At 53.4% G+C, this 230,686-nt stretch carries 178 protein-coding genes, 4 tRNA genes and 2 pseudogenes (2 of these 184 only partly in view); 82 read left to right on the top strand and 102 right to left on the bottom strand.

Annotation, left to right across the window (positions count from 1 at the left end):
• The 10 genes from ADH68_RS01995 to ADH68_RS01950 all read right to left on the bottom strand — a co-directional run.
• On the bottom strand, positions 1 to 1,184 hold the beginning of the coding sequence (locus ADH68_RS01995; protein WP_068960009.1) for a S41 family peptidase. 2,098 nt of this gene lie to the left of the window's left edge; 1,184 of the gene's 3,282 nt are visible here — the first part of the coding sequence; it begins with the start codon at positions 1,182 to 1,184; its stop codon lies beyond the left edge, outside the window.
• Between the two features lie 130 nt (positions 1,185 to 1,314).
• Positions 1,315 to 2,958, bottom strand: coding sequence for a LysM peptidoglycan-binding domain-containing protein (locus ADH68_RS01990; protein WP_068960010.1), 1,644 nt, complete (start codon positions 2,956 to 2,958; stop codon positions 1,315 to 1,317).
• A gap of 101 nt (positions 2,959 to 3,059) precedes the next feature.
• A complete protein-coding gene (locus tag ADH68_RS01985; protein WP_084273928.1) occupies positions 3,060 to 3,848 on the bottom strand; it encodes a DUF5683 domain-containing protein in 789 nt (262 codons plus the stop codon).
• A 192-nt stretch (positions 3,849 to 4,040) separates the two neighbouring features.
• Positions 4,041 to 4,937: a ParB/RepB/Spo0J family partition protein gene (locus ADH68_RS01980; RefSeq protein WP_068960011.1), complete on the bottom strand. Its 897-nt coding sequence runs from the start codon at positions 4,935 to 4,937 to the stop codon at positions 4,041 to 4,043.
• A 100-nt stretch (positions 4,938 to 5,037) separates the two neighbouring features.
• Positions 5,038 to 5,841, bottom strand: a complete 804-nt coding sequence (locus ADH68_RS01975) for a ParA family protein (RefSeq protein WP_068960012.1) — start codon at positions 5,839 to 5,841, stop codon at positions 5,038 to 5,040.
• Positions 5,842 to 5,974: 133 nt separating this feature from the next.
• Positions 5,975 to 6,463 (bottom strand): hypothetical protein, encoded by a 489-nt coding sequence (locus ADH68_RS01970; RefSeq protein ID WP_068960013.1) that lies wholly within the window; start codon positions 6,461 to 6,463, stop codon positions 5,975 to 5,977.
• A 20-nt stretch (positions 6,464 to 6,483) separates the two neighbouring features.
• The gene (locus ADH68_RS01965; RefSeq protein WP_068960014.1) at positions 6,484 to 7,101 is read right to left on the bottom strand and encodes a hypothetical protein; all 618 of its coding nucleotides are present in this window, start codon (positions 7,099 to 7,101) and stop codon (positions 6,484 to 6,486) included.
• A gap of 16 nt (positions 7,102 to 7,117) precedes the next feature.
• Positions 7,118 to 8,551: a DUF3078 domain-containing protein gene (locus tag ADH68_RS01960; RefSeq protein WP_157755857.1), complete on the bottom strand. Its 1,434-nt coding sequence runs from the start codon at positions 8,549 to 8,551 to the stop codon at positions 7,118 to 7,120.
• A 126-nt stretch (positions 8,552 to 8,677) separates the two neighbouring features.
• On the bottom strand, positions 8,678 to 9,886 hold the full coding sequence (locus ADH68_RS01955) for a glycosyltransferase family 2 protein (protein ID WP_133165679.1): 1,209 nt from the start codon (positions 9,884 to 9,886) through the stop codon (positions 8,678 to 8,680).
• A 159-nt stretch (positions 9,887 to 10,045) separates the two neighbouring features.
• Entirely contained in the window at positions 10,046 to 12,016 is a 1,971-nt protein-coding gene (locus tag ADH68_RS01950) for a hypothetical protein (RefSeq protein WP_068960017.1), read from the bottom strand.
• 302 nt (positions 12,017 to 12,318) lie between these two features.
• On the opposite strand from ADH68_RS01950, the gene ADH68_RS14045 reads away from it, so the two are divergent.
• Both ADH68_RS14045 and gltA read left to right on the top strand, forming a co-directional pair.
• Positions 12,319 to 13,101, top strand: coding sequence for a sulfide/dihydroorotate dehydrogenase-like FAD/NAD-binding protein (locus ADH68_RS14045; RefSeq protein WP_068960018.1), 783 nt, complete (start codon positions 12,319 to 12,321; stop codon positions 13,099 to 13,101).
• A 12-nt stretch (positions 13,102 to 13,113) separates the two neighbouring features.
• The gene (gene gltA / locus ADH68_RS14040) at positions 13,114 to 14,571 is read left to right on the top strand and encodes an NADPH-dependent glutamate synthase (RefSeq protein WP_068960019.1); all 1,458 of its coding nucleotides are present in this window, start codon (positions 13,114 to 13,116) and stop codon (positions 14,569 to 14,571) included.
• Between the two features lie 93 nt (positions 14,572 to 14,664).
• Here gltA and ADH68_RS14195 read toward each other — a convergent pair whose 3' ends face one another.
• The 9 genes from ADH68_RS14195 to pdxA all read right to left on the bottom strand — a co-directional run bounded on the left by ADH68_RS14195 (position 14,665) and on the right by pdxA (position 25,441).
• Positions 14,665 to 15,531, bottom strand: coding sequence for a M23 family metallopeptidase (locus ADH68_RS14195; protein WP_084273930.1), 867 nt, complete (start codon positions 15,529 to 15,531; stop codon positions 14,665 to 14,667).
• A 65-nt stretch (positions 15,532 to 15,596) separates the two neighbouring features.
• The gene (locus ADH68_RS01935) at positions 15,597 to 16,739 is read right to left on the bottom strand and encodes a Wzz/FepE/Etk N-terminal domain-containing protein (RefSeq protein ID WP_068960021.1); all 1,143 of its coding nucleotides are present in this window, start codon (positions 16,737 to 16,739) and stop codon (positions 15,597 to 15,599) included.
• A 6-nt stretch (positions 16,740 to 16,745) separates the two neighbouring features.
• A complete protein-coding gene (locus tag ADH68_RS01930; protein ID WP_232321438.1) occupies positions 16,746 to 19,157 on the bottom strand; it encodes an SLBB domain-containing protein in 2,412 nt (803 codons plus the stop codon).
• 291 nt (positions 19,158 to 19,448) lie between these two features.
• Positions 19,449 to 20,756 carry an inositol-3-phosphate synthase gene (locus ADH68_RS01925; protein ID WP_068960022.1) on the bottom strand — a complete coding sequence of 436 codons (1,308 nt, stop codon included), beginning with the start codon at positions 20,754 to 20,756 and terminating at the stop codon, positions 19,449 to 19,451.
• A gap of 233 nt (positions 20,757 to 20,989) precedes the next feature.
• Positions 20,990 to 21,700 carry an HAD family hydrolase gene (locus ADH68_RS01920; protein ID WP_068960023.1) on the bottom strand — a complete coding sequence of 237 codons (711 nt, stop codon included), beginning with the start codon at positions 21,698 to 21,700 and terminating at the stop codon, positions 20,990 to 20,992.
• On the bottom strand, positions 21,687 to 22,646 hold the full coding sequence (locus ADH68_RS01915; RefSeq protein WP_068961983.1) for a CDP-alcohol phosphatidyltransferase family protein: 960 nt from the start codon (positions 22,644 to 22,646) through the stop codon (positions 21,687 to 21,689). Before ADH68_RS01915 ends, ADH68_RS01920 begins: the two co-directional genes overlap by 14 nt.
• A 5-nt stretch (positions 22,647 to 22,651) precedes the next feature.
• On the bottom strand, positions 22,652 to 23,521 hold the full coding sequence (locus ADH68_RS01910; protein ID WP_068960024.1) for an ATP-grasp domain-containing protein: 870 nt from the start codon (positions 23,519 to 23,521) through the stop codon (positions 22,652 to 22,654).
• A gap of 57 nt (positions 23,522 to 23,578) precedes the next feature.
• Positions 23,579 to 24,289, bottom strand: coding sequence for an NTP transferase domain-containing protein (locus ADH68_RS01905; protein ID WP_068960025.1), 711 nt, complete (start codon positions 24,287 to 24,289; stop codon positions 23,579 to 23,581).
• A 48-nt stretch (positions 24,290 to 24,337) separates the two neighbouring features.
• Complete coding sequence (pdxA, locus tag ADH68_RS01900; RefSeq protein ID WP_068960026.1) at positions 24,338 to 25,441, bottom strand: 4-hydroxythreonine-4-phosphate dehydrogenase PdxA; 1,104 nt, start codon at positions 25,439 to 25,441, stop codon at positions 24,338 to 24,340.
• Positions 25,442 to 25,904: 463 nt separating this feature from the next.
• On the opposite strand from pdxA, the gene ADH68_RS01895 reads away from it, so the two are divergent.
• Together ADH68_RS01895 and ADH68_RS01890 are read left to right on the top strand one after the other, a co-directional pair.
• On the top strand, positions 25,905 to 26,996 hold the full coding sequence (locus tag ADH68_RS01895; protein ID WP_068960027.1) for a phosphotransferase enzyme family protein: 1,092 nt from the start codon (positions 25,905 to 25,907) through the stop codon (positions 26,994 to 26,996).
• Between the two features lie 14 nt (positions 26,997 to 27,010).
• Complete coding sequence (locus ADH68_RS01890) at positions 27,011 to 28,444, top strand: ATP-binding cassette domain-containing protein (RefSeq protein WP_068960028.1); 1,434 nt, start codon at positions 27,011 to 27,013, stop codon at positions 28,442 to 28,444.
• A 45-nt stretch (positions 28,445 to 28,489) separates the two neighbouring features.
• Here ADH68_RS01890 and ADH68_RS01885 read toward each other — a convergent pair whose 3' ends face one another.
• The 7 genes from ADH68_RS01885 to ADH68_RS01855 all read right to left on the bottom strand — a co-directional run bounded on the left by ADH68_RS01885 (position 28,490) and on the right by ADH68_RS01855 (position 39,621).
• Positions 28,490 to 30,352 carry a peptidase U32 family protein gene (locus ADH68_RS01885; protein WP_068960029.1) on the bottom strand — a complete coding sequence of 621 codons (1,863 nt, stop codon included), beginning with the start codon at positions 30,350 to 30,352 and terminating at the stop codon, positions 28,490 to 28,492.
• A gap of 324 nt (positions 30,353 to 30,676) precedes the next feature.
• Positions 30,677 to 32,179 (bottom strand): polysaccharide deacetylase family protein, encoded by a 1,503-nt coding sequence (locus tag ADH68_RS01880; RefSeq protein ID WP_068960030.1) that lies wholly within the window; start codon positions 32,177 to 32,179, stop codon positions 30,677 to 30,679.
• Between the two features lie 53 nt (positions 32,180 to 32,232).
• Entirely contained in the window at positions 32,233 to 33,492 is a 1,260-nt protein-coding gene (locus tag ADH68_RS01875; RefSeq protein ID WP_068960031.1) for a glycosyltransferase, read from the bottom strand.
• 12 nt (positions 33,493 to 33,504) lie between these two features.
• Positions 33,505 to 35,448 (bottom strand): glycogen debranching enzyme N-terminal domain-containing protein, encoded by a 1,944-nt coding sequence (locus tag ADH68_RS01870; protein ID WP_068960032.1) that lies wholly within the window; start codon positions 35,446 to 35,448, stop codon positions 33,505 to 33,507.
• Between the two features lie 265 nt (positions 35,449 to 35,713).
• Entirely contained in the window at positions 35,714 to 36,691 is a 978-nt protein-coding gene (locus ADH68_RS01865) for a diacylglycerol/lipid kinase family protein (RefSeq protein ID WP_068960033.1), read from the bottom strand.
• A 112-nt stretch (positions 36,692 to 36,803) separates the two neighbouring features.
• Positions 36,804 to 37,751 (bottom strand): DMT family transporter, encoded by a 948-nt coding sequence (locus ADH68_RS01860; RefSeq protein ID WP_068960034.1) that lies wholly within the window; start codon positions 37,749 to 37,751, stop codon positions 36,804 to 36,806.
• 37 nt (positions 37,752 to 37,788) lie between these two features.
• Positions 37,789 to 39,621, bottom strand: a complete 1,833-nt coding sequence (locus ADH68_RS01855; protein WP_068960035.1) for a family 20 glycosylhydrolase — start codon at positions 39,619 to 39,621, stop codon at positions 37,789 to 37,791.
• 217 nt (positions 39,622 to 39,838) lie between these two features.
• On the opposite strand from ADH68_RS01855, the gene ADH68_RS01850 reads away from it, so the two are divergent.
• Positions 39,839 to 42,517 (top strand): 4-alpha-glucanotransferase, encoded by a 2,679-nt coding sequence (locus ADH68_RS01850; protein ID WP_068960036.1) that lies wholly within the window; start codon positions 39,839 to 39,841, stop codon positions 42,515 to 42,517.
• A gap of 77 nt (positions 42,518 to 42,594) precedes the next feature.
• Here ADH68_RS01850 and priA read toward each other — a convergent pair whose 3' ends face one another.
• On the bottom strand, positions 42,595 to 45,123 hold the full coding sequence (gene priA, locus ADH68_RS01845) for a replication restart helicase PriA (RefSeq protein ID WP_232321440.1): 2,529 nt from the start codon (positions 45,121 to 45,123) through the stop codon (positions 42,595 to 42,597).
• 210 nt (positions 45,124 to 45,333) lie between these two features.
• Here priA and ADH68_RS01840 point away from each other — a divergent pair, with 210 nt between their 5' ends.
• Positions 45,334 to 46,773 carry an ammonium transporter gene (locus tag ADH68_RS01840; RefSeq protein WP_068960037.1) on the top strand — a complete coding sequence of 480 codons (1,440 nt, stop codon included), beginning with the start codon at positions 45,334 to 45,336 and terminating at the stop codon, positions 46,771 to 46,773.
• A gap of 11 nt (positions 46,774 to 46,784) precedes the next feature.
• Here the strand turns inward: ADH68_RS01840 and ADH68_RS01835 are convergent, their stop codons facing one another.
• Genes ADH68_RS01835 through ADH68_RS01825 form a run of 3 tightly spaced genes read right to left on the bottom strand, consistent with a single transcriptional unit; the run spans position 46,785 to position 50,368 of the window.
• Entirely contained in the window at positions 46,785 to 48,776 is a 1,992-nt protein-coding gene (locus tag ADH68_RS01835) for an SUMF1/EgtB/PvdO family nonheme iron enzyme (protein WP_068960038.1), read from the bottom strand.
• 21 nt (positions 48,777 to 48,797) lie between these two features.
• Positions 48,798 to 49,670 carry an NAD kinase gene (locus tag ADH68_RS01830; RefSeq protein ID WP_068960039.1) on the bottom strand — a complete coding sequence of 291 codons (873 nt, stop codon included), beginning with the start codon at positions 49,668 to 49,670 and terminating at the stop codon, positions 48,798 to 48,800.
• A 29-nt stretch (positions 49,671 to 49,699) separates the two neighbouring features.
• Positions 49,700 to 50,368 carry a hypothetical protein gene (locus tag ADH68_RS01825; RefSeq protein ID WP_068960040.1) on the bottom strand — a complete coding sequence of 223 codons (669 nt, stop codon included), beginning with the start codon at positions 50,366 to 50,368 and terminating at the stop codon, positions 49,700 to 49,702.
• A gap of 166 nt (positions 50,369 to 50,534) precedes the next feature.
• Between ADH68_RS01825 and ADH68_RS01820 the strand changes: the two genes are divergently transcribed.
• From ADH68_RS01820 to ADH68_RS01785, 8 genes are all read left to right on the top strand, one after another.
• Positions 50,535 to 51,248, top strand: coding sequence for a pyridoxine 5'-phosphate synthase (locus ADH68_RS01820; protein WP_068960041.1), 714 nt, complete (start codon positions 50,535 to 50,537; stop codon positions 51,246 to 51,248).
• A gap of 191 nt (positions 51,249 to 51,439) precedes the next feature.
• On the top strand, positions 51,440 to 52,159 hold the full coding sequence (locus tag ADH68_RS01815; protein ID WP_370015433.1) for a MotA/TolQ/ExbB proton channel family protein: 720 nt from the start codon (positions 51,440 to 51,442) through the stop codon (positions 52,157 to 52,159).
• Between the two features lie 57 nt (positions 52,160 to 52,216).
• The gene (locus tag ADH68_RS01810) at positions 52,217 to 52,678 is read left to right on the top strand and encodes an ExbD/TolR family protein (RefSeq protein ID WP_068960042.1); all 462 of its coding nucleotides are present in this window, start codon (positions 52,217 to 52,219) and stop codon (positions 52,676 to 52,678) included.
• Positions 52,679 to 52,685: 7 nt separating this feature from the next.
• On the top strand, positions 52,686 to 53,501 hold the full coding sequence (locus ADH68_RS01805) for a hypothetical protein (protein ID WP_068960043.1): 816 nt from the start codon (positions 52,686 to 52,688) through the stop codon (positions 53,499 to 53,501).
• A gap of 108 nt (positions 53,502 to 53,609) precedes the next feature.
• Complete coding sequence (locus ADH68_RS01800) at positions 53,610 to 54,299, top strand: queuosine precursor transporter (protein WP_068960044.1); 690 nt, start codon at positions 53,610 to 53,612, stop codon at positions 54,297 to 54,299.
• A gap of 192 nt (positions 54,300 to 54,491) precedes the next feature.
• On the top strand, positions 54,492 to 54,752 hold the full coding sequence (rpmB, locus tag ADH68_RS01795) for a 50S ribosomal protein L28 (protein ID WP_068960045.1): 261 nt from the start codon (positions 54,492 to 54,494) through the stop codon (positions 54,750 to 54,752).
• Between the two features lie 3 nt (positions 54,753 to 54,755).
• Positions 54,756 to 54,944, top strand: coding sequence for a 50S ribosomal protein L33 (rpmG, locus tag ADH68_RS01790; protein WP_068960046.1), 189 nt, complete (start codon positions 54,756 to 54,758; stop codon positions 54,942 to 54,944).
• A 21-nt stretch (positions 54,945 to 54,965) separates the two neighbouring features.
• Positions 54,966 to 55,115 (top strand): DUF4295 domain-containing protein, encoded by a 150-nt coding sequence (locus ADH68_RS01785; RefSeq protein ID WP_084273931.1) that lies wholly within the window; start codon positions 54,966 to 54,968, stop codon positions 55,113 to 55,115.
• 96 nt (positions 55,116 to 55,211) lie between these two features.
• Here the strand turns inward: ADH68_RS01785 and ADH68_RS01780 are convergent, their stop codons facing one another.
• The 3 genes from ADH68_RS01780 to ADH68_RS01770 are packed head-to-tail and all read right to left on the bottom strand — an operon-like array spanning position 55,212 to position 58,037.
• The gene (locus ADH68_RS01780; RefSeq protein ID WP_068960047.1) at positions 55,212 to 55,874 is read right to left on the bottom strand and encodes a LutC/YkgG family protein; all 663 of its coding nucleotides are present in this window, start codon (positions 55,872 to 55,874) and stop codon (positions 55,212 to 55,214) included.
• A 22-nt stretch (positions 55,875 to 55,896) separates the two neighbouring features.
• Entirely contained in the window at positions 55,897 to 57,285 is a 1,389-nt protein-coding gene (locus tag ADH68_RS01775) for a lactate utilization protein B (RefSeq protein WP_068960048.1), read from the bottom strand.
• Positions 57,282 to 58,037, bottom strand: coding sequence for a (Fe-S)-binding protein (locus ADH68_RS01770; protein WP_068960049.1), 756 nt, complete (start codon positions 58,035 to 58,037; stop codon positions 57,282 to 57,284). Before ADH68_RS01770 ends, ADH68_RS01775 begins: the two co-directional genes overlap by 4 nt.
• A 136-nt stretch (positions 58,038 to 58,173) precedes the next feature.
• Here ADH68_RS01770 and ADH68_RS01765 point away from each other — a divergent pair, with 136 nt between their 5' ends.
• Complete coding sequence (locus ADH68_RS01765; RefSeq protein ID WP_068960050.1) at positions 58,174 to 60,432, top strand: nitric-oxide reductase large subunit; 2,259 nt, start codon at positions 58,174 to 58,176, stop codon at positions 60,430 to 60,432.
• A 94-nt stretch (positions 60,433 to 60,526) separates the two neighbouring features.
• Here ADH68_RS01765 and ADH68_RS01760 read toward each other — a convergent pair whose 3' ends face one another.
• Positions 60,527 to 62,110 carry a sulfatase family protein gene (locus ADH68_RS01760; RefSeq protein ID WP_068960051.1) on the bottom strand — a complete coding sequence of 528 codons (1,584 nt, stop codon included), beginning with the start codon at positions 62,108 to 62,110 and terminating at the stop codon, positions 60,527 to 60,529.
• A 227-nt stretch (positions 62,111 to 62,337) separates the two neighbouring features.
• Between ADH68_RS01760 and ADH68_RS01755 the strand changes: the two genes are divergently transcribed.
• The gene (locus ADH68_RS01755; protein WP_084273933.1) at positions 62,338 to 65,745 is read left to right on the top strand and encodes a PA14 domain-containing protein; all 3,408 of its coding nucleotides are present in this window, start codon (positions 62,338 to 62,340) and stop codon (positions 65,743 to 65,745) included.
• A gap of 159 nt (positions 65,746 to 65,904) precedes the next feature.
• Here the strand turns inward: ADH68_RS01755 and ADH68_RS01750 are convergent, their stop codons facing one another.
• Entirely contained in the window at positions 65,905 to 67,722 is a 1,818-nt protein-coding gene (locus ADH68_RS01750) for a metallophosphoesterase (protein ID WP_088294841.1), read from the bottom strand.
• Between the two features lie 258 nt (positions 67,723 to 67,980).
• Between ADH68_RS01750 and ADH68_RS01745 the strand changes: the two genes are divergently transcribed.
• Genes ADH68_RS01745 through ADH68_RS01735 form a run of 3 tightly spaced genes read left to right on the top strand, consistent with a single transcriptional unit; the run spans position 67,981 to position 71,665 of the window.
• Positions 67,981 to 69,636, top strand: coding sequence for a hypothetical protein (locus tag ADH68_RS01745; protein WP_068960052.1), 1,656 nt, complete (start codon positions 67,981 to 67,983; stop codon positions 69,634 to 69,636).
• Between the two features lie 41 nt (positions 69,637 to 69,677).
• Positions 69,678 to 70,862: a DUF2027 domain-containing protein gene (locus ADH68_RS01740; RefSeq protein ID WP_068960053.1), complete on the top strand. Its 1,185-nt coding sequence runs from the start codon at positions 69,678 to 69,680 to the stop codon at positions 70,860 to 70,862.
• An 11-nt stretch (positions 70,863 to 70,873) separates the two neighbouring features.
• On the top strand, positions 70,874 to 71,665 hold the full coding sequence (locus ADH68_RS01735) for an EFR1 family ferrodoxin (protein ID WP_068960054.1): 792 nt from the start codon (positions 70,874 to 70,876) through the stop codon (positions 71,663 to 71,665).
• Positions 71,666 to 71,798: 133 nt separating this feature from the next.
• Here ADH68_RS01735 and ADH68_RS01730 read toward each other — a convergent pair whose 3' ends face one another.
• The 3 genes from ADH68_RS01730 to pepT form a co-directional block, all read right to left on the bottom strand.
• The gene (locus ADH68_RS01730; RefSeq protein WP_068960055.1) at positions 71,799 to 72,350 is read right to left on the bottom strand and encodes an NADH peroxidase; all 552 of its coding nucleotides are present in this window, start codon (positions 72,348 to 72,350) and stop codon (positions 71,799 to 71,801) included.
• A gap of 218 nt (positions 72,351 to 72,568) precedes the next feature.
• Entirely contained in the window at positions 72,569 to 73,504 is a 936-nt protein-coding gene (gene miaA, locus ADH68_RS01725) for a tRNA (adenosine(37)-N6)-dimethylallyltransferase MiaA (protein ID WP_068960056.1), read from the bottom strand.
• 184 nt (positions 73,505 to 73,688) lie between these two features.
• Positions 73,689 to 74,909, bottom strand: a complete 1,221-nt coding sequence (pepT, locus tag ADH68_RS01720; RefSeq protein ID WP_068960057.1) for a peptidase T — start codon at positions 74,907 to 74,909, stop codon at positions 73,689 to 73,691.
• Positions 74,910 to 75,158: 249 nt separating this feature from the next.
• Between pepT and ADH68_RS01715 the strand changes: the two genes are divergently transcribed.
• The gene (locus ADH68_RS01715; RefSeq protein ID WP_068960058.1) at positions 75,159 to 75,395 is read left to right on the top strand and encodes a hypothetical protein; all 237 of its coding nucleotides are present in this window, start codon (positions 75,159 to 75,161) and stop codon (positions 75,393 to 75,395) included.
• 111 nt (positions 75,396 to 75,506) lie between these two features.
• A complete protein-coding gene (locus ADH68_RS01710) occupies positions 75,507 to 76,730 on the top strand; it encodes an SU10 major capsid protein (protein ID WP_068960059.1) in 1,224 nt (407 codons plus the stop codon).
• A gap of 137 nt (positions 76,731 to 76,867) precedes the next feature.
• Here the strand turns inward: ADH68_RS01710 and istB are convergent, their stop codons facing one another.
• Both istB and istA read right to left on the bottom strand, forming a co-directional pair.
• Complete coding sequence (istB, locus tag ADH68_RS01705) at positions 76,868 to 77,650, bottom strand: IS21-like element helper ATPase IstB (RefSeq protein ID WP_068961956.1); 783 nt, start codon at positions 77,648 to 77,650, stop codon at positions 76,868 to 76,870.
• Between the two features lie 37 nt (positions 77,651 to 77,687).
• Positions 77,688 to 79,289: an IS21 family transposase gene (gene istA / locus ADH68_RS01700; RefSeq protein ID WP_068959738.1), complete on the bottom strand. Its 1,602-nt coding sequence runs from the start codon at positions 79,287 to 79,289 to the stop codon at positions 77,688 to 77,690.
• A 167-nt stretch (positions 79,290 to 79,456) separates the two neighbouring features.
• Here istA and ADH68_RS01695 point away from each other — a divergent pair, with 167 nt between their 5' ends.
• The 4 genes from ADH68_RS01695 (at position 79,457) to ADH68_RS01680 (ending at position 84,080) form a co-directional block, all read left to right on the top strand.
• On the top strand, positions 79,457 to 80,008 hold the full coding sequence (locus ADH68_RS01695) for a hypothetical protein (RefSeq protein WP_133165742.1): 552 nt from the start codon (positions 79,457 to 79,459) through the stop codon (positions 80,006 to 80,008).
• A 20-nt stretch (positions 80,009 to 80,028) separates the two neighbouring features.
• Complete coding sequence (locus tag ADH68_RS01690; RefSeq protein WP_068960061.1) at positions 80,029 to 81,372, top strand: portal protein; 1,344 nt, start codon at positions 80,029 to 80,031, stop codon at positions 81,370 to 81,372.
• 189 nt (positions 81,373 to 81,561) lie between these two features.
• Positions 81,562 to 83,448, top strand: a complete 1,887-nt coding sequence (locus ADH68_RS01685) for a biotin/lipoyl-containing protein (RefSeq protein ID WP_068960062.1) — start codon at positions 81,562 to 81,564, stop codon at positions 83,446 to 83,448.
• A gap of 377 nt (positions 83,449 to 83,825) precedes the next feature.
• Positions 83,826 to 84,080: a type B 50S ribosomal protein L31 gene (locus ADH68_RS01680; protein WP_068960063.1), complete on the top strand. Its 255-nt coding sequence runs from the start codon at positions 83,826 to 83,828 to the stop codon at positions 84,078 to 84,080.
• 121 nt (positions 84,081 to 84,201) lie between these two features.
• Here the strand turns inward: ADH68_RS01680 and ADH68_RS01675 are convergent, their stop codons facing one another.
• From ADH68_RS01675 to pyrE, 4 genes are all read right to left on the bottom strand, one after another.
• Positions 84,202 to 84,711 carry a hypothetical protein gene (locus ADH68_RS01675; protein ID WP_068960064.1) on the bottom strand — a complete coding sequence of 170 codons (510 nt, stop codon included), beginning with the start codon at positions 84,709 to 84,711 and terminating at the stop codon, positions 84,202 to 84,204.
• A gap of 27 nt (positions 84,712 to 84,738) precedes the next feature.
• Positions 84,739 to 86,079 (bottom strand): argininosuccinate lyase, encoded by a 1,341-nt coding sequence (gene argH, locus ADH68_RS01670; RefSeq protein WP_068960065.1) that lies wholly within the window; start codon positions 86,077 to 86,079, stop codon positions 84,739 to 84,741.
• Positions 86,080 to 86,221: 142 nt separating this feature from the next.
• A complete protein-coding gene (locus tag ADH68_RS01665; protein WP_068960066.1) occupies positions 86,222 to 86,656 on the bottom strand; it encodes an SRPBCC family protein in 435 nt (144 codons plus the stop codon).
• Positions 86,657 to 86,772: 116 nt separating this feature from the next.
• The gene (pyrE, locus tag ADH68_RS01660) at positions 86,773 to 87,423 is read right to left on the bottom strand and encodes an orotate phosphoribosyltransferase (protein ID WP_068960067.1); all 651 of its coding nucleotides are present in this window, start codon (positions 87,421 to 87,423) and stop codon (positions 86,773 to 86,775) included.
• A gap of 165 nt (positions 87,424 to 87,588) precedes the next feature.
• Here pyrE and ilvA point away from each other — a divergent pair, with 165 nt between their 5' ends.
• From ilvA to ADH68_RS01620, 8 genes and pseudogenes are all read left to right on the top strand, one after another.
• Positions 87,589 to 88,794, top strand: coding sequence for a threonine ammonia-lyase (gene ilvA, locus ADH68_RS01655; protein ID WP_068961988.1), 1,206 nt, complete (start codon positions 87,589 to 87,591; stop codon positions 88,792 to 88,794).
• A gap of 6 nt (positions 88,795 to 88,800) precedes the next feature.
• Positions 88,801 to 89,706, top strand: a complete 906-nt coding sequence (locus tag ADH68_RS01650; RefSeq protein WP_084273934.1) for a DUF5106 domain-containing protein — start codon at positions 88,801 to 88,803, stop codon at positions 89,704 to 89,706.
• Positions 89,707 to 89,746: 40 nt separating this feature from the next.
• Entirely contained in the window at positions 89,747 to 92,002 is a 2,256-nt protein-coding gene (locus ADH68_RS01645) for an alpha-N-acetylglucosaminidase (protein ID WP_084273935.1), read from the top strand.
• A 146-nt stretch (positions 92,003 to 92,148) separates the two neighbouring features.
• Positions 92,149 to 94,737, top strand: coding sequence for a glycoside hydrolase family 95 protein (locus tag ADH68_RS01640; RefSeq protein ID WP_068960069.1), 2,589 nt, complete (start codon positions 92,149 to 92,151; stop codon positions 94,735 to 94,737).
• A 213-nt stretch (positions 94,738 to 94,950) separates the two neighbouring features.
• Positions 94,951 to 95,187, top strand: a pseudogene (locus tag ADH68_RS14110) (helix-turn-helix domain-containing protein); the annotation flags it as partial.
• Positions 95,109 to 95,873, top strand: a pseudogene (locus tag ADH68_RS01630) (IS630 family transposase); the annotation flags it as partial. The pseudogenes ADH68_RS14110 and ADH68_RS01630, both read left to right, overlap by 79 nt.
• Positions 95,874 to 96,526: 653 nt before the next feature.
• Complete coding sequence (lon, locus tag ADH68_RS01625) at positions 96,527 to 98,992, top strand: endopeptidase La (protein WP_068960070.1); 2,466 nt, start codon at positions 96,527 to 96,529, stop codon at positions 98,990 to 98,992.
• A gap of 96 nt (positions 98,993 to 99,088) precedes the next feature.
• Complete coding sequence (locus ADH68_RS01620) at positions 99,089 to 99,676, top strand: Spy/CpxP family protein refolding chaperone (RefSeq protein ID WP_133165736.1); 588 nt, start codon at positions 99,089 to 99,091, stop codon at positions 99,674 to 99,676.
• Positions 99,677 to 99,795: 119 nt separating this feature from the next.
• Here the strand turns inward: ADH68_RS01620 and ADH68_RS01615 are convergent, their stop codons facing one another.
• The 3 genes from ADH68_RS01615 to ADH68_RS01605 form a co-directional block, all read right to left on the bottom strand.
• Positions 99,796 to 101,124 (bottom strand): T9SS type A sorting domain-containing protein, encoded by a 1,329-nt coding sequence (locus ADH68_RS01615; RefSeq protein ID WP_068960072.1) that lies wholly within the window; start codon positions 101,122 to 101,124, stop codon positions 99,796 to 99,798.
• Between the two features lie 153 nt (positions 101,125 to 101,277).
• Positions 101,278 to 102,573, bottom strand: coding sequence for a tyrosine--tRNA ligase (gene tyrS, locus ADH68_RS01610; RefSeq protein WP_068960073.1), 1,296 nt, complete (start codon positions 102,571 to 102,573; stop codon positions 101,278 to 101,280).
• Between the two features lie 185 nt (positions 102,574 to 102,758).
• Positions 102,759 to 103,346 (bottom strand): nitroreductase family protein, encoded by a 588-nt coding sequence (locus ADH68_RS01605; RefSeq protein ID WP_088294760.1) that lies wholly within the window; start codon positions 103,344 to 103,346, stop codon positions 102,759 to 102,761.
• A 249-nt stretch (positions 103,347 to 103,595) separates the two neighbouring features.
• Between ADH68_RS01605 and ADH68_RS01600 the strand changes: the two genes are divergently transcribed.
• The gene (locus tag ADH68_RS01600) at positions 103,596 to 105,959 is read left to right on the top strand and encodes a transglycosylase domain-containing protein (protein WP_068960074.1); all 2,364 of its coding nucleotides are present in this window, start codon (positions 103,596 to 103,598) and stop codon (positions 105,957 to 105,959) included.
• Positions 105,960 to 105,970: 11 nt separating this feature from the next.
• Positions 105,971 to 106,540 (top strand): acyltransferase, encoded by a 570-nt coding sequence (locus ADH68_RS01595; protein ID WP_068960075.1) that lies wholly within the window; start codon positions 105,971 to 105,973, stop codon positions 106,538 to 106,540.
• Between the two features lie 43 nt (positions 106,541 to 106,583).
• Here ADH68_RS01595 and ADH68_RS01590 read toward each other — a convergent pair whose 3' ends face one another.
• Positions 106,584 to 107,954: a YihY/virulence factor BrkB family protein gene (locus ADH68_RS01590; protein WP_157755856.1), complete on the bottom strand. Its 1,371-nt coding sequence runs from the start codon at positions 107,952 to 107,954 to the stop codon at positions 106,584 to 106,586.
• A 187-nt stretch (positions 107,955 to 108,141) separates the two neighbouring features.
• Between ADH68_RS01590 and ADH68_RS01585 the strand changes: the two genes are divergently transcribed.
• On the top strand, positions 108,142 to 109,662 hold the full coding sequence (locus tag ADH68_RS01585) for a DUF4301 family protein (protein WP_068961992.1): 1,521 nt from the start codon (positions 108,142 to 108,144) through the stop codon (positions 109,660 to 109,662).
• A 186-nt stretch (positions 109,663 to 109,848) separates the two neighbouring features.
• Here the strand turns inward: ADH68_RS01585 and ADH68_RS01580 are convergent.
• From ADH68_RS01580 to ADH68_RS01505, 16 genes are all read right to left on the bottom strand, one after another.
• A tRNA-His gene (locus ADH68_RS01580) sits at positions 109,849 to 109,924 on the bottom strand.
• Between the two features lie 181 nt (positions 109,925 to 110,105).
• Positions 110,106 to 110,660: a four helix bundle suffix domain-containing protein gene (locus ADH68_RS01575; protein ID WP_068960076.1), complete on the bottom strand. Its 555-nt coding sequence runs from the start codon at positions 110,658 to 110,660 to the stop codon at positions 110,106 to 110,108.
• Positions 110,661 to 110,994: 334 nt separating this feature from the next.
• Positions 110,995 to 111,765: an outer membrane beta-barrel protein gene (locus ADH68_RS01570; protein ID WP_068960077.1), complete on the bottom strand. Its 771-nt coding sequence runs from the start codon at positions 111,763 to 111,765 to the stop codon at positions 110,995 to 110,997.
• Positions 111,766 to 111,846: 81 nt separating this feature from the next.
• The gene (locus ADH68_RS01565) at positions 111,847 to 112,848 is read right to left on the bottom strand and encodes a TolB family protein (protein ID WP_232321442.1); all 1,002 of its coding nucleotides are present in this window, start codon (positions 112,846 to 112,848) and stop codon (positions 111,847 to 111,849) included.
• Between the two features lie 264 nt (positions 112,849 to 113,112).
• Positions 113,113 to 115,179 carry a hypothetical protein gene (locus ADH68_RS01560; protein WP_068960079.1) on the bottom strand — a complete coding sequence of 689 codons (2,067 nt, stop codon included), beginning with the start codon at positions 115,177 to 115,179 and terminating at the stop codon, positions 113,113 to 113,115.
• A gap of 203 nt (positions 115,180 to 115,382) precedes the next feature.
• Entirely contained in the window at positions 115,383 to 116,726 is a 1,344-nt protein-coding gene (gene purB / locus ADH68_RS01555; protein ID WP_068960080.1) for an adenylosuccinate lyase, read from the bottom strand.
• 72 nt (positions 116,727 to 116,798) lie between these two features.
• Positions 116,799 to 117,551, bottom strand: coding sequence for a bifunctional demethylmenaquinone methyltransferase/2-methoxy-6-polyprenyl-1,4-benzoquinol methylase UbiE (ubiE, locus tag ADH68_RS01550; RefSeq protein WP_068960081.1), 753 nt, complete (start codon positions 117,549 to 117,551; stop codon positions 116,799 to 116,801).
• A gap of 9 nt (positions 117,552 to 117,560) precedes the next feature.
• The gene (locus ADH68_RS01545; protein WP_068960082.1) at positions 117,561 to 118,514 is read right to left on the bottom strand and encodes a phosphoribosylaminoimidazolesuccinocarboxamide synthase; all 954 of its coding nucleotides are present in this window, start codon (positions 118,512 to 118,514) and stop codon (positions 117,561 to 117,563) included.
• A 47-nt stretch (positions 118,515 to 118,561) separates the two neighbouring features.
• Positions 118,562 to 119,545: a PhoH family protein gene (locus tag ADH68_RS01540; RefSeq protein WP_068960083.1), complete on the bottom strand. Its 984-nt coding sequence runs from the start codon at positions 119,543 to 119,545 to the stop codon at positions 118,562 to 118,564.
• Positions 119,546 to 120,041: 496 nt separating this feature from the next.
• On the bottom strand, positions 120,042 to 120,581 hold the full coding sequence (locus ADH68_RS01535) for a 2-oxoacid:acceptor oxidoreductase family protein (protein WP_068960084.1): 540 nt from the start codon (positions 120,579 to 120,581) through the stop codon (positions 120,042 to 120,044).
• Between the two features lie 26 nt (positions 120,582 to 120,607).
• A complete protein-coding gene (locus ADH68_RS01530) occupies positions 120,608 to 121,378 on the bottom strand; it encodes a thiamine pyrophosphate-dependent enzyme (protein WP_068960085.1) in 771 nt (256 codons plus the stop codon).
• Between the two features lie 3 nt (positions 121,379 to 121,381).
• Positions 121,382 to 122,467 carry a 3-methyl-2-oxobutanoate dehydrogenase subunit VorB gene (locus tag ADH68_RS01525; protein WP_068960086.1) on the bottom strand — a complete coding sequence of 362 codons (1,086 nt, stop codon included), beginning with the start codon at positions 122,465 to 122,467 and terminating at the stop codon, positions 121,382 to 121,384.
• A 37-nt stretch (positions 122,468 to 122,504) separates the two neighbouring features.
• A complete protein-coding gene (locus ADH68_RS01520) occupies positions 122,505 to 122,735 on the bottom strand; it encodes a 4Fe-4S dicluster domain-containing protein (RefSeq protein ID WP_068960087.1) in 231 nt (76 codons plus the stop codon).
• A gap of 263 nt (positions 122,736 to 122,998) precedes the next feature.
• The gene (locus ADH68_RS01515) at positions 122,999 to 124,882 is read right to left on the bottom strand and encodes a hypothetical protein (protein WP_068960088.1); all 1,884 of its coding nucleotides are present in this window, start codon (positions 124,880 to 124,882) and stop codon (positions 122,999 to 123,001) included.
• Between the two features lie 27 nt (positions 124,883 to 124,909).
• Positions 124,910 to 125,824: an IS982 family transposase gene (locus ADH68_RS01510; protein WP_084273912.1), complete on the bottom strand. Its 915-nt coding sequence runs from the start codon at positions 125,822 to 125,824 to the stop codon at positions 124,910 to 124,912.
• 123 nt (positions 125,825 to 125,947) lie between these two features.
• On the bottom strand, positions 125,948 to 128,416 hold the full coding sequence (locus ADH68_RS01505) for a hypothetical protein (protein ID WP_068960089.1): 2,469 nt from the start codon (positions 128,414 to 128,416) through the stop codon (positions 125,948 to 125,950).
• A 265-nt stretch (positions 128,417 to 128,681) separates the two neighbouring features.
• Here ADH68_RS01505 and ADH68_RS01500 point away from each other — a divergent pair.
• A tRNA-Glu gene (locus tag ADH68_RS01500) sits at positions 128,682 to 128,754 on the top strand.
• Positions 128,755 to 129,183: 429 nt separating this feature from the next.
• Here the strand turns inward: ADH68_RS01500 and ADH68_RS01495 are convergent.
• Together ADH68_RS01495 and ADH68_RS01490 are read right to left on the bottom strand one after the other, a co-directional pair.
• On the bottom strand, positions 129,184 to 130,602 hold the full coding sequence (locus ADH68_RS01495) for a DUF4270 family protein (protein ID WP_068960090.1): 1,419 nt from the start codon (positions 130,600 to 130,602) through the stop codon (positions 129,184 to 129,186).
• A gap of 27 nt (positions 130,603 to 130,629) precedes the next feature.
• A complete protein-coding gene (locus ADH68_RS01490) occupies positions 130,630 to 131,448 on the bottom strand; it encodes a glycogen/starch synthase (protein ID WP_068960091.1) in 819 nt (272 codons plus the stop codon).
• 286 nt (positions 131,449 to 131,734) lie between these two features.
• On the opposite strand from ADH68_RS01490, the gene ADH68_RS01485 reads away from it, so the two are divergent.
• Entirely contained in the window at positions 131,735 to 133,552 is a 1,818-nt protein-coding gene (locus ADH68_RS01485) for an alpha-L-fucosidase (protein ID WP_088294759.1), read from the top strand.
• A gap of 82 nt (positions 133,553 to 133,634) precedes the next feature.
• Here the strand turns inward: ADH68_RS01485 and ADH68_RS01480 are convergent, their stop codons facing one another.
• Together ADH68_RS01480 and ADH68_RS01475 are read right to left on the bottom strand one after the other, a co-directional pair.
• A complete protein-coding gene (locus ADH68_RS01480) occupies positions 133,635 to 134,771 on the bottom strand; it encodes an AI-2E family transporter (RefSeq protein ID WP_068960093.1) in 1,137 nt (378 codons plus the stop codon).
• 40 nt (positions 134,772 to 134,811) lie between these two features.
• Entirely contained in the window at positions 134,812 to 135,846 is a 1,035-nt protein-coding gene (locus tag ADH68_RS01475) for a calcium/sodium antiporter (protein ID WP_068960094.1), read from the bottom strand.
• 139 nt (positions 135,847 to 135,985) lie between these two features.
• Between ADH68_RS01475 and ADH68_RS01470 the strand changes: the two genes are divergently transcribed.
• From ADH68_RS01470 to ADH68_RS01455, 4 genes are all read left to right on the top strand, one after another.
• The gene (locus tag ADH68_RS01470; protein WP_068960095.1) at positions 135,986 to 138,088 is read left to right on the top strand and encodes an AAA family ATPase; all 2,103 of its coding nucleotides are present in this window, start codon (positions 135,986 to 135,988) and stop codon (positions 138,086 to 138,088) included.
• 727 nt (positions 138,089 to 138,815) lie between these two features.
• Entirely contained in the window at positions 138,816 to 139,949 is a 1,134-nt protein-coding gene (gene galK / locus ADH68_RS01465; protein ID WP_068961993.1) for a galactokinase, read from the top strand.
• 96 nt (positions 139,950 to 140,045) lie between these two features.
• Positions 140,046 to 141,089, top strand: coding sequence for an aldose epimerase family protein (locus tag ADH68_RS01460; protein ID WP_068960096.1), 1,044 nt, complete (start codon positions 140,046 to 140,048; stop codon positions 141,087 to 141,089).
• Between the two features lie 88 nt (positions 141,090 to 141,177).
• Positions 141,178 to 142,080, top strand: coding sequence for a glycosyltransferase family protein (locus tag ADH68_RS01455; protein WP_068960097.1), 903 nt, complete (start codon positions 141,178 to 141,180; stop codon positions 142,078 to 142,080).
• Positions 142,081 to 142,323: 243 nt separating this feature from the next.
• Here the strand turns inward: ADH68_RS01455 and ADH68_RS01450 are convergent, their stop codons facing one another.
• A complete protein-coding gene (locus ADH68_RS01450; RefSeq protein ID WP_084273938.1) occupies positions 142,324 to 144,528 on the bottom strand; it encodes a T9SS-dependent choice-of-anchor J family protein in 2,205 nt (734 codons plus the stop codon).
• Positions 144,529 to 144,718: 190 nt separating this feature from the next.
• Here ADH68_RS01450 and ADH68_RS01445 point away from each other — a divergent pair, with 190 nt between their 5' ends.
• The 4 genes from ADH68_RS01445 (at position 144,719) to ADH68_RS01435 (ending at position 148,776) form a co-directional block, all read left to right on the top strand.
• Positions 144,719 to 147,145, top strand: a complete 2,427-nt coding sequence (locus ADH68_RS01445) for a TonB-dependent receptor (RefSeq protein WP_084273939.1) — start codon at positions 144,719 to 144,721, stop codon at positions 147,143 to 147,145.
• A 158-nt stretch (positions 147,146 to 147,303) separates the two neighbouring features.
• A complete protein-coding gene (locus ADH68_RS13855) occupies positions 147,304 to 147,474 on the top strand; it encodes a hypothetical protein (protein ID WP_157517394.1) in 171 nt (56 codons plus the stop codon).
• Positions 147,475 to 147,477: 3 nt separating this feature from the next.
• Positions 147,478 to 147,990 carry a GNAT family N-acetyltransferase gene (locus ADH68_RS01440; RefSeq protein WP_068960100.1) on the top strand — a complete coding sequence of 171 codons (513 nt, stop codon included), beginning with the start codon at positions 147,478 to 147,480 and terminating at the stop codon, positions 147,988 to 147,990.
• A gap of 30 nt (positions 147,991 to 148,020) precedes the next feature.
• Positions 148,021 to 148,776, top strand: coding sequence for a response regulator transcription factor (locus ADH68_RS01435; RefSeq protein ID WP_068960101.1), 756 nt, complete (start codon positions 148,021 to 148,023; stop codon positions 148,774 to 148,776).
• A 172-nt stretch (positions 148,777 to 148,948) separates the two neighbouring features.
• On the opposite strand, the gene ADH68_RS01430 is transcribed toward ADH68_RS01435, so the two are convergent.
• Positions 148,949 to 149,722, bottom strand: a complete 774-nt coding sequence (locus ADH68_RS01430; RefSeq protein WP_068959933.1) for an IS5 family transposase — start codon at positions 149,720 to 149,722, stop codon at positions 148,949 to 148,951.
• Positions 149,723 to 149,992: 270 nt separating this feature from the next.
• Between ADH68_RS01430 and ADH68_RS01425 the strand changes: the two genes are divergently transcribed.
• From ADH68_RS01425 to ADH68_RS01410, 4 genes are all read left to right on the top strand, one after another.
• A complete protein-coding gene (locus ADH68_RS01425; protein WP_068960102.1) occupies positions 149,993 to 150,319 on the top strand; it encodes a hypothetical protein in 327 nt (108 codons plus the stop codon).
• A gap of 317 nt (positions 150,320 to 150,636) precedes the next feature.
• Positions 150,637 to 151,737, top strand: coding sequence for an ISAs1 family transposase (locus ADH68_RS01420; protein WP_068960103.1), 1,101 nt, complete (start codon positions 150,637 to 150,639; stop codon positions 151,735 to 151,737).
• Positions 151,738 to 151,882: 145 nt separating this feature from the next.
• Positions 151,883 to 153,091, top strand: a complete 1,209-nt coding sequence (locus ADH68_RS01415; protein WP_068960104.1) for a DUF418 domain-containing protein — start codon at positions 151,883 to 151,885, stop codon at positions 153,089 to 153,091.
• A 168-nt stretch (positions 153,092 to 153,259) separates the two neighbouring features.
• A complete protein-coding gene (locus tag ADH68_RS01410) occupies positions 153,260 to 157,891 on the top strand; it encodes a translocation/assembly module TamB domain-containing protein (RefSeq protein ID WP_068960105.1) in 4,632 nt (1,543 codons plus the stop codon).
• A gap of 112 nt (positions 157,892 to 158,003) precedes the next feature.
• On the opposite strand, the gene ADH68_RS01405 is transcribed toward ADH68_RS01410, so the two are convergent.
• From ADH68_RS01405 to ADH68_RS01385, 5 genes are all read right to left on the bottom strand, one after another.
• Positions 158,004 to 159,140, bottom strand: coding sequence for a cytochrome d ubiquinol oxidase subunit II (locus tag ADH68_RS01405; RefSeq protein WP_068961994.1), 1,137 nt, complete (start codon positions 159,138 to 159,140; stop codon positions 158,004 to 158,006).
• A 20-nt stretch (positions 159,141 to 159,160) separates the two neighbouring features.
• On the bottom strand, positions 159,161 to 160,735 hold the full coding sequence (locus ADH68_RS01400) for a cytochrome ubiquinol oxidase subunit I (protein WP_068960106.1): 1,575 nt from the start codon (positions 160,733 to 160,735) through the stop codon (positions 159,161 to 159,163).
• A gap of 112 nt (positions 160,736 to 160,847) precedes the next feature.
• Positions 160,848 to 161,081 (bottom strand): DUF4492 domain-containing protein, encoded by a 234-nt coding sequence (locus ADH68_RS01395; RefSeq protein ID WP_068960107.1) that lies wholly within the window; start codon positions 161,079 to 161,081, stop codon positions 160,848 to 160,850.
• Between the two features lie 61 nt (positions 161,082 to 161,142).
• Complete coding sequence (locus ADH68_RS01390; RefSeq protein WP_068960108.1) at positions 161,143 to 161,688, bottom strand: hypothetical protein; 546 nt, start codon at positions 161,686 to 161,688, stop codon at positions 161,143 to 161,145.
• Between the two features lie 87 nt (positions 161,689 to 161,775).
• Positions 161,776 to 162,744, bottom strand: a complete 969-nt coding sequence (locus tag ADH68_RS01385) for an ROK family protein (protein ID WP_068960109.1) — start codon at positions 162,742 to 162,744, stop codon at positions 161,776 to 161,778.
• A 280-nt stretch (positions 162,745 to 163,024) separates the two neighbouring features.
• On the opposite strand from ADH68_RS01385, the gene ADH68_RS01380 reads away from it, so the two are divergent.
• Both ADH68_RS01380 and glgP read left to right on the top strand, forming a co-directional pair.
• Positions 163,025 to 164,680 carry a glycosyltransferase gene (locus ADH68_RS01380; RefSeq protein ID WP_068960110.1) on the top strand — a complete coding sequence of 552 codons (1,656 nt, stop codon included), beginning with the start codon at positions 163,025 to 163,027 and terminating at the stop codon, positions 164,678 to 164,680.
• A 111-nt stretch (positions 164,681 to 164,791) separates the two neighbouring features.
• On the top strand, positions 164,792 to 167,353 hold the full coding sequence (glgP, locus tag ADH68_RS01375) for an alpha-glucan family phosphorylase (protein WP_068960111.1): 2,562 nt from the start codon (positions 164,792 to 164,794) through the stop codon (positions 167,351 to 167,353).
• Between the two features lie 144 nt (positions 167,354 to 167,497).
• Here the strand turns inward: glgP and crcB are convergent, their stop codons facing one another.
• From crcB to ADH68_RS01320, 11 genes are all read right to left on the bottom strand, one after another.
• Positions 167,498 to 167,869 carry a fluoride efflux transporter CrcB gene (crcB, locus tag ADH68_RS01370; protein WP_068960112.1) on the bottom strand — a complete coding sequence of 124 codons (372 nt, stop codon included), beginning with the start codon at positions 167,867 to 167,869 and terminating at the stop codon, positions 167,498 to 167,500.
• A 44-nt stretch (positions 167,870 to 167,913) separates the two neighbouring features.
• On the bottom strand, positions 167,914 to 168,600 hold the full coding sequence (gpmA, locus tag ADH68_RS01365) for a 2,3-diphosphoglycerate-dependent phosphoglycerate mutase (RefSeq protein WP_068960113.1): 687 nt from the start codon (positions 168,598 to 168,600) through the stop codon (positions 167,914 to 167,916).
• A 120-nt stretch (positions 168,601 to 168,720) separates the two neighbouring features.
• Positions 168,721 to 169,704 (bottom strand): urea transporter, encoded by a 984-nt coding sequence (locus tag ADH68_RS01360; RefSeq protein WP_068960114.1) that lies wholly within the window; start codon positions 169,702 to 169,704, stop codon positions 168,721 to 168,723.
• 55 nt (positions 169,705 to 169,759) lie between these two features.
• Positions 169,760 to 170,704 carry an urease accessory protein UreD gene (locus tag ADH68_RS01355; RefSeq protein WP_232321444.1) on the bottom strand — a complete coding sequence of 315 codons (945 nt, stop codon included), beginning with the start codon at positions 170,702 to 170,704 and terminating at the stop codon, positions 169,760 to 169,762.
• A 32-nt stretch (positions 170,705 to 170,736) separates the two neighbouring features.
• Positions 170,737 to 171,366: an urease accessory protein UreG gene (gene ureG / locus ADH68_RS01350; protein ID WP_068960115.1), complete on the bottom strand. Its 630-nt coding sequence runs from the start codon at positions 171,364 to 171,366 to the stop codon at positions 170,737 to 170,739.
• A 55-nt stretch (positions 171,367 to 171,421) separates the two neighbouring features.
• Positions 171,422 to 172,105, bottom strand: a complete 684-nt coding sequence (locus ADH68_RS01345) for an urease accessory protein UreF (RefSeq protein ID WP_068961996.1) — start codon at positions 172,103 to 172,105, stop codon at positions 171,422 to 171,424.
• Between the two features lie 27 nt (positions 172,106 to 172,132).
• Complete coding sequence (locus tag ADH68_RS01340; protein WP_068960116.1) at positions 172,133 to 172,789, bottom strand: urease accessory protein UreE; 657 nt, start codon at positions 172,787 to 172,789, stop codon at positions 172,133 to 172,135.
• A 115-nt stretch (positions 172,790 to 172,904) separates the two neighbouring features.
• Positions 172,905 to 174,623 carry an urease subunit alpha gene (locus ADH68_RS01335; protein WP_068960117.1) on the bottom strand — a complete coding sequence of 573 codons (1,719 nt, stop codon included), beginning with the start codon at positions 174,621 to 174,623 and terminating at the stop codon, positions 172,905 to 172,907.
• A gap of 5 nt (positions 174,624 to 174,628) precedes the next feature.
• On the bottom strand, positions 174,629 to 175,240 hold the full coding sequence (locus ADH68_RS14190; protein WP_084273940.1) for an urease subunit beta: 612 nt from the start codon (positions 175,238 to 175,240) through the stop codon (positions 174,629 to 174,631).
• A 24-nt stretch (positions 175,241 to 175,264) separates the two neighbouring features.
• Complete coding sequence (locus tag ADH68_RS01325) at positions 175,265 to 175,567, bottom strand: urease subunit gamma (RefSeq protein ID WP_068960118.1); 303 nt, start codon at positions 175,565 to 175,567, stop codon at positions 175,265 to 175,267.
• Positions 175,568 to 175,671: 104 nt separating this feature from the next.
• On the bottom strand, positions 175,672 to 176,361 hold the full coding sequence (locus ADH68_RS01320; RefSeq protein WP_068960119.1) for a DUF4136 domain-containing protein: 690 nt from the start codon (positions 176,359 to 176,361) through the stop codon (positions 175,672 to 175,674).
• A 226-nt stretch (positions 176,362 to 176,587) separates the two neighbouring features.
• Here ADH68_RS01320 and ADH68_RS01315 point away from each other — a divergent pair, with 226 nt between their 5' ends.
• The 3 genes from ADH68_RS01315 to ADH68_RS01305 are packed head-to-tail and all read left to right on the top strand — an operon-like array spanning position 176,588 to position 178,822.
• On the top strand, positions 176,588 to 176,827 hold the full coding sequence (locus ADH68_RS01315) for a hypothetical protein (protein WP_068960120.1): 240 nt from the start codon (positions 176,588 to 176,590) through the stop codon (positions 176,825 to 176,827).
• Positions 176,793 to 177,869, top strand: coding sequence for an agmatine deiminase family protein (locus ADH68_RS01310; RefSeq protein ID WP_088294757.1), 1,077 nt, complete (start codon positions 176,793 to 176,795; stop codon positions 177,867 to 177,869). The genes ADH68_RS01315 and ADH68_RS01310 overlap by 35 nt, the downstream gene beginning before the upstream one ends.
• Before the next feature lie 59 nt (positions 177,870 to 177,928).
• Positions 177,929 to 178,822: a carbon-nitrogen hydrolase gene (locus ADH68_RS01305; protein WP_068960122.1), complete on the top strand. Its 894-nt coding sequence runs from the start codon at positions 177,929 to 177,931 to the stop codon at positions 178,820 to 178,822.
• Between the two features lie 67 nt (positions 178,823 to 178,889).
• Here the strand turns inward: ADH68_RS01305 and porU are convergent, their stop codons facing one another.
• The 3 genes from porU to ADH68_RS01290 form a co-directional block, all read right to left on the bottom strand.
• Positions 178,890 to 182,189, bottom strand: a complete 3,300-nt coding sequence (gene porU / locus ADH68_RS01300) for a type IX secretion system sortase PorU (RefSeq protein WP_068960123.1) — start codon at positions 182,187 to 182,189, stop codon at positions 178,890 to 178,892.
• A gap of 128 nt (positions 182,190 to 182,317) precedes the next feature.
• Entirely contained in the window at positions 182,318 to 182,863 is a 546-nt protein-coding gene (locus ADH68_RS01295) for a hypothetical protein (protein WP_068960124.1), read from the bottom strand.
• Entirely contained in the window at positions 182,860 to 183,531 is a 672-nt protein-coding gene (locus ADH68_RS01290) for a redox-sensing transcriptional repressor Rex (RefSeq protein ID WP_068960125.1), read from the bottom strand. Before ADH68_RS01290 ends, ADH68_RS01295 begins: the two co-directional genes overlap by 4 nt.
• A 120-nt stretch (positions 183,532 to 183,651) precedes the next feature.
• Here ADH68_RS01290 and ADH68_RS01285 point away from each other — a divergent pair, with 120 nt between their 5' ends.
• The 3 genes from ADH68_RS01285 (at position 183,652) to ADH68_RS01275 (ending at position 188,632) form a co-directional block, all read left to right on the top strand.
• A complete protein-coding gene (locus ADH68_RS01285) occupies positions 183,652 to 184,821 on the top strand; it encodes an MFS transporter (protein ID WP_068960126.1) in 1,170 nt (389 codons plus the stop codon).
• A gap of 185 nt (positions 184,822 to 185,006) precedes the next feature.
• Positions 185,007 to 187,349 carry a type I DNA topoisomerase gene (gene topA, locus ADH68_RS01280; RefSeq protein WP_068960127.1) on the top strand — a complete coding sequence of 781 codons (2,343 nt, stop codon included), beginning with the start codon at positions 185,007 to 185,009 and terminating at the stop codon, positions 187,347 to 187,349.
• 347 nt (positions 187,350 to 187,696) lie between these two features.
• Positions 187,697 to 188,632, top strand: a complete 936-nt coding sequence (locus ADH68_RS01275; RefSeq protein ID WP_068960128.1) for an RluA family pseudouridine synthase — start codon at positions 187,697 to 187,699, stop codon at positions 188,630 to 188,632.
• A 131-nt stretch (positions 188,633 to 188,763) separates the two neighbouring features.
• Here the strand turns inward: ADH68_RS01275 and ADH68_RS01270 are convergent, their stop codons facing one another.
• Positions 188,764 to 190,743, bottom strand: coding sequence for a protein-disulfide reductase DsbD family protein (locus tag ADH68_RS01270; RefSeq protein ID WP_068960129.1), 1,980 nt, complete (start codon positions 190,741 to 190,743; stop codon positions 188,764 to 188,766).
• Between the two features lie 100 nt (positions 190,744 to 190,843).
• Here ADH68_RS01270 and ADH68_RS01265 point away from each other — a divergent pair, with 100 nt between their 5' ends.
• From ADH68_RS01265 to fmt, 8 genes are all read left to right on the top strand, one after another.
• Positions 190,844 to 191,611, top strand: coding sequence for a glycosyltransferase family 2 protein (locus ADH68_RS01265; protein WP_068960130.1), 768 nt, complete (start codon positions 190,844 to 190,846; stop codon positions 191,609 to 191,611).
• A gap of 45 nt (positions 191,612 to 191,656) precedes the next feature.
• Positions 191,657 to 192,247, top strand: a complete 591-nt coding sequence (locus ADH68_RS01260) for a CD225/dispanin family protein (RefSeq protein ID WP_068960131.1) — start codon at positions 191,657 to 191,659, stop codon at positions 192,245 to 192,247.
• The gene (locus tag ADH68_RS01255) at positions 192,248 to 192,556 is read left to right on the top strand and encodes a DUF4286 family protein (RefSeq protein WP_068960132.1); all 309 of its coding nucleotides are present in this window, start codon (positions 192,248 to 192,250) and stop codon (positions 192,554 to 192,556) included.
• Positions 192,557 to 192,605: 49 nt separating this feature from the next.
• Entirely contained in the window at positions 192,606 to 193,166 is a 561-nt protein-coding gene (gene ruvC / locus ADH68_RS01250) for a crossover junction endodeoxyribonuclease RuvC (RefSeq protein WP_255201335.1), read from the top strand.
• A gap of 51 nt (positions 193,167 to 193,217) precedes the next feature.
• Positions 193,218 to 194,210 (top strand): DUF362 domain-containing protein, encoded by a 993-nt coding sequence (locus tag ADH68_RS01245; RefSeq protein ID WP_068960133.1) that lies wholly within the window; start codon positions 193,218 to 193,220, stop codon positions 194,208 to 194,210.
• A 176-nt stretch (positions 194,211 to 194,386) separates the two neighbouring features.
• Positions 194,387 to 194,704 (top strand): 50S ribosomal protein L21, encoded by a 318-nt coding sequence (gene rplU / locus ADH68_RS01240; protein ID WP_068960134.1) that lies wholly within the window; start codon positions 194,387 to 194,389, stop codon positions 194,702 to 194,704.
• A gap of 20 nt (positions 194,705 to 194,724) precedes the next feature.
• Complete coding sequence (rpmA, locus tag ADH68_RS01235; protein ID WP_068960135.1) at positions 194,725 to 194,988, top strand: 50S ribosomal protein L27; 264 nt, start codon at positions 194,725 to 194,727, stop codon at positions 194,986 to 194,988.
• Positions 194,989 to 195,127: 139 nt separating this feature from the next.
• Positions 195,128 to 196,099, top strand: a complete 972-nt coding sequence (gene fmt, locus ADH68_RS01230; protein ID WP_068960136.1) for a methionyl-tRNA formyltransferase — start codon at positions 195,128 to 195,130, stop codon at positions 196,097 to 196,099.
• A gap of 89 nt (positions 196,100 to 196,188) precedes the next feature.
• Here fmt and ADH68_RS01225 read toward each other — a convergent pair whose 3' ends face one another.
• The 8 genes from ADH68_RS01225 to ADH68_RS01195 form a co-directional block, all read right to left on the bottom strand.
• Complete coding sequence (locus ADH68_RS01225) at positions 196,189 to 198,000, bottom strand: DNA polymerase III subunit gamma/tau (protein ID WP_068960137.1); 1,812 nt, start codon at positions 197,998 to 198,000, stop codon at positions 196,189 to 196,191.
• A 17-nt stretch (positions 198,001 to 198,017) separates the two neighbouring features.
• Entirely contained in the window at positions 198,018 to 198,566 is a 549-nt protein-coding gene (locus tag ADH68_RS01220) for an FKBP-type peptidyl-prolyl cis-trans isomerase (protein ID WP_157755855.1), read from the bottom strand.
• A 62-nt stretch (positions 198,567 to 198,628) separates the two neighbouring features.
• Positions 198,629 to 199,216: a LemA family protein gene (locus ADH68_RS01215; protein ID WP_068960139.1), complete on the bottom strand. Its 588-nt coding sequence runs from the start codon at positions 199,214 to 199,216 to the stop codon at positions 198,629 to 198,631.
• A gap of 53 nt (positions 199,217 to 199,269) precedes the next feature.
• Complete coding sequence (locus tag ADH68_RS01210) at positions 199,270 to 200,814, bottom strand: glycine--tRNA ligase (RefSeq protein ID WP_068960140.1); 1,545 nt, start codon at positions 200,812 to 200,814, stop codon at positions 199,270 to 199,272.
• A 108-nt stretch (positions 200,815 to 200,922) separates the two neighbouring features.
• On the bottom strand, positions 200,923 to 201,099 hold the full coding sequence (locus ADH68_RS13850; RefSeq protein ID WP_157517395.1) for a hypothetical protein: 177 nt from the start codon (positions 201,097 to 201,099) through the stop codon (positions 200,923 to 200,925).
• A gap of 193 nt (positions 201,100 to 201,292) precedes the next feature.
• Positions 201,293 to 201,364: transfer RNA gene (locus ADH68_RS01205), tRNA-Glu, on the bottom strand.
• A gap of 50 nt (positions 201,365 to 201,414) precedes the next feature.
• Positions 201,415 to 201,678, bottom strand: a complete 264-nt coding sequence (gene rpsT / locus ADH68_RS01200; protein ID WP_068960141.1) for a 30S ribosomal protein S20 — start codon at positions 201,676 to 201,678, stop codon at positions 201,415 to 201,417.
• A 42-nt stretch (positions 201,679 to 201,720) separates the two neighbouring features.
• A tRNA-Glu gene (locus ADH68_RS01195) sits at positions 201,721 to 201,792 on the bottom strand.
• Positions 201,793 to 202,227: 435 nt separating this feature from the next.
• Between ADH68_RS01195 and ADH68_RS01190 the strand changes: the two genes are divergently transcribed.
• The 4 genes from ADH68_RS01190 (at position 202,228) to ADH68_RS01175 (ending at position 206,065) form a co-directional block, all read left to right on the top strand.
• Complete coding sequence (locus tag ADH68_RS01190) at positions 202,228 to 203,433, top strand: hypothetical protein (protein WP_068960142.1); 1,206 nt, start codon at positions 202,228 to 202,230, stop codon at positions 203,431 to 203,433.
• Between the two features lie 182 nt (positions 203,434 to 203,615).
• On the top strand, positions 203,616 to 204,347 hold the full coding sequence (locus ADH68_RS01185) for a potassium channel family protein (protein WP_068960143.1): 732 nt from the start codon (positions 203,616 to 203,618) through the stop codon (positions 204,345 to 204,347).
• Positions 204,348 to 204,368: 21 nt separating this feature from the next.
• Positions 204,369 to 205,466, top strand: a complete 1,098-nt coding sequence (locus ADH68_RS01180; protein ID WP_068960144.1) for a lysylphosphatidylglycerol synthase transmembrane domain-containing protein — start codon at positions 204,369 to 204,371, stop codon at positions 205,464 to 205,466.
• A 32-nt stretch (positions 205,467 to 205,498) separates the two neighbouring features.
• Positions 205,499 to 206,065 carry a sugar O-acetyltransferase gene (locus ADH68_RS01175; protein ID WP_068960145.1) on the top strand — a complete coding sequence of 189 codons (567 nt, stop codon included), beginning with the start codon at positions 205,499 to 205,501 and terminating at the stop codon, positions 206,063 to 206,065.
• 6 nt (positions 206,066 to 206,071) lie between these two features.
• Here the strand turns inward: ADH68_RS01175 and metA are convergent, their stop codons facing one another.
• The 3 genes from metA to ADH68_RS01160 are packed head-to-tail and all read right to left on the bottom strand — an operon-like array spanning position 206,072 to position 209,248.
• Positions 206,072 to 206,992, bottom strand: a complete 921-nt coding sequence (metA, locus tag ADH68_RS01170) for a homoserine O-acetyltransferase MetA (RefSeq protein ID WP_068960146.1) — start codon at positions 206,990 to 206,992, stop codon at positions 206,072 to 206,074.
• Entirely contained in the window at positions 206,983 to 207,831 is an 849-nt protein-coding gene (locus ADH68_RS01165; protein ID WP_068960147.1) for a histidinol-phosphatase, read from the bottom strand. Before ADH68_RS01165 ends, metA begins: the two co-directional genes overlap by 10 nt.
• Positions 207,815 to 209,248 (bottom strand): tetratricopeptide repeat protein, encoded by a 1,434-nt coding sequence (locus tag ADH68_RS01160; RefSeq protein WP_068960148.1) that lies wholly within the window; start codon positions 209,246 to 209,248, stop codon positions 207,815 to 207,817. The genes ADH68_RS01165 and ADH68_RS01160 overlap by 17 nt, the downstream gene beginning before the upstream one ends.
• 10 nt (positions 209,249 to 209,258) lie before the next feature.
• Here ADH68_RS01160 and ADH68_RS14250 point away from each other — a divergent pair, with 10 nt between their 5' ends.
• On the top strand, positions 209,259 to 209,399 hold the full coding sequence (locus ADH68_RS14250; protein WP_353477759.1) for a DUF2933 domain-containing protein: 141 nt from the start codon (positions 209,259 to 209,261) through the stop codon (positions 209,397 to 209,399).
• A 15-nt stretch (positions 209,400 to 209,414) separates the two neighbouring features.
• A complete protein-coding gene (locus ADH68_RS01155; RefSeq protein ID WP_068960149.1) occupies positions 209,415 to 211,496 on the top strand; it encodes a beta-N-acetylhexosaminidase in 2,082 nt (693 codons plus the stop codon).
• 159 nt (positions 211,497 to 211,655) lie between these two features.
• Here ADH68_RS01155 and ADH68_RS01150 read toward each other — a convergent pair whose 3' ends face one another.
• Positions 211,656 to 213,170 carry a right-handed parallel beta-helix repeat-containing protein gene (locus ADH68_RS01150; protein ID WP_133165667.1) on the bottom strand — a complete coding sequence of 505 codons (1,515 nt, stop codon included), beginning with the start codon at positions 213,168 to 213,170 and terminating at the stop codon, positions 211,656 to 211,658.
• A gap of 363 nt (positions 213,171 to 213,533) precedes the next feature.
• Here ADH68_RS01150 and ADH68_RS01145 point away from each other — a divergent pair, with 363 nt between their 5' ends.
• The 10 genes from ADH68_RS01145 to ADH68_RS01100 all read left to right on the top strand — a co-directional run.
• Positions 213,534 to 215,240: a S41 family peptidase gene (locus ADH68_RS01145; protein ID WP_068960151.1), complete on the top strand. Its 1,707-nt coding sequence runs from the start codon at positions 213,534 to 213,536 to the stop codon at positions 215,238 to 215,240.
• On the top strand, positions 215,241 to 218,633 hold the full coding sequence (gene mfd, locus ADH68_RS01140; protein WP_068960152.1) for a transcription-repair coupling factor: 3,393 nt from the start codon (positions 215,241 to 215,243) through the stop codon (positions 218,631 to 218,633).
• A gap of 23 nt (positions 218,634 to 218,656) precedes the next feature.
• Positions 218,657 to 219,853 carry a lipoprotein N-acyltransferase Lnb domain-containing protein gene (locus ADH68_RS01135; RefSeq protein WP_084273942.1) on the top strand — a complete coding sequence of 399 codons (1,197 nt, stop codon included), beginning with the start codon at positions 218,657 to 218,659 and terminating at the stop codon, positions 219,851 to 219,853.
• A complete protein-coding gene (locus tag ADH68_RS01130; RefSeq protein WP_068960154.1) occupies positions 219,826 to 221,442 on the top strand; it encodes an alkaline phosphatase family protein in 1,617 nt (538 codons plus the stop codon). Before ADH68_RS01135 ends, ADH68_RS01130 begins: the two co-directional genes overlap by 28 nt.
• A 100-nt stretch (positions 221,443 to 221,542) precedes the next feature.
• Positions 221,543 to 225,049 carry a preprotein translocase subunit SecA gene (secA, locus tag ADH68_RS01125; protein ID WP_068960155.1) on the top strand — a complete coding sequence of 1,169 codons (3,507 nt, stop codon included), beginning with the start codon at positions 221,543 to 221,545 and terminating at the stop codon, positions 225,047 to 225,049.
• An 88-nt stretch (positions 225,050 to 225,137) separates the two neighbouring features.
• Positions 225,138 to 227,261 carry a prolyl oligopeptidase family serine peptidase gene (locus ADH68_RS01120; protein ID WP_068960156.1) on the top strand — a complete coding sequence of 708 codons (2,124 nt, stop codon included), beginning with the start codon at positions 225,138 to 225,140 and terminating at the stop codon, positions 227,259 to 227,261.
• Positions 227,258 to 228,199, top strand: coding sequence for a hypothetical protein (locus ADH68_RS01115; RefSeq protein ID WP_068960157.1), 942 nt, complete (start codon positions 227,258 to 227,260; stop codon positions 228,197 to 228,199). The genes ADH68_RS01120 and ADH68_RS01115 overlap by 4 nt, the downstream gene beginning before the upstream one ends.
• Positions 228,200 to 228,220: 21 nt before the next feature.
• Complete coding sequence (gene murB / locus ADH68_RS01110; RefSeq protein ID WP_068960158.1) at positions 228,221 to 229,243, top strand: UDP-N-acetylmuramate dehydrogenase; 1,023 nt, start codon at positions 228,221 to 228,223, stop codon at positions 229,241 to 229,243.
• 67 nt (positions 229,244 to 229,310) lie between these two features.
• A complete protein-coding gene (locus ADH68_RS01105) occupies positions 229,311 to 230,084 on the top strand; it encodes an MBL fold metallo-hydrolase (RefSeq protein WP_068961999.1) in 774 nt (257 codons plus the stop codon).
• 74 nt (positions 230,085 to 230,158) lie between these two features.
• A protein-coding gene (locus ADH68_RS01100; RefSeq protein WP_084273943.1) for an META domain-containing protein crosses the window boundary here: on the top strand, positions 230,159 to 230,686 show its 5' portion. 303 nt of this gene lie beyond the right edge of the window; the window shows 528 of its 831 coding nt (coding positions 1-528); its start codon is at positions 230,159 to 230,161; its stop codon lies beyond the right edge, outside the window.

The following is a 230,686-nucleotide window of genomic DNA, read 5'->3' as shown; positions in this document are numbered from 1 at the left end:
GGAAAGTTGAGATCATCCTTACGACCTACGGAGGCTTCGTAGAGAGCATAGTGTCCGTCGCGCTCGCTTACATAGACCATCGAGCGGTTGTCGGTGTTCCATGTTATCAGCCCCTCTCCCTGTGGTGTGTGTGTAATCTGTCGGGTAGTGGGATATTCGACAGATGTCACAAATACTTCTCCGCGGTCGACGAATGCCACCTGCTTGCCGTCGGGCGACACCTTTGCTCCTGCCGACGAGCGTACCGAGGTCTTGTAGTCGGGTATCTCTTCGTCAATCACCACATCGACGGCCACCTTTGTCGCAGATGCGCCGGGACGCATCGTATAGAGCTCACCGTCGTATGTAAAGGCAAGCGTGCCGTTGCCGGCGATGGAAAGAAATCTTACCGGATGGGTGGTAAAGTCTGTGATTCTGCTTACTTTCGACGGATTGCCTACGGGAAATGACCATACGTTGAGCGACTTGTCGCCATTGCGTTCGCTTATGAAGTATGCGGTTGTGCCGTCGGGCGATACTACAGGATTCAAGTCCTCTCCTCCGCGTGATGTAAGGTTGGTATGCTTTCCTGTAGCCACATCGTAGCGCCATACGTCGCGTGTCACCGATGACGTATGATGCTTGCGCCAGATGTCCTCCATCCCTTTGCGGTCCTGATACAGCAACCACTTTCCGTCGGGCGACCAGCTCATTGTCTCGGCGGGGGTGGCGAGCATGCGTGTGGTGCGGCCGCCGTCTACCGCCACTTTGTATACCTCGCCAAGACGGGCTGTCGGAAATAGCGCGCTTTCGGCGGGATCCTGGATAGCGGCCGAGAAAATCACATATTTCCCGTCGGGGGTGAAGGCTACTGGCACTTCCTTGGCCGAATTGCGTGTGAGGCGCAATGGAGTGCCCCCGGTACTGTCCATTACAAATATATCGAAGCTACCCTCGCGGTCGCTGGCAAAGGCTATCTTGCTTCCGTCGGGCGACCATATAGGTGATGCCTCATGTGAGTCGAGAGTTGTGAGTCGTGTGGCATTGCCGCCTCCGGTCGGTACTGTAAATATATCGCCTTTGTATGTAAAGGCGATACGGGAGCCGTCGGGAGATATCGCGGCATCGCGAAGCCACAACGGAGTCACGGCCGATGCGGTAAGTGCCACAGCCGACAGTGACAGTGTTAACAGAAATCGTGACATTGGTCTATTGTTTATATATTGATTATTCGTATTTCTATGTTGGCGGGTGATACGCACATGGCGCCATATTCCCGGATAAGGGGGAACAGGCGCCATGAGATATGCAGCAGCAGGTATGGCCTGACGGCAATCAGCGCGGAATCTTCAGGGTCTGTCCCTCGCGGATGGCCGAGCCCGACATGCCGTTGGCTTTCTGGATTGCCTCGACAGTGGTGCCCTTCGCCTTGGCTATGCGGTAAAGGCTTTCGCCCTTTTTCACCTTGTGGTTGGTAAACCCTCCTTTGCTTTTTGTCGATGACGTTGAGGTCGACTTTTTCTGTTTGGTCTGAGTGGCTGGAGCGGCAGTCTTCTTGGCTTTTTTTGCCGTGTCGGAAGCCACTGCGGCTACAGTCTCAGTTACAGCCTTTTCAGCGTCGGACGATGCTTCTGCGAGGCTTTCGGAGGTGTTTGCCTCGGATGTGGTGTCAGAGGCCGGCTTCTCTATGCGTACCCGCTCATATGTGTTTATCTTCAGATTGCGTCCGCGTGGCACGCTGTTTTTGCGCATACCGTTCCACTTCTTTATGTCGGATACCGACACACCATACTTCTTTGCAATACCGGAGAGGGTTTCGCCGCGTTTTACCTTGTGGGTCTTTACTACGAGTTTGGTGGTAAACTCGCCGTTGTTCTCGAGTTCTTCCAGTGAAGTCGGCTCTACTACCGAGCGCCGGGCGTAGAGGGTGGCGTCGCGTCCGGCTATGCTGTCCTCGCTCATTATGTAGCTGTATACCTGCATTGAGGGGAGCACCAGCGAGTATGGCCTGATGTCGCCGGGTATTATGTCGTGGCGGTATTGGGGGTTGAGCACTCGTATCTCCTCCACCGGGATATTAAGCACCTGTGATATCTGGTTGAAGTTCACGCGCTTGCTTACATGAACCGAATCGGTTATTATAGGCCGTTTTGCCAGGGCCGGAGATATTCCGTGGAGGTTGTAGTATGTCATCACGTAGTTGGCCGCAATGAATGCCGGCACATATCCGCGTGTTTCCTGTGGCAGAAAGTAATATATGCTCCAGAAATCCTTATCCTTTTTATCTTCTATTCCGGCACGGCGCAGGGCTTTGTTGACATTGCCGGGTCCGCAGTTGTAGGCCGCTATGGCGAGCGACCAGTCGCCGTACATATTGTATAGCTGCTTTAGATATACGGCGGCAGCCTCCGACGACACGTGTGGGTCGCGGCGCTCGTCGACGAGTGTTGAGATTTCCATGCCGAGTCCGCGTGCTGTCGGAAGCATGAATTGCCACAGGCCCGTGGCTCCTGCCTTGGATACGGCGTCGGGGTTGAGGGCCGACTCGATAACAGGCAGATAGCGTAGCTCCAGAGGAACACCGTGGCGCTCCAGTGCCTGCTCGAATATGGGCATATAGTACAGGCTCATGCCGAGCATGGCCTCGACCAACTCGCGTTTGCGCTGTGTATACATATTTATATATGAGCGCACAATCTGGTTGTAGGGCATTTCGATTGTGGTCGGGAGTGCCGACAGACGCTTTATGTACACCTCGTCGGTGGCGTTGAGAGGCTGCGATTTGTCGAAGTTAGTGTTAAGTACGGTATAGTTCTGAAGATACCAGTTCTGTAGCATCTTGTGAGTGTCGGTCTCGAAGCTCTCGGGATATGTGATTGAGTTGTCGGAAATGGAGTGCTTCAGCGACAATATCGACGGCGCGGCCGATGCGGTGATGGCTGCGCAAGCGATGATTAGGGATGAAATGACTTTTTTCATTGTCCGTGGTAGTGATTGAGGTGGTTGTTGAGAGGGGGAGAGAGGATGGGGTGGATATTGTCCGGGAAAATCGTAATACATATTCGTGGGTGGATATATGTTTAGAAATTCACGGCCCAGAGAAGTCCGATGCCGGGGCGTGAGCCTCGTGCGTCGGGAATTACGGCGGGAGAGAAGTCGACCGAGAGGTCGGGCGATATATCGAAGTGGGTGAGCGACGCATCTACATATGCGTCGACCATAGCCACGAGATAGAGTCCGATCATTGATATGATGCAGAGGTCGCGGTTGCGCCGGAAGTAATCCTTTCGCGCCTTGAATGTCTTTTCAAGCCAGCTTTTGTTTAGTTGCGACTCGTCGGTGTTGGGTGGATAGAAATCCATGTACGACCGAGTATTGGGGTCGCTGTCCATGAGATCGCGGTATGCCTGGGTGTAGTCGGTAAGCATGCGGTTGTTCCATGTCAGACCGTAGGTAAGGCCCATGAAGCCGCCGACTACGAGCGGCAGTTTCCAGTATCTGCGGTTGTAGAGCTGCCCAAGGCCGGGAAACAGTGCCGACAGCCATACCGCGCGTTTTGGGTCGGGATTGAACTCGCGCACGATATAATCGGGGTCGAATCCGGGGGATATGCTGTCGGTGGCACAGTTTGTGCAGTTGTCTACCGGAATCATACCTTCCGGAATGATTGCTGTCGAATCGCCTTCTTCCACGATTGAGTCGCCTTCTACAAGGGTGCGCATGTTGCGGTCAAGCTCGAGGTGTATGCTGTCGGGAAATGCCTTGTAGTCGACCGCGACAGAGTCGGCCGGTAGGGGAATTTCGTGTTCGGCAACGTCGGATATCGGCAGAATCGGACTTGAGATAACTGAAGTGCTGTCATCTGCCATACCGGGATGAAATAAAGAAGCTGAAAAAATGTTAAAGGGAGTCAACAGCGCCAGAATCACGATAAAAATCGTGAATGGCGTTGTCGTTTCCTTGAAAATGCCATGCTGTGCTGTCTTCTTTCTTTTCATCACATAATTATAGCATACACAGGTAGTTAGGCGCTAATTTCCGGCAAGAAGCGCAACCGTCTGTCAGCCTTCGGAATGCTTTATAGTGTCAAAGATAGCAATTAATTGCTCAAGTTCATCCTCATTTTTAAACGGGAATGTGATTTTTCCCTTTCCTTTGGCGTTGCAGGTGAACTGCACGGGACGTCGGAACGAGGCACTGAGGTGCTTCTTGAGTATGTCGTAGTCGTTTGTCCGGTTGTCGGCCTTTTTGGCTGCCGGGGCTTCTTCTCCGGCCTCGTCGGCTTCGCGATAGGCCTTGGCGAGTTCTTCCACTTTGCGTACCGACAGGCCTTGGCGCAGGATTTCGTTGTATAGTTTCAGCTGCAGCGCCGGTTTCTCTATCGAAAGCAACGCGCGCGCGTGTCCCATGTCGACACGCTTGTCGCGCAGGCCGAGCTGCACCTCAGCCGGAAGTTTCAGCAGTCGCAGGAAGTTGGCTATCGTGGCACGTTTTTTCCCGATGCGTTCGCTGAGTCGTTCCTGGGTCAGTCGGTACTGGTCGATGAGCTTCTTGAATGTGAGTGCGATTTCAATGGCGTTGAGGTCTTCGCGCTGGATATTCTCAATGAGCGCCATCTCGGTGAGCTCGCTGTCGTTGGCCGTGCGTATATATGCGGGCACTGATGTCAGCCCTGCCTTGATTGCAGCTCGGTAGCGGCGCTCTCCGGCAATAATCTGATATGCGTCGGGGCCGGTCTTTCGTAGTGAAAGCGGCTGTATAATGCCCAGTTCGCGTATGGATACAGCAAGTTCGTCAAGGGCTGCTTCGTCGAATGTTGTACGCGGCTGGTCGGGATTAGGGGAGATGAGGGTTACGTCTATATCGTTGATGGCCGATGAGCCGCGTGCGGGCACATCGTCCATCGAAATCAGTGAGTCGAGCCCTCGGCCGAGGGCATTGCGGCGTATCGGTGGCATCCGTTTGGGTTTTATCTACGCTTGGTAGGCAGTAAGGATTATTCTATGTTGCAGGAGAGTGTCAATGCGGGAGAGTACAGAGATGAGGCGGATTTGCCCGTTATTGGGCGAGAGCTTCGGCGGTGTTGCGTTGCGGTGTCTTGCGGTGTTTGGCGATGAGCTCTTTTGCAAGCATTGTGTGGCTTGTGGCTCCGCGGCTTTCAGGGTCGTAGAGCAGAGCCGGCAGGCCATGGGATGGCGCTTCGCTCAGGCGTATGTTGCGCGGGATTACTGTAGAAAATACCATGTCGCCGAAATGTCCCTTGAGTTCCTCATAAATCTGGTTGGCAAGGCGCAGGCGGGCGTCGTACATGGTAAGCAGGAAGCCTTCGATTTCCAGCTGCGGGTTGAGCTTCGACTTTATTATGCGTATTGTGTTGAGCAGTTTGCTGATACCCTCGAGGGCGAAGTATTCGGCCTGTACGGGTATGATTACCGAGTCGGCTGCCGTAAGGGCGTTGACAGTGATGAGGCCGAGAGACGGCGAGCAGTCGATGAGAATATAATCGTAGCGTTCGGTCACAGGGCGCAGCACGTTGAGGAGTATTTTTTCGCGGTGGGGTTTACCTACCAGTTCGAGCTCGGCTCCTGCAAGGTCTATGCGAGATCCGACCAAATCGAGCCCTTCGACACATGTGGGTGTCTGTGAGCCGTCGAGAGGATAATCGTCGACCAGGCATTCATAGATTGAGGATGACATTGACTTCGGATCTATGCCGTAGCCTGAAGTTGCGTTGGCCTGGGGGTCGGCGTCGATAATGAGCACCTTTTTGCCTTGGTTGGCAAGCGATGCGGCAAGATTGATGGTAGTCGTGGTCTTTCCCACGCCCCCCTTCTGGTTAGCAATAGCAATGATTTTACCCATAGTATAGCATTGAAGTGCCGGAAGCGTTCCCGGTTACTGCAAAGGTACTATTTTTCTATCGATTACTTAGGAAATGCTATGGTATAAAATGCGTTAAATGTTGATAAGTGGGTATTTGTGTTGATAACTGTAATTATCGGAGGCCGAACGCCGCAGAGATGGCTGAAATGTCGGTATCGTATGCCACAGCCTTGGGTGAGCGTGGCCGGATGCGTGTGGCGTGATGATAATAGCTGTATTGACGGTCCCAGGATGTGACATATAGCTGGCGTGTCTCGCCCGGAGGTATATTTGCGGCTATGGTGGCCGTGCGCGAATGCAGCATGGCTCCGTTGTCGTGGCGTCGGTATGTGAACTGCAATGTTATCGACAGCATTGTCATGCTGCGATGGTTGTTGGTCACGAAAAATGTCTCGCGCATGGAGCGTAGCGGCTTGTCGTATGATGTTATCGTGAGGCTGTCGGGCGATATGCGGTTGCCTTCGATTATGATGGTGTCGGTCGATGCCGTCTGATGTGCCGCGATACGTGGTTGCAGTGGTCCTTTGCGTGTTGTGTCGTCGCTGTGTCCATTGAGGAAGAGCAGCGTGAGCATGCATGTGAGGATGACGGTCTTTTTCATGGCTCTGACGGGATTGTGGATTACAGATAGCGCGGCTCCACGGGTCCGGAGAGCGGCCGGGGAAACATGCGGATACATCCGTCGATATCTTTGGGCGCATCGGAGTCGGTCAGGCGCACGCTTATTCGCGACATGTATGGGATGAGCCTCCAGAGGTTGACTTTAATGCGGCGGCTGTGCTGGCGGAAGGTCAGGTGGGCGTCGTCGATGAGGGTCAGTGTAAACCGTTTTGGGTTTCTCAGTGTCGCACCGCCATTGCCCGAGGTATATATTTCGGCGGCATATATTCCCGGGCGTGCGGTAGCCGAGATATATCCCATGAGGGTGCCCGGGCGCAGCGACCGGCATGGCGAACGCATTACCACCATGCGGTATCGTATTGCATCGTCCTCTCCGCGTAGGGTATTGTCGGTATGACGCTCGATTGCTATGCTGCCTCCGTCGGACGGGAATGTCCATATGCCCTCTATCTTGTGGAGAGGACGCATCTGCATGGCCTTACGCACGCTGTCGGGATTGTCATATCCGGAAATCACGTGTGAATGTACCGGGAGTTTGCTCACCGGTTCGCGCGCATAGGAATATGAAGGCAGCAGTGACGCTGCTAATATTATTATAGAGCGGAGGAGAGGTGACATGCTGTGGGGTTATGTGTCAGATGGTTTTGAACTGATACTGGAATCCGAAGCTGAGAATCTCTTTCAGCTGCCAGTGGTGCCAGTTGGTGTCCTCAAGAGGCAGTTGATGGGAGTCGTAGCGCACATGGATGAAAAGCTGTGTGGAGAAATACCGGTTGATGGAGAAGTTGAAGGTATTCTCCCAGTCACCTTGTGTATAGTCGTAGTCGGTAAAGAGGAACAGACGCGAACTGTATGTGACATTCCAGGCGAGAGTCCATGTTAGTTTTACCTCGGCGTTGCTACCGAATTCGCTTACAGTATGGTGGCCGGGGTCAATGCCGAAATTGGATTTCGGGATTCCCGGATTTGTGGCAATCTTCAGATTGTAGGAGAAGGGCGATATGGAGGCGTCGAGAGTAAGTCTCTTCTGAGGATTTTTGTAGTTGTAGGTCATACCGACACCAATGTTGAGCTCTCCGGGGGTCATGAATGCCGCTTTCAGCTCGCGGGTGTTTGGCTTGTAGTTGTTGAGTAGCTGGGTCTTGAACTGGGCATTGACCGAGTAGTACCATTTGTCGAAGGCCTTGAGGCCGAGTGTGCCGTTGAACTGGAATTGGTCCTGGGTTATATTGTAGGCATGTATCGTGTCCTGTGGCGCACTCGCTATGCCTACCTTGTATTCGGTGGTTGCCTCCACGATGAATTCAGGATGGAATTTCTGGTTGAGTTTTACATTCCATTTGAATGAGCCTATGCCGTTGACGTTGTTGTTGCCGCCCTGATACCAGTTGGGGCTTATATATGCCTGAGAGAACTGGAGTCGTCCGTCGATATTGTGAAGCCAGTTCTTTCGGGTGACATCTGTAAATCCGGCATCTGCCACGATTTGTTTCTTGTCGGTTATAATTTCCTTTACAGTAATTGATTCGGTTGAGGGATCTACAGTGGCCGTGTATTTCTTTGGCGGTTTCGGCATGGTATAGATGTTATACCTTACATCCTCAATGTTGTCAAGCATGTATCGTTGCTTTAACTCGCGGTAGGCTCTCGCTCTGTTGGCTTCGATTTTAATCCAGTCGAGATCGGCATACTGGGCTTCGACGAATGGCTCTGGATCAAACGGAGCAATCGAGTCCAGATGCATGAACTCGTCGTATACCATGGGCATGAACAATATCGACGGCAGTGGTGCTACCGGAAGAAATCTGAGTGGTTCGGGTTCTGATTCGGTCGACAGCGTATCGGCCCACATGTCATCGAATGCGGAGATGAGTGTGCCGTTCTCGTCAAGATCCTCTTCGGTGAATGTCGATTCCTCGTCTTCAAGAAGTTCGAGTAATTTTCTGTCGGGATATCTGCCGGTATTCGGATTTTCATCCGATGTTTCATACGCTGTTTGTGCCGATGCAATGGCGGCTGTAGCCACAATCACTGCCAAAATCATAAGCCGATGTATTCCGGTAGTCATATCATTAAAATACATTATTTTGCAAAGATAATAAATTTGTAGCTGTTTGGGCCGATGACCGATAAGAAATGTTAAGATTGGTGTACGGGGATGCGGCTTGATGCCGGCAGTCACCATGGGATGGTGTCAGCATGGTTGCTGCCATGAGCGTGGCGCTTTGCGCTTGTGCCAGCTCCAGCGTCTGATTGGGCGCGATAGCAATGCGTATGGCAGACTCCATCGGAGATGGCGTTGCTCAAGAGCCATCTCCACTCGGTTGAATGCGATGCCCAGTATTGACCACAATGCTATGCCTGCAATCGCTATGCCGCCGAGTACAGCGCATGAAAATGCGGTGTTTGTTCCGGAGAAAGCTCCTCCGCTCATGCCAAGAATGCACACCGATGCTGCGATAGTGGACAGAAACCATATCCAGGGGAGCACGTATGTGGCGGCGATGCGTGTATTCGGCCTTTTGGAGCAGAAGCCTTCCATGAGGCGATGGCGTTCGCGCTTTATCCGGTAATATCCGGGAGTATCGTCGGGGGCTTCGGTCGAGACGCGACTGTCGGGGGAAAGTACAACTGCCGTATTGCTTCCGGTGGCTACTTCCGACACGAATACGTCGTCATCGCCGTATTGGAGATTCAGCGAGTTGCCGAATCCCATGTTGTTGAAAAACATGCTGCGACGTATCCCTATGTTGTCGCCGTCGCCGCGCCATGGTTTGCCGTCGATGGCATCGGAGAGCCATTCCATGTCGCCGACGAGTATGTCGTGGCGCATTCCGCGGCTGAGCCTGTGGCTCTCTGTGTCAGATGCGCCTGGGCCTGCATATCCCAGCACCAGGTCTATCTCCCTGTTGTGGAAGGGGGCAGTCATGGACGACAGCCAGCATGGGCCGGGTAGACGGCTCTCGGAGGTCAGGAAGAGCACTATGGGATTGTGTGCCGCTTTTATGCCGAGGGTGAGGGCGAGTTTCTTTCGCGAGATATTGCGTGTGTCGTAGGGGGTGAATGTGCGTCGCAGCCCCGGGTAGGTGTTTTCTACTGTGGTGAGGAAATCCTCTACGCCGTTGTCTTTGCCGTCGTTTACCACGATTATTTCCGTCGAGCCGTCGTAATGCTGCTCGTGGAGTGCTTTTATCACTTCCTCCAGCCCCTTTGAGTTGGCATATGTGTAGACGATGACCGATACCGGAAGAGTACCGCTTTCGGGTGCGGGACTGTCGGATAAGGCATGATACAGACGCCTCAGCATCGGTATGTATATGACAATGAGTGCCACAGCCGCAATGCACGCTATGGCCGCAAACGCTACAGAAAGCTCTTGACTGGCATCAAATGAGAGAATCACCGGTTATGTCGACTTGGTTGGATTTGTGCGGTTGGGGGTATTCCGCGCTGTATGTCTGCAAATTTACAAACTATCGGTCAATTTCCCAAAAACGCGAGTACACATATATGAAAAAGTCCTCCGGACCGATAGCCGGAGGACTTTTTCATATATGTGCTGTCATTTTCTGACTTTTGTAGTTTCGGTAGAGCCGTCGGTGTAGATTACGGTTTTTATGAATATCCCTGACTGTGGATTGTCAATCCGGTATCCTGAGAGATTGTGGTATATCGTATTCGCTATATTTTTGAGCAATGTTATCATCTCGGACGATGACGTGGCATCGGTGATGATATCCGATTGGGCGAGTATGTTGCCTTCCGTCGGGTCTCCTTCGATATAATATAACTGTACTCCGGTGGTGGCGGATGTCATACCGTCGGCATATATGTTGGCTGTGCGTTTTGTCCCGTCGACGATAAAGGCGATACCATACTGGTCGGAGTAATCGACAGGCACAAAGGACATTTCGGGGTTGATGCCGGGTTGTGCGGCAAATGTGTATGGCTCTCCGTCGAAGAATATGCGGTAGTAGAGTTTTGTCGGGTCGATGTTTTCTCCGTCGGTATTTGAGGCAGAGAGGTTGAATGACACACTTTCTGACGGGTCCCATGGTTTCGATGGTACATAATGCGATATATTCCATGGATTCATGGGTGTGACATTACGGGCGGAGGCTGGATACGTCGCAAGCGATGAGCTGGCGATGATGTTGCTCTCTGACGGTTCGCCCTCGATATAGTATAGCTGTATCTCCATGGTCTCGATGTCGGTGTCATACATGTAGATGATGCGCAGGGCATCGTAGGATGTGAATGAGCCGCCATTATCAAAGTTGAATGGAATGAATTCTGTGGGGCGTTCGATTCCGGGATAGGTATATGCGCCCGGGGTGAATGTATATGGATTGCCGTTGATGAATACTCTGTAATATAGGTTGTCGGCGTCGAGGAGCTGGCCGTCGTGATTCAGTGCGGATATACAGAAGTAGATGTACTCCAGGTCGTCGGGGCCCGAGGGTGTATGATGGCCTAAGTCCCAGGGAGCGGTAGGTGTTTTGGATATGTTGTCGGGCGTGGCTTCGATTACGGGCGACTCGACATATTCCATATAGTTGATATGGTCGGGGTTCTTGTTGTATACAAGCAGCCACCCTTCGGGGGCGGTCAGTTTTTGTGTCGATTCATCATAATCGAATGTTATGCTGTCTTTGAATTTCAGAATTCTGACATCCTCTTTTTCCTCGTCGTCATATACTGTTTCGTATTGGGCGGCTGTGAAAAATGCGAAGAATGTGCCCGAGGGTGAAAAACCGAGATACTGTCCGGAATCAAATGTGACATGTTTTCCGTCGCGCTTACCTTTTATCCATGCCTCCGGAGCCATGTCGAATATACCTCGCAGATATATGTTGTCGTGGTCGGCGCCCATTTCTATGAACCTGCCCATGCCGTAGGGGTCGAGCATCGACATGCGGGTGATATCCATATCCTGAGGGATATCGGCTATGGTATGAGTCATGGGCGTCCATGTGGAGAACACCTCACCTTCGTAGACCCATTCGTTGTCATGGTCGATTTTACCGGGGAATATCATCCCGTTTTCCTGAATATCCGCTGTGATAGTGCCGTCATCGTTTATACTGATGGTGTATCTGTTTTTGTCGGCCGAGACGGGGATGAAGGTTTTAGCGCTACTGGAGTATTCGACCATTGATACATAGAAGTAGCTTGTATCCTTACCGTAGTTGCGCACAGCCATTAGCTGTGGGAATTCAAATGTGATGTTTTGACCATCTCTATGTCCTTTTATATAAGGATGTCCGCCGTAGTAGGTATAATCGTATTGCGAAAAGAAGTCCTTTATGTACACGTCGCCATTGTCGTACTCTACGATTTCGGAAGGGAGATAGTTGTATTCAATAGTGGCATATTTATTGCCGAGAATAGCATAATAGGCACCTCCGCTTCGGTGGTACATGGTGGTAGTGCCACCTTCCGGGAGCGTGGTCAGCGGCTGGTTCTGTGCCGTTGCATAGGACGATGACAGGAGTATTGCGACAGATGCAAGTGCAGGGTAGAAATCTTTCATATAGGTTGGGCGTATTTATGTGATTGGCAATTGACTTAAAGTGGTTGAATTGTGGCGGCAGTTATGCGGCAAATTTAAACATATTGATTCATATATTCAAAAATATATTGATAAAAGTGTGTTTTTGTTAATTTATATGCATGTTTAGCTGCTTTGTTTTATTAGGAAGCGGGCTGTGAGTTAATTTGGCCTGGAAAACAGTTTGGATTACGTAATATTTATTTTAATTTTGCATTATTAAACAATCTCTACGCAATCTGTTGATTTCAGAATGCCATTCTAAATTCCAACATAATAACCCTATGAATAAAATTCTTGAGAAGGAGCACTTCTCCGAGAAAGTGGTCAGACTTGTGGTCGAGGCTCCATCAATAGCTCGGTCGCGGCGTGCGGGTCACTTTGTGATAGTGCGTAGCGGAGACCATGGCGAACGCATCCCGCTTACGATTGCCGATGCTGATACTGACAGAGGCACAATAACTCTGGTGGTGCAGGCAATCGGTGAGTCGACTTCCAAAATATGTGCCCTGGAGCCCGGTGAATATCTGACCGATGTTGTGGGGCCCCTTGGTCAGGCTACCCATATCAGTAAGGTAGGAACTGTGGTATGTTGTGGAGGTGGAGTCGGCGTGGCTCCATTGCTCCCTATCATAAAGGCAATGAAAGCCGCCGGCAATCGTGTGGTAACGGTGCTTGCCGCCCGCACGCGTGAACTTGTCATTCTTGAGGAGCAGGTAGCTGAATATTCCGACGAAATCATCATAATGACCGACGACGGCAGTTATGGAAAGCAGGGGCTTGTGACCGATGGTGTCGAGGAGGTAATCAATCGTGAGAAGGTTGATATGGTAGTCACTATCGGCCCTGCGGTGATGATGAAGTTTGTGGCTCTGCTTACCAAGAAGTATGACGTGCCGACGATGTGCTCGCTGAATACCATTATGGTCGATGGAACGGGCATGTGCGGCGCATGCCGTGTGACAGTCGATGGAAAGACCCGCTTTGTATGCATCGATGGGCCTGAATTTGACGCACATAAGGTTGATTTTGATGAAATGATGATGCGCTTGCGCTCATATAACTAACAGAAAAATAATATGTCGACAACCATATCGCCTCGTGACGCCCTGTGGCGCGAGGATTTGCGCAAGGCCCGCTCTGCCAAGGAGCGCACGTCGATTGCGCGTGTGAAGATGCCGGAACTTGATCCGGCTTACCGTGTTACATGCAATGAGGAAGTCAACTGTGGACTTTCCTCGGAAGCCGCCGTAATCGAGGCTACCAGATGCATGGACTGTCCCGACCCGCAGTGTGTCACCGGTTGCCCTGTGGGAATCAACATCCCCGGATTCATAAAGAATATAGAGCGTGGCGAATTCGGTCAGGCGGCCAGGGTGCTTAAAGAGACATCGGCGCTCCCGTCGGTATGCGGCCGTGTGTGTCCGCAGGAAAAACAGTGTGAGAGCCGATGTATATATCATAAGATGAAGAAGGAGCCTGTTGCGATAGGATATCTGGAGCGTTTTGCCGCCGACTTCGACCGTGCGTCGGGAGGAGAAGCAGCAGTTATACGTCCGGAGAGCAACGGCATCATGATAGCTGTTGTAGGCTCGGGGCCGGCCGGACTTTCGTTTGCCGGCGACATGGCCAAGCGTGGCTATGACGTTACCGTGTTTGAGGCTCTGCATGAAATCGGCGGTGTGCTGAAGTATGGTATTCCTGAATTCCGTCTTCCTAATTCTGTGGTCGATGTCGAGATACGCGGCCTTGAGGAGCTTGGTGTGCGTTTTGTTAAGGATACTGTCGTAGGCAAGACTTTAAGCTATGACGACCTTCATGAAATGGGATTCCGAGGGATATTTGTGGCTTCCGGAGCAGGTCTGCCTCGATTTATGGGCATTCCGGGTGAGAACTATATCGGCGTGATGTCGTGCAATGAGTATCTGACCCGTATCAATCTGATGGGAGCCGGACACGCCGGATACGACACTCCTGTAATGCGCGGAACGCGCGTGGCTGTTATTGGTGGCGGTAATACGGCGATGGATGCAGTGCGCACAGCCCGCCGTATGGGCGCTGAGACTGCCATGATTGTGTATCGCCGTAGCGAGGAGGAGATGCCTGCTCGTGTGGAAGAGGTGAAGCATGCAAAGGAAGAAGGCGTGGAGTTTCTGACATTGCACAATCCTGTGGAATATCTTGCCGACGAGAAAGGTCGTGTCAATATGATGCGTGTGCAGCGTATGGAGCTTGGCGAGCCGGATGCTTCGGGACGCCGTTTGCCTGTGCCTGTAGAGGGCGCTGTGGAGGATATTCCTGTAGATATGGTGGTGGTAAGCGTAGGTGTGTCTCCTAATCCGCTTATACCGAATGCGATAAGCGAACTTGAGGTGTCGCGCCGCGGCACAATTGTAGTAAACGAGGGCACTATGCAGTCGTCGATTTCCGACATTTATGCCGGCGGCGATATTGTGCGAGGAGGGGCGACTGTGATTCTCGCCATGGGCGACGGACGCCGTGCTGCTCTACATATGCATGAGGCTTTGAGCCGGTGACAGTCGGCTAAAGAATATCAATCCCCGGCAGTGCCATTGTGACACGATGGTCTGCCGGGGATTGATTGTGTGGGGGTAGGATTATTGCTCGTGCTACAGGCGCCGACGTTTTCTTGTCAATGCCGGGTCGTAGAAATTGAATACCGTAATGGGATTTATGGCAGTGCCGTTGTAGCGAGTCTCAAAGTGGAGATGTGGTCCGGTCGAATTGCCTGTGTTGCCGCTCAGCGCAATGGGCTGGCTGGCATCTACCTTGTCGCCTGCTTTTACAAGCGAAGAGCTTAGATGGGCGTAGCATGTGACAATACCATTGTCATGGACGACCTCAACATAGTGGCCGTAGCCATGTGCCTCGTAACTTACTTTGTCGACGATTCCGGGGAGTGCCACTCTCACTGTATCGCCTATCTCCATCGCTATGTCGATACCTTTGTGCACTCGGTTGAATTTCTCTCTGTAGCCGAAGCCCGAGGTTATGCGGCCCCATTCAGGACTGTAATATGACACTCCGCTTATAGGCGGCACCAGGGAGTATGTGTCGGTATATGGCTTTGTCTTTACGCAGCTTCCCGACTGATAGAATCCATATGAGGAATATGCTCCGGATATGAAGTCGAGACTTCCATAGCCTCCGGTGCCCTGTCTTGAATTGTCTGATTCTGCGCATGCCGATGACAGGTCGGAGAGGGCTGCATATAAATCGTCGTGTTCCGGAAAGTAAACGATTGTATCGGACAGGGCTGCAGGCGTCGATGTCGGTATGGAGTCGTTGCCGATATAGCCCGCCAGAATTTCAAGAGGAGACTGCGACACCGGTGTGTTGTCGGCAAATGACGCGGAATCGATATTTTCCGATGAGGCTCCTATCAATACAGAAAGGATGTCTGTATGTCTGCCCTGTGACAGGGCAGACAATACAGACATCACTATAAGAGATGCGAAATGTATTTTTCGTAACATATACGTCTATACACACATGGTTGGGGAGAGAGTGGAGTAGGGAGGAGTGCGGTTGCAGAGCAAAATCAGTCTCTTGCTGTGGAATTGCCATCCTGACGGATTTCGGCAGTTTTGGCAAGCTGTTTCTCCTTGTACTGTGTCAGGAAAGGAGATACCGACAGAATCCATGCGGCGCAGGCTGCGAATCCAAGGAATGTAAATCCGATGAGAATCAACAGTTTCTTGGGACTTGCGGGTTTTATGGGCACTGTGGGCGGAGTGATTATGGCGTATACCGGTGTTGTTTCCTGCACCTTTGCCTGAGCGCTCTGTACGTGCTGGGCTGTCTGGTTATACAGGTTGAATGCCAGAGTCGCTTCGTTTGCAAGGCGTTCCTTGACTGTCTGGGCCGAGTGGAAGGCTATGCCCTGGTTGCGGTCGAGATAGTCGGCATACTTCTGCTGCATTTTGTAGTAGTTGTCCTTGGCCTCTTTGTTAAGCTTTTCGGCGTATTCGAGGTCCTCGCGGGCTTTATTGGTACGGTAGGCTGTGATGTACTCCTTGAGTCGTGATACTACTGTGTCGGCGAGGACTGCCGATACGAGCGGGTCCTGCATTTTGACGTCAATCGACACAACAGATGTCTTGGCATCTACAGCCGCGGATATTCTTTGGTTGAGAGCATCGACAAGGAGACTTTCGTCCTGTGTGAGCTGGAAACTGTCGAGCTTATGGTTTTCGTCAGCTTCATCAACCGATTTGAGAAGACCGATAAGTTTTCCGGGGAGTCCGAGAATCACGCTCCACCAGGGTGCGCTTGTTTCGTCTTCCATAAACTGCTGGACGGTCATTTTCTTGCCATCTTCCTTAGTCGTTATCTCGACGTCGAAGAGGCTTGTTATGAACGGAACCGAGCTTACCACGTCGGGATACAGCATAGGGTATACTGCGTCCATGCCGGCTTCTGCTCCGGTATTGATTCCGGCCATCGATGCGAGAGCGCCCAGGCCTCCGCCGGGCAATTTCGCACCGTTGCTTTCGGGGGCAAGTGTTACTGATGTAACATATTCGCGAGGGATGCTGAATGCGACTACAAGTCCAATCACGGCCCCGCAGATGCTCCACTTTATGAGCTTTCTGCGCTGATCCCACAGTCTGGAGGCAAGATCAAGAAGGTCTATTTCCTTCTCTTCCACCTCATTATCGTTGTTTATCTTATCCTCTGTCATGTCGGTTTATTTGAAGATGTTGGTGATGGTCGCTCCCAATGCGGCTACAGAAGAGAATGAGGTAGCGAGTGTGAGAATCTTTGTCCAGTCGGTATTTGAGGTGTCGGGCTTCGAGGGCACGATAATCTGACATCCGGGTTCGATAGGGGTGCCGCGTTTTGCTTTAGCCACAGTACCGTTGAGATATACGATAAACGCTTTGTTTTTGCGGGCGCGCTGTCCGTAGCCGCCGGCCTGGTCGATGTAGTAGCTGAGTTTTTTACCAGGCTCGTATACTACGGTGTTGGGGAACATCACGTCGCCGGCTATCTTGACTGTACTCTGCTGTTCGGGGATGAATAGCGCGTCGCCGGGCTGAAGCACGACGTCGTAGTGCGAGCCTGGATTCTGGATAGCCTTCTCAAGGTTGATCCCTACATTGTAGGTGGGAGATACGTTGATTTTGCTTAGTGCGATAGAGTCGCCCATGCCGGGACCGCTGTTTGCCATGGCAAGGCGGAGTACTTCTCTACGTGATGCAAGTTCGTCCTCGGATAGACGTCGTGTGAGGTATGCACCCTTGATGTATGCCTCGTCAAGTATACCTCCGGCGCGCTTGATTATGTCGGTCAGACGCTCGTTGCGCTTCTGGAGCACATAGCTGCCGTCGAAAAGCACCTCGCCTCTTACTGAGACTGATTCCTGAGCGTTGTATCCGGGGCTCTTTCTTACCTCGACATGGTCATAAGGCATAAGTTTGAATCCTTTGCCGCTGTTCAGAGCCAGACCGTTTTCGATTGATACGGTATAGATTTCCGAAATCTGCTGGGTCTGCTGTGTCGAAGTGGGGTCGACGATTCTTCGTGAGATATCTACGCGGGCTGTGGACGCGCCTTCGAGAAGGCCGCCGGCCTGAAAAATGAGGTCTTCGAGGGTAGTGTTGGCTGCAAAAGGATATGAGCCTGGACGTGCCACCTGGCCGCCTATTGAGAGTGCGCCACGCTCTTCAAGTTCGTGAATGCTTGAGATTACAAGCACGTCGTTGCGCTTTAGGGTTACATCCTTGGCTCTGCCTTCAAGTATGTCCTTGAGGTCGAGGGCCATTATCTGTAGTTCCAGATCCGGACCTTCGCGATAGAGGAGCACACGGTCGGTGTATGCGTCGTCGGTCACACCGTCGGCTTTTTTTACGAGGTCGCTTACTGTGTTGATATCCTTGCCGATGGCAAACATGCCGGGGCGGTATACTGCACCTTTCAGTTCCACACGGTTGGCGTAGCGGTCAAGAATCGTGCCTACGGTGATGATGTCGCCGTCCTGAAGACGGTATGATGCGAATTCACCGCGTTCGATGTTGTATAGTTCGTTTTCAGTGCCTGACTGACGTGCCAGTCTTACCATGCCTTCATATGCGTCGCCTGTGAATCCGCCGGAATATTCAAGCAGAGATTTTATGGTTTCGTCAGGCTTGATTTCGTAATACATCGGGCGCTTTACATTGCCGTCGATGCTTACAAGCTGGTCGTAGGGAGGTACGATGATTACGTCGCCTTCCTGAAGACGTATATTGCCGTTGGTCTTGCCGTCGAAGAGATATTCGTAGATGTCGACTCCGGCTACTTTCTTGCCGTTGCGGAGTACCTGGATGTTACGCAGTGAGCCGATGTCGTTGATGCCTCCTGCACGGTAGAGCGCATGGAACACCGATGCGAACGGCGACATGCGGAATGTACCGGGGGTGGCTACTTCGCCAAGAATGTCGACCTGTATGGTGCGTACCTGACCGAGTGTTACCTGAATGTCGGTCTCGGCATCTTCCATTCCGGCATATTTTTTTGAGAATGCGTTCTTGATGTGTTTGTTCGCATCGTTGATAGTCATTCCGTTGAGGTAGACCGGGCCAATCTGGGAAATCATGATGCTGCCTTCCGGCGAGATTGTCTGGCGCAGGTGGTCCTCCGAGGTGCCCCATATGTCGATAATCACTTCATCGCCCGGGCCGAGACGGTAATTCTGGGGTGTGGCGATATTCTCGCTGGGCTCGAATGTGAGCGCGCGCGAGTTAAATACCTTATGTCCGTAAATCTGGCGTGCCGATACCTGTCCGTCCTGGCCTTCGTCTACTTCACGGCCTATGTCAATCATTGACTCCGAAGCAATGTCATTGTTGACATTGTGGCGACGTTCGGCTTTTGCTTGAGAGATGCTCTGTGTGGTAGGTGAGGTCTCGCTGTTCTGCTGCGACTCAAATTTTTCTTTGATTCTTTGAGCCTGTTCGCGAGTCACACCTTTAGCCATCAGTTCTTTTCCGATCTGTTGGTTGCTTTTTCCGGCAGCAGTCTGCTGCTTGATGTAGTCTATCACCTGTTGGTCGGTCATTGCGGCAGCCATCAGTGTGCATGCCATAAAGAGCGATAGAATAACACGCCTTATTTTCATCTGATTAATGTAATTTATATGAGTTTCACACGCTTAAAGAGAAAAGAGATCTGTAAAAGTTAGATAAGTAATTATCGTAACTGTAAAGCCTCCCCCATTGTAGAATTGCATAAACTGGTTGAGAAACAATGTTTTCCAATTCGGCTGCAAAGTTAATAAGAATATCGGGTATACGCAAATTTTTGGCTATGATATGCTATAATGTAAATATGTGTATAAATAGTTACGGCAAGCATGCCGTGGGGCATGCTTGCCGTAATCATAAGGTTTGTGTGTATGACGTGCTCTTGTTTAGTCTATGAGTTCGTCGGCCTTGTAGCCGCCCATTTCACGGATGGCGTTCTTGAGCATTGTGTACTGCTGGAAGAGGTTGTTTACGGGCACTTCGTCTACAGTGTAGTCGTGCATCGGGCTCTTGAGGAAGAAACTCAGGAAGCGCTGTGTGCCGTAGCGACCGTTGCGTGCTGCGAGGTCGATAAGGAGGCAGAGGTCGAGGCAGAGGGGTGCTGCGAGGATAGAGTCGCGGCAGAGGAAGTTAATCTTAATCTGCATAGGATAGCCCATCCAGCCGAAGATATCGATGTTGTCCCAGCCTTCCTTGTTGTCGTTGCGCGGGGGATAGTAGTTGATACGTACCTTGTGGTAGTAGTCGGTGTAGAGGTCGGGCTGGTTTTCCGGCACGAGAATCGACTCGAGGGTAGAGAGCTTGCTGACCTCTTTTGTGCGGAAGTTGGCGGGTTCGTCAAGCACGAGACCGTCGCGGTTTCCGAGGATGTTGGTTGAGAACCAGCCTGCGAGGCCGAGGCAGCGTACACCGATAATAGGTGCGAATCCCGACTTTACAAGGGTCTGGCCTGTCTTGAAGTCCTTGCCGGCGATAGGCATTTTGGTCTTTTCGGCGAGTTCCCACATTGCAGGGATATCGACGGTAGTGTTGGGGGCACCCATTACGAAGGGAGCGCCTTCGGTGAGGGCTGCGTAGGCATAGCACATAGAGGGTGCTACATGCTCCTTGTCGTCAGCCTTCATGGCCTTTTCGAGGTCGGCGAGAGTGTAGTGTACGTTTTTATCGGGAGCTACATATACTTCAGTAGAAGCAGCCCAGAGCACTACAACACGGTTGCAGCCATGCTCTTTCTTGAAGTTGCGGATATCTTCGCGGAGAACTTCTACCATTTCCCAGCGGGTCTTGCCCTGCATAATGTTATCACCGTCAAGACGCTTTGCGTAGTTGTGGTCGAAAGCTGCCTTCATGGGGACAATCTTTTCAAGCTCGTCCTTTACGGGAAGGATATCTTTTTCCTTGAGAACCTCGGCGTTCATGGCCGATTCGAAAGCGTTGGCGGGATATACGTCCCAAGAACCGAATTCGATGTCGTTGAGATCGGCGATGGGCACAATCTGGTTGTAATGGAGATATTTCTTGTCGGCACCTTCGCCTACGCGCATGATGTCGTATTGAGTCATTGATCCTACAGGCTTGGCAAGGCCTTTGCGGGCCATGAGTACGCCGGTGATGAATGTTGAGCTTACTGCTCCGAGTCCTACTACGAGAATACCGAGTTTGCCCTCGGCTTTCTTAACGTCAGTCTGGTTCATGATGATGGTTAATTTGTCTATTTGTTATTGTTGTTTTCGTTGTTGAAGCGGTGTGGGCAGAGCATAACACTGCGCCACGCTTAAATTAGCCCGTAAAAGTAGTCAGTATTTTTGAGTTGCAAAAAGATTTTTCGGCTAACTTTATTGAATTTTTGTGAAAAAACACTAAATATAAGCCGTATTGGTTAAAATGGCCTAATTGTTGGCTTTTTAGCCATTGTTATGTTAATAAATCAAAATGCTGCTTGGAGTACTTCGCCGATGTTTTTGATAATAGAGGGGTGGGTCACGACGTCTTCTTCGGCGGTCCACCCTTTGCCCTTTATCCAGGCCACACGGCAGCCTATTGTTTCGGCAGGCACGATGTCTTTTTTATAGGAGTCGCCTACGACAAGCACTTCTTCGGGTTTCATTCCGAGCGCATCTACTCCGAGGCGGAATATCTGCGGGTCGGGTTTGCGCACGCCTACAACTGCGCTTTCGATTATGCTTTCGAAGTACTGCAGCAGGTTGAAATCGGCAAGCACGGCCTGTACATTGCCATAGAAGTTGCTTACGAGCACCATAGGGATGTGGCGCTCGCGAATAGCCTCAAGCACCGGACGGGCTTCCTCTACGCACTCGCGCGCGCGTTCATAACAATAGCGTGCGATTTCAGGTGCCATGCGGCGAGCGTCATCGGCACTTATGTAGCCGTGGTCGGCAAGCCATCCCAGCTCTATCTGCATTTTCTTAAGCAGCAGGGTGTGGAAGTTGTCGTCGGGCATGATGTGGCGTACCTTTGCGAGTTCGCGTTCGGCATATACGTATGCTTCGCGGAATGTTTCTTTATCGACCGTAGTGCCGCTTGCGCGGTAGCCGTCCCAGATTATCTCGCTCCAGTGTACGCCGCGGCTGTCGATAGTGCCGCCGTAGTCAAATATTATACCTTTAATATTTCCCATCTTTAAGTTCTTTGGTGAAGTCGCGGCATATGTGTTCATGTCGTACAATCATATATACGAGCAATGCGTTGAGCACGATAAGCTCGAATGCGAAATATAGCCATGGCATCTGAAGGAAAAGTGCGGTGAACAAAGCTATCACACGCCAGTTGAAGGAGAGGATGTTGGTATACTTCATCAGCGGGAGGCTCTTCGCACGGAAAGCCTCCCGGAAATCCATAGGTATGACTCCTGATGCAAATCGCTTGCGTAGCTCGCGGCGCAGTGTCTGCATGGACGGGGTAAGGGCTTCCTGATTGGCTGTATATTGGGTATAGAATGTCAAAGTCAGTTTTTTCCAGAAGTTTTTGCTCCAGGAAAGGGTGGCCAGACGGCTGCGCAGCTCGTCGCATGACTCCAGCTCACTTCCTTCTTCTCCCTTAAGGAAGTAGAGGTGGAACTGACGGTAATAGTCGGCGGCGGCGGCCTGCTTAGCATGGCACAGACCGGTCACTACGGCTACTACCCATATCACCCATGGGTGGGCGCTGAAGAATTCGGATGTGATATTCTCGCGCAGGCATATGGCGATATATATCGATGCAAACCAAAGGTCGCCCGACAGGCCGTCGAGTATTCGGCCAAGGCGCGAGTATTGCTTTGTCATGCGGGCGAGCTGTCCGTCGGCTGAATCAAACGAATTGGCCCATATAAGCAGAAGCATGCCTATGACGTTGAGCCACATGTCGGGGAAATAAAACATTATTCCCGCGCCTATTCCGAGGAATATGGATGCTATGGTGATGGCGTTGGGAGTAACGCCGAGACGTTTTGCCAGACAAGCCCACATGTAGCCTATCGGGCGGTAAAATGCGAGGTCGATATGCTCTTCGGTGTCCATCGACTTGAGGGTATCTCGGTAGCTTACCTTCGCGGTCGGCCGGGCGGCGGTGTTGTTGTTGGCCATGGCGTTCATTTGCTTGTATGGTCTTTGATGGTGGTGAGTATGCACTTGGCGATATATGGGGCTGCCTCCTGACGGCATGGAGCGAAACTGGGCCAGTCGTTGAAGTCGATTATGCGTATGTCTCCGTCGGGACTTACTATGCAGTCACCACCATATATCTTTACATCAAGTACTTCTGATGCGCGCTGGCATATGTCGCGCATATGCTGCCGGTCAAATTCTATCCCTTTGCTCTTTCCGTTGATGGCTTCGTGGCCATATTTGGAGTGGCCTTCGTCGAACGGATAGAACCAGAAGAAGAACGGTGTGCCCTGCACGCCATAGAATTTAATCAGGTCGCCTACGAGATGTCGGTTGATGACGGCACGCTTTATACCGCGGAGAAAGTACTCCTGAAGTACTTCCTGTGCTTCCTCGGGATGGCGCACATAGCTTACATCCTCTTTGTGCATGGCATGGAAGTCGCCGCGTTTTATCCAGCACTGGCTGAACGCGGCATCCTTCAGTGCACCCTTCACACTCTCGTCGGTGTTTACGATAAGACTCTCGGGGTATGGGATATTGCTCCCTACGAGTATGCGGGTCATGCGTTCGCGTGTGCAGTTCTCGATGCCGTAGCCTGAATTGATTACAAGCACACCTTCATCCTCGAGTTGCTGCAGGCGCTGTATCGATTTCATTTCACGGCACATGTTGATGATTACCGGTTCGTTTACCTGGCCGTTGTTGAACTGTTCCTCGCTGTAGATATTGACTATGCATCCGCGTTTGCGCAGTTGGTCAGCCACAGCGTTGAATATCGCGGCGTCGTTGCCGATATGGTTTGGCGAATATGCTCCGGCACGCATTATGCCGGCAATATTGATTTCAGCCATTGCTTTTATTGTTGTTAGAAAGAGGTGTTGACAATTGGTGTGATTGTGATGAGCCGTTTATTCACCCTGCGATATGAACCGTCGGGCTGTCTCTATATCGCCGGCATGGTCAACGTCGACAATCTTGCTGAAAGGGAAGGCCTTAAGGGTGAGGCCTCCGTCGACGAGAGCTCGCTGGTAGTTGCGCATGCGGCTTGTGCCCTGTGCCAGACAGCGGTCGAGTATGCCGAGGGCGGGTGGGGTAAGCCCGTATATGCCTCCTGAGATGTAGCGTACGCCCACCCAGGGCTTGTCGCGGAAGGCTGTGATTGTCATAGATGGCTCGTCGACATCTATATACAATGGTTTTTCGTCGTCGATGAAAGTGGTTACCCCCATGTAGCCGTCGGCATCGTCGCTATCGGCAAATGCCTTTACGTAGCGGCGGAAGTCGGTCTCGTGGAATATCGTGTCGACAGTGGTGAGCACAAACTTTCCGCTTGAAGGGAATGTCCGGCTTACCTCATAAAACGAATGCATAGAGCTGGGAGTAGTCTTCACGACCAGATTGAATGGCACGGGGAGTGTCAGGCTCTCGAGATAATCGCGTACGTCGGTCATCTGCTCGTTGACGATTACCGACAGCGACTCGGCGTCGCAGTCGAGCATGATGTCGATGAGACGCTTTATCATAGGACGCCCGTCGAGGTCGACGAGCGGTTTGGGCAGTTGTATGCCCTCTTGTACAAGCCGCGAACCTTCTCCGGCGGCTATTATGGCGTAATGCACTGTAGTTGTGGTGATATGATGGATTCTAATATGCTCGTGTATGCTCTATTACTCCTGGGGATTGCTGTCATCCTTGCTCAGATCGAGCACTACGTTGTCTTTTCCTTTGTCGAAGTACTGGCGTCGCAGGGGATTGGCGTATGCCTCATCGAAATGCCGGCGTGAGCGGAATGTATCGATGGCCATATAGATTGCCTGTCGGAAAGATTCGTCGGAGGCTTTGCCTTGTCCGGCGATGTCGAATCCCGTGCCGTGGTCGGGCGATGTGCGCACGTAGGGAAGTCCGGCAGTAAAGTTGACGCCGGAGTCCATTGCGATAGTCTTGAATGGGGCGAGTCCCTGGTCGTGGTACATTGCAAGCACTCCGTCAAACTTGCGGTAGGCCTCGGTGCCGAAGAATCCGTCGGCGGCATACGGACCGAATGCGAGTATCTTTTCATTGCGGGCTTCTTCAAGGGCCGGAGCGATTATTTCGTTCTCCTCGTTGCCGAGCAGGCCGCCCTCACCAGCATGGGGGTTGAGCGACAGTACAGCTATACGCGGAGTGTCGATGTTGAAGTCGCGGCGTAGCGAGCGATTGAATATGCGCAGTTTGTCGAGTACGGCATCGCGTGTAATCGCGTCGGCTATTTTTGCAATGGGCAGATGAGTGGTCACGAGCGCTATGCGCAGACGGTCGTTGGCCAGTATCATCAGGGCCTTGTCGCCGTCGCCAAGCGACGATTCGAGATATTCGGTATGTCCCGGGAAGTGGAATGTCTCGCTCTGGATTGTATCCTTGCTTATGGGAGCTGTGACGATTACATCAATCTCGCCGGCACGCAAATCGGCTACAGCGCGCTCAAGGGCTATGAATGCAGCTTCGCCGGCGCTCTTTGAGGCTACACCCGGCTCGATTTTGAAATCCTCGCCTATTACATTTATTATGTTTACAGCATCATCCTTGGCCTGCCCTGCGGCAGTGATTGTGTTCATGGCCACCTGGGGAAGTTCCATCCCTTTTCTGTAGTAGGCGGCTATTTTGGCCGATCCGTATACTATCGGAGTACACAGCTCGGGAATCCGAGTGTCGCTTAATGTCTTTAATATCACCTCATAGCCGATGCCGTTGGGGTCGCCGTGGGTGATACCTACTTTTATTTTTTTGCTCATTGTAGGGTGTCGTTGTGAAAATGAGATGACGGAGCATTGTCCGGCACAAATATATGATATAAAATTGGGTGATGCATGAGACACGTAATTCAATACTCCCGATTCGGATTATTTGGTGTCTTGGCGGCCATCTGAGATGCCTGTGTACGGAGTATGCGAATGGCGATACTCCGGCTCCGGCATTCTTCAATGACCTATTGCCCCAATTTGCCCGTAAAATTACTCATTTTTTCAATTCCCTCCAACCCCGCAACCATTTTCCACCGTATAACCATTGTTGTTGGGCGTGCGGTAGTGTGCATAATATGCTGTTACGACTATTATGTATAGGAGTTTACATCAAGTGTTAACAATTTGGCAAGGTTGTGCAGTGGGGTTGTTGCAAATATAATGCCAATAAAAGAAAAGTGTGGTGGAATTTATATGTAAAAATGATTAAATTTGTGGATATAACTTTTCAACTATGACTGACTTCCATAAAATAGTGGCTCAATTTGCCACCCTTGGTACCGTTGAGAGTGTGAAGGCGCTCGGTAACGGTCTGATCAACGATACTTATGTGGTGCGTACCTCGGAGACCGATGCGCCCGATTATGTGCTGCAGCGTATCAATCATCATATATTCACGGATGTCGATGTATTGCAGGGAAACATCGAGGCTGTTACCGCACATATACGTCGTAAACTCCAGGAGGCCGGTACCGACGATATCGACCGCAAGGTGCTCCGCTTTATTCCTGTAAAAGAGGGTGGAAAGACTTATTATCATGACGGTGAAAACTATTGGCGCATGATGGTATTCATTCCCGGCGCACATACTCTTGAGGCTGTCACTCCCGAATCGTCGCGTTGTGCCGGAAAAGCGTTCGGCGAATTCCAGTCGATGCTTGTCGATATCAATGCCGACCTGAAGGAAAGTATCCCTGATTTCCATAACATGGAGTTGCGTCTGCGCCAGTTGCGCGAGGCTGTGGCGAGCGACCCCAAGGGGCGTGTTGCAGGTGTGCGCGACCTTATTGACGAAATCGAGAGCCGTGCCGACGAGATGTGCCTTGCCGAACGGCTTCATCGCGAGGGGCGTCTGCCAAAACGTATATGCCACTGCGACACAAAGGTCAATAACATGATGTTTGACGAGCAGGGGCGTATGCTGTGTGTGATTGATCTCGACACCGTGATGCCCAGCTACGTGTTCAGCGACTATGGCGACTTCCTGCGTACGGGAGCCAACAAGGGCGATGAGGATGACCGCGACCTCGACCATGTAGAGTTCGATATGGATATATTCCGGGCGTTTACCAAGGGTTATCTTGCCGGAGCCGGCGCGTTTCTCACTCCGGTTGAAATAGAGAATCTGCCCTATGCGGCGGCCATGTTCCCCTACATGCAGGCCGTAAGATTCCTGGCCGACTATATCAACGGCGATACATATTACAAAATACAGTATCCCGAGCATAATCTTGTGCGCACCCGCGCCCAGCTCAAGCTGCTTCACAGTGTCGACTCCCATACCCGTGAGATGCACGAGTATATCAAGTCGGTCGCTGCCGGGTGATATCCAGCCTGATTATGAAAGAACTTTTCACTCTGTGCAGCCCCATGCTTACATGGCGGATGCAGAAGATAGCGGTACCCGCCGGAGTAGTAATCCCCGAGGGTGTGACCGTTGTGTTCGGTCCTAACGGCGCAGGCAAGTCTACCCTCGGAAATATTATCGCAAAGGGATGGAACATCACCACCAACCGCATCACCACCTCGCGTGAGCAGAAGCCGTCGGTAAAGATGATTGAATTCGGCGACATACATTCGCTTGCCGGATTCCATACAGAATATTACCAGCAGCGTCTGGAGGCGACGATGAACGATGATGTCCCTTCTGTCGGCGACTTGCTGGGAACGCGCATGGCAATGCCACGATGGGGTGAGCTTGCATCGCGTTTCTCACTTGAGCATACGGTAGAAAAGAAAGTCAACTACCTGTCGAGCGGAGAGCTGCGCAAGCTGTTGCTCGTCAATGCCTTGCTCGATGCTCCCGAATTGCTTGTACTCGACAATCCGTATATAGGGCTCGACGCAGTGTCGCGCGATGTGTTTAATGACACCCTCCGCGAGGTAGCCCGTGAGGGTACATCCGTGATGCTGCTTTTGTGTAATCCGGCCGAGATACCCGACTTCACGGACATGTTTCTTCCGATTGACGGTATGGAGCTCGGCAATCCAATATATGCTCAGAATGGCTGTGATGATGTAACGGCCATGAGAGAGACGGCATGGTCGATGATGGACTATGCGGTGGATTTGTCGGCAATACCTTTGCGCCGCATGGAGGTGACTCCCCATGACATTACATTCGCTTTGCGCGACTGTAGGGTGGCATATGGCTCTACGGTTGTGCTCGACCATGTCGACTGGACTGTAAGGAAGGGTGAGTGCTGGTCATTGTCCGGGCCAAACGGCTCGGGCAAGTCATTGTTGCTTAGCCTGATATTTGCCGACAATCCACAGGCCTATTCCAATGATATCACAATATTCGACAAGCGTAGAGGTTCGGGTGAAAGCATCTGGGACATTAAGAGGCGTATAGGATATGTGTCGCCCGAGATGCATCTGTATTTCCGCTCGGGAGGCACTGTGGCTGAAGTTGTGGCACAGGGTCTGCGCGACACAATAGGCAATTTCGGCTCAGTCTCAGCCGAGGCCCGCGAGGAGGCCATGCGCTGGTTGCGACTGTTTCATCTCGAGGGAGTGGCCGATATGCCTTACCGCAATCTTTCGGCCGGCATGCAGCGTCTTGTTCTGATAGCAAGGACATTCATCAAGCATCCCGACCTGCTTATCTTCGACGAGCCGCTTCATGGCCTTGACGCCGCGCGCAAGCGTGCTGTGCGTGCCGTGGTCAACGAGATAGCGCGACGCGACTCTCCGACTTTGGTCTACGTCACCCACTATCTGCCTGAAGTGCCTGAGTCGGTTACACGCCGCTTTGCTCTCCAAGGGCGCTGAATGAAGGCCGTCGGAAAAACTCTCCGGCGCCCTTTGTTTTTCTTCTCAGAGTTTGACAACCTTCATGCGACATGCCGTACAATCGAAGTCGAGCCGTAGAGTAAGCCTGCGTCCGCCGGCGATATCAGCCGTGAGTGTGAGCGGTCCTTTCAATGATGTGCCCGACGGTGTGCGCAGACATGCTCCGAGCTCGCGCCTTACACAGTAGCGTGTGGTCATTACAGTCGGATTCTCTTCTATCCGGGGCGCTGTCTCTGTGGCCGGAGAGATTTTTCCGCTTACACCATGGTCGCGGTATACCTGGCAGGCAAGGGTGTTTGCCACGTTGTCGTGGCGCGACAGAGATGTGCCTGCGGGCCACATTGTGTCAGGATTCTCTTTGCGGCGCATGTCGCGGCGGTATGTGATTGCCGCCGTGCGGTCGAGCAGGGCGAAAGCGTTTCTCCTAAGTGAGGTCAGTGCCGATGCCGGTATGAATATATCTGCGGTAGAGGAATTGTCGATTTCCCCGGTTTGGTATATGGTGCCGCCGAGCTTTGCCAGAACGCGTTGCTGGGAGTCGGTCTGCGGTGTGCGGGCCATGTCGTGGCCTACACCGTAAATGGCTGTTGATATGTTGATACCGCGTGCGTCGGTCAGATTGAGCGCTATTCCATCGCTACCGACTGCTCGCAGAGCCATGTCGACCAGTAGTGTCCTTGTGGCCGCGCGTGAACTCTCGCGCTCAAACTCCATGTCGCTGTTGCGGTAAAGCACTGTGCCGGAGCGCGGTGATACTCTCGTTGCCGGAAATATGCGTGAACCCTCCACGCGGTTTACTCTGAAGCCGGTAAACCGGCCTGTAGGGTCGAAATATCCGAGTCCGTCGCCATTGGCGAGCGGTGTGTCGAGTGCCGCGATTATCGAGCCGTCGGGTTTAACGCTTTTTACCTTGCCCACCTTTTCACCTTGGGATTTCGGGGTGAGCATGGAAGCCATTTTCATATCCGGACGACCATTGGTGAGAAAATAGGGCGTAAATCCGCGGTTAAAGCTCTTTTCGAGCGACGGAGTAAACGGTATGGCGCTTTCCCCTGCCGAACTGCGTAGGTATATATCGGGATTCTTGTCAATGATTTTGTCAATTGCCTGGCGGTAGTAGGCAGTGACATTTTTCACATACGACTCGTCCTTCAGTCGCCCCTCGATTTTAAACGATGACACGCCAGCCTCAATCATCGGTAGCAGAGCCTCGGCCCGTCGCAGGTCGCGCAGCGACAGGTAGTGGCGAGGCATATCGCCAAAAGCCTTTCCGTTGCCATCGGTAAGGGTGAACGGCAGACGGCATATCTGTGCGCACTCTCCGCGGTTGGCGCTTCGTCCGCCCGCGACATAGCTTGCCTGGCAGTCGCCGCTGTAGCTTACGCATAGCGCACCGTGTACAAACGCCTCAAGCGGAGTGTCCGGCGCCGCATCGTGTATCTCTTTTATCTCGTCGAGGGTCAACTCGCGCGGGAGTACCAGCTGGCTGAATCCGAGTGCGGCCAGAAAACGTGCCTTCTCCGCAGTGCGTATGTCGCATTGTGTAGATGCATGTAGGGCTATCGGTGGCAGGTCGAGCCGGAGCATGGCCATGTCCTGTACGATAAGCGCATCGACTCCCGCTTTCCACAATCTCTTGGCAAGCAGTTCGGCCTGACGCAGCTCGTCTTCATATATTATTGTGTTGAGGGTGGCGTAGATGCGTACGCGAAACCGGTGGGCATAGTCGCACAGACTGGCGATTTCGTCGACTGTATTGGCGGCTGCCGCGCGTGCGCCGAAGCGGTCGGCTCCGATATATACAGCGTCGGCTCCGCAGTCAATGGCGGCGCGGGCAATGTCGGCTGTACGTGCCGGAGCGAGCAGTTCGATATGGCGGGGTGTCATAGGCTTAGAATGCAAAATATTGAGTGTCAGGATTTAAAAGTCTTGACTTTACTGGAGGTATCTGTATAAAATAAAAAAATTACTCGTCATCACGACGAATAATCTTTTTACCTTAAATCTAATACCATGAAAAACTGAGACAAAGTTAAGGATAGTTTTGTTAATACCAAAAAAAATCGTGCTCCAAATAGTGTATTTAACAAATTTTTGCCAAATTATTGAATTTATTCCACTAAAACCATTCGCTTTTAAGCAAAAAACAGGTGTGTCGCCAATCGTAGCGACACACCTGTATGTGATTATGAATATCAGTAATATTCCGGTTTAGGCTTTGGGCTCGTCGGCTGCGTCGTTTTTAGCCTTTTTGGAAGCGCGGGGTTTCTTTTCGGCTTTCGGTGCTTTTTCGACGTTTTTTTTGCATCCTTTCTTGACGGTTGCTTTCTTGGCGGGAGCTTCCTCTACCTGGAGATTTTCGTCAAGTTTCTTACCCTGGGCTACAGCAGCACGTGTGGCGTGCTCCTCGTTGAGGTGCTCGAGGTTGTTGCGCATCGACTGGAGCTCTTTGTTGAGCATCTCGATTTCCGAGTTCTGGTTGTTGATGGTTGAGAGCAGGGCGTTGAGCTCTTCATTGTCGATCGACTTGGGATATTGCTCGTCGACGCGCACGAGGAAGTCGGCCAGTACATTCATATAATTGGTGAATGCCTGATAGGGTGTCTCGTAGGGCGAGAACATCGCATGGGCGGCTCCGTCGTTGAAGTGCTTGGTCGACATGTAGAAGAAGTGGTCGGACGACTGCAGATGGTTCCAGTCCTGCTTGAGTCGGCGGTCGGTACAGAGGCGTACGCGTTCGGCCACTGAGTAGAGCTTGTTGAATGCCTCATTCTGGAGCTTGTTGCCGAGCCATGCCGAGGTGTCGTGTGCTTCGTCGGCCCATGAGATGGGGTGGAGTACGCTCAGTTCGGCTACCGGTTTGAGCTTGCTGATAGCGTCTGATGGAGTGATGAATTCCACGCCGCGTTCGGCAGCAAATCGGGGCAGAGCTTCAAGGAACTGGAATATGCCGGTTTCGCGCGGTTGGAAGTCGCCGAATGTCTCCAGATTCATGAAGAGGTTTACTACCTGCTCGTCGGCGGGGGTCGATGCAATCCAGTCGATATATTTGTCGGCTGTAAGCGGGTATGCCTCCCATGATGTGTTGGAGAAGTTGCGGGCGATGTCATCCGACAGTTTGTCGTTCTTAAGCAGCAGCTTGAGCTTCGGGCATGATGCGGCCTGATATACGTAGTTGGGCGATTTCCATCCGAGGATATGCTTTGCGCCTTCGGTGATTACGCCTTTGTATCCCATCGAGTGAATCATCGGGGCCATCTCGTCGCAGTAGATAAGCTCGGTATTGCGCAGGACCTTTGGGTGCTGTCCAAATTTCTCGTATATGAGCTGGTCATGGGCTTTTACCTGTGCCTCAAACTCTTCAGGGTCGATGAGCGAAGCCAGAGAGTGGGAATATGTTTCGGCAAGGAATTCGACACATCCGGTGTCGGCCAGTTTCTTAAGCAGGTCGAGGAACTCGGGCACGTAGATTTCGAGTTGCTCGATTACCACGCCTGTGAGTGATATGGCGCAGCGGAATTTGCCCTTGCTCTCCTCAATCATGCGCAGCAACGATTCGGCGGCGGGGATGTAGCTGCGGTGGGCTATACGCGAGAGGATATCCTCGTTGGTAAACTCGTCGTCGTAGTAGTGGTCGTTGCCGATATCGAAGAAGCGGTAGCGTTTTAGACGGAAGGGCTGATGGATCTGGAAATAGAAGCAGATAGCTTTCATAAGCCTATATGGTATTTTAATTTATTCGGTATTTGTTGTTATTGATTCTCTGTTTAGCGGTGGAGCACCTGATTGTAGATATTGATGACTTTCTGTCCTGCCTTGTCCCATGTAATCTGGTTTACCTCGGCGAGGCCGTCCTCTTTGAGCTGGTCGTGCATGGCCGGATAGCTTACGATAGCGTTAATCGCGTCGGCCATGGCATCGATGTCCCAGTAGTCGGTCTTTATCACATTGGTCAGGATTTCGGCGCATCCGCTCTGTTTCGATATAATCGACGGCACGCCCATCTGCATGGCCTCGAGAGGCGATATTCCAAACGGCTCGGACACCGAAGGCATAATGTAGACATCGCTGGCTTTCAGCATCTCGTATACCTGCTTTCCTTTCTGAAATCCGGGGAAGTGGAACCGGTCGGCGATACCTCGTGCGGCGGCGAGGTCAATCATCTTGTCCATCATGTCGCCGCTGCCGGCCATCACAAAGCGCACCTGCGGATTGTTGCGCAGCACTTTTGCGGCGGCCTCTACGAAATATTCCGGACCTTTCTGCATGGTGATACGTCCCAGGAATGTCACTACCTTCTCCTTGCAGCGCGGCGGATTCACATTGAGCAGCTCCTCGCTCAGTGGAGTCACGGCATTGTGTACGGTAGTCACCTTGGCCGGGTCGATGCCGTATTTGTCGATTACCGTGGCGCGGGTGAGATTACTTACCGTGATTATGTGGTCGGCGTGGAGCATACCATCACGCTCGATGTTGAACACGGTCGGGTTCACATTGCCGCGCGAGCGGTCGAAGTCGGTGGCGTGTACGTGGATTACCATCGGCTTGCCGGTCACCTGCTTGGCATGTATGCCTGCGGGATATGTGAGCCAGTCGTGGGAGTGGATTACGTCAAACTCCTCGGTACGGGCGATGACACCGGCGCATATCGAGTAGTTGTTGATTTCCTCCAGAAGGTTATCGGGATAGCGTCCGGAAAATTCTATACAGCCCAGGTCGTTGAGGCGCATATAGTTGAAGTCGGCATAGATATGGTCGCGCAGACGGAAGTATTCGTCGGGGTCCATTACATTGCCGATGCGGCTTTCTACATATTCGCGGCTTACGTCGCGCCATCCTACAGGCACCTGCGACGCTCCGATTATCTTGGCGAATGAGCGGTCTTCGTCGCCCCAGGGTTTGGGGATGACGAAGGTGATATCCATGTCACCGCACTCCCACATGCCTTTGGTGAGACCATAGCTGGCAGTGCCCAGACCGCCGAGGATATGAGGTGGGAATTCCCACCCGAACATTAATGCTTTCATTGGCAGAGGGGATTACATGTTTAACTTTTTGAGAGTGCGGAGAGTGCGGAGCACTTCGGCTACGTTGGATACCTGTGATATCGCTCCGTGGCCGCTGTATGGCGGGTTGCCGTCGTACATCTGCGATACGGAGCCGATGCAGTTCTGGCTCATCTCGTCCTCGAAGCCAATGAGCATGCGGTCGATATATCCTACACCCGAGTGGCCGTAGACCTTCAGATAGGCGTCGGCATAGGCTCCTATGAGCCATGGGCGGGCTGGGCCGTTGTGGTAGGCCTGTTCGCGCTCCTGAGGCGAGCCTACATAGAACGGACGGTAACCGTAGCTCTTGGGCGACAGTGTGCGCAGACCCTTTGGCGTCAGCAGCTCGCGGGTCACGACGTCGAGCACACCCTTGCGCTGGCGACGGTCGAGCGGGGAGTAGTCGAGTCCGATGGCCACAGCCATATTCGGGCGTACCGACGGGTCGGCGTATGTGCCGTTGACATAATCATAGAGGTAGCCGTGCTCGTTGAGGAATGTGTCGATGAATGCGGGCTTTGCCTCGTCGGCGAGGGTAGTCCATTCGTCGCGGCGTTTTTCGTAGCCGGGCACATCGGCGGCAAGCGCCGAGGCAAACATCAGAGCGTTGTACCATAATGCGTTGAACTCGACAAGCAGTCCGGTGCGCGGTATCAGCGGCCAGCCATTTGAGGTGGCGTTCATCCACGATACCGGAGTGTTGGTGCCGGTAGTGCCAACCAGTCCGTTGGTCTCCACGGCGAGGTTGGGATGTCCGCCGGCTATAATCCAGTCGAGTATGCGCGCCACTTCGGGCAGATACTCTTTTCTGGCGGCCTCGATACCCTGGTAGCGGGCATACTGCTGTATGGCCCATATGCACCACAGGGGTATGTCGGGAAGGTCGATGCCATGGATACGCTCGTCGAGCATCTCGTTGTCGATATAGTTGTTGAGCGCCTTGAGGATAGTGCCCATGATAGCATGGTAATCGTCGAGATGGTCAATGGCAAGCGTGCAGCCCGGTAGCGCCATGAATGTGTCGCGTGCGCGTATTGAGCCCCACGGATATCCCGAGGTGAGGTACATCTCTTTGCCTTCCTTTATATAGAACTGCTTGGCCGCGTTCTTCAGGCAGTTATAGAACGATGTGCGGCGTGTGCGGCCTGCTATTTCTGTTTCGTACAGTTTGCTGAGCGAACGGTGTTTTACCTCGCTTGTTCCGGCCGAGAAGATAATCGACTCGCCCTTCTTTATGGGTATCTCGAAGTATCCGGGCACCCAGAGATCTTCGGTGTAGGGGATACCTCTTTCAAGGTCCTTGATGTATTCGATGCCGTTGTACCAGTTGGGGTTGCTGACCCATTTGGCTTTCTGGCTGAACTGCATGTACAGCGTCGGAAATCCGGGATACAGACAGAAGCCTACGCCGTTGTCCACTTCGGTGAAGTCCTGGTTGAGGCGGTTGTTCTGTACCACCAGGTCGTTGGCTTCGCGGAATGCAAGGAACGGGCGGAACTGGAGCGTGGTGTCGGAGTGGGCGTCGACAAGAGTGTATCGGATGAGTATACGGTTTTCCTGCGAGATAAATACGGCTTCTTTGGTAAGAATCACACCACCTACGCGGTATGTGGTGCGGGGCACTGTCTCACAGTCGTATTCGCGGATATACTTGTGTCCGTTTGGACTGTATACACCTCCCTGATAGCGGTGGAGTCCGAGATTGAATGGTGCGCCGTGCTGGATTACCGTTTCATCGAGCGACGACAGCATCACAAAGTTTTTGTTGCCGAGCTCGGGAATCGGAATCACCAGAAGTCCATGCTGCTTGCGGGTGTTGCACCCTACAATCGATGAGCAGTGATAAGCGCCGGCCTGATTCGTACGGAGCATCTCTTTATTGAGCGACTGCTCCAAGTTAATCATGAGGTTTTTATCAAATTTAAGATAACTCATTTGGTGATATGGTTAGAATTTTAGTTTTAGATTTCTAAAGTCAGGGAGTACAGAGAATAAATACAATCGGTATTGGTATGGTTATAGATTTTCAGCGTACTCTGTTTTGATGGAGAGCTTCGAGGGGACGAGAGATTATACCCTGTTGCGGTGTATACTATATTTTGATTTCACAATGTTACAATTTTTTCGCCGCATATGCAAAAAATCCGGCAAAAAAAATTAAAAAGCGCATTTTCCGGAGGAATTTGCGCTTTTCAGATGCTTATTTTCTGTTAAAAAGCCGTGTTACAGAACATGCAATGTCTCTTGCGGCATTTTCTATCGGTGTAATCAGCGGACGGAACACTACCTCCTGTTCGGGTGTGAAAATCCGCAATCCGGCGGGATGACATTTTATTTCCATCGTGTCGTCGATTGTCAGCGGTTCGCCGTCGAGATGAGCCGGACCCGTCTGCTGACGGTAGATTACGGCTGCCGGTGCGCGGAACGAATGTATCAGGGTGTTCTGGTTGATGTAGCCGGTAAACAAATCCATGCCCACCATCGCCGTATCGAGCGGATTGCCGGCGTGTATGATGGTTATGTCGAGTTCGCCGTCGGTAATCGACGCGCGCGGGGCTATATAGGCGTTGTTGCCATACTGGGAGGCGTTGCACACGGCTATCAGGAATGCCTTCTCGGTGAGTACATGTCCGTTGGCGCTTACGGTATACACCTGTGGATGAAACTTTATGTATTCCGCTATCGTGCTCCTTATATATGTCAAGGGGCCGCGGCGGTGCTGGCGTGCGAAGTTGGAGCTTACTGCGGCATCGAAGCCTACACCGAAGGTGCAGAAGAACGGGCGCCCGTTGACAGCGCCGAAGTCGCTCTCCGTCACATGGCCCTCGGCGATTATGCGCACGGCAGAGGCCGGGTCGATAGGTATGCCAAGATGGCGAGCCAGACCGTTGCCCGAGCCGCAGGGTATTATGCCGAGTATCGTGTCGGTATGGCAGAGGGCGCGTGCGGTTTCGTTTACCGTACCGTCGCCGCCGGCGGCCAGTACTCCATAATATCCTTCTTTTACAGCCTGACGGGCGAGCCGTGTGGCGTCGCCCCGCGCACATGTGTATACTGTCTTTACTTCATAGCCGATTGGCTCGAGAGTCTTACGCACGAGAGGCTCGAAAGTCTCTTTGCTTCCGAGTCCGGATATCGGGTTGATTATGAGCAGGAGGCGGCGATTGGTTGCTTCCATCGTTTCTGTAGGGTGGAGTTTGGAGTGTGTTACTTTGCAAATTTAGCGAATTCCCTCCAAATTTTACTACAATCGGGTAGGTTTTCCGCAGACATATTTGCGGTCAGCGCTATTATCCGGCGGTATGGTTGTGGTGGAGAAGATGGAAATGGTGGGAGTGGATAAACTGTTTTACCAGGCGTGCGGCGGGGCGGGCTGCTATAAGCATGGTGACAGACCCTACCACAAGCACTATTCCGACACAGGCTCCGAAGCTCAGGCGTTCGCCGAACACGCATACTCCTATTACGAGGGCCGTCACTGGCTCGAGTGCGCCAAGTATAGCTGTCGGAGTCGAGCCTATATTGTGGATGGCGATTACCATTGTAACAAGCGATATTATGGTGGGGAACAGTGCCAGCGACAGCACACATGTCCAACCCAGCGCACCGGTCACTGGAGTGAATCCGTTCCATGCCATGCCGGCAATGAATACCACTATGCCTATCCCTACGGAATAGAACGTAAGCGCCATCGACTCTACTTTGCATAGGCTTGTGCGGTTGACGGCCACCATATATATGGAATACGACAGGGCGGCAAGCAACACAAGAGCGGTACCGGTGATATTAAGCGTGGCAGTGCCGTCGCCCTCGTACAGCAGCATGATGCCGGCGGTAGCCATCGCTATAGCCGATATGGTGACAGCCGATAGTCGCTCGCGGTAGAATATCGTATTGATTATGGCCACCATCACAGGATATACAAACAGCAGTGTGGAGGCTATCCCCACATCCATATAATTGTAGGCCTCGAATAGCAGCAGTGATGACAACGCCATCAGTATTGCCGCCACTATCATCATCGGAATCTGCCGGCGGGGCAATCGTAGAGGCTTGTGCATCACCAGCATCAGGCCCAAGAGCATCAGGCCTGCAAATCCGTAGCGGAAGAATAGCACACTGTCGGCATTCATGCCGCGCGCATAGAGCGGCAGGGTCAGCAACGGGTTGATGCCATAGGTGCAGGCCGCGACTGCGGCGCAAATGTATCCTTTTGTCTTGTTTGAAATCTGTATCATAGACGGCACGCTGGTTTCTTTTCGATTGTCATTGACGTTACATCGGCGCTTCGATAAAAGCGGCCTGAAAATGTTGTCCTTTGAAATGTCGGCGCAGAGTAAGCGTTACTGTATTTTTACCTTTGTTAAGGGTGACGGGAACAGGGTCGCGCATCCAGTATAATTGTTCATCTGTATATGGGAGTTCCTCTTCGAGTCTCGCCCAGGTATTATAATGGTAACGGTATGCACCGGGCTCTTTCCAGTGAGGAGGAGCGACGGGAACTCCGTTTACAGTCACCTCGCCGAAGTTCGGCCATTTTCCAATGGCTGCAACACCATCGGAGTTGCGGTTGGATCGGGCCGGGGCCTCGAATCCTATCTTGAAATAACGTACCGTATCAGTGTCGCTTACGATGTCTCGGCTTATGCGGCATGTGACAGGCGCCGCTGCTGATATGCCATGAGACGCACACAGCGCATCGAGATCGAGCACATCGCCGTATGCCGTGAATTTCCGGCTGATTGAATCACCGGTTATCTCCACATGCCATTCCGACGCATGTAAAGGTGTCCAGTATGACATTTCTTTTTTCAGAAAGCGTTCTTTGTGGTTGGCCATCCGCTTCTGGAACTCTTCGAACCCTTTCATGCCGGCCTCGTCATGCCGGGGTATGACTGTGCCGTAAGGGCCGTGGTCGCATGTGGCGATGTCGCCGCCACGCCATGCTCTTTCGCTGAATGCCATAATGCCTCCGGGCATACCGTTGTGTATTGCGGTAAGGTTTTTGTCGGCCACACGCACATCATTCCAGAGGCATATGATACCTCCAAGTCTGTGCCGGTCGGAGCTTCCGGTTCCACACAATGGGTGGAAATATATCTTGAACGGTGAGAGCAGCGGGTCATAGTTGTTAAGGTATCCCATCCCGGAATCGACAAACGGCACACCTTTTGGGTATTCCAGATCGTTCGGCCGCCCTTCTCTCCAGAACTGGCGTATGGTCAGGCTGTCGGCTGGTAGTCCCGGATCCCAAACAAGCGCACGGCGTCCATGCCGGCCGATGACATCCTGCGCCCATCTCATGAACCCCCCGGCATCATTGATATGTACTTCATCTGACCCGATATGTATATACGGGCATGATTCAGCCGGAATCTCACGACAGAATTCGTCAATACAGTCCTCAAGTATATTCATGCCTTCCCCGCTGTCCATCGGTATTCCGAATGTTGTCTGGAAGTAGTCGCTGTGGCCGGGCATGTCGATTTCGGGTATGACCGTTATGCCTCGCTGGCGTGCATATTCAATCACATCGCGTATTTCATCGTATGTGTAGAACTTGCCCTGGTCCCGGCCCGGCCGCTGGAATCTGCCATCGTTGAGCCGTGGGTATGCTCTGCATTCTATACGCCAGGCAGGTTTGTCGGTCAGGTGCCACTGGAATACGTTGAGCTTATAGGCCGACATAAGGTCAATATAAATTTTGATACGTCCGATACCGGCAAAGTTGCGTCCGTCGTCATACATAAATCCACGTATCGGAAATTCGGGAGCATCGACTATCTGTACCCGGGGATATGTGCCGTCCGGATATCTGAGCTGTCTCAATGTCTGTCGGGCCCAGACAGCGCCTTGTCCGCTGTTGGCATCTATTGATATGTTGTCCGGAGTTATTGTGATTCTATATGCTTCCGGCGAATCGTATCCCGCGATTGTTCCGGCTGCGATTCTGATTTCAGGCACGGTATCTTCCGGGAGTGTGGCTGTTTGGCCAATCCACTTTATCTCCCGTGGCTGTGGAATCAGAGAAAGACTCTGCTCGACTGAAGCGGCGATTCTTACGGACATGGCCATGACAGCCAGAATTAGTGTGATAATGTGTTTCATCGGGTCAGAAATTGATTCAGGGGCAAAGATACGAATATTTGACGGTTAATCACTGGAAATCGGTTGGTAATATTTTTTCCTTAAAACACGTTAATTCCCGATTTTTCATTAACTTTACCCGAGATTTCTTACTTATTAAGTAGGGGAGGATACGTCGGTATTCCTCCGCATCATACCTGATTCTGAAGATAGAACGAAACCGAATAACCAAGATAGCATGAAATTAAACTTCAACATCGACTACCGCACCAGCTGGGGCGAGTGGCTCTACATAGTAGGGACATGCCCGGCTCTCGGAGGCGGAAATGAAGAGGCTGCCCGAAAACTTGAAATGGACGGCGTAGGGCGCTGGACATTTGAAATAGACCTTCCTGATGATACCGGGGAGTTTGAATACCGCTACATCGTGCGCCACGACAACGGCTACGTGCGCCGCGAATGGGGCGCACCTCACCGCTTTGTGCCCGGGATTGATATACCGGGATATGAGATTTACGACCACTGGAGCGATCAGCCAGTCGAAAAATCATATTATTCCTCGGTATTTACCGAGTGCATGAACCGCCGCGACAACCGCGACCTGCTGTTGCCCGTCACCGGCGGGACTGTCACTATCGATGTCGAGGCCCCTATGGTGGCTTCCGATGAAGTAGTGGCCATATGCGGCGATGACGAGACGCTTGGCGCCTGGAATCCGGACGGTGCCCTTGTAATGAATGACCATGATTTCCCCCGCTGGACGGCAAGCATCGACCTGCGTGAGGTGTCGTTGCCCTTCAGATACAAGTTTGTGATTCTCGACCGCGCCACTCATGAACTGAAGGCCTGGGAGGGTGGCGACAACAGAGTGATGAACATTGTGCCCGCCCACAAGCATGATGCCCTGATGGTGCTCGGACAGCGTATGGTCAACCCCCGTCCGGCATGGCGTTGCGCCGGTGTGGCCATACCTACATTCTCCGTGCGCACAGAGGAGGATTTCGGTGTGGGCGATTTCTTCGACCTTATGAAGATGGTCGACTGGGCAGTGGCTACAGGGCAGAAGTTCCTTCAGATACTCCCTATCAACGATACCACAATGACCCATACGTGGACCGACTCTTATCCCTACAACGCCTGCTCTACTTTTGCGCTTCATCCCATGTATATGCGTCTGGAGCAGCTCGGACGTCTTAGCGACAAAGGACGTATGCAATACTACGAAGACCTTCGCCGCGAGCTCAACGCAAGTCCCACGGTGGAGTACGAGCGTGTCAACAACGCCAAAAACGAATACATGCGCGAAATTTTTGCCGAACAGGGCCGTGACACACTCGACAGCGAATCGTTCCGGGAATTCTGCCGTATCAACGGCGACTGGCTGCGTCCGTATGCCGCGTTCTGTGTGCTGCGCGACATCAACGGCACTCCCGATTTCAGCAAGTGGGGCAACTATGCCGTATACGATGCCGCTATGGTCGAGGAGTTTATGGCCGCGCATAAGGAGGATGTCGACTTTGTGTGCTACGTGCAGTATCATCTTGACCGGCAGATGCGTGCCGTCCACGATTATGCCCGTTCGAAGGGTGTGGCCTTCAAGGGCGACATACCTATCGGCATATCGCGCGACAGCGCCGATGCATGGATAAATCCGCGTCTCTATAATATGGACTGCCAGGCCGGCGCGCCGCCGGATGATTTCTCGGTGCTTGGCCAAAACTGGGGATTCCCTACCTACAACTGGGAGGAGATGGCCCGCGACGGATTTGCATGGTGGAAGGCGCGTTTCCGCAAGATGGCCGATTATTTCGACGCTTACCGCATCGACCATGTGCTTGGATTCTTCCGTATATGGCAGATACCGATGGATGCCGTCCACGGGCTGCTCGGCATATTTAATCCGGCGATGCCTTTCACGCCCGACGAGCTGCGCCACAACTACGACTTCTGGATTAATGTGGATATGCAGACCAGACCGTTTATCTGCGACTACTTCCTCTACGATTTCTTCGGAGAATACACTGACGAAGCCCGCAAGCGATTCCTGCTCGACTCCGGCTATGAACGCTACAGTCTGCGTCCGGAGTTTGACACCCAGCGCAAGGTGGCCGACTACTTTGCCGCAGAGGAGAAGAATGACAAGAACAACCGTCTGTGCAATGCTCTGCTTGGCCTGATTGACGAGGTATTGTTTATCGAAGACCCGTATGAGAAGGGCAAGTACCACCCGCGTATTGCCGCGCAGAACACATATGCCTACCGCTCGCTTACCGACTATGAGAAGTGGTGCTTCAACCGTCTGTACAATGATTTCTACTACAGGCGCCACAACGATTTCTGGTACGGCAAGGCCATGTGGAAGCTCCCTCCGCTGCTCGACGCCACATCGATGCTTACCTGCGCCGAGGATCTCGGCATGATTCCCGACTGTGTGCCCGCCGTTATGGACCGACTGCAGATGCTGTCGCTTGAGATACAGCGTATGCCTAAGGATCCGCAAGCCAGATTCGGCAACACATGGGGATATCCGTATCTGTCGGTATGCACTACATCTACCCACGATATGGGCGGCATACGACAGTGGTGGGAAGAAGACCGGGAAGTGACACAGTGCTATTTCAACGATGTGCTCGGAGAGCAGGGGGCGGCTCCGATGTACGCCGAGCCGTGGATATGCGAGAAGATACTGGCGCTCAATCTCAAGTCGCCGTCGATGCTTGCCATATTCCCCCTTCAGGACTGGCTGTCGATGTCGGGCGAGCTTCGCCGTCAGGACCCGCGCGAGGAACTGATAAATATTCCGGCCAATCCGCGCCACTATTGGCGTTATCGTATGCACCTCACTGCGGAAGCCCTGATTGAGGCCGGCGACTTCAACCGCCTTGTCAGCGACAAAATAAAGGAATCGGCCCGATAGCCGGAAACATACATTATTATATATTATCGCCTCTGCCACGGTTTATCGCAAATCCGTGACAGAGGCGATTGTTTTTGTCAGTTGGGATCGACGTCGTAGTATACTATCATCGAACGCAGGGACTTCTCGACCATGAACTCCTCGTAGACGTTGCGGAGTATGGCCTTCACCTTACGCATGGATGCCTCGGTCTCTATCTTGAGCATTATCTTGCGTATGTAGAGCGACTGTATGCGGCTCACATGCGGCTCTTCGGGCCCGAACACCCTGTTGCCAAACAATTCCTGCAGGCGCCTGGTATAGCGCACCGACGCGTCGGCCACCACGCTGAGGTCGCGGTGCTTGAGGTAGATGTTGATTACACGCGTGAACGGAGGGTAACTGTAGAGTCGACGCTCTTCAATCTCATGGGCATAGAAGCCCTTGTAGTCGTGCTCGCGCAGGAAGTTGATTACGGGATGGTCGGGGCGTGTGGTCTGCACGACAACACGTCCCGGGATGTCGTCGCGACGTCCGGCACGTCCGGCTACCTGCTCAAGCATGTTGAACGCCCGTTCGGCCGAGCGGAAGTCGGGGAAGTTGATGAGAGTGTCGGCGTTGAGCACGCCTACGAGGCTCACTCCGGCAAAGTCGAGCCCCTTTGTCACCATCTGTGTCCCGACAAGTATCTGTGCCTTTCCGGCCGAAAAGTCGGTTATTATTTTGTCGTATCCGTCTTTGTTGCGCGTGGTGTCGAGGTCCATGCGCAGCACCTTGGCGTCGCCGAATGCTCCGTCGGCGATATCCTCAAGGCGTTCGGTTCCGTAGCCGAACACATCTATGGCGGGTTCTTTGCACGACGGACATATGGTAGGCAGCTTGTATGTGGCCCCGCAGTAGTGGCACACCATCTCGTCCTGACGCCTGTGGTAGGTGAGCGATACATCGCAGTACTGGCATTTGGGCACGTAGGCACACTGCTTGCACATCACTACCGGAGCAAATCCGCGTCGGTTGTGGAATAGTATCGCCTGGCGTCCGTGGTCTACCGTCTCGCGTGTAAGCCCGAGCAGACGCATCGAGAGCGGTGAGCCGGAGGAACGTCCGCGCTTTTTCTCGTCGAGCATGTCGATAATCTCGATATCGGGCAGACGGGCGCCTTCGTAGCGCTCGGTAAGCTCGACAAGTCCGTAGCGTCCCGACAGGGCCTTGTAGTAGGTCTCGACTGCAGGGGTAGCGCTCCCGAGCAGTGTCTTGGCGCCATGCATCGACGCGAGCACGATGGCGGTGTCGCGGGCATTGTAGCGGGGTGCCGGGTCGTATTGCTTGTAGCTCGACTCATGCTCTTCGTCTACGATTACTATGCCGAGGCGTGAGTAGGGGAGGAAGAGCGACGAGCGTGCGCCGATTACCACACATGGCGAATTGTCGTGGAGCAGTTTCTTCCATATGTCGACGCGCTCGTTGTCGGAAAATTTCGAGTGGTATATCACCACTTTGTCGCCGAACACTTTCTGAAGTCTGCGGGTAAGCTGGGTGGTGAGCGCTATTTCCGGCACAAGATACAATGCCTGTTCCCCCTTGCGGAGCACGAAATCGATGAGGTGGATATAGAGTTCGGTCTTCCCGCTCGATGTGACTCCGTGGAGCAGCACTACGTCACGTTTCAGAAATCCGAGGTGTATGCGGTCAAGAGCCTCGGCCTGGTGGTCGGTGAGTGAGGGCAATGTGCCGGTAGCCACTCCGGTAAACCCGAACCGGTTGACTTCGCGTGTCGTGATGCGGATTATACCTTTGGCCGACAGTGCCGATACGATTGCGGTGCTCAGTCCGGTGGAGGTCAGCAGATCGGACCTCAGTACCTCGGGGTCGCGTCCCTCGTGGCGCTTCTTGTTGAGCATGTCGATGAGGGCGATGAGCAGCTGTTCCTGCTTGGGCGCGCCACGTACCGAGTCGAATGCGCGGTGCATGGAGTCGGTGTCGTCATGAGGGAATGCAAGACTTACGATTGTCTCGCGTTTGGCCCGGTACCGTTCCACAAGTTTCTCCGATATCATCAGTGCGCAGCGCTCTACAAGGCGTGCCACCGTCTGTGTGGTTCGCGTGATGCCTGTGCGGTGTTCGAGGTCGGCCACGGATATACGCCCGTGGTGGTCGACAGTCTGGAGCAGCACAGCCTCGGTCTCGGTAAGCCGCGCCGAGGTGTCCTCCTCGTAGTCGGGATTGACTTCTACAAAGGTCTCGCTCTCAACTTTCAGTCCCGCCGGGAGGGCCGCTTTCATTACATCGCCTATGCTGCACAGATAGTATTCGCCAATCCATTCCCACAGACGCAGTTGCGGATGCCGCACTATCGGCCAGGGGTCGAGTACAGTCATTACGTCCTTTATCTGCATATCTTCCGGCGCGATGGGCGAAAGACCGCATACGATGGCTGTATACAGCTTTTTGCGTCCGAACGGCACGATAATCCGGCTGCCGATGCTTACCTTTCCGTCAAGCTCCTGCGGTATGCGGTAGGTAAACGTGGCCCCAAGCGGCAGAGGCAATATCACTTCCGCATACATTAAGCCTGCGCCGGCGTAAGGGCGTACGGTGGCATCGCTTTTCTCTTTGGCATCATGCATAGTCCTACAAAGTTACGAAAATCCTGCACTTGCCCGTTTATATGATTTTAAAAAAATCTAAGCAATATTTGGTGGATATATTTTTGCTAAAATATTTGGCGAATTGGTCTCTATTTGCTTATTTTGCGGCGTTGTTTATGGAATAATGCTACCGCATTCTTATGAGCGGTGGTATTGTGCTATGATTCTCTAAAATAAATTTGTTGCATTATGACTGTTAAAGGACGTAAAATCAGCTATGGATGGCTGTCAGTGTTCGTTTTGTTGCTTGTAATCGGTATAGTAGGGGTGGTTGATACTTCGGGTGCCGGTTCGTTCAACATGCCCAACAATCATCTTTTTGCGAATGTGGCATGGATGATAACGGCTACTATCTTTGTACTTATGATGACTCCCGGGCTATCGTTTTTCTATGGAGGCATGGTACGGGTGAAGAATGTAATCTCCACGATGCTTCAGAGTTTCATCGTGATGGGATTTGTGAGTGTGATATGGGTTGTGTTTGGCTTTGGTCTCGCATTCGGCAACGATATAGACCATGTTATCGGCAATCCTTGCGACTTCTTTATGTTTAATAATGTTGGTGTCAGCAACGTGACGGAGCCTGACTCCCCGCTATTGTCGCAGATTGGCATGGCCACGACCACCATACCTTTGGCCCTTTTCGCTCTGTTTCAGATGAAGTTCGCCATTATCACACCGTCTCTTATCACGGGATCGTTTGCTGAGCGTGTGCACTTTTCCGGCTATCTGCTCTTCATGGTATTGTGGATAGTCGTTGTATATTGTCCGCTTGCTCATTGTACATGGCATCCCGACGGATTGTTTGCCATGATGCATGTCCACGATTTTGCCGGAGGCATAGTGGTGCATGCCGCCTCGGGCATCGCCGCTCTTGCCGGAGCTATATTCCTGGGTCGCCGCACACCATCACAGGATGCGGCCAAGCCGGCCAATGTGCCGTTTGTGCTTCTCGGCGCGGCTTTACTGTGGCTCGGGTGGTTCGGATTCAACGGCGGCAGTTCGCTTGCCGCCGACGGGGTAGCCATCTCGGCGTTCCTGAATACAAACACCGCCGCTGCGACGGCTATGGTCACATGGGTGGCATTTGACGCTCTACGCGGACGCAAACCTTCTGCCATGGGTGCTGCAATAGGCGCTGTCGTGGGGCTGGTGGCCATTACACCTTGTGCCGGATGGGTTACCGTCGGACAGAGTGTATTCATATCTCTCCTGATTACCATATGCTGCAATCTTGCGGTGTCGTGGAAGGGGTACAGCCATATGCTCGACGATGCTCTTGACGTATTCCCTACACATGGTCTGGGTGGAATACTCGGCACAGTGCTTACCGGTTATTTCGCCTATGATTTCTTTGCTTCCCAGGAACCTGACATGATATCGCGTATGGAATTTTTCTGGAATCATATCATAGTGCTGATTATGGTGTTTGTCTACACGTTTGCCGCCAGTTACCTTCTTTATTGGATTACCAACAAGGTGGTTCCGTTGCGAGTGTCACGCCATAGCGAGGAGGTCGGTCTCGACATATCGCAGCATGGTGAGGAATACGGAGCGGAAGGAGGTACAGGTCTGGTAGAAGATGCCATTAGCGACAATGACTGGATGCGCAGTGTTGAAGAGAGCTGATGTATGCTCTGTCATTGCATTGCCTCGAGGAGCCATGCCAGATTGAACCGGTAGTGGAGCCTTGAGCTGAGCAGATGGATTATGCCGTCGGGCGTCTGTGTGGCGCACAGGTATCCGCGCGGTTCGGCATGGGTGGAGTCTGACTCGAAAAATCCTGTCCAGGCTCCACCGTCGAGAAATCGCGGCACGGAGTCGGTGACAAGCCTGCGTACGGGCCATGTGCGTCCGTCGTCGAACGATACTGCGGCATACATTCCGTAACCTTTAGCCTTGGTTCCGTCGGGAGCTGTGAATTCCATCCCTCGGTCGGTCTCGGGGGTGCGCTGCGGATGGCCGGTGAATGATACGAGCAGCAGCGGTCCCTCGTTGAGCCTGCGCAGTACAAGACGTTGGCCGCCGTCGATTGGCGGGAGAGGGGAGGCGCTGTAGGTCCATGTGCGTCCCATGTCGCGGGAGATACTCATCGGCATATGCAGCTTCCCGTCACTTCCGGCGATACTGTTGCCCCGGCCGAGAGCCATGAGCGACCCGTCGGCGAGTTGTACCACTCCGGCATGAATACCGGCGATGGTGCTTCCGACGCCACCGTCGCTGAAGTCGGGAAGTGGAGCGCCGTCCCAAGGGTCTTCCCATGTGTGGCCGCCGTCGCGGCTTATGTGTAGTGCTGTACCGTCGTTGCCTCCCGGGCCGGCGTCGCACGCCTGGATTATCCACCCCTCGGCGGTTATCGACGGGCCGGCTATTACCTGGTGGCGGCGTGTATGTTCGGGAGCGATGATTTCCGGCGCCGACCATGTGGCTCCGTTGTCATGGCTGCGGCGTGCGATCATGGCGAGGTTCTGCCAGTCACCCGACGCTTCCATGCCATTGATGTGGAGCAGTGTGCCGTTGCCGTCGTTGAGCAGCGAACTGCCGGTAAGGTTGCGGTCGGACACACGGAAGAATTCGCGCGCCTCCTCCCATTCTCCGCACCCGGCTTTAAGACGCGACGACAGCACCGTCACCTCGCGTCCGTTCTCTTCGTTGGCCGAAAACCATATGGCAAGCAGGTCGCCGTTGTCACACCATGTCACCGCCGGCTGGTGGTTGTGGCGGTAAAATGGTACGCCGTTGCCACATTGCGGAGCGACGACAAACGGTATCGGCGGCAGGTAAAAGGGGGTGTCTGACGGAGTGTCCCACATGAATTCTCCGGCCGATATGTCGCGGCGTACTGCCGGCACACTCCATTCTTCGCCTGAGTGCTGAAGCTCGGCGTCCGACTCCACTATGCGGAATCCGGTCTGGGAATGACGGTCGTCGGGGAGCATGGCGCTTCGGTTGGCACTGCGCAGATACTTCACAGGCGTGTGGTGGCTCCCACCGCGCGTTACCCGGTATTCTCCCTGCGCCGGTCCGCATGGGTCGGTCGCTTCGTCTGCGGTATATGGCCCGTAGTAGTCCATACACCACTCCTCGACATTGCCATGCATGTCATACAGCCCGAACGCATTGGGAGCGAATTGTCCGACACGCAGCGACACGGGGTCGAAATCGCGCGCCACACGCTGCGACTTGTGGCAAGAGTCGGGAAACCAGTCGCCGGTATTATATAATGTATATGTACCTCCGCGGCATGCGTACTCCCACTCGGCTTCGGTGGGGAGCCGGTAGATGCGGCCTTCTCGTTGGCCCAGTTTCTTACAGAATTCCAGAGCATCGTGATAACTTACGTTGACCACGGCATCATTATCATCAGCCGACACTCCGTTTTTGCCGCGTAGGGCACGGTGTTCCGGAAAGAATTCCTCATACTGGGCATTGGTGATTTCTGTGGCGCTCATGCGCATCGGGCGGGTCAGAGTCACCTTATGCACCGGCCCTTCGTCGAAATTCTCGCCGAGAGCGCGGCTCCCCATGTAAAAATATCCTGCCGGAATATCGACCATTTTTATAGGCTCCGAGCCTGTGGCTACGGCGCAGACCGTCATGGCCATGGCGACAGCCATTGCTGTTGATTTCATGATATATTATCAGTTTGCACGTTATCTTGTGTCGAGACCCCACATGAGTTTGTCGCGCAGGGTGTCGGTAAAGTGATGGCCCGGACGCTTTATCACGCGTGTGGCAAACGATGCCTTGCGCAGAGTCACCGTACTCTTGGCCGGGAGCGACAGAAACCGTCCGTCGAGGCTGAGGCGGTAGGCACCGGAGCGCGAACATGTGGTAATCGCTATCACACTGTCGTCGCGTACCACCAGCGGACGCATCGTGAGCGAGTGTGCCGCGATGGGAGATACGGCCCATACCGGTGCAGAAGGCTCCAGAATAGGGCCGCTGACCGACAGATTGTAGCCTGTTGAGCCGGTCGGGGTCGACACAATCAGTCCGTCGGCCAGATATACAGCCAGCGACGTACCGTTGATGCGCGCCTTCATTTCTATCATCGACGAGGTGTCCTGTTTTAGCACCGCCACTTCGTTGAGCGCATACGGCCATATCTCCTCGGCAAGGTGACAGTCGGCCTCCACCTCGATGAGGGTGCGCGTCTCTATGTCGTAATCTCCCTTTAGAAGGCGCCCTATCCATTCGTCGGCGTCTTTCATGTGTGTTGCCGCAAGATATCCCAGATGGCCCGTGTTGATGCCGAGTATGGGTATCTGCTTGTCGCCTACCCACTGTGCCGTGTGCAGAAATGTGCCGTCGCCGCCGATACTGATGGCTATGGCCGCATTGAAGTCGGAGCCGCGGATTATATCGTTGACCACGGGGGGCGAGGGGAGTACCCCGCACAGGTATCTGTAGAACGATTCTTCGACCTCGACCCACACATTCTGGCGGCATAGGGCGTCGAAGAAGTGGACAAGCTCTCCGATATGTCGTTCCTGATAGGTGTTGCCGTAGATAGCGATGCGCATATGTCGGTAATTTGGTTACTTATGAATGCCTACACTTCAAGATAGTGTAGCAGAGAGTTGACGCGCTCAATCATATCGGCGTTGAGTAGCCCCGGCGTCCCGGCCATTTCCACCGTATCGTATCCGTAGCGGGCAAGCGAGCGCGCCACCGAATCCCCGCGCGAATGGTTTACACGGAGGATTACCGTGGTAGGTGAATTGGGCTGTGTGCCTGCCACAACATTGAGGTTGAGCAGATGGGCGTCGGCATCCTCCACGGCATGGGCTATGGCCGAGGCGCTGTATTCTCCCGACGGACATACTACGGTAAGCTCGGTGTAGTCATCGAGCTGAGGAAACAGGGATGCGGCCATGCGCATGGCCGACTCGCGGTCGGCAGCTCCTATATACATTTCAGACGATACATCGTCGACAATGGGGATTACCGTCTCGCCGGCTGCCATGCGCTCAAGAAGCAGCGACACGGGCGATGAAGCCGACATCGGGCGTGTGCCATTGGCCAGATTGCCGAGCTGTGAGCCGCGCGGGGCTCCAAGTGCCGAAGCGTCGGCCATGCCGAGATACCGCCCGGAATCATCGACTACCGGAAGCGGACCGCGGCGTTCGATGGCGATACAGAGTCGGTCGATGGATTCACCAATGGTCATTTCCCCGTTCAGGGCCTCGATTTGGGATGATATGGCATCTTTTGCTGTCAAAACGTTTCGCGGTTTACTTATTTCTCATTAATTTTGCAGTTGCTAAAATGGGCAATGCTATATATGCATCACGAAAAGGCTACAAATTTAAGAAATTTTTCTGACTTTTCCTGCCCGGAGCCAATAGGCCGTTTTACTTTTAACAACGCATCAACCGATAATAAGGATGACTAATCTAAGCGTAAATATCAACAAGGTAGCCACTCTGCGCAATGCGCGCGGGGAGAATACTCCCGATGTGGAGCGTGTGGCCGTAGACTGCGAGCGTTTCGGTGCCGACGGCATAACCGTGCATCCGCGTCCCGATGAACGCCATATACGCCACGACGACGTGATAGCTCTGCGCCCGCTTGTAAAGACCGAGTTCAACATCGAAGGCTATCCCTCCGACGATTTCATGCGTCTGGTGCTTATGGTGCGCCCCGAGCAGGTGACTCTTGTGCCCGATGCTCCCGATGCCATCACCTCAAGCGCCGGATGGGATGTGGCCGCACATATGGAGATGCTTACATCTATAGTCGACCGTCTGCACGAGGTCGGGGTAAGAGCCTCGATTTTTGTGGGTACCGATCCGGCCAACATCAAGGCGGCAGCCGCCACCGGTGCCGACCGTGTGGAGCTGTACACAAAGCCGTATGCCGACATGTATCCTTCCGACCCCGAGGCCGCTGTAGCTCCATATGTCGAAGCGAGCATGGCTGCCCACAAGGCCGGGCTGGGTGTCAACGCCGGCCACGACCTGAATCTTGAGAACCTCAAGTTTTTCCACGAGCGTCTACCTTACCTCAACGAGGTGTCGATAGGCCATGCCATAATCTCCGACGCTCTATATCTCGGACTGGAAGCCGCCATACGCCAGTACAAAGCCTGCCTGCAATAAGTCATGGCTCCGGCTGCTGTATCCGCCTGACATCATCACACATTAATTAATATACATTATCATATTCTCCGATTATAATGACAAGCATACTTTCGGCATTGATTCAGGTGGCCGGCATTCTGGCCGATACAATTACAATGATAAGCGATTCAATACTTTCTAACCTATCATCAGCAATGTCAATACTGAATATGATATTTGCCCAGGTGCCGGAAACTGTCACCGACACTGTCAATATAATAAGTGAAACCGCCGCCACTGCTCCGGCTGAGGCGGCCGCCACAACCGCCAGCATGTCGGTGTGGGATCTCTGCCTCAAGGGAGGCTTCATCATGATTCCGCTTGCCATACTGCTTGTAATCAGTATATATATATTCATCGAGCGATATATCGTGATACGTCGTGCCGACCGTGAGGACGCTACATTCATGAAGCGTATCAAGGATTACATCCACGACGGAGAGATAGACAGCGCCAAACTGCTGTGCAAGAAAAACGGCACCCCCTACGCACGCCTTATCCTCAAAGGCATAAGCCGTATCGGACGCCCGATGAACGATGTGCTCGTGGCGATAGAGAATACCGGAAATCTCGAAATCGCCAACCTCGGCAAGGGACTCACATGGCTTGCAACCACCGCCGCGGGAGCACCTATGCTCGGATTCCTCGGCACGGTTATCGGTATGGTCGAGGCGTTCTTCGCTCTTGCCAATGCCGGTTCGTCGGCCAACATCAGTGTGCTTGCAGGAGGCATCTACGAGGCCCTTGTGACTACTGTTGCCGGTCTGGCTGTAGGCATTGTGGCACTCTTTGCCTACAATGCTCTGGTAGCGCGCATAAACGGAGTGATGAAGCTCCTCGAAGGCAAGACCATGGAGTTTATGGACCTCCTCAACGAGCCCGCCGAATAAGGCATTCATCCGGTTTTTCTTTGTGTAATCCACGCTCTCTCCACACCCCGTATACCTATGGCACTGAAACGTCAGCACGATATGATGGCAATGTTCTCGATGGCATCGATGACCGATGTCATCTTCCTGTTGCTCATCTTCTTCATGATAACTTCAACGTTCGTATTCCCTACGGCTCTGGAGGTTAACCTCCCGCAGAGCACCGTACAGACGGCCCTTAAGCCCGGCACACGTGTGTATATCGACAAGGACGAGAAACTCTATGCCTCTTTCGGCGACGAGGAGCCTCAGCCGGTCGAGGAGAGTGCGCTTCTTCCGTTTCTTCAGCTTGCCGCACAGAACGCCTCTGCCGACGAGGCTTTCATAGCGATATATGCCGATGAAGAAGTGCCCTACGGTAAAATCGTCGAGGTGCTTGACCTCGGCGCACGCAACAATCTGAAAATGGTGCTTGCTACCCGTCCGACCAATTCACGTAAGGCTGCATATACCGGCCCGGAATCATCTACAAAGCTATGACACAGCCATGCAGCAAAGCGATAAAGACCGTATAATAGCTGTTATCGGCACTCTGCTTGTCTTGGCTCTGTTGCTGCTGTGGATTGCGCTGTCAGAGTTCCGCATAAATATCGACGAACTCGACAGCCGCAAGTGGCCGCCTGTCGATTCAAGCGAGATAGTGTTTGGAGGCGAATATGTCAAGTTGGGCGATATGCCGCAGCCTGTACCGCAGGAGCAGGCCGAGGCTCAGCCACAGGAATCGGCCGAGGAGCCTGCCTATGAGGGGACGGATATGTCCGACGCAGGGCAGAAAACCGATATCCCGCCGGTCACCACTGCTTCCGAGCGTCCCTCGCCCATGAAAGTCGAGAAGAAACCCGAGACTCCCGAAAAGAAAGGTCCGACCAAGGAAGAACTTGCCGAACGCGAACGCATAAAGCGACAGAAAGAGCAGGAGGCACAGAGCAAAAAAATCAGCTCAGGCATTAAAAATAGTTTCAAGCAGAACAGTAAGCCCGCGGCCGGCACCCCCGGTTCGCCCGACGGCAATTCCGACAGCGGTGTGCTGTCAGGCACCCCCGGCTTCAGCCTCAAGGGGCGTACTCCCGAATCGTGGGGAGCTACACGAAGCACTCTCGCAGGGAGCATAGTCATACGTGTGAGTGTCAACCGCCAGGGCCATGTCGTTGGCTCTCCTATATATGTAGGCGGCACAGGGCCCGCGGCTGCCAGCATACAGGTGCGCCGGAGCTGTATAGCGGCCGCACGCTCCTCGCGCTTCTCGGTCGACCTCGACGCCCCTGCCGAGCAGGTAGGCACTATTACCTGGACATTCAAGTAAAAGCCGGTATACTTCCGGCAGTCTGTCGCGACAGGAGACTGTCGATATCAATTATTAAACAAAAACTCTTAATCCCGAGTGCTTGCTACCTCGTTAAAAACAAGAAAAATGACAAAACAATCAGTTCAGAAAGAAGGCACAGCCTTCACCCTCCCGTTTCTTATCTTTACGGTTGTGTTCTGCGTGTGTCTCATCGTAGCCAACCTTGTCGAAATAAAGACAGTCGATGTCGGATTCACTACCATTACCGCTGGCATGGTGGTATTCCCCCTCAGTTATATCATCAACGACTGCATAGTCGAGGTGTACGGTTTCCGTAAGGCCCGCATGGTGATATGGCTCGGATTTGCAATGAATTTCTTCGTCACCGTCATGCTTCAGCTCGCTATCATCCTGCCCGGAGCCGGAGAGTGGCAGTCGCAGGCGGCCATGGAAGCCATTTATGGCGGAGTGCCGCGCATACTTACAGCCTCGTTTATCGCATTTGTCTGCGGCTCCATGGTCAATGCGCTTGTGATGAGCAAGATGAAAGTGGCTAGCAACGGGCGATACTTTTCTTTGCGCGCCATCTTGTCGACCGTCTTTGGCGAGGGTGCCGATTCACTGATATTTTTCCCGCTTGCATTCTGGGGAGTGCTCCCCGCCGATGTCATTGTCGAGCTAATCGTGGCGCAGACATGCCTCAAGACACTCTACGAGATTATAATCCTTCCGGTCACAATCCGTGTGGTGCGCTACATAAAGCGCATCGAGCGTCTCGACACATTCGACACGAATATCCGCTATTCGTGGTGGTAAAAAATCGCACGTGACAACAAAAAAGCGTGAAAACTTGCGTAATTGCGAAAAAAATCGTTACTTTGCACACTGTTTTTAGGCTCATCCTGTAAAATTGTTGAGAATGATGCACTTAGCAATGATATGAGACTGAGATGGCGGCCTAATGACTGAAATACGAAATTCAACAAAACAAAAGATAACAGAACAGCCATGTCAAAGATTTGTCAGATTACAGGCAAGAAAGCTATGGTGGGCAATAACGTGTCGCACTCGAAGCGTCGTACAAAGCGCACGTTCAATGTCAACCTCTTTGAGAAGAAGTTCTACTGGGTAGAACAGGACGCATGGATCCGTCTGACCATCAGCGCAGCCGGTCTCCGCACCATCAATAAGCTCGGCCTCAACGCCGCTATGCAGCAGGCAGCCGGAAAGGGTTATTTAACTGGTAAAGACATCAAATTTATAGACTAAGCTATGGCAAAGAAAGCTAAAGGTAATCGCGTCCAGGTCATCCTCGAATGCACCGAGCACAAGGCCAGCGGCATGCCCGGCACTTCGCGTTACATCACTACCAAGAACCGTAAGAATACTACCGAACGTCTTGAGCTGAAGAAGTACAATCCCATCCTCAAGCGCATGACGATTCACAAAGAAATCAAATAAGCACTTTAACATCTCCACGATATGGCAAAGAAAACCGTTGCATCACTGCAGAAAGGTGAAGGACGTACTTACAGCAAGGTGATCAAGATGGAAAAATCACCCAAAACAGGCGCATACGTCTTCAAGGAAGAGATGGTTCCCAACGAACAGGTTAAGGCCGCTCTCAAGTAAGAGTAACCAATCCCCCAAGATACAATATAAAAGGTGCTGTGTCGACTCCGACACAGCACCTTTTGTCATTAGTTCGAGTTTGTTGAGTAAGCGCTCTTATTGCCATACCGAAGTGTCTGCATTGGGACTGGTCATGAGCAGTGGCTCGGCGGGAGCATCATCACAGTTGTAGAGCATTACCGTGAGGGCGAGCGGACCTTGTGCGCCGGTGATATGCACAGCCTCAATGTCGGCTGTGGCCGAAGGCCCCGTGTAGAAAGAGCCGTACTGGTGGTCGGCGAGTCGGATACCTGAGTATGCATCATGCAGGCCGCCGACTATGTCGTTGCTGTCGAGAAATATGAAGAGGCGTCGCGACAGCAGAGCGCATGCCGCATGCCGCAGAGTGTTGTCAGTCACCCACACTGATCCCATTTCTCCCACGCCGAGGTGGCTGTCCGTCACGCATGTCTCTATACGATGGGCATTATGGAGGTCGCTGAGTTCATCTTCCGTGATATTTCCATCCACACCGTCGGCCGATGAATATATTACGTTTTTCCCACTGTCCGTCTCCGGTTGCTTGCTGAGCCATTCTATGGCATCCTGACGGGTCTTGAACTTTATGGCTCTTCCGTCGAATTCGAGCAGTTTGTTTACAAAGTTGGTCACAGGGTCGCCGGGATAACCGTAGCAGGGCACCTCAGGGAGGGGATGGAATGACGGTTTGCCGGCACGGATGCGGGCGAGTATGCTGTTTTTTGTTTCTTGTTGGTCCATATCGGCATTGTTTCTTGGATTTTCAGTCGTTCTCTTTGTGTGGTTTGATGTTACGCTCATAGTACTGGCGGAATGTCTCCTCCGGAGCTATAGGGTCGCTATGCTCTTTAGCCCATGGATTGAGCGGAGACTCCATTATCGACTTAGGTATATTTCGTAGTGCCCATAGCCCCATCTTTTCTGCCATTGCCAGATTGGTGGTGCTCTTCAGTATTGGCTCGGCGAGGTCCTCTTCCACATTGTGTGTAAACTGCCCGAAGCCGTGTTTCACCACCTCCGACCGCCAGTAGAATACGAGATGTGGTATGGGCACTTTCACCGGGCAGACATCGCCGCACGATCCGCAATGGGTACACGAATATGGAAGACGTGCATACTTGTAGAGATCGTAGCTCGGCTCGAGCACTATACCTATCGGCCCCATGTAGATGGCGTCGTAACTGATGCCTGATGTGCGACGGAATACCGGACACGTGTTCATGCATGCCCCACATCGGATACATTTGAGCACCTCCCAGTAGTCGGGCGATGTAAGTCGCTCGCTACGGCCGTTGTCGAGAATCACAAGATGCATCTCCTGTCCTTTGCGCGGGCCGTGGTAGTGTGAGGTATACTGTGTCATGTCCAGTCCGAGAGCGCTGCGGGAGAGCAGACGTATGAACAGGGGCAGGTCGCTCTGGCGCGGTATCAGCTTTTCAAGTCCCATTGTGGTCACATAGAGCGGCGGAAGGTTGGCGCTAATGTCGGCGTTGCCCTCGTTGGTGCACACGACTATGCCCCCGGTCTCGGCTATTCCGAAATTTACACCCGACATGCCGGCGTCGACTTTAATATATTTCTTACGCATGTCGGCACGCATCACACTGTTGAGGTAATGCGGGTCGTCTATATCCTTGTCAGAGCCGAGAGTCCGGGCGAACAGCGACGCAACGTCACTGCGCAGTTTGTGGATTGCAGGCATCACTATATGCGATGGCCGCTGGTTGTCGAGTTGCTGTATGCGTTCTCCGAGGTCGGCCTCGTAGATGTCGATACCGTGACGCCCCATGAACTCGCGCATGCCGCATTCGTCCATTGTCATGGACTTGCCTTTGGTCACGGTCTTTACATTGTGCTGCCGAAATATGTCGAGTATTATGTTGTTGTGCTCTTCGGCGTCGCGGGCCCAGTGCACATGTATTCCGTTGGCTTCGGCGTTGGTTGCGAACTGTTGCAGATATTTGTCGAGTTCCGACAGTGTGTGTAGCTTTATCTGAGATGCCAGCTCGCGCATCTCCTCCCATTCGGGTATGGATGCTGCAACCTTGTCGCGTCTCATACGTGCCGCCCAGAGGCAGCGGTCGTGCATCTCGCGGTGTGCCTGTTTGTCTATAAATTCGGCTCCGAGCTTTACCTGGTTTACCTGTCTCATGGCTTTGCGTCTCCGTTAAGAATTTCAGTGATATAAAACATTTTCAGATCGAGTCCGTTCTTGCGGGCTATTGTCTGCTGGTGTATCATGCACGACATGTCCTGCGATGTCACATACTTGAATCCATTGCGGACATAGTCGCTTACCTTGTCGCGTCCCTGCTGCCCTGAGCATGAGGAGTCCCATATGGAGTAGGTGCCTCCGAATCCGCAGCATTCGTCGCGGCGTGTGGCGTAGCCTACTTCAAGGCCGTCGACGAGTTTAAGCAAGTCGGCGCATTTGTCAAACGGCTTTATCATCAGTTCTGTCGGCCGCGCTTCATTGAGATAGCGCAGAGAATGACAACCGTTGTGCAGTGCCACACGATAGGGGAATCGCGGATGTCCCGGCAGTTCGGTGATTTTAAGTATGTCATGAAGAAATTCCACAGGGTCGTGTACAGTAGCTCTGAAATGCTCTATTTCGGGAGTCTGCTCCACCTCATTGAAGTGGTCGCGAAACTGGTCGGTACATATGCCTGACGGTACTACGACATAGTCGTATCCCTTGTCGGATATAAGCGGTACGATGCCCTTTTCAAGTGAACACGAATGTTTGATATATCCCATGTCGAGTTCCGGCAGACCGCAGCAACTGCCGCGTTCTATAAATTCTACGTCCAGCCCGAGCTTTTCCAGCAGGCTATATGTAGAGATGGCTGCCTGCGGATGTATCGCGTCGATGTAGCATGGGACAAAGAAGCCAATCTTCATAGAAGTAAATGTAGTGGTGTAAGTCGTTAGAATTTGATAAAATTATATGTCTTAAACAATCGTTATTTAATAATTGTTTTCATACATATCTTATTTATTAAAATCATATTCAACCTACATAAAATACTAATATATTATGATGGAGCGCTCCGACCTACAGTTTGAAAGGGATTACTCATCGCCGGTAATCTCAAGGTGGTGGATACTTGTCCTTGCCTTTGTGTTTATCTATGGATTCTCTGTTCTGATTACGGTTACTGTAAAAGCATATTCCGATAAACCTCCGGTACCTGAGGTGGTAAAGGATATGGCAGGGAATGTGATGTTTACCGGTGATGATATCCGGCAGGGACAGTCGGTCTTTCTTCGCTACGGACTGCATGACAATGGCTCAATATGGGGCCACGGTGCCTACCTCGGTCCTGATTTCTCATCAGATTATCTTCATCAGGTAGCGGTTGCAACGCGAGAGATGAATCCACGGCTATCGATGTCGGAGCTTAATGCCAAAGCCAAGACCAACCGTTATGATGCGTCTACGGGTGTGCTTGTCATGGACGAGGCTCAGGCTTCTGTATTCGCCGACGCTCCGGCCTACTGGAGAAAATACTTCAGCACGCCGGTGAACAACGGAGGCCTCCCCTATAATCTTATCGATGATGACGCCGAATTGCATAAGTTGTGTGCTTTCTTCGCGTGGTCGGCATGGGCGTGTGTGGCCAATCGTCCGGGTGAGGATTACTCCTATACCAACAACTTCCCCTACGAGCCTACGATAGACCAGGGGCCGGCTGACGCACTCACCGTATGGAGTGTGGCCTCCCTGTTGTTTCTGCTTATCGGCATAGGAGCATGCCTGCTTTTTGTCGGACGCGATAAGGAGGCCGACTGGAAGGCCTCTGTCCCTCCGTATCCGATGATGAGCGCCGACGGCAATCAGCCCGCTTCGGTAAGGGGATTGCTCAAGTTTGTAGTGGTAGTGGGTTTACTGCTGCTCGGGCAGACTCTCGTCGGGGGGGCCGTGGCCCATTACCGTGCTGATCCCGGATCGTTCTACGGACTTGATCTTTCTTCCGTGTTCCCGAGCCAGTTGGTAAGAACGTGGCATATACAGCTTGCCATACTATGGGTTGCTACCGGATTTGTACTTGGCGGACTTATCATATCCCGCATATTCGGCGGAAAGGAATGGAAAGGACTCGCCACGATGACATACTTTCTGTTCGGGGCTTTCGGCTTTGTGATATTCGGCTCGCTTCTGGCCGAGTGGGCAGGTTTGGCAGGATGGTGGGGCAATGGCTCCGGTTCGTTCTGGCTTGGCAGTCAGGGTTGGGAGTATGTCGAGATGGGACGCGCTTTCCAGCTGATAATGATTGTCGGATTCCTCGTGTGGGCATACGTGCTGATACGCAACACGATGCCGGCGCTGAAGGTGCCGGGCAAGAGATTCCTGGCATGGGTGTTTCTGGCGTTTGCAATATGTGTGCCGGTGTTCTACATTCCGGCGATATTCTTCGACGATATGACCAATTACACTGTGGTCGATACATGGCGTTTCTGGATGATTCATCTATGGGTAGAAGGATTCTTTGAGGCGTTTGCCACTACAATGGTGGCCATGATATTTGTGGAGATGGGTATTGTAAGCCGCCAAAGGGGCATCAAGATTATCATTCTTGAGGCGATACTTACTTTTATGGGCGGTATTATCGGCACCGGCCACCATTGGTATTTCGAAGGACAAAGCACATTCAATATGGCGGTTTCTTCCTGTTTCTCTGCCATGGAGGTAGTGCCTCTCGTGTTGTTATGCCTTGAAGGATGGCGTTTTTACCGCATCTCACGTGTCGGAGGTGCCGAAGGTGTCGGTCAGCAGCATAAATGGGTGTTCAATTACTTCATGGCAGTCGGATTCTGGAACTTCATCGGAGCCGGGGTGTTTGGTTTTCTCATCAACATGCCGATTGTGAGCTATTTCGAAATCGGCACATATCTTACTCCCAATCACGGGCATGCCGCATTGTTCGGAGTATTTGGTTTCCTCTCTCTTGGACTGTGTGTATATGCTCTTCGCAAGAATCTGAATGATGCGCAATGGGCATCGGTAAAACCGTGGATAAAATGTTCGTTCTGGGGATTCAACATCGGTCTGGCCATGATGATAGCTCTCAGTCTGCTCCCATCAGGATTTATCCAGCTCTGGGACGTGATACACAACGGCTACTGGCATGCACGCTCGATAGAGTTTGTTACCAACAGGACCATGAGCCTTACCGGATGGCTGCGCATGCCGGGAGATGTGGTGTTCATACTTTTTGGAGCGGTGCCTTTCTTCATAGGAGCATGCAAGGCCTGGTGGATCAACTGGCAGTCGCGCCATGCGGTTGAAGATTGATTTTACTATGGCAATACAATATTTACCCCCGTCAATATCCGGCAGCCGGATATTGACGGGGGTAAATATTGTAGTCTCTTTTTTCAGTTTGGGGTTACTCCTTGTCGCGGTCGGGAGAGAAGCGTACTGGGTCGTCATACTGCTCCTGGAGGCGCTTTAGCTCCTCTTTGAGTTCGGCCACAACAGGCTCATACTCTTTGAGGCCATAGAGATTGTGCATCTCCGATGGGTCGCTCTGCAGGTCGTACAGTTCCCATACATCGATGTCGTTGTAGAAGTGTATCAGTTTGTATCGGTCGGTGCGCACGCCGTAGTGGCGCTTTACCATATGCTCAGCGGGGTATTCATAAAAGTGGTAGTACAGCGATTTGCGCGGAGTGTCGGTCTGCTCGCCCTTAAGCAACGGCAGAAGTGACACGCCCTGAATGTCGTCGGGCACTGGCTGTCCGGCCAGTTCGAGGAATGTCGGTGCATAGTCGATGTTCTGCACGAGAGCGTCGATATCGCCTTTGCGGTCGAATCCAGCGGGCAGACGCATGATGAGCGGAGTGCGCATCGACTCCTCATACATGAAGCGCTTGTCAAACCATCCGTGTTCTCCCATGTAGAATCCCTGGTCGGATGTGTAGACTACGAGAGTGTTGTCGAGCAGGCCCTTTTCTTCAAGATAATCGAGCACGCGCCCCACATTGTCGTCAAGCGACTTCACGGTCTTCATGTAGTCGCGCATATAGCGCTGGAATTTCCAGTCGGCGAGCTCCTTTCCCTGAGGATTCTTTTTGTAGAAATCCTCGATTATAGGCCCGTAAAAACGGTCCCAGGCGGCGCGCTGCTCCTTGTCCATGCGCCCGATATAGCTTTCATAGAGTGAGCGCAGGCGTGAGTCCTTGTCGGGACGCAGCATCTTGAGGTCGTATATCATGTCCATATCCTTCACGATACCCATCTCCTGGGCGGCAGCGGCGGGACGTCCCTCGTAGTCGTCAAAGAAATTGTCGGGCAGTGGGAATGTCTTGTCCTCGTACAGCGACAGGTTGCATGTGTCCGAAAGCCAGTTGCGGTGAATAGCCTTGTGATGTATGAGTATGCAGAACGGTTTCTCTTTGTCGCGCTTGTTTTCCATCCAGTCGATGGCATCGTCGGTGATGATATTTGTCAGATACCCGTGTTTCTGTATAGTGTCGTTGTCCTGGGTTATGAAATCGGGGTTGTAGTAATCGCCCTGGCCGGGCACGATTTCCCAGTAGTCAAATCCGGTGGGAAGGCTCTCAAGATGCCATTTCCCCACGAGGGCTGTCTGGTAGCCGCCCTTTTGCAGCAGTTTCGGGAAAGTCTGCTGGGTGTTGTCGAACACACAGGTAGTATTGTCGTAGAATTTGTTGGCGCAGCTGTGCTTGCCGGTAATCATGCACGCACGGCTGGGACCGCTGAGCGAGTTTGCCACAAAACTGTTGGTGAAGCGCACGCCATCGTTGGCTATACGGTCGAGATTGGGAGTCTCCATGTACCGCTTGTCATAGCAGCTCATCATCTGGGCCGTATGGTCGTCGGTCATTATGTACACAATGTTGTAGGGCTTTTGCTCATCGGCCTTTTTCTGCGACGTGCACGACGGCAGCGACGCGGCGGCGGTAATCCCCGTGAGGGAAAAAAGTAATCCGGACTGTAGTTTGTTCATGTAATAAGGGTTGGTTTATCCTACATAGGCAGGACGTGGTAGGTCGTAAAAGATATTTTTCGGCTTATATATCGTTATTATCTGCAAACTTAATCAAAATATCCATCATTTCCGGCATCATTGCGTAAAAACTGTCGTATTGCAACTGAAAATCATTAGAGCAGGATGCATCGTAGCAGATAAATCACTATCTTTGCGATATATCAGTTATCGAAAATTATTAAAACATGAGAACCTTAAAGACCATTGTATTGGCCGTTGCGGCCATGCTTTCAGCGTCGGGCCACTCCATGCCGTCGGCCTCTTCGCCGCGCTACACTCTTTCGCTTGACGGCCCGCGCTGGCATATGATGCGCGATACCGCCGCATCGTGGGAACACGACAGGCTTTATCTGCCTGAAGAGATAACTTCTATAGAGTATCTGCCGGTGAACGCACCTACAGGAGGGTGGGAGATGCTTACCCCCGAAAATGCCGTCAGTGTGAGTGTGCCGGGCACAGTCGAGGAGTATCTTACGACATCGAAGCGTCCTTCGCCCGACGATTTCAAGGGCGTGAGCTGGTGGTTCACCACCGTCAGTGTGCCGGGGAATCTGAAAGGACGCCGTGCCATGCTTCACTTCGAGTCGGTGAGAATGCGTGCCGAGGTGTATCTCGACGGTCGGCTTGTCGGCTACGACATCATCGGCGAGTCGCCTTTTGACGTCGACATTACCGATGCCCTCGTCCCGGGCAAAACACACACTCTTGCAGTGCGTGTCACCAATCCCGGAGGTAATTTCCACTGGCAGGATTTTACTCAGATGCGCTGGGGTGATTACAAGATTCCGCCCGGACGCGGATTCGGTGGTCTTGTCGGCAGGGTCAGGCTCGATGTTGTCGACGCGGTATACATCGAGGACATATATATGCAGAATCAGCCTGTGCCAACCCGCGTGAAAGCGATAGTGAATGTGCGTAACACAAGTCCCAAGGTGGCAGTGCGTACTGTCGGGTATACTGTTACACCAAAGAACGTGTCGGACAAGGTGGTGGCACGCGGCTCGCGCAAGTTGTATCTGGAGCCTGGCGACAACAGCGTGGAACTGGAGATTGATGTGCCCGACGCGCGTCTGTGGGACATCGATTCGCCCGAACTGTATCAGTGTGATGTTACCTTGTCCGACGGCAAGCGACCGGTCGACAGCGACAGGCGCACTTTCGGTTTCCGGTGGTTCTCGCCCGATGGTATCGGCGAGGAGGCCGTACTGAGGCTCAACGGCAGGCGCGTGATGCTGCGCTCGGCGATAAGCTGGGGCTACTGGCCGGCCACCGGACTGCATGCGCGGCCGGATATGGCACGCAAGCAGATTGCCGTAGCTAAGTCCATGGGGCTCAATATGCTCAATTTCCATCGGTCGATTGGCTCTCCGGTAGTGCTCGAACAGGCCGACTCGATGGGTATACTATACTACGAAGAGCCGGGCGCAATACACTCTGCCGACCACGACCCCTTCATACGCGCGATTGTCAACACCAAGCTGAAGCGCATGGTAAAGCGCGACCGCTCCCATCCTTCGCTGGTAATCTACAATCTTATAAACGAACTCGGCGGAGTGCGTGCCGCCGATACGGCTCTGATGGCAAAGCGGCGTGCCGATCTTGTCGAGGCCCGGTCAATCGACCCGTCGCGTGTGATGACGCTTACCTCAGGCTGGGCTTCCAATGAAAAGAGTGAGGAGGACTCGAAGTTCCACATGCGTCCGTTCGACCCCGTGCCATATTTCCGTGGCTGGTATGATAATCATCGCGCCGGAGGCCCTGCCACATGGCACGACGCCCTGTATCGCAATCCGATCGACCAACTGATGTATTGCGACAATCATACTGAAGTATATATGCGCGGCGAGGAGGGCGCCATATCCACCCCTCCGCGTATCGCTCTCATCGAACGTGCGATTGACTCTTCCGGCACCGACGGATGGGACGGCGCTTTCTGGCGCGACCAGGCAAGGGAGTGGCACAGTTATTTCCGCCGCAAAAATCTTGCAGCCGGCTTCGGTAATCTTGATTCACTGACACGCTCGCTCGGCGACATTCAGCTTTACCACCAGGGGCGCCGCATTCAGGGCATGCGCATGGGAAATCTCGGCGATGCATATGTCATCAACGGATGGGAGTCGATGCTTTACGACAATCATTCGGGTGTTGTCGACAATTACCGCAACTGCAAAGGCAATGTCAATACGATAGCGCGCTTTACACGCCCGCTATATGTGGCGGTATCGCCGCGCACACAGTTTGTGAGGCTACCGGGCACTGTCGAAGTCGACTTCCATATAGTCAATGAGGCGGATCTAAACGGTCGTTTTACCCTTGTCGTCGAGAGTACGGCACCGGACGGAGAAAAGAGAAGATTGCTTTCACGCGATGTCGAGGTGGCGGGAGGCGATACATTCGGACAGCTGCTTGCCGAGGCTGAGCCTCTTGAGCTGAAAGGGGGCGACGGACTATACACCATATCCGCCCGTCTGACCGATGCCTCGGGGCGCACTGTGGCCGACGGATATGAAGAAGTGCTCGGTCTGGTGCCCGACGAAGCCGCTCTGCCCGGACGCGGGGCGATATACGGAGAGCCTGACGACCCTGTGGCGCGGTACTATAAGTCCGTTACCGGTCGTGAGCTCCCTGCGTACGACCCTTCGATGGAGCGTCTCGACTGGCTTATAGTCACACGTCCGGCCCTTGACGAGGCCACGCCGATACCTGTGGGGTACTTTGACAATGCCTCCGGTCCGGCATTCCGGGTTACGTGGTTTCACGACAACGACATTTTCGCTCCGGCAGGCACATCGTCCGACAACTGCCTCGACCGCCGGTTTGTAGGCGGAGCACAGCCCGACCCTCTTATTCCGGCCAACCAGGAATTCTCGGCAATATGGGAGGGTACGCTCGTTGCTCCCGAGTCGGGCAATTATCTGATAGGGATAAATACCGACAGAGGTGTTCGCATGGAGGTCAAAGGACAGCGCATAGCCGACGATTGGGGTAACAACAAGGAGGCATCGTTTACATCGCCGTTTTATTTCGAAAAGGGTGAGAAAGTCGACATCATGGTACAGTACCGCCAGACGCGTCCCGACGGAAAGGTCAGACTCGTGTGGACTATGCCCGGCACGTCGGAGATTGCTCCCGAGTCGGTTGTCGACCGTGCGGTGTCCGACGGCACGACACTGCTTCTGCTGAAGTCGCCCGAGTCGTGGATGCAGTTTCTCAATCCTGCCGCCGGCATAGGGTATGAGAGCAACTTCACTGTCGGCACCGATTGGGTAGGAGGAGTTCATTTCGTCACCGACCATCCCGTACTGAGCGGATTGCCTGTCAATACCGCCATGAACTGGCCATATCAGGAGCTCGTAAAGGAAGGAAACAGCCGCCTTGGATTCAAGATAGCCGACGAGCGTTTCATAGCCGGTGCCTACCGTTCGTGGCCGTTCCATCTCGGCACTGCAATGGGCGAGACTCCTTGTGGCAAAGGCAGGGTGCTTTATACCACCCTTCGCCTGTGTGAGCCCCTTCTGTCGCCGGAGCCGGCGGCCGAACCTGCGCGCAAACTCTTCGGCAACATCATCCGCTGGGCCGCCTCCGGCAAGTAACTATAGATTGGAGCATAATCTAATCTATACAGTGAGTTTGGCTTATATTATCGATTGTTTTGGTTCAGTTTATTATATGTATATATCTAAAACTGAACCAAACTTGTTTTTCTGCCAACTTGTCTATCTTTTCATTCCATGGTGAGCGGAGTGCGCGGTTTACATTAGTTTGTCAAGGAGGACATCGCCTTTGGTGTTCAGTACTTTCAGGCGGAGTTCCGACCCTTTGCGGCTTAAAATCATGACGGTGGCACTGTCCATCTTATAACCTCCGCCCACTACTACCGGATAGTTGTTGCCCCGGCTGCCGCGCGGATGAAATGCATACTTGTGGGTATGGGCATTGATTGCCACATCGAAAGGCGCCTTCTCTAAAATAGGGCCCCACATTTCAAGACACGGATTGTAATCGGTGTAGCTGACATCGAGTCCATATACCGGGGCGTGGTGCAGCAGCACCTTCTTGCCTGATTTCTTGAACTCTTTTGTCTTTAATTCCTCTTTAAGAAATTGTACCTGATCCTGACGCAGACGGGTGAAATCGTTCATGCCGTAGTATACGCTCGTGGTATCGGGTTTGTCCTCTCCGCAGTCGAGAATCACAAAACGTGTGTCGCCCCAGTTGAATGCCGAATAAACCTTCCCTCCCGCATAATCAAACAAATCGCGCAGACCGGTCGAAAATGCGCCTCGTATCTCATGATTGCCGCGGATATAGAACACCGGCACACTGTCGGCCCCAACTCCTTTGTTGAGTTCCTTGAGAAAGCGTGTCGCCTGGGCATGGCTCTGCGGGTCATCTATACAGTCGCCGTTGAACACCACAAAGTCATAGTCCACCTTCTTGATATGTTTGCATAGGGCCTTGAATGTCTCGGAATGCTGATGGAGGTCGTTGAATACAATGGCCGTGAAATCCGTTGATGCAGGCGATGGAAGTGTAAACGACTTCAGCTCGCTTGTGGCTGAGTCGCCAAACGTTTTGCGGTAAGCGCCATACCGGAGTATCTCGCGCGAGATTACCCGATAATAGTATTTCCGGCCGGGCTTGAGTCCGCTGAGACGCACCTTGTGCATAGTGCCCCAGTCGGCCTGTCCGTCGAGAAGAGTGCGCTCGCGTGTCATGCTGTCGGGCGATGTGCCGTACTCCACCACACCGGTGGAGGGTACGCTTGTCTGCCACATAACCGTTATGCCGCCGTCGGTCGGATTCTGGAGATATGGCTTGACACGGATTATCTTGTCGTGGCGTTGCTTCATTGTCACACAGGCATATACCGGTCTGTGGTCCGAAGCCACAGGCTCCTCGACAACATTGCTCTTTCTCGTTCCGGCAATTTCGGGGGTACCTTTCTTTACGGCAATGTAATCGAGCAGCTCAACAGGCTTGTCAGCCGGAAACGACATCTCTTCCGTGGTTGAAAGAATGTCGAATTTCTTGGTGAACCGCTCCATGAACCGGTCACCCGGATGTGAGTTGAAATCGCCGGCTATGAAAAACGGTTTGTCGGACAGCGAAGCCACGCTGTCTATCCGGGTCAGCGATGCGAGACGGTCCTGTTCGGTGAGCGAAAGGTGAGTGCATGCAAATATGTAATCCTTAAACTCGACAGCGAGAAGCGCACGATGCTCCTCACGTCCGGGAAGAGCGACCCTTATCTCTTTTATCGGTTTCTCCTTGCATATGATGCCGATGCCATACTTGCCCCCGTCGAAATCTATTGCCGGAGCATAGACATGACGCATTCCGGCGTAGCCAGCGATTTCGGCCAGAAGGTTACGGCCGTGGCTACGCCCGGTGATGCTGTCGATTTCCTGAATGGCGACAACATCAGGCGCCACACTGTCGATGACCGAGGCTATCCTCCTTGTGTCGATTTTACCGTCGAGCCCGGTGGCATTGCGGATGTTATAACTCATCATTCTGATGTCGCGTGCCTCTGCTCCCTGCGATATTGTCAGAAACGCGATGGCCATAATTACGGCAACAGTAAATCGTTGGATTATACTAAATTTGCACATATTTGAAAGGTTAAGCATGCTGGTGGTAGAGATAAGATTACCCATACAGACAAAATTAATGAAATATCTGTAATGACCGATGGGCTATCTCAATGTTTTTTATTGCGAGTATCTGTGAAAGTGGCTAAATTTGTAGAAGTAAGTAAAGTAATTCAGACGAGGTAATGTTAGTGCATGTTTTGCGCATGCCGTGAATCTGAGACAATCTCTGAAATGTCCGACCGACAGAAATCATATATAAATATCCCTACACTGTGGGTGCTATCGGTGGTCGCGGCTCTTGCCGTGGCATGGAGTGTGATGTATATATTCACATTGCCAATGGGCGACGACCTGATATACACCTCCATACTCAGGCGTGCCGACGGGATTGGTACCGGGGCATATGCAGTGTGGGAGTTCCCGCGATATTGGGCGCGCCACTGGATGTACACCAACGGCCGGTCGGCCAACCTGTTTGCGTCGCTCTTCATGGGCATCCTCCCGCATTGGATGGTGTCGGTGATGTGCGGTATGGCTGTAGGGGCCATGTACCTTTTCGTGCTTTACTTCTGTCGCCTGTTCCCTTGCAAGGGGAGAGGAGTGGCAGCCACCGTGGTGATTGCCGTAATCGCGTTTCTGTTTCCATGGTGGGACTCTTTTTCGCTCATTGATGTCAATTTCAACTACGTATGGGCCACGGCTATGCCGCTTGCGGTTTTAGTAATGCTACGGCATGACGGCCGCGGATGGCTCGGAAGAGTGGGGAGTATATCCGACCGCTCGGGGCTCATTACTACCGCATGTGTGGCTATGTTCTGCCTCTTTGCGGGCATGATTCATGAGGCCGCCACACTGTCGCTCTGCGCGGGCATTGTGTGGACGGCATGGATGCGGGGCGATATATCCTCAGGCGGATGGCGACGGATGTCGCGTCAGCTGCGATGGATGCTCGGGGCGTTTTTTGCCGGGGCGGCTGTGGCCGCTCTTTCTCCGGGCATTATCATGCGCGCTGTCGGCGGGAGTTCCCCCGACGATGTATGGTGGGTGGTGGTGCTCAAGTCGGCTCCGATTACCCTGATTCTGCTTTTTGTGATACTCATGTCGCTGATGAGCCGTAACGGCCGCGATAGATTGCGCCGGGTGATGGTGTCCGACCGGGGCATGTGGGTCGTAAGCGCCATCGCAGGTCTGGCGTTTGTGGCTGTCGGGGGGATTGTGGGGCGCAGCGGCTGGTTCTCACAGATTTTTGCCCTTATAGCTTTATGGCAATGGTACGACCCTGTAGGGCGATATCGTGTCAGTCTTGTGGACGGAGGCCTTGTCGCTCTGTCGCTCGGAATGTCGGCTGTCGTCCAGATGGTTGAGGTAGACCGTTACAGCTATATCGGCTGGAAGGCCGACAGTGAGCTGCGCTCGCTCTATGCCGCGTCGCCCGACGGCATTGTGTGCTACGACATGCCCGACGACAGCCGCCTGCCTCTGTGGGTGTTCTCGCGTGTGCGCTATCTTCGCCCGGAGGACGATTACACTCACTATGGATTGCGCCTGTACTATAAGAAGGATTGCCCGCTTATCAATCTTCCCGCCTCTGCGGCGGCAATCGACTGGGCGAACTTCCGGCCGTGCAAGGCGTTGAAATTTGAAACAAAATACCTCACAATAGGCTCTGTTGCGCTTATGCCTCCCGCCGATGCGGTGTTCCCCGAATCTCCGGGATGGGCCCGGCTCTATGTCGGCAAGGCTGAGAGTGCGGAGTCGCAGCATTTCAATATATATGATTTCGGCTCACAATATTGCAGCCGCAATTGGGTTATACCTTTTGAGAAGGAGGGACGCACATATTACTACACGCGTCCCTACCGGCCTCATTGGGGCGACCGCTTCTGAGGCATGTATTATTAAACAAGCTCTAAAAAACAGAAATATATATGGCACAGATAGGAGATATGGTGCGCTACCTCAATTCGGTAGGTGGCGGCCGAGTGGTAAGGATTGAGGGCCAGGTGGCCTATGTTGACGAAGACGGCTTCGAGACTCCGGTGCTTCTGCGCGAATGTGTGGTAGTGGTGCCGGCACAGCAGGCGGCTCCGGCGGCACGCGCGGCAAAGAGCGGAGCCGGTCAGAGCGCTTCCTCCGGCGACCGCTGGTGGGAGAAAGAGTTGAAAGGCAAGAAGGAGAAAGCTCCGTCGAAGGAGAAGCCCGTATATGACCCTACGGTCGGAAAGGTAGCTCCCGAAGGATTTGCCGGAAAGGGCACGATATCGCCCAAGCCTGAGCCTGCCCCCGACCCAGATGATACTCCCGAGGGAGAGATGCTCAACATCGTGCTCGCTTTCGAGGCCGAGGAGCCGCGCCATCTCAACACTACCGAGTATGACGCATACATAGTCAACGACTCAAACTATACGCTGTTTCTCACCTACCTCACACGCTCCGACAGCGACAAGGGGTGGACTCTGCGTTTTGCCGAGGCAATCGAGCCACACATGCAGGTGCCGGTACAGCATATCACCCGCGACGACCTCGTGGCGATGGACCGCGTGAGCGTACAGTACGTGGCTTACAAGTCCGGACGTGAGTTCCGTCTGAAATCGCCTGTGGCCGTCGAGCATTCCATCGACACGACTAAGTTTTTCAAACTTCACTGCTTCCGCGACAACGTATATTTCGACACTCCCGTAATCGCAATCGACATCACCCGCAACGACGTGCCGCAGCGTCCGGTGGTCATCGACTCGGGCCGTCTGGAGGATGCCATGCGTTCCAAGCGTCGCGGCGACGAGCAGCCTCAGGCACGTCGTGTGAGCCGCAACGACCGCAAGAACGTCAATGAGCCGATTGTGGTCGACCTGCACATATCGGAGTTGCTAGACAACACTGCCGGGCTCGACAATGCCGACATGCTTCAGGTGCAGTTGCACGAGTTCAACCGTGTGATGGAGGAGAACCGCGCTGCCAAGGGGCGCAAGATTGTATTCATCCACGGCAAGGGCGAGGGAGTGCTGCGCAAGGCCATACTGAAGGAACTTTCCTATAAGTACAAGTCGTGTGAGGTGCAGGATGCCTCGTTTCGCGAATACGGCTTCGGAGCCACACAGGTGACTATAAGATAACCTCGCGACTTATGGTATACTACTTTTCGGGACAGGGCAATTCGCGCGCGGCGGCCATAGCCCTCGGAAAGGCCCTCGGCATGGAGATATGCCGCATTACTCGCCGTGAGATTGACAATGCCCATGCGGCTGAGCCACCGACTCCCGACGAGGCCTCGGTGTGGGTGTTTCCGGTACATGCGTGGGGTGTGCCGCGTGTGGTTGAGGAGTTTATCGAGAGGCTTGCGTCTGACACTCCGGATGGTGGTGCCGGCTCTGTGCACCATATGGTGGCTACATGCGGCGACGATATAGGCCGCACCGACCGTCTCTGGGCCGCTATGATACGAGCCCGCGGATGGCGAGTGGGTGGAGTCTTCTCTCTGACGATGCCCAACACATATGTGTGTCTGCCCGGATTTGATACGGATTCGGCCGAGCTCGCGGCTGATAAGCTCGACAGTGCCTCTGCCGGCATTGAGGCAATAGCCTCGCGCATAGCCGACAACCGTGCCGACGGCATGAGGCAGGTGACGCCGGGCAGTATGCCGTGGGCGAAAAGCCACATATTGCGCCCGCTCTTCAATGCGTTTCTTATGTCGCCGCGCGGATTTCGTGTTGACCGAGGAAAATGCAATTCATGCGGAGTCTGCTCGTCGGTGTGTCCGATGGATAATATCACGGTCGACGGCAGTTGTCCGCGATGGGGCAGTGACTGCACGATGTGTCTGGCATGCTATCACCGCTGTCCTCACGACGCCATCGGATACAGATGTTTCACGCGTGGCAAGGGGAGGGTACATACACCCTCCGACGCGCTTTAGACCCTGAAAATCCGACGTACTTTAGACAAGTTCTTAAGTCAGCAAAAGAACAGCGGCGATATCTCCTGGAGATATCGCCGCTGAACGTATCGGATGCGGATAAGCAACTGTTTAAAAGTAGCTTATATCCGTCTTACTTTTTGAAGTGACGGTTGTAGAGACCCTGGAAGCCCTGTCCGTGGCGAGCCTCGTCCTTGGCCATTTCATGTACGGTGTCGTGGATGGCGTCGAGGTTGAGTTCCTTGGCGCGCTTGGCGATGCGCATCTTGTCGGCGTTGGCACCGGCTTCTGCAGCCATGCGCTTTTCGAGGTTGGTCTTGGTGTCCCACACTACGTCGCCGAGGAGTTCGGCAAACTTGGCTGCGTGCTCGGCTTCTTCAAATGCATAGCGCTTGAAAGCCTCGGCTACTTCGGGATAGCCTTCGCGGTCGGCCTGACGCGACATGGCAAGGTACATGCCTACTTCGGTGCACTCACCCATGAAGTGTGCGTTGAGGTCGGCGCGCATCTGGTCGTCGGTATCTTTGGCGATGCCGATTACGTGCTCGGTTACAAACTGGAGAAGTGCTGTCTCGTCGAGTTCCTTGAACTTGGATGCGGGCACACCACACTGGGGACACTTTTCGGGAGCTGCGTCACCTTCGTGAACGTAGCCGCAGACTGTACAGATGAATTTCTTGCTCATTTTCTTGGAAATTATACGATTGGTTAAATGATACGATATGATTCGGGACATTGTAATTTTCATAGCCTTTCCACCGGCGAACCGGATGGTGTGAATCACATCAGGATACGATAATATTTGGTTATGAGGATTGAGTTCGTAATGCAAAATTGCATAAATTACTCAATATTGCCAAAAAAGTAACGAAAAAAATATGATGTATTGTTGTCGGAGCGGCCTCAAATCTCAGGCCGGTCGGTTGGTGGAGAGGGCATTGCCGGACCGATTTGCGCCATGGCCTGGGGAAGCAGCGGGTGCGACGGGTCGAGATGTATCACCGACGGGTCGCGTTTGAGCCATGTGAGCTGTTTCTTGGCATATACACGGGTGTTTTTCTTGATGCGGGCCACTGCGGTGTCGTAGTCCATCTCACCGTCGAGATATGCAAACATTTCTTTGAATCCTACAGTGTTGAGCGAGTTGAGACTGCGCATCGGATATACCTTGCGGGCCTCGTCGAGCAGTCCGTCGGCCATCATGCGGTCAACCCTTGTGTTGATGCGGCTGAATAGCACTTCGCGCGGATGGTCGATTATGAATTTGAGAGTGCGGAACGGGCGCTCCCTTACGGCTCCTACCCTCAGCGACGAGTAGGGCACCCCTGCTTCGATGCTTATCTCTATGGCGTGGATGAGGCGCCGCGGATTCGACAGGTCGGCTCCGGCCAGATACTCGGGGTCGAGATTGCGCAGAGTGGCGCGCAGTCCTTCGAGTCCATCCCGTTGGTAGAGCGCGAGAGTGTCGGCGCGCACTTGTGGGGATACGGTGGGCAACTCGTCGATACCGCGGCATACGGCGTCGACATACATCATTGAGCCGCCGCACATCACCGCGCATCCGTCGCGCTGGAAAAGCCGGGGGAGCAGTGCCATCACATCCTCCTCGAAGCGTGCCGCGCTGTAGTATTCGTCGAGCGCCAGAGTGCCGATGAAATGGTGGCGCGCGGCGGCAAGTTCCTCTGGCGATGGGGCGGCAGTGCCGATGGGGATGTCGCGGAACAGCTGTCGCGAATCGGCCGATATTATATCGCAGTGCAGAGTCTGCGCGATTTCTATGGCGAGCGATGTCTTGCCCGAGCCGGTTGGGCCGGTCACTACGATAAGCAGAGGTTTCATATGGATGAGTGGCGGATAATACGGTGGGTTTTAACGGGATTTTTTCAGGATTCCCGTACCGACAGAAACAGATGTCATAATCCATCCCGATGATTTGCGGGGATGGATTATGACATGTATGTTTAGGGGGCTATTGTAGCGCCGGTCGTCGATTGAAGGCGGCAGGCATGTGGCGGTTGTCTGGCTATCGGTTGGCTACGAGCCTTGCGATTTCTATTATCACTTCCGTGGCTTTCTCCATCGAGGGGATGGGCACAAATTCATAGCGTCCGTGGAAGTTGAGGCCTCCGGCGAATATGTTGGGGCAGGGTAGACCCTTGAACGACAGCTGCGCTCCGTCTGTCCCTCCGCGTATAGGCACTACGATGGGTGTCACGCCTACGTTGCGCATGGCTTCCTCGGCGATGTCGATCACATATTTTACGGGTTCGATTTTCTCGCGCATGTTGTAGTACTGATCCTTTATCTCTATGGAGACGCAGTTGGGGAACTCGTTGTTGATTTTTCTTACCAGATGCTCCAGCTCTTTTTTGCGGCGTTCGAATCGGTCGCGGTCATGGTCGCGTATTATGTATGTGATGGTGGTCTTCTCCACATTGCCTTCGGTGGCGATGAGGTGGTAGAATCCTTCATATCCCTCGGTATGCTCGGGGGTCTCCCATCGGGGCAGCATCGACATAAACTGGTTGGCGATGCGCTGTGAGTTGATCATCTTGTGTTTGGCATACCCGGGGTGTACGTTTCGTCCGGTAAATGTCACCTTGGCCACTGCGGCGTTGAAGTTCTCATATTCGAGTTCGCCGATTTCGCCTCCGTCCATGGTATATGCCCAGTCGGCGCCAAACTGCTCTACATCAAATTTGTGCGCTCCCTGACCAATCTCTTCGTCGGGATTGAAGGCGATGCGTATTTTGCCATGTTCGATTTCGGGATGCTGCTGCAGGTAGGCCACTGCGGTGATTATTTCGGCGATTCCCGCCTTGTCGTCGGCTCCGAGCAGTGTGGTGCCGTCGGTTACTATAAGCGACTGCCCCTTGTAGTGGTCGAGCTCGGGGAATTCTCTCGGGCTGAGCACGATACCCTTTTCAGCGTTGAGCGTGATGGGCTGTCCGTCGTAGTTGTCGACGATGCGCGGATTTACGTGGCGTCCGCTAATGTCGGGCGATGTGTCGAGGTGGGCGATGAAGCCGATAGTCGGCACATGGCGCGTGGTGTTGGCCGGCAGGGTCGCCATGAGGTATCCGTTGTCGTCAAGCGTAATCTCGGTAAGGCCCATTTTCTGCAATTCCTGTTCGAGATGCTGGGCAAATATCATCTGGCCGGGGGTCGATGGCCACATGTTGGTAAGTTCGTCGCTCTGAGTGTCAAACTTTACATATTGTAGAAATCGGTCGACTACGTTCATATCAGTAGGGATTAAGGTTTTCACAAAGATAGTTTATTTTTGTGAATCATGGCCATGTACATGTAGAAAATTTGATAAACCGCTATTAATAAGTATGTTGTTAAACTGCAATAAAAATATTGTAAAAATAATTGTGAAAATGTTTTGTAGATTGAAATATGTAGCGTATCTTTGCAATGTCAGAAGTCGAAATACACAGCATATCGCTTCGACACTATTTTATAAACCATCTTAATATTATCAATGACTATGGACAAGACACCAATTCCGCCAAATGACAATTCTCCGTCGCCGACTACCGATGTAGAGACTAACCCACTGAAAGAAGCCTACATGCGCGGCTATCTTAAAGGCCTTAACGAAAGGGCTGTTTCCGAGCTGAACCGTCCCGACAGCGGCGAGGAACCGTATCCCGACGGACAGCACGGGGAGCCCGTGGCCCATGACGTTTTTTTCCTCCCCGACGCATATTCAGTGTGGGACTGACATTCCGCATGTGATGTAATCTTACAACCTTTCTTTTTCTTCTTACTTGGAAAACACACTTTTATTTCAGATAACCTATAAATCATCTAACAAGCTCTTTATCTTCTTATTATGGACACAGTTTCAACAACCCACGCAACCCATGTGTTAGGCACTCCGCTCACAGCCGCCTCAATCGAATCAATCGACTCAGGCATGATACTGCCTGACATAGACCGACGTTTGCTGAAGATACGGCCTATGGCCACTCCTGTCGACCAGATTTCGCGTTCTGCCCGCAGTCGTGCGTCGGGCTCGATGGAAGTAAGGTATTACACCGTCGACAGCCGTCCGTCATCGGCTGAGGTAAAGTCTGTCGCCGGCAGTGACGGCAATGACGGCGAATTTTTGATGGCGCTTGTCGAAAAAAACGACTACAAGGCATTTTCAAAAACCGATACCGTGCTCCTTACAGGGGCGCTGGCTGGCGGCAAGTCGCATACTTTTTATGTATTAGAGGCCGACATCCGTGGACTTTCGGTGGAGTATGTCGGTCCCGACGATAGATTTGTGGCCGACACCGAGGCCGAGGGTGAATCCACCATCGTGCGTATGGGGCGCGCTGCCGCCGAACTCGACGTACAGACTCCTCAGACCACGTTTGTGCCTAAGCCTGAGCATAATTTCTGTCAAATATTCAAGGCTCAAGTTGAACAAGGAGCAGTGCTGACATCCGCGCTCAAGCAGGCCGACATGTCATTCACCGACCAGCAGGAGGCGGCCATTATCGACATGCGTATGGGCATGGAGCGAAATTTCATTTTCGGCTCGCGCAGGAAGACGAGCGGTCCCGACGGGAATGTATACTTCACCGGGGGCATATGGCATCAGATTACGCGTGAGTTCAGGCTTCCGTCGCAGTTGTGCACGGGCGATTTCGTAGAGCTTTGCCGCCAGGCGTTTACCGGCCACGGAGGCTCGGCACGCAAGGTGCTTATAGCCGGCTCGAAGTGTGTGCGCACTCTGGTCAATCCTTCCAAGGAGGCCACTGTCAAGCAGATGGGCTCGGTAGAGACCGAGGTGCACTGGGGGCTCAACCTCAAGGTGATATCGTCGAACTTCGGCACTCTCTATGTGGTGCACAGCGAGACTTTCGACCTTTGCGGACATGAGGACGACGGCATCATAATCGACCCGGAATATCTTCAGAAGTACACCCACATCCCGTTCTCGGCCATGCTCCTCGACCTTAAGAAGAGCGGCCAGCGCAACTCCGATGCCGTGGTGCTCACCGAGGCTTCCTGCCTTGTGCTCCGTTATCCTGAGGCCCATATGCGTATTATCGGTGTAAAGTGACGCCGTAGCCTGTACAACCTCCCTGTTTCAGAGAATGGCGCCATGACTCGATGGCGCCAATTCTGTATCTAACATTTGAAAAGGGACCCGGATAGCATTTGAAAAGGGGACCACCCGGGATGGGGATGCAAAGATAATTATATTTGTTGAGTCATCATTTCCTGAGTTTCTTTCATGCGGTATGATTTGCCTGTCATGTTAAGCAGTATAGCCTTGTGGGTCAGGCGGTCTACCATTGCGGTGACCAGTACTTTGTCGTCAATAATCTCGTTCCAGCGGTTGAAGGCGAGATTGGTTGTGACGACGGTCGTCTTCTTGTCGGTGCGGAGGGAGAGATGGTTAAAGAGCATCTCTGCGCCGGCCTTGTCGCAGGAGACGTATCCGAACTCATCACAGATGACCATGTCGTATCTCTCGAACTTGTTTTCCAGCGACCGGAGTGTCAAAGCGTTGCGGCACTCGCGTATCTGCGTGAGCAGTCTTGGCACGGATGTGAACAGCACCGAGTGTCCGGCATTACATGCGGCGATACCGAGAGCTGTCGCCAGATGAGTCTTGCCTGTTCCGGGATTGCCGTATAGAATGAGGTTGCGTCCGTTTTTGATGAAGTCGAGTGTCTCGAGTGTCGGGAGCGCTTTCCGGGCATCGGCGGGCAGAGCGTCGGTGTCGATTTCGTTAAGATAGCGAAGTTGCGGGAACCCTGCGTTTTTGATGCGGTGACGGCGCTGGTTTTCAGAGCGGTTCTCTTTTTCGCGCCGGAGCAGTTCGGCTGTAAACCGCCATAGGTTCCATTGTTCGTCGGCGCTCTGCTGTATAAGCAGGTCGATGTCGCGCCGCACAAGCGGGAGTTTAAGGTCGAAAGCGCATGAGCGAATGAGCTCCCGAAGTCCGTCACGGTCTGTTTCATGTATGTCTGTCATTGTCATTCAGTGTATTGGTTGTTTTTTGGGGGGGTATTCAGTCTGCCTGCGATGCGCGGGTATATTCCATAAATGATGAAAGCATGTCAAGGGTATGGCTTGCCGAACTTTCTATTTCAGCCTGTTGCGGGTCGGGAACGTTCGTTGCCGCGATATCGGCGGTTGACTGCATATGTCCTTCCGCCGAGATCATCTGAGCCTGTATCTGTTCAGATGAGAGGCGCTGGAGCCCGCGGGACGAAAGACTTGTGGCGGCACGGACGATGTCAGTGTATGCCAGATTGTTGTCGCGGGTGAACACAAGCAGTTCTATGAAGCTTCGCGGAGACTCGCGGAAGTGTTCGCGGTAAAGCGCCGCCACCGACGGATGTACCTGTTGCAGAGCCACAGACCGCCCCAGAGCGGCCGGTTTGCGCAGGAATGTACCCAGATAATGCATCAGGTCGATGACCCAGTCGCCGGAGCGTCGGCTTCGGGCATGATTGGCCACCTTGTCGCGTCCGTAAAGCACCACGATGCGCTCGGAATACAGCTTTACCGCCACCTGCGAGCCCACCAGACGGTCGGGCACAGAGTAGTGCACTCCGTCAACGGTTATCGTTGAATACTTTCCGACGCGGTACAGCCGCTGCTCGAAGCAGCCGATGTCACCGTGGTCCAACGGACGTAGCGCCGCCAGATCGGCCTGTATGCGCAGGCGTTTTTCTTCCGCCGACATGTTGGACGCCTCTGTGTTGAGCCTGTCGCAGACTGCCGCCAGATGCGTCTGCGCGGCATCCAGGGAGTCAAACCGGACCTCGAACGAGAATGCACGACGCCGGATATATTCCACCGAACGTTCCACCTTGCCTTTTTCCCATCCCGAGCGAGGGTTGCAGAAATGGGGTGTGAAACAGTAGTGTACCTCCATGCGCAGCAGCGCATCCGTGTGCTCGCGGTCGCGCCCGAGGAACTTCTTTACGGCGGTACGCATGTTGTCATAGGCCATCACGCGCGGGGTGCCCCCCAACTCCCGGAAGCAGTTGCGGTGGGCTTCCATAAGAGCCAGGGTATCTTCGCGCGAAAACAGATATGCCTTGCGCATATTGCTGTGGTCGAGGGTGAATACCGCCATGTGAAGGCGAGTCCTGACTCCACCGATCCACAGGGTAAGCACGCCCCAGTCGAACTCGCAACGGAATCCAGGCTCATAGTCCTGACGGATATATGCCTTTGCAGGCTTTTCTTGCGACTTCGGCGCTGCCTCCAGCGCACGGACATACTGACATACTGTGGAATAGGCGATACGCACGCCATCGTCCTGAAGACGTCGCCACATATCGAGCTTGCGCATCTGCTGCTTGTGCAATCCGGCAGCGACGTTCTCCCGGTTGCGGGCGATAAAACCATCGATGCGACGGCGGACATCATCGGTCACAACACGCCTGACGCGTCCGCTGCTGTCATACTTCGGCCTGGTCAGCAGATAATCGTCAACCTCCCGCTCTGTCGGTGACGGGCCGGCCTCTCTCTCGAACTCGCGCAGATACTTGCGCACGGTCTTGCGGCTCATGCCGTTGCGGCGCGCTATCTCGCGGATGCTCATCCCCTCGCGGCGATGAGACAGAATAATGGATGTTTTTTCCTCCATGTGTAGCATTTTGTGGAATCGTTGATGTCGTTCTTTCTAATCAACGATATCCGGTTGAACTTACCCATGGGGTGGGTCCCTTTTCAATTGCTCTACCTGGGTCCCTTTTCAAATGTTAGATGCAGCCAATTCTCACTCCGTTATCTCTTATAATCTATGAAAATTCTTCTATTATTATGTCAGCTCTTACTCTTGACCTTGACGGTATGATGGCCGAGTGGCGTCTGCGCGCCTTCCCTGAGGCTGTCAATTCGGGATGCGACGTGATGCGTTTCGACGGCATCGACCTTGACGCCCATCTGCAGACGCGCATGCAGGCCTGGTACGACAATCTTATACGCACGGCTCCATTGGAGATGCTCGCCCCGGTAGATATCGCGGCACGTGTGGAGGTGGAGATTCTCTCCGACGGCACAGGCTGGTTCTTGCTCCCGGATGATGTCGTGCGTCTTTCCTATCTGTTGCTCCCCGGATGGAGCTCTCCGGCGCTTATTATTCCCGACGGGACTATCCCCGGGGCGTCGCTGCAGCTTTCGGGCCGGCAGAGGTCGGACCATCGGACTCCGGTGGCCGTAGTGACCGGACGTGCCGTGCGTGTATGCTCGCCAGCGCCGACAGCCTCGCCGGGTAGCACAGTGCGCCCGCTGTCGTGTCATGCCGTGACCGATTCGCCCGGCATCTACCGCATCGACTCTCTCGCTCTCTCAACCATCAAGCCAATCATCTGAAACCCATACACACAACTACTATGAACGACACAGTATTATCCCGGGCCCGCGCGGCCTGGGAGTCGGGCGCTACTCTGCGGGCGCGCCGGCTCCGCTACAAGCGCTATACATTCGGACGCCAGTGGCTCGACCCATGTCTGCTCGACAACGGCACCGTACGCAGCGAAGGCGATTACCTCATAGAGAACGGCTATACGCCTGTCACCAACAATGTCATCCGTCAGCTTGTAAAGACCATTACCGGCTGCTTCCGCGAAAGTGTGGCCGGCGATGCGCTGCTGGCCGATACGGTCGAGACAGATGCGGCCACGTTTCAGGAATTCCTCATATCGGGATGCGCCATACAGCGTATAGCACCGTCGGACGGACTCCCGAGGATAGTGAGTCCGGCGCGTTTCTTCATCGACAGACTCACAGCCCCCGACGGGGCAGGAGCCGAACTGATGGGCGAGCTCCACGACTTTTCGCTTGCGGCCCTTGTCGAGCGTTTCTCTCATGGCGACGGAGGACGCATGCAGATGTTGCGCTCGGTGTTCAGGCGCCATTCGGCCGACACTTCTCCCGATGCGCAGTTGCCCCGCGCCGGAGAGAGTGCCGACGACTCGCTTACGTTTGACTCCTCGTCGCGTGCGGCTACGCTCAGGGTGTTCGAGATATGGTCGAGAGAGTGCCGCCGCATGCTGCGTGTGCATGACCCTGCCGACGGGTCGCTCACGCTTGTCGCCGCCGATGCCGAGAAGCGCCTGCGCGCAGCCAACCGCAAGCGCGAGCGGCGAGGAGAGGCGGCGTTGCAGTGGCGGCTGTGTGTCGACTCGCGCTGGGTGTGCCGGTTTATGACCACCGACGGCCGTGTGCTCGACACCGTCACTTCCCCTCGCCATCCCTATGCAATGTGTTTCTATCCGATGATTGACGGCGAGATACACTCGTTTGTCGAGGATATCATCGACCAGCAGCACAACATCAACTGGCTCATGACTCTTAACGACCGTATGCTTTCGCAGGCGGCAAAAGGGGTGGTACTCTTTCCCGAGAATCAGTTTTCGGCTCAGATGCCGGCGGCGATGGTGGCTGAGAAACTGCGTGAGCCTGACGGCATAGTCATATACCGTCCCGAGCCGGGAGTGCCGGGCCCGCAGCAGGTGATGACCGCTGTGAATTCAGTGGGCACACAGCAGATGCTCGACACACAGTTGCGCCTGATGCGCGAGGTGAGCGGGGTGGGGGATGCTCTGCGTGGCCAGACTCCCTCGGGAGTGACTTCTGCGTCGATGTATCAGAGTCAGCAGCAGGGACAGCTGCTGGCACTCCGCGACCTCCTTGATACATTCCGGGCCTATCTTCTGCGCCGCCGCAAGGGATAAAGCTCTAATTCGAATTTATTTTGAGAGAATAATATGTATAATTGTCATCAAAAATTATTAATTTTGCATCCTAAACTGTTGCGGCTCGTAACTTTCTGGATACCAGTGGCTTTAGATGTCGTTTCTACTATATTCCGTAGCCTGGGTTCCCGGAAAAGTTATGAATCGGTTAATAAAAAACAAATAAATATGGCAAATCGCAAGCTAAAAATCAGAGACCTAACGTTGCGCGACGGCCAGCAGTCGCTCTTTGCGACCCGTATGCCTCAGGCGTGTATCGACCGTCTGCTCCCCCTTTACGAGGGTGCCAACTTTTATATCATGGAAGTGTGGGGCGGTGCAGTGCCCGATTCGGTCATGCGCTATCTTGACGAATCACCATGGGAACGTCTGCGCATCTGCTCAAAGGCTATGAAAGGCCACTCGCTGCTCTCGGCTCTCTCGCGTGGCCGCAACCTTTTCGGCTATGTGCCTTATCCCGACAGTGTGCTTGAGGGTTTCTATAAGGAAGCTATCAATAACGGTCTTAACGTGATGCGTATCTTCGACGCTCTCAACGACCTCGACAACGTGAAGGAGTCGATACGCATGATCAACGAGCTTGGCGGTATAGCCGACGGAGCTGTATGCTACACCGTCGACCCCAAGGAGGAAGCACCCGCGGAACCCGCCGAAAAACCGGGATTCTTCGCTCGACTTTTCGGCAAGAAAGCCGAGGTGCCCGCTGCTCCTGAAAAGATATTTACCGACGAATATTTCGTGTCGAAGGCCAAGGCAATGGAGGGATTTGGTGCCAAAATCATTACCCTCAAGGATATGGCCGGTCTGGTAAATCCCGCCCGTATCGCATCGCTTATGCCCAAACTCAAGGCTGCCGTAAATGTGCCGGTCGATTTCCACACACACTGTACTCCCGGATATGGCCTTGCATCGTCGCTCGTGGCTATTATCAACGGCGTGGATATCCTCGACACCAACATCTGGTGGTTCGGCGAAGGCTCTGCCGCCCCTGCCATCGAGCTTATCTACATCTTCTGCCAGAAACTCGGCATAGAGCTTGAGGCCAACATGGAGGCTGTGGGCAAAATCCGCAACGAGCTTTACGACGTGCGCAAGCAGCTCGCCGCATTCGACCTCAACAAGGATCATTTCCCGAAAGCGTTCGACCCGCTGGCCGACAAACTTCCTGCCGAAATCGATGCACTGTTCGACCGTGCCATCGCAGCCGCCAAGGCCAACGACGAGGAGAGTCTGCTTGCCGCCTGCCATGCCATCGAAGATTACTTCGGATTCCCCAAGCCCAACCTGCTTGTCAAGGATGCCGAGGTGCCCGGAGGTATGTATTCCAACATGGTGGCCCAGCTCAAGGCTCTTGGTGCGAGCGACCTGCTCGACGACGCCATGCGCCTGATTCCCAAGGTGCGCCGCGATGCCGGCCTTGTGCCCCTTGTGACTCCTACCAGCCAGATTGTAGGCAGCCAGGCTGTAAGTGTGGCCCTCGACCGCAAGAAGGGAAATCCCGACTACAGCAATCCTTCAAACCAGTTTATCTCGTTGGTAAAGGGCGAATACGGCCACACTCCGGTAGCCGTAGACCCCGCATTCCGCGAGAAGATTGCCGGAACTCCTGTAGAGACTCCTTACGATGTGACAAAATACAAAAAGCCCGAAAATCCTGTGCTTGAAGATATGGGCGGTGTGAAGCTCGCATCAAATCAGGAGGAATATCTGCTCCTTGAGCTCCTCCCCACCGTGGCCAACGGCTTCCTGCGCAAGCGTCGCGCCGAAGAGTGGGAGAAGACACAGGCTGCCGCCGCTCCAAAGGTGGAGGAGAAGCCTGCTGTCGAGGCAGAGCCGGTGACCGGTCCCACTCTCAATGCTCCGATGGGCGGACGCATCGTTGAAATCAAGGTGAAGCCGGGCGACAAAATCAAGTTTGGCCAGACAATGCTCGTATACGAGGCCATGAAGATGGAAAACGACCTCTCGTCGGAGATTGACGGTACTGTAAAGCGTATCCTCGTTGCTCCCGACCAGGTGGTGGCTACCGATCAGGCTCTTATTGAGTATGAGTAAATCATTTTGACAGATATCGTTGAGATATAATTCCCGTAGAGCCGTGTAGGTAGTACACGGCTCTATGCTTTTCGCCATGTTCCTGCGGTCATGTACATAAAGTACGCTCCTTCGTCACATGTCGAAAATCGACTCAAGCTATACGACCCTGGCGGCAACATTTATTATTAAACAAGCTGTTACATATCTGTTTCATAGCTGTAATGAGTGCTTTGAACGGGAAAATGTTTAAATGTGTTGAAATTGACTGTGAAAAGTTTGGCGGAGTGGATATTAATCCGTAACTTTGCCGCGCCATTACGAATCGGGGCACATTAGAGGCGGCTCCGGCGCTTGACGGCGTAATTAATAATGTACACAACAAAACAGACATCAAGATGAAAGCAGACATCCATCCTTCCAACTACCGCGAAGTAGTGTTCAAAGATATGTCTAACGACGAAATCTTTATCACCCGTTCGACCGTTGCATCCAAGGAGACTATCGAGGTAGATGGCGTGACCTATCCTCTGGTCAAGCTGGAAATCACCAGCTCCTCTCACCCCTTCTTCACCGGCAAGCAGAAGCTCGTCGACACCGCAGGCCGCGTAGACAAGTTCATGAGCCGCTACGGCAACCGCAAGAAGAAGTAATCCGGAAGTCTACCGACATCCCTCTTATACCGCTCGGGCTGATATCAACCGATATCAGCCCGAGCGTTTTTTTGTTGCAGGTGAAGTGATGATGTGTACGGCGGCAGGATGACGGGTCAGGTCAGTTGGCGAGGATATATCCGCCAAGCGACGAGGGGCGCGGAGTGTAGCGCTTAAGCCCCCATTTATGCTGGAAGGCCTGTCCTGACACGGGCGAGCCGAAATGCTCGCACACATTGTATTGCGAGCCACACTGCGGACAAGTGGCAAGCTGTGTGTCGGGATTGTATGATACGCGTACTGACTGCTTGCGCTCCACTGGACAGGCAAGGTCATAGAGGAGAGGCATGTTTTCGAGGTCGCCCACGAGGAGCAGACCTCCGAATCCGGTGGCCGAAAGGTCGTTGTAATGGAAATTTTTAGGTTCCTGGTCGGCACTGTTGCCCGTGCGGATGAATTTGCGTCCCTGGCCGAAGGCATGTACACCGTATGTGTCCCACGTGCCTTGCCCCGAAAGGTCGACATGAACCGGGGCATAAGGGATGCGCTCGCTGTCGACGGTATCATGGCACGAGCACAGCGACAGTGAGCATATGATTGCCGACGCTATGGCATATGACAGTCTTGGCATAGGCTTGTATGTGCAGAGGATGTTGCCTTATCGTCCCAGCAGGGAATCGACGGCGGCATGATAGGTGGTGAAGTCGAATGAGTCGACGGTCTTGTCGAACAATGCCCGCAGGGCGTCGTTGCAGAGATTGCCTATCGAGCCTTCGTGGGTATGGTCGACAGCCTTGCGCGCGGTGAAGTCGCCATTCTCGATGTCGAGCCCTACTTTCTTGTAGGCGTCGCGGAACGGCATTCCGGCAACTACCAGACGGTTGACTTCCTCGACGGAGAACATCAGGTCGTAGCGCGGGTCGTCGAGGATTTCGGTGTTGACCTTTATCTCGCTCACCATGCGTGTCACCATCGACAGGATGTCGGCAAGATTGTCGAATGCTGGTAGGAAATTCTCTTTTACGAGCTGGAGGTCGCGGAAGTATCCCGATGGCAGGTTGGTGGTTATCAGTGTTATCTCGTAGGGGAGAGCCTGGAGTTTGTTGCACTTGGCACGTGTGAGTTCAAACACATCGGGATTTTTCTTGTGTGGCATTATCGACGAGCCTGTAGTGTACTGGTCGGGCAGTTTGATAAAGCCGAAATTCTGTGAATTGAACAGGCAGGCGTCGTAGGCGAGTTTGCCTACGGTGGCTGCAATCGAGCCGAGTGCCTGGGCCACAATGCGCTCTGTCTTGCCGCGTCCCATCTGGGCGTAGACCACATTATAGTTCATCGACTCGAATCCGAGCAGGCGGGTGGTCATCGAGCGGTCGAGGGGGAATGATGAGCCGTAGCCGGCGGCGGAGCCAAGCGGATTGCGGTTGGCCACCTTGTAGGCCGCCGACAGCACTGTGAGGTCATCGATGAGCGATTCGGCATATGCGCCAAACCACAGTCCGAACGATGAGGGCATGGCCACCTGCAGATGGGTATAGCCCGGCATCAGCACATTCTTGTAGCGTTCGCTCTGGTCGATGAGGGTATTGAAGAGCGAGGCCACCGCACGGGTGATATCCTCGATGCGCTCGCGGGTAAACAGTTTGAGGTCTACGAGCACCTGGTCGTTGCGCGAACGGCCTGAGTGTATCTTCTTGCCGGTGTCGCCGAGGCGGCGTGTGAGCATGAGCTCAACCTGCGAGTGCACATCCTCTACGTCGGGCTCGATGGCGAAATCGCCCTTCTCGATGATGGCGTAGATGTCGCGCAGTTCGGCTGTAAGGATGTCGAGTTCTTCCTTGGTGAGCAGCTCTACCGACTGTAGCATAGTGATATGGGCCAGCGAGCCAAGCACATCGAAGCGTGCGAGATACATGTCCATCTCGCGGTCGCGTCCTACGGTATAGGTCTCTACGTCGGTGTTTACCGTTACGTTCTTTTCCCAGAGTTTTGATGCCATGATATTACAAACAGAATAGAGTGGATTGGGGTCGTCGTGCCTCGCTGCCTGACTTTGGCGTTGGTATATCGGCCGATGACATAAATGACTGTCCGGAAATATATTCCTGTCATGGAATATTTCCGGATAGTCTATGTAATTCTTAGATTTTTACTATGTTGGCAATCATTTCGCCGAATTTCTCAACCGACTGCTTCAGCATAGGCTCGATTTTCGGGCCAATCATGGGCTTTAGCATTGCGGGGATGTCTACGTCGATGGCAGTCTGCACTTCTGTGAGTTCGGGCGCCTTTGCTTCGAGATTGATGGCCATGAACATGGGGACAGGGGCGTTTTCGGCCTGGAGGGCGATGCGCTTGTCGGGCACTCGTTCGCTTACGCGCAGTGTTATCTGTCCGAGCATGTTGTGAGGTATCACAATAGTGTCGGTGGTGAATTTCACCTCGCCCAGTTGCGAGCGTACCTCTTCGGGCAGTTTGGCCACGAGGTCTTCAAATTTTGAAAAGTCGCTTATGCGGGCATATATTGCCGAAGCGGGCATATCTACCTCTTTCGGCTGGCTTGTGTATGATGTCATTTTTGATGTCAATTTGTGTCAGGGGTGGATAGATGCATGGGGAAACCGGGCCTGCGGGCACGATTTCCCCATACGTATATTGTTGTGATACAGTCGTTGTTACGGGCTGTAGTCGGTTACTCGGCGTTTCCGGTGTGGGGATTCCAGGCAGCAGGGTCTTTGCGCCATTCCTTGAGGGTCTCAAGGTGTTCTGGGCGGATATATTCGGTCTCTACGGCAGCCTCAAGCATGGCGTTGTAGTTGCTCAGAGTGATGAGTCTCACACCGGCTTCGTTGAAGCGTTTCACTGCCACAGGGAAGCCGTAGGTAAACATCGCTGCCATGCCTACTACCTCGCATCCGGCATTGCGTATAGCCTCCACAGCCTTAAGGCTGCTTCCTCCGGTTGAGATAAGATCCTCGATTACGACTACTTTCTGGCCGGGCTTCAGATTGCCTTCGATAAGGTTTTCCAAGCCGTGGTCCTTGGGAGCGGAGCGCACATACACGTAAGGCAGACCAAGCTCGTCGGCAATCAGGGCGCCCATGGCGATGGCTCCGGTGGCTACGCCGGCGATGGCGTCGGGACGCTCGAAGTTTTCCTGAATGATACGGCAGAGTTCGACCTTGATGAAAGTTCGTAGCTCAGGATAAGAGAGAGTCTTGCGGTTGTCGGTATATATCGGCGAGTTCCATCCTGAGGCCCAGGTGAAAGGCACGTCCGGCTGGAGTTTAATCGCACTGATTTTTAACAACTTTTGTGCAACGAGACTTTCTAATTTTTTCATCTTCTTATTGGTTAGTTGATTTGCGAGCACAAAGGTAGTGGATTATGGTGCAATATTCAAAAAAAAGAGGTTAAAAGTCTGTTTCATTTTTTTACCGAATTGTTGAAATTTGCTACATTTGCATCGAAGAGGGAAGGAAGTCTTCGCTCTATAAAATACTATAATATGTCGACAGTTCTCCAATTGACTGATGTATACCGTGCCGCCCACGTGCTTAAGAGCGTAGTGCGTCGCACCGAATTGATACATGCACCCAAGATTAACCCTGAAAGTACCATATATCTAAAGCCCGAGTGTCTGCAGCACACCGGTTCGTTTAAACTCCGTGGAGCTTACTATAAGATATCGCAGCTGTCGGAGGAAGAGAAATCCCACGGCGTGATAGCATGCTCGGCAGGCAACCATGCGCAGGGAGTGGCTCTCGGAGCCAAGGCCAACGGCATCAAGTCGCTGATATGCCTCCCCGAGGGCGCGCCAATCTCCAAGGTAGAGGCTACCAAGAAGTACGGCGCCGATGTAAGGCTTGTGCCCGGAGTCTATGATGACGCCTACGCCGAGGCCCTGCGTCTGCGCGACAAGCACGGCTACACGTTTGTACACCCTTTTGACGACCCGCTGGTGATAGCCGGTCAGGGCACCATAGGCCTTGAGATAATCGACGAGTTGCCCGATGTCGATGCCGTGATTGTGCCTGTGGGTGGCGGCGGACTGATATCAGGTGTGGCTTTCGCAATTAAGTCAATCAATCCCAATGTCAAGGTCTACGGAGTGCAGGCCACCGGTGCGCCGAGCATGGTGAAGTCGCTTTCCGGCGGCGAGCGTATCACACTTCCCTCGGTATCGACTGTAGCCGACGGCATTGCTGTGAAAGAACCCGGCGAGCATACATTCGAGCTCTGCCGCGAATATGTCGATGACATCGTCACCGTCACCGACGATGAGATTGCCGCCGCAATCCTGGCCATGATGGAGCAGGAGAAACTTGTGGCCGAGGGTGCCGGTGCTGTGGCTGTGGCTGCGGCCATGTTCGACAAGGTGCCTGTAAAAGGCAGGAAGGTGGTATGCCTTGTGTCGGGCGGCAATATCGATGTGAACATGCTGAGCCGCGTCATCAACCGCGGTCTTATAAAGAGCGGACGCCAGTATGCCGTCACCATCGACCTCAGCGACAATCCCGGTGTCCTCGCCCATGTCAGCAAGGTGGTGGGCGAGCTTGGCGGAAATATCATATCAGTGACCCACGAGCGCACTTCGACCGACACTCCGATTGCAAGCTGCACTCTGCGCCTGGTGATGGAGACACGCAACCACGAGCATATCGAGATAATAAGGCGCGGTCTTGCCGAGGCCGGCTATCAGGTGGTAAAATGACCGTCTATGAGACGACGCATTTTTTTAGCGGCTGTGATAGCCGCCGCAATAGCCCTGATTTATGCGGGGGCCGACGCTTCTTCAGCCGGCAAAGGTTCAGGACAAAATGGCGGGCGGGAATTTCCTTTGCCTGAAGTTCCGTCATCCCTTACGAAGCCTGCCGAGAGGGCCGATTACCTGCTGACACGTTTCTGGGACGGCATTGATTTTTCCGGCAAGGATTCATGTGTCCGCGACACGGCGTTCATGGAGCAGAGTTTCGTGGACTTTCTGAGTGTCATGCCCCACGCATCGTCCGACAGTGTGCGCGATATGGCCGTAGGCAATATGCTTTCGCGTGCCGCTTCCGACTCTCTGGCTCTTGACCTCACAGGCTGGTTGGCCGAGACATATCTCAACTCGACCGACTCGCCCATGTACAGCGAGGGCACATATATAATGTTTCTCGACCGGCTCGCTTTCTCCGACAATATCGACGAGGCCATGCACGAACGTTATTTGGCGCAGTTGCGCGACATCGACTGCAACCGTCCTGGCGTCGTTGCCGCCGACTTCACATATACCGATATCGAGGGGCGCAGCTCTACACTGCTGGAGCTCGCTGCAGCCCACGACAGCACGCTTCTTGTATTCTACGACCCCGACTGCCACGATTGCCATGCGCTGATTGATTCCTTAAATCGCGACGAGGCCCTTTGCGGCGCTGTGGGAGCCGGCACCATGGCCGTCATGGCTCTTTACCCCTACGACGATACGGACCTTTGGCGCAGTACCGCCGGCGAACTCCCCGCGGGATGGATTGTAGCACAGTCGACATCCGCAATCGAGGATGAGGGTATGTATTATCTGCCGCGTACTCCGCGTACATATCTCCTTGACCGTAGCGGGCGTATCCTCCGAATTCGGGAATAATACTCTGGTCGACAGTAGAATATAACTCTAAATTAATCGCATGAAAACATTTCTCTCCGCGATGGCTTTGGCCTTGTCTATGGCCATGCCTGTGTCGGTCTTTCCGGCAGGTCGGTCGGCCTCAGGTGATATTGAGGCAGTCGGTCGTCTTACCCGGCGCGTGGCTCCCTCTCTGGCAGGGATAATCAGATATGAGCTGATTCCCGCCGAATGCGATACATTCGCAGTGACTGCCGACAATGGCATGGTTGTGATAAAAGGCAACAATGCAATATCAATGTCGGTGGGGCTCAACAATTATCTGCGCCGCGACCTTGGAGTAAGCGTGTCGTGGTTTGCTGACGATTCTGTTCAGGTGCCCGATGATATTGTAATTCCTGCCACCGGCTATGGCGCCAGGGCTGCTGTTGGCGAACGCTTTTTTCTCAACTACTGCACTTTCGGCTATACGATGCCTTACTGGAACTGGGGCGACTGGGAGCGGTTTATCGACTGGATGGCCCTCAACGGGATAAATCTCCCGCTGGCCATGACCGGACAGGAGCGTACATGGCAGTTGACATGGCGCCGGCTCGGGCTGGACGATGCATCTATAATGTCGTCATTCACGGGGCCCGCACATCTGCCCTGGCACTGGATGAACAATGTCGACCATTTCCAGGGGCCTCTTGCACAGCCATGGATCGACAGTCAGGAATCGTTGCAGCGCAGCATCCTTGAGCGTGAGCGAGAGCTGGGCATGACACCCGTTATGCCCGCGTTTGCCGGCCATGTCCCCGATGGACTTCGCGCGCTGTATCCCGATGCCCGTATATCGCTGCGATCACAGTGGTCGGGATTCGAGGACAAGGACCGGTGCTGGTTTCTTGACCCGTCGGATCCGCTTTACGCCACCATACAGAATACATTCCTGTCCATACAGGACTCGATATACGGCACCGACCATATCTATGGCATAGACCCTTTCAATGAGGTGGATTCGCCCGACTGGAGCGAGGAATATCTGCGCTCCGCGTCGTCAGGCATATATTCGACCCTGCGCGCGGCTGACCCCGATGCCCGCTGGCTTCAGATGACATGGAATTTCTATTACGACCGCAAGCACTGGACCAAGCCGCGCATCAAGGCGTTTCTTGACGGTGTGCCCGACGAAAATCTGCTCTTGCTCGATTATTTCTGCGACCGCAAGGAAATATGGCGTATGAGCGATGCATATTTCGGCAAGCCGTTCATATGGTGCTATCTCGGCAACTTTGGCGGCAACACAATGATGGTAGGCGATATGGCCGATATCGACCGCAAGATATCGGCTGTCGTGGCAGAGGCAGGGAGTAATCTTGCGGGTATCGGAGGCACTCTCGAAGGATTCTCGATGAATCCTGTGATAGACGAATATGTATTCGCCAAAGTGTGGGAGCCGGGTCTCGGCTACCGACAGTGGGCCGACCGCTGGGCAGGCTCGCGTGGCGCAAAAGTGTCGGATGCCATAGCCCGGGCGTGGCGTATTCTTGCCGACAGTGTGTATGTGAAATGTACCAGGGTGGGGGAGGCATGCCAGACCAATTCGCGTCCGTTTGTCGACAAGCCAACAGGCGGATATACCAACTCGTCATACCGTTATTCGCAGAATGCCCTTGTAGAGGCGCTCAGGCTTATGCTTTCTGACGAAAGAGCATGGAGCAATGCGGCATTGTCGCGCGATGCCGTCAATATCGGCCGTCAGCTGCTCGGCAATCATTTTGCTTCAGTGCGCGACAGTTTTGTGTCGGCTTACCGTCGCATGGATATACCTGAGGCAAGGCGATATGCCGCCGATATGGAGAATGTAATTTCTGGGATTGATACCCTGATGTCGACAAATCCCAATACCACACTGGCGAAATGGGTGTCCTCGGCACGCGCTTTCGGTAAAACTTCCCGGCAGAGCGACAGCCTGGAGGTGAATGCACGCACACTCCTCACTGTGTGGGGACTCCCAGGACGGAAACTCAACGACTATGCCAACCGACAGTGGGCTGGGCTGTTGTCGGATTTCTATCTGCAACGATGGAAGATGTTTACCGATGCGGTAATCTCAGCCATGGAAGAGGGGCGCGAATATGATGAGGCGGCATTTGTCGAGTCGGTCAAGGTATGGGAGGGTGAATGGCCTGAGAAGAGCATGCTGTCGGGCCGGAGGCATGCGGCAATGCCGGGTCAGAGCGCAGTGTCGCCGGAGAGCACTGTAAGGCTCGTGAGAAGCATTGTGGCAAAATATTTCCCGGAAATATTGAATAAGACCCCTGAAATAGAATGAACCCTCAATTATGTATGGCATCATTAGAATGCCGGACTTGTATATTTATGGGATTATGGCTATCTTTGTGGATGAGCTAACAATCATTGTAATTTTATCGGGATATTCATTTATGTTTTAATCGGAACGATTGAAATTTATACATCATGAAAAAGAATAAACTTATTATCACAGGCATTGCGGCTGTGGCCGCAGGAGGCGCGGTAGTCTCCTGTATGTCAGCCGACGCATCGGTCACTGTCACACAGGCTCCGATGAAGGCTGTCTACGATTCCCCGGCCAAGGTATGGGAGTCGGAGGCGCTACCCATTGGCAACGGATACATGGGAGCGATGATTTATGGCGACCCGTTTGTCGAGGTAATCCAGACCAACGAACACAGTCTATGGTCGGGCGGCCCCGGAGAAGACAAGGATTACGACGGAGGCCATCTGCACACCAAGGCCGAGAATCATAAGATGCTACAGGCATTGCGCAATGAGTTGCAGCGCCGCGCCAACAGGATGGACAACTCAAAGTATGAGCGTACAGGCAATGTCGACGATGCCATAGAGTATGACGAAAAAGGCATTTATGAGGATTATATAGCCAATCTGCTCGGTGTCAAAAACCATTTCGGTTCATATCAGACGGTGAGCGACATACGCATATCCGACCTTGAGGCTCCGGAGAGCTACAGCGGCTATGAGCGCTCGCTGGATATCGACAACGCCGTGCAGACAGTGAAATATACCGCAGACGGCGCCAATGTGGAGCGTGAGTATTTCATGAGCTATCCCGATAATGTGATGGCTGTGCGCATCACGTCGGACAAGCCGATGACACGCAGTATACGTATCGACTGTCCCCACTCCGACTACAGCATGTCGGCAGCTGACGGGCGCATCACTCTTACAGGATGGCCCACCCCTGCCCGTGAGCGCAACAATCCCGACTGGAAGGATGGCCTGAGATTTGCCCAGGTGCTCGACGTCCACTCGACCGACGGAACAGTAAGTGCCGCCGGCGACTCGATTACAGTAAGCGGCGCCAAGGAGATAGTGCTTACCATGTCGGCGGCCACCAACTACAAATTCTGCAACGACACAACCTTCAACTTTTTTTCCGACGAGAATCCCCTTGACAAGGCCAACGACCGCATAGAGGCGGCCCGCAAGAAGAGCTATAAGGAGCTGCGTGCCGATCATGTGGCCGACTACCGCAGTCTTTATGACCGCAACCGTCTGCAGCTCGGCGGCAACACCGCTATGCCCGAGGAATATACCGACCGATGGCTTGCCGACATGCTCGCAGGCACAGCATCTGAGGATACAAAACGGTATGTCGAGACTCTTTACTATCAGTTTGGCCGCTATCTGATGATTGCGTCATCGCGTCCCGGATCATTACCCGCCAATCTGCAGGGAGTGTGGGGAGAGCATCTCGAAAATCCATGGAATGCCGACTATCATACCAATATAAATGTGGAGATGAACTATTGGCCCGTGCAGACCACCAACCTTTCGGAGTGCCACCAGCCGATGATCGACTATATACGTTCGCTTGAGCCGCGCGGCACCATCACGGCGCGCCATTACCACTGCCGTCAGGACGGAGGCGATGTGCGCGGATGGATATCCAACCATGAGGCCAACATATGGTCGAACACCGCACCCGCCGCTTCAGGCTCCTACAGTTTCTATCCCGAAGGCGCCGTGTGGATGTGTCAGGACATATGGGAGTACTACAACTTCACCCAGGACAAGGAGTTTCTGCGCGACAACTTCGACACGATGAAAAATGCAGTGCTCTTCTGGGTCGACGCCCTCTGGACCGACGAGCGCGACAGCACCCTTGTGGTAAATCCGTCGTACTCTCCCGAGCATGGCGCCTTCTCGCTTGGCTGCACCGCATCGCAGGGTCTTGTATATGAGATGATGGACGCCGTAATCAAGGCTGCCGATCTGCTTGGCAAGGGAGATGACCCCGAGATAAAAGAGATAGCCGAGGCCAAGAGCCGCATGTCAATGCCCCGCATCGGCAAGGGCGGCCAGTTTATGGAGTGGAAAGACGAGGTGCGCAAGGACCTTACCGGCGATGGCCGCTGGGATGACTCGCTCGGGCGGTATGTCGACACCCACCGACATGTCAACCATCTGATATGGTTGCATCCAGGCTCGCAGATTGTGCCCGGACGTTCTGAACGCGAGGACAAGCTGGTCGACGCTATGAAGGTGACGCTCAATACACGAGGCGACGAAGGCACTGGCTGGAGCCGTGCGTGGAAACTCAACTTCTGGGCGCGTCTGCGCGATGGCAACCATGCCCACCGCATGCTGTCAAGCTGTCTGTCGCTGACCACTCCCCACGGAGCCGGAGGCGTGTACGGCAACCTGTTTGACGCACATCCGCCGTTCCAGATTGACGGCAATTTCGGTGCCACATCCGGTATTGCCGAGATGCTGCTCCAGAGCCAGGGCGGCAGTATCGACCTGCTACCCGCTCTGCCCGACGTGTGGGCCGACGGCAGTTTCTCGGGCATGCGTGCCCGCGGCGGCTTCGAGGTCGACGCCTCGTGGGCAGACGGCAAGCTGAAGGCCGCCACAATAAAGTCGCTCGCCGGGAATCCATGTACCGTCAAGTTCCCCGGCGCCGGCAACTGCAAGGTGAAAGGCGCTGAAGCCACAGTGCTGTCGACGGATGCAATAAGTTTCCCGACAAAGGCCGGCTCAAGCGTGACCATCACCGCCGGCTGAGGCCACTGACTCAAACCGTTCCGGTCTGTTTATTTAAAAGTATATCACATAAGTAGATGTTGAAAATTAGTTTATATCAATTTTTTTGCGTATCTTTGTGTAAACACATAAAGACACATCGCTATCGCAAAAATCAAAGTTATACAACTGACAGACCAACAACGTCTGCAATTAGAGGAAGGCTTTCGCCAAGGCAAGAGCCACGCATACCGCATGCGCTGTCGCGCAGTGCTTCTGAAATCCACCGGCCTGACTTCGGAACAGGTTGGAGAACAGACCGACATGACCCATATATCAGTCAATTCCTGGGTGAAACGCTTCGAGACCGAAGGAATCAAAGGGCTGGAAACACGTCCCGGACGGGGTCGGAAGCCAATAATGGACTGCTCGGACGAAGAGTCGGTACGCAAAGCCATAGAGAACGACAGGCAGAGCGTGAAGAAAGCGAAAGAGGCATGGCAGCAGGCTTCAGGGAAAGAAGCCTCCGAGAGTACCTTCAGGGCTTTTTTATCCGCCTTGGCGCGGGATATAGACGTATAAGAAAACGTCCAAAGGGGAAACCCTCGCCGCAGCTCTATGCGTATAAGACCGAGAAGCTGCAAGAACTCGTACAACAGGAAAAAGATTGTCTCATCGACATTTATTATGGAGATGAAAGCCACATCTGCACCGAGGGATATGTGCCATACGGATGGCAGTTCCGAGGTGAAGATGTCTATATCCCATCTGAAAGAGGTCTGAGACTCAATATTTTCGGCATGATAGACCGCAACAATCGATATGAAGGATTCTCCACAACTGAGAATATGACCGCTGACAAGATTGCCGACTTTCTTGACCGACTTTCTCTCCGTATCCGTAAAAACACTTTTGTTGTCCTTGACAATGCAAGCGTCCACAGATGCAAACTCATGCGGGAACTCCGTCCAATATGGGAGAAACGTGGGTTGTATCTCTTTTTCCTCCCACCGTATAGTCCACATTTGAATATCGCCGAGACGCTCTGGAGAATCCTCAAGGGCAAATGGCTCAGACCTGCGGATTATTGCTCCACAGACTCCCTGCTCTATGCAACTAACCGTGCGTTGGCTGCGCTTGGATCTGAACTCAATATCAATTTTGCCCATGCGGCTTAGTATAAATTAATTTTTACGACTTACTTAACAGTCATAATATAGCAAGAGCCGCGGCATGAGATTTTCATGCCGCGGCTCTTATAGCTTGTATGAAATTCATATTACTTTGCTTTTGAGAGTCTTGTCGGCGTCTTTTTGTTTATTCTTCTCAAAATGGGTATCATATTAAGAGCTTGTTTAATAATAAATGTTGCCGACAGGGTCGTATAGCTTGAGGCGATTTTCGACATGTGACGAAGGAGTGTACTTTATGTACATGACTGAGGAACAGGGCGAAAAGCGGCCAAGATATACGAGACAAAAGGTAACTTTATAACCTACACAATCTCTTGGCTGCTTGTAAGGTAAATGCAAAAATATATAAACTATATGAAACAAATTACCTCTCGTCGGCCATTCGCCGGCATATTTCCGCCCGCTCTTCGGTCGTTATGGAGCCCCATAACTCCCTCATCACAAGCGAAAATCTGTCCGACGACTGACCGCCCTGTCGGCAACATTTATTATTAAACAAGCTCTAAATTTAAACAAGCTCTTATATGTCGGCGAATTTTTGTAACTTTGCGGCTCTGTCGCGGTGAGTGATACCGGGACGGAGCCACACTTGTTTTTCAGCAAATTATACGACTCAATATATTCCGCAAACGATAATAATGAGCAGCCACAATAACGAACATACCAGTATCCACGTAGGACAGATAGAGATACATCCCGATGCCAATATCCGGCGCCCCGACATGGACGCCCTTCCGGTGCTTGCCACCCGCAATCTGGTGCTTTTCCCCGGCGTGCCTATGCCTATCAATATCGAGCGTGAGGTAACACTGTCGACAGCCCGTCTCGCTCAGGAGACAGGTGTGCCGGTAGGTGTGTTCTGCCAACTTGACCCTTCGGACGACAATCCCGATCTCAACCGTCTCAACCAGTATGGTGTTGTGGCCCATGTGCTTAAAGTGTTTGACCTGCCCGACGGCTCGCATGCCGCATTCCTGCATGCCACCGATCGTGTGAAAATCACCGGCCCTGCGACAGGCGAGACCAACGGCGCGTTTCCGATGCGCTGTTCGGCGGAGACCGAGCGCGATGTAAAGCCTCGCAAGAACGACCGCGGATTTGCCAACACGATGGCAGCCATACAGGAGATGATAAAGACTCTACAGTCGCACTCCGACGGCAATCAGGAGTTCATGATGCTCCAGATACCCGATGATGCCGATCCGAGGGTGGCTCTCAACTTCCTGTGCACACAGCTCCCGGTAGCCCTTGCCGCCAAGATGCGCATGATAGGAGAGGGCAATATGAAGGAGCGTGCACGCATACTGCTGGAAGCGCTTGCCGAGCGTGAGCAGATGATGCAGGTGACGGAGAAAATCAAGTCGAACGCCAAAGCCAATTTCGAGCAGCAGCAGCGCCGCGCCTTCCTCCAGAACCAGCTTGCCGCCGTGCGCCAGGAACTGTATGGCGATGAGGACGAGGATATTGCCACACTGCGCCGCAAGGCTGAGGAGACGGCGTTTACCGAGTCGGCCCAGAAGCATTTTGCCCACGAACTTGAGAAGCTGACACGCCTCAGCCAGCAATCGCCTGAGTATAACGTGCAGTATTCATATCTTGAGACTCTGCTGTCGCTCCCGTGGGGAGTGGTGAGTCCGCTTCAGAAAAATTTCGGACAGGCTACCAAAATACTCGACAACGCCCACTACGGTCTGCGCAAGGTTAAGGAGCGTGTGCTCGAACAGATAGCCGTGATGATCAACAATCCTTCGGGCAAGTCGCCTATCCTCTGTCTGGTAGGCCCTCCCGGAGTGGGCAAGACGTCGCTCGGCGCCGCAATCGCGTCGGCTCTTGGCCGCAGATACGAGCGTGTGTCGCTCGGCGGTCTGCACGACGAGGCCGAGATACGCGGTCATCGCCGCACATATATCGGTGCGATGCCCGGCCGCATCATGGAGGCCATGCGCCGCGCCGGCACTACCAACCCGGTGCTTCTGCTTGATGAGGTCGACAAAATCGGCGCCGACTTCAAGGGTGATCCGTCGGCGGCACTGCTTGAAGTGCTCGACCCGGAGCAGAACTGTCATTTCCACGACAATTATATTGATGTCGACTACGACCTGTCGAAGGTGCTCTTCATAGCTACGGCCAACACCCTGTCGACCCTTTCGCAGCCTCTGCTTGACCGAATGGAGATAATCGAGCTGTCGGGATACCTGCTTGAGGAGAAGGTGGAGATAGCCCGAGGCCATATAATACCGCGATTGCTGAAGGAATACAACGTAGACCGTCAGCAGTTGTCGCTGTCGCGCGATGCCATTGCCGCTATAATCGACCGTTATACCGGCGAGAGCGGTGTGCGCCAGCTTGAGAAGGCTCTGGCAGCGGTGGTGCGCAAGTCGGTGCTCAACAAGCTGCAGTGCAACAAATTTCCGTCGCGCATAGCACCGTCGCATCTCGATTCGATACTTGGAGTGCCCCGCTATACCCGCGAGCGCTACGAGGGCAACGATTTTGCGGGCGTGGTCACAGGCCTTGCCTGGACTGCCGCCGGAGGAGAGATACTGTTTATCGAGGCTGCGCTCACACGGTCGAAGGGTGAGAAACTTACACTTACCGGCAATCTCGGCAATGTAATGAAGGAGTCGGCTGCAATCGCCATGCAGTATGTCAAGGCCCATGCCGAGGAATATGGAATAGAGCCGGCTCTGTTTGACTCTTATCAGCTTCACCTCCATGTGCCGGAGGGCGCCATACCCAAGGACGGTCCGTCGGCGGGCATCACAATGGCCACGGCTATCGTGTCGGCATTCACCCAGCGGCGTATCGCTCCGCGTCTGGCTATGACAGGCGAGATTACTCTACGCGGAAAGGTGATGCCGGTAGGCGGCATTAAGGAGAAGATACTTGCCGCCAAGCGTGCGGGCATCACGGATATCATTCTTTCTGAGGAAAACCGCAAGGATATCGCCGATATCGAGAAGCAGTATCTTGATGGTCTCGTATTCCACCATGTCAACACTGTCAAAGAGGTGTTTGACATAGCTTTGCTGCCCGAACTTGTGCCAAATCCTATTGTGTTGAAAGCTACTGAAAAGGAGGAAAATAACACAGAAAAGTGTTAAATATGAGTTAAAGACCGCGGGGATAATAAACGTTCGATTGTTATTCATGTCAGATAATGCATAAGAACAATATTAACTGACTAAATAATTTTCGAAATGAATAAGAAAGTATTAAGTGTCATGATGCTCTGCGCATCTCTTTTCACTCTCTCCGCATCAGCTCAGAATCCCAAAGCCCGCAGCCAGAATGGTCCTCAGGCCAAATGTGCAGTAGAGGCCACATGCAATAACGCTCCTCAGGAGTGCTGCTCTGTACTCTTCGAGGGCATTACCCTTACCGACGCCCAGAAGTCGAAAATACAGGACCTCCAGAAATCACGTGCAGAAAAACGCAAAGCCGTGGCAGCCGAATCGAAGGAGACAGCCAAGGCCGAAAAGCGGAAACTGCGCGAAGAGCGCGACTCAGCCCGCAAGGCCCACAAACGAGCATATCTCGACGGTATGAAGCAGGTGCTTACACCGGATCAGTATGTGATTTTCCTTGAAAACGCTTACATCACTCCTGCTCCGCAGGGTCCGCGTATGGGCGCTCCCGGGCGTCAGCACCACGGCATGAAGCCCGGAAAGATTGCTGCGGGCAAGGACGGAAAGGCAGTTGTGATGTCACGTGACCGCAAGGATGGCAAGATTGCCAAGGCAAAGGTGACAGAGGCCAAGGTGGCACAGGTCAGCGTGGCCGAGTAATATCTCATCCGGAAAGTTTTTTACGGATATAGTATAAACTATTTAATATGAGTTCGATATAAGCAATCAGTACAAAGTCAACTGATTGCTTATATCGAACTCATGTTATATCATGCGGTTCAGCGCTTGATTAGCTTGGCCGAGCGGCGGCTTCCGTCGGCTGTGGCCACGGTCACGACATATGTGCCGGGAGCGAGAGTCTCGACGTTGATTGTGGCTGTGGTGCCGTCGATGGCGGCTTTGGCGGCGGTCAGTGAGCCGATGAGCGAGTATACCTGTACAGCTGTGATTTCCGTGCCTGCCTCAATTGTTGCTGTGCTCAAGGCTAGGTTGGGACGGATGGCCACATTTGCCGTGGTGCTTCCGGCGGCTGTGGGTGCGTCGATGCCCGATGTGCCCCGGTCGAGCGGGAAGCGGGCTATCGCACGTGTCTGGTCGAAAATGTAGTGTCGGGGATAGGACATCGGGTAGCCACCTTCAAATGCCAGCTGCATGGCAAAATCCTCGGCATACTGTGTTGACGACCAGTAGCGCAGGGTGCCCGACCCGTTGAGTGGCGTTGCGCCTATGTTGGTGAATTTCTTGTTGAAAGCCTCACGGCTGGCGGGGTAGGGGTTGGTCTTGTCAGAGGTGTTGTCGGCAGGGTCGGCGGGACGCATGGTGATATTCATTTCCGTCCAGTCGTTGATCTGGTTTGTGCCCTCGGCTGCTCCCGAGGCAACCCATGTCAGTCCGCATGAGGCGGCGAACAGCTGACGCAACTCGCCTATGGCAGGGAGGTACCATTGCAGACCGCCGTCGGTCTTCGACGCGCACCATGCTTCGGCGGCAAATGTATTTTCCCATCCGTTCACACTGCGTATGGCGTCGAGATTGACCAGGCCGTCGGTTTCCGACACTGCTCCCGGCTGACCGGCCGATGCGAGCGACCACTGTAGCTGATCGGCTTCGTCGAGCGACACAATCTTGCCTGTCATGCCGTTTTCGTCCGACGGGTCGACATAGAATACCACACCGATACATGTCTTTCCGGCAACGATACCGCTTGATTCCCAGCTGCCGTTGGAAAAATAATAGTCGCCTACTTTAGCCGCTTTCTGGGCCACGGTGAGGGTATAGTCGGCTTTCACACCACCTACTTCGGCTGTGATAATGGTAGTGCCTGCGCCTAATCCCCGTATCTTTCCTTCGACAGATGCGTCAAATACGGCATAGTCGGGGTTGGAGACACTCCATGTCACGGGCAGGCTCGCGGCTTCGGCGGGCTCAACGATTGCGGCATATGTGCGTGTGCCGCCTACGGCGAGTTTTCCTTCGGTCACAGGATTGCCTACGGTGCCGCTGTTGCTCTTGATGCCGATTTTTACCGATGTCACAGTCTGTGCCATCGCGCACTGTGCGCATGCGGCTGTCATGGCCGCGGCAATTAATGAGTAGAATACTTTCATACGATAATGATAAATGTGTTAAACTGTGTTGCTTTTGAAGAAAAATGGTATTGTAATGCCACAAAGATATGTAAAAATATATAAAAATCAATCCGGAATGCCTGTAAAATGGCATCCCGGATTGATTTTTATGGGATATGTCGTGATTTCCGGTTACTCGGCTATAAGAAGGAAATACTGCTTCTTGCCTTTCTGCACGAGGATGTACTTGCCGGCGAGGAGCATGTCGGCAGTGGCGGGGAGGTTGATGTCGGTTACTTTCTCCTTGTTGATTGACAGACCGTTGCCCTGGGCAAGTTTGCGCAGCTCTCCCTTGCTGGGGAACACGGCGGCTTTCTCGGTAAGGAGGTCGATGAGTTTTGTCTCACCGCTCTCGATGTCGCTCTTTGCAACCTTGAATGTGTCGACGCCTTCGAACACATCGAGCAGAGTGGCCTCGTCGATGCGGTGGAGTTTTTCGGCGGCATCCTTGCTGAAGAGTATCGATGATGCCTCCACGGCGGCCTCATAGGCTTCGGCGCTGTGTACCATAGTTGTGATTTCTTTGGCAAGGCGCTTCTGGATGGGGCGCAGTCCGGGGTCGGCAGCCTGCTCCTTGACGAGTTGCTCTACCTCTTCGCGGGTGAGTTCGGTGAATATCTTTATGTAGCGCTCGGCGTCGGCGTCGCTTACATTGAGCCAGAACTGGTAGAACTTGTAGGGTGATGTGTAGCGCGGGTCGAGCCATACGTTGCCGCTCTCGGTCTTGCCGAATTTGCCTCCGTCGGCCTTGGTGATGAGCGGGCATGTTAGGGCGTAGGCCTCTCCGCCGTTGGTGCGGCGTATCAACTCGGTGCCGGTGGTGATGTTGCCCCACTGGTCGGAACCGCCCATCTGCAGCTTGCAGTTCTTGTTCTGGTTAAGGTAGAGGAAGTCGTAGCCTTGGAGCAGCTGGTAGGTGAATTCGGTAAACGACAGGCCGTCGCGGGCCTCGCCGTTGAGACGCTTCTTCACAGAGTCCTTGGCCATCATGTAGTTGACGGTGATGTGCTTGCCGATTTCGCGGGCGAAGTCGAGGAATGTCCAGCTTTTCATCCAGTCGTAGTTGTTGACAAGCTCGGCTGCGTTGGGAGCATCGCTGTCAAAGTCGAGAAATTTCGACAGTTGTGCCTTCATCCCTTCGATATTGTGGTTGAGGGTATCTTCGGTAAGGAGGTTGCGCTCGGCCGATTTGCCAGAGGGGTCACCAATCATGCCGGTGGCGCCACCGATAAGGGCCATAGGCTTGTGGCCGCAGCGCTGGAAGTGGCGGAGTATCATCACACTGCACAGGTGGCCGATATGCAGCGAGTCGGCAGTGGGGTCAAAGCCGATGTAGGCTGTGACCTGTTCTTTATTTAGCAGTTCTTCGGTGCCCGGCATCATGTCGTGGAGCATGCCGCGCCATCTCAGTTCTTCTACGAAATTCATCGATTTAAATTTGTTTTGTTGTGATTTTGAGTTACAAAATTACTCATTATCCATGTAATTACCCACTTATTCGGCGAAAACTTTCGTGTGCTTCATTTTTGCAATTGCCGATAAAACAGCGTGCACATCCCCACTGCTGCAATTCGCGGCAGTGGGGATGTGCACGTATATATACTATGGAGCCGTTACCAGCGGCCGAAGTGTATGTTGTCGGCTTTGTACTTGTCTTTGGGTTCTCCCTCGTGGGCCGGATAACCTACAGGCACCACTGCCAGAGGGATGATGTTGGCCGGCATGCCGAGACACTCCTGCACAGCCTTTGTGCGCTCGGTCGACGGATATACGCCTGTCCATACGGCTCCCAGTCCGAGAGCATGGGCGGCCAGGAGCAGATTTTCAGTCGCGGCCGACACGTCCTGTATCCAGAATTCGCGGGCTTCCCCTTCGAGAGCCTTGCCCAGGTCGCCGCAGGTGACTATGGCAAGCGGAGCATGCCGCAACATCCTTGCGTAGGGGAGCACTTCGGCCAAAGAGTCGAGCGACTCGCGGCTGTCGATTACCACGAATGCCCAGGGCTGCTTGTTGACTGCGGTCGGAGCCGACATGGCCGCGCGCAAAAGCAGGTCGACTGTGTCGCGGCTGATACTGCGGTCGGGCTGATACTGGCGGATGCTTGTCCGTGTCATTATGTTTTCGACTGCCGGATTGACGGCTTCGTCTGTTGCCGACGGAGCCGGGTCGCTATTTGCTGTAGGATTGCCACATGCGCTCATACTTGTAATCAGCAACGCCAAAACTGTTGCATAAGTAAAACCGTTAAATCTCATCTCTTGTTTAAATTTTTCTATTTTTCTGCAAATATAGCAAATCATGCGGCACTGACAAGCCGATAATAGCCATGCCGTCCACCTTTGAATAATTTTAACCGCTATGCCTACGCTCGGGAGATGGAAATTTATTAACTTTGCGAAACCCTGACTGCATGTCGGGACGGCGATTCTAACCCAACGAACTATCAAGCAATGAAATTCATAAAGGAGAACTCCCGCAGGATTATTACGGCTATGTGGATTCTGTTCGGCCTGTGTCTGGCCGGAGTCACTATTTTCCTGTATCTTGTATATAACGGAGTAATCGGATATATGCCTCCGGTCGAGGAGTTGAAAAACCCAAAGGACCGTTTCGCCTCTATTGTATATTCGGCCGACGGTGAAGAGCTGGGACGCTACTTCAACGGCACCGGCAACCGCGTCTACGTTGACTTCGACGATATTTCACAGAATGTAATCGATGCACTTATCGCTACCGAGGATTCTAGATTTGAGGACCATTCGGGCATCGACCTGCGTGCTCTCGGACGTGTGGCCGTCAAGACCGTGATTATGGGGCAGAAAAATGCCGGCGGCGGCTCCACCATCACCCAGCAGCTTGCCAAACTGCTCTATTCCCCGTCGAGCGACGGGCTGATGCAGCGCGCTCTTCAGAAGCCTATCGAATGGATGATTGCCGTAAAACTCGAGCGCTTCTATTCGAAGGACGAGATTATAAAGATGTATCTCAATCAGTTCGACTTTCTTTACAACGCCGTGGGCATCAAGTCGGCTGCATACGTGTATTTCGGCAAAGACCCCAAGGACCTAAATATCCAGGAGGCTGCCACTCTGGTCGGAATGGTCAAAAACCCCTCCTACTACAATCCGGTGCGTAAGCCTGAGCGCACACGCGACCGCCGCAACGTGGTGCTTGAGCAGATGTATAAGGAGGATATGATTTCCAAGGCCGAGCTTGACTCGCTGCGGGCTCTCCCGCTTGAACTGAACTTCCACCGTGTCGATCACAAGGAAGGTCCTGCGCCATATTTCCGCGAGGAACTGCGCCGCATGCTGCGCGCCAAGCATCCCGTACGCTCCGACTACAGAGGCTGGGAGAAGCAGAAGTTTATCGACGACTCAATTGCCTGGGAGACCAACCCCCTCTACGGATGGATTGAGAAAAATCCAAAACCCGACGGAACAAGATACGACATCTACACCGACGGCCTCAAGATTTACACCACAATCGACTCGCGCATGCAGCGCTATGCCGAAGAGGCTGTCACCGAGCATCTCGGACAGACACTCCAGCCAAGTTTCTTCCGCGAGAAAAAAGGAGTGAAGGGTGCCCCCTATACCACCAACCGCGAGGAACTGTCGTCGGCTCAGCTCGTAGCCCTTATCGACAAGGCCGTGAAGCAGACCGACCGCTACTACCAGATGAAGAAGGCCGGGGCATCGGAGGCCGAGATTAAGAAGGCGTTCGCCACAAAGCAGGATATGAAGGTGTTCAGCTACAACGGCATGATCGACACGCTCATGTCGCCCATCGACTCGCTGTTCTATACAAAACACTTCCTCCGCGCCGGATTCATGTCGATGGAGCCTGTGACCGGACATGTCAAGGCCTATGTCGGCGGCCCCAACTTCTCTGCATTCCAGTATGATATGGTGTCGACCGGACGTCGCCAGATCGGCTCTACAATCAAGCCGTTCCTATACACATACGCCATGGAGGAGGGTTTCACACCCTGCGACCAGCTGCTCAACGAGCAGCCTACCATCTACGACGAGCTCGGACGCCCGTGGACGCCGCGCAATGCCGGCAGTGCGCGTGTAGGTGAGATGGTCGACCTCCGCTGGGCTCTTACCAACTCCAACAACTGGATTTCGGCACGTCTGATGTCACAGTTGTCGCCGGCCACGCTCGCACGCAACATGCACAACTTCGGCATCACCAACAAGCTCGACCCGGTTATCGCCCTCTGTCTCGGCCCGTGCGACGTGTCGGTCAAGGAGATGGTCACCGCCTACTCGGCGTTCGCCAACAAGGGCATGCGTGTCGACCCTGTGTTTGTCACATCCATCGCCGACAACAACGGCAATATCATAAGCGAGTTCACACCGCGCCATACCGAGGTGATATCGACCGACGCATACTACAAAATACTCTCCATACTGCTCAACGTAGTTGACGGCGGTACCGGTAACCGTCTGCGCCGTCCCCCCTACAATCTTACGGCTCAGATGGGCGGCAAGACCGGAACCACCAACTCCAACAGCGACGGCTGGTTCATGGGATTCACTCCCCAGCTCGTATCGGGCACATGGGTAGGAGGCGAGGAACGCTACATCCACTTCAACGGCATGGCCATGGGGCAGGGCGCATCGATGGCACTCCCCATCTACGGTAAATTCATGCAGAAAGTATACGCCGACCCGACTCTCCCCTACAAGCAGGACGCCAAGTTTACATTCCCCGCCAATGTCAACCTATGCGAGAAGGAATATTACGGAGAGTTTGCCGACGAGCAGGAGGAGACCGGCGAATCAATCGAGGGCGTGTTTGACTGATTTACTGAGGCATGAGCAAAATAAAAGAGATAATAAAGAATCTGTTGGGACGCTACTACTCCCTGCGCTACAATATTATTAACAGCGGAGGGCTGTATGTGGGCATGGGTACAAAGATTGTCAACCGCGGCCATCTGTCATGCGGCCGGGGAGTGAAGATACGTCCGTCGGTCTACCTGTGCTGCGACCATAATGCCCGGCTCGTCTTTGGCGACAATTGCGAGATTGGCAACCATTCCACCATATTTTCCTATGGCGAGATTGTGTTCGGTGATGGTGTTCTTACAGCCCCGAATGTGCATATAGTCGATCACAACCATGAATACGAAGATCCCTTCACACATATCTATAAGCAGGGCGTGCGCTACAATCCCGGCGATCGCGTGGTGATAGGCGACGGTTCCTGGCTCGGCAAGAACGTGGTTGTGATAGGCAATGTGTCTATCGGCAAGAATTGTGTCATTGCCGCCAATTCGGTAGTAACCAAGGATGTGCCCGACTACTCTATTGCCGCAGGTATCCCCGCCCGTGTGATAAAGCGCTACGACTTCGACCGCAAAGAATGGGTAAAACTCCAATGAATTGCTGTGAAAAATCAAGAGTCCATAAATCGCCGGCAGTCGATTATACATTGTCGAGCGGGAGGTCGCGCAGCAGTATCTTGTCGCACATGTCGATGGTGCGTAGCGTATTGTCGGTGATTACTTTTATTATATCGGCGAATTCCTTCTGAAAGCCCGGTATGAATCCGTTGGCGCCCTGCGAGTTGAGCTTGCCGAGCACATATCCTAAAGTCACCTTTCCCGGGTCGGTGGCAGGCTGGTAGGCATATATGTCCTCGCCCACGGCCACAGGCGACAGCAGCCGCGCCATCACCATCTCGTCGATAAGCTGGGTGATAAGCCTCGACGGCATATGGTAGTTTGCGGCAAAGTCGGTGACGGTGAGCGGAGGCCGCCCGTCGTCAAAGCGCTTGACGGTTATGGCCATTATCACCACCGCAATCTGGCGCTTGTAGTCAAGCGATATGGTCGATATGTCGTTGGAGAAGTTAAACTGGAATATGTTTTGCGACGAGTAGCACAGCACAGCCCCCGCCAGTGTGATTGTCCATACCAGCTGGAGCCATATCAACAGCAACGGCAGGAATGCGAACGAGCCGTAGATGGCATTGTACTTCGACACATATATCTGTCCCGAAAGAAACAGATACTGGAGTATCTGGAACGCCGTGCCCGCGAATATCCCGCTTAGAAAAGCGTTCTTAAACCTCACCTTGGTGTTGGGAAACGCAAGATACATCCCCGTGAACGACATCCATGTAAGCACAAACGGAGCCACGTCGAGCGCTACCTTCAGCGCCGGAGTGATGAAGTGGAGCCGCGGATTGTCGACAAGGGCGTAGCTCGCCATCACCGATATTCCGCTTGAGCATATCATGAGTATCGGCAGCAGAAACATTATTGCGGTATAGTCGATTACCTTGCGGCCGAACGAGCGCGCGTGGGTCACTCCCCACACCGTGTTGAACGTATCCTCGATGTTGCTCATCAGGGATATCATGGTCCACAGCAACACCACGATGCCTACACCGACAAACAGCCCCTGTGAGGCCTGCTGCATATAGCCGCTCACAAATTCGATACCAGCCTCAAGCGCATGCTTTTGCGACGGCAGAGCCTGGAAGAGCTGAGTCTGGAGCAGATTCTCGAATCCGAATCCGCGCCCGATTGCAAACAGAAGTGCCAGCGCCGGCACTATGGCCAGCAGGGTATTGTAGGTGAGGGCCGACGCGCGGTTCTGAAGGTCGGTGTTGAGAAACGACCGCACCGTCAGATTGATTGTCTTTATGGTGTTGATGCGCCAGCTGCGGCGCGTGTCGCTCCACACCCCGGTGGTGCAGTAGGCCATAAATGCCTTTGTGCGTATCAAGGCAAGCCGCATGAAAGCGCTTCCGCGGCTTATCATATTTGATATTTTGCTCTTCTTCTTCATTCCTGGAGGTCGATGTAAAGCAAGTTGTGAGAGTTCTATTACGTACTTATACAAAAGTAAACAAAATATATAGTGATATTTATTGAGGTGTCGAAAAAAATATGTAGCTTTGATGTCGGCGGGATGTGGCGGCACTCCCGCCGACATCAGTCCGAATACCTTAAACATCATCATAACTGACCAAAACATGACACCCCAGGACAAAACTACACTCGAGGAGAAAGGAATCGCTCCCGAGCTCCTCGAAAGCCAGCTGAAACGCTTTGAGACAGGTTTCCCATATCTACGTATCGTCGACTCGGCCCGCGTGGGCAACGGCATACTCGCTCTTGACGACGCCGCCCGGCAGCAGGCCGTCGACCGTTGGCAGCAATATCTCGCCGATGGCGGACAGGTCTATAAATTCGTGCCGGCTTCCGGAGCCGCATCGCGTATGTTCAAGTCGCTCTTCGCCTATCTCGACGGCGAGGCCGACACTCCCAAGCCGGGCAGCGACGTAGAGCAGCTCATCGACCGCATCGCCGATTTCGCTTTCTTCCCCGAACTCGACGAGACATGCACACGCCTCTATGGCAAGGACATCGCCGCTCTCAAGGCTGAAGGCCGCACCAAGGAGATTGTCGCCGCCCTGCTCAACAAGGAGGGCCTCAGCTACGGACAGCTCCCCAAGGGTCTGCTCAAATTCCACTCCTATGCCGAGGGTGCGCGCACACCTCTGGAGGAACACCTCGTGGAAGGCGCCCAGACTGCCACCGACAAGGATGGAAACGTCAACCTCCACTTTACCGTGTCGCCCGAACACCGCGCTCTCTTCGAACAGAAGATTGCCGCCGCCGTGCCCGGATTTGAAAAAGCCCTCGGCGTGCACTACCACATATCGCTCTCCGAGCAGAAAAAATCGACCGACACCGTTGCCGCCAATCCCGACAACACCCCCTTCCGCGAGGACGGCAAGCTCCTCTTCCGCCCCGGCGGTCACGGCGCTCTCATCCAGAATCTCAACGATATCGATTCGGCTGTAGTGTTCATCAAGAATATCGACAACGTGGTGCCCGACTCGCAGCGCGAAGCCACTCTCCAGTATAAGAAGGTGATAGCCGGATGTCTTATCGAGACTCACGACCGCATCGCGCGCTATATCGACATGATTGACCGCGGCGCCTATACCATCGACGACGTGCGCGAGATGATAGCCTTCATGCACGACACCCTCAACATACGCGACGAAAAGCTCAAGCAGCTTGAAGATGCCGACCTCGTGCTCTATATCCGCGCCAAGCTCGACCGTCCACTGCGCGTGTGCGGCATGGTGCGCAACGAGGGTGAGCCCGGCGGAGGCCCCTACATCACCTACAACCCCGACGGCTCGACATCGCCCCAGATTCTCGAAAGCACACAGATCGACCCCGCGTGCGCCGAGTATAAGGAGATGGTGGCAAAGGCCACACACTTCAATCCCGTCGACCTCGTATGCTACATAAAGGATGTCAAGGGAGCCAAGTACAATCTTCCCGATTACGTCGACCCCGACACCGGCTTCATATCCTCCAAGTCGCGCAACGGACGCGAGCTCCGCGCCCTTGAGCTACCGGGTCTCTGGAACGGCGCTATGAGCGACTGGAACACTATATTTGTCGAAGTGCCCATCGCAACATTCAATCCCGTCAAGACCGTCAACGATCTCCTCCGTCCCGTACACCAGGCCTGATTCAGCCAGTCATAATCCCGTAACATCGACACCCCCGCTACTGAAATCAGTAGCGGGGGTGTCGATGTTATGGAGTTTTGTAGTTGACCCCTAATCCTTTGCGTAGTGGATTTGCTACAATGTGACTACTATGCAAAGGCGGGAAAAAAATAATGGAAGCCCGAAAAGGCTTCCATTAGGTTGATAGGGTGAGGTGTGGGGGTCGAACCCACGACCTTCGGAACCACAATCCGACGCTCTAACCAACTGAGCTAATCTCACCATATGTTCTGTTCTTCAAGTCTGCGCTCAGGCTTGCTGTTTTGAACGGTGCAAAGGTACGCACTCTTTTTTATTCTTCCAAATTTTCTTGAGATTTTTTTGCAAAAAAATCTCAGAGTTCACAGAGTTCACAGAGTTCTCAGAGTACTCGGAGAACTCAGAGTTCTCTGAGAACTCTGAGATTATTTTTTCTGAGAATTGCGATATTCGATGCGTCCGCGGGTCATCTGCTCGCGGATACCTCCATTGATGAGGAAATCGCGTTTTTGTCGTTCGATGAGCCGATGCAGCAACACATCTGCCTGATGTATGAGAATTATAGCGATATTGGCTACTGTCTCGTCACTCCTTACTTTCACGGCCTCGCGATAATCTGCCGAGTCGGCATGTGTCGCACAATATCTGCGTGTCTGGAGAGCTTTCCGGCTGTCTTTATGCCACAGTTTCAGCTCGCGTACACGCAAATAATCTTCATAATCCACCAAAAGCTCCTGCAAACTGGCTTTTGCAACGTTGGTCAGCTTTATCTCGGTCTCTTTGGATGTCGTCCCGGCAGCGCTTCCTTCTGCGATGTTCTGTTTACCGCTTCGGGCGGCCTGCACCATCTGGTCGATTGTACGATCCCCTTTCGAAAGAAAACGGCGTGTAAATATGTATGTTATGTCATAGATTATTTCTGTGACTCTAAATACTCGGAGCCGGCGGTAATGACCTTGTTGTGGAATGAATTTTTCCATTGAGGAGATGTGTTAATGATTGACCGTAGTGAATATTGCTTCAAGGCAGGCTGTTATTGCATTGTCATGCCTGCGAATTTAGTGAAATATCCTGAGATTTATTGCATAAATCTCAGAGTTCTCAGAGTACTCTGAGAACTCCAAAATATTGCCTGATAAAAATCGACGATATGTTAGCCAATATCTTGACTATGATGACAAGATGCTTGAGGGTGACGTTGAAGGTTATTATTAATGATTGATAAAGCGCCCCTGAAAGGAGAGTTGGTTTCTCTCCTTTCAGGGGCGTGTATGTGAATTGCTTACATCTCAGTCTTTAGAGATGTTTCTCTTCTTAGAAGCAGTAGCCGAGAGAGATTTTCAGGTCGCTGCTGTTGACTTTGGCTTTTTCGTATTTGAAGGCGGGGATGAAGTCGGTACCGTATTCTACACCGAGGTAGAAGGCGTTGTACTGGAGCCCTGCGCCGATATGCCATCCCATCTGGAAACGATTCCAGGTAGCATCCTTGCTGCCCATGTCATCTTTGCTGAATACGCTTAACCAATCTCCCTCAGAATCAGGCAGATTATTATCCTCAATAAATTCATCAAGATTTCTATATTCTTCGGGATCATAGCCGTAATCAAAATCTGCCTTCATGCGGCCTGTAAGGTTAAACTTGAAGTTGAGGCCTACATATGGCGATACCGATACTCCGTCGGCAATAGCAAACTTGTAAGCGAAGTTTACAGGCACCTGGAGATTGATGAATTGCTTTTTGTTGTTGGCTTGAATCCATCCGTCATATAGGTCCACTTTTTTGCCGGTATCGGAGCCGAAGCCGAAGTTGAGGTTAAGGCCGGTCTCGACAAACATGGGCAGTGTGCTGCTCACGCTGAAGCCATGGATGTAGTTGAGGCCGAATCCATTGAGCCCGAAGTCGCTGTCGGAGCCTCCGGCCTCCTTGTTGAATCCGAAGTGTGTGTTGTTGTACGATACTGAGATGCGGTTGTAGTCGTCGAGATCGGTTGATGCAGTGTTGGAGCCGGTGTTGGCAAACTGTGCCGACGCGCTTGCCGCGGTGGCGAGTGCACCTGCGAGCATGATTGCTTTTAAACTTTTCATTGTCGTGTCTCTGATTGGAAATTATTAATAAATATGAAATAAGATGCTGAAGTCGTTATGATGGCTTCAATGCCTCTGTGCTTATTCGGTGAATGTCATGCGCCATATGTTGGCTGTGGCGTCGGCATCTCCACGCTGCGATATGAAGTAGATGTTTCTGCCGTCGTGGCTCCATATGGGGCTGAGGTCGTCGGCGGCATGGTGGGTAAGCTGGCGCAGGTCGGTCCCGTCGATGCGGCATACATATATGTCGGTATTGTGGTAGGCGACACCCTGGCCCTCCACTACCGATGAGCCTACGAATACAATCCAGCGCCCGTCGGGCGATATCATCGGGGTGGTGAAACTTTTGTCGGTGGCCGATACGATGCATTCCTCCACTCCGGTGTCATAGTTGATTTTCCATAATTCGGCATTCCCGCCGGGTGTCTGGCGCGATACTATCAAGGCGCTCTCTTTGTTCACAGGGCAGGGGTTCTGGCCCGGCGAGTAGTTCGACAGGAAGTTGTCTTTCAGATTGTAGCTCCATATGCTGCATCCGCCTTTGTTTTCGGTGCGGGCGAAAAATACCATGGCCGAGCCGGGGGCCTGGATGGGTGAATAGTCGTTGGCGCCCGATGTTATCTGACGGCACACATAGCCGTTGGAGGCGTCGGTTGAGAATATCTGGGTCGTTTTCCCTCGCGATTCTGAGAAATAGAGGGTTTTACCGTCGGGCGAGAAGGAGAAATCTATCACTCCCGTGCGGTTTGTGCGCTGGCGCGAAGAGCCTTGTTTCGCAAGGTCTTTCAGAAATATGTTGGTCGTGTTGTTGCGAAACGACAGGTAGGCTATGTTGTTGGTGTTGGGCATAAGGCTGAGCACCCGGTTGGTGAACCAGTCGACACGCTTTCCCGTGCGTTTAACCTTTGGCAGGCATACAAAGTCGCTGTTGACCGATATCTTGGTGAGCTCCAGGCCGCTCTCTTCCGGAACGCTCACCACCGAGAAGTCGACTGTGGCAGCATGCATGGCTGTTGCTGTGGCAAGCATGGCAAGCGATAATGACATTATGGAGAGACTTCTGCGTATTGATTGAGGCATGGCAATAAGCTGATGTGATATGTGGTGTTGTAAATGGGTGATAAACCGATAAATTTTAAATTTTGTGCAAAGATGTAAAAAAAAGTTATTTTGCCGCCGATTTGTAGTTAATTAGTGTTAAATATATTTAATTGCGGAATGGGTGGTTATATATACAGCAAGAGGCGTATCATGGCCCGACCGTTGTGGCGGGCATGATACGCCTCTTGTAGAGAGGTATTGCGATATGCTTGGATGTTGCTTAGAGAGTGGCTAAGCGGATGCTTAGCGTACGAGCTGCTTCGACACGGAACGTGAGCCGTCGGCATGCACGGCTGTGCGTATCACTACACTGCCAGGAGCGGGCTCGATGATGCGGCGCCCTGCGAGGTCGGTGTAGATTACGGATACTACAGGCGATTCGCTGTCGGAGATTCCGGGCACGCACTCGATACTTGAGGTGGCGCTTACCTGCATCACTGCCGATTCGGCGCCCTCTTCTGTCATTCCGAAGAAATTAAGATAGTCGGTGCGCACGGAATAGCCGTAGGTCTTGCCCGACTCAAGGCCGGTGAATGTGTGGGAGGTGCCGTTGACGGTGGCCGATTCGAGTTTCTTGTACGACTTCTGACCGGGAGCGAGTGTCTGGTACACCTTTATGTCGTCGAGCATGAATTTCTTCAGATTCTTCGACTCGAAGTGCACAGTGGCTCCGTCGTATGCTCCCGAGAGAGTCACGGTCTCGTCGATAATGCCGTCGGCAGGCACGTCAAATACTTTGGCGCGGGCTTCGTCGTATTCGCCGATGTATACCGTAATCTGGTCCTCTGAGGGCTTGCTGCTCTGCAGGCGGAAAGATATTGTGGCATCGCCTTCGGCAAAGCCGAGGGCCGGAGTCACCATGGTGCCTCCGCCGTAGGGGCGTCCGCCGAGAATCATTCCGTCGAATGTGCCGAACATGCCTTTGGCCACGATGGCCGAATTGACACTCCATCCGGGCATTTCTGTATAGTCGTCGGCCGAGATGCGCTCTATCGGTGAGTCGAATGTGCCTGAAGTGGCTTTGTCAAAGCTGTCCTCAAGCAGGATGTTCTCTAACGGTTCGCCCTGTGCTACGGTGATGCTTCTGATGAAGAATTTCTTCAGATTCTTCGATTCGAAGCGGATATAGTCATCGGCAGTACCTCCTGAGATCTCAAACGACTCGGTGACGATGCCGCTCTCGGGTACTGTGATTACATGGGCCTTGTCGGAAGAGAATGAACCGATATACACTGTGATGACATCTTCGGGAGTGGCGTGCATCGACAAGGTTATGTTCAACTTGCCGTTGTTGGCCGAGAAGTCGGCGTTGGGTGATAACATCTCGCCTCCGATGGGACGTCCGCCTCGCACGGCTCCGTCGGCTACACCAAACATGCCGTCGGCTACCAGACAGGTCACGCCCTTCCAGCCTTTGGTGTCGGTGTACTCGTCGAGCGATTCAACAGTGGTAGGATTGTCGAATGTGCCGCCACTGCATTTTGCGCCGTTCTCGCTTATCTGGCATATGCCGTCGGCCGAGATAATCTCGTAGTTGGTCACTACGTAGGAGGAGGCTTTGGGATTGGCCTCCCAGTTGGCGGTATATGAACTGGGGGTTACTGACGATGCCGGTTTCAGCACTGTAGGCACGAGGCTGTCGAGATGAAGTATCTCGGAAGCTGCCGATATATCTTCGCCGCCGATAGCCTTTACGCTGGCATAGTAGTTGGTGGCGGGGTCGAGGCCGCTCACTTTCATTGTTGTGGCGGTCGAGGCCTCGTGGTCCATTATATATATGTTGGGACGGTAGGTGTTTACCACGGTCGATATCGTCATGGTGCCTTCGCCGGTAGGCTCGCTGCCCGATGGGCCGGCCTCTATGTAGATACACTGGGTGAACTCGTCGACAGGATAGCCGCCAAATATTTCGTAGGTGGATACCTGATTGGTGACGGCAAGCTGACCCATATATATTTCGCCACGGAATATCGAGCTGATTTCGTGGCTGGCATCCGCCTGGCGGAAGATAAGCGGGAGCGTTTTGTCATTGTCGATGCCGGTGGTGCCGCTTATAGTATAGTTGATTACCGCTTTGTCAAGATGTCCGTTGACGACCGGTGTGTATAATACAGGATTATCCTTGTTGATAATTTGGTTTACATACTGTGCCTCGGTAGTGCTCTCTCCCAGATGCCATACCGATACCTCATACCCTGTGGCGCCCTCTACGGCTTCCCATGTCAGAGTAAGCGAGTGGCCGTCGTAGCCGCTCTGTGCAAGCCCGGCCGGTGGAGCTATCGCACTCGCTCCGGTAGGGATACCGGCCATAGCTAATAAACAAAGTAAAGAATTTCGCATTTTTTTGTTGTGAAAATAAAAAAATAATGATTGAATTAGAAAACGAGTGTAAATTTAGCTCAAATTTAATTATAGACCAAATACTTACTGATATAATACACTTTTCTATATAAAACCGGGCTGCCCCGTGATGATTATGCAGGGCAGCCCGGTTTATGGCATGTTGTGGAAAATCAATATCCGGTGTAGGTGTGGGGCGACAGACGGTGCAGCTCCTCTTTCACCTCGGCCGACACGTTGAGTGTGTCGATGAAGGCTGCGATGCTCTCGGCTGTCACTGTAGTGTTGACGCGTGTGAGTTCCTTGAGTGTCTCGTATGGCTTGGGATATCCTTCGCGGCGCAAGATGGTCTGTATGCCTTCGGCCACTACGTTCCACATGCCGTCGAGGTCGCGGTTGATGGCGGTCTCGTTGAGCAGGAGTTTGCCGAGTCCCTTGAGGGTCGAAGCGATGGCAATCATCATGTGGGCCATAGGCACACCGACGTTGCGCAGCACGGTCGAGTCGGTAAGGTCGCGCTGCAGGCGGCTTACGGGCAGTTTCGACGCGAGGTGGTCGAGTATGGCGTTGGCGATGCCGAGGTTGCCCTCGGAATTTTCGAAGTCGATGGGGTTGACCTTGTGGGGCATGGCCGATGAGCCTACCTCTCCGGCCTTGATTTTCTGCTTGAAGTACTCCATCGATATGTACTGCCACATGTCGCGGTCGAGGTCGAGGATGATGGTGTTGATGCGGCGCATGGCGTCGAATATGGCAGCCAGATTGTCGTAGTTGGATATCTGGGTGGTGTATTCCTCGCGTTCGATGCCGAGACGCTCGCTGAGGAATGTGGCCGCGAATTTGCGCCAGTCGATTTCGGGATATGCCGTAAGGTGGGCGTTGAAGTTGCCTGTGGCGCCGCCAAACTTGCCGCTGACGGTTGTGGCGTCGAGCATGGCGAGCTGTTTGCGCAGGCGGTAGCTGAACACGCGTATCTCTTTTCCGAGACGTGTGGGCGATGCGGGCTGGCCGTGGGTCTTGGCGAGCATGGGTAGGTCGGCCCACTCGTCGGCGCGTGCCTCAAGATGCTCGATGAGCTCTACGAGCATGGGACGGTATGCCTCGGCGATGGCTTCCTTAACCGACATGGGCACTGATGTGTTGTTGATATCCTGCGAGGTAAGGCCGAAGTGGATAAACTCTTTTACGCCGGTAAGGCCGAGGGTGTCAAACTTCTCCTTGAGGAAGTATTCCACCGCCTTTACGTCGTGGTTGGTGACGGATTCTATCTCCTTGATGCGCTGTGCGTCAGCAGTCGAGAAGTCCTTGTAGATGGCGCGGAGGGCGGGAAACAGGGCGTGGTCTACCTCCGACAGCTGGGGGAGAGGTATCTCGCAGAGGGCGATGAAATACTCAACCTCCACGCGCACGCGGTAGCGGATGAGAGCATATTCTGAGAAGTACTGGTCGAGAGCCGCGCATTTACCGCGGTAGCGTCCGTCGACGGGCGATATGGCTGTAAGTTGTGAAAGTTCCATTGCTTATTGTATGAGGGGGATGATGTGGTGAAAAAATGGCCATAGCCCCAAGGCAGGGGCTATGGCATGAGATTATTTACGGGCGATGTAGATGGTACACACGCCGAATGTGAGAGGATGGTGCTCTGTGGCCGAGAATCCGGCTTCGCACATGAGGGCGAGCATCGATTCGCCCTGAGGCACCGCAGCGATGCTTTCGGGCAGATAGCTGTAGGCGCGCACGTCGCGGCTTACGATACGCCCCGCCAGGGGTATGATATGGCGGGTGTAGAAGCGGTAGAGTGGTTTGACCAGCGGCGATGTCGGTGTCGACAGCTCGATTACACAGAGTGTGCCGCCGGGCCTCAGCACACGGTACATCTCGCGGTATCCCCGGAGCAGATGCTCGAAGTTGCGCACTCCGTAGGCGGCGGTGACGATGTCGTAGGTCCCGTCGGGCATGGGGAGGTGGAGGCAGTCGGCGGCGAGAAATGTCATCTTTGTTCCCGAGGCGGCGGCTCCGGTGTCGGCGGATGCCTTGCGGCGCGCCACCTCAAGCATGCCTTCGCTCAGGTCGATGCCTGTCACTGTAGCCGGGCGGAGCGAGCGGGCAAGCAGCAGGGCAAGGTCGCCTGTGCCTGTGGCCACGTCGAGTATGTCGGCATGGGGCCCGGAGGCAAGCATGCGCACTGCCTTGCGACGCCACAGCCGGTCGATGCCGAAGGTCATCATCCGGTTCATGAAGTCGTAGGCGGGAGCTATGGAGTCGAACATGTCGCGCACCTGCTCTGTCTTGCATCGCGTGTCGCCTCGGTAGGGGTTGACGCGCTCGGCTTTTACATCCATAAGAGTCTGTTATTTGCGGGCTTCAAGCCAGGCTGTCACTGACTTCTCGATGCGCGAGGCTATGTCGGCTGTCTCTGCGTCGCGGTCGAATTTCTCGCCGGTGATGTGCTCGTACAGTTCGATGTAGCGGTCGCTTACCGACTCGCAGTAGGCGTCGGTCATCTCGGGCACCTGCTGGCCCTCTTTGCCCATGAAGCCGTTTTCGATAAGCCACTGGCGCACAAACTCTTTTGAGAGCTGCTTCTGGGGCTCGCCCTTGGCGAAGCGCTCCTCGTATCCGTCGGCATAGAAGTAGCGCGACGAGTCGGGTGTGTGGATTTCGTCGATGAGGTATACCTTTCCGTCGCGTTTTCCAAACTCATATTTGGTGTCGACAAGTATCAGACCATGCTTTGCGGCGATTTCCGAGCCGCGCTTGAAGAGCTCGCGGGTGTACTCTTCCATCTGCTCGTAGTCGGCTTTGTCGACGATGCCCTGGGCGATGATTTCCTCGCGCGAGATGTTTTCATCGTGTCCGGCCTCGGCTTTTGTGGTCGGGGTGATGATTGGTTCGGGGAATTTCTCGTTCTCCTTCATCCCGTCGGGGAGGCGTACGCCGCATATCTCGCGGCATCCTGCCTGATAGTCACGCCATGCGCTGCCGGTGAGGTAGCCGCGGATAATCATCTCCACGCGGAATCCCTCGCACTTGAGTCCGACTGTCACCATCGGGTCGGGAGTGGCGAGCTTCCAGTTGGGTACTATGTCGGCTGTGGCGTCGAGGAACTTTGCCGCAATCTGGTTGAGCACCTGTCCCTTGAAGGGTATGCCTTTGGGGAGAATCACGTCAAATGCCGATATGCGGTCGGTGGCGACCATCACCATGATGTCGTCGTTGATGTCGTAGACGTCGCGTACTTTACCGTGGTACACGCTCTTTTGGCCGGGAAAATTGAAATCGGTCTTGGTAAGTGTCTGTGCCATTGCTGTTATGATGTGATAGTTGTGATTGAATTCGTGGTTGTTGGCGGTCAGTCGGAGAGTTCCGGCTGTTCCGGGGTGTCGCGTTGGGATTTCATTTCATCGTCGTAATGCTGGTAGGCCTCTACGATGCGTTGCACGAGATGGTGGCGCACGATATCCTTTTTGCCAAACTCCACCATGCCGATACCCTCTACGCCGTTGAGCACGTGGAGGGCCTGCACGAGGCCTGAGCGTACCGAGCGCGGGAGGTCGATCTGGGTCACGTCGCCGGTGATTATCATCTTGGCGTTCATGCCCAGTCGGGTGAGAAACATCTTAATCTGGTGGGTGGTGGTGTTCTGGGCCTCGTCGAGCACGATGACGGCGTCGTTGAGTGTGCGTCCGCGCATGAATGCGAGGGGAGCTATCTGGATTACGTTGTTGTCCATGTATTCCTTGAGCTTTACGGCCGGAATCATATCTTCGAGTGCGTCGTAAAGCGGCTGGAGGTAGGGGTCGATTTTGTCCTTCATGTCGCCGGGCAGGAATCCGAGTTTTTCTCCGGCCTCGACTGCCGGGCGCGAGAGGATAATCTTGCGCACCTCACGGTTTTTCAGCGCTCTGACAGCCAAGGCAATGGCTATGTAGGTCTTGCCTGTACCGGCGGGGCCGAGGGCAAATGTGAGGTCGTTGTGGATAAATGCGTCGACGAGTTTCTGCTGGTTGGGGTTGCGTGCGGCGATAGGCTTTCCGTTGATGCCGTAGATGATTACGTCGTCGCGTTTCATCTCTTTCGGGGAGTGGCCTTTTACGATGTCGAGGATTACGTCCTCGGGCAGTTTGTTGTAGCGTGAGCAGTAGTCTTCGAGCTCTTTTATGCGCTTTTCAAACTGTGCGGTCTCCTCTTCGTCGCCGATAACTTTTATTACCTGTCCGCGTGCGGCCATGCGCAGTTTCGGGAACAGATTCCTGATTAACTGCATGTTGCAGTTGTTTACCCCGTAAAAACTTACGGGATCCACGCTGTCGATAATTATAATACGCTCAATCATCCGTGAATCGTGAAATATGTTTACAAAGTTACAACAAATCTCGGATACGGAATGATTTTCAGCATGCAATTTTCAGATGATAATCTGAGAGCTTGAAGTCATCTTGACATCAAGCTCTTATTCGGAGACAAAACAAACACTGAGACACCGTTCCCCGGTATTTGTTGACAACGCCGGGCTACGCCGGGCATTTTGAGGGATGGGGCACCAACCTATGGTTGCGAACCGCTAACGCGGCTCTTACCATAGGCTAACGTTGTGGACGCCCCTAAAGGGGCTATGCGCTAACGCGTCGGGTTGTGGATGGAGCCCGAATATTGTGGAACGTGGTCTTAGAAACTGTTTAAATTTATATGATACCGATTTTGATATGGATTGTCAGATGGATTTTTGCTTGTGATGAGGGAGTGTAGCAGTAGCTACATGACCGAAGAACAAACGAAAAGACGCCGACAAGACTCTCAAAAGCAAAGTAATATGAATTTTAAACAGTTTCTTAATTTTTGACGAGGTCCATGCCGCGTCGGATGGCCTGCTCGTTTAGTGGGAGCAGGTGGTGGTGACGCTCAGGGAGGGTCTTTTTAAGCCCGCGCAACACGGCGTCGACATCGACCACCGGTTTCATGCCGAGAATGGCACCAAGTACAATCATGTTGTATGTCTTGGAGTTGCCCATCTCTACGGCTGCATCCATTGCCGGTATCTCGCGTACGATTATGTCGGTGCGCTCGGGGCGGCGGTGTATGCCGTAGGCATCGTATATGAGGAGTCCGCCGGGCTTTACCTTAGACTCGAATTTGTCGAGGCTCTGCTGGTTGAGCACTACGGCTGTGTCGTAGGTGTCGAGCACGGGCGAGCTAATCGGAGTGTCGCTGAGGATTACGGTGACGTTGGCTGTGCCTCCGCGCTGCTCGGGGCCGTAGGCCGGCATCCATGTCACTTCCAGATTGTTCATAAGCCCTGCGTATGCGAGTATCTTTCCCATCGAGAGTACTCCCTGTCCGCCGAAGCCCGATATGATGATTTCTTCTTTCATGCTGGGTGTCTTTTAGCTCTTAACTCTTATTGGTCGAGGGTATTTTTGAGGTCGCCGAGAGGATAGGCTGGGAACATGTTCTGCTCCATCCACTCATTTGACTTGGCGGGCGACATTTTCCATCCGGAGTTGCATGTGCTTACCACCTCGACCACAGATGTTCCGCGCCCTTCCATGGCTGCGGCAAATGCTTTTCGCAGGGCGGGCTTGGCCTTGCGCACGGCGGCAGGAGTGTGTACTGCCTGACGGGTTACATAGCATGTGCCGGGCAGGAGGGCGAGCAGGGGTGTTATGTTGAGCGGGTGTCCGTTGAGGTCGGTGCGGCGTCCGTAGGGGGTGGTCGATGTCACCATCCCTTCGAGTGTTGTCGGTGCCATCTGTCCGCCGGTCATGCCGTATATGCCGTTGTTGATGAATATGATCACGATGTTTTCGCCACGGTTGGCGGCGTGTATGGTCTCGCATGTGCCTATGGCTGCGAGGTCGCCGTCGCCCTGGTAGGTGAACACCATTTTGTCGGGGCTGAGGCGCTTGACGGCTGTGGCCACGGCCGGGGCGCGTCCGTGGGCGGCTTCAATCCAGTCGATATCGATGTAGCGGTATGCGAATACGGCACATCCTACGGGCGCTATGCCTATGGTCTTGTCTTCGAGGCCGAGCTCTTCTACGATTTCAGCCACAAGTTTATGTACTACCCCGTGGCTGCATCCCGGGCAGTAGTGCATGGTCTCTTCGGTCAGGAGCGACGGGCGCGAGTATACTCGGTTTTCTTCCTTTATGATATCGTTGAGTTCCATATGTCAGTTCTGTGGGAAATGGTTGAAGAATGCGTCGAGGATTTCCTGTGGGTTGGGGACGATTCCGCCGAGGCGTCCGAAGTGGTATACGGGCACTGAGTCGTGGCATGCGAGGCGCACGTCCTCGATCATCTGTCCGGCGTTGAGCTCCACCACCATTATGCCTTTCACCTTTGCGGCAAGGCGCTCTATCTCCGCAGTGGGGAACGGCCATAGTGTGATGGGACGTATGATGCCTATCTTCACGCCCTGTTCGGCGGCCATCTCGATGGCTTTCTGCGATATGCGGGCTATTGAGCCGAAGGCCACGATGAGGTAGTCGCAGTCGTCGATGCCGTATGTGGCAAATCTCACTTCGTTTTCCTCAATCATGCGGTATTTTTGTTGAAGGCGGATGTTGATTTCCTCCATTGCCTGTGGCATGAGCTCAAGGGTTGTCATGATATTGCGCTGACGCGATGCGGGTTTTCCTGTTATTGCCCACGGGCATTGTGCGGCAATCTCTTCGGGGGTGCGCCTGGGGCGCTGGGGAGGTAGCACCACCTTTTCCATCATCTGCCCGACGATTCCGTCGGCGAGTATAATGGCCGGAGTGCGGTATTTGAAGGCGAGATCAAATCCGAGGGCCACGAAGTCGGCCATCTCCTGCACGGTGGCCGGGGCGAGTGTAATCAGGCGGTAGTCGCCGTGTCCTCCCCCCTTTGTGGTCTGAAAATAATCGGCCTGTGATGGCTGTATTGTGCCGAGTCCGGGGCCGCCGCGCATCACGTTGATTATAAGTGCGGGCAGCTCTCCTGCGGCTATGTAGCTGATACCTTCCTGCTTAAGCGACACACCGGGCGATGATGACGATGTGAACACGGCCTTGCCGCAGGCGGCGCCGCCGTATACCATGTTGATGGCCGCTACCTCGCTCTCGGCCTGAAGCACTACCATGCCTGTGGTGTCCCACGGCATCAGTTCCTCAAGGGTCTCCAGGACCTCGCTCTGCGGTGTGATGGGATATCCGAAGTATCCGTCGGCTCCATACCTTATAGCGGCATGTGCAAGGGCTTCGTTACCCTTCATCAGTCTAACTTCTTCGCTCATAAATGTGTATAGTCAAAATTCAACATTATGGGGGATACTATTTCTCGAGGGCACGATATACCTCAATGCATCCGTCGGGACACACCACGGCACAGTTGGCACATCCGATGCAATCGGCGGGGCGCACGGTATATGCGAAGTGGTAGCCACGGTCGTTAACCTCCTTGCCCTGCAGCGAGAGCACATCTTTCGGACATGCCACCACGCAGAGATCGCATCCCTTGCAACGGTCAGTGTCGATTACCACTGCTCCAAATACTTTTGCCATATCGGTGTAAGTTATGTTAGTAATGTGTGATGTGGAGTGATGTCGTAAAGCATAAACAGCTTTTCCGACAGCAAATATAATTAAATAATTGGATGGTAAATATATTTTAACATATACTTAACCTATGGCACACCGCGGGGTAAAATGTGCGAAAAAAGCGTATGTTGAGAAAAATGATTCATATATCGAGAGTCGGGGTAATGAATTGTAGCCGGCACGGGTGTAATCTGCCGATATTGTTAGCGGGAAAAGAAAACGTACACTCAGCGTATGCGCTTAGGTCGATGAAAAGCGATGTCTGACAGGTCGGCCGGAGGGGGCATCTGCGACGCTACCCACAGGCCGATGGCGCGGGTCATCAGTATGTCGTCGTGACATCCGTGGCGAGCGGCGTATCTTCCCGAAGGGTCGCGCTCGTATACGGCAAGCTCGTTGCAGGCCTCAGTGTCGCGCTCGATGTAGGCGCTGTCGCGCACGAGGCTTATCAGATGGCCTATGACCAGGGCCTTGGTCTGACGGTTGGTGTGAAATCCGACACGGTTCTCAAGGGAGTGAGTGGCCGAGTCGAGTGCCCGCCGTCGGTAGAGGTTGGGGTAATGACGGTTGAGTTCCGACAGCAGTATGAGGGCATTGTCGGTGTCGGGAGTAGTCTGGCTTTCAAGTGAATTGCTCTCTACGACCAGCAGTGCGTTGCCATACCACGACGCTATTGCGGCTGCTTTTGCGGTGAGCAGGTCGTGGTCGATGTGTCCTCTCCACTGTGCCACTATTTCCGGTAGCCCGTGTGGCGGAAACCGGTCGATGACGGCTATTACGGAGAAGTCGGCTCGGTCGGTGCGGCCGCCTATGTCGACCGACACTACGTAGCGGTCGATGCCGTGGCGAGGTCTCGACCATACTTTCAGATGTCCGCATGGGTCGGCCACGAATCCGTTGACGGTCATGGCTCCAGGAAGCAGTGGCGATGCGGTGGATAGTTCGCCCAGCTCGTAGGAGTCAGAACACCGTGCCCGCAGAGTGTCAATCAGCGTCGGGGCAAACACTCCGCTTCCGGTGTTTGCAAAGGCTTCGGTGGCCGATGATGGGAATTCGGCCTGCATCAGATGGCGCGACGGGTATTCGCTCAGTTTCTCGCGGTACCATTGTATCTGGTCGAGTGTGCATCCGAGCTGCCACAGCCAGCGCTCATAGTCGGACATTGACCTCCATAGCGCTTCGGCATCGGGGACTTCGGCGGTGTATATGTCAATCTCATACCACGGCACGAACACGGCGGCCTTGTCGCTGCGGCCGGCCTCTGAGCGTAGCCATTCGGAGTGGAAATAGTTGCCTACTCCGTTGGCTGTGCTTTCGAGCGCAATCAGAGTGTCGGGTTGGCGGACTATGCCTCCGCATATGGCGCGGATGAATCCCTCGGGCGACTGTGTCGGCGAGTCTTTCCAGAATGCCACCTCGCTCAGGTGGGCCATTGCGTAGTCGGCTCCTCGCACGGCTTCCTGTCCCTCTGACGACCCTACAGTCACGCGGCAGTCGCGCCCTGTGATGACGCGTGTGTTGACCGAGCGCTCGAATGGACGGAAGTCGTGGGGAGAGTCGTCGGGCCAGAACTCGTCGGGGTAGCATGCGAGCATCTTGGTGTACATGCCCCGTATGGTTGAGGCTGTGTCCTTCACGTGGGCGCATATCAGGGAGTGCCAGTTGCGGTGGTGGATGCATTGAATCCACGCCATATACATCTGTATAAGTGTAGAGCCGCCCCATTGCCGGGCCTTCAGCATTATCAGGCGTATCGGGCGCCGGGCCACGCGCATGCCTTCGAGCACGGCAAGTACCCGTCGCTGGGGACGGTTGAGCACAAACGGTATGTCGCGTCCCGAGAGTTTATCTTTGATTCTGACGCATGTGGCGGCCCAGAACTCGAAGTCGTGGGAGAAGCGTAGCATGCACCATGCGTGACGGTCGCGTGCCACGGTGAGAATGGCGGGGTCGTCGGCCATTGTCTGAGGTATGCGGCAGGGTGTGCCCTTGGGGTCGATGGCCTCGACGCGAGGCAGATGGCTTCCTTGGCCGGTGAGCGGGTCGTAGGGTGCACGCATGGCGGCTGTGCGCCGTGCGTTTTCGGCAAGTATATCGGTGATGTTTTCCATAATATAACGTGAGTTCGATGAAAATAATCAAAAGAGAGTCATCTGATTATCATACACGCGTTCTAAGTTTATCCTCGGTTTCTTTGGAAACAGGCAATAAGCCGCTATCCCACCAATGAGATTAACGATGAAATTCGGAAATGAACGGTGTCGCGAGTGTTCTATCTGAGCGATGTTTTTGAGTTGGTCGTTTACAGTTTCGATAATAGCCCGTTTTCTCAGAAGTATTCTGTCATACATTGATCTCAGACCGCCTTTCATGTTGTTTTTCAGTTTTGTGATCAATTGGATTCCGTCAATGAACAGCTTGCAGAACAGGTCTTTGCCGATATAACCTTTGTCACCGACCATCTTGCCGTATATGAACTCGACAAACGACTTCACTTTCAGAGGTTCCCGGTCATCAACATCTCCCGGAGTGATCATGAAGTTGAGAATCTCGCCCTTGTCGTTGCATATCAGATGTAGCTTGAATCCGTAGAACCAACCTAACGAACACTTCCCACGTTGCGCTATTCCTTTGAACACCTTGTGCATGTGTATCCGTTGGTTGCGGCACACACGTAGCAGTGTGCTGTCGACAAAACTAATACCGGTACATTTTCCCAGCAGACATTTCTTTACGAATATCACGAACTGAACGACCACTGATTTCTCCAGCTCCGTGAATCTGTTGTATGAGACTGTTTCGGGGAACAGATGCCTGTATCGCTGACATATCTCGTTCAGATAAAAGTGTTTGAGACATTTATGGTTGGAACTGTGGAACATGATCATGATAACAATGACCTCCGCCTGCGACAGACGGCAATCTCGATGATATTCCCGCTTCCTGTCCGTACGAATCTTCGAAAGACCTCTGCGACGGAGCATCGCATTAAAAACTTTGCAGAATTCATCTGCAATCACGAATATTTCAGTAATTTTGTCTTCGGTGAGCATAGCGATAAGAGTATTTGTTTGAAATTGAGTCCTTTAAATTTAATACTTTTATCGCTAATCACCAATTTCTCATCTAATTAATTTTCGTCGAACTCACGTTAATATATATACAGTAGGGGATGATTAGAAAATGAGTCTCTGCCCGGTCTGGAGGAGAAATGATGTAATGCGCGTATCGGCCGAGACGTGTCCGTAGAGCGAAATGGTGACGTATCGGTGGGGATGGGCTATCACGGGCAGATAGAGCGGGGCTGATATGCCGCCGACTACCGCGAGTCCGGCAAAGCGGTGGGGCTTGTCGGTGCCATTGTCGCCGAGCAGGTCGATCGACAGGTCGGCGTCATTGGCACCGACCACGGCAGTGAGGGCGCGTATGCGCGGCACGGTGTCATCGGCTACGCATATGCGCATGCACCACGATACGGCAATCGGCTTGTCGGGGTCGGCATATTCGCGTGAGGCGTTGAAGAATCCCGACGAGGAGGCTATGAACAGAGTGTGTGGCGCCGCGCAGAATGCTTTCGGAGCTATGTCGGTGCGGGTGTAGGTGTGTCCGAATCGGTCGATTATCACCGGACGCGGCTTTGCGGCTCCGTCGGCGGGGAGGCACCACAGTTCGCGGAATGATGGCGACCATGCTATGGCCTTGAAGATGCCGGGGTGGACGGCGGTGGAGCGCGTGCCGTTGATGCATATCACACCCGATGGAGTGGCTGCGTATACACCCTCGGGCCCAACGGCTACCGCTTCGGAGGAGTCGACACCATCCGACGAGATAGCCGATACGGCCATCTGCATGGAGGAGCTGACGCTCACGGTGTGGATGCCGGCCATGGTGAACACATACAGATGGCGGCGTCCGAAGGCGATTCCGGAGGTTGAGCGCCGGGATTCGGTGATGGCTGTGACAGCCGAGTCAATGGCCGCGGTGCCGGCGGGGATGAGCGGTGAGGCTGTGGCGGCTACCACTACCGATGATTTGTGGCATACGGGTTTGCGCTCGGTGACAGCCCTCATGGGCGACACCGTGGACTCAAACGATGAAACGGGAATCGGGCGCAGGGAGGGCTCGACATAGTATGCCGCGGCTGAGGCGGGTGTCGGGGTGAGGGGGAATGAGCGGGAGAGCGTGCGTCCGTCGGTCGTAAGCTCGATGTCGATTCGGAATGCTCCGGGATGTGGGTAGGAGAGCATGGGGAGTAGCGCTTCGGGTATCGGGCCCTCGCCTGTCGACTCGGCGCACAGGCGTTCGGTTTGGCCCCGGGAGTTCAGAAGGGTTACACACACTTTGGCTTGCCACGGGCCATAGCTTTTCCCGGCAATCCATGCTGCGTTGATCGGCATGGGGAGGGTGTGTATGGGTGTGATGCCGCCATAAGCTGTGATATCTCCGGCCACTGTGGCCACGGAGGCGGTGAATGTATGGGGCATGGAGATTTCGCGCAGTATCGACGTCGTGGCGTCGGAGGCAGTGTGGCCCGACATGGCGTTGCGGAGGAATTTTGCGGTGTTTCCGGGATTGAATTCCGCAGGGATGTCGGCGATAATGCCTGAGGAGTACAGTTCTCCGGAGGGATTGAAAGGGTCGTGGATTACTGCGGCGACTTCCGACACTTCGTCCAGACGGTCGAGCATGGCGGGAACCAGTGCCTTCTGTCCGGCCAGTCGAGGTATGGCAATGCGCAGCTGTCCCTCGGTGGCAGTATGGCCGAGGCGTGTCACGTAAGGTGTCGCGGAGTAGTCGACGAGGTCGGCGGGCGGGGCTGTCATGAGTTCGAGCACGGCGGCACGGCGTGAGGCGTGGGATATGTCGGTGTCGCAGATGCGCAGACCGATTCTGAAGCCGGTGACGCTTATCGCGGTCGGCTGCACTTGGCGGTAGGAGCCAGACGACACGGCTACGCTGACATCGACATGCCCGGGACCTTGTATGCCGTCGGGAGTCACCATCACGGGTGTGGAGCGGAACAGTTCGCGTCCGGCGGCGTCGCGCAGTCGGTACCAGGCGAGTATCGGTGCGGCGGCACATCCGTCGGCCACTGCGGCGGCTGTGGCTTCGGAGAGAGCGGCCATAACGCTGTTGCCGAGCATGGCAATGTCGGTCTTGTCCATGGCTCCGCTCCATGAGGTATAGTCGCCCTTGAGGGTGAGGCGTGGGGTGGCGGCGGTGTGTATGCGTGGTTCGGTGGGGAATATGGCTACCGGGGGATATTGGCCATAGGCGGCTGTGAGGCTCCATCGGCCATCTGCATCGGGAGCGGCTGTGTATACTCCGTCGGGGGTGAAAATGTGTATCCCTTCGGTTGTGGAAACGGCGGCTGTGGCTTTTGCGGGGAGTGTGCCTACGCTTGCGGGGGCTTCGGAGGAGGCGGGGATGGCCCACAGGGCGAGAGAGTCAGACTGGAAGAGGCATGTTGCGGTGCCGTCGGGTGCTGTCCACGATGCTATCGGTGTGCCCGACTCGCGGCATATGCGTGTGGGAGGGGATACGGGACGCAGGGAGTTGCCCATAATCGGGCGTCGCAGGTTTTGTGCTGAGCACCGGTCGGTGTCGGGTGCGGGCAGTGTGGCCCGGATTGTGTGATTTTTCATAATTTGAAATGAGTTGATTAAGATTGTCGGTTGCGGTCATCGTGGGTGGGTTGGATGCCGCAGTGTTTTCGTGATGCAAATTTACTATAATTACAATGGTGTTTGCAAATATATTTGGAATTTTAACATGTATTAAATGCGCTTTTCTTTGAGCACAGAAAAAAATGCGATTTTTGTGATTTTTTTTTGCTGAAAAATTTGGAGAATGAGAAAAAGTGCGTACCTTTGCAGTGTTGAAAGCAACAAGCTAACAGCAAAACAAAATGGTGATTTAGTGTAGTGGCCTAGCACGCCACCCTCTCACGGTGGAGACCCGGGTTCGATTCCCGGATTCACTACTCACCCAAGCGGTTCACTCATTGAGTGAACCGCTTTTTTGTGTCCTGTCCCGAAATGGAGCGCGCCGGCATGTGGGGTCAGTAGCAGTGTGACGCAGTGGGTCGGGTTGTGTGTTTCCTTTGGGATTGGGTTAGTCGCCGGGCACGTGGTTGGTGGGGCGTTGACCTATGGCTGCAAACCGCTGACGCGGCTTTTGCCATAGGCTAACGTTGTAGACACCGCTAAAGCGGCTATGCGCTAACGCGTGGGGTTGCTGTTGTGGCCGCGGGGTTGTGGGGATTGGGTTGGCGTTGTTGCAGTCGTGAGGATGGGTGATAGATAAATTAATAGCCCGGCGTGAAGGCCGGGCTGTTAATTTATGGAAGGGGAAATGTTGTTGCGTAGGGTGCGGACTTCCGCCGTGGGGGCATGGATGCCGTGGGACGGGGTCAGTGCATTGTCTGCTTTGAGAATGTGAGGTAGAGATGGATGTTGGAGAGATCGAATTTTACCATCGCCGGGGTGTCGATATATGGTGTGATGGCGATTACAATCTCGGTTGTGGAGTAGTAGCCGTCGGAAACGGTCTCGGTGACGAGATTGATGGGGGTGAGCACATATTCTCCGTCGGCATCTGTGAGAGTGCCTTCGTCGTCCTTTTCTATGGCATCGATCACAAACTGACGCATGTTGGTGAAGCTGTACATCTTTGTGGTCGAATTGTATGTGGCATAGAACGAGGTGGCATTGTCGGTGAGCTTGTTTTCCTTGAAGAATTCCGTGCGTTTGTCTTTCTTAACGAGGAGTATGTTGGCCGGCGGGTCGATTTCGTAGTCGTTGGCTATGGCAGATGCGGGCACGTGGAACGTGAGGTTGTTGATTACGTTGTTGTTGCCGGCCTGTCGGCGATAGCTTTCTACGATTTTCTTTATGGGCAACTGTATTTCGGTGTCGTATCCGATGGGGCCTACGGCGATTGGTTCCTGTGAGGCCAGAGTCTTTATCTCCGGGCTGAGGGTCTGAGAGATATGGTTGTTGAGCACTACCTCGGGGGTGATTGCGAGGAATGAGTCGATAAACCGGTAGGTGGTGTCGTTGCCGGCGTCGGTTGTGCCTTTGTATGAGAGGTAGAGATATACGGCTGAGTTCTCAAAGCGCATTATGCGTCCAGAGCCGTAGGAGTTTTTGACATAGAGCCCGGGGAACCATTGCTGGAAAGCGTCGGGGTCGTTGAACAGCGCGGGGCCGTCGGTCGAAAGGTACTTGCGGTAGAACTCCTGTCCGAGCTGCTGTGGCAGTTTGACGTATACTACGCGTGCTTCGTCGGTGGTTGAGCTTGAGTAGGTATAGTCGGCCGCGATGCTGTCGGGGAGGCCTACAACGGTGGCGTTGTAGACGGTCGAGGCTATTGGCGCCGATGGGTCGTAATAAGTGTCGACCGATGAGCCAGAGGTGAGGCCGGATGAGGGGAGGGGTTTTGTTAGGCGGAATACCTCAAGGCCGAGGGGAATCACGGAGTCGCCCACCATGTCGCCTTTGCGCATCACCATGGCGAGTCGTATCGAGTCGACATTCTCGGGGCCCATGCCGTGGCCTGTAGTGAGCTTGTTTGAGGGCATGAATCCGCTGGCAAAGTCGGTGGCAAGATATCCGTAGCCTTTGGCATCGATGCTTCCGAGCAACTGATATTCAGAGCGTGACACGACACTTTCGATAGGCACGGAATGTCCGGTGACTGTGAATGCGGAGTCGATGACTATTTCCACTTGGTCGCTGACAATCGACGATCCGATGGAAGAACCTTCCTCGCATGCCAGGAAGGCGAGCGAGGATATGGCGGCAAGGGGTATGAGCCTTGAGTATTTCATATAAGGATTGGGGGGTAGGGTATGCTGCTACTGGAGAGATCTGTAGAATTCGGCGAAGCGGTTGGCGCGGTCGGCGGTATCTGTCTCCGAGAACGGGAGGAACGGCTTGCCTGACTTTTCGATGTAGTCGAGGAGCTCGGGGTCGATGTCGGGCGATGACTGGGCCACGGCGTCGGAATAGTCGATTGCGAGTTTGTTGAGGGCTATCCAGTCGACCGGCTTGTCGGCGATTGACGCGATGTCCTCTTGGGAGAATCCTTCGAGGAGCAGTTTTTCGGCAAAACGTGGGTCGAGAGTGCCTTCAAACTTGTCGCTGAAGAGAGAGTAAATGATTTTTGAGCCTGCGAATGTGGGGTCGTCGGCGAATATGCGTCGGAGATACATGGGCGAGAGAGAGGAAATCCATCCGATGCAGTGCACAAATCCGGGGTCCCAGCGCAGTTTCTTCACAGTCTCCACCACACCGCGTACGAAGAACATCGAGCGCTCGTCGTTGTCCTCGGGCGAGAGGCGTATTTCAAGGTCGGGGGCTGTCTGTGTGCGCAGGAAGTAGTCTTCGTTGTCGATGAAGTATACCTGCATACGTGTGGGCAGGAGTGTGGCAACCTTGATTATGAGTGGATGGTCGGAATTGTCAATCTCGATATTCAGGCCTGATAGGCGTATGACTTCGTGGAGCTGGTTGCGGCGCTCTTTTATCAGGCCGTACTTAGGCATGAATGTTCTCACCTCGAATCCTTTATCCTGTATGCCCTGAGCGAGGTCGCGGCTCTTGTCGGCTATGTCGGAGGCAGGGACGTAGGGTGAAATCTCCTGCGAGATGTATAATACCTTCTTTAAATCCATATCAGTGTGAAAAATTTGGATGCAAAGGTAGTGATTTTTTCTGAAACAATCACTAAGAGAAGTGTAAATAGACGTCAAATTACGACGAATGGCACGATTTCGAATTACAAATGTTAGAGCATGCAAAAAATAAAGCCGACATGATGTATAATACAAACGGTTGCATTTTATGTATAGCCGATTTGATAAATGGAGGTAAACATGCACATATTTGCTTATATTTATGTGTTAATGCAAAAAAAATGCTAACTTTGGGAGAAAATTAACAGTACCGACTTTAACAGACATGATTAGAAGGATTATGCCCGGACGAGCGGCGATGTTCGCAGCCGGCGCCATGCTGCTCTGCGGATGCGGGGCCATGCGTAATGACAGATACTATGAGAAGAGTGTAGAGATTCCCTCCGACGCCACGGCCGAAGAGCGGGTCGATATCGCATCAAGGGTTGTGCCTACTCCACAGCAGCTTGCATGGCAGGAGCTCGGGCTTACGGCCTTTCTGCATTTCGGAGTAAACACGTTTACCGACCGGGAATGGGGTGACGGTACTGAGAACCCGGATGTGTTTGCTCCTACGGCCCTCGACGCCGAGCAATGGGTGTCGACGCTTAAAAAGGCCGGCTTTAAACTGGTGATTCTTACCGCAAAACATCACGACGGTTTCTGTCTGTGGCCCACAGCCACTACCGGCCATTCGGTGGCTTCGTCGGGATGGCTCGACGGCAAGGGCGACGTGGTGGCTGCCCTGCGTGCAGCCTGCGACAAATATGACATGAAGCTCGGTCTGTATCTGTCGCCGTGGGACCGCAATGCTCCATGCTACGGCGATTCGGAGGCTTACAACGACATGTTTGTGGCACAGTTGCGCGAGCTTCTCGGCAAATATGGAAAAATCGACGAGGTATGGTTTGACGGAGCCTGCGGCGAGGGCCCCAACGGCAAGCGTCAGGAGTATGACTGGGAACGCTTCCGCAGGGTAATGGAGGAGCTGCAGCCTGAGGCCGTGCTCGCCATCACAGGCGACGATGTGCGCTGGGTAGGCAACGAGAGCGGGCTTGGCCGCACTACCGAGTGGAGCGTCACTCCGCTTGTGCCGTCGATATTCCCCGACAGCGAGGCGGCCAACGCCAGGCTTGGCATCAACGCCATGTCGGCCGATCTCGGGAGCCGCGAGCTGCTGGCAAAGGCCGAGAGTTTCCACTGGTGGCCGTCGGAAGTCGACGTGTCGATACGCCCGGGATGGTTCTACCACCCCGACGAGAAGCCAAAGAGTCTGCGCGAGCTTGCCGAGATATATCTTCAGTCGGTAGGGCGCAACTCCACCCTGCTGCTTAACATACCGCCCGACAGGCGCGGACTTATCGCCACGGCCGACTCGTTGCGCCTGATGGAGCTGGGCGAGTGGATCGACACCAATTTCTCAAATCCGGCCGGTAGGAGCGAGACCGGCACGATAATCGCCTTCCCCGAACCGACGGAAATCAACTGTGTAGTCGCAGGCGAGGATATATCGAAGGGGCAGCGTGTTGAAGACTTCATGATTGAGGTGCTCAACAGCGGCAAATGGCGCATGATAGCCGACGGCACCACGATAGGCCACAAGCGTATAGTGATGTTCAATCCCATAACTGTCGATGCCGTAAGGCTTACCGTTACATCAAGCCGCGGCGAGCCCAACATGAAGCCGCTGGAGGCCTATCTCGTGGAGATGCCGGCTGCCGAGCAGGCCGACAGCACCAATGTGCCCGCCGGATACCGTGCGGTCGACGGGGCTACCGCATCTCTGCATGGCGATGCCATCCAGATATCTCTCCCCGAGGTGACAAAGGTGAGCGGATTCATATATACCCCTCATGCCGATGCCCGTCCGGGCACTCTCTACCGCTACAAATGCGAGACAAGTGCCGACTGGGGCACTTGGACAGTGCCTTCAGGCATAACAGGCGAGTTCGGCAATATCATGCACAATCCCACTCCGCGCACTGTCATATTCTCCACTCCGGTCGATGCCCGTGTGATGAAACTGTATCTTAAGGAGGATACCCGTGGAGCCTCCGGTGTATCGCCCTCGTGGGCCGACATTACTGTCCTCACACAGGAATAACCTGAACAGGCCATATTTGCGGCCTGCATGTATATCAAGGCGTTGCCTCTCTGAGAGGCAACGCCTTTGCTGTGTAGGTATGTCAGGATTTGCCCTCGGGCTGTCGCGATACGCCGTCGGGATTGTGTGGAGGCTGCTGTTGACCGGCGGAAGCGGTACGGACACCGATGACGTATTCCTTATAGTATGCGAGCAGCAAAGTGGTCATCGGCAGGGCTATAATCATGCCGATAAGCCCCAGCAGCGACCCCCATACCGACAGGGCGAGCAGTATGATGGCCGGATTGAGTCCCATGGTCTTGCCCATTATTTTCGGGGTGAGTATATAGTCGCAGATACATTGGCTTACAGCATATACAATCAGACACTGGCCAAGCTCGGGCCAGAAACGCACGTTGCCGCTCATGGAGTCGATGAGGCATACAAGAGTCACCGGGATGAGGGTGACATACTGGAAATATGGTATTATGTATAGTATGCCCACGGTGATTCCGAGCACAATGGCGAGCGGTATGCCTACGATTGAAAATCCTATGCAGTAGAACACGGCGGCACAGCCGGCAATCAGTATCTGTCCACGGAAATAGCGGTTCATATTGTCCTTCAGGTCATCCTCTATGCGGTAGACTGTCGGGCGATACTTCATCGGTACCATACGTCGGAATCCTGCCATGAGTGAAGGGTAGTCAATCAGAATGAATATCACATAGACAAATGTCAGCAGCCATTCGAGCGTGTGGAGCAGAAACTCAACAGTGGCGGCCACAAAGCTGGTGCCCTTGTTGAGGAGTGACTGTATGCGGGCGTTTCCCAACAGGTCGCTCAGATCGAGCGATGCGGCCCATCTCCTTATCGGCTCGATTATATTGTCGGGCACAAACGGCACGGGCACGTCGCTCCCCGAGGATGCGCGCAGGATATGCTCCAGCTGGTGCATCTCTTTTATTATCGAGGGCACGAATATGTGTCCGGCCAGAATTATCAGCGCGCTCACTCCCGCGAGTGTGAGCAGTGTAGGTATGACTCGTCCCTTCAGATGCAGTATGCGTTGCAGAAACTCAACCGCAGGCTCAAGCAGGTAGGCGATGAGGCACGCCACACAGAAGGGGAGCAATACGTTGCGCAGAGAGTTGACAAACCATATGCCGCCGGCAAGCAGCAGGACTGACGCAAGGATGCGCACTACACGGTCGAAGGTATATGGACGGGACGATGACATGGCACTACAGTATGATGACAGCGGGTTATGGCGTGGGGCGTCAGCTTGCGGCGTTGACTACAAGGTAGACCATATAGGCGACATACACACCCGCGAGTATGGCTCCCTGCAGACGGGTGATGGTGCGCTTTACTATCACGTCGCCGAACAGCAGCACCAGCAGCGACCCGAGCACCAATGTGCCGAAATCGACAAATGTGAGGCTGCCGGCGTTGAGCGGTTTTACCGTGGAGCACAGCCCGATTATGAAGAACACGTTGAATATGCATGCACCCACTACGTTGCCGATTGCGATTTGGGGCTGTTTCTTTATGGCGGCGATTACCGAAGTCGAGAGGTCGGGAATCGAACTGCCGATGCCTACGATTGTCAGGCCTATCAGCGCTTCCGACATGCCGAGTCGGCAGGCAAGTCCGGATGCTCCGTCGACGAGCCATTGTCCGCCGAATACGAGTGCCGCCAGGCCACCCACGATACACACGGCAGCTACCCAGGGTTTCATCCGGCGGGTGTTGTCGGCCTCGGTGGCCTCGGCTTTCTCCACGCTGTGGTGGGGTATGGCGGCGGCCGTTTTCGGGCGTGTGGATATCGGCTTTGTGGAGTGCGACCTGGCCATCTCCATGGTGTAGCACATGAATATCACGAATAGCGACAGCAGCATCAGGCCGTCGGTGCGGTTGACAATGTTGACATTCGTGCCGTCAACTATACGGTCATCGCCGCATATAAACAGTGCGATTGACGACAATGCAAGCATCGGCAGGTCCTTGAAAGCCATCTCCGAGCTGATTCTCACCGGCGCAATCATGGCTATTATGCCGATTATGAGGGTTATGTCGAAGATGTTGGCGCCGAGAACGTCGCCGAGCGCCAATTCGGATTTCCCGGAAAGCGTAGATATGAAGCATACTACAAAATCCGGCGTCGAAGAGCCGAAGGCCACGATGGTCAGACCGATTACAAGGCTCGATATGCCGAACCGCTTGGCCACCGACACGGCTCCGTCGGTAAGATAATTTCCTCCGGCTATTATGAGCACGAGGCCGAGAATCAGAAACAGAATGTCGTGAAACATAGTGCGTGAGTAGTTTATGTTGGTGCATGTTTAAAAGAAAGATTTTTAACATGCTCTGATATTTTAATAACAATAGATGCGGCATAAAAGATTTTTCAAGTATTTTGGTCAGGCACGAAATGATTGCTAACTTTGGGGTATGGAGCAGAAGATTGATCTGGACAACCCCGAGTTTCAGAATGTATGGAAACTCGTCAGCTATACGCGCCAGTCGGTATTCATGACCGGAAAGGCCGGTACCGGCAAATCGACATTTCTCAAATACGTGTGTGCCCACACGCGTAAGAAGTTTGTCGTGCTTGCTCCTACGGGTATTGCGGCCGTAAATGTCGGCGGACAGACTCTTCATTCATTTTTCAATCTGCCGTTCAAGCCGGTAGTACCCGATGACCCCGAGTTCATGCCGCGCAATCTTAAGAGCCGCATGAAGTATAATGGCGACAAGGTGAAGTTGCTGCGGGAGCTCGAGCTTATAATCATCGACGAGATATCGATGGTGAGAGCCGACATCATCGACTTTGTCGACCGTATCCTAAGGGTGTATACCGGAAACACCCGCGAGCCGTTTGGCGGCAAGCAACTGTTGCTTGTGGGCGACATCTTTCAGCTCGAACCGGTAGTGACGGCCGACATGCGCGATATCCTCGGCCGATTCTACAGTCAGAATTATTTTTTCAACGCCCGTGCATTCTCCGAGCTCAGGATTGTGCCTGTAGAGCTGCGCAAGGTATACAGGCAGAACGACGAAGGGTTTATATCCATGCTCGACAGGGTGAGGGTGGGGCGTCCGGCGCGTGAAGACATCATATGTCTCAACAGCCGGCTCTCTCCGGCGGAGATACCGGGAGGTGGAGCCACTGACGGAAAGATGCTGATGACTCTTGCCACACGCCGCGACATGGTCGACTCAATCAACAGCCGCCATCTTGCGGCCCTTGATGTGCCCGAGGTGACATATACCGGCATCGTCTCCGGTGAGTTTCCTGAGAGTTCGCTCCCCAATCCGCGAGAGCTGACACTGAAGGTTGGCGCGCAGGTGGTGTTTGTGAAGAACGACGCCGAGCGGCGTTGGGTCAACGGCACAATCGGCCGTGTCTACATGGCCTCCGACGACACCCTTATCGTAGAGACCGAGGATGGCGAGAAGCATCATGTGGAGCCTGCGGTGTGGGAGAATGTGCGCTATTATTACGACGAGAAAGAGAAGAAAGTAAAGGAGGATGTGCGCGGCACCTTCACGCAGTATCCCGTGCAGCTGGCATGGGCCCTAACCATCCACAAGAGCCAGGGCCTGACCTTCAGCAATGTGCGCATCGACCTTGGCGAGGGCGCGTTCAGCAGCGGACAGGCTTATGTGGCGCTCAGCCGATGCCGTTCGCTGGAGGGAATGAGTCTTGTCAGCACTATCAACGAGAGGGATATATTTGTAAATCCGGCCATTGTGCGGTTCAGCCATACGTTCAACGATTCGGCGCTTATAGCCTCGGCCCTTGAGCGAGCCCGGGCCGACGACGAGTATGCACGCGCGCTGGAGGCGGTGCGGGGAGGCGACCTCGCGGGAGCTTTCGACCATTTTACCGAGGCGTTGCGTTGCCGCAACGAGCTTGGCAACGCGCTTATGATGAGGTTTGCCCGCATGCAGTTGCGGCGCGTGGAGAGGATGGGCAACGAAATTGACACTCTGCGTCGGCGTGTGGCCGACGATGAGCGTCGCTTCTCTGAGCTTGCCGGCGAGTATGTGGCCATGGCCGACGAGTGTCATCTCGAAGGGATGGATCCCACGCCCGTCATCGCCAACTACGACAAGGCGCTCAGTCTCGCCCCCGACCATGTCGGCGCGCTGATGGGGAAAGGACGCACATATTTCGACGCCGGAGCCTATGAGGATGCTCTCGTATGCTTTGACCGAGCGGTCGAAGTGGCCTCGGCTCATGTGGCCGTTTCAGCAGATTCCGATAACGGCGAATCAGATGAAAAGGCATCGCGTGGAGGAGTGACGGATTATTCGCAGGTATTGTCGGACGCCCTGTTCATTGGCGGTCAGGCATGCCATCGCGTCAATGATCCGGCCGGAGCGCTCGACCGTTATCTCATGGCCGAGGCAGGTAATAACGGCAAGAATCCCGAACTCCACGACCGCATGGCCGACCTCTACGAGTCGGTAGGCGACGACACCTCAGCCTCGACTCACCGCGCCATCGCCCGCAAGCTCCGCACAGCCTCCCGCCGCCGCAAGAAGTAGTTGAGATTAATATCCCATAATTTAAGTGTTTTTAGATAACTTCGTGCTATTATTTTGAAATCAAATTCTGATATTTTTGGCTGAATTGCATAAATAATGGTATAAATTGCTGTTGTCTAAAAAAAGTTTTTAATTTTGCGATATAATGGCATTGAGGGTTCAGTGCCGGATTGTGGTTCCGGAAGATTTCCCTTGGTGCTATTTCTTTTTTAGAGCCTGTTTAATAATAAATGTTGCCGACAGGGTCGTATAGCTTGAGGCGATTTTCGACATGTGACGAAGGAGTGTACTTTATGTACATGACTGAGGAATAGGGCGAAAAGCGGCCAAGATATACGAGACAAAAGGTAACTTTATAACCTATACAATCTCTTGGCTGCTTGTAAGGTAAATGCAAAAATATATCAACTATATGAAACAAATTACCTCTCGTCGGCCATTCGCCGGCATATTTCCGCCCGTTCTTCGGTCGTTATGGAGCCCCATATCTCCCTCATCGCGAGCGAAAATCTGCTCGCCGACTGACCGCCCTGACGGTAACATTTATTATTAAACAAGCTCTTAAATGAAAGAGCCGTGATTGTTGCGTAAATTAAGGCTGATTAGTGGGAGATTTACGAAAGAAATGATTAAATTTGCAAAGAGAGATTGTAAATAATTATCTCGCTTTGCTCAACCCTATGGAATTTATTCTTAACCCAATAAAACAGCTTCTAACATCATGGACATGAAAGAGAACATCCGCAAAGTGTTTGCGGATCGCTTCGGCACTGCCGGCACACTTTACGCATCGGCCGGACGTATCAACCTTATCGGCGAACATACCGACTACAACGGCGGCTTCGTATTCCCCGGCGCGATAGATAAAGTAATTATGGCCGAGATGAAGGCCAACGGTACCGACAAGGTACGTGTATTCTCCATCGACATCAACGAGTATGCCGAGTTTGGCCTCAACGAGGAGGACGCACCCAAGCAGCAGTGGGCCCGCTATATATTCGGTGTATGCCGCGAGATAATCAAGCGTGGCGGTGTTGTCAACGGTTTTGATGCCGTTTTCGCCGGAAATGTACCCCTGGGTGCCGGACTTTCGTCGTCGGCAGCTCTCGAAAGCTGTTTTGCATTCGCTCTCAACGATATGTTCAACGACAATAAGATTGACAAGTTTGAGCTTGCCAAAATCGGCCAGTCGACCGAACATAACTATTGCGGCGTGAACTGCGGCATAATGGACCAGTTTGCTTCAGTGTTCGGCAAGAAGGACCATCTCATGCGTCTCGACTGCCGCTCGCTCGAGTATGAGTATTTTCCCTTCAAACTCGACGGCTACAAGCTCGTGCTTGTCGACTCGAAGGTGAAGCATGAACTCGTCGACTCTCCCTACAACAAACGTCGCGCCTCATGCGAGAACGTGGCCCGTACACTCGGCGTAGAGACACTGCGCGACGCAGAGATGGCCGACCTTGAGAAAATCAAGGACCGGATAAGCGAGGAGGACTACAACCGTGCGGTATACGTTATCGGTGAGAAGCAGCGTGTGCTCGATGTGTGCGATGCTCTCCAGAAGGGTGACTATGACACTGTAGGCGACCGCATGTACAAGACCCACGAAGGCATGTCGAAACTTTACGAGGTGAGCTGCGAGGAGCTTGACTACCTCAATGACATAGCCAAGGAGTGTGGCGTCACCGGCTCGCGCATCATGGGTGGCGGCTTCGGCGGCTGCACCATCAACCTGGTGAAGGACGACCTCTACGACTCGTTTATCGCCACTGCCAAAGAGAAATTCAATGCCAGGTACGGTCACGAGCCCGTGGTGTACGATGTAATCGTAAGCGACGGCGCCCGTAGAGTCGAATAACATAGGCATGACTATATAAGGTGTATCATGATTCATCCCTGGCGGGATATGTATTATGATACACCTTCATGATTACTCCACGGAAATATTACAGAAATGAAAATTGAAAAAAAATTTGAGCAGACTCCCCGCGGAGAGGTGACGCTCATCACCATAACCAACGACAACGGAGCTTCGGTGACTCTATCGACACTTGGCGCCGGTATCGTAAGCGTTGTTGTTCCCGACCGCGACGGCAATATGGCCGACGTGGCTCTCGGCTATGGCTGTGCTGCCGACTATATCGCCGACGGCCCATGCATGGGAAAGACACCAGGCCGCTACGCCAACCGCATAGCCAAAGGGCGATTTACCCTCGTCGGCAAGGAGTATGAGCTGGCCGTCAACAATGGCCCCAACGCCCTCCACGGAGGTCCCGAAGGGTTTATGAACAAAATCTGGAAAGAGGAGTCGCGCGGCTCGCAGGTAAAGATGGAGTATACATCGGTCGACGGCGAGGAGGGATATCCCGGCACACTTACCGCCACTGTGCTCTATACATGGACCAACGACAACGAGCTTGTCATCGACTATCTCGCCGTGTGCGACAAGAAGACGGTGGTCAATCTCACCAACCATGCCTACTTCAACCTCGACGGCGAGGGTGCCGGCTCGGTGCTCGGCCATAAACTTACTCTGGCCGCATCGCGCTATCTGCCTACCGACGACACTCTGATACCCACCGGCGAGATGGCTCCGGTAGAGGGCACTCCGATGGACTTCACCAAGGGTCGTGTGCTCGGCGATGACATTAAGGCCGACTTCCCCGCGCTCAACTACGGAAAGGGGTACGACAACTGCTGGGTGGTCGACAACTGGCACAAGCACACGGTAGCTCCTGTGGCTCGCCTGGAAGCTGAGCATAGCGGACGTGTGCTCGAAGTGTCGACATCACAGCCGGCCGCACAGGTATATACCGGCAACTGGCTCTCGGGCTGTCCCAAGAGCAAGAGCGGCAAGGAGTATGCCGACTACGACGGTGTGGCCATCGAGTGTCAGGGTATGCCCGATGCCCCCAACCACCGCAATTTCCCCTCCCAGATACTCGGTCCCGGCGAGGTATACGAGCAGCGCATCATCTATAAGTTTGCAACAGTTTAACCAAACATATATCATTTCTCCCGTTCAAAACAGCCGCCGGCTGTCTGTGACAATCTCGCGGATGCTTTGAACGCACTTTTTTAATCTTATGAAACCGACATTATTCGTACTGGCCGCAGGCATGGGCTCGCGCTATGGCGGCCTCAAGCAGCTCGACAGTCTCGGTCCCAACGGCGAGACAATCATGGACTACTCGATTTACGACGCTATCCACTCCGGATTCGGCAAGGTGGTATTCGTAATCCGCAAGGACTTCGAGCAGGATTTCCGCGACAAGATTCTTTCCAAATATGAGGGCCACATCCCCGTTGAGGTTGTGTTCCAGTCGACCGACGCTCTTCCCGAAGGCTTCACATGCCCTGCCGACCGCAGCAAGCCCTGGGGTACCAACCACGCCGTGCTCATGGGCAAGGATGTAATAAAGGAACCGTTTGCAGTAATCAATGCCGACGACTTCTATGGCCGCGACGCATTCCGCGTAATCGCCGAGGAGCTCCAGCGTCCCCGCGACAAGAAGGGCGACTACTGTATGGTAGGTTTCCGCGTAGGCAACACAATGACCGAAAACGGCTCGGTGGCCCGCGGTGTATGCGAGACAAAGGATGGTCTGCTCACCTCTGTAGTGGAGCGTACCGCCATCTCCTACGACAAGGACCACAATATCGTATTTACCGACGAGAACGGTGTGGAGCAGACACTCCAGCCCAACACCCCTGTGTCGATGAACCTCTGGGGCTTTACTCCCGACTACTTCGACTACAGCGAGCGTGAATTCAAGAAATTCCTTGAGAAGGATATCAACACTCCCAAGGCCGAATTCTTCATCCCCCTCTGCATCGACACACTCATCAACTCGGGCGAGGCTACCGTAAAGGTGCTCGACACAGAGTCAAAGTGGTTTGGTGTGACATATGCCGCCGACCGCCCCGGAGTTGTAGCCAAGTTTGCCGAACTCCACCGCGACGGCACATATCCCGAAAAACTTTTCTGAAAAACTGTGTGATGCGAGGAATATCGCATCGTGCCGTATAAGTTAAGGGCTTGAATTCGGATTAATCCCCGAATTTAGGCCCTTTTTAATTGGTATGTCAGGGAGGTATATTGTCTGGAGTTCCGCAGTATGAACGGCCTGATGAATCTCAAAAGCATCACATTCACCAAGTCATAAAATATACGACACCGTGCTCAGCCATCAGGGCGGCACGGTGTCGTGTTTTATGGTAATTGTTTCAGTTTAGAACTTAGCTTTGAAGCGGGCGGTCTGTCCGTCGGAGGTGGTGGCTGTTATGACGTAGACTCCGCCGGCAAGGCCTGATGTGTTTATTTCAACCGAGTTGTCGGCGCTGCTGAAGGCTCTTATCGTCTGTCCCTGGAGGTTTACGATGATTATCGAGGTGATGGCTGAGGATGCGCTGACTGTTACCGTGCCCGGGGTGATGACGAGCGCTACAGGCTCTCCTTCATTTATGGTGTCGATACCGGAGGTTGCAGCTTTCTTAATCGAAAGATTGTCGATACGCAGGTTGGCGTATGTGCATGTATTGACGTTGTGGATGCCGAGATGGTAGGTGCCCGCTTTGGCAACATTGAACTTTACTTCTACGTGGGCCCAGCCTTTTGTCTCTGTGCCGGCGAGGTTGGCTCCGTCAGGGTCGTATACTTTGGCGTCGGTCACTGAGTAGATCGATGTGGTAAAGCTGTCGGGCGACCGGCCGTCGGTGCCGAGACATATTTCATATGAGTGGGTGTCGTATGATGCTCCGTTGGCATAGTAATCGAGGATGTGGTCGCCTGCCTCAAACTCTATCGCGGGCGATATGAGCCAGTCGTCGGCCGGCTTGCCGTTGGTGCTTCCGATTGCGGTCTTTTTGCCGTCGTAGATGTAGTTTTTTTTGCCGATTGACCATCCCGCGCTTGCCGGATTGTTGATTATGGTCCATTGTGAGCCGTCGCCGTCATCCTCGAATCCGGTGAAGTAGGGTATTGTGGCGGTAGATGTAAGCACGAATGTCTCTGACTTTGCGCTCACTCCGGTGATGCCGCCGCACAGAGGTTCGATTACGTAGAAGAATCCGCCATTGTCGGTGATTGTCTCGGAGAATTCTGTTGACGATATGCCGGTGGCTACCGGAGTCACTGTCTCGCCAAGGCCGCGGTATACGTTGTAGGTGATGGCGTTGTAGTCGGCATATCCGCCGTTGACAGTTGAGGTCGGGGCTTTCCATGTCAGGGTGGCGGTACGGTCATCCACGCTGACTGCTATGTCGGTCACTGCGTTGAGACGGTCGTAACCGGCAAAGAGGGTTATGAACGCCGGGAATCCGTCGCCGGCTTCGTTGCAGGGTATTACCTCGTAGGTCACTTTACCGTCGCCGGTCGCATTGTCGGTGTATGTTGTGGCGTCGGCGCCGAGAGTGGCAATCGGTCCGGATGTGCCGAGGCGGTATATCTTGATGCCTGTAGGAGCTGCATTTTCTCCGGCATAGTTTTCTGTGGGAAGAGCCCATGACAGCTGTACGGCGTTGATGTCGGTCTTGTCGATTTCAGCCTTGAGGGCATCGACCGCTTTGAGCGACTGCTTGCGTATAGTTTTGTCCTTGAAGAATATGGCAGTCACCTGGGCGTCGTCGCCAAGTTTGTTGAGCTTGTCGTAGTCGGTGCGGAAGTCTACGAATCCGCCGGGGATTGCCGTTGTAAGGTCGATTTCGCAGAAGTGAGCATAGTCGGGATGCTGCTGGCCCCACCACAGTCGGCCTTCGGCGTCGAATGTCATAGACTGAAACTGTGAGGCTGTGCCGAGATTATGTCGTTCGCCCACCTGTGTCAGCTTTGCCGTATGTTTGTCGATTTTATAGAAATAGCGGTAATGGGACATGGCGTAGAGCTGGCCGTCGGCGTCGCATGCGAGAGTAATCAGAGCGTCAATGTCCTCGCGTCCGTATCCGTCGATGGCTTTCAGCTCTCCCGGCGAGCCTATTATGGTGTATTCTCCGGTACTCATGTCGATGGCACACAGACTTGTGGCGTCTACCACCCCTGTTGTGTACTTGTCCTCTATCAGTCCGTACAGAGTGTTGGTGGTATAGTCGAATGTCATGTCGACCATGCGGTTCATCGCATACATGTTTTTCTGTTCAATCCGCTTGAATGTTTCCCCGTCGTACACGGCCCAGCTGTCGGAGCTGATGCCGGAAATTTCGCCGAGTTCTACCTGATATGTGTATATCCTGCCGTCGACATATTCGCCTGCCGAAGGGTGTATATAACTGTATACACGGTTTTTGACGGTCAGTTTCTGTGGATTGTCGATATCAAACGATACAAAGCCGTTTTCTCCGGTTTTTGAGCCGAAGAGGTAGCCGTAGGCTGTTTCTCCGGCTATTGCCGGGGCATTCGCCATAATCATGCATGATAGTGCGAGTGGTAAAAGTTTTTTCATACGCAGTGTTATTTTTGTTGGAATGAGTTATATGATTGTTAATTATTGTGTGAATGTTTGGTGAAATCTGTTGATTTTGCAAATATATGTTTTTGTTAGTAAATTTCATAATGGATGGATTAAAAATTTTACGACTTACTTATGTGTTGGATTATACTTTTTGCCGTGGTGGAAGCGTTAAATATGTGCAATGAGAATAGAAACGACTATTTTACGATATATATCTTTCGCAGTCGCAGTGTTGTGGGCTGCGTGCAGTCCGGCAATGGCCGAGTCGGTAAGGATACATGGGCGCATCACCGATGGCGACAACCGTGCTATGGAGTTTGTCACCGTGCGTGTGGCCGGTACGGCCATCGGCACAATGTCGGGGCTTGATGGTGATTACAGTCTGTCGACAGCCGAAGCCGATACGATAACCGTTGTGTTTACCTGCATCGGCTACAAGGAGCAGCAGCGCAAGCTGGTCGATGCCAAGGGCGACGTGACTCTTAACATGCGCATGTTCCGCACTGTAAAAGAGCTGCAGGAAGTAGAGGTCAGCGAGGTGAAGAAGCAGATTGGGGCCATGCAGTCGGTCGACGTGTCGGCCTACCGTCTGTCGCCCGATGTCAGCGGCGGGTCGGTCGAGTCTATGATAAGCACTATGGCCGGCGTGACAGGCTCCAACGAGATGTCGTCGCAGTATTCGGTGCGCGGAGGCTCGTATGATGAGAATCTCGTATATATCAACGGCGTGGAGGTATACCGTCCACAGCTTATCACCTCGGGACAGCAGGAGGGACTCAGCATCATCAATCCTGATATGGTGGGTAAAGTCAACTTTTCTACCGGCGGATTCGGCGCGGAATATGGCGACAGGATGTCGTCGGTGCTTGATATCACGTATCGCCAGCCCGAGGCATTCGAGGGGAGTGCCTCACTCAGCCTGATGGGTGGCAGTCTGTCGCTCGGCTCGGGGAGCGGACGCTTCTCGCAGCTCCACGGATTGCGCTACAAGCGCAACAACTCGGTGTTGTCGAGCATGGAGACAAAGGGTGAGTATGACCCCGACTTTTTTGACTATCAGACCAATCTCAACTTCCGTCTTTCCGACCGCTGGCACATGGCGTTTCTTGGCAATGTGGCCATCAACAACTATAAGTTCACTCCTGTCAACCGCGAGACCGCGTTTGGCACAGCCATGGACGCCAAGAAATTCAAGGTATATTTCGACGGTCAGGAGAAGGACCGTTTCGAGACATATTTCGGAGCTTTGTCGCTCCGCTACTCCGCATCGCGGAGTTCGAGCCTTACGCTCTTTGCCTCGGGATTTCTCACCAACGAACTTGTGGCCTACGACATAAGCGGCGAGTACTGGCTCGACCAGGCCGGAACATCCGGTTCCGACGGCGTGGGCGGTGAGCTTGGGGTAGGGCGATATCACGAGCACGCCCGCGACAGGCTTAAAGCCTCGGTGATGACTATGGCTATGCGTGGTGTGACCGCCATAGGAAACCATCAGATAAGCTATGGGGTGCAGTACAACCACGAGAATATATATGAACGCGCGCGCGAATGGGAACGGCGCGACTCGGCTGGATTCTCGCTTCCTACCGACCCCGACCTGCTGAGAGTGATATATAATCTGAGTTCGCGGCAGGATTTCTCGTCCAACCGTGTCAGCCTCCACGCGCAGGACACATACCGCATGCAGACGGAGTCGGGATTTCTGTCGGTGTCGGGCGGACTGCGCATGTCGTACTGGGATTTCAACAAGGAGTTTCTTGTAAGTCCCCGTGTCAGTGTGGGTTTTGTCCCTGCGTCCAACGACCGCTGGGCTTTGCGCTTTGCTACCGGACTTTATTATCAGGCGCCTTTCTATAAGGAGTACCGCATGATTGTGGCCGACGACAACGACAATAGTGTGGTCGAGCTCAACCGCGACATAAAGTCGCAGCGGTCGTGGCATTTTATACTCGGCAGCGACTATACCTTCAGGGCTATGAACCGGCCTTTCAAACTATCTGCCGAGGCCTATTACAAGGCTCTGGGTAATCTGGTGCCATATGAGATTGACAATCTCAAGCTGGTATACGACGGAGTCAACGCCACGAGCGGATATGCCATGGGGCTTGATTTCAAGCTGTTCGGTCAGTTTGTGCCGGGTTCCGACTCATGGCTCAGTTTCTCTCTGATGAAGACGCAGGAGACCATCAGGGGGGTGAAGGTACCACGTCCAAACGACCGGCGCTACAGTGTGGCCCTGTACTTTACCGATTACTTCCCGCGCATACCGAGGCTCAAATTTAGTCTGCGCGGCATATTCATGGACGGCCTCCCCGCTACAGCTCCGCGCTCGACCCGCGACAGGGGATATTTCCGAACGCCTGCCTACAAGCGCGTCGATCTGGGTGCGTCGTATGCGTTGCTCCCTCCGCTCAAGGAGGGCGAGAGCCGTAGCGGTGTATGGCGCCACTTTAAGGCTGTGTGGCTTGGACTGGATTGCTTCAACCTGTTTGACATATCCAATGTCAGTTCCTACTATTGGGTAACTGATGTAAACGAGCTTCAGTATGCTGTGCCCAACTATCTTACGCGTCGCCAGCTCAATGTGAGGCTTACCGTGGATTTTTGAAACACCGTTAAGTGGGTTCGGAACATTCTCGTAACACTCTTTGTGAACTATAAAATGGCTTTACCGCGATATTTTGGCAAGAAATCCGAAGAGATAATCCAAAAGTCTCGGAAATTTGTTGTAACTTTATAGACTACTTAATAATAGGAGATAAAATCATGGCAAGACCAATAGCAGAAACACCGATTCTTACAGGCGATGATGCTGTGCGCTTTGAAAAACTCAGGATGGAAGTCGAGAGTCTCAGCAAGGAGCAGCGTGCCGAGAATACAAAAAAACTCAAGGAGGCGGTTAAGAAAGCTAAGGAATACATTACCATCTGCATATAGGAAGTGAAACTTGTAAAACTTACTCCCGATACCGAACTTGCAGGGTTTGATTGCGGTGATGAAGATTTGAATAATTTTCTTGTCGAGGATGCCAAAGGTTTCCTCGACAAACGTATTGCCACATCTTATATTCTGGAGGATGATGGAAATATCGTTGCGTATTTCTGTCTTCTGAATGACAAAATTAGCCGTCAGGATGTGACGAACAGTCAATGGAAGAAGATAAAGGGAGGATTTCCTGAGCGTAAGCAATTCGGAAGTTATCCGGCAATTAAGATTGGCAGATTCGCAGTATCGTCACAGTACAAAGGTCGTAGCATCGGTACTGACCTGATGAACCTACTAAAAGGTATGCTCAACGAGAATCCCATTTACTCCGCTTTCCGTTACCTGACTGTTGATGCGTATCTATCCGCCATAGATTTTTATCAAAAGAATGACTTCAAGATATTATCAGAGAAGATTTTGGGCGACCACACCCGTTTGATGTTCTTCGATATGATGGAGTTGGAATAATTAGCTCTTACGCATAACTCGCATTTTGAGATGAAAACGGCCGACGATTTCTTCATTCCCGATAATGAGGTCAAGCTCCCTGAAGAACTTGACTATAGCCGAGTGTCGGAATATATTAGGTCGGCAGAGGCTTTTTCCCGCTCAACATATCAGAGTGTCTATATTATCGACTATTTTAAACAGAATTTCCTGTATGTGTCGCCCAATCCGATGTTCCTGTGCGGACTGACACCGGAGCAGATGATGAGACTGGGCTACCGTTTCTATCTGGAATATGTACCGGAAGATGAACAGCAGTTTTTAATTGATCTGAACGAGGCTGGATTTTCATTCCATCAAACAATTCCAGTCAATGAACGCAAAGACTGGTACATTTCTTACGACTTTAATATACTGAACGGTGGCAAGAAGATTCTCGTCAATCACAAGCTCACCTCTCTTGTACTGACATCCGACGGTCGTATATGGCTTGCACTCTGTGTTGTTTCGGCATCGACCCACACATCTCCCGGTCATATTGAGATGCACCGTGTAGGTTCTTCAGAATATTTTGAATATAACCGAAATACACGCAGATGGGACAAACGGCAGATGCCGACTCTTACCGATGGGGAAAAGGCTGTGCTAACTCTGTCAATTCAAGGCTACACCATGTCTGAGATCGCTGCCCGAATATGTCTGTCGCCAGACACCATCAAGAAATACCGTCAGCGCATATTCGAGAAACTTGATGTGCGCAATATATCCGAAGCCATAGTTGCCGCTACAAACAATAAACTACTCTAAGAGATTGTCTAAAATTCATATTACTTTGCTTTTGAGAGTCTTGTCCGCGTCTTTTTGTTTATTCTTCGGTCATGTAGCTACGGCTACACTCCCTCATCACAAGCAAAAATCCATCAGACAATCCTTCTCAAAATCGGTATCATATAAATTTAGACAATCTCTAAGAGATTGTCTAAATTTTATTGATTAAAAATTTTATGGCAGCGAAATCAATCATTTCTTCCGCTGATTCATTCAGTATCTCATAGTTCCGGGCGAGTCTGCGGCAAGAGTCAAGCCATGCGAAAGTCCTCTCAACCACCCATCTGAGCGGCTTTGGCAGGAATCCCTTAACTCCATTGGGGGTATTGGATACCTCAAGCTCGATGCCGAAGTCTTTTTCAATGTCTTTGTCCACGTCTCCCCGATACCCTCGGTCGGACAATACCTTGCGCAGGTCTTCCCATACATCATCCGCCAGTCCGCATAGATCATGAGCCATTTTTGAATCGTGAATACCAGCGTTACAGACTTTCCTCGCAAGGATGAAGCCATTGCGGTCGGTGATGATATTCCTTTTGACACCCTTGACTTTTTTGTTGCCGTCATATCCGTTATCTCCCTGTCTGCTACCCCATCTGACACTTTGGGCATCCATCGCGCCAACACTCGGACTTGATGCCTGGCCGCGTTTGCGACGTATCTTTCTGACGAGTTTCTCAAGGAAATGCTCGACACGACCCTCTTGTCTCCATTTATGGTAGTAATAATAGACACTTTTCCACGCGGGATAGTCGTGAGGCAACCTTCGCCATTGACAACCGCTGGCCAATAGGTAGAGGATAGCTTCAAAAACTGATTGTAGTGAATATTTTCTCTTGCGTCTATCATTTTCAAGGAATTCTTTGTTTATATAAGACCACTGACCCTCGGTCAGATGTGTCTGATAGAGATTGATTTCGTGCATAATATTAGCCTTTTCTCTTTCAACACTCTGATTGAGGGTTTGTTATGCCTAATAACATTATTTCGCACTAATTTTTAGACAATCTCTAAGAGCTTGTTTAATAATAAATGTTACCTCCTGTCGGTCATTCGCCGGCATATTTCCGCCCGCTCTTCGGTCGTTATGGAACCCCAGAACTCCCTCATCACAAGCGAAAATCTGTCCGACGACTGACCGCCCTGTCGGTAACATTTATTATTAAACAAGCTCTAAACTATAATCGTGTTAAAAATGAGAAATTTTATAATATTCTTGATTTTGGCAGCAATAAATGTGGCTGCGTATGCAAAGCCACACTGTCAGGGATTCAACAACTACGACAACAAAGTGACTATCGTCTTTACGGATGATAAGGCCGGAAATCAATATACTGTTTCCGATGTGATACTCATTCCTTCTTGGAAAGGGAGGGAATATAAAGCCGCCTCCGTCAGAACAACGGTTGAGAATGGCGTGGCTACTGTGACCCTCGTCTTTCCACATATAACCCAATTTTCAAATCCGAAAGTAACCCTCCGGATTAACGGTAAAAAGAGAACTTTCAAAGTATGCCAATAAAAGCGGATACAAGGGTAATTAACCATAGACCAAGGTTGATAGAACAGAAATAATTCATCCAAGGTTGAAAAGCCTCCTAAGTGACACCGAGAGGCGAACAAGAGCAAATGCCAATAACGTGAGCATGGTATATCTGCGCATGCTCAGTGATTTGTGACTTTAAATCGCTGAACATTAGGTGCTTGTTTTGCTGTTGTGAGAGCTGCGTCAGGGCTGGCGCATGAGATTTAACTCAAATTCAGTCAAAAATTCACCTGATTATGTGAAATAAACTTTCAGATATTGCATATATTGCTGAAAATGGATATATTAGAGGTATGCAAATAGAAATTTTCAGCAAAGTAAAAGACCCGCGCGACTTGGGCAAGGTTAAACATGAGCTCGAGGATGTGCTCCGAATGGCACTCATCGGCGTGTTGTGTGATTGTGAGGACTGTGACGACATATCGGATATGGTTACAGACCGAGAGGAAGAATTCAAGGCCGCCGGATTGCTGAAGCTTAGCAACGGCGTCCCGTGTGGTGACACGATACTTCGTGTTGTAGAGTCTGTCAATCCCGCTCAGCTCCGGGCAAGTCTTGATTGCTGCCGAGGCCACATAATCGAATCCCTGTGCGGCAATCAGGTCATCATTGACGGTAAGAAACTGCGGGGTGAAAATCCCAGGAGTCCCGGATGCCACGGACTGTATATCCTCAATGCGTGGGTATCTGAAACAGAAATCTGCGTTGCCGAAAAGCCGGTGGATGGCAAGACCAACGAACTTACGGTTCTGCCGTCCGTATTGTCCTCTTTATGGCTTACAGGGGCATTGGTTTCAGTCGACGCAATGGGGACCCACCGTAATATCGCAGAACAGATCATGCTCCAGGGCGGCGACTATCTGATGGCGCTTAAAGACAATCAGCCGATACTCAAGAGCTTGACGGAAAGTATCTTTAGTAGGACTACTCCATTATCAGTATACACAACCGAGGAAAAGGGGCACGGAAGAGTTGAGAAGAGAACCTGTTCAATTATGGATACGACACTTTTGGAACAGGAGGGAATGTACGAGAAGTGGCCCGGTCTTAAACGTATCATAAAGATGGAGCGTGAGCGTACTGAGAACGGGGCCCGCTCGCGTGAAACAATCTACTATCTCAGCAGCGTGGAGAAAGATGAGGCTTCTTACTATGCGATGCGTATTCGTGCGCACTGGGGTATCGAGAACAAACTGCACTGGCATCTCGACGTGACGTTTCGGGAAGATATGTGCCGCGTACGCGCCAAGAATGGCGCTGTCAATTTTTCAGCGATGCGCAAGTATGCATTGGAAATGCTTAAAAAGCAGAACGATAAACTCAGCCTTAAACGAAGACGCAAAAAATGTATGTGGAGCACTGAATATCTGTACAAAGTCTTTAAGGATAGTTAAATCTCATGCGCCAGCCCTGGAGCTGCGTTCCGAGGGCTTTGTGTTTAGAAGTATTATAGCTAAATTTGCGTTCTTTCAGTTCGGAGAAACGTTTTTCGGCACGTGCTGAATGCAAATTTTAATTTATTAATACCAATCAAAGTAAATGGCAAATACCTCTGATACCATGGCGTCGGCGCAGCGTCTTGATGTAGTTGATGCACTGCGCGGATTCGCACTTCTTGCGATAGTGTTGCTCCATAATCTTGAGCATTACAATATTTTTTATGGTAATCTTGCAGTCCCCGACTGGCTTGGTGCGACCGACAGAATATTGACTGATGTAATTTATTTCTTTTTCGCCGGCAAGGCATATGCCACTTTCTCGCTGCTGTTCGGATTCAGTTTCTATATACAGATGAGGAACGCGCGTCGCCGCGGACATGATTTCAGACTCAGGTTTGCGTGGCGTATGCTGTTGCTTGTGTGTTTCTCACAACTGCATGCATTGTTTTACAACGGTGACATACTGCTCCTTTACGCCTTCTGCGGACTGTTGCTGATACCGGCTTCGGGATGGAGCGACCGCCGTGTGCTCATAGTGGCTACTGTACTTATGCTGCAGCCGTATGCCTGGGGCAAGATGATTTACGGATGGCTCAATCCGGAGTATGTCGACACCAACTCTCTGTTCGCGCAGTTTGCGGCTGTGGCCGAGGAGACCGGACGCCATGGCGGCCTGCTTGCTACGCTTGCCGACAATATATGGAACGGTCAGCTCTACAGCAATTTTTGGCAGGTAGAGGCGGGCCGCCTGTTTCAGACTCCGGCGCTGTTCCTGTTAGGGATGTGGCTTGGGCGCAGGAATCTGTTTTCTGACGATGCCGCCAACCGCATTTTCTGGAAGAAGGCGCTCATGTATGCTGCCGTGGCCGCGATACCATTGTATGCACTCAAGACATATGTGCCTCAGCATATATCGAATATCACAGTGGCATCCTACTACGGAATCGCAATCCCGATGCTCTACAACTTTGTGTTTATGGTGATTCTTGTGTCGCTCTTCATACTGGCATGGTATGGGCGCGGCAATGGATACAGATTTCAGCGTTCGATAATAGCCTACGGGCGCATGAGTCTTACCAACTATATCACACAAAGCATAATAGGCGTGGCCGTGTACTACAACTTCGGTCTCGGGCTGTGGGATTCCGTAGGGCCGGCTCTGTCAGTGCTCATAGGTCTGGCCATATTCATGGCTCAGCTGATGTTTAGCCGCTATTGGCTCGGCAGACATAAGCAGGGTCCGCTCGAATATCTGTGGAAACGCGGCACATGGATAGGAGCCGGTACACTGATAACCACCAGGGCCTGATACCGGTGGACAATGGATTCTCGTGTGATGCATGGCATAGCCGGGCTACAAGTGTGTGCCTGTAGGTAAAATTACCGTGGTTTGCCGGTGGAATGTCGCGGAAGTTGCGTAACTTTGTGACGATATGACAAGTGCTGCCGGCCACAGGCCGCGCCTACGGGTTTCTGAATGACGCTTTTCTACAAAATACTACGTACGATACTGGTGACGCTGGTGCTGCTCGCACTGGTGGTTCCATCGGTCATGTATGCAGTATTGTCGTTGCCCGGGGTGCAGCGTACTATAGCCGAGCGCGGCAAGGAGGAGTTGACCGCGTTGCTTGGCGTGCCTGTGGATATCGAGAGAGCCGAAATAAGGCCGTTCAACAAGGTGACACTCCACGGAGTAAGCGTGGCTGTGGCTCCGGGCGACACTGCATTGAAAGTATCGCGCCTTGGAGCCGGACTGCGTATGGGCAAACTGCTTATGCACGGGCGCCTGGTATTCTCCTATGCCGAGATTATCGGCCTCGATGCCCGGCTGTGGCGCGACTCGGCGTCGGCTCCGCTCAATATCCAGCCTATTATCGACCATCTGAAGCCGCGCGACAGAAACAAGCCCCCCACGATTTACGACCTTGCCATCGACAACATAGTGATACGCCGTAGCCGGCTGTCGTACGATGTGCATTCCGAGCCGGCGCCGGAACCAGGCAAGATTGATTTCAAACATATCGCGCTCAGTGATATCAAAGCGGATATACGCCTGCCGCGCGTAAGCAACGACTCTTATGTGGCCGATCTCAGGCGTCTGGCCGCTACCGAGCGTTCGGGGCTTGTGCTCAATGCTCTGTCGGGACGTGCCAGTGTGTCAGACACTCTGCTTATCGTCGACAACATGCATATCGAGTTGCCGTCATCGCAGCTTGACTTCGCTCCGCTGAGACTACGGTATGAGGGATGGAGCGACCTTACGGCACGAATCACAGAGCATACATTCACTGTCGCCACTCTCCCCGGAAGCCAGATAACCCCGGCCGACCTCGCTCCATTCTTCCGTTCGTTCCTGCCCTTTACCTCTCCTATCGGTATTGACCTCAAGGCCGGCGGATGTGTCGCAAATCTCACCATGCCGCGTCTGACGCTCACCTCGGCCGACGATGTGGCGTCGGTAGAGATAGAGGATGCTACCGTCAGCGGTCTGCCTACAGTCGACTCGCTGAAAATACATCTCCCCAAGCTGCACGCGCGTGCCGACGGCCACCGTCTGGCCGAATTGTGGCGACAGACCGGCTCGATGCCTCCGAAGGCTGTGGCCATGGCCGACACGCTCGGAGTGGTGGAAGCCGTAGTCGATGCTACTGTGGGCGACGGCACCACACTGCTGAGGCTTACGCTTGACTCGGAGCCGGGTGTACTTGACTTCGACGCACGCTATACCGGTCCGTTCAGGCATCCGACAGGCCCGCTAAAGGCGTATCTCACAATCGACAGCATCGATGTCGGTGCCATAGCCGGAGTCGACGGACTTGGCCGCGTGAGCGGCAATGTGGCGTTTGAGGGCAGTCTCATGGGGCAGAATCCGCCTGTGGGACATGCAGCTGCTGAAATCGACCAGATACAGTGGAAGGGGTATGATATAAACAGTATCACAGCCGACATCGACATTACGCGCACCGATGTCAGGGGCACCATAGTCGCCGATGACCCGATGCTCGGCGCGACAATCAAAGGCTCGTGTGGCATAATCCCCGGGGAGCACCATATCGATGCCGACATAAGGATAGCGTCATTATGTCCGGGGATGTTCGGCATAATCAGGCAGGAGCGTTTTATGGGGCATGTGCTGAGCGGACGCATAGAGGTGGACATGCATGGCCGTGAGTATGATTCGCTCGACGGACGTCTGGAGCTTACCGAGATGCGCTTCACCGATGCCGCCAGAGCCGACGCGCTTGCTCTCGACCATCTGTCGCTGATGTCGTCAGGCACCACATCGCCGCGCTTCATCATGCTCCACAGCGACATAGTCGACGCACGCGTGGAGGGTGAATACCGTTTCCGCGACATTGTGCCTGTCGCGAGGTCAATCCTCGCCGATGTGTTCCCCTCGCTGCTCTCCGCGCATTCTACTGCAGTGACGCCTCACAGAGGCGTTCGCGGCAATGGAGATGACGACGACAGCCTGGCGCTTGACATGACTCTCGACATGCAGGTGCGTCAGAATGCGGCCACCGACAGCTGGCTGTCGTTCTTCAGAGTGCCGGTAAGACTGTTGCGCCCTGTCACGGTCAAGGCTATGATGAGCGGTGCCAACAGGCTTATTGAGGCGAGTGTCGACGCACCCAATCTGCTGCATAAGGACAAGTTTATTGACAATTCTTATATCGGCCTGACTGTCGACGGAGAGAGCGACGACGCAAGAATGCTCATGAGCACGGTGTATCCTACCAAGAAGGGCGACGCCACTATCAGCCTTGTGGCCACGGGGAGCCACGACTCTATAAACGTGCATGCCGGGTGGGATATCGACCGGGAGCGCATGTTTCGCGGAGCTGTGGAGCTTGGAGCCATGTTTTCCCGTGTGCCCGACGCCCATATTCCGGGCGGCATGTCGACAGCAATCGATTTGCGCCCCTCGCGCATTGTGATTAATGACAGTGTGTGGCGCATACGCCCGTCGATGATTGAGATAGCCCACGACCGTCATGTTGATGTGCGCGATTTTGAAGTAAGCCGCCACAACCAGTTTATAAAAATCAACGGCTCGGTGTCGGAGACCCCCGCCGATTATCTTTGTCTGGAGTTGCAGAGTATCGACCTCGACTATGTGTTTGAGACACTCGATATCAGTGCGGCCATGTTCGGCGGTATCGCTACCGGCAAATTCTATGCTTCAGGCCTGATGAGCGGAGAGCCCCGTCTGGAGACTCCGCGACTTGATGTGTCCGGCATGACCTACAATCATTCGCCTCTGGGCGATGCCGTAATTGCATCGTATTGGGACAATGCCACCCGCGGTGTGGTGATAAACGCCGACATTACAGGCGAGAAAGACGCCCATTCCTATGTGGACGGGGCCATATACCCTATGGCCGACAGCCTCGACTTCCGTTTCAAGGCCGAGAGGCTCAATGTAGGGTTCATGCGTCCGTTCATGGAGGCATTCACCTCCGATGTGTCGGGTTACGCTTCCGGCGAGGCACGACTCTTCGGCACATTCAAGTTTATCGACATGACGGGCGATATATTCGCCGAGAATCTGCGTCTGAAACTTGATTATACCAATACATATTACTACGCTACCGATTCAATACACCTGACTTCGGGGCGCATCAGCTTTGCCGATGTAAAATTGCGCGACGCCATGGGCAACAGTGCTCTGCTCAACGGTTGGGTCACTCATAAATGCTTCAAGGAGCCAGAATTTGAATTCCGTGTGAGCAATGCCCGCAACCTGTTGTGCTACGATATCACCGATAAAATAAATCCCGACTGGTATGGACACATACTTTGCAACGGTTCGGCCTTTGTCAAAGGGGTGCCGGGATTTGTCGATATCAATGTCAACATGTCGACTGCCGCCGGCTCTGTATTTACTTTCGTGCTTTCCGACACTGAGGCGGCGGGAGAATATACATTCCTTACCTTCCACGACCGCAACGAGCTCCGTGGCGACCTGCTGCTCAATCTTGAGGACCCGCAGGAGGCCGCCTTGCGTCAGCTGAAGGAGCGCATACGCAAAGAGCGCGAGCAGGAACAGGGCTCTTCGGTCTACCGCATCAACCTGCAGGTCGACGTAACCCCCCAGGCCGAACTTGTATTGGTAATGGACCCGGAGGGTGGCGACAACATAAAGGCCCGCGGCAGCGGCAGTCTGCGTATGGAGTATAATTCCAACGACGAGGACCTGCGCATGTTTGGCACATACTCTCTGACCCAGGGAAAATACAACTTCACGCTGCAGGACATAATTATCAAGCCTTTTACCATCAAGCCGGGCAGTTCCATCTCGTTTCACGGCAGTCCCTACTCGGCGGTGCTCGACATCAATGCCGTGTACAGCGTGAATGCCAATCTGAGCGACCTCGACGAGTCGTTTCTCCAGGACAAGGATCTCAACCGCACAAATGTGCCGGTGCATGCTCTTCTCAAGGTCTCCGGCGACATGCAGCAGCCCGATATCAGTTTCGACCTTGAGTTTCCGACGCTCACACAGGACACATACCGCAAGGTGCGCAGTATCGTGAGCACTGATGACATGATGAACAGGCAGATTATCTATCTGCTTGCCTTAAACCGGTTCTACACACCCGACTACATGGCGTCGACGACCAAGGGCAACGAGCTTGTGTCGGTGGCCTCGTCGACAATCTCATCGCAACTCGGCTCTATCCTCGGACAGCTCAGCGACAAATGGAACATTGCACCTACATTCCGAAGCGACCGCGGCGACTTCTCCGACATGGAGGTCGATCTTGCCCTCTCGAGCTATCTGCTCGACAACAGGCTGCTATTCAACGGCAACTTCGGCTATCGCGACAAGGCGCTCAACAACAATTCGTTTATCGGCGACTTCGATCTCGAATATCTGCTCAACAAGTCGGGCAACATACGTCTGAAGGCCTACAACCGCTACAACGACCAGAACTATTATGTAAAGTCAGCACTTACCACACAGGGCGTGGGCATTGTGTTCAAGCGTGATTTCGACGACATCTTCTCATGGCTAAAGCGTCTGCGCCGCAAACATGAGCAGGAGAAGCAGGCCGAGCAGGAAAAAAAAGCACATGAGGGCGCCAGGCCACAGGCCGGACAATGACAATCGTTGCTTGCTATTACAGCTACCGTCATTATCATAATACCGACAAGGGCTGCACCGCAGGTTGAATAAGCGGTGCAGCCCTTGTTGTTGTAGAGAGCGGAATTCAGAATCAATAGCTGTGATGGTCGGAGTCCATCTCGGCCGGAGTGAGCGGACGGGCATTCATCTTATACCATACGTAGGCGATGTATGCCACAACAAACGGTACGAGCAGGCTGACTACGCTCATTACCTTGAGAGTGAACTGTGTCGACGAACTGTTGAATATGGTAAGCGACGACGCTGTGTCGGCTATCGAGGGATAATAGGGAGTGTCGTTGTATCCGGCTACCCAGAACAGAGTAAGAACCACAAGCACGGTGCCGATGCCCGACCACCATATGCCTTTGGTGTAATGGCTGGCAAACACCGACTTACCGACGGCATATAGCACCATCACCACTCCTGCGAGGAACAGCACCAGACACCACCACATATCCACATAGTTGTGGAAATATTTGTAGGGCACCGGCTCGAAGCTGTGCAGTCCGGTAGTCTGTAGTCCGGTATGAGTGAGCAGCAATGCCACGAATGCCAGGAAGAACACAACGAAGATAATGCCGTTGACAAGCACACGGCGGCGGCACAGGTTGAAGAATGTATCGCCGGCCTGAATGTTGTTCATATAATAAAGCGCACACTGTGTGCGGGCAAGGAACAGCACCGCGAATCCCAGAATCCAGTTGCGCCAGCAGAATATCGCCTCCCAGCCATGTCCGGCACCCCATTGTGATATCACAGGCGAGCCGGGGTCAAGTATATTGCCCATAGTCACCTTGAAGTCGGCGCCGAAAAACATCATCGAGACGGCTACTCCGAGCAGAAAGCAGCCTAACGCGCCGCTGATTACCAGCAGAATGTCGAAGAAACGGGTGCCGTAGAGATTGCCTCTCTTACGTCGGTACTGGTAGCTGACAGCCTGGGCTACAAAGGTAAACAGGATGAGAATCCAAAGCCAGTAGGCGCCCCCGAAACTTGTGCTGTAGAACAGCGGGAACGACGCGAAAAACGCGCCTCCGAACACTACCAGCGTAGTGAACGTAAGTTCCCATTTCGTGCCTATGGAGTTGACCATCAGATTGCGCTCATCGTTGCTGCGCGTGCACATCAGCATCGACTGGCCGCCCTGTACAAAGAGCAGAAACACCAACGCGGCGCCAAGCACCGAAATCAGAAACCACCAGTACTCCTGGAGTAAGAATGTCATATGATCTGTTTCCATGATTATCATGATTTAGCGATTTCGTTAATGTTCTCTTTCGAGTATTTGTTGATTTGGGTGGCCATTATGCTCATTTCCGCCACGAGAAGCACGGTAAACACCACTGCAAACATGAAGAATGTGGTTATCACTGATGATGCCGCGATGTCGCTTATTGCCGCACGTGTAGGCAGGATGTCCTGGATGACCCACGGCTGGCGGCCCACTTCGGCGGTAATCCATCCGGCCTGCGAACAAATCCATACAATCACTATCGACAGCATGCCGACGATGCATGCCCACTTGTTGGTAAGCCACTGCCGGCGCCAGTAACTGCCTACAAATGCGAATGCGAAAAAGAGCAGCAGATAGCCTCCGGCAATCACCATGATATGAAACGAGTAGAATGTCATTGCCACTGGCGGAACCGCTTCCTCCGGAGAGTCAAGATAGCCGTAGCCGAAATAGGGATAGTCGGCCTTTAGATCGACGAGCGCCGCATCCATGGCCTCCTTGTCGCCGGCGACTGCGGCCGCATCGTAGGCCCGTAGGGCTTCATGAGCCTGTCGGCCGCGCACAATGCGCTCGGCGTAGCTTACAGTATGGATAGTGTCGCCCTCCGGAGTAAGTTCGATGCCGTCGATGAGGTCGTTGATGCCGGGCACGAAGCTGTGGGGGTCGTGTGTGGCGAGGAATGACAGTCCGTAAGGTATGCTGATATCAAACAGATACGGGTCGGTAGTGTCGTCGCCGGCTTTCTTGTCGGGATTGAGAATGCCTGTGGCCACAATCTCCTGGCCGCATGAGCCGCGGTAGAGGCCTTCCATGGCGGCGAGCTTCATAGGCTGGTGGCGGGCTACATTTATTGCCGACATGTCGCCTGTGGCTAGAGTCACGAGTATGCCGGCTCCTCCTACCCATGCGGCCACCTTTATCGAGTCGAGCGCCATCTCGACGTTGCGCTTGCGGATTATCCACCACGAGCTTACACCGATTACAAACACTCCGGCGAGAGTCCATGCGCTCGCCACCGTGTGTGTAAACTTGGCGACAGCGGTGTCAGAGGTAACCACACCCCAGAAGTCGGCCATGACGTTGCGCATCTGTGCCGGGTCAAACTCCATGCCCACAGGCTGCTGCATCCATGCGTTGGCGATAAGAATCCATAGTGCCGACAGGCATGTGCCGGCGGCGGTGAGCCATGTGGCCGCAAGGTGGAATCCGGGGCTGAATTTCTTCCAGCCGAAAAACATTACGGCGATAAATGTCGATTCCATGAAGAATGCGACTATCCCCTCGATGGCAAGAGGGGCTCCGAAGATATCGCCTACAAACCAGCTGTAGTTTGACCAGTTGGTGCCGAACTCAAACTCGAGTATGATGCCTGTGGCCACGCCGATTGCAAAATTGATGCCGAACAGGAGCATCCAGAATTTGGTCATTGCGAGCCATTTGACGGCACGCGTGCGTACATAGATACTCTCCATGATGGCCACTATCAGGGCCAGACCGATGGTAAGCGGTACGAACAGCCAATGGTACATGGCTGTAAGGGCAAACTGCCACCGCGACCAGTCAACTACGGTAAATAAGTCGTCCATGTGTATAGAATGTAGATTATGTGTTAGATTATTTCAGAGAATATAGCCCCGGTTGGGGAGGTGGAAAGCAGATGTCCCGGCAGGCAGTCGCCGGGTTAAGAAGCGCAATGTGTCAGGGTGAGCCTATGAGGCTGGTGCGCACAGCCCGGGCGCGTTGAGCGTCGTCGGCATAGTCGCGTTGGAGCACATCGGGGAAAAAGAACAGCCGGAACACGAAAAACAGGATGAATAGCTTAACGAGTATAAGCACCCATAGATACCGCCCGACTGTCATGCTGCGGAATCCGTCGCGGTAGAAGCGATATATGCGAGCCGGCAATGCGGCTATCTGGCGCGGGGCAATCATAATAAGAACTTGCTTAGAGCTTGTTTAATAATAAATAAACACCCTGTCGGATTATAATGTTTCAGCATCCGATATTGACAGTGTTGTCAAGCAGATAGTCGTTTCCCTCGACCAGACTCCACAACACGGCGCGCACGGCTGCACCGGTGTCGCCGCCCGACGCAGGGATGCGTATGCAAGTGTGCCGGGAATCTCCGTAACGCGGGTATACATTGATATCGGTCGTCGTGTCATTGCATGTTATCGTCATCGAAGAGTCGAGCCCTTCCCAGCGTGCTGCCACGATATCGGTATCTCCCGGAGCCACACCGCAGGCTCCACTTGTCTGTGCCAGGCGGTTGCGCGACACGATGTCGGCCTCTGTAAACGCTACCCTGCATCCGGTGGCTGCCAGAGCCTTTACAAGAGAGTCGCGCAGACCGACCGCATTACCGGCGGCAACGGCATCCGGAATTTCTCCTGCAGAGAAGACTATGATACGGCGTACGGGGAATGGAAACGAGACTGTGCCCGGAGGGAGTCCGCGCGAGGTCACACGACGTCGGTAGGCCGGCATAGGGCCACGCCGGTGCTCTTCCATCTTTCGTTCAAGATAATTGTCTGCCATGCTGTGAATGTCGGATAATAAGAATGCCCGGATTCACGCCCATGAACAGGAGCGTCCATCCGGACATTCAATATGTATTGTGATTATTTATCGGGCCTCCCAGCCAAGTGCGCTTGCGCCAAGCACGGCGGCATCGCTCTCTTTAAGCTCGGAAAGGAGCAGTTTGGTCTTTCCCTTATAGATATTGAGTGTGTTGCGGTCCATGGCTTCCTTGATAGGCTTCATCAGAAGTTCGCCCGAACGGCTCAGGCCGCCGAACAGTATGATTGCTTCGGGGCTTGAGAATGCGATGAAGTTGGCAAAAGCCTCACCCATAATCTTGCCGGTATATTCAAAGATTTCCTTGGCAAGTTTGTCTCCCTGTACAGCTGCGTCGTATACATCCTTGGATGTGATACCTTCGATAGGGAGGTTGCGCAGGAGCGATTTGTCGGTGCGTGTCTCAAGGAATTCGCGGGCGGTGCGTGCTACGCCTGTGGCTGAGCAGTAAGCCTCAAGACATCCTGTACGACCGCAGCCGCACATACGTCCGTTGCTGGGCTTCACGATAACGTGACCGAGCTCTCCGGCAAATCCGTCGTGACCGTATACCAGCTGGCCGTTGACTACGATACCGCTACCTACACCGGTGCCGAGGGTAATCATTATAAAGTCTTTCATGCCCCGGGCCACACCGTATGTCATCTCACCGATGGCTGCGGCATTGGCATCGTTGGTGAGGGCGACAGGAACGCCGAATGCTTCTTTAAGCAGCTCGGCCAGAGGTATTCTTCCCTTCCATGGGAGGTTGGGAGCCATTTCGATGGCGCCTGTGAAATAGTTGCCGTTGGGAGCGCCCACGCCTATACCTGCGATTTTGTCGGTAGCGTCGTTGGCCTCAAGAAGATTGTTGAGAGAAGTCTTGAGCTCTTCTACATAATCCTTGATATCGGCGTGTCTGCCTGTTTTGATGGAACTGCTGGCAACGACATTGCCACGTGCGTCAACTATACCGAACACGGTGTTGGTACCACCTATGTCGATGCCTACTACGTAAGGTTTCATGTTTTGATGTATTGTTTAGATTGTTGGGTAAAATTCAGTTATGATTCGTCTCCACTTCTCATGGTAACCGCTATAGAGGAGAAATAGGGGGGAGGTGTCAACTACATTGCAAAGATAGGGAAAATCTGCAAACATGTATCATAATCCGATATTTTTTACGATAAAAAAATGCCTCTGTAGGCTCTATATGCTTATTTAGTCATCTTTTTGCCGCTTTAACTGTTTAATATTTGGGCTATTCGGATAAAAATCACTAACTTTGCACCGTCAAAAACCAAAATACTTATTTTTCATGGACAAAAAGCCGGTAAACATCGACCTGCTGTTTGAGACAAGCTGGGAAGTGTGCAATAAAATCGGTGGTATTTATACGGTTCTTTCTACAAAGGCCAAGACACTACAGAATCTTTATAAAGACAAAAACATCTTCATCGGCCCCGATGTCTGGACAGAGGATACCCCCTCACCTTATTTCACTCCGTCGAGAACTGTGCTGAAAGAATGGAAGGCCCAGGCCAAGCTGCCCTACGGCATCACTGTGAGATGCGGGCGCTGGGAAGTGCCGGGACGCCCGATTGTGGTACTTGTAAAATTCGATGGCCTATACCAGGAGAAAGACTCTTTCTACGGACGTATGTGGGACCTCTATGGCGTAGATTCCCTGCACGCTTATGGCGACTACGACGAGGCGTGTGCCTTCTCCCACGCAGCCGGGATTGTGATTGAAAGCATCTGCGACTTTGTCGGGATACGCGACAAAAACGTTGTGGCCCACTTCGACGAATGGACGACGGCCATGGGTCTGCTGTATGTAAAGGATGTGCTCCCTTCGGTAGCGACCATATTCACCACCCACGCGACATGTATAGGCCGCAGCATATGCGGCAACGGCAAACCGCTGTATGATTATCTCCGTGCGTACGATGGCGACCAGATGGCGCGCGAGCTCAATATGGAGTCGAAACACTCCCTTGAAAAGGCCGCAGCCCACCAGGCCGACTGCTTCACTACCGTGAGCGACATTACCGCCATAGAGTGTGAACAGCTGCTCCAGCGGCGCCCGGTTGTGACCCCAAATGGATTCGAACAGAATTTTGTGCCCAACAAAGGAAAGTTCCCCAAGGTACGCGAAGCCGCACGTAAAGTACTGCTCAACGTAGCCTCTTCGCTTGTCGGAAGAAAACTCCCCGAGGATACATTCATAGTAGCCACATCCGGACGTTGCGAATACCGCAACAAAGGCATCGACCTATATCTTGATGCGATAGCGCGCCTACGCGACCTTGCCCCAACACGTACGGTAGTGGCGTTTGTAATGGTGCCCGCATGGTGTCGCGACCCGCGTCCCGATCTGCAGCACACACTCCCTGCCAAGCGCAAGACCCGCCTTCCCGAGCCGGAGCTTACCCATACTCTCAACAATCCCGATTCCGACCCGATTATCTGCCGCATACGCCAGATAGGATTCGCCAACGAAAAGGGCGACAAGGTCAACGTAATCTATGTGCCATGCTATCTCAACGGCGCCGACGGAATATTCAACACTGCTTATTACGATTTGCTGATAGGCATGGATGCCACAGTGTTCCCATCCTACTACGAGCCTTGGGGATACACCCCTCTCGAAAGTGTGGCTTTCGGTGTGCCTACCGTCACGACAACTCTTTCGGGATTCGGACAATGGGTGCTTGCCACCGACGAAAACACCTTCGACGCATGCGGTGTCAACGTTATAGCGCGAGGCGACTTCAATTACGACGAGGTAGCCGCACGTATCGCCAACTCTCTTAAATATCTGATATCAGCCGACCAGCAACAGACAACCCTCATACGCAGCCGTGCCATAAATCTGGCATCGCTTGCCGCGTGGAGCTATTTTATAGAATACTACGTAGACGCATTCCGAATCGCTCTCGACAGTGCCCGCATGCGCGCCACTGAGGACTGACCACTACTGATTGATGTCAGGGATTAATTATACATTAATTATATATAGGTAATTGTATATATTAACGTACAGTAAGGATTAATAAAAACTCTATTCACATAAATATAATTTATGAAACTTCAAGTAAGCAACACTAATGCACCCGTGTGGCGCGACGTAATGGTGAAATCTGACCTCCCGGCAAAACTCAAGCCGCTGGAAGTCCTCTCACGCAACCTTTGGTGGGTATGGAACAGCGAGGGCAAATCGCTTTTCCGTGATCTCAATCCCGATCTCTGGCGTGCCGTCGGCGAAAACCCCGTGATGCTTCTGCAGCAGCTGGGCTTCGAGCGTCTTCAGGAAATCCTCAAGGATGCCAAGCTCATGGAACGTATCGAAAAAGTGTATGCCGACTTCAAGGCCTACATGAAGGTGCCCATGCGCAAGGATGTACCCTCGGTAAGCTACTTCTCGATGGAGTACGGCCTGTGCAACGCCCTTAAAATCTACTCCGGCGGCCTCGGTGTGCTCGCCGGCGACTATATCAAGGAAGCCTCCGACAGCTGTGTCGACATGACCGCTGTAGGTTTCCTCTACCGCTACGGATACTTTACCCAGACTCTGTCGGTGGACGGCCAGCAGATTGCCAACTACGAGCCTCAGGATTTCAACATGCTGCCCCTTGAGCAGGTGCTTGACGCCGACGGCAAGCCTACCATCCTCGAAGTGCCTTTCCCAGGCCGTATCGTATACAGCCATATATGGCGTGTGAATGTAGGCCGCATGTGTCTCTATCTGATGGATACCGACTTCGACATGAACTCGGAGTTTGACCGTCAGATTACCCATCAGCTCTACGGCGGCGACTGGGAGAACCGTATCAAGCAGGAATACATGCTCGGTATCGGCGGTGTGCTCATGCTCAAGAAACTCGGCATCAAGAGCGAGCTCTACCACTGCAACGAAGGCCACGCAGCCCTGCTCAACCTCCAGCGTCTGGTTGACTATGTACAGGACGACCATCTCGATTTCAACACCGCACTTGAGGTAGTGCGCGCATCGAGCCTCTACACAGTGCACACTCCCGTGCCCGCAGGCCACGACTACTTCGACGAAGGCCTCTTCGGCAAATATATGGGCGAGTTCCCCCAGAAGCTCGGCATCTCGTGGAGCGACCTCATGAACATGGGCCGCGAGAACCCCGACAGCCCCGAGCGCTTCTCTATGAGTGTGTTCGCTCTCAACACATGTCAGGAAGCCAACGGCGTAAGCTGGCTCCACGGCGAGGTGTCGAAGAAGATGTTCGCAGGCATCTGGAAAGGCTACAACTGGGCTGAAAGCCATGTAGGCTACGTGACCAACGGTGTGCACATGCCCACCTGGGCCGCATCGGAATGGAAGGCTCTCTACGAGGAAAAACTCGGCGCAGAGATGTTCCAGCACCAGAGCGACACCAAATACTGGGAGAAGATTTACGATGTGGCCGATAAGGACATATGGGCTCTCCGCACAACGATGAAGAACAAATTTATCGACTTTGTGCGCCGCGACTTCAAGGAGAAGTGGCTCAAGAACGCCGGCGACCCCACCCAGGTAATGTCGATTACCGAGAAAATCAATCCCAACGCGCTCATCATAGGCTTCGCCCGCCGCTTCGCCACATATAAGCGCGCCCACCTTCTCTTCTCCAACCTCGACCGTCTGGCCGCTATCGTCAACAACCCCGACCGTCCTGTACAGTTTGTATTCTCAGGCAAGGCTCACCCCGCCGATGGTGCCGGACAGGGACTCATCAAGCGTATCGTAGAGATTTCACGCATGCCCCAGTTCCTCGGCAAGATTATCTTCCTTGAGAACTACGACATGATTGTTGCCAAGCGCCTCGTCAGCGGTGTCGACATCTGGCTCAACACCCCGACACGTCCCCTTGAGGCATCCGGTACATCGGGCGAGAAGGCCGAGATGAACGGTGTGCTCAACTTCTCCGTGCTCGACGGATGGTGGTACGAGGGCTACAAATTCTGCGAAGAGGGCGGATGGGCGCTCACCGACAAGCGTACATTTACCGACCAGGGCCAGCAGGACAAGCTCGATGCCGAGGTTATCTACACCATGCTTGAGAAGCAGATTATACCTCTCTACTTCGAAAACCGCAAGGGTGGTTTCTCAGCCGAGTGGGTTAAATATATCAAGAACTCTGTGGCCAAGATTGCTCCTCACTTCACCATGAAGCGCATGATCGACGACTACATCGAGCGTTTCTACGACAAGGAGGCCAAGCGCTACAAGAAGCTCCACGCCCACGACTTCGCTCTCGCAAAAGAGATTGTGGCTTGGAAAGAGAAGGTGGCTCAGGCATGGCCCGGCGTACACGCCGTGTCGGTTGAGGAATTCAACGCCGACCCCGCCAACACCAAGGCCGGCGAACCGTTCCGCACAATCATCAAGCTCGACGCCAACGGCCTCGGCCACGATCTCGGCGTAGAGTGTGTAATCTACAAGATTGAGGACGGTCAGGAGAAATACGAAGGCCGCGAAGAGTTCAAGATGGTAGGCGAAGAGGGCAATATCTGCACCTTCGAGCTCAAAACCAAGCTCCGCGAGGCCGGTACATTCCGCTACGCTTACCGCGTATATCCCAAGAATGCCGAGCTTCCCCACCGTCAGGACTTCGCCTACGTGCTTTGGGTATAATCCTACAGTCAGTAGCAAACAAGCTCTAAATACAGAAAGGCATCGTGCATACCGCACGATGCCTTTCTTGTCATTCATACCGGTGAAATACCCTCTGCCGGCAATCCCGGCAGAGGGTATGGAAAAATAAGGTTGTCACTCCGATTAGCGGATGAGAGCGCGGCCGCCCCATACCAGGAGCACGCCGAGGATTACGCTCAGAGCGAGGTAGAGGATAAATGTTGTCCAGTCGCCTTTCGAACCGAGTACCCACATATCGTCGGCAAAGGATGAGAATGTGGTGAAGCCGCCGCAGAATCCGGTAATCAGCAATACGTTTTCGCCCGGTGTCATTACGTGTGCTTTCTCAAGCAGTCCGAAGAAGAGGCCGATGATGAAGCATCCGATGATGTTGACCAGGAATGTGCCCATTGGGAATGAGCCGTGCCACATGCCGGCACACCATTTTCCGACCAGATAACGTCCGCAGGTGCCGACAAATCCGCCGCAGCCCGCCAGTAGCATAGCTTTAATCATAGTGAAGAATTTTGTGTGTTGATACTTAGATGTTTATATTGCTCCTACAGGTAATATTCCTTTATAACAGAGAGTTTGTCGTCGAGTTCGAATACCCAAGGCTTGCCTGTCGGAATTTCGACCCCTACGATTTCGTTGTCGTCGAGATGGAGCAGCATCTTGGCGAGAGCTCGCAGACTGTTGCCGTGGGCTGCCACGAGCACTGTGTCGTAGAGGTTGAGTTTAGGCTCGATTATCTCCGACCAGCAGGGTGCCACACGTTTTATGGTGTCGGCAAGCGATTCGGTAAGCGGCAGTTCCTCAAAGGCCAGCCCGTCGTAGCGTGGGTCGTTGCCGGGATAGCGTGGGTCCTCGATGTCGAGCGATGGGGGTGCCACGTCAAAACTGCGGCGCCAGATGTGTACCTGTTCGTCACCGTACTCCTTGGCGGTCTCCGCTTTGTTGAGGCCCTGGAGGGCACCGTAATGGCGTTCGTTGAGATGCCAGTCCTTTATCACCGGTATCCAGCAGCGGTCCATGGCTGTGGCGGCTATATCGAGGGTGTGTATGGCGCGTTTCAGATAGGAGGTGAAGTAGTAGTTGGGCAGTATGCCGGCAGCGAGCAGTTTCTCGCCGGCTTCCCGTGCTTCCCGGCGTCCCTGGTCGGTAAGTTCGACATCGGTCCAGCCGGTAAATCTGTTTTCCAGATTCCATTGGCTTTGGCCATGTCGCAGAAGAATAAGACGTTTCATTAGAGCTTGTTTAATAATATATCGTTGATATATTTTTGTATTTGCATTAAAAGCAGGCAAGAGATTGAATGATTATAAAGCTACCCTTTGTGTCGGCAACATTTATTATTAGCCAAGCTCTTAGTGTGCTGATTTTTGGCGTGATTCCTGGAGTTTGTACATCGGGAGCATGAATATCCATGTGGCTATACAGAACGGTGCTGTGAGTGTGGCCAGTCCTACGGGCTGTAGCAGAATATCCATTCCGAACTGTACGAATACAGTGAACACCACTGCCGACAGTGAATAGAAGAATGATTTCAGTCCGGGCTTATAGAATGTGCATCCGACAGCTATGCCTGTCAGTACGGGCGAGAATCCGTAGAGACCCTCTGTGATGTCGGGGTGGGAGGCTCCAAAGAATATAGCCATGAAGAGGGCCACTGCAGCGCTGAGCATAGCCCAAAAAGCGGCCCAACGGCTACATAGCGCAAGCCCTACGATGAAGAAGATGCCTGTAATCCATGAGTTTACGAGGAACACCTGAGAGATGCCTTTTAGCCAGTATACTACAAGGTCGGTAAAGGTATACTGAAGGTCGCCCGATGTGATTTCCGTAGGGAGCGAGGCTATGGACTCGCCTGCCGGTGTAAGGTGGGCCATATCGCGCGCCGACAGGAGTATAAGCCACGATATGAGGATAAAGGGGAATGTGTAGGATGTGGTCTTGAACGGAGCGAAGACATTGTTGAGCCCGCGCCGGGCTACTACGGTAAGGGCCGAGCCTATAATCATGGCAATCCACGACCACACTGTGTTGTCGAGGAAAGTGAATACCGCACATCCCACAAGTATGCCGTTGAATCCCCACAGTCCCTGGTCGCCGTCGGTCTTCGACTCAAATATGTAGCCTGTAGCTGTCGACACGATAAGTCCGGCGAGTGCACCCCATGCCACTACAGGCATGTGTTCGCCATACGGTGCTTCGAGATAGCATCCGGCGAAAATGCCGATGATAATTAGCAGGCCGGTCCAGGCACTTCCCTGAAACATGACCTGTCCGGCGCCTTTGAGAGTCCCGTTCACATAAGTGGCGAAGCTCCGGTTGTTAGGTTGAGTAGACATATGTTATGATTTTTATAGAGCGCGAGTCAGATGTGTCTGACAGTGCCCTCTGGGTTCATCGCCATGGAAAGTCGGGGAGAAGTGGATGCCCCTTGACACTCATCCTTACAGTGGATGCGAAACTTCTAACGGCCTTTTTCACAGGCTCGGTCTCCATACCCATCACCTTGAACAGGAGCCCGGCGTTGTTGGGCAGACGGGTTATGCCTGTGGCGAGGTCGCCATTGTTGCTGAATCCGGCTTCGGTGGCATTGTATATCTCCTCGGCTTTGTCGGGTGGAGTGAGCACAATCACGTTGGCAAACATCTGATAGCGCCCCATGATACCGAGCATCGAAGGGTTCTGGGCCTTTGGCTCGATTACGAACTTCTCGCGGAAAAGCCGTTGGCCGTCGGGTCGCCGGGCCTCGCATGTCACCGACAGAATGTCGTAGTCGAATATTTCGGGCTCGTCGCGGTGCTTACGTCCGCAGGAGAATATCTCGCTGTAGAATAGTGTGGCCGTAGGGGCGCAGGTGATATCGGTGAGAGTAACGTATCGTGCCGTGCGGCATGGGATGGTAGGCTCGGGCATAAACTCCAGGTAGGAGTCATCCTCAAGTACGATATTCTGGCATAGGGCCGAGAAGTTGTCGTTCATCTCGGCTATCTTTGTGGCGGCGCCGGTGGTGACATGGGCAATGGAGCCTTTGCGCATCATGATTTCCTGCTCGTAGCGGTCACCGTCGACATTCGGGCCGCCCGACGACAGGATATAGACCACGGGCATGGCAGGCATCCCTTCGTCGCAGTAGAGCTCCTGCTGCACAATCAGCGGAGCCATGCGCTGGAGGTCGCGCATTATACTTTTGCCCGACTTGTCGAGCTCGAATCCCAGACGCAGGTATCCAACCTTGCCCGGCGCGCCTATATACATGGCGCGCGTGGGGTGGTTGTATGGCTGCATCTCCCGCGTGGCAGTCACGCGTTGCATTTCCTTGCTGTTGATTACATCTTTCATAATGCTACAGTCGGGCAATCGGTGGTACAAAGTTACTTGTTCTGACCCGGATGGTCAAAGAGTGCCATGGCCTTTATCAGGCTTACGAGCTCGTCGATGCCTTCGCCGGTCATGCAGTTGGTAAATACGAATGGCTTTCCGGGGCGCATCAGCTTAGAGTCGTGGTCCATCACCTCAAGCGACGCATGCACGTAGGGCGCAAGGTCGGTCTTGTTGATTACGAGAATGTCACTCTGCGATATTCCGGGACCGTCCTTGCGGGGAATCTTGTCGCCGGCGGCCACGTCGATGACGTAGATGAAGAAGTCGACGAGAGCCGGGGAGAAAGTAAGGGTGAGGTTGTCGCCTCCGCTTTCGATAAACACAATGTCGGTGTCGGGAAACTTGGCCTCCATTTCCTCGACGGCGGCTATATTCATCGACGGGTCCTCGCGCACGGCCGTGTGGGGGCACGCGCCGGTCTCTACGCCAATGATACGGTCTTCCACAAGCACACCTTTGAGCATGCGCCTTACATGCTTGGCATCCTCGGTGGTGACGATGTCGTTGGTGATAATCAATACTTTGAAGCCCTCTTTTACAAGAGTGGGAGTGATGGCTTCGATAAGGGCGGTCTTGCCGGATCCTACCGGCCCGCCTACTCCTATGCGGCAGGTTGACATTATACTTGAATTTTGGAGAATAAATTGATGTTATTAATACGGGGACGCGTGGTGTTTAGTTCATGAACATGCGCATCTCGCCCTTTTCATGCAGCGACGCCATAAGGTCGATGCCGGGCACGAATGCCCTCATGTCGTCGTAATCCAGAGCGCGGATGGCCTCGTAATCTTTTTCGAGCACGGGTGCGAGGTCGTAGAGTATCTTCTGGGTGTCGTAGTGCGATACCCTCACGCAGCGCAATGCTGCGCCGAGAATCATGTTGGCAACTCCGAACGCCTGCGATGTAAACATGTCGCTTTCGGATATTCCGGCGGCATGCATTACAACGGCCTGTACTATAGGGTATGTGCCGTGGATGTCGCCCGAGTTTATGTCGGCGAGCATACGCTCTACCAGCGGCGACGGGGCCACGTGCACGGCGAGTTCGGCGAGTTTCTTACCCATGCGTAGCACCATCTGCCGCGCCTCGTCGTTCATCTTGCAGAGTATCACCTCGGTGTCGGCGCGCTTTATGTCGTCGTAATCTCCGCGCTCGGCGGCCCGGTATGCATGTAGTGATGCTATGCCGTCGGAGTATATGCTCTGGATTGTGGCGGCGCGTACATATGAGGCGAGAGTGGCGGCGTCGTGCACGATATGTTCGTGGCTTGCTGTCTCGAGTCCGTTTGAAAACGAGAAGTTGCCCACCGGAAACTGTGAGTCGCTCATCTCAAGCAGACGCATTGTGGCGGTAATCATAAGCATGGGTGATTTCGTTGGTGGAGATTAGTGTTCGTGGGTATGGAAGGTATGGCCTCCGTCGTGGCTGTGGGGCACTGCGTGTCCGTCGTGTCCGTGGGCGTCTGTTGTGATGCCGGGTGTGTGGTCGTGCACGTGGGCATGGCTCTCCTGCGATGTGCCTCCGAATAGATTGCGTATCTCGTGGGGGGCGAGATAGGGTATCACGGCCGAACCTTCCTCGAAACTGTAGGTTACGCCGGGTATGGCGTGTGTGTCCATTACCGATTTCATTACCTTGCGGTCGACTGTCAGTGGCACATATACTTTGGTGCCTTTTATTACGGCAGGCCAGTGCTGGTTGCCTATGGCGTGACCAAGTTCGATGCAGGTCTGGATTATCTGTAGCTTGTCGAGTTTCTCGATTTCCGACAGGTCAATCACGAATACGGGGTTGAGTTCGATGGCCGCTACGAGCGCACGTCGGTTGTCGTTGTCGATTTCGAGTATGTCGCCCTCGATTAGCTGGTGGTTGCGTTTGAGGGCCACGGCACACTGTGTGCCTTTGTCGCCTGTGACTATGAAACGGCTCTTCTGGGCCGTCCACTGGTCGAGATGCAGATATTCGATATCGTAACCGTCGATTTTTGTGGCAAGATTCTTGTCGGCGTGAATGTTTCCGATTACTTCGCTGAAAATCTTCATAGTGTGAGGGGTAATATTTTAACTTATCTTATAAAGGAAAAAGCGGTGCCGGAGTCTCCGGGGTTGCGGAGCCCGGCACCGTGTATTAGTGTCAGTAAATTGTGGCAAAATATTGTCAGCTGAACCAGTACAGCTGGGCCAGGGGCAGTACAGGTGCCGGCGGCACGTAGGCAAGCTCTCCGTCGACGTATGCGTAAAATGTCTCCGGATTAATCTCGATACGCGGCATGGCTGTGTTGCGTACCATGTCGGTCTTTGCGAGCTGACGTGTGCGGCTTACACCGTAGCACTGACGTGTAAGGCCGAGCTTCTCCGGCACTCCGGCCTCGATTGAAGCCTGCGACATGAAGTTGACGCATGTCGCTCCGATAGCCTTGCCCTCGGCGCCGAACATCTTTCGCATGTATATGGGCTGCGGGGTAGGAAGTGAGGCGTTGGGGTCGCCCATCTGTGCCCAGTTTATGAATCCGCCCTTGATTACCATCTTAGGCTTCGTGCCGAAGAAAGCAGGCTCCCAAAGCACGAGGTCGGCCATCTTGCCCGGGGCTATTGAGCCGAGTATATCGCTGATACCGTAGCATATGGCGGGGTTAAGTGTAATCTTGGCGAGATAACGAAGCACACGGAAGTTGTCGTTGTCGTCGCTGTCCTCGCGCAGTTTGCCTCGTACCGACTTCATGTAGCTGGCCATCTGGAATGTACGCATGAACGATTCACCCACACGTCCCATGGCCTGGCTGTCGGAACTTACCATCGACAGGATACCGAGGTCGTGGAAGATATTTTCCGCCGACTGTGTCTCCGGACGCACACGGCTCTCGGCGAATGCCACGTCGCTCGGGATGTTGGGGTTAAGGTTGTGGCATACCATAATCATGTCAAACAGCTCGGCCTTCGAGTTGATGCCGAATGGAAGTGTCGGATTGGTCGACGACGGGAGCACGTTGGCAAGCGACGCCACTTTAAGAAGGTCAGGAGCATGTCCGCCTCCTGCGCCCTCGGTATGGTATGTGTGGATTGTACGGCCGTCAAGGGCGGCGATTGTATCCTCGACAAATCCACTCTCGTTGAGCGTATCGGTGTGTATGGCCACCTGTACATCCATGCGGTCGGCACAGTCAAGACATGCTCGGATGGCTGCTGGAGTCGCCCCCCAGTCTTCATGAATCTTGAATCCGCACGCGCCGGCAAGAATCTGTTCCTCCAATGTGGCGTTGACCGACGAGTTGCCCTTGGCGAGTGTGCCATAGTTGATAGGTATTGACTCATAAGCCTCAAGCATCTTGTGGACATTCCATACACCGGAAGTAATCGTGGTGCCGTTGGTTCCGTCGGTCGGGCCGATGCCGCCTCCGATAAGGGTTGTTATACCGTTGGAGAGGCAGTGGTAGGCCTGCTGTGGATCCACATGGTGTACGTGGCCGTCGATACCGGCGGCGGTAAGGATAAGATGTTCGCCTGAGATGGCGTCGGTCGACGGACCTGTGACCAGTGTAGGTGTCACACCATCCATCACATCCGGATTGCCAGCCTTGCCTATGCCTGCGATTTTGCCATCCTTTATGCCCACGTCGGCCTTGATTACGCCGAGCAGCGGGTCGATGATGGTTACGTTGGTGATGACAAGGTCGAGCGAACCTTCTGATGTTGTGTAGCGGTTGGCAAGGCCCATGCCGTCGCGCAGAGTCTTACCGCCACCATATACTACCTCGTCGCCATAGGTGCGGAGGTCCTTTTCTATCTGTACATACAGGTCGGTGTTGCCAAGACGTATCTTATCGCCTGTGGTCGGACCGAACAGCATGTTATTCTGTTGTCTTGATATAGTAGCCATAGTGCTTATGATTCTTTAGTGGTAAACTCTGCGTCGGCTTCGTCCTCGCTTACATCTTTGAAGCCGTATTCGTTCATCTTGCGGAAAGCCTTCATCTTTACAGGATAGTATGTCGGGGTGTCTTGTCCGCCGGTGTATCCGTTGACCAGGTCGTTGAAACCCCATATACGCTGCTTGCCGCCATAGCTTACAAGTTCTACCTCTTTCTCCTCGCCCGGCTCAAAGCGGATGGCAGTTGTGGCCGGGATGTTGAGGTGGCATCCGAATGCCTTCTTGCGGTCAAACTCCATGTAGCGGTTTACTTCGAAGAAGTGGAAGTGACTGCCAATCTGTACCGGACGGTCACCGGTATTGCGTACCTTTAGCCTTACGGTATAGCGGTTGGTGTTGTATTCGATAGGGTTGGATGCAAGTATCACTCCGCCTACCGGCACGTAATCCTTGGGCTTGAATCCGGGAGTCACAGGTGTGTAGATAGGTGGCACTCCATTGTATACTTCAGTCGGCGTGTCGACCGATTTCGGAGGATTCTGTTTGCTGTATCCGTCAATGTTTACGGGGGGATTGCCCGGCGCCTGCTGATCGGTAGCGGGCTTTTTTGTATTGTCGGTTGCCATGATTGTCTCGCTTTTTAGGTTTGGTTACTTGATAGGGTGGTGTATGCTCACCAGTCGCGAGCCGTCAGTAAACACAGCCTCGACCTGGAGCAGCGAAATCATATCGGCCACTCCCTCCATTACATCGTCTTTGGTAAGAACTGATGCGGCGAGTGTCATTACTTCCTCAACGGTTTTTCCGGCTCTGGCTTCTTCCAGAGCTGCCGACGTGATATATGCCACAGCCTCGGGATAGTTCAGCTTGAGTCCGCGGTTTTTGCGGCGTTCGGCTATGATACCGAGATTGAGCAGCATGAGCTTGTCGATTTCTTTCGGTGTAAGATGCATAGTTAAATGTGGTTATAAGTTCTATGATAATAAACACATGTCGGAATAAAAAGTTAGGAAAAATTCCGACAATATGTGTTAACGTTCATGCCTTCGTGTCAGGCTTAGTGCATGCCACGGTAGCGGGGTTCTATTTCTACGGGGAAGCGCGAGAACAGTTTGGCAACGGCCTCGGCGATGGAGCTGAGGTTGCGGTACTGCGAGTTGCCCGAGTCGATGATTGTCGCTACCGACGATGAGTACAATGGTGTCATCGTGTCGATGTTTACCATATCCATGGTGAGCACGCCCTCTTTGTAGACTCCAGTCACCACCTGCATGTTGGCATATCGGGCTGAGTTCCAGTAGCGTTGACGCGGATATATATAGTAGGGATAAAGTCCGTTGTAGTATGGGCCGGACACAGCCGGTCCAAGTCCGGGACCTGATGGAGGTGGTGGCACCTGCGGACCGAGACCGGGTCCTCCGGATGGTGCAGGCGGTAGCGCCGGTTCGGTAGTCACCTCTTTGTGGATTGTGACGGCGAAGTTTATCAGCAGCGGAGAGGCTGCGCTCTCGGTGTATCCTCTCTCAAGCATTTGCTCGCGTATGGCCGCTGCGATATTGTAATATGTGACCATCTCCATTCCCGGAGGCAGTTTGCCCATCGTCGGGTCTACAATGCGGAAAGTCTTGTATTCCGACAAGTCGGAATTATTGTATGTCTGGCTGTTGACAAGTGCGAACTGTGAGCATCCTGCCACGACTGCCGCGGCCATTATGCCTATGGATGCCAGTAATATGCGGTATCTCATATCTTCACGTTTTGATTATTAAACATGGCGCGCCGTGCAATAGTTTTTAAATCTGTGTTGAGACAATGATTTTATGTGTTTTTGATATGATACAATATTAAACTTATTAAAAAATGACAATTAATTTTGAATATATTGCAGGTTGATGTAAATTTGAAGCGGAATTGCCGGAAATGCACTTACGGCTTTAATAAACGATAAATTACCTTAGCATAACATAAAAAACATGAGCGATATTACCGAAGTGTTCCTTAAGGTCATCGGCCAGTATGGAAGCGTAGATATAGCTGATGCTGAATTTAAAAAGATGATTCATGAGGATCCGGAGCTACGTAGCGAGTATCGCGAATGGTGCGACGCGGTAGGCTCCTCGGAGAAAAACGGTTTTCTCGACTACTGCGAGGAATATCTTGACAATCAAAGTTCGATTTATGACACACTCACCGACGATGATATCGAGTTGTGATGCGGATGGCGTGTCATCGCGTCGTCTTCCGGCAGAGTGGGAGCGACAGGGTGCCGTGCTACTTTCCTGGCCTCATGAGGATACCGACTGGGCTCCAATGCTTGATGAGGTAAGAGAGTGTTTCACGGAGATAGCCCGGGCTATTGCCGACGAGCAGACGCTTGTAATCGTTGCCCCCGACACCGCTCCCGCCCGAAAGGCTCTTGAACGGCATCCGCATGCCGGGAGGATACTGTATCTTGACTGTCCCACCAACGATACATGGGCCCGTGACTTCGGCGCTATATGTGTGGAGACGCCCGGAGGCTGGGAAATCACCGACTTCAAGTTTAACGGCTGGGGGCTTAAGTTTTCGGCTGACCGCGACAATCTCATCACGCAGCGCATGGTCGAGGCCGGCCTGTTGCGTGGCAGGTATGTCAACCGACTGGGATTTGTGCTCGAAGGTGGCAGTATAGAGAGCGATGGCCGCGGCACTATGCTTACAACCTCGGAATGTCTGCTGTCGCCAAACCGCAACGGCGACCTGTCGCGCTCCGAGATTGAGTCGCGCCTAAAGGAGTATTTCTGTCTTGAGCATGTGTTGTGGCTCGACCACGGCTATCTTGCCGGGGACGATACCGACAGCCATATCGATACTCTCGCGCGTCTGGCTCCCGACGACACGATACTGTATGTAGGATGTAACGACGAGTCCGACCCCCATTATCCCGCTCTTCAGGCCATGAAGCGTCAGCTGATGGAGATGCGTACCCCCGCAGGGATACCGTATAATCTCATTGAGTTGCCGTGGCCCGACGCCATATACGACGAGGAGGGCAACCGGCTGCCGGCTACTTATGCCAACTTCCTTATAATGAACGACACGATACTGATGCCGTCGTACGGGCAGCCACGCCACGACGAACTTGCCGCCAGAACTGTGCGCATATCCTTTCCCAACCATAAGGTGAGGAGCATTGATTGCCGCCCTCTGATTAAGCAGCATGGGTCGCTGCATTGTGTGACAATGCAGTTGCCGCAGGATGTGTTGCCGGTATGAGTATGTCGCTGATATATCACAATGTGGCTGATGTATCCAAATCATAACTATCAAAACCTATGAAAAAAAAATCAATATTGCGTGTAGGACTTGTCCAACAGGCGAATAACGGTGATATTGCCGACAACCGTTCCCGTCTTTGTGAGAAAATGCGACGGCTGGCCGCTGATGGAGCTCAGCTTATCGTAAATCAGGAGTTGCACGATTCGCTCTATTTCTGCCAGACGGAGTCGACCGACATGTGTGACCTTGCCGTGGCTATCCCCTCGGATGTCACCGAGACATATTCCGTTCTCGCCGCCGAGCTCGGGGTAGTAATCGTGACCTCTCTTTTCGAGCGTCGCGCTCCGGGACTTTATCACAACACTGCGGTTGTCTTTGAGGCTGACGGCAGTGTGGCGGGCATGTACCGCAAGATGCATATACCCGACGACCCGGCATATTACGAGAAGTTTTATTTCACTCCAGGCGACCTTGGATTCGAACCTATCGACACTTCGGTAGGACGGCTGGGTGTGCTCGTGTGCTGGGACCAGTGGTATCCGGAGGCAGCACGCCTTATGGCATTGCGCGGAGCGGAGATTCTGATATATCCCACCGCAATAGGCTGGGAGAGTACTGATACAGCCGAGGAGAAAGAGCGTCAGCGCGAGGCCTGGACTGTGGTGCAGCGCGGCCATGCAGTAGCCAACGGACTCCCTCTCGTAGCCGTCAACCGAGTGGGTCATGAGCCCGACCCGTCGGGCGCCACCAATGGCATACAATTCTGGGGATCGTCGTTTGTGGCCGGCCCTCAGGGCGAGTTGCTGTTTCGTGCGTCGGACAGCGATGAGGCGGTGGAGATTGTCGACATCGACATGCATCGCTCAGAACAGGTGCGCCGGTGGTGGCCTTTCCTGCGCGACCGTCGTATAGACGCATACCACGGGCTCGACCGTCGCTATCTTGTGTGACTGTCAGATAGCACAGCCAGCTATACAATATTATAAATTAGTGTGGAGTATGCCTGCGAGGGGATGGTCAGCGGAGCACAGTGAATGTCAGCGGAGCTGAAGATGTGTGCCGGATACCGTCGGTGACAAGAATCGAGGCAGTGTATGAGCCGTCGTCTATCGGCTTGTCACTGAGGTCGCGCAGGTCCCACTCCCAGTTTTCCACTCCGGCTGTAACTTTGGCGTTGGCCACGGTGTTTCCGTTGCGGTCGGTTATCAGCATAGTTACTTCCGGAGTGCCTGACAGATAGGTGTGCTCAATGCGGAAGATTGCTTTGTCGCGCGCCACTGAGGCAAGACACTCCAGAGAGGCAGACATCTCGGTCGACACATACTCAAATGTGACGTCGCTCATGCTGCGGTTGCCGGCGTTGTCGCTCACGCTCAGGGTGGCGGTATGGCGTCCGTCGGCAAGATTGCCTACGTGCATTGATATCACTGCACTGCCGTCGGTCTGCGGCATGCAGTACACGGCTGCGTTGTCGAGTATTTTCCCGTCGACCCACATATGCATTGTAGTCTCGAGCGGTACGGCTCCTATGGCTATTCCCGACAGGTCGGCTCCGACTACGGCATAAAGCATATCGTCAGGTGATGTCACGATATTTTCTTTGTTTCCGGCATAAAACTCAATTATGTCGGGAGAAGTCGTATCCTCTGCCCCGTCGTTAGTCTCTGCCGATACGGTCAGCCCTTCGAGCTCGCCGGATGCGGCCCGTGAGGTATCCTCGGATTCGGCATATACGGTAATACGAATCGAGTTTTCGGCCGCCTGCCGCGGTATGATTACAGTGGCTTCATATTTTCCTCCGGCGACTTCGGCGGCTACAGTCGCTACAGGTATTGATCCGCATATGTATGTCGCTCCCTTGGCTTTTGGGTCGCGTATGCCGCGTGTCACCTGGGGAATGTCTTCAAGATTGACGCGTATTATGGCTTTGCCGTCAAAGTCGGCGATGCATTCGCCGAGAGTGTCGCATATCGTGCCGCTTATTCTTACGGGTGTGAGAGGCGTGATTTCAGTCGACTGACTATCATCGGCAAGCCTGATTGCCGCATTGTATTCGGGGAAGCGCAGGGGCAGTTCGGGGTCGCCGAGAAGATTGCGGTTGAGATCGTTGATGGAGTAGCGGGTACTGTTCATGTGGTACCTAATACATTCGTTGCGTATATTTAGCCAGAGCTCGCCCAGAGTGATGCTTTTCTTGATTCCGGCGATATGGCGGCCTATTATGGTGTGGGCGTTTTCATTGCCTCTGGCCCATGACTTGCGGGCGTATACGATATTGGCTATCGATGAGTTGGGGGCAAGCAGCGATTCTACCCCGAGAGTCGATTTAGTGCCGTCGAAATGGCCGAGATTGCAGGTGCTCAGTATCATTATCGGCATAGACTCGTTGGTCCATCCGAATGTCTCGTGCGAAGAGATGCCATACTTTCCGGTGGCAAACCCTTCGAATGCGGAATGTCCGATATAATGGATGAATCCAAGGCCTTCGTGTACATGGCGGCTTATTGATTTGTTGAGCTGAGGCGAGGCGGTTTTATAGTCGTCGGGAAAGAAGTCGATATAATTCTTTATTGTTATGTCGCCCTGTCGGGATGCGATTTCCTGAGCCACTGTGTCGAGATGTTCCGGATACTGCCCTTCGTCGACATTGTCGGCGATGTATATGTGGCTGTTGGCTGAGCGCTGCCAGTAGGGAGTGGTCATGAAACGCCTGATTTTGTTGTTTACGGCAATGGCCTGGGAGGGTGTGTGTACCGGTATGCGTCCTACGGCAATCAGCGGATACTGGTGCCATATGGTGTTGGGGTTGTAGTCGTCGGCAATCATCGCGAAGTAACTGTCGGCGCAGTATGACTGCGACGAGCTGTACATATAGGTGTCCTGCGAGCATTCGCGCACCGGCAGTATCGGCATGGAGTGGGTGATATGGCGCATGTCCTGTGAGCCTGCTCCGTAGAGTAGCAGCGAGCGTAGTTTGCGGGGATTGCGGTCATAGAGCATCTTTACAAAACGGCGTATCGCCATGGCCGAGAATGCTCCGGATGAGTATTCGTTGTATATCTCTTCAGCGTCGGCCACGAGTACATCGATGCCCTGCTCCTTGCGGTGGATTTCGGCGAGCTGCTCGGCCTGCGGGCGGAGTGAGCCAAGGGTCACGATAACCATGTGGGGGGTAGAGGATGCGTGTAGATTCTGATTCTTCAGGCCGTCATCCACGATTTCCGGCACATATAGTTGTGCTTTCGGGTCAAACAGTATTATTGTCGCTGTATTTGACGCAGGGGTGAGTTCGGAGTTTTCTATATGGTAGGGGCGTACCGACTCTGCCGACGACACATCCCAGGCGAGTGCTCCGTCAGGAATGTTAACCAGTCTCATGTTCTGACCTGACTGTACGGAGGCGAACATGCGCCGCTGCGGGTCGCTCCCCAGAGTGTTGAGCCGGGTGAATGATATCGCAGTATGGTCCATGGCTGCGAATGAGCCGCCAGGACGTGGATTTTTAAGGCTGATATCGATGTGGATGGAGTCGGTGTTGGCTTGTGACTGGTCAAAGGTGAAGTCGGTGTATCCGGTGCGGCGCACGAGCGATGAGGGGTTGGATATGCCGAGACCGTTTGATGTGCGCACTTTTACCTGAGGCGAAATTGCTATCGTTATAGAATCGTTTTCTTCCGACACCCAGGCATATCCGAGCCTTACGGTGCCGGAGTAGTCGGCATCGGCTATAGGGAAACGGTAGGATGTGGGTGAGTGGCTTTCAAGCATTGCATCAAACCACCGCTCGCCGAGCGACTCATAGCTCTGTATCTCTCGGTTCTCGGTGTAGGTGGCGATGTGGGTTTCTGAGGCTCTTGAGTTGCGTTTGTATGGTATCGGCTCAGTATTATATTCCGAATCGTGAGCATCAGACAGGAAATAGTACCCGTCAAATGTGTATGGGTTGAAGGCAATGTTGGCCGTCATTCCCGACATGGTGATTTTCTCGCCGGCATGGCCGTAGAAAATCAGTTTACCATCGGTGTGTGCCGACATCTGTCTTGGCAGGTCGTCGGGGAGAGATGTTGAGAACCGGTCGTCGCGAAACATTGCTCCGCCATATCCGTATACTCCTACTTTCTCCGGATTGGCAAATCCGAGCGAGCGGAGTGTCGAATCCGTTATCTGCTGTATGCCGGTGTGGCTTACCTTTACCTTTACCCATTTTCCTGTGGCCAGAAGAGATGATTCGGCGTAATATGAACTGTCGTGGGCTGAAACTGCTGTGGCCGACAGTATCAGGGCTGCAATCAGGGTGATAATGGTATGATGTCTCATCCGGGATACAGGTAGATTGGTGTTGATGAATAAAGACGGTTGCCGGTATCGTCAGGCAAACGTCGGTAATATAAATTGCTACGCAGGCAGAGGCATATGCCGTCTGCCGCTCTTCTCCTGAGGAGCGGTTACTTTATATTGAATGAAAGCAGGGTCGTTCCGTTGATTCCACCCTCCCAGTGTGTGTCGAGGGGCGGGTTGTCCATAGGAGCGAATGTGCACAGGCCTATTATGTCGCCCATCTTCATTGTGGCAAATTCGCTGAATCTCTCTATTATGGCCGGCGCGAGGTCGAGTTGCGGGCCAAGCGATACATTTGCTGTGGGAGTTGACACTTCAATGTTTTTATCGGCGGGCAACGGCATCCAGTCACCTGTGATGAAGGCTCCGTCGAATGCGTCGAGCAGTCCGTTGGCCGTGTCATGCGGTACGGGTCGCGGCATTACGCCGATTGTGATGGCGTCGAAATAACGGCCGGCAAATTTCGCTCCGATACAGTGGCCGAGGCGCGATATGCGCAGCGCCAGCACAGTCTCCAGTCTCCATTCCGGAGCGAAGGGTGGTATGAACCACGGGCGTCCTGTGCGCAGAATGGCGGAGTCGGGGACTACAGTCACCGGTGTGGCGGAGTCGAAATGGGCGTCGGGACGCCTCATGCTTACTACCGCTTTCATGATTCGAGTGAGTTTTTGAGTCCGAGTCTGTTGTACATTACCGCCAGATGTGCGTATATTGATGTATTGGTAATGACAATGTCTTCAGGCGCTGTGATGCGGAACGGTGTGAAGTTCCACAGCGCTTTTATTCCGGCGTCGACCATTATATCGCATACTTCCTGGGCTACATGGATGGGCACGGCTATTATGCCGATGTCAGCCTTCAGCGACGGGATAAGCTGTGCGAAGCGGTTCATGTCGTAAATGGGTACTCCGCATATGTCAGTGTCGACGACATCGGGATTGATGTCGAATCCGGCTACTATGCGCAGGCCGTAGTTTACCAGTCCGGAATCCTGTATGAGCGAAGCCCCGAGGCTGCCTACGCCTATCATCACGGCGTTGTGTCCTCGTTTGAATCCGAGGAAATCCTGTAGCTCGTGTTCAAGCACGGCAACTTCGTATCCTATGCGAGTCTTGCCCTTTATGTTGAGGAACGACAGGTCTTTGGCTATCATCGAGGCGTCTACATTGATTTCTTTAGAAATCTGGGTCGAAGATACATAGTCGACTCCCCGCTCTTTCAGCAGCCCTACATAAGCGAGATACCATGGCAGACGGCGCAGCGTGGGCTCGGGGAGCTCACGTAATGGTGCCTGTGATTGTATTTGTATATTTTCGCTCACGTTGATGTATCAGTATTTTGGTACGCAAAATTACAAATTTTTTCTCCGATATGCCACTCTTTGAGTCGTTAAAAGGATATATTGTGTAAATTTGCGCCCGATTTTACCCGTTATTTACCTATGAATAAAAGAGGATTGTTTGCTTTGGCGCTTGGAACGTTTGCGCTTGGAATCACTGAATATCTTACTATGGGTATTCTTGGTATGCTTGCCGCCGATATGGATGTCAGCATATCCGGCGCCGGCGCCTTCATCTCGGCTTACGCCGGGGGAGTGTGTGTGGGCGCTCCTGCTCTGCTGTTTGCGAGAAAGATGGCTTTGAAGAAACTCATGCTGCTGCTTGCGGCTGTCATAATGGTGGGCAATCTGCTCGCTGCTGTAGCACCCGGTTTCTGGACATTCTGTGCGGCGAGATTCATATCCGGTCTGCCCCACGGCGCGTATTTCGGAGTCGGGGCGATAGTGGCCCGCAAACTTGCGTCGCCGTCAAAGGCCGCCAGCGCTGTGGCCATAATGATTGGAGGCATGACTGTGGCCACTCTTGTCGGTGTCCCCGCCGGTACGCTCATATCCAATGTCGCCTCGTGGCGTCTGGCCTATGTTGTGGTAGGATTGAGTGCCGCGGCTACTTTCATGGCTATACGGTACTGGGTGCCTGCCGTGCCTGGGCTTGAGGATATGGGATTCAAAGGTCAGTTCCGGTTTATGCGCACTCTGCCGCCATGGCTTATTTTCGGAGGAGTGCTGTTGGGCCAGATCGGCATCTACAGCTGGTACAGCTTCATTGACCCGCAGCTGACGATTGTGGCCGGATTTTCACGCGACTCGATGTCGTGGCTGATGGTCCTTGCCGGATTCGGCATGTTTGCCGGCAATCTTGTAGCCGGACGTCTTGGCGACCGATTCAAGCCGGCAGCCGTGGCCGCGAGTGTACAGGCGTCGGCCATACCGGTGCTTGTGCTGTTTTTCTATTTGGGCCATTACAAGCTCGCCGCCGTATTGCTTATGGTGCTCGGCACCGCTGCGCTGTTCGGGTCGGGCAGTCCGCTCCAGAGCGATATCGTGGGTTATGCCCGCGGAGGCGAGATGCTCGGGGCGGCATGCATACAGATTGCTTACAATGCGGGCAATGCGATTGCCGCATGGTTTGGAGGGAAGGTCATCAACTATACCGACAGCTACATGGCGCCTGCTGTGGTAGGGCTGCCGCTGGTGGCCGTCGGAGCTCTGATGCTGATGTACCTTTATTATCATTACGAGCGGCGCAACGGTGTGCCACAGGCCCGCTGACACGCGTAGTGATGGCGAACTTTAATTGCGCGCGGATGTTTCATCCATGTGCACGGATTTGTCAGAGGAAAAACGCCTTATGGAGCGCTGAAAACCGTCTCCGCGAAAAAATTGGGCATTTTTATAGACAATCTATTAACACTTTTTCCTAATTTTGTCGAAATTTTTCATCCACAAAACTGAAAATGCCTAAGAATTTAGTAATAGTCGAATCGCCCGCAAAGGCCAAAACCATAGAGAAGTTTTTGGGAAATGACTACAAGGTAATGTCGTCATACGGCCATATCCGTGACCTCAACAAGAAGAAGTTCGGCATAGACATCGACAATGGTTTTGCGCCTGTCTATGAGATACCCGACGATAAGAAGCAGCTGGTTGATGACCTTCGCAAGGCTGTCAAGGCTGCCGACGTCGTATGGCTGGCATCTGATGAGGACCGCGAGGGTGAGGCTATAGCATGGCATCTGTGCGAGGTGCTTGGTCTTGACCCGGCCACCACGCGGCGTATCGTATTCCATGAAATTACCAAAAAGGCCATAGAGGAGGCTATAAAACATCCTCGCGCTATCGATCTCAACCGTGTCGACGCCCAGCAGGCCCGGCGTGTGCTTGACCGTATAGTGGGCTTCGAGCTTTCTCCGGTGTTGTGGAAGAAAATCAAACCGGCATTATCGGCCGGACGTGTACAGTCGGTGGCTGTAAGGCTTATTGTGGAGCGTGAGCTTGAAATCAAAAATTTCAAGGCCGAGCCCTACTATCGTGTCAATGGCGAGTTTATCACCTTGGGTGGCGCGCCTTTGGCCGCCCAGCTTGAACGCCGTCTGCCCGACAGCGCGAGCGCCGAGGCTTTGCTTGAGGCTTGCCGCGATGCACGGTTTACCATTACCGATGTCATTACAAAGCCTGTCACAAAATCGCCGGCGCCTCCGTTTACCACCTCGACACTTCAGCAGGAGGCCGCACGCAAACTCGGAATGACTGTGTCGCAGACGATGATGGTGGCCCAGAAGTTGTATGAGGCCGGACACATTACTTATATGCGTACCGACTCTCTCAATCTGTCGACTCTTGCGGTCAACGCTATCTCGGAGGAGGTGACACGACGCCTTGGCGACGAGTATCTAAAAGTGCGCCGTTATCATACTAATTCCAAAGGTGCCCAGGAGGCCCACGAGGCTATACGTCCTACTGATGTACATGTGGCCGAAATTGAAGGAACGTTGCAGGAGAGACGCCTGTATTCCCTTATCTGGAAGCGTACCATCGCTTCGCAGATGGCCGATGCGCGTATCGACCGTACTACTGTAGATATCTCTCCCTCGACATGCGCCGACCATTTTACGGCCAGTGGCGAGGTGATACGTTTCGACGGCTTCCTGCGTGTATATATCGAGGGCCGCGACGATGACAGTGCCGACGGCGGCGGCGAGTCGCGTCTGCCGGCCATGAAGAGCGGCGACACTGTCGACATGCGCTCGATTGTAGCCACCGAACGCTTTACGCAACATCCTCCGCGATACACCGAGGCTTCGCTTGTGAAGAAGATGGAGGAGCTGGGTATCGGACGTCCGTCTACATATGCCCCCACAATATCCACCATCCAGGCCCGTGAATATGTGGAGAAGGGCGAGAAAGAGGGTGTGGAGCGCGTCTACGAGGTGCTTTCGCTTGACTCGGAGGGCAAGATTGCGCGTTCGACACGTTCGGAGATGACCGGTTCGGAGAAGGGCAAGCTCGTACCTACCGACATAGGTATGGTTGTCAACGAATTCCTCATAAAATATTTCCCCTCTATTCTCGACTATGATTTCACTGCCCGCATGGAGGAGAAGTTCGACGATATAGCCGAAGGCCAGCTTAAGTGGAACAGCGAGATAGGCGATTTCTACAAGGTATTTCATCCCGATGTGGAGCAGGCCAACAACATGCGTCTCGAACACCGTGTGGGAGAGCGTCTGCTTGGCACCGACCCTGCCACAGGAAAGCCTGTGAGTGTGAAAATAGGACGTTTCGGCCCGCTTGTGCAGATAGGCGGCGCGGATGGCGATGACGACAAGCCTCAGTTTGCGTCGCTGCTCAAGGGGCAGTCGCTGAGCACGCTTACTCTGGAGGAAGCCCTGAAACTGTTTGAATTCCCGCGCACGCTCGGCGAGTTTGAGGGGAAGACGGTCACTGTGGCCATCGGCCGTTTTGGCCCGTATGTGCGTCACGACGGTAAGTTCGTGTCCATACCCAAGGGGCTTGCCCCTGCTGCAATCACCCTGCCGGAAGCCGAAGAACTCATAGTAGCCAAGCGCGACAGCGAGAGCAAGAAGGTAATCAAGACATTTGAGGGTGAGGGCGACATGCAGATACTCAACGGCCGTTATGGCGTTTACTTCACATACAATAAAAACAACTATAAACTGCCGCGCGGACTTGAGCATCCCGAGAATCTTACACGCGAAGAGTTGCTGAAAATGGCCGAGGAGCAGGATGCAAAGCCCAAAAAGACCACCTCGCGCCGCACATCCTCACGTAAAAAATAAGAGCTTGTTTAATAATAAATGTTGCCGCCAGGGTCGTATAGCTTGAGTCGATTTTCTACATGTGACGAAGGTGTGTACTTTATGTACATGACAGCAGGAGCAAAACGAAAAGCGGCCAAGATATACGAGGGGTAGCTTTATAATCATTCAATCTCTTGCCTGCTTGTGAGGTAAATGCAAAAAATATTAACGACATTAAACAAATTACCTTCCGTCGGTCATTCGCCGGCATATTTCCGCCCGTTCTTCGGTCGTTATGGGTTCCCATAACTCCCTCATCACAAGCGAAAACCTGCTCGCCGACTGACCGCCCTGACGGTAACATTTATTATTAAATAAGCTCTAATATGCCACGTATATCGCCTGTCACCAACCGTCCCGGCGCACAAAAAGCGCCTTTTCGCCCTGATGTAATAGAGACTTATGTCCCTCAGCAGGACACGACCTTGCTGGCGTTTCTTATCGAGTCGATGCCCGGACGTAAAAGGACTACTGTAAAGGAACTGCTAAAATACAATCAGGTGGCTGTCAACGGCATGCCTGTCACTCAGCACGACACTCCGCTCACCCCCGACGATACGGTAAAGGTGAATCTTACGCGAGAGTTCAAGGTGTTTCACCACCGCAGGGTGAAGCTCGTCTACGAAGATGCCGACCTGCTGGTAATCGAGAAGGGCTACGGGCTGCTGTCGATGGGCAATGACAAGGTGTCGGACGGTACTGCCTATACGATAATGCGCGACTGGGTGAAATGGGAGAATCCCAGGAACAAGCTCTTTATCGTGCATCGCCTTGACCGTGACACATCGGGTCTTATGATGATGGCCAAGAACGAGAATGCCAAGGAGGCCATGCAGCACAACTGGAACAATATGGTGATTTCACGCAAGTATGTGTGTGTGGTAGAGGGATATGTCGAAAAAGACGAGGGCGAGATACGCAGCTATCTCGCTGAAAACAGCAAGCATGAGGTGTACTCTGCCAAAAATCCCGATGAGGGCAAGCTCGCCGTCACACGTTACAAGGTGGTAAAGCGCGGTCTCGGACATACGATGGTTGAGGTGTCGCTTGAGACAGGCCGCAAGAATCAGATACGCGTGCATATGAAAGAGCTTGGCCATCCTATAGCAGGCGACCGTCGATATGGAGCGAAGGCGTCGATAATCCATCGTCTGGCCCTGCACGCACAGACTCTTAGATTTGTGCATCCGGTCACTCGTCGCGATATGAATTTCGACACGCCTGTCCCCGGTTCTTTCTGGAAACTCGTGGGCGGCAAATAATTGAGGAAACTTACTATAATACGAATCCCGCGTCGGGGCAAATTGCCTGGCGCGGGATTCGTATTTGATTGCCGTTTCTGGCCCATTGGACTATGCAATAGTCCAAATAGACATGGGATGTGGAGAGTGTGTTATTCCGCCGCCTTGATGCCTTTTTCAAGGAAGCGGGTGAAGCGCGGAATGCTTTCGTCGTAGGCATAGGGTCCTGACAGGAGCTCGCCGCGGTCGTTGAGTATAACGTAGTAAGGCTGTGCGTTGGCCTGGAGCTTATAGCGCTGGAGATAGCTCCATCGTTCACCGTATGTGTCGAGGCGTATCTGCTTGCCGTTTTCTTCTACGTATTCCGGCTCGGGAAGTTCGCGCTTTTCATCGACCATGAGTTTTATTACCACAAAGTTGTTTTCAATCATGGCCTTTACATCAGGCTCGTCGAGTACGGCTCCCTCCATCTTGCGGCAGTTGACGCAGCCGTAGCCGGAGAAGTCGAGCAGCACCGGTTTGCCCTCTTTCTTTGCGGCGGCCATCCCTTCGTCGTAGTCGGAATATTCGGTGAAGCTCTCGCCGTAGAGGTTAAAATCCTGGGTATACAGGGGTGGTACAAATGCGCTTGCGCTCTTGAGTGGCGCACCCCACAGGCCGGGAATCAGATATACTGTAAACGACAGCGAGGCCACGGCAAGGAAGAAACGCACGGTGCCTATCGAGCGGTCGGCCGGGCCGTAGTGGGCAAAGTTGAATGCGCCGAGCAGGTATGCGCCGAGCAGACCGAATATTACTATCCAGAGGGCGAGGAATGTCTCGCGGTCGAGTATGTGCCATCCGTAGGCGAGGTCGGCCACAGAGAGGAATTTGAGAGAGAGAGCAAGCTCAAGAAATCCGAGCACTACCTTTACCGTATTCATCCAGCTGCCCGACTTAGGCGCGCTCTGGAGCCACGAGGGGAACAGTGCGAAGAGGCAGAACGGTATGGCCAGGGCGAGGGCGAAGCCGGCCATGCCGATTGCAGGGCCGAATTTGTCGCCTGTGCTCGCCGCCTCGACGAGCAGTGTGCCGATGATGGGGCCTGTGCATGAAAAGCTGACGAGTGTGAGGGTGAATGCCATGAAGAATATGCTCAGCAGGCCGGTAGTCTTGTCGGCTGTGGCATCCATCTTATTGGCCCATTTCGAAGGTAGTTTTATGTCAAATGCTCCGAAGAAACTTATGGCGAATATTATGAGGAGGATGAAGAATATTATGTTGCAGGTGGCGCTTGTGGCCAGGTCGTTGAGTTTTGCCGGGCCCCATATTGCAGTCACCAGTATGCCGAGAGCCACGTATATGACTATTATCGACAGGCCGTAGGTCATGGCGTCGGCTACTGCGCGTGCGCGGTTCTTCCCTTTCTTAAGGAAGAAACTTACGGTCATCGGTATCATCGGCCACACGCAGGGGGTGAGCAGAGCAAGGAATCCGCCCGCAAAACATGCTATGAATATGTACCACAGAGATGTGGTGGAGTAATCGGTGGTATCGTCGGACGAGGTTGTGTCGACAGGTGCCCACAGGTCGGCATCGGAAATCTCTGCCTTGGAAGCGACAACAGGAGCGGCGGCGACTGTGTCGGTCACGACAGTGTCGACCGGAGTCTCAGCGGGTGCTGACGCTATTTTGGCATTACCGGCCATGCTGAACGATTCTTTTGCCGGAGGGATGCAGTTGTCGTTGTTGCATGCCGAGTAGCGTATAAGCCCCTCGATGGCGAATTTGCTCTTCGTGGCGGTAAATGCCTGTGTAATTGTGACGCCTTCGGTCCACCAGCTGAGATTGGCGCCGAACATCTCGTCGTATTTCTTGTGAGGAGTCTTGTCGGCTTTCGGATGTCCCTTCAGTTCCACTCCGTCAAGTGCGGTCCATTCTATGGCAAGAGGCTGCGGCCCTATATCGGGGTCTACATCAAGTGAATACATATGCCATCCGGCATCGATAGAGGCAGTCATGACAACTTCACCCTGTGCGTCACCTGTCATTTTCAACTCGGTCGACCAATGTACCGGATCTACAATCTGTGCCTGGCTCCCTGTAGCCCAGAACACCAAAAATACAATAAGAATAGTAATACTACGCTTCATATCGCGGTTTTTGATTTTACGATTGGCAAAGGTAGCGCTTTTTTTTGTAAAGTGCGCTTTTTTCTTTACATTTGCAGGACTGACAAAGTATGCTTTGAATATGGCTCCGTTGTTTTCTATCATTACCGTGACATATAATGCCGCCGATACTCTCCCGGCCACTTTGGCAAGCGTGAAGGAGCAGACGTGTGGCATGTATGAGTATATCGTGATGGACGGAGTGTCGACAGACCGTACTCTAAAGCTCGCCATCGACGCCGGCATACCGCGGGCGCGCATCTACTCGTCGCCCGACAAGGGACTTTACGACGCCATGAACAAGGCTATGGCGCTTGCCACCGGACAGTATCTGATATTTCTCAATTCCGGAGATGCGTTTCATAGCCCCGATACCCTCGAGCATCTTGCCCGGCTTATCACCGACAACGATTTTCCCGGCATCGTATATGGCCAGACTTGTGTGGTCGACTCGTCGCGACGTTATCTTGCCCCTCGTCATCTTGTCGCCCCGGAGGAGCTCACTCTCGATAGTTTTGCCGAGGGGATGGTGGTATGTCATCAGGCATTCGTGGTACTGCGCAAGATAGCTCAGCCCTACAATCTGAAATATCGTTTTTCGGCCGACTATGAATGGTGTATCCGTTGTCTGCAGCGTTCGCGCAGCAATGTCGCCCTTCCTGACAATGAGGTGATGATTGACTATCTTTCGGAGGGGATGACCACACGCAATCGGCGTGCGTCGCTGATTGAGCGCTTTAGGATAATGAGCTATTATTACGGCTTTTTCCCGACATTGATGCGCCATATCGGCTTTGTCGGCCGGTTCCTGCGCCGACGAAGGCTTGAAAAGAGCCTTCCGATAGGATAACAGGTAGCCGATATATTAAAGAATCAAATAATCACATTATAAGATATGAAGTACTATATCATCGAAAATGAGGCTCCTGTAGGGCCTTTTGACGTGAACGAACTCGTTGCCCGCGGTTTGCGCCCTACCGATCTCGTATGGGCCGAGGGTATGGCCGACTGGGCTACTGCCGAGTCGGTGGAAGAGGTACGTATGGCTCTCTATGGACCTAAAAACAATAATATTGACGCGCCTGTGACATCGACTCCTGTACAGGGTGGCGTGTGTCCTCCTCCTCCGGCTCCTCATGCTCCTGCTTATCAGCAGCCGCAGCCCCAATACCAGCAGCCACAGTATCAGCAGCCGCAGTATAATCAGCAGGGACAACAGCCATATCAGCAGCCTATATTGCCACCTGACAATTATCTTGCATGGGCCATCATAGTGACGATACTCTGCTGTGTGCCTTTCGGTATTGTCGCTATTGTTAAGGCCGCTTCGGTCAACGGTCTCTGGAACTCGGGCAACTACGAGCAGGCCTATCGGGCTTCTGCAAGTGCCAAGAAGTGGGTTATTATCACTGCTATCGTTGGTGTCGCCACCAGTCTGCTTTACGGTGGATTTATGATTTTCAGCGGTGTAATGAATTCACTGTAAATGATACTCGTAAATACTACATTTCTTGTAGAGTCGGGCCTTGAAGGAGAGTGGACCGTCTGGGCGCATACGGTATATATACCGACAGCGGTCTCGGCCGGATACCGACATCCGTTGCTCATGCGTGTGTTCTCGCAGGAGGATAACGGAGGCACGACCTACGCGTTGCAGATACAGTGCGACGGCATGCCGGAAGCCTCCGACTGGCTCGACAAGCTACAACCAGTGCTGCTCGATGAAATAAACCGCCGCTGGGGGCAGCATGTGCTCCATTTTACCACGATGATGGAGGAGGTGGAGCGTGTCTGACCTGTCGGCGGCGTCGCAAGCCGCCTCGGGACGATGCCGCAACGAGGCTCTGCGCGAGTGGGAACGTATAATAATAGGAATAGATCCGGGCACCAATGTGATGGGCTACGGCATACTCGGTGTGCGCCGCGGCAAACCGTCCATGATAGCCATGGGTGTGATAAAGCTCAATAAGTTTGACAGTCATTATCTGCGTCTGGGCCATATATTCAGGCGTGTGACCGGCATTATAGAGCAGTATCTTCCCGATGAGATGGCCATTGAGGCGCCATTTTTCGGCAAGAATGTGCAGTCGATGCTCAAGCTTGGGCGTGCGCAGGGAGTGGCTATGGCCGCAGCCATAAGCCGCGATGTGTGTATCACCGAGTATGAGCCTCGCCTGATTAAAATGGCTATTACCGGTAATGGCGCCGCTTCCAAGGAGCAGGTGCAGGAGATGTTGCGCCGCATACTGGATATATCGCGCGAAAGCATTCTCCCCGAACTTGACGCCACCGATGCGCTTGCGGCTGCATTGTGTCACTTTTATGAGTCGAAGAAGCCGGCGATAGCGCGCGGCCCGAAATCGTGGAAGGACTTTATCGCAAAAAATCCCGATAGAGTAAGATAATTGGCGACGGCATCTGTCATGATTGTTTTGTAACGCTAAATAGATTATGGTATGAAGAAAGTAATTTTGTTGTCAATGCTGGCCGTTGTGGCTATGACGGGTATCTGTTCCTGCTCATCCAGGGCCAATGCCGGCAATTCCGGTGACGTCGGGCAGGCCGATTCAGTGCCTGTGGTGTATTACATCAGGGATATCAATCCCGAAAATATTTTGAAGATATACCATGCCCTTGGGCGCAAGGCCGACGGCACAAATGTAGCAGTGAAAATCTCAACCGGCGAATCGGGTAAAAGCAACCATCTGAGTCCCGCGCTTATAGCTCCGTTTGTCAACGAGGTGAAAGGTACGATTGTAGAGTGTAACACCGCATATGGCGGCAACCGGTCTACTACCGCCGACCATCTCAAGGCTGCCGAGGTGCATGGCTACACAGCCATCGCGAATGTTGACATCATGGACGCCGACGGCGACACGGCTCTTGTGGTCGACGGGGGACTGCGTCTCGACAAGAATCTCGTGGGACGCCATCTTGCCGATTATGATTTTCTCGTTGTGCTCTCTCATTTCAAAGGGCATGCGATGGGCGGATTCGGTGGTGCGCTGAAAAATGTGGCTATCGGTATTGCCTCGGCCGACGGCAAAGCATATGTGCACTCGGCCGGCAAGGTTTCCGATCCGGCTGTACTTTGGGATAACATAGCCGAGCAGACTGCGTTTCTTGAGTCGATGGCCGACGCATGCAAGTCAGTGTTTGATATGTATGGTGATAAGAAGCTCTTTATCAATGTGGCCAACCGGTTGTCGGTAGACTGCGATTGCAATGGTAATCCGGATGCTCCCGAAATGGGCGATATTGGCATTCTTGCCTCGCTCGATCCTGTGGCGCTTGACCGCGCATGTGTCGACATGGTCGTCAACTCGGAAGACCCCGGCAAGGCCGCGCTGATCGAACGCATCAACTCACGACAGGGTACACATATTCTCGATGCTGCCGAAAAGCTCGGTATAGGCTCTCAAAAGTACACTCTGGTGACTTTGGAATAAGATTATATCTGGTAATTTCGCCCGTTTTTTGGAAAATTCTGAAAAAACGGGCGAAATTGCTTGGATATGAGTGTAGAAAACGGTAACTTTGTGGGCAATTTTTCCGCACGGGCTCGTAGAAGAAGGCGTTGACGCCTCGCCTGACGGAGTTAACCATCATTACATTAATAAGTTAAATGTACGCAATTGTAGAAATTCAGGGACAGCAGTTCAAGGCTGAGGCCGGCAAGTTCCTGTATGTTCACTATCTCGGCGATGACAAGAAAGAGGGTGAGACCGTAGAGTTTGACCGCGTTCTCCTCGTAGACGCCGACGGTGACGTTAAGGTCGGTGCTCCTACCGTTGAAGGAGTAAAGGTAGTATGCGAAGTAACCGTTCCCCTCGTGAAGGGCGATAAGGTTATCGTATTCAAGAAGAAGCGCCGCAAAGGCTATCGCCGCAAAAACGGCCATCGCCAGTGCTTCACCAAAGTGGTAATCAAAGAAATTGCTTAACCCCCAAATCTTAAAAGAAAATGGCACATAAAAAAGGTGTAGGTAGTTCGAAGAACGGCCGCGAGTCAGAAAGCAAACGACTCGGTGTTAAGATTTTTGGCGGTCAGCGCGCTAAAGCGGGCAATATCATCAAGCGTCAGCGCGGTACTGTGCATCATCCCGGTCTGAATGTAGGCATGGGTAAGGATCACACAATCTATGCCCTCGTTGACGGCGTGGTTGTATTTACCGAAGGCAAGAACGGTCGTCGTTTCATCAACATCGATCCCGAGGTTAAAGCCTAAGCGTTTTACCTGCTGATTAATCCATTTGGGCGCATTCCCCGTCAATCCCGACGCGGTGTGCGCCCTTTTCTATAAGGAAACTAAAAACATGTACAGCCTTGCAAATCGGATTATGCCGATTTGCGGCGTTTATATTACGATGGATAAGAAAGACCTTAAGATAGTATTTCTCGGCACTCCCGATTTTGCGGTCGAGAGCCTGCGCCGTCTGGTAGAGGGCGGATATAATGTGGTAGGAGTCGTGACCATGCCCGACAAACCGGCCGGACGCGGCCACAAGATGCTGCATTCGCCGGTGAAGCAGTATGCCGAGGAGAAGGGGCTTTTCTTGATGCAGCCCCCGAAGCTGAAAGCGCCTGAGTTCGTAGAGCAGCTCCGTTCGCTCGATGCCGATCTCTTTATCGTCATCGCCTTCCGTATGCTCCCCGAAGTGGTGTGGTCGATGCCTCGCTATGGCACATTTAATCTCCATGCCTCTCTGCTTCCGCGATATCGTGGCGCCGCGCCCATCAACTGGGCTGTCATGAACGGAGATACTGAGACCGGCGTGACAACATTCTTCCTCAAGCATGAGATTGACACAGGCGATGTTATTGACCAAAAGAGTATCTCCATAGGGCCTGACGAATGCGTTGGCGATGTGCACGACCGCCTGATGATGCTCGGTGCCGACCTTACGATAGACACCGTCGACCGCATTCTTGCCGGAAATCTATCCTCGATGCCTCAGGATGCGCTTGAGGGTGAGCCTACTTCGGCTCCGAAGATTTTCAAGGAGACATGCCGTATCGACTGGAGCCGTACCGCACGCGAGATACATAATCACGTGCGCGGACTGTCGCCTTATCCTGCGGCATGGGCTCTGCTTCCTCGCGAGGATGGTGGTGAGCCGATTAATGTCAAGGTGTTTGCGACAGCGCTGATTGATGGCACGGATGTCGTTTCTGCTATGCCCCAGGTTGGTACACCGGGAACTATATACACAGCCGGAGGCCGTCTGTTTGTTTCTGCAACTAACGGATGGATTGAGATATTGTCGCTGCAGCCGGCTGGCAAGCGGCGCATGCAGTCCGACGAATTTCTCCGCGGATACCGTCTGGCCTCTATGTAGTTATTATTTGTCTGCGGATAAAATTTGAACTGCACTCCGGAATTTTACTCCCGGGGTGCAGTTCAGTATTTTGTGGGCCTCTTTCTGTCTTATATCAGAGTGATGTGCATGTCCTGAATCATGGTGTTGAGATAGGGACATTTTTTGCGCAGCACAGAGTAGAATTCCGAGTCGGTGAGCGATGTTGCCGTGGCCTGTCCCTTGTTGAGCTCGATTGACAGCTGTACCATATCATTTTTGAGACGGTTGCGCAGTTCGCCAAGCAGCATGCCGAGGTTCGATATAATGCTCCCCTCGATGGCTTCGCTCTCTACGGTCGCGATAAAGTGGTATTCGTTGTGGCGGCGCGGACGGGCGTTGCGCATGGCGTTTGTTAGGAGTTGCTCGGTAGGATGGCTGTCGATAATCTGTTGCCATGCTTCGGCAAATTCCTCGTCGGTAAATTTCTCCGAGCGCTGTTGGGCCGAGGTCTGAGGGGTTGCCGCCGCATTATCGGATGACTGAGTGTTGCCCTTTGGATTGGTGATTGAAAATCCGGGAATACCACCGATGACCGGCATCTTGCCGCGAGGCATGGCAACAGTCGGGCGAGGCATGGCCGGCGCAGTAGGCATATTGTTATTCCTGTCAGGGGAGGCTGCCGGTGTCGGCTGTTGCGGTGTAGCCTGTCGGTTTCCGTAGGTTGCCTGTTGGTCGGAGGCTATAGGTTGCGGTGCAGTGGTGGCTGTCGTTGTTGCCTGCGGCGCTTGTGCCGATGGTTTTATCGGACGCAACTGCCCTTTTCCGGCGCCGCTTTCATGCGGTGAAGGGCTGAGCAATTGGCACAGCTTGATTAGAGTCAGCTCGACAAGCAGCTGCTTGTTTGATGCTGTGCGGTAGTCAAGGTCGGCCTTGTTGCAGAGTGAAATAGCGTTGTAAATGAATGTCGGCTGACACTTTGCAGCTACTTTGGCAAGCGCTTCGCGGGTCTGGTCGCTTGCCTCAAGCAGACACATTGTCTTGGGATTGCCGGCCACCATGAGGTCGCGCAGATGCTGTGCGAGGCCGTTTATGAAGAATAGTGAATCAAATCCTTTCTCGCGTATCTCTTTGTAAATGAGCAGTGCATCTACGATGTTGCCTGTCAGAAACGCCTCGATGAGTCGGTTGTAGTATTCGTAGTCGAGTATGTTGAGATTGTCGATTGCCGAGGCATATGTCACGTTGCCCATCGACGAGGCCGCCACCTGGTCGAAAATCGACAGTGCGTCGCGCATGGCTCCGTCGGCTTTGCGTGCTATGACATTGAGGGCAGCCGGTTCGGCGATTATACCTTCCTGCGTGGCCACATACGACAGATGGTCGACCATATCCTGTATGGTGATTCTGTTGAAGTCATAAATCTGGCATCGCGACAGAATGGTAGGGAGCACCTTGTGCTTCTCTGTCGTGGCCAGAATGAACACGACATACGACGGTGGCTCTTCAAGTGTCTTCAGAAATGCATTGAAAGCCGCGTTGGAGAGCATGTGCACCTCGTCGATTATAAACACGCGGTAATCGGCATTGACCGGAGGCACCTGCACCTGGTCGATGATATTTTTCATATCGTCGATACCGTTGTTGGATGCGGCGTCGAGTTCTACGATGTTAAGCGACGCGCCCTTGTTGAATTCGCGGCATGAATCGCACTCGTTGCATGCCTCTCCGTCGGCATTGCGGTGGCGGCAATTGATGGTTTTGGCAAATATTCGCGCACAGGAGGTCTTGCCTACTCCGCGTGACCCGCAGAATAGATAGGCGTGGGCCAATCGGTTTTTGCTGATTGAGTTGCGCAGAGTGGCGGTGAGAGCCTTCTGTCCGACTACGCTTGCAAATGTCGACGGACGGTATTTGCGTGCCGATACGATATAGTTTTCCATTAGAGTATGGATAGGCGTCAGGGTGTCTCCCAGTCGGGTATGTCCTTCAGCTTCATGTGGAATACAAGGTTGGAGTAGGGTGGCACACTGCTGTAGCCGGTCGAGCCGTAGGCCGACTGGTAGGGGATTACTACCTCGCAGGAGTCGCCTACATGCATGTTCTGAAGGGCAATCTGCCATCCTGACACTACGCTGCTTAATTTAGTCTCGAATATCGAGTCGGTCTGCAGGTAGCTGGAGTCGAATGCCGTGCCGTTGTAGAATCGTCCGATGTATTTTACATGCACGGTCGATGTATAGTAGGGCTTCAGGTTGCCAGCGGTAAGCGAGCGGTCGTTGAACCAATGCATGAGCACATAGCTGCCCTGGTCGTAGGGTGGTACTACGCGGGTGAAGTAGAGGTCGGACGAACCCTCTTCTGTGCGCGCCGCCTGCTCGTCAAGCCAGGAGTTGTTGGCTTCGCGCCATTCGCGGTAGGTGTCCCAGGTGGTCTCGTCGCCTTTGCACGAAGCGAAAGCCGACGCCATCAGTACCGTGCCGGCGAATAATATTGGTAATCTGTTCATTATCTTGATTGGAGTATTTGAGCGGGAGAGTATTCCGAATGCCGCCGCGGAGGGCTGCGGTGTCAGAATTCTACTGTAGGTGCTGTCTGAGCGCCTTCTGTGGCTTTGAACTGAGGCTTGGGTGTAAATCCAAACCATCCAGCATAGATGGTAGTCGGGAATTTCTTTATAGCTGTGTTGTAGTCCTTTACGGCCTCTGTATAGCGCCCTCGCGCTACTGAAATGCGGTTTTCTGTACCTTCGAGCTGCACCTGCAGGTCGCGGAAATTCTCATTAGCCTTGAGGTCGGGATATGCCTCGCTTACGGCAAGAAGTGACTTCAAAGCGCCGGTGAGCTGGTTCTGAGCCTCGGTGAAGCGCTGGAGATTCTCCTCGGTAAGTTCATCGGCATTGATGTTTACGGCCGTTGCATTGGCACGCGCCTGAGTCACTTCGGTGAGTGTCTTCTCCTCATGTGTGGCATAGCCTTTTACGGTAGCCACGAGGTTGGGTATCAGGTCGCTGCGGCGCTGGTACTGGTTTTCTACTTCGGCCCACTGCTGGTCTACCGTCTGCTGCTTGTCAACAAGTGAGTTGTAGTTGCACGAGCTGAGTCCGGCCATGCAGAGCATTCCGGTGGCAATGGCTGTTATGCGGTGTTTGAGTGTCATGATTCTTGCTTTTTATTGTTTGGTGTGTGGCCCACAGGCCCGCAAGCTCGGCTTTAGCCGAGTTTGCGGAGCAGTGAGTTGATGCTTACTGTATCGTGGATGAGGCGGTGGAGATCCTCAACCTTTACGCGCTTCTGTTCCATCGAGTCGCGTTCGCGCAGGGTTACGGTGTTGTCTTCAAGTGTCTGGTGGTCGACAGTCACGCAGAAAGGTGTTCCGATGGCGTCCTGACGGCGGTAGCGCTTGCCGATTGAGTCTTTCTCCTCGTAGTGGGTGGGGAAGTCAAATTTCAGGTCGTTGACAATCTCGCGAGCCTTTTCGGGCAGACCGTCTTTGCGCACGAGGGGCATTACGGCGCACTTGACGGGAGCGAGTGCCGGCGGGAGGTGGAGTACCACACGCTTGTCGCCGCCTTCGAGTTCCTGTTCTTCGTAGCTTGAACAGAGCACTGAGAGGAACATGCGGTCGACTCCGATTGAGGTCTCAATGACGTAGGGTGTGTAGCTTTCGTTGAGCTCGGGGTCGAAGTACTGTATCTTCTTGCCTGAGAATTTCTCATGCTGCGAGAGGTCGAAGTTGGTACGAGAGTGGATACCCTCTACCTCCTTGAATCCGAAAGGCATCTCGAACTCGATGTCGGTGGCGGCATTTGCGTAGTGAGCGAGCTTCTCGTGGTCGTGGTAGCGGTACTTGGCGTCGCCGAGACCGAGGGCCTTGTGCCATTTCAGACGTGTCTCCTTCCAGTTTTTGAACCATTCGAGTTCCTGACCGGGACGCACGAAGAACTGCATCTCCATCTGTTCGAACTCGCGCATGCGGAAGATAAACTGACGGGCCACAATCTCGTTGCGGAAAGCCTTGCCAATCTGTGCGATGCCGAAAGGTATGCGCATACGTCCGGTTTTCTGAACATTGAGATAGTTTACAAATATGCCCTGTGCTGTCTCCGGACGGAGGTATACGGTCATGGCACCGTCGGCGGTAGAGCCCATCTCAGTGCGGAACATGAGGTTGAACTGACGTACCTCGGTCCAGTTCTTGGTGCCGGAAATCGGGTCGACAATCTCTTCGTCGATGATAATCTGGCGGAGTGCGTCGAGGTCGTTGTCGTTCATGGCCTGTGCGAAGCGCTCGTGGAGTGCGTCGCGCTTGGCCTTGTGCTCAAGAACGCGTGGATTGGTCTGACGGAATAGCTCGGCGTCGAAGCTGTCGCCGAAACGTTTTGCAGCCTTGGCCACCTCTTTCTCGATTTTGTCGTCGTATTTGGCTATCTGTTCTTCGATTAGCACGTCGGCGCGATAGCGCTTCTTTGAGTCTTTGTTGTCGATCAGAGGGTCATTGAAGGCATCCACATGGCCCGAGGCCTTCCAGATAGTGGGATGCATGAAGATGGCCGAGTCAATGCCTACGATATTGTCGTGGAGCAGGGTCATGGAGTCCCACCAATATCGCTTGATGTTGTTTTTCAACTCTACACCGTTCTGCCCGTAGTCGTAAACTGCTGACAGTCCGTCGTATATCTCGCTTGAGGGGAACACGAAGCCATATTCTTTGGCATGTGACACTATCTTCTTAAACTGATCTTCTTGTTGAGCCATGATTGTATGTATGATTTTCAATATTTTCAGAGAGCAAAGATAATGTTTTCTGCGGATATGACAAAGGCAGATGCATATGCGTCTGCCCTGAATGTATTTAAATTCCGGTTATTTGAGGATAGTGCGCGGGCCTGCCGCCTGATTTTCCTGAGCGCCGAGACTGTTGAGCGATTCGGTCTCCTGTTTCACGGCTGCTTCCGTGGGGTCGCTATAGTGGTCAACCTGTTCTCCGGGAGTCTGCGACTTGATGCGTGTGTCGCGTTTGTCATCTTTTTTAGTATTCATGTCTGTAAAATTTTTAACTTGATTATGTCTGTATGCTGTGCAAAATTGATTTGAACAGTTGTCTATAGTCACAACATGTTGCCATCGCAAAAGGTTTGTATGACTCCGGAGACATGACGGAGGGAAGAATTACAAAAAAATGGCGCTGTGTCGTAGTATTGACACAGCGCCATGGGTAAATCAAAGTTGAGAGTAGCCCATAGGAGAATCGAACTCCTCTTTCAAGAATGAAAATCTTGCGTCCTAACCGATAGACGAATGGGCCGGATAATGGTGGCCACGGATGTTGTAGCCATTATCCTCTATTAAGGGTCATTAGGCGTTGGCAGCCAGCTTGTTGATGTGAAGGGCGAGCTTGCTCTTCAGGTTGGATGCCTTGTTCTTTGAGATTGTACCCTTTGCAGCCAGACGGTCAAGCATTCCGCTTACCTTGGGCAGAGCTGCTTCAGCTTCAGCCTTGTCGGTGAGGGCGCGTACGCGACGCACGGCGTTGCGGGCTGTCTTGGCGTAGTAGCGGTTGTGAAGACGACGCGACTCGGTCTGACGGATACGCTTAATAGATGATTTATGGTTTGCCATTACTTAAAATGCTTAATCTTTTATTGTTTTGTTTTTTGATTGTAGCCCATAGGAGAATCGAACTCCTCTTTCAAGAATGAAAATCTTGCGTCCTAACCGATAGACGAATGGGCCATCATTGCTCTTAGGCGTAATTGCGAGTGCAAAGATAGAGACTTTTTCTTATCTCAGCAAATATTTTCACAAAAAATTAATCAATCATGTCGTTTTTATGCTTTTTGCGGGATTTTTCCCCGTAGGGAAGATGCTCACACGGGCCCGTCACGACTCTATACACATTAATTATATATGCAGTTTAATTATATATGCAGTGGAATCAGATGTCTTGCCGCAGTGTCGAAACTTGGATGATTGAGGTATCAGAGTATACAGAAGATTTCATATGAGTTATCTTTCTACGGTGTGAGACACCCATAATATGGCAGATAGGCTGAAAAAAATGGCCAATACTTCATCTCTGTTGAATTTGAATGGTTAATTATATGAAAAAAAATGTCTACCTTTGCAGCTCTTAATATTAGGTAAACCCTATAGATTATCACAAATTTTATGAAAAAGAAGATTTTTTTATTTGTTGCCGCTGCTATGTCGATTCTTTCGGTAACTTCATGTAAGAGTGACGATAATGACAATAGCGAGATTGTTGATGCCAGCTTCGTAAACGAGACATTGCAGGTCACATACAACGGTGTGCCCGTGATTGGCAAGAACGCCCATCTGCATTTCGACAAGGCTCAGGGCGGAGAGGGCACTCTCAATGTCTACAGCGCTATTGACATGAGTGCCGTGGCGGCCGACAATCAGACTTCATCGGTTCTTTATGGTCCCGGTGTACTCCCCGGCACACCTGTGCTTACCATACCGGTCAATGTGGTAAAGGAGGGTGACAATTTCTATTTTGCAACATCCGGCTCAACCGAATATGTCGACTATGAGCTCGACGGTGAAATCAACGGCAGTGTGCTTTCTCTGGATTTCTCCAATGTATCGCTCAAGAATAAAGTTCTTGCCGGCAAGAGCTATAAGCCTGCCCCTCTTGATGTTGGCTATACAGCTGTTACAGGTAGCGTATATGTCAACTGGGAGTCAACCGCTAAATTCGACATCGGTTTCGGTGCTGAAAACGGCTTTCCCGCACAGACATTTATCGCCAGTCTGGTGTTGAATTCTGCATTTATCCCTATGGGCGATACTCAGATGTCGGTGTATGATATAGTAAGCGCATTGCTTAAGAACGCCGCATTTACCGCTGACGGAAACATCACCGGCACATATGTAGATATGGCTACCAACCAGGAGACTGCTATCCCTGTAGGCATCGCACAGTATGTAGCGGTATCAGGCAATGAAATCAAGCTCTTCCTCAATCCCGAGATGATTATAGCATCGGCCATGGGTGCCCGCAGCGAATCGGGCGACCAGTCGTATGAACTCGATACAACTCCGCTGCTTGCATATGCCATGGAGACATTCCTCCCCATGCTCTCTGAAGGCATACCTGTAGAGTATAAGGTAGAGAATGGCATGACATCGTTCTATCTGCCCTCGTCTATCCTTCTTCCGCTTGCAAAGGGTCCGCTTTATGATCTTACAAGCGATCCCAATTTCGTGCCTTTTGTATTGGATTCAATGAAGGATATGGAGGGCATGGCGGATATGTTGGGAATGATTCGTCCTGCTATTGCAAGCCTTTCCTCTGTACTTGAGGGTACTACACTCCTTGAACTCGGTCTCAATCTCGTTGACGCCGAGTAAAAGACATAGATTCCGACAGGATTTACCCGATAGGCTGCACACCACGCGGTGTGCAGCCTCTTTTTTTGCATTGTATAGTGTGGTTGTGGCAAAATATACATAGGGATTGATGAGCAAAATAATGGATACAGTGTTATATAATGTATAAACAAGCTCTAAGAGCTTAAAAACGTTTCAGCATTATGACAGTCTCCGAAAGAGAGCGCCATCTGATAAGCACATGTCTGTATATTATCGTGTTGCTTCTGTCGTTGGGCCTGATTGTATACATATCCATTGACACATTCGAGGGCGTGAATTTCCTTGAAAACAGTTCGTACATGCGTTTCCAGTTCTGGGTATGCGTGGTGTTTATCATTGATTTTTTTGTTGAGTTGTGGATGGCGCCCAACAAGGGACGGTATTTCCGGCGCAGGTGGCTGTTCCTGTTGCTGTCGATACCGTATCTTAATATATTGCAGCTGTTTCACGTACAGTTTACTTCTCAGGAACTTTACTTCGTGCGCTTCATTCCTTTGGCCCGGGGTGCGCTCGCGCTTGCTATCGTCATAGGCTACATGACCTCCAACCGTCTGTCGTCGCTGTTCAAGAGCTATCTCGTGATAGTGATAATGATTATCTACTTTTCGAGTCTTATTTTCCTCAACTGCGAGCATCCCGTCAACGATATGGTGCCAAACTATGGTGCCGCGTTGTGGTGGGCATGCATGGATGCCACTACTATAGGGTCGGATATCTACCCTGTGACTGTCATAGGCAAAATACTCGGAGTAGTGCTTGCCGCTCTGGGGATGCTGATGTTTCCGCTCTTCACGGTCTACATCACCAACTGGGTGCAGCGCTACAACAAGACCCACAATCCGGCTATATTCAATTCGGAATTTGCCGACAACAATTCCGACAAGGATTCCTGAACGTCGTTTTATCCATTTGTTATGGTCCCCCCTTCTGATAATCCAGCCTCCATCCCCCGGCGCCGTGATATAAAGGCCATTGCCGGACGCATACTGAAAGTCGTAGTGCCTCTTGGCATCTCAGCGGCTCTGGTTGTGTGGCTGTTTCATAAGGTAGACCTCGACAGGGTGGAGGAGATAATGAGCGACGGTGTCGACTACCGTTTTATCATAGCCATGATGCTGGTCACGATGTTTTCCCACATGATACGCGGACTGCGGTGGGGCATACAGCTCCGTGCGGCAGGCATACCGCGTATGCCTGTCGTTGCCGAGTATGTGTCGATATTCGGGGCATATGCCATGAACCTTGTGTTTCCCTATCTTGGCGAGGCATGGCGTTGTGTGTATGTGTCGCGCCGTCAGCGCTGCAAACTGTCGACTGTGGTGGGTACCGACCTCGGCGACCGTGCGTCCGACGGCATTGTCATTGCCATGCTGATTGCGCTCACTCTGTTTGTTGCCCGGCCACAGCTCACCCGTTTTCTCGACCGTTATCCAATGGGTGAGGCGCTCCACCGCTATGCCACCGACGGCTCTCTATGGATATGCCTGTGCGCGGTGGCCCTGCTTGCGGCGGTGGTCGTATGGCTGTTTCGGCGCAGCAAGGCTGTGAAAAGCATGGAGCGGAGCGTGGCGCGGATATGGAGCGGTTTTGCAGTGCTGTTCCATATGAAGGGGATATGGCTCTATCTGCTGCTTACCGTAGGTATCTGGACATGCTACTTCATGGAGACATATCTTTGTTTCTACGCATTTCCGTTTACCAGGGCGCTTGTGGATGAGCCGGGCAGTTGCTGGGGGCTTGTGCCTGGACTGGTGGTATTTGTGTTCGGCTCGTGCAGTATGATTGTTCCGTCAAACGGTGGCCTTGGCCCGTGGAATATCGCAGTGATGTTTGCTCTCACTCTTTTCGGCATAAGCTCGGGCGACGGTGCGGCCTATTCGATAGTGTGCTGGAGTTTCCAGGCAGGGATGCTCGTGGCTCTCGGCATATTCAGTGCCTTATACATAATGATTGAACGGCGTGCCGGCAGGAATAATGTGCCCGGCTCCGGCGGTTTGCAGGAAAAATCGTAAATTTGAGTCGGAATCTATAAATAGATATATCAATGAGCGATTTTGACACCGAATGGCAGAAGATGCTCGACGGCGAGGTGTACGACGCCGGGCGACGCGAGTTTCTCGACCGACTGATTGACACAAGAGAGCGACTGTGGGAGTTCAACAATATGAATCCCCGCAATACCGACGCTCTGACCGGAATACTACGCGGGCTGCTCGGCTCGTGTGGCGAGCATATAACGGTCAATCAGCCTTTCCGCTGCGACTACGGATGCAACATACATGTGGGTGAGAAGTTTTTTGCCAACTTCAATCTTACCATACTCGACGAGGCGCGTGTGACCATCGGCGACAATGTGCTTATCGGCCCTAACGTAAGCATATACACCGCATGCCATCCGCTCGACGCCATCGAGCGCAACAAGTGGGTGGAATGGGCTGAGCCTGTGACTATCGGCAACAATGTGTGGATAGGCGGCTCGTCAACAATATTGCCGGGTGTGACTGTCGGCGACAATGTGGTGATTGGTGCCGGCTCGGTAGTCACCCGCGATGTACCGTCGGATGTGGTGGTCGGAGGTAATCCGGCGCGCATTATCAAGCGGCTTGCCTGACGGGCGTCAGTCGTGAATCTGGCGTATGTCGTAGGGCGTGGCCTGGTATACGAAATAGTTTAGCCAGTTGGAGAAGAGTAGGTTGGCGTGGGAGCGCCATCTTACGAGCGGTCCGCGCGAGGGGTCGTCGTCGATATAATAGTGTACCGGAATCGACGGATTGAGTCCGCGGTCCATGTCGCGGCGGTACTCGTAGTCGAGCGTCAGCGGAGAGTATTCCGAATGTCCTGTGATGAAGAATTCCCTGCCTCCGCGTGCCATCACCATGTATATGCCGCTTTCGGGACTTTCCGACAGTATACTTAGGCCTGGAATGGACTCGATATCGCTGCGCACGAGTTGTACGTGACGGCTGTGCGGCACATAGAATTCGTCGTCGAATCCTCGGAATATGGGATTGCGCTGGTCGTTGACGCGATGGCGGAACACTCCTGATATCTTGCTGCTCGTAAGGTGTTTGGGCACACTGTAATGGTAGTACAGCCCGGCAAAGGCGGCCCAGCATATATAGAGGGTTGAGGTGACATGGGTGCGGCACCAGTCGAATATTTCGCATAACTCGTGCCAGTAGTCTACATCCTCAAATTCCACCATCTCAAGCGGGGCGCCGGTAATGATGAACCCGTCGTAGTTCTGGCCGCGTATCTCCTCGAAGGTCTTGTAGAACTCCTCGATATGCTCGCGCGGAGTGTTGCGCGACACATGGCTTCGGGTGTCGATAAGGTCGAGCTCCACCTGCAGGGGAGTATTGGAGATAAGCCTGAGCAGGTCGGTCTCGGTCATTATTTTCAGAGGCATCAGATTGAGTATGCCTATCCGCAGCGGGCGTATGTCCTGCCCTTCGGCACGCTGTTCGTCGATTACGAATATGTTTTCCTCCCTGAGGGTCTCTACGGCGGGGAGTTGCACCGGTACTCTTACTGGCATGGCGGTGTGGTGGGGTCGATGTTGTGGAGTTTTTCAAGGCGGCTCAGCAGTTCTATGCCATATTTGCGGCCTGAGTCGATTTTGTCGGGCACATGGGCGTCGCTGTTGACTACGATGGGTGTATGTGCGGCGATGAGGCGGTCGAGCCATCGGCGGGCGGGGAATATGCGTTCCGCCGTCTCGTGTATCTTGGTGTTTATCTCTACGGTGATGCCGCTGTCGATTATCAGGTCGATTAGTGAGTCGATGCGGGCCCGGTACCAGGATTCGTCCTCGATGCCCGGCCTGAACATCGACGCGTTGTGTCCGATCTTGTCGAAGTGTCCTATTATGTCGAATCCGCCTTCGAGAATCATCCGTTCCGACTGGTCGTAGAAGGTGTCGACTACATACCGGATATCGTCGTGGAAGTATGTGCTCATTTTCTCCCTGAACGATTCAAACCGTCCGTCGACATCCACATATCCGCTGTCGCTCGGCACAAAGTGGACCGAGCCGATGCGGTAGTCGAGCGGAAGATGGCGGAAATAGTCGGAGGCAGGGCCCCATTCCGGTCCGAGATAGTCGATTTCCATGGCGGCGTACAGATGTATGCGGTCGGCGTGGAGGGTCTGCAGTCGCTTCACCTCTGCCAGGTATTCGGCCACGCTCTCATGGCTCATGTTGCACGACGAGTGTATGGGTACGGGTGAATGGGGGGTAAATCCCCAGTGTTCCATGCCGGCATCGATTGCCGCGAGTGTCATCTCGGCAATCGGCGCCTTTCCGTCGCACCACTGTGTGTGGCTGTGGAAGTTGTAGCGCGTTGTGGCGCGCGCGATGTCAGCGGGTCTTTTCATTTGCGCGCACTACTTTGTTGGACATCTCGCGCAGGGCTGTACGCTCGCGTTCTACCTCCTGTTCCATCGAAGTGATACGTCCGGCTACGGCCCTGTCGCCACCGGCATAGCGCATGCGCATTGAGTCGAGTTCCTTCAGGTTGCGGTCGAGCCGGCGGCACGCGTCGAGGTACTCCTCCATGGCATTTCTGGCAGCCGGAGTGCGCAGTTCGTCCCATGTGGTTATGATGCGGTTGCCCGGCAAGGCGAAATAGAAATCGGGGTGTGATTTGCCCGAGACGTATTCGGCCGAGTCGATGCGTTGCAGCATTTCGGTATAGTCGGCATCGGCAGGCCAGGTCGAACGGAAAGAGTCGATGCGCGCGTGAGCGGCAAGCCCCGGAGTATCGACCGGATAGTTGACACGCAAATCCGACGGGATAAACCGGTAGATTGTGATTTTGTCGCCAAGACGGTTGCGGTCGGTCGCCCACCATCCTACGCCGTTTACCTCGTCGATTGCCAGCAGATAGTCGTCGTAGGTCGAGTTGTATGGCATTCCTATGTTCTGGGGCTGGAGAAATCCGTTTTCATCTTTACGCGATATGAATATGTCGTATCCTCCTATTGATTCCGGGCCGTTGTTGGCATAATACAGCGTCACTCCGTCGGGCATCATAAACGGATAGTTGCTGTCGCCTCCGGCATCGAGCGCGCTTCCGAGGGGGTGGGGTGTATCCCATGTGCCGTCGATGAGGCGTGTGGCTCCCATCAGCACATAGTTTTCATCCTTGTCGGGAGCCGACCATATGCGGAATTCTCCCGACTGTGGCATGTAGACCTCTGACGGCTCGGCTATCTCATAGTCCTCCGGCATCACATCGGTGCTGTTGAGGGTGCCGCTTTCCGGGCTCAGGTGGTAGAACTTGAAAAACTCGTCGCGGTCGACAGCCATACTGTCGATTACCACGATTTTCTCCACTCTGTCGAGCATGGCCTGGCCGAGCATGGTGCGGCGGCGCAGTTCGTCGGCTTCAGGCGACTTAGTTATCTTGGGGGCTTTGCGGGCTTTTTTCTTGTTGGCGTTGTCGATGCCTTCCTCATATCTGTCGAGCAGGTCGGTGGCTTTCGAGAACTCATATTGCTCGAAAGCAGCCTCTGCGAGATATCGCGGGGCATCGATTAGCTTGCGTTCGTCGGCCACCTTGAGGTATCGCTCCGCTTTCTTGGGGTTGCCGCTGCGCAGCAGGCACACTCCTACCCACTGGTTGAGCGACGCGTCCTTGGGCTTGGCTGAAAGTGCCTTTTCAAATATAGGGAGTGCGGCGGCATAGTCGCCGTCGAGCATCATCTGACGAGCATCGTCGATAGTCTGGGCCGGCGCCGTGCCCCATGTGATGGCCATTGCGCCCGCTATGATATATCCGGTCAGTCTCATGTAGCGTTGATTGGAATATACATTTTTGCAACCCAAAATTACGCAATATTTTCCATATCTGTTGCTATTGCTCTGTTTTTTGCTTTTTTTATGGCATCACGATATCAAAATTACAAAAGAATGTAGTACTTTCGGCCTCCGGAAAAAGTAGCTACATAATATTATCATGAATAAAACTAATCTTTTCGCTGCAATGACGGCATTGGCCGTAGGTATCGGATGGGCGGGGGCCGAAGCCGCCGACTCTCCGCAGATTGCAGCCGGAGGCATATTGCCTCGCCCTGTGAGTATTGATATGAAAGATAGCCGACAGGCATGCTTTGATATCGCCAAAGGTATATCCGTGTCATATTCCGGAGTCCCGGCCTCCGAGCGCGACCGCATTTCGGAATATATGGACAGCCGCTTTGGTGTGGCCGACAGCCCTGCCGGGAAGAGCCGCGGCAGAATTGAATTCTCGATTGTCGACTCTCTGCCCGGCGACAGTTCGCCCGAGGGATATGTGCTCGACATTGCCGGTGACGGTGTGCACGCCCGCGCCACATCGGCCGCCGGACTGTTTTATGCCGCGCATTCTCTCGCACAGCTTGCCGACACCTATGATGGCAAGATACCTGAATGCAGCATCGTGGACTATCCGCGTTTTCAGTACCGCGGACTTATGATTGACGTGAGCCGCAACTTCCGCGACAAGAATTTCATCAAGAAGCAGATTGATGCCATGGCTGCGCTTAAACTCAACCGGCTGCACCTGCATCTTACCGATGCCGCCGGTTGGCGCATGCAGATCGACCGCTATCCGCGCCTTACCGAGTTTGCCGCGTGGCGCAAGGGTGGCTCATGGAAAAACTGGGACAACAAATATTGCGAGGCTACCGACCCTGAGGCTACCGGTGGATTCTACACCAAGGACGATCTGCGCGAGATAATCCGGTATGCCGCCGATCGCTATATCACCGTCATCCCCGAAATCGAGATGCCGGGACATTCGGCCGAGGTGCTTGCCGCATATCCCGAACTGTCGTGTACCGGCGAGCCTTACAAGCATCATGAATTCTGTCCGGGCAATGAGGCCACGTACGAGTTCCTTCAGAATGTGCTCGACGAGGTAATCGAGGTGTTCCCTTCGGAGTATATACATATAGGTGGCGACGAGGCCGCCAAGGATGCCTGGAAAAAGTGTCCGAAGTGCACCGCGCGTATGGCCAGTGAGGGTATAAAGGATGTCGACGGTCTGCAGAGCTATCTCATCCACCGTATCGACCGCTACCTCGACTCGAAAGGGCGCACGCTTCTTGGCTGGGACGAGATAATGGAGGGAGGCGTGGCTCCGGGCGCCGCCGTGCTGTCGTGGCGCGGATTCGAGCCGGGTGTCAAGGCTGCCTCAGCCGGCCATGCCACAGTGATGGCCCCGGGCCGTTTCTGCTATTTCGACGGTTATCAGGATGCTCCGGCCACACAGCCCGAGGCCATAGGCGGATACCTGCCTCTTGAGCTTGTCTACAGCTTCGACCCGGCTCCCGACTCTCTGTCGGTGGATGTCAAGGAGCATATAAAGGGTGTGGAGGCCACTCTGTTTACCGAATATATCGCTACCGACGACCATGCCGAATACATGCTGTATCCCCGATTGCTTGCATTGGCCGAAGTGGCATGGACTCCGCAGTCGCTCAAAGAGTACGACAACTTCTACACTCGTGCGCTTGCCGCAAACGACCGTCTCGCCCGCGACGGATACAATGTGTTCGACATGCGCTCCGAGGTAGGTAATCGCAAGGAAGCGCTGGCGCCTGTAAGCCATCTTGCCTTGAACAAAAACGTCGTGTACAACGATTGCAATTGGTCGAAGAGCTATCCTGCAGCTGAGGCCAAGACACTCACCGACGGTCTGCGCGGCGGATGGAACTACAATGATTTCCGCTGGCAGGGTTTCTTCAACGACTCTACCGATCGCGCCCTTGATGTCACTGTCGACCTGGAGCGTAAGGAGAAACTCTCGTATATCGGCGCTGACTTCATGCAGATTTGTGGCCCCGACGTATGGTTCCCGGTCAAGGTGGTGATATCGGTTTCCGACAACGGCACCGATTTTACTCCGCTTGCTGTAATCGAGCATGAGCCTAAGGAAGATTCCGGAGTATCGTTCCGCAACTACGGCTGGACCGGCTCGGCCGAAGCACGCTATGTGCGCTACCAGGCCTTCAACCGCTCCCACTTCATGTTCCTCGACGAAATCGTGATTCGCTGACCCCCTCCACCGGTTGGTGTATAATATGGCGCGTCCTCCACTCCTGCTAATTTTTTAAGTCAGGACTTCCGCCCCCATGTCACAAGCAAACAGTAATCGGCCATACGGATTCGCCCGTATGGCCGATTACTGTTTATACTTATATGAATGCAACAAATATTATAGGAGTATACGCACGGATTTACCGACGACTGTCACTATCGCGGCTCCGCGATGGCTGGTGGTTATCTCTTGGCCTGCAGTTCCGTTGAAGAGGCGGATACCGCTAAGGTCGTAGACCACGACTGGAGTAGTGGCATCGACACCGTTGACAGAGAATCTGCCGGCGCCCGATACGCTGATAGAGAAGTCGGGAGTTTCTATTTCGGTAATGCCTGCTACGCCGCCGGCAGGTAGATATACTACTTCGCCGAGCGCGCTGTTGTCGGCCTTGTGGTAGATTCTTTTCTCAATCTCTTCGGCCGACTGGTCGGCGCCGCCCCACGTGTTGCCTTGGGCATAGATGGTAAGCGCCGTGTTGTTGTATAAATCGTAGGGTATAGCTGGGTCCCACGCATTCTCGGCGCCGGCCGGAGCCTTGCCGCAGTTGCCGTTGTTGGCAAACACATTGCCGCCGGGATTGTAGTCTGACGAAGAGGCGTCGGCATTATTTCCGAAGTTGGCCCGTGTTTTTCCGATGATGGTGGCTCCCCAGAGGCAACCGTCGATTGTGTTGCCCTCGACGTATACGGATGTAGGATTGGAGTCGGAGGTCGAATTTACGGTAATGCCCGAGCCGCCGTTCATGGCGTTGGTCTCATAATGGCAGTTTATAATCTCGTTACCCTTGATTTTAACGTTCATGTAGTTGCCGAGGATGTTTATGCCATATCGGCTGTTGTCCATATAGTTATCCTCGATTTCAATCCGGTGGTTGCCTATCATGGACAGCATGTTTGACACGGATATTGCTCCGGGGAGTGTGCGTTTTCCGCCATAGATGGTATTTCGGCGTATTATTATCGCACCATTGTCGGCCGCAGGAGTCTCGTTAATCACGGGATAGTTGCGGTTGTCGGTCGAGCAGTCCTCAAACACATTGTCCTCGATGACTACACCGGCGGCCAGATTCGAGCCTGCGCCGATTGCCGACAGATGCGTGCGGTAGAAGTAGCAGTTGCGCACTGCGTTGTTGATGCTCGACGCCACAAATCCGATGGCATAATTGCCTATGCGGGTATTGTGTTCGATAAACGAGCAGCTCTCGACCGTTACACCTGCCGGGGCGCCCAGGCGCAGACCGGCTCCCTCGAAGCGCACATGTTTCACCGTCTGAGGCACGGAAGTGTCGAGGAAATGTATCCCTTTGGGTTTGATACCCTCTTCGGTGGGCATGATTGTTGCTGTATCGGCTGGCGCAAAATTATTATTGCCGCCATACATTCTCACGAGGATGTCGGCTCCCATACGCAGGGTGGCATTGTTGTCAAGCACCAGACCGTCCTGGTCAAGTATATCGATATCCTTGCTCAGACTGAATGTATTGTCGTCGAGTTGTGTCACACCCGAATCCTCAATCTTTGCAAGGTCGGCAAAGGAATATACAGTGCCTGTGTTAGGTGTCTGATATACATCGTTGGCCGATAGTGCTGTTAATGAACTTCCCAGATAAAGAAAGAGTATAGATTTTTTCATAATCATTAAAAAACTTAGGTTAGATGATGCAAAAGTAAGTTATTTATTCTTAAATCTGAAATTTTGCAATTAAAAAACGATAAATAGCGCCATGATTTCTTTGTTTTTCCGTATCGCAAGACAATCGCTCTGCAATAGGGATATGACAGCCAACGCCATCTAATTACGGATTTATTGATTGAAGACTCACTGTTGCGGTGTGTACACTATATTGGTGGAACCGGAGTGCGTTATAGCTATGTTAAGCATGATATATTTTCAATGGAATTAGACAAAATTAGGAATTGATTGTTATAATTATCATAGCATAGGGAGCAATCTCTGAAATAAAATAAGTAACTTAGCGCCTCAATTTTGCCTCGAATGAAGTTATCTCCACGCAATCACCGTTTCAACAGGCTCGCAGCAGGATGTCTGGGAGTGGCACTGGTAATCACAGCCGCTTCGGCCGACACACGCAGCCCCAAGACTGATATCTCACGCAGCATCGACATATTCACATCCGTTTTCAAGGAGTTGCAGACCAATTATGTCGACTCCATCGATGCCGAAAAGTCGATTAACACCGCAATAGCGGCGATGCTCAACGACATTGACCCGTATACCGAGTATTACCCCGCCTCCGAGCAGGAGGACCTCGCCATGATGACCTCGGGCGAGTATGGCGGCATAGGCGCCGTGATTACCGAGATACCCGGCAGGGGGATATTCATATCCGAGCCCTACGAGGGCACACCATCGCAGAAAGCAGGGCTGAAGGCCGGCGACCTTATTGTGGCCATCGATGCCGACACCGTGCTCACATGGCACAACTCCCAGGTGAGCAACCGTCTGAAAGGTGAGGCCGGCACCCCGTTGACCATCACGGTCAAACGCCCCTACAACGGCCCCGACTCGATATTGAAGTTCGACCTCGTGCGCAGCAAGATACAGCTCCCCTCGGTGCCCTACTACGGCATGGTGAGCGACAACACCGGCTATATCTACCTCACGCAGTTTACCGACAAATCGGCGGCCGACGTGCGCAATGCACTGCTTGAACTGATGAAAAATCCGGCCATGAAGTCGCTGATTCTCGACCTGCGCGGCAACCCCGGCGGACTGCTTGAGTCAGCCGTGAAGATTGTGAGCTATTTCGTGCCGAAGAATACCGAGGTGATACGCACCCGCGGCAAGGGGCTTCTCAACGAGAAGGTCTACAAGACCACGTCGGCGCCTATCGACACCGACCTGCCCATCGTGGTGCTCATCGACGGCTCGTCGGCCTCTGCGGCCGAAATCACCGCCGGAGCGCTACAGGACATGGACCGTGCAGTAATCATCGGCAGTCGTTCTTTCGGCAAAGGACTGGTGCAGGGCACTCGCCCCATTCCTTACGACGGCATGTTCAAGGTGACTACCGGTAAATACTATCTGCCCAGCGGACGCCTTATCCAGGCCATCGACTACTCCCGCCGCAATCCCGACGGCTCCGTGGCGCGCACTCCCGACTCGCTTACCAACGAGTTTGCCACACAGCATGGCCGCATCGTGCGCGACGGCGGCGGCATCACCCCCGACATCAAGGTGGAGTATCCCGAAATCAACCGTCTTACATATAATATAGTAAGCGACCATTGGGCGTTTGACTTTGCCACACGCTATGCAGCCACTCATCCCACCATCCCCGCGCCAGAGCAGTTTGACGTTACCGACACTATCTTCAACGAGTTCAAGGCTTTTATCGACCCGACAAAGTTTGAGTACGACAAGGTGTGCGAGCAGATGGTGCAGAATCTCCGCAAAGTCGCCGAGAGCGAGGGCTACATGACCGACTCCACTCGCAAGCAGATTGATATCCTCGAAGGTCTGCTGCGCCACGACCTCGGCCACGACCTCGACAACAACCGACGCGATATCGACGATATCCTTGCCTCCGAACTGGTAAAGCGCTATTACTATCAGCGCGGTCAGGTGGCCCAGTCGCTGCGCCACGACAATGCTGTCGACTCGGCCTCGGCCGTTCTCTCCAATCCTTTGCGTTATAAAGAGATACTGGCTCCGGTGAAGCCTGCTAAAGATAAGAAGTAAATGGATCTCGAACAGCTGTGCGCGCGCATTCTTACCCCCTCGCGGAGGAAGGCTCTCGACAGCGCGCTTGACGACTCCTCGATACGTGTATGCCGCCTCGGCGGACTTGCCGGCTCCTCGGCCCCTATGGTGATGGCGGCTGTGGCTGCCTGCGGGAAGGATGCCCCCCGCAGTCCGATGATTGTAATCGGCGATTCGCTCGACGATGCCGGCTACCTTTACCACGACCTCTCCCGTGTGCTCGGCGAAGAGGCCGTGCTGATGATGCCCAGCGGCTACAAGCGAGCCATAAAATACGGGCAGGTCGACCCCCCTTCGCAGATTATGCGCACCGAAGTGCTTAACCGATGGGCCGTTGACCCGGCCCTGCGCTATGTGGTGACATATCCCGAGGCCCTTGCCGAGAAGGTGGCCGACCGGGGGGTGGTGGAACGCAGCACTATGACCCTGCGTAAAAACGGTTCGGTCGATTTGACCGACACCGCCCGCTGGCTCCGCGACAACGGATTCAAGGAGGTCGACTATGTATACGAGCCGGGCACCTTCGCCATCCGAGGCTCTATCCTCGACATATTCGGCTACAGCTCGGAGCAGCCGTTCCGCATCGACTTTTTTGGCGACGAGATAGAGACGATACGCACATTCAACGTAGAGACCCAGCTGTCGGAGCGCTCGCTTTCTGAAATCTCGGTCACTGCCGATGTTTCGCCCCGGGCTGCATCGTCATCCGTGTCGCTGCTCGACTTCGTAGGCCCTGACACGATTGTCTGGGCGCGCGACGTAAGGTTTACCCTTGAGCGAGTACGCGCCGTGGCCGCCGACACTTTCAGCACCAGTGCCGCGATTGCCGAGGAAGGCGACGCCGACGCTCTCAGGCAGGTTGTCGACCCCGACTCTTTCGCCGCGGCGATTGCGGGCATGAGGCAGATGCGCTTCACTTCGGCCGCCGACATCACCCCCGACAGCGATGCCCCCGATGCGCCGGTGATACGTTTCGGCTGCACTCCCCAGGGGATATATCATAAGAACTTCGACCTTATTTCCGACTCCTTCTCGCGCTTCATTGCCGACGGCTACACCATATATGTGCTCTCCGACAGCGAGAAGCAGATAGAACGTCTGCGCGCCATATTCGCCGACCGAGGCGACAGCGGCATAGTGTTCACCCCCGTAATATCGACCGTACACGAAGGCTTTGTCGACCATAAGACAAAAATCTGCGTATTTACCGACCACCAGATATTCGACCGTTTCCACAAGTACAGCCTGCGCAGCGACCGTGCTCGCTCAGGCAAGGTGGCCCTCTCGCTCAAGGAACTCGGCCAGATTGAGGTAGGCGACTACATAGTCCACGTCGACCATGGCGTGGGCAAATTCGGCGGCCTTATCCGCACCGAGGTCAACGGGCGCATGCAGGAGATGATCAAGCTCGTATATCTCAACAACGACATACTCCTGGTAAGTATTCACTCTCTCCACAAACTGTCGAAATATCGCGGCAAGGAGGGGGCCGAGCCGCGCATCAACCGTCTCGGCTCGGGAGCCTGGGGCAAGATGAAGGAGCGCACCAAGAGCAAGCTCAAGGATATAGCACGCGACCTCATAAAGCTCTATGCCGCCCGCAAGGACGAGAAGGGTTTTGCGTTCTCACCCGATTCCTATCTGCAAAACGAGCTTGAGGCATCGTTTATCTACGAGGACACCCCCGACCAGCTTACTGCCACACAGGCTGTAAAGCGCGATATGGAGTCGCCGCGTCCGATGGACCGTCTTGTGTGTGGCGACGTTGGCTTCGGCAAGACCGAGGTTGCCATCCGTGCCGCATTCAAGGCAGCCACCGACGGCAAGCAGACCGCTGTGCTCGTGCCTACCACCGTGCTCGCCTATCAGCATTTCAACACATTCTCCGAGCGCCTCAAGGATTTTCCCGTGCGTGTCGACTACCTGTCGCGCGCACGTACCGCCAAGGAGACACGCCAGATACTCGCCGATCTTGCCGAAGGGAAAATCGACATCCTCATAGGCACTCACAAACTCATCGGAAAGTCGGTGAAGTTCAAGGACCTCGGACTGCTCATTGTTGACGAGGAACAGAAATTCGGCGTCGCCGTGAAGGAGCGCCTGAAACAGCTGAAAGTAAACGTCGACACACTCACCATGTCGGCTACACCCATACCGCGCACCCTGCAGTTCTCCCTGATGGGCGCGCGCGACCTCTCGGCCATCAACACTCCGCCGGCCAACCGATATCCGATTCTCACCGGTGTGAGCGTCATGGGCGACGATACCGTGAGCGAGGCCATAAATTTCGAGATGTCGCGCGGCGGCCAGGTATTCTTCGTCAACCACCGCATCGAGGGGCTCTACGAGCTTGAGAAGATGATTCATCGTCTTGTGCCCGACGCCCGCACCATCGTGGCCCACGGCCAGATGCCGCCCGAAAAACTGGAGAAGGCGATTATCGACTTCGCCAACCACGACTACGACGTGCTCCTCGCCACAACCATCATAGAGAGCGGTATCGACATGCCCAATGTCAATACCATCATCATCAACAATGCCCAGAACTTCGGTCTCAGTGAGTTGCATCAGCTGCGAGGCAGGGTAGGGCGCTCGTCGCGCAAGGCGTTCTGCTATCTGTTTGTGCCGGCCGGCAATCCGCTTACTCCCGTGGCGCGACGCCGTCTGCAGGCTATAGAGAGCTTCAGCGAACTGGGCAGCGGCATACATATCGCCATGCAGGACCTCGATATCCGTGGCGCGGGCAATCTCCTCGGGGCCGAGCAGTCGGGATTCATCGCCGACCTCGGCTACGAGACCTACCAGCGCATATTGCGCGAGGCCGTGCTCGAACTCAAGACACAGGAGTTCGCCGACGTGCTTTCCGACCCTGCCGACACTCCCGGCAAGGATGCCGCCGACGAGTTCGTGGCCGACTGTACGGTGGAGAGCGACCTCGAACTGCTGCTCCCGCCCGAATATGTGCCGCAGGAGAGCGAGCGCATATCGCTCTACAAGGAGCTCGACGGCATAGAGCGCGAGCTCGACCTGCAGCAGTTCCGTCTGCGCCTTGAGGACCGTTTCGGAAAGATTCCGCGCGTTACTGCCGAGCTGTTGCGTATACCGCGTCTGCGTCGCCTCGCACAGAGCCTCGGCATAGAGCGTGTGATGCTAAAGCAGGGGCGCATGTATCTCTATTTTGTCGACGAGACCAACCGCGCCTACTACCAGTCGCCGATGTTCGGACGCTGTCTGGGCTACCTGCAGGCCAATCCGCGCCGCGCCCAGCTCCGCCAAAAGGGGGAGAAACGCAGCATGCTCATTTCCGATGTGCCCACTGTCGAGGAGGCCGTGGCCATACTTCAGCAAATTCTTGCCATGCAGGCTCTATAGCCGCATATGCGATAAAGTGTGATATGAAGAGATTTTTTTTAGCCTTATCTTTTTGCCTTTGTGCCCTGTGCTGTGTCTTTGCCGCTCCTGCGGTTAGCGACTCGGCAAGGGTAAGTTTCGTCATATGTTCTCCTGGCAGCAATGTCTACGAGCTTGAGGGACATGCCGCCATGCGTGTGGTGCTCCCCGACGGGCGCGACCTGGCTGTCAACTATGGCATTTTCGATTTCGATTCGCCCAACTTCATATACCGTTTCGTCAAGGGGGAGACCGACTACATGGTGGCTGCTTATCCCTTCAGCATATTCCTCGAAAGTTACGTGCGCGACGGACGCGAAGTGGTCGAATACCCGATTGCCCTTGACGCCGGAGAGACGTCAGCTTTGCTCGAGCTGCTGAGCCGCAACCTGATGCCCGATAAACGGGTGTACCGATATAATTATGTGAAAGACAACTGCTCGACGCGTCTGTTCGGGCTCGTCGAGGATGCCGTCGGCGACACTGTGGCCATGCAGGCGCCGGGATATACCGACGGATGGTCGTTCCGCGACGCCATGCGCCACTACCACCGCAACTATCCATGGTACCAGTTCGGCATAGACCTTGCCCTTGGCAGTGGCATAGACTATCCGATAAGCGAGCATGAGAAGGCGTTTGCCCCTCATCTGCTCATCGACATGCTCCCTACGGCACGCATTGCCGGCCAATCACTTGTGGCGGATTCTCCGGTGAGATATGCCGGACGTGGCACGGGTGGCCCGCAGGGTCCTACGCCATGGCCTCTGACCCCGATGGCAGTGTCGCTCTACATACTCGCCGGAGTGATCCTGTGCGCCGTTGCCGACATACGCCGTCGTCGTGTCAGCCGTTGGGTCGACATCATATTTATGTCAGTGGCAGGCCTGGCAGGATGTCTGCTCGCATTCCTCGTGTTCATATCAGTCCATGAGGCCACATCGCCCAACTGGCTGATTGTGTGGCTTAACCCGCTCTGCTTCATTGTTCCGGCATGCGTGTACATAAAAAAATGCGTCAGGTTGGTATTATTATATGAAATTGTTAACTTTGTGGCATTATTTTTGTTATGTATGCTGTGGCCGTTCACAGGCCAGTCCGCAAATGAGGCTTTCTGGCCTCTTATAGCGGCAGATATGATTCTCTCAGCACGCTACATTTACATCATATACGCCTCATGCGCAAAAAAACAGATACAAGCATAACCATACGTCTTGCCACCCTTCTCGTGGCCTCGATGGTCAGCCTGACATTGGCTGCCCAGGCGCCGTCGCCGCGTCCCAAGCTGGTGGTGGGTATCGTTGTCGACGGTTTGCGCGAGGACTATATCGACCTGCTCAAGGGATACTTCGGGCCCGACGGATTCCGACGCCTTATGCGCGACGGGGTGATGCTCGACAACGTTGATTTCGGCACATACGTCGACCCGGCCGCAGCCACCGCTATAATATATAGTGGAGCATCGGCTTCCGTCAACGGTATCCCCGCCACATATGTCTACGACAATGCCGGCCGCCGCGAGCATTCCATAGTGCTTGACCCCGAGAAAATCGGCAATTACACCGACGAGACATATTCTCCCAAGGCCGTGCGGGTAAGTACTCTCAGCGACGAGGTGCGCATCGACGGCGGAGGTATAGGCAGTGTATACTCAATCGCCCCGCAGCCCGCGCAGTCTATCATTCTTGCCGGACATGCCGGCAACAGCGCCTTCTGGCTCAACGACGTGACCGGACGATGGGCTACCACCACCTACTACAAGGATGTGCCCCAGCCGATACAGGCACGCAACTTCGCCAAGCCGCTCCCCGCGCGTCTCGACACACTCGCGTGGCGTCCGCTCATGAAGCCCGAGCAGTATCCCGACCTTCCCGCCTACAAGAAGTACTATCCCTTCCGCCATCTATTCCAGCACAACGACGTAGACCGTTTCCGCAACTTCAAGACTTCGGCTCCTGCAAATACCGAAGTGACCGATATCGCCGCCGAATATATCCGTGGACTCAAGCTCGGCACACGCGGCGCCATCGATATGCTCAACATTGGCTACACAGTGTGCCCCTTCGCCAAAGCAAAGGACTCCGACCACCGTCTGGAGACAATGGATACCTACCTGCGCCTTGACGCCGACCTCGCACGCCTGTTTCAAGTAATCGACGGTACTGTAGGCCTGGGCAATACATTCATATTCCTTACCGGTACTCCCGCCGCACCCTCCGACAAGCGCGACGACGACCGCTGGGGTATACCCAACGGCGAGTTCTCGGCACGCAAGGCAATGTCCCTCCTCAATGTCTATCTGATGGCCCGGCACGGCAACGGAGAGTGGGTAAGCGGATACCACAACGGACATCTGTTCCTTAATAAAGAACTGATAAAACAGCACGACCTCGACATACGCGAGGTGCGCGAGGACGCTGCTTCATTCCTCATACGCATGAGCGGCGTGAGCGGCGCCTGGACTATCGACGATGTCGTGGCCGGGAAGGCCGGCAATAATGCCGCAGCCCTTAAAAGAAATACCGTGGCCGACTACGCCGGCGACGTTATTGTCGAGGTAAATCCGGGGTGGGAGATTGTAAGCATTAATCCTACTACACAGAAAGAGGAGCGCACCACTGTGCGTACCGGCCTTATCTCAGCACCCGCTTTCTTCCTTAGTCCCGACTTGGCCGCCGACCGCATTTCGGCCCCTGTCGACGCACGCTCGATAGCCCCTACCGTAGCGCGCGTGTTGCGCATACGCTCGCCTAACGCTACTGAGCTTCCGGCCTTGCCGCTGAAGCGCAAATGATTCTTTCAGCCTCTCTTCCGCCTATTTATTCCTACAGTATCCGCTACTATAAAGGCATGTGGATATTGATTCATAACCGAAAATAAAACAATCACTATAAATGTCATTCATTTCAGTACTTAATAAAATATTTGGCAATAAGTCGCAGCGCGACCTGAAGGAGATTCAGCCTATTGTCAACGAGATTAATGCGCTCGGGCCAAAGATGAAGGAGCTCACCAACGATGAGTTGCGCCAGACGATAACCGACATTAAGGCCGGACTGGCTAAGGCCGTCGAGGCCGATACCGCCGCCATCGAGGAGATAAAGGGACGTATCGAAAGCCTCCCCTTCGAGGAACGTCAGCCTCTATGGGACGAGGTAGACCAGCGCGAGAAGAATATTCTTGAGACATACGAGAAAGAACTCGACAGAGTGCTCCCGACAGTATTCGCCGCAATGCGCGAGACTGCCGCACGATTCGCTGCCAACGAGACCATCGAAGTGACAGCTACCGACACCGACCGTGAGTTTGCAGGTCAGGGCCGCGACTTCGTTACCATCGAGGGCGACAAAGCGATATACAAGAACCACTGGATTGCCGGCGGCAACGAAGTCACCTGGGACATGGTACACTACGACGTACAGCTCATTGGCGGTATCGTGCTCCACCAGGGCAAGATTGCCGAGATGGCTACCGGCGAGGGCAAGACCCTCGTGGCCACACTGCCCGTATTCCTCCGCTCACTCACCGGACGCGGCGTGCATGTTGTCACCGTCAACGACTACCTCTCAAAGCGCGACTCCGAGTGGATGGGTCCGCTTTACATGTTCCATGGCCAGACAGTCGACTGTATCGACAAGCACGAGCCCAACTCCGCAGCCCGTCGCAAGGCATATGCGTGCGACATCACATTCGGCACCAACAACGAGTTCGGTTTCGACTACCTCCGCGACAATATGGCCATGTCGCCCCAGGACCTCGTGCAGCGCAAGCACTATTATGCAATTGTCGATGAGGTCGACTCGGTGCTTATCGACGACGCCCGTACTCCTCTTATCATATCCGGTCCGGTGCCTAAGGGCGACGACCAGCTCTTCAACGAATTCAAACACAATGTCGAGAATGTCTACAACGCCCAGCGCCGTCTCGTCGGACAGCTTCTCCAGGAAGCCAAGGAGAAGATTCCAAGCTCCGACAAGGAAGTGCGCAAGGCAGGCGCTCTCGCCCTGTTCCGAGCATACAAGGGTCTTCCTAAATATTCCCCGCTCATCAAGTTCCTCTCTCAGGAAGGCATGAAGCCGCTTCTCCTCGAGACCGAGGGCTACTATCTCCAGGACAACAGCCGCGAGATGCCCAAGGCTGTCGAGCCCCTTTATTTCGTCATCGACGAGAAAAACCGCTCTGTCGACCTTACCGACAAGGGTATCGACGAACTTACCGGCCGCTCGCAGGACCCCCAGTTCTTCGTACTCCCGGATATTGCCGCTCAGCTTTCAGAGGTCGAGGGCGACCAGTCGCTCGAACCGGCACTGCGTCAGGAGAAGAAGGATGCCCTCATGGACAATTACGCCGTAAAGGCCGAGCGTGTGCACACCGTCAACCAGCTCCTCAAGGCATACACACTCTTTGAAAAGGATGTGGAATACGTAATCGACGACAATAAAATCAAGATTGTCGACGAGCAGACCGGACGTATCATGGAGGGACGCCGCTACAGCGACGGACTCCATCAGGCCATCGAGGCCAAAGAGGGCGTGAAGGTCGAGGCTGCCACACAGACATTCGCTACCATCACTCTCCAGAACTATTTCCGCATGTACCACAAACTCGCCGGCATGACCGGTACCGCCGAGACTGAGGCCGGTGAGTTCTGGGATATATACAAGCTCGATGTGGTGACAATCCCCACCAACAAGCCGATTGCCCGCATCGACATGAACGACCGTGTCTACAAGACCAAGCGTGAGAAATACAACGCCGTCATCGAGGAGATTGTGCGTCTACATAAGATTGGACGCCCCGTGCTTGTCGGCACCACTTCGGTCGAGATTTCCGAGCTCCTCTCCAAGATGCTCAAGCTGCAGCGTATCGACCACCAGGTGCTCAACGCCAAGCTCCATCAGAAGGAAGCCGATATCGTGGCCCTCGCCGGTCTGCCCGGTGCCGTCACCATCGCCACCAATATGGCCGGCCGTGGTACCGACATCAAGCTCCCGCAGGCTGTAAAGGACATGAAGGATACCGACATCGCCAAAGGCAAGGAGGTAGGCGGTCTCGCCATCATCGGCACCGAGCGCCACGAGTCGCGCCGTGTCGACCGTCAGCTGCGTGGACGTTCCGGACGTCAGGGCGACCCCGGTTCGTCGGTGTTCTACCTTTCGTTCGAGGATCAGCTCATGCGTCTGTTTGCCACCGACCGCGTTACCAAGATGCTCGACCGCATGGGCATACAGGAAGGCGAGATGATTGAGAGCTCTATGGTCAACAAGGCTATCGAGAATGCTCAGAAACGCGTCGAGGAAAACAACTTCGGTATCCGTAAGCGTCTTCTCGAATACGACGACGTGATGAACAAGCAGCGTCAGTATATCTACGGCCGCCGCCACCACGCCCTCCTCGGCGAGCGTATCGGCATAGATATCAACAATATGCTTTACGACACCGTAGAGAATCTCGTCAACAATTACGACTCTCCCGAGGCATACGGCGAGCTCAAGATGGAGCTTTTCAAGGTATTCGCCATCGAGATTCCTTTTGCCGAGGATGAGTTCAAGAAACTTTCCAAGGAGGATGCCGTCGAAAAGATTTTCGCTGCCGTCAACGAGTCGTTCCAGCGTCGTACCGACCGCATCTGCGAGATTACTTGGCCCGTGATAAAGGATGCCGTGGAAAATCATGGCGCGAAGGGACGCATCCTTGTCCCAATTACCGACGGACGCCGTGTGTTCAACATCCCCGCCGATGTCCAGACAGCCTACGATACCGAGTGCCGCTCGATTGCCAAGGAGTGGCAGAAGGCAATTCTACTCCTTACCATCGACGAAGTATGGAAAGAACACCTCCGCGAGCTCGACCAGCTGCGTCAGTCGGTGCAGAATGCATCCTACGAGCAGAAGGATCCGCTGGTAATCTACAAGGTAGAGTCGTTCCACCTCTTTGAGAGCGCTATCAACACCATGAACGTAAAGGCGATTACCGCCCTTATGCGCGGACAGATATTCATCCCCCAGCGTCCTCAGGAACCCGCTCCCGCCCCACGTCAGCCGGCTCAGCCCGCACAGCGTGTGTCCGACGTGCAGCTCAGCTCAGAGCGACGTGCGGCTCAGCAGGCTCAGAATCAGCAGTCCGAGCCTCAGGAACCCGCACCGGCCCCTGCGCCTCAGCGTCCGGTGCCCGAGATGAAGCAGGCCGCTCCTGAGATGCGCAATGACTATAGCAACTACCGTGCCGGACGCGGAAGCGAGCCGGGCGATCCCGCGCAGCGACAGGCCGCATCCGCACGTCAGGGTGCCCAGAAGCCTACCGCGCCTGTTGTCAACAATGGCCCGCGTGTAGGCCGCAATGACCCCTGTCCCTGTGGCTCGGGCAAGAAATACAAGAACTGCCACGGCCGCGGATTGTAACAGATAATTTACCCCTTTAGGCTGGTCCGGGCATGCAATTATTATTGTGTTCCCGGACCGGCTATTATAATAGAAAGATAAAGAACCGATGAAATCACTTTCTTTAGCAACATTAACTTCAGCTTTTTGCATAATGGCTTCAAATGCTCAGTCGTTGAAATATCCTGTGGCTCCGAGCGACAATACTGTCGACACATATTTCGGAGTATCTGTGCCCGACCCATACCGTCCGCTTGAAAATGATACAGCGGCCGCTACCGCTGCGTGGGTCGAGGCCGAAAATGCCGTCACACGCGCATATCTCGACAAAATACCCTTCCGCGACGACATTCACAAGCGCCTTACCGCATTGTTCGATTACCATAAGCATGGACTCCCATGGAAGAAAAACGGATGGTATTACTTTTATGAAAACGACGGACTGCGCAACCAGGCAGTGCTATACCGTACGCGTTCGCTCGACAAGGCCCCTGAAGTGTTCCTCGACCCGAACACTCTGAGCGACGACGGCACTGTGGCTCTTACCGGAGTGTTCTTTTCTCACGACGGACGCCACGCCGCCTATACCATATCGCGCAGTGGCTCCGACTGGACCGAGATTTACGTGATGGACACCGATACAAAGCAACTCCTCCCCGACCATATCGAGTGGGCGAAATTCACCGGTGCCGACTGGCAGGGCGACGGTTTCTACTACAGCGCATATCCGGCCCCGGAAAAAGGCAAGGAGTTCAGCAACGCCAATGAAAACCACCGCATATACTTCCATCGTCTCGGCACCCCCCAGTCCGACGACATTCTCGTATACGAGGAGCCCGATCAGCCGCTGAAATTCTTCTCGGCATCGGTGCCCGACGATGAATCGGTGATATTTGTATCCGGTTCCGGACAGGGCCTCGGCAATACCTTGATGGTGCGCAGTCTTGCCGACAAGGATGCGCAGTGGAAGGTGATGAGCCCTACACAGGATTACGAAGTGGCCGTGCTCGACGTTATTGACGGCACAATCTACATTTACACCAACTATGGGGCCCCGCGCTACCGCCTTATGACTGCCACTCTCGACAATCCTGCCATGGATCAGTGGAAAGAGCTCATTCCCGAGCAGAAAGGTGTGCTGACAGGAGTCGATTTCACCGGGCCCGACCGCATGATTCTTACATACAACACCGACGCGAGCAACCATGCCTATGTCTACACCCTCGAAGGCCGTCGGATTCGTGAGATTCAACTCCCCTCTATCGGCTCTGTCGGATTCTCGGCAAGCCGCAAGCACCCCGAGGTGTTCTATGCCTTCACCTCTTTTGCATACCCCTCGGCTCTCTACCGCTACGATGTGGATAAAAACGAGTCGTCGCTCTACCGCGGCTCCGACATCAAGGGCTTCAACCCCGATGATTATGTCACCGAGCAGGTGTTCTATCCCTCGGCCGACGGCACCGAGATACCCATGTTCCTTACTTATAAGAAGGGTCTGAAGCGCGATGGCTCCAACCCCGTTTATCTCTACGGCTACGGAGGCTTCAACATATCGCTCAACCCCTCGTTCTCGGCCCAGCGTATCCTCTGGCTTGAAAACGGCGGCATATATGCCCAGGCCAACCTCCGCGGCGGAGGCGAGTATGGCGAGGAATGGCATCTCGCCGGCACCAAGCTCAACAAGCTCAACGTGTTCAACGACTTCATTGCCGCAGCCGAGTATATGATCGACCGTGGCTGGACAAATCCCGGAATGCTCGCTATCGAGGGCGGCTCTAACGGCGGACTGCTTGTAGGCGCCACCGTCAACATGCGCCCCGACCTTTTCAAGGTTGCCATACCGCGCGTAGGCGTGATGGACATGATGCGCTATCATCTGTTCACTATCGGATGGAACTGGGCCCCCGACTATGGCACATCGGCCGACTCCCCCGAGATGGCCGCATATCTCCTCGGCTACTCGCCTCTGCATAATATCAGCGACAACGGCACCCCCTATCCTGCGATAATGGTCACTACTGCCGACCACGATGACCGTGTAGTCCCTGCCCATTCGTTCAAGTATGCCGCAGCTCTGCAGGCCGCCGACACCGGTAAGGCGCCTAAGCTGATTCGTATCGACAGCAAGGCCGGACATGGTGCCGGAAAGCCCGTGAGCAAGGTTATCGACGAGTATGCCGACATATACTCGTTCATATTCAATAACATCGGCAAAGTCCCCGCTGCCCGATGACAGTGAGTATCTTTTCTCCGCTCAGAGCCATTGTGGCCGCTGTCATTGCGGCGGTGGCTACATCATGCTTCACAGGCATAGAGAGCACTCCGCGTATCACCGACAAGGAGGTGTCGCGCCGCAATGTCGTTGTCACCGAGGAGGACCGCTGGCTTGCCGACGTGACACCGCAGCCTCTGGCTCAATGGCAGCCGGGCAAGCAGTTCTACGTCACCGATTCCAAAATATCACTGGCCCTTGAGCCGGGCAATGACGCCCCGGCCCAAGGCTCGGTGTTGCGCTATCTGAGCTCGCGCCCCGTGACATCGCTTACCGGCGGCGACGATACCGAACTCGTATTCGCCTCGTCGTCGGGCGGTGAGGCTGTCTACCGTATCAATGCCGACAAGAGCGAGCTTGACACCCGCCGCTCGATATCGGTGCCGTTCACTATCGAGATGAGCATGGTCGACTCTGTGCGCAGCCGCCTTGTCGGACGCGACCTGTATGTGCGCACATCGCTTTGGTACGACTCTGTCGGAAATGCTATGGCCGGACTGAAATATATACCCGTCAAGGTTATCGCTGTCGAGCCGGGCAATCTGGTCTATCCCGTGAAGGTGACTTTCTGCACCTCTGCGGGGAAAGAGTGCCCCGATACAGCGTCGGTGTTCATGTCGGTAGGCGCCGAGTCGCATTCGGCGCGCAATTTTGCCGCTCTGTTCAACTTCTCAAATCCGCGCGACAGATATCCGATGATTACCGACGCCAACTGGGAGCGAATTATCCATGGACGAGTGGCCGTCGACATGACACGCGACGAATGCCGCCTCGCTCTTGGCTCTCCGTCGCATATCGACAGGTATCAGGGCACGAGTGCATATGGCGAGCGCTGGACATATGAAAACGGCGTGTATCTCATATTTTTCGACGGCATTCTATCATCTTTCCGACAGTAGTTATCTCTACATGATAAAGTTATGAATCTGCAAAGCAATTTTGACCTCGCTCCGGTCACTACATTCCATATCCGCGCGCGCGCGCGTTACTACGCGTCCTACTCTTCTGTCAGGGAGCTTGCCGACATTCTGGCCATGCCCGAAGTGCAGGGCCTCCCGGTGCTCCATATGGGCGGAGGCAGCAACTTTCTGTTTACATGTGATTACCCCGGAATCGTGCTGCATTCGGCCGTCAGTGGAATCACCTTCGCCGGCGGCGATGGACCTGAAGTTCTGGCTACCGCCGGAGCGGGTGAGCGGTGGGACGATTTTGTAGAGCATGCGTGCCGTGCCGGTTACAACGGCATCGAGAATCTATCGATGATTCCGGGCTCGGTAGGCGCTGCAGCCGTGCAGAATATAGGAGCCTATGGGGTAGAGCTTGCCGACCGCATACACTCGGTCACTGCCTACGACACAGTGCTTGCGCGTGAAGTAGTGCTCCTCCCCTCCGAGCTTCACTACGGTTATCGTCAGAGTCTCTTCAAGGAGCCGCATGCCGAAGGCCGCTATGTGGTCATCGCGGTCACGGTGAGGCTTACCTCCGAGCCTGCTTTCAATCTCGCCTACGGGCCCTTGCGCGAACTTGCCGCCCTCGACAGCCTCACTTCTATGGATGTGCGCCGCCGCGTGATGGAGATACGCCATTCCAAGCTCCCCGACCCCGATGTGAAGGGGCAGGGCAATGCCGGCTCGTTCTTCAAGAATCCGGTGGTATCGCAGGATAAGTTCCACCGGCTTGTCGCCGAGTGGCCCGACATCCCATCATATCCTCTCTCCGACGGGGAGGTAAAGATTCCCGCCGGATGGCTCATAGAGCATGCCGGACTCAAGGGTGCAAGGGTAGGGGGAGCCATGGTGTATCCGCGTCAGTGTCTTGTAATCGTCAATACCGGCGATGCAGTGGCCTCCGACGTAGTGGCTCTCAGTGGTAAAATTCAGGATGAGGTGCTCCGCACATTCGGCATCCGGCTCCATCCCGAGGTAATATTTGTCGGTGACTGATGAGAAAGATGAATAATTCTGTCGGGAAATATAAAACAAGTTAGGACAGTTATTTATGACCGAAAATATAACATTGCGATTTCTTGGCACAGGCACTTCTACCGGAGTGCCTGCCATTGGATGCACATGTCCGGCATGCCTGTCGACCGACACCCGCGACAAACGTCTGCGCGCATCGGCCATTGTGTCGGTGGGCGATAAAAATCTGCTGATAGATTGCGGGCCCGATTTCCGCCGCCAGATTATCGATGCGGGAGCACCGCACCTCGAAGCCGTATTGCTGACACACAGCCATTACGACCATGTCGGGGGAATCGACGACATGCGCCCGTACTGTCATTCACTGCCTGACGGGCATTTTCCTGTGTACTGCACGGCCGATGTGGCCGAAGACCTGCGCAATCGTGTCCCTTATTGCTTTCGGGAGAATCTCTATCCCGGAGTACCCGTGTTTTCAATCCATGAGGTCGACCCTAAAGTGCCGTTCATGGTCGGCGACATACAGGTGACACCTCTGCCGGTAATGCACGACCGTCTCCCAATCATAGGCTTCCGAATAGGGCCGCTCGCCTACATCACCGATGCCAAGACCATACCGGAGTCAACATTTTCACTGCTCGAAGGCGTCGATACTCTTGTGATAAACGCCCTTCGTCATGTCCCGCATCACAGCCATATGTCTGTCGGGGAGGCTCTCGCTGTAGTCGACCGGCTGAAGCCGCGTGCGGTATATTTCACCCACATTGCCGACGCCCTCGGTCCTCATGCCTCGGTCGAGGCTGCCTTGCCTCCTCCGGTAAGGCTTGCCTACGACGGACTTTCTATATCGTTTAAACTTTAAGTCATCCGAAGTGTCTTATAAATAGAAGTGTGTCTGCACACGCTTTAATACGAACAATAAATTTAACAATAAATATGAATAGCAGATTTTTTGCAATAATAGCGACAGCGCTGATTCTCTCTTCATGTGGTAGCAACAAGAAAGTTGTAACAATGCCCAAAGAGCAGCCTGTACAGACAGTGACAACTATGAAACAGTCAGATGCCTCGCAGCTTGAAGGCGAGTGGAACGTATGGACCGTAGGTGGTAAGAAAGTGACAGGCGAAAACCGCCCCTATATTAATTTCTCGCTATCAGAGGGACGTATCTACGGCAACAACGGCTGCAATACCGTCAATGGCGACTTCACCACCGGACAGGGACAGAGCCTGCGTGTCTCAAATGTGATTTCGACTATGATGGCGTGTGCCGACGCGCCGTTTGAGACGGCCATCAATCAGGCGCTCGACAACGCCCGCTTTTTCTCTGTCGGACGCCAGGGCCATGAACTGTATCTCGACCTGCTCGACGCCGGCAAAAATACGGTAATGGTACTCCGTCGCCACAACATGGAGTTTCTCAACGGAGCATGGACTCCCACTCAGATAGGCAACAAATCCAAT

It is taken from the genome of Muribaculum intestinale, from assembly GCF_002201515.1.
GTDB classification, from domain to species: Bacteria; Bacteroidota; Bacteroidia; order Bacteroidales; family Muribaculaceae; genus Muribaculum; species Muribaculum intestinale.
Note: the sequence above shows the minus strand (reverse complement) of the source record. Positions and strands in the feature narration are given on the sequence as shown.

Bases quoted from the DNA above. Each gene is read 5' to 3' on its own strand.
- ADH68_RS01895 (WP_068960027.1), top strand. From the start codon at position 25,905: ATGACTGACTTCCATAAAATAGTGGCTCAATTTGCCACCCTTGGTACC.
- ADH68_RS14190 (WP_084273940.1), bottom strand. From the start codon at position 175,240: ATGGCAACCGACAATACAAAAAAGCCCGCTACCGATCAGCAGGCGCCG.
- ADH68_RS01565 (WP_232321442.1), bottom strand. From the start codon at position 112,848: ATGCCTCAATCAATACGCAGAAGTCTCTCCATAATGTCATTATCGCTT.
- ADH68_RS01960 (WP_157755857.1), bottom strand. From the start codon at position 8,551: ATGACTACCGGAATACATCGGCTTATGATTTTGGCAGTGATTGTGGCT.
- ADH68_RS01840 (WP_068960037.1), top strand. From the start codon at position 45,334: ATGACTGTTAAAGGACGTAAAATCAGCTATGGATGGCTGTCAGTGTTC.
- ADH68_RS01575 (WP_068960076.1), bottom strand. From the start codon at position 110,660: ATGGAAAAATTCATTCCACAACAAGGTCATTACCGCCGGCTCCGAGTA.
- ADH68_RS01360 (WP_068960114.1), bottom strand. From the start codon at position 169,704: ATGTCTACTCAACCTAACAACCGGAGCTTCGCCACTTATGTGAACGGG.
- ADH68_RS01395 (WP_068960107.1), bottom strand. From the start codon at position 161,081: ATGATTGCCCCGCGCCAGATAGCCGCATTGCCGGCTCGCATATATCGC.
- ADH68_RS01190 (WP_068960142.1), top strand. From the start codon at position 202,228: ATGAAAAAGAAGATTTTTTTATTTGTTGCCGCTGCTATGTCGATTCTT.
- tyrS (WP_068960073.1), bottom strand. From the start codon at position 102,573: ATGAATTTCGTAGAAGAACTGAGATGGCGCGGCATGCTCCACGACATG.
- ADH68_RS01590 (WP_157755856.1), bottom strand. From the start codon at position 107,954: ATGAAGAAGAAGAGCAAAATATCAAATATGATAAGCCGCGGAAGCGCT.
- ADH68_RS01950 (WP_068960017.1), bottom strand. From the start codon at position 12,016: ATGAAAGATTTCTACCCTGCACTTGCATCTGTCGCAATACTCCTGTCA.
- ADH68_RS01470 (WP_068960095.1), top strand. From the start codon at position 135,986: ATGGAGCAGAAGATTGATCTGGACAACCCCGAGTTTCAGAATGTATGG.
- ADH68_RS01155 (WP_068960149.1), top strand. From the start codon at position 209,415: ATGAATAAAACTAATCTTTTCGCTGCAATGACGGCATTGGCCGTAGGT.
- ADH68_RS01695 (WP_133165742.1), top strand. From the start codon at position 79,457: ATGTCAGCTCTTACTCTTGACCTTGACGGTATGATGGCCGAGTGGCGT.
- ADH68_RS01520 (WP_068960087.1), bottom strand. From the start codon at position 122,735: ATGGCAAAAGTATTTGGAGCAGTGGTAATCGACACTGACCGTTGCAAG.
- ADH68_RS01770 (WP_068960049.1), bottom strand. From the start codon at position 58,037: ATGAAGATTGGCTTCTTTGTCCCATGCTACATCGACGCGATACATCCG.
- argH (WP_068960065.1), bottom strand. From the start codon at position 86,079: ATGGCATCAAAACTCTGGGAAAAGAACGTAACGGTAAACACCGACGTA.
- ADH68_RS01595 (WP_068960075.1), top strand. From the start codon at position 105,971: ATGAGCAAAATAAAAGAGATAATAAAGAATCTGTTGGGACGCTACTAC.
- ADH68_RS01305 (WP_068960122.1), top strand. From the start codon at position 177,929: ATGAAAAAAAAATCAATATTGCGTGTAGGACTTGTCCAACAGGCGAAT.
- ADH68_RS01965 (WP_068960014.1), bottom strand. From the start codon at position 7,101: ATGTCACCTCTCCTCCGCTCTATAATAATATTAGCAGCGTCACTGCTG.
- ADH68_RS13855 (WP_157517394.1), top strand. From the start codon at position 147,304: ATGGCAAGACCAATAGCAGAAACACCGATTCTTACAGGCGATGATGCT.
- ADH68_RS01400 (WP_068960106.1), bottom strand. From the start codon at position 160,735: ATGGACGACTTATTTACCGTAGTTGACTGGTCGCGGTGGCAGTTTGCC.
- ADH68_RS01215 (WP_068960139.1), bottom strand. From the start codon at position 199,216: ATGACACTCAAACACCGCATAACAGCCATTGCCACCGGAATGCTCTGC.
- porU (WP_068960123.1), bottom strand. From the start codon at position 182,189: ATGAGACATCATACCATTATCACCCTGATTGCAGCCCTGATACTGTCG.
- secA (WP_068960155.1), top strand. From the start codon at position 221,543: ATGTCATTCATTTCAGTACTTAATAAAATATTTGGCAATAAGTCGCAG.
- ADH68_RS13850 (WP_157517395.1), bottom strand. From the start codon at position 201,099: ATGAATACTAAAAAAGATGACAAACGCGACACACGCATCAAGTCGCAG.
- ADH68_RS01120 (WP_068960156.1), top strand. From the start codon at position 225,138: ATGAAATCACTTTCTTTAGCAACATTAACTTCAGCTTTTTGCATAATG.
- ADH68_RS01605 (WP_088294760.1), bottom strand. From the start codon at position 103,346: ATGAGCGCATGTGGCAATCCTACAGCAAATAGCGACCCGGCTCCGTCG.
- ADH68_RS01275 (WP_068960128.1), top strand. From the start codon at position 187,697: ATGCCACGTATATCGCCTGTCACCAACCGTCCCGGCGCACAAAAAGCG.
- ADH68_RS01450 (WP_084273938.1), bottom strand. From the start codon at position 144,528: ATGAAAAAACTTTTACCACTCGCACTATCATGCATGATTATGGCGAAT.
- ADH68_RS01425 (WP_068960102.1), top strand. From the start codon at position 149,993: ATGAGAAATTTTATAATATTCTTGATTTTGGCAGCAATAAATGTGGCT.
- ADH68_RS01810 (WP_068960042.1), top strand. From the start codon at position 52,217: ATGGCACTGAAACGTCAGCACGATATGATGGCAATGTTCTCGATGGCA.
- rpmG (WP_068960046.1), top strand. From the start codon at position 54,756: ATGGCAAAGAAAGCTAAAGGTAATCGCGTCCAGGTCATCCTCGAATGC.
- ADH68_RS01755 (WP_084273933.1), top strand. From the start codon at position 62,338: ATGAGAACCTTAAAGACCATTGTATTGGCCGTTGCGGCCATGCTTTCA.
- ADH68_RS01430 (WP_068959933.1), bottom strand. From the start codon at position 149,722: ATGCACGAAATCAATCTCTATCAGACACATCTGACCGAGGGTCAGTGG.
- ADH68_RS01870 (WP_068960032.1), bottom strand. From the start codon at position 35,448: ATGAGTTATCTTAAATTTGATAAAAACCTCATGATTAACTTGGAGCAG.
- ADH68_RS01515 (WP_068960088.1), bottom strand. From the start codon at position 124,882: ATGGAAAACATCACCGATATACTTGCCGAAAACGCACGGCGCACAGCC.
- rpmA (WP_068960135.1), top strand. From the start codon at position 194,725: ATGGCACATAAAAAAGGTGTAGGTAGTTCGAAGAACGGCCGCGAGTCA.
- ADH68_RS01220 (WP_157755855.1), bottom strand. From the start codon at position 198,566: ATGAACAGATTACCAATATTATTCGCCGGCACGGTACTGATGGCGTCG.
- ADH68_RS01730 (WP_068960055.1), bottom strand. From the start codon at position 72,350: ATGAGCAAGAAATTCATCTGTACAGTCTGCGGCTACGTTCACGAAGGT.
- ADH68_RS01530 (WP_068960085.1), bottom strand. From the start codon at position 121,378: ATGGAACTCAACGATATCATAAAGGAAGAAAACCGAGTATACTCGCGC.
- crcB (WP_068960112.1), bottom strand. From the start codon at position 167,869: ATGATTAAAGCTATGCTACTGGCGGGCTGCGGCGGATTTGTCGGCACC.
- rpsT (WP_068960141.1), bottom strand. From the start codon at position 201,678: ATGGCAAACCATAAATCATCTATTAAGCGTATCCGTCAGACCGAGTCG.
- topA (WP_068960127.1), top strand. From the start codon at position 185,007: ATGCCTAAGAATTTAGTAATAGTCGAATCGCCCGCAAAGGCCAAAACC.
- ADH68_RS01510 (WP_084273912.1), bottom strand. From the start codon at position 125,824: ATGCTCACCGAAGACAAAATTACTGAAATATTCGTGATTGCAGATGAA.
- ADH68_RS01750 (WP_088294841.1), bottom strand. From the start codon at position 67,722: ATGGCCATCGCGTTTCTGACAATATCGCAGGGAGCAGAGGCACGCGAC.
- fmt (WP_068960136.1), top strand. From the start codon at position 195,128: ATGGATAAGAAAGACCTTAAGATAGTATTTCTCGGCACTCCCGATTTT.
- ADH68_RS01185 (WP_068960143.1), top strand. From the start codon at position 203,616: ATGACAGTCTCCGAAAGAGAGCGCCATCTGATAAGCACATGTCTGTAT.
- ADH68_RS01985 (WP_084273928.1), bottom strand. From the start codon at position 3,848: ATGGCAGATGACAGCACTTCAGTTATCTCAAGTCCGATTCTGCCGATA.
- ADH68_RS01820 (WP_068960041.1), top strand. From the start codon at position 50,535: ATGACTAATCTAAGCGTAAATATCAACAAGGTAGCCACTCTGCGCAAT.
- ADH68_RS01165 (WP_068960147.1), bottom strand. From the start codon at position 207,831: ATGAAAAGACCCGCTGACATCGCGCGCGCCACAACGCGCTACAACTTC.
- ADH68_RS01345 (WP_068961996.1), bottom strand. From the start codon at position 172,105: ATGATTACCGCCACAATGCGTCTGCTTGAGATGAGCGACTCACAGTTT.
- ADH68_RS01600 (WP_068960074.1), top strand. From the start codon at position 103,596: ATGAAATTCATAAAGGAGAACTCCCGCAGGATTATTACGGCTATGTGG.
- ADH68_RS01680 (WP_068960063.1), top strand. From the start codon at position 83,826: ATGAAAGCAGACATCCATCCTTCCAACTACCGCGAAGTAGTGTTCAAA.
- ADH68_RS01175 (WP_068960145.1), top strand. From the start codon at position 205,499: ATGAGCGATTTTGACACCGAATGGCAGAAGATGCTCGACGGCGAGGTG.
- gpmA (WP_068960113.1), bottom strand. From the start codon at position 168,600: ATGAAACGTCTTATTCTTCTGCGACATGGCCAAAGCCAATGGAATCTG.
- ADH68_RS01745 (WP_068960052.1), top strand. From the start codon at position 67,981: ATGTCCGACCGACAGAAATCATATATAAATATCCCTACACTGTGGGTG.
- ADH68_RS01540 (WP_068960083.1), bottom strand. From the start codon at position 119,545: ATGATTGAGCGTATTATAATTATCGACAGCGTGGATCCCGTAAGTTTT.
- ADH68_RS01495 (WP_068960090.1), bottom strand. From the start codon at position 130,602: ATGAAATACTCAAGGCTCATACCCCTTGCCGCCATATCCTCGCTCGCC.
- ADH68_RS01850 (WP_068960036.1), top strand. From the start codon at position 39,839: ATGAAATTAAACTTCAACATCGACTACCGCACCAGCTGGGGCGAGTGG.
- rplU (WP_068960134.1), top strand. From the start codon at position 194,387: ATGTACGCAATTGTAGAAATTCAGGGACAGCAGTTCAAGGCTGAGGCC.
- ADH68_RS01335 (WP_068960117.1), bottom strand. From the start codon at position 174,623: ATGGCTACTATATCAAGACAACAGAATAACATGCTGTTCGGTCCGACC.
- ADH68_RS01480 (WP_068960093.1), bottom strand. From the start codon at position 134,771: ATGTCATCGTCCCGTCCATATACCTTCGACCGTGTAGTGCGCATCCTT.
- ADH68_RS01685 (WP_068960062.1), top strand. From the start codon at position 81,562: ATGGCAAATCGCAAGCTAAAAATCAGAGACCTAACGTTGCGCGACGGC.
- ADH68_RS01505 (WP_068960089.1), bottom strand. From the start codon at position 128,416: ATGAAAAATCACACAATCCGGGCCACACTGCCCGCACCCGACACCGAC.
- ADH68_RS01740 (WP_068960053.1), top strand. From the start codon at position 69,678: ATGGCACAGATAGGAGATATGGTGCGCTACCTCAATTCGGTAGGTGGC.
- ADH68_RS01865 (WP_068960033.1), bottom strand. From the start codon at position 36,691: ATGGAAGCAACCAATCGCCGCCTCCTGCTCATAATCAACCCGATATCC.
- ADH68_RS01130 (WP_068960154.1), top strand. From the start codon at position 219,826: ATGCGCAAAAAAACAGATACAAGCATAACCATACGTCTTGCCACCCTT.
- murB (WP_068960158.1), top strand. From the start codon at position 228,221: ATGAATCTGCAAAGCAATTTTGACCTCGCTCCGGTCACTACATTCCAT.
- ADH68_RS14045 (WP_068960018.1), top strand. From the start codon at position 12,319: ATGAATAAAATTCTTGAGAAGGAGCACTTCTCCGAGAAAGTGGTCAGA.
- ADH68_RS01320 (WP_068960119.1), bottom strand. From the start codon at position 176,361: ATGAGATACCGCATATTACTGGCATCCATAGGCATAATGGCCGCGGCA.
- ADH68_RS01180 (WP_068960144.1), top strand. From the start codon at position 204,369: ATGGTCCCCCCTTCTGATAATCCAGCCTCCATCCCCCGGCGCCGTGAT.
- ADH68_RS01355 (WP_232321444.1), bottom strand. From the start codon at position 170,704: ATGAAAGATGTAATCAACAGCAAGGAAATGCAACGCGTGACTGCCACG.
- ADH68_RS01645 (WP_084273935.1), top strand. From the start codon at position 89,747: ATGAAAACATTTCTCTCCGCGATGGCTTTGGCCTTGTCTATGGCCATG.
- ADH68_RS01415 (WP_068960104.1), top strand. From the start codon at position 151,883: ATGGCAAATACCTCTGATACCATGGCGTCGGCGCAGCGTCTTGATGTA.
- ADH68_RS01815 (WP_370015433.1), top strand. From the start codon at position 51,440: ATGATATTTGCCCAGGTGCCGGAAACTGTCACCGACACTGTCAATATA.
- ADH68_RS01160 (WP_068960148.1), bottom strand. From the start codon at position 209,248: ATGAGACTGACCGGATATATCATAGCGGGCGCAATGGCCATCACATGG.
- ADH68_RS01145 (WP_068960151.1), top strand. From the start codon at position 213,534: ATGAAGTTATCTCCACGCAATCACCGTTTCAACAGGCTCGCAGCAGGA.
- ADH68_RS01860 (WP_068960034.1), bottom strand. From the start codon at position 37,751: ATGATACAGATTTCAAACAAGACAAAAGGATACATTTGCGCCGCAGTC.
- ADH68_RS01910 (WP_068960024.1), bottom strand. From the start codon at position 23,521: ATGGCTGAAATCAATATTGCCGGCATAATGCGTGCCGGAGCATATTCG.
- ADH68_RS01775 (WP_068960048.1), bottom strand. From the start codon at position 57,285: ATGAGACAGGTAAACCAGGTAAAGCTCGGAGCCGAATTTATAGACAAA.
- mfd (WP_068960152.1), top strand. From the start codon at position 215,241: ATGGATCTCGAACAGCTGTGCGCGCGCATTCTTACCCCCTCGCGGAGG.
- ADH68_RS01435 (WP_068960101.1), top strand. From the start codon at position 148,021: ATGAAAACGGCCGACGATTTCTTCATTCCCGATAATGAGGTCAAGCTC.
- ubiE (WP_068960081.1), bottom strand. From the start codon at position 117,551: ATGGATGTAAAAGCCGAGCGCGTCAACCCCTACCGAGGCGACACGCGA.
- ADH68_RS01460 (WP_068960096.1), top strand. From the start codon at position 140,046: ATGAAAATTGAAAAAAAATTTGAGCAGACTCCCCGCGGAGAGGTGACG.
- glgP (WP_068960111.1), top strand. From the start codon at position 164,792: ATGAAACTTCAAGTAAGCAACACTAATGCACCCGTGTGGCGCGACGTA.
- miaA (WP_068960056.1), bottom strand. From the start codon at position 73,504: ATGAAACCTCTGCTTATCGTAGTGACCGGCCCAACCGGCTCGGGCAAG.
- ADH68_RS01260 (WP_068960131.1), top strand. From the start codon at position 191,657: ATGAAGTACTATATCATCGAAAATGAGGCTCCTGTAGGGCCTTTTGAC.
- ADH68_RS01545 (WP_068960082.1), bottom strand. From the start codon at position 118,514: ATGGCACAGACACTTACCAAGACCGATTTCAATTTTCCCGGCCAAAAG.
- ADH68_RS01980 (WP_068960011.1), bottom strand. From the start codon at position 4,937: ATGCCACCGATACGCCGCAATGCCCTCGGCCGAGGGCTCGACTCACTG.
- ADH68_RS01935 (WP_068960021.1), bottom strand. From the start codon at position 16,739: ATGACAGAGGATAAGATAAACAACGATAATGAGGTGGAAGAGAAGGAA.
- ADH68_RS01255 (WP_068960132.1), top strand. From the start codon at position 192,248: ATGATACTCGTAAATACTACATTTCTTGTAGAGTCGGGCCTTGAAGGA.
- gltA (WP_068960019.1), top strand. From the start codon at position 13,114: ATGTCGACAACCATATCGCCTCGTGACGCCCTGTGGCGCGAGGATTTG.
- ADH68_RS01855 (WP_068960035.1), bottom strand. From the start codon at position 39,621: ATGAAACACATTATCACACTAATTCTGGCTGTCATGGCCATGTCCGTA.
- ADH68_RS01210 (WP_068960140.1), bottom strand. From the start codon at position 200,814: ATGGCTCAACAAGAAGATCAGTTTAAGAAGATAGTGTCACATGCCAAA.
- ADH68_RS01485 (WP_088294759.1), top strand. From the start codon at position 131,735: ATGATTAGAAGGATTATGCCCGGACGAGCGGCGATGTTCGCAGCCGGC.
- ADH68_RS01915 (WP_068961983.1), bottom strand. From the start codon at position 22,646: ATGGCCAACAACAACACCGCCGCCCGGCCGACCGCGAAGGTAAGCTAC.
- ADH68_RS01315 (WP_068960120.1), top strand. From the start codon at position 176,588: ATGAGCGATATTACCGAAGTGTTCCTTAAGGTCATCGGCCAGTATGGA.
- ADH68_RS01475 (WP_068960094.1), bottom strand. From the start codon at position 135,846: ATGTTTCACGACATTCTGTTTCTGATTCTCGGCCTCGTGCTCATAATA.
- ADH68_RS01490 (WP_068960091.1), bottom strand. From the start codon at position 131,448: ATGGATTTAAAGAAGGTATTATACATCTCGCAGGAGATTTCACCCTAC.
- ADH68_RS01570 (WP_068960077.1), bottom strand. From the start codon at position 111,765: ATGAAAAGTTTAAAAGCAATCATGCTCGCAGGTGCACTCGCCACCGCG.
- ADH68_RS01650 (WP_084273934.1), top strand. From the start codon at position 88,801: ATGAGACGACGCATTTTTTTAGCGGCTGTGATAGCCGCCGCAATAGCC.
- ADH68_RS01135 (WP_084273942.1), top strand. From the start codon at position 218,657: ATGAAGAGATTTTTTTTAGCCTTATCTTTTTGCCTTTGTGCCCTGTGC.
- ADH68_RS01990 (WP_068960010.1), bottom strand. From the start codon at position 2,958: ATGAAAAAAGTCATTTCATCCCTAATCATCGCTTGCGCAGCCATCACC.
- purB (WP_068960080.1), bottom strand. From the start codon at position 116,726: ATGGAACTTTCACAACTTACAGCCATATCGCCCGTCGACGGACGCTAC.
- ADH68_RS01295 (WP_068960124.1), bottom strand. From the start codon at position 182,863: ATGAAAGCGGTAGTAAGCATGAGGCGTCCCGACGCCCATTTCGACTCC.
- metA (WP_068960146.1), bottom strand. From the start codon at position 206,992: ATGCCAGTAAGAGTACCGGTGCAACTCCCCGCCGTAGAGACCCTCAGG.
- galK (WP_068961993.1), top strand. From the start codon at position 138,816: ATGAAAGAGAACATCCGCAAAGTGTTTGCGGATCGCTTCGGCACTGCC.
- ADH68_RS01735 (WP_068960054.1), top strand. From the start codon at position 70,874: ATGGTATACTACTTTTCGGGACAGGGCAATTCGCGCGCGGCGGCCATA.
- ADH68_RS01390 (WP_068960108.1), bottom strand. From the start codon at position 161,688: ATGGCAGACAATTATCTTGAACGAAAGATGGAAGAGCACCGGCGTGGC.
- ADH68_RS01310 (WP_088294757.1), top strand. From the start codon at position 176,793: ATGACACACTCACCGACGATGATATCGAGTTGTGATGCGGATGGCGTG.
- ADH68_RS01445 (WP_084273939.1), top strand. From the start codon at position 144,719: ATGAGAATAGAAACGACTATTTTACGATATATATCTTTCGCAGTCGCA.
- ADH68_RS14195 (WP_084273930.1), bottom strand. From the start codon at position 15,531: ATGTTACGAAAAATACATTTCGCATCTCTTATAGTGATGTCTGTATTG.
- ADH68_RS01620 (WP_133165736.1), top strand. From the start codon at position 99,089: ATGAATAAGAAAGTATTAAGTGTCATGATGCTCTGCGCATCTCTTTTC.
- ADH68_RS01890 (WP_068960028.1), top strand. From the start codon at position 27,011: ATGAAAGAACTTTTCACTCTGTGCAGCCCCATGCTTACATGGCGGATG.
- ADH68_RS01265 (WP_068960130.1), top strand. From the start codon at position 190,844: ATGGCTCCGTTGTTTTCTATCATTACCGTGACATATAATGCCGCCGAT.
- ADH68_RS01760 (WP_068960051.1), bottom strand. From the start codon at position 62,110: ATGAACAAACTACAGTCCGGATTACTTTTTTCCCTCACGGGGATTACC.
- priA (WP_232321440.1), bottom strand. From the start codon at position 45,123: ATGCATGATGCCAAAGAGAAAAGCGATGCCACCGTACGCCCTTACGCC.
- ADH68_RS01245 (WP_068960133.1), top strand. From the start codon at position 193,218: ATGAAGAAAGTAATTTTGTTGTCAATGCTGGCCGTTGTGGCTATGACG.
- ADH68_RS01585 (WP_068961992.1), top strand. From the start codon at position 108,142: ATGACACCCCAGGACAAAACTACACTCGAGGAGAAAGGAATCGCTCCC.
- ilvA (WP_068961988.1), top strand. From the start codon at position 87,589: ATGTCGACAGTTCTCCAATTGACTGATGTATACCGTGCCGCCCACGTG.
- ADH68_RS01325 (WP_068960118.1), bottom strand. From the start codon at position 175,567: ATGCATCTTACACCGAAAGAAATCGACAAGCTCATGCTGCTCAATCTC.
- ADH68_RS01285 (WP_068960126.1), top strand. From the start codon at position 183,652: ATGAATAAAAGAGGATTGTTTGCTTTGGCGCTTGGAACGTTTGCGCTT.
- ADH68_RS01930 (WP_232321438.1), bottom strand. From the start codon at position 19,157: ATGAAAATAAGGCGTGTTATTCTATCGCTCTTTATGGCATGCACACTG.
- ADH68_RS01970 (WP_068960013.1), bottom strand. From the start codon at position 6,463: ATGAAAAAGACCGTCATCCTCACATGCATGCTCACGCTGCTCTTCCTC.
- ADH68_RS01405 (WP_068961994.1), bottom strand. From the start codon at position 159,140: ATGACATTCTTACTCCAGGAGTACTGGTGGTTTCTGATTTCGGTGCTT.
- ADH68_RS01780 (WP_068960047.1), bottom strand. From the start codon at position 55,874: ATGGACCAACAAGAAACAAAAAACAGCATACTCGCCCGCATCCGTGCC.
- ADH68_RS01765 (WP_068960050.1), top strand. From the start codon at position 58,174: ATGATGGAGCGCTCCGACCTACAGTTTGAAAGGGATTACTCATCGCCG.
- ADH68_RS01455 (WP_068960097.1), top strand. From the start codon at position 141,178: ATGAAACCGACATTATTCGTACTGGCCGCAGGCATGGGCTCGCGCTAT.
- ADH68_RS01805 (WP_068960043.1), top strand. From the start codon at position 52,686: ATGCAGCAAAGCGATAAAGACCGTATAATAGCTGTTATCGGCACTCTG.
- ADH68_RS01525 (WP_068960086.1), bottom strand. From the start codon at position 122,467: ATGAGCGAAGAAGTTAGACTGATGAAGGGTAACGAAGCCCTTGCACAT.
- ADH68_RS01420 (WP_068960103.1), top strand. From the start codon at position 150,637: ATGCAAATAGAAATTTTCAGCAAAGTAAAAGACCCGCGCGACTTGGGC.
- rpmB (WP_068960045.1), top strand. From the start codon at position 54,492: ATGTCAAAGATTTGTCAGATTACAGGCAAGAAAGCTATGGTGGGCAAT.
- istA (WP_068959738.1), bottom strand. From the start codon at position 79,289: ATGCTACACATGGAGGAAAAAACATCCATTATTCTGTCTCATCGCCGC.
- ADH68_RS01710 (WP_068960059.1), top strand. From the start codon at position 75,507: ATGGACACAGTTTCAACAACCCACGCAACCCATGTGTTAGGCACTCCG.
- ADH68_RS01715 (WP_068960058.1), top strand. From the start codon at position 75,159: ATGGACAAGACACCAATTCCGCCAAATGACAATTCTCCGTCGCCGACT.
- ADH68_RS01690 (WP_068960061.1), top strand. From the start codon at position 80,029: ATGAACGACACAGTATTATCCCGGGCCCGCGCGGCCTGGGAGTCGGGC.
- pepT (WP_068960057.1), bottom strand. From the start codon at position 74,909: ATGAACGTAGTCGACCGATTTCTACAATATGTAAAGTTTGACACTCAG.
- ADH68_RS01925 (WP_068960022.1), bottom strand. From the start codon at position 20,756: ATGAACCAGACTGACGTTAAGAAAGCCGAGGGCAAACTCGGTATTCTC.
- ADH68_RS01665 (WP_068960066.1), bottom strand. From the start codon at position 86,656: ATGACATCATACACAAGCCAGCCGAAAGAGGTAGATATGCCCGCTTCG.
- ADH68_RS01340 (WP_068960116.1), bottom strand. From the start codon at position 172,789: ATGAAGATTTTCAGCGAAGTAATCGGAAACATTCACGCCGACAAGAAT.
- ADH68_RS01225 (WP_068960137.1), bottom strand. From the start codon at position 198,000: ATGGAAAACTATATCGTATCGGCACGCAAATACCGTCCGTCGACATTT.
- ADH68_RS01885 (WP_068960029.1), bottom strand. From the start codon at position 30,352: ATGACACCCCGCCATATCGAACTGCTCGCTCCGGCACGTACAGCCGAC.
- ADH68_RS01115 (WP_068960157.1), top strand. From the start codon at position 227,258: ATGACAGTGAGTATCTTTTCTCCGCTCAGAGCCATTGTGGCCGCTGTC.
- ADH68_RS01920 (WP_068960023.1), bottom strand. From the start codon at position 21,700: ATGGGAAATATTAAAGGTATAATATTTGACTACGGCGGCACTATCGAC.
- pyrE (WP_068960067.1), bottom strand. From the start codon at position 87,423: ATGAAAAAATTAGAAAGTCTCGTTGCACAAAAGTTGTTAAAAATCAGT.
- ADH68_RS01560 (WP_068960079.1), bottom strand. From the start codon at position 115,179: ATGGCCGGTATCCCTACCGGAGCGAGTGCGATAGCTCCACCGGCCGGG.
- ADH68_RS01835 (WP_068960038.1), bottom strand. From the start codon at position 48,776: ATGAAATCAACAGCAATGGCTGTCGCCATGGCCATGACGGTCTGCGCC.
- ADH68_RS01785 (WP_084273931.1), top strand. From the start codon at position 54,966: ATGGCAAAGAAAACCGTTGCATCACTGCAGAAAGGTGAAGGACGTACT.
- ADH68_RS01675 (WP_068960064.1), bottom strand. From the start codon at position 84,711: ATGCCAAGACTGTCATATGCCATAGCGTCGGCAATCATATGCTCACTG.
- ADH68_RS01880 (WP_068960030.1), bottom strand. From the start codon at position 32,179: ATGAAAGCTATCTGCTTCTATTTCCAGATCCATCAGCCCTTCCGTCTA.
- ADH68_RS01875 (WP_068960031.1), bottom strand. From the start codon at position 33,492: ATGAAAGCATTAATGTTCGGGTGGGAATTCCCACCTCATATCCTCGGC.
- ADH68_RS01410 (WP_068960105.1), top strand. From the start codon at position 153,260: ATGACGCTTTTCTACAAAATACTACGTACGATACTGGTGACGCTGGTG.
- istB (WP_068961956.1), bottom strand. From the start codon at position 77,650: ATGACAGACATACATGAAACAGACCGTGACGGACTTCGGGAGCTCATT.
- pdxA (WP_068960026.1), bottom strand. From the start codon at position 25,441: ATGAGCAAAAAAATAAAAGTAGGTATCACCCACGGCGACCCCAACGGC.
- ADH68_RS01640 (WP_068960069.1), top strand. From the start codon at position 92,149: ATGAAAAAGAATAAACTTATTATCACAGGCATTGCGGCTGTGGCCGCA.
- ADH68_RS01380 (WP_068960110.1), top strand. From the start codon at position 163,025: ATGGACAAAAAGCCGGTAAACATCGACCTGCTGTTTGAGACAAGCTGG.
- ADH68_RS01270 (WP_068960129.1), bottom strand. From the start codon at position 190,743: ATGAAGCGTAGTATTACTATTCTTATTGTATTTTTGGTGTTCTGGGCT.
- ADH68_RS01975 (WP_068960012.1), bottom strand. From the start codon at position 5,841: ATGGGTAAAATCATTGCTATTGCTAACCAGAAGGGGGGCGTGGGAAAG.
- lon (WP_068960070.1), top strand. From the start codon at position 96,527: ATGAGCAGCCACAATAACGAACATACCAGTATCCACGTAGGACAGATA.
- ADH68_RS01150 (WP_133165667.1), bottom strand. From the start codon at position 213,170: ATGAAAAAATCTATACTCTTTCTTTATCTGGGAAGTTCATTAACAGCA.
- ADH68_RS01830 (WP_068960039.1), bottom strand. From the start codon at position 49,670: ATGCGCATCGCTATCTACGGCAACACCTATCAGGAACGACATATCGGA.
- ADH68_RS01615 (WP_068960072.1), bottom strand. From the start codon at position 101,124: ATGAAAGTATTCTACTCATTAATTGCCGCGGCCATGACAGCCGCATGC.
- ADH68_RS01535 (WP_068960084.1), bottom strand. From the start codon at position 120,581: ATGAAAGAAGAAATCATCATATCGGGCTTCGGCGGACAGGGAGTACTC.
- ADH68_RS01800 (WP_068960044.1), top strand. From the start codon at position 53,610: ATGACAAAACAATCAGTTCAGAAAGAAGGCACAGCCTTCACCCTCCCG.
- ureG (WP_068960115.1), bottom strand. From the start codon at position 171,366: ATGTCAACCTGCCGCATAGGAGTAGGCGGGCCGGTAGGATCCGGCAAG.